Origin of the sequence: Comamonas sp. CMM02 (genome assembly GCF_014851485.1) — a bacterium.
In the GTDB taxonomy this organism is placed as follows: domain Bacteria; phylum Pseudomonadota; class Gammaproteobacteria; order Burkholderiales; family Burkholderiaceae_C; genus Comamonas; species Comamonas avium.
On the sequence record NZ_JACUZW010000001.1, the window covers coordinates 113,445 to 344,130 of the forward strand.

Annotated in this window: 203 protein-coding genes, 1 tRNA gene and 1 riboswitch (2 of these 205 only partly in view); of the genes, 116 read left to right on the forward strand and 88 right to left on the reverse strand. The window is 58.4% G+C overall.

The features are described 5' to 3' along the window. The 25 genes from IB213_RS00525 to IB213_RS00645 form a co-directional block, all read left to right on the forward strand. Positions 1–313, forward strand: the 3' end of a protein-coding gene (locus tag IB213_RS00525) for an ABC transporter ATP-binding protein (RefSeq protein WP_192405065.1). The gene continues 773 nt to the left of window position 1, outside the view; 313 of the gene's 1,086 nt are visible here — the last part of the coding sequence; its start codon lies beyond the left edge, outside the window; its stop codon occupies positions 311–313. Further along, a complete protein-coding gene (locus IB213_RS00530; RefSeq protein ID WP_191722403.1) occupies positions 310–1,203 on the forward strand; it encodes a carbohydrate ABC transporter permease in 894 nt (297 codons plus the stop codon). Before IB213_RS00525 ends, IB213_RS00530 begins: the two co-directional genes overlap by 4 nt. Continuing rightward, positions 1,196–2,008 (forward strand): carbohydrate ABC transporter permease, encoded by an 813-nt coding sequence (locus tag IB213_RS00535; RefSeq protein WP_192405066.1) that lies wholly within the window; start codon positions 1,196–1,198, stop codon positions 2,006–2,008. Before IB213_RS00530 ends, IB213_RS00535 begins: the two co-directional genes overlap by 8 nt. A gap of 13 nt (positions 2,009–2,021) precedes the next feature. Further along, positions 2,022–2,330, forward strand: coding sequence for a DUF2160 domain-containing protein (locus IB213_RS00540; protein ID WP_191722405.1), 309 nt, complete (start codon positions 2,022–2,024; stop codon positions 2,328–2,330). Positions 2,331–2,459: 129 nt separating this feature from the next. Further along, positions 2,460–4,193 carry an ABC transporter substrate-binding protein gene (locus IB213_RS00545; RefSeq protein WP_192405067.1) on the forward strand — a complete coding sequence of 578 codons (1,734 nt, stop codon included), beginning with the start codon at positions 2,460–2,462 and terminating at the stop codon, positions 4,191–4,193. Positions 4,194–4,409: 216 nt separating this feature from the next. Further along, positions 4,410–6,008, forward strand: coding sequence for a glycerol-3-phosphate dehydrogenase/oxidase (locus tag IB213_RS00550; RefSeq protein WP_192405068.1), 1,599 nt, complete (start codon positions 4,410–4,412; stop codon positions 6,006–6,008). Between the two features lie 389 nt (positions 6,009–6,397). Continuing rightward, complete coding sequence (rplN, locus tag IB213_RS00555; RefSeq protein WP_042417471.1) at positions 6,398–6,766, forward strand: 50S ribosomal protein L14; 369 nt, start codon at positions 6,398–6,400, stop codon at positions 6,764–6,766. A 10-nt stretch (positions 6,767–6,776) separates the two neighbouring features. Next, entirely contained in the window at positions 6,777–7,097 is a 321-nt protein-coding gene (gene rplX, locus IB213_RS00560) for a 50S ribosomal protein L24 (RefSeq protein ID WP_192405069.1), read from the forward strand. 12 nt (positions 7,098–7,109) lie between these two features. Continuing rightward, complete coding sequence (rplE, locus tag IB213_RS00565; RefSeq protein ID WP_191722409.1) at positions 7,110–7,649, forward strand: 50S ribosomal protein L5; 540 nt, start codon at positions 7,110–7,112, stop codon at positions 7,647–7,649. Positions 7,650–7,657: 8 nt separating this feature from the next. Next, positions 7,658–7,963, forward strand: a complete 306-nt coding sequence (gene rpsN, locus IB213_RS00570; RefSeq protein ID WP_191722410.1) for a 30S ribosomal protein S14 — start codon at positions 7,658–7,660, stop codon at positions 7,961–7,963. A gap of 20 nt (positions 7,964–7,983) precedes the next feature. Next, on the forward strand, positions 7,984–8,379 hold the full coding sequence (gene rpsH, locus IB213_RS00575; protein ID WP_191722411.1) for a 30S ribosomal protein S8: 396 nt from the start codon (positions 7,984–7,986) through the stop codon (positions 8,377–8,379). Between the two features lie 24 nt (positions 8,380–8,403). Further along, entirely contained in the window at positions 8,404–8,937 is a 534-nt protein-coding gene (gene rplF / locus IB213_RS00580) for a 50S ribosomal protein L6 (protein WP_191722412.1), read from the forward strand. Positions 8,938–8,948: 11 nt separating this feature from the next. After that, on the forward strand, positions 8,949–9,314 hold the full coding sequence (gene rplR, locus IB213_RS00585; RefSeq protein ID WP_191722413.1) for a 50S ribosomal protein L18: 366 nt from the start codon (positions 8,949–8,951) through the stop codon (positions 9,312–9,314). Positions 9,315–9,329: 15 nt separating this feature from the next. After that, complete coding sequence (gene rpsE / locus IB213_RS00590; RefSeq protein WP_191722414.1) at positions 9,330–9,851, forward strand: 30S ribosomal protein S5; 522 nt, start codon at positions 9,330–9,332, stop codon at positions 9,849–9,851. A gap of 14 nt (positions 9,852–9,865) precedes the next feature. Next, positions 9,866–10,048 (forward strand): 50S ribosomal protein L30, encoded by a 183-nt coding sequence (gene rpmD / locus IB213_RS00595; protein ID WP_191722415.1) that lies wholly within the window; start codon positions 9,866–9,868, stop codon positions 10,046–10,048. 11 nt (positions 10,049–10,059) lie between these two features. Beyond that, positions 10,060–10,491: a 50S ribosomal protein L15 gene (gene rplO / locus IB213_RS00600; RefSeq protein WP_191722416.1), complete on the forward strand. Its 432-nt coding sequence runs from the start codon at positions 10,060–10,062 to the stop codon at positions 10,489–10,491. A 22-nt stretch (positions 10,492–10,513) separates the two neighbouring features. Continuing rightward, on the forward strand, positions 10,514–11,827 hold the full coding sequence (gene secY / locus IB213_RS00605) for a preprotein translocase subunit SecY (RefSeq protein ID WP_191722417.1): 1,314 nt from the start codon (positions 10,514–10,516) through the stop codon (positions 11,825–11,827). A 140-nt stretch (positions 11,828–11,967) separates the two neighbouring features. Continuing rightward, positions 11,968–12,081, forward strand: a complete 114-nt coding sequence (gene rpmJ, locus IB213_RS00610) for a 50S ribosomal protein L36 (protein ID WP_003050535.1) — start codon at positions 11,968–11,970, stop codon at positions 12,079–12,081. A gap of 22 nt (positions 12,082–12,103) precedes the next feature. Next, positions 12,104–12,469, forward strand: coding sequence for a 30S ribosomal protein S13 (rpsM, locus tag IB213_RS00615; RefSeq protein WP_191722418.1), 366 nt, complete (start codon positions 12,104–12,106; stop codon positions 12,467–12,469). Positions 12,470–12,486: 17 nt separating this feature from the next. Beyond that, positions 12,487–12,888, forward strand: coding sequence for a 30S ribosomal protein S11 (gene rpsK / locus IB213_RS00620; RefSeq protein ID WP_174862330.1), 402 nt, complete (start codon positions 12,487–12,489; stop codon positions 12,886–12,888). Positions 12,889–12,979: 91 nt separating this feature from the next. Beyond that, positions 12,980–13,603, forward strand: coding sequence for a 30S ribosomal protein S4 (rpsD, locus tag IB213_RS00625; RefSeq protein WP_191722419.1), 624 nt, complete (start codon positions 12,980–12,982; stop codon positions 13,601–13,603). 114 nt (positions 13,604–13,717) lie between these two features. Beyond that, entirely contained in the window at positions 13,718–14,716 is a 999-nt protein-coding gene (gene rpoA / locus IB213_RS00630; RefSeq protein ID WP_191722420.1) for a DNA-directed RNA polymerase subunit alpha, read from the forward strand. Between the two features lie 129 nt (positions 14,717–14,845). Further along, complete coding sequence (gene rplQ, locus IB213_RS00635; protein WP_191722421.1) at positions 14,846–15,232, forward strand: 50S ribosomal protein L17; 387 nt, start codon at positions 14,846–14,848, stop codon at positions 15,230–15,232. A gap of 24 nt (positions 15,233–15,256) precedes the next feature. After that, positions 15,257–15,333 (forward strand) — tRNA-Met (locus IB213_RS00640). A 407-nt stretch (positions 15,334–15,740) separates the two neighbouring features. Beyond that, entirely contained in the window at positions 15,741–16,991 is a 1,251-nt protein-coding gene (locus IB213_RS00645) for an Hsp70 family protein (RefSeq protein ID WP_192405070.1), read from the forward strand. A 285-nt stretch (positions 16,992–17,276) separates the two neighbouring features. Here the strand turns inward: IB213_RS00645 and rsmI are convergent, their stop codons facing one another. After that, a complete protein-coding gene (rsmI, locus tag IB213_RS00650) occupies positions 17,277–18,200 on the reverse strand; it encodes a 16S rRNA (cytidine(1402)-2'-O)-methyltransferase (protein ID WP_192405071.1) in 924 nt (307 codons plus the stop codon). Here rsmI and IB213_RS00655 point away from each other — a divergent pair. The 3 genes from IB213_RS00655 (at position 18,200) to IB213_RS00665 (ending at position 19,943) form a co-directional block, all read left to right on the forward strand. Further along, the gene (locus IB213_RS00655; protein ID WP_191722424.1) at positions 18,200–18,598 is read left to right on the forward strand and encodes a YraN family protein; all 399 of its coding nucleotides are present in this window, start codon (positions 18,200–18,202) and stop codon (positions 18,596–18,598) included. The genes rsmI and IB213_RS00655 overlap by 1 nt on opposite strands. A gap of 92 nt (positions 18,599–18,690) precedes the next feature. Next, positions 18,691–19,287: an SIS domain-containing protein gene (locus IB213_RS00660; RefSeq protein ID WP_191722425.1), complete on the forward strand. Its 597-nt coding sequence runs from the start codon at positions 18,691–18,693 to the stop codon at positions 19,285–19,287. Beyond that, positions 19,287–19,943, forward strand: coding sequence for a BON domain-containing protein (locus IB213_RS00665; RefSeq protein WP_192405072.1), 657 nt, complete (start codon positions 19,287–19,289; stop codon positions 19,941–19,943). The genes IB213_RS00660 and IB213_RS00665 overlap by 1 nt, the downstream gene beginning before the upstream one ends. 56 nt (positions 19,944–19,999) lie before the next feature. On the opposite strand, the gene IB213_RS00670 is transcribed toward IB213_RS00665, so the two are convergent. Together IB213_RS00670 and IB213_RS00675 are read right to left on the reverse strand one after the other, a co-directional pair. Then, a complete protein-coding gene (locus tag IB213_RS00670; RefSeq protein WP_191722427.1) occupies positions 20,000–21,136 on the reverse strand; it encodes a PilT/PilU family type 4a pilus ATPase in 1,137 nt (378 codons plus the stop codon). Between the two features lie 23 nt (positions 21,137–21,159). Next, positions 21,160–22,203: a type IV pilus twitching motility protein PilT gene (locus tag IB213_RS00675; RefSeq protein WP_191722428.1), complete on the reverse strand. Its 1,044-nt coding sequence runs from the start codon at positions 22,201–22,203 to the stop codon at positions 21,160–21,162. A gap of 100 nt (positions 22,204–22,303) precedes the next feature. Between IB213_RS00675 and IB213_RS00680 the strand changes: the two genes are divergently transcribed. From IB213_RS00680 to IB213_RS00690, 3 genes are all read left to right on the forward strand, one after another. After that, entirely contained in the window at positions 22,304–23,026 is a 723-nt protein-coding gene (locus IB213_RS00680) for a YggS family pyridoxal phosphate-dependent enzyme (RefSeq protein WP_192405073.1), read from the forward strand. Between the two features lie 155 nt (positions 23,027–23,181). Continuing rightward, on the forward strand, positions 23,182–24,333 hold the full coding sequence (locus IB213_RS00685) for an aminotransferase class V-fold PLP-dependent enzyme (RefSeq protein ID WP_192405074.1): 1,152 nt from the start codon (positions 23,182–23,184) through the stop codon (positions 24,331–24,333). Positions 24,334–24,365: 32 nt separating this feature from the next. Next, positions 24,366–24,773, forward strand: coding sequence for an FKBP-type peptidyl-prolyl cis-trans isomerase (locus IB213_RS00690; RefSeq protein ID WP_192405075.1), 408 nt, complete (start codon positions 24,366–24,368; stop codon positions 24,771–24,773). Positions 24,774–24,932: 159 nt separating this feature from the next. Here IB213_RS00690 and IB213_RS00695 read toward each other — a convergent pair whose 3' ends face one another. Beyond that, positions 24,933–27,089, reverse strand: coding sequence for a TonB-dependent receptor domain-containing protein (locus tag IB213_RS00695; protein ID WP_192405076.1), 2,157 nt, complete (start codon positions 27,087–27,089; stop codon positions 24,933–24,935). A gap of 334 nt (positions 27,090–27,423) precedes the next feature. On the opposite strand from IB213_RS00695, the gene IB213_RS00700 reads away from it, so the two are divergent. Next, complete coding sequence (locus IB213_RS00700) at positions 27,424–28,689, forward strand: DUF445 domain-containing protein (RefSeq protein ID WP_370551127.1); 1,266 nt, start codon at positions 27,424–27,426, stop codon at positions 28,687–28,689. A gap of 154 nt (positions 28,690–28,843) precedes the next feature. On the opposite strand, the gene IB213_RS00705 is transcribed toward IB213_RS00700, so the two are convergent. Then, positions 28,844–31,060 carry a FepA family TonB-dependent siderophore receptor gene (locus IB213_RS00705; RefSeq protein ID WP_191722434.1) on the reverse strand — a complete coding sequence of 739 codons (2,217 nt, stop codon included), beginning with the start codon at positions 31,058–31,060 and terminating at the stop codon, positions 28,844–28,846. A 202-nt stretch (positions 31,061–31,262) separates the two neighbouring features. On the opposite strand from IB213_RS00705, the gene IB213_RS00710 reads away from it, so the two are divergent. Continuing rightward, a complete protein-coding gene (locus tag IB213_RS00710) occupies positions 31,263–32,228 on the forward strand; it encodes a siderophore ABC transporter substrate-binding protein (protein ID WP_192405078.1) in 966 nt (321 codons plus the stop codon). A 148-nt stretch (positions 32,229–32,376) separates the two neighbouring features. On the opposite strand, the gene IB213_RS00715 is transcribed toward IB213_RS00710, so the two are convergent. Then, positions 32,377–32,811: a hypothetical protein gene (locus tag IB213_RS00715; protein WP_191722441.1), complete on the reverse strand. Its 435-nt coding sequence runs from the start codon at positions 32,809–32,811 to the stop codon at positions 32,377–32,379. 92 nt (positions 32,812–32,903) lie between these two features. Continuing rightward, positions 32,904–33,254: an ankyrin repeat domain-containing protein gene (locus IB213_RS00720; protein WP_225560910.1), complete on the reverse strand. Its 351-nt coding sequence runs from the start codon at positions 33,252–33,254 to the stop codon at positions 32,904–32,906. A gap of 385 nt (positions 33,255–33,639) precedes the next feature. Here IB213_RS00720 and IB213_RS00725 point away from each other — a divergent pair, with 385 nt between their 5' ends. Next, positions 33,640–34,908, forward strand: a complete 1,269-nt coding sequence (locus tag IB213_RS00725; RefSeq protein WP_191722773.1) for a serine hydrolase — start codon at positions 33,640–33,642, stop codon at positions 34,906–34,908. 19 nt (positions 34,909–34,927) lie between these two features. Here IB213_RS00725 and IB213_RS00730 read toward each other — a convergent pair whose 3' ends face one another. From IB213_RS00730 to purU, 7 genes are all read right to left on the reverse strand, one after another. Continuing rightward, positions 34,928–36,055, reverse strand: coding sequence for an ABC transporter permease (locus tag IB213_RS00730; protein ID WP_191722442.1), 1,128 nt, complete (start codon positions 36,053–36,055; stop codon positions 34,928–34,930). Between the two features lie 83 nt (positions 36,056–36,138). Further along, entirely contained in the window at positions 36,139–38,943 is a 2,805-nt protein-coding gene (gene rbbA, locus IB213_RS00735) for a ribosome-associated ATPase/putative transporter RbbA (protein ID WP_192405079.1), read from the reverse strand. Positions 38,944–38,949: 6 nt separating this feature from the next. Then, positions 38,950–40,041 carry an HlyD family secretion protein gene (locus tag IB213_RS00740; RefSeq protein ID WP_370551128.1) on the reverse strand — a complete coding sequence of 364 codons (1,092 nt, stop codon included), beginning with the start codon at positions 40,039–40,041 and terminating at the stop codon, positions 38,950–38,952. A gap of 4 nt (positions 40,042–40,045) precedes the next feature. Then, the gene (locus IB213_RS00745) at positions 40,046–41,497 is read right to left on the reverse strand and encodes an efflux transporter outer membrane subunit (protein ID WP_192405080.1); all 1,452 of its coding nucleotides are present in this window, start codon (positions 41,495–41,497) and stop codon (positions 40,046–40,048) included. 394 nt (positions 41,498–41,891) lie between these two features. Continuing rightward, complete coding sequence (locus IB213_RS00750) at positions 41,892–43,376, reverse strand: FAD-linked oxidase C-terminal domain-containing protein (protein ID WP_191722445.1); 1,485 nt, start codon at positions 43,374–43,376, stop codon at positions 41,892–41,894. Between the two features lie 249 nt (positions 43,377–43,625). Further along, positions 43,626–44,546 (reverse strand): LysR substrate-binding domain-containing protein, encoded by a 921-nt coding sequence (locus IB213_RS00755; protein WP_191722446.1) that lies wholly within the window; start codon positions 44,544–44,546, stop codon positions 43,626–43,628. Positions 44,547–44,694: 148 nt separating this feature from the next. Continuing rightward, the gene (gene purU / locus IB213_RS00760; RefSeq protein ID WP_191722447.1) at positions 44,695–45,543 is read right to left on the reverse strand and encodes a formyltetrahydrofolate deformylase; all 849 of its coding nucleotides are present in this window, start codon (positions 45,541–45,543) and stop codon (positions 44,695–44,697) included. 53 nt (positions 45,544–45,596) lie between these two features. On the opposite strand from purU, the gene IB213_RS00765 reads away from it, so the two are divergent. Further along, positions 45,597–47,936 carry a bifunctional diguanylate cyclase/phosphodiesterase gene (locus IB213_RS00765; RefSeq protein ID WP_192405081.1) on the forward strand — a complete coding sequence of 780 codons (2,340 nt, stop codon included), beginning with the start codon at positions 45,597–45,599 and terminating at the stop codon, positions 47,934–47,936. A 65-nt stretch (positions 47,937–48,001) separates the two neighbouring features. Here the strand turns inward: IB213_RS00765 and IB213_RS00770 are convergent, their stop codons facing one another. Beyond that, complete coding sequence (locus IB213_RS00770) at positions 48,002–48,298, reverse strand: DUF3567 domain-containing protein (RefSeq protein WP_191722449.1); 297 nt, start codon at positions 48,296–48,298, stop codon at positions 48,002–48,004. A gap of 164 nt (positions 48,299–48,462) precedes the next feature. Further along, on the reverse strand, positions 48,463–49,284 hold the full coding sequence (locus IB213_RS00775) for a DUF3108 domain-containing protein (protein WP_191722450.1): 822 nt from the start codon (positions 49,282–49,284) through the stop codon (positions 48,463–48,465). Between the two features lie 126 nt (positions 49,285–49,410). On the opposite strand from IB213_RS00775, the gene IB213_RS00780 reads away from it, so the two are divergent. Continuing rightward, positions 49,411–50,433 (forward strand): fumarylacetoacetate hydrolase family protein, encoded by a 1,023-nt coding sequence (locus IB213_RS00780; protein ID WP_191722775.1) that lies wholly within the window; start codon positions 49,411–49,413, stop codon positions 50,431–50,433. 207 nt (positions 50,434–50,640) lie between these two features. Beyond that, positions 50,641–51,246 carry a cytochrome b gene (locus IB213_RS00785; protein ID WP_225560911.1) on the forward strand — a complete coding sequence of 202 codons (606 nt, stop codon included), beginning with the start codon at positions 50,641–50,643 and terminating at the stop codon, positions 51,244–51,246. 3 nt (positions 51,247–51,249) lie between these two features. Here the strand turns inward: IB213_RS00785 and IB213_RS00790 are convergent, their stop codons facing one another. From IB213_RS00790 to IB213_RS00800, 3 genes are all read right to left on the reverse strand, one after another. Then, positions 51,250–52,326 (reverse strand): DUF3108 domain-containing protein, encoded by a 1,077-nt coding sequence (locus tag IB213_RS00790; protein ID WP_192405082.1) that lies wholly within the window; start codon positions 52,324–52,326, stop codon positions 51,250–51,252. 9 nt (positions 52,327–52,335) lie between these two features. Then, complete coding sequence (locus tag IB213_RS00795; protein ID WP_225560912.1) at positions 52,336–54,030, reverse strand: AarF/ABC1/UbiB kinase family protein; 1,695 nt, start codon at positions 54,028–54,030, stop codon at positions 52,336–52,338. A 166-nt stretch (positions 54,031–54,196) separates the two neighbouring features. After that, a complete protein-coding gene (locus tag IB213_RS00800; RefSeq protein ID WP_192405083.1) occupies positions 54,197–55,204 on the reverse strand; it encodes an NAD(P)-dependent alcohol dehydrogenase in 1,008 nt (335 codons plus the stop codon). Between the two features lie 168 nt (positions 55,205–55,372). Between IB213_RS00800 and IB213_RS00805 the strand changes: the two genes are divergently transcribed. Then, positions 55,373–55,756 carry a helix-turn-helix domain-containing protein gene (locus IB213_RS00805; protein WP_192405084.1) on the forward strand — a complete coding sequence of 128 codons (384 nt, stop codon included), beginning with the start codon at positions 55,373–55,375 and terminating at the stop codon, positions 55,754–55,756. Positions 55,757–55,851: 95 nt separating this feature from the next. Here IB213_RS00805 and ycaC read toward each other — a convergent pair whose 3' ends face one another. Then, positions 55,852–56,481: an isochorismate family cysteine hydrolase YcaC gene (ycaC, locus tag IB213_RS00810; protein WP_192405085.1), complete on the reverse strand. Its 630-nt coding sequence runs from the start codon at positions 56,479–56,481 to the stop codon at positions 55,852–55,854. A gap of 110 nt (positions 56,482–56,591) precedes the next feature. Next, positions 56,592–57,494: a pirin family protein gene (locus tag IB213_RS00815; protein ID WP_192405086.1), complete on the reverse strand. Its 903-nt coding sequence runs from the start codon at positions 57,492–57,494 to the stop codon at positions 56,592–56,594. 135 nt (positions 57,495–57,629) lie between these two features. Between IB213_RS00815 and IB213_RS00820 the strand changes: the two genes are divergently transcribed. Continuing rightward, positions 57,630–58,541, forward strand: a complete 912-nt coding sequence (locus IB213_RS00820; protein WP_192405087.1) for a LysR family transcriptional regulator — start codon at positions 57,630–57,632, stop codon at positions 58,539–58,541. A 6-nt stretch (positions 58,542–58,547) separates the two neighbouring features. On the opposite strand, the gene IB213_RS00825 is transcribed toward IB213_RS00820, so the two are convergent. Further along, positions 58,548–60,623, reverse strand: a complete 2,076-nt coding sequence (locus tag IB213_RS00825) for a molybdopterin-dependent oxidoreductase (RefSeq protein ID WP_192405088.1) — start codon at positions 60,621–60,623, stop codon at positions 58,548–58,550. Positions 60,624–60,768: 145 nt separating this feature from the next. Here IB213_RS00825 and IB213_RS00830 point away from each other — a divergent pair, with 145 nt between their 5' ends. Beyond that, positions 60,769–61,023 (forward strand): acyl-CoA-binding protein, encoded by a 255-nt coding sequence (locus IB213_RS00830; RefSeq protein WP_191722457.1) that lies wholly within the window; start codon positions 60,769–60,771, stop codon positions 61,021–61,023. A 151-nt stretch (positions 61,024–61,174) separates the two neighbouring features. On the opposite strand, the gene IB213_RS00835 is transcribed toward IB213_RS00830, so the two are convergent. After that, complete coding sequence (locus IB213_RS00835; protein ID WP_192405089.1) at positions 61,175–61,468, reverse strand: polyhydroxyalkanoic acid system family protein; 294 nt, start codon at positions 61,466–61,468, stop codon at positions 61,175–61,177. 119 nt (positions 61,469–61,587) lie between these two features. Here IB213_RS00835 and IB213_RS00840 point away from each other — a divergent pair, with 119 nt between their 5' ends. The 3 genes from IB213_RS00840 to IB213_RS00850 all read left to right on the forward strand — a co-directional run bounded on the left by IB213_RS00840 (position 61,588) and on the right by IB213_RS00850 (position 63,947). After that, positions 61,588–62,202, forward strand: coding sequence for a hypothetical protein (locus IB213_RS00840; protein WP_192405090.1), 615 nt, complete (start codon positions 61,588–61,590; stop codon positions 62,200–62,202). A gap of 127 nt (positions 62,203–62,329) precedes the next feature. Further along, complete coding sequence (locus tag IB213_RS00845) at positions 62,330–63,595, forward strand: class I SAM-dependent methyltransferase (protein ID WP_191722460.1); 1,266 nt, start codon at positions 62,330–62,332, stop codon at positions 63,593–63,595. Between the two features lie 4 nt (positions 63,596–63,599). Next, the gene (locus IB213_RS00850; RefSeq protein ID WP_191722461.1) at positions 63,600–63,947 is read left to right on the forward strand and encodes a DUF1840 domain-containing protein; all 348 of its coding nucleotides are present in this window, start codon (positions 63,600–63,602) and stop codon (positions 63,945–63,947) included. 113 nt (positions 63,948–64,060) lie between these two features. Here the strand turns inward: IB213_RS00850 and IB213_RS00855 are convergent, their stop codons facing one another. The 8 genes from IB213_RS00855 to IB213_RS00890 all read right to left on the reverse strand — a co-directional run bounded on the left by IB213_RS00855 (position 64,061) and on the right by IB213_RS00890 (position 74,003). After that, positions 64,061–65,053: a tripartite tricarboxylate transporter substrate-binding protein gene (locus tag IB213_RS00855; RefSeq protein ID WP_191722462.1), complete on the reverse strand. Its 993-nt coding sequence runs from the start codon at positions 65,051–65,053 to the stop codon at positions 64,061–64,063. Positions 65,054–65,573: 520 nt separating this feature from the next. Further along, positions 65,574–66,821: a phenylacetate--CoA ligase family protein gene (locus IB213_RS00860; RefSeq protein WP_191722463.1), complete on the reverse strand. Its 1,248-nt coding sequence runs from the start codon at positions 66,819–66,821 to the stop codon at positions 65,574–65,576. A gap of 66 nt (positions 66,822–66,887) precedes the next feature. Beyond that, on the reverse strand, positions 66,888–67,727 hold the full coding sequence (locus IB213_RS00865) for an ABC transporter ATP-binding protein (protein WP_191722464.1): 840 nt from the start codon (positions 67,725–67,727) through the stop codon (positions 66,888–66,890). A gap of 121 nt (positions 67,728–67,848) precedes the next feature. Continuing rightward, positions 67,849–69,162, reverse strand: a complete 1,314-nt coding sequence (locus IB213_RS00870; RefSeq protein WP_191722465.1) for an ABC transporter substrate-binding protein — start codon at positions 69,160–69,162, stop codon at positions 67,849–67,851. A 66-nt stretch (positions 69,163–69,228) separates the two neighbouring features. Further along, positions 69,229–70,293 (reverse strand): branched-chain amino acid ABC transporter permease, encoded by a 1,065-nt coding sequence (locus IB213_RS00875; protein WP_191722466.1) that lies wholly within the window; start codon positions 70,291–70,293, stop codon positions 69,229–69,231. Positions 70,294–70,316: 23 nt separating this feature from the next. After that, on the reverse strand, positions 70,317–71,246 hold the full coding sequence (locus tag IB213_RS00880; protein ID WP_191722467.1) for a branched-chain amino acid ABC transporter permease: 930 nt from the start codon (positions 71,244–71,246) through the stop codon (positions 70,317–70,319). 11 nt (positions 71,247–71,257) lie between these two features. Beyond that, positions 71,258–72,043, reverse strand: coding sequence for an ABC transporter ATP-binding protein (locus tag IB213_RS00885; RefSeq protein WP_191722468.1), 786 nt, complete (start codon positions 72,041–72,043; stop codon positions 71,258–71,260). 25 nt (positions 72,044–72,068) lie between these two features. After that, positions 72,069–74,003 (reverse strand): long-chain fatty acid--CoA ligase, encoded by a 1,935-nt coding sequence (locus IB213_RS00890; RefSeq protein ID WP_191722469.1) that lies wholly within the window; start codon positions 74,001–74,003, stop codon positions 72,069–72,071. A gap of 286 nt (positions 74,004–74,289) precedes the next feature. Here IB213_RS00890 and IB213_RS00895 point away from each other — a divergent pair, with 286 nt between their 5' ends. Then, entirely contained in the window at positions 74,290–75,051 is a 762-nt protein-coding gene (locus IB213_RS00895; protein WP_191722470.1) for a Crp/Fnr family transcriptional regulator, read from the forward strand. Positions 75,052–75,110: 59 nt separating this feature from the next. Next, complete coding sequence (locus IB213_RS00900; protein WP_192405091.1) at positions 75,111–76,247, forward strand: hypothetical protein; 1,137 nt, start codon at positions 75,111–75,113, stop codon at positions 76,245–76,247. A gap of 110 nt (positions 76,248–76,357) precedes the next feature. On the opposite strand, the gene aqpZ is transcribed toward IB213_RS00900, so the two are convergent. From aqpZ to IB213_RS00920, 4 genes are all read right to left on the reverse strand, one after another. After that, positions 76,358–77,062, reverse strand: a complete 705-nt coding sequence (gene aqpZ, locus IB213_RS00905; protein WP_192405092.1) for an aquaporin Z — start codon at positions 77,060–77,062, stop codon at positions 76,358–76,360. Positions 77,063–77,344: 282 nt separating this feature from the next. Beyond that, positions 77,345–78,496, reverse strand: coding sequence for an alpha-hydroxy acid oxidase (locus IB213_RS00910; RefSeq protein ID WP_192405093.1), 1,152 nt, complete (start codon positions 78,494–78,496; stop codon positions 77,345–77,347). Beyond that, positions 78,496–79,176, reverse strand: a complete 681-nt coding sequence (locus tag IB213_RS00915) for a Fe2+-dependent dioxygenase (RefSeq protein WP_192405094.1) — start codon at positions 79,174–79,176, stop codon at positions 78,496–78,498. Before IB213_RS00915 ends, IB213_RS00910 begins: the two co-directional genes overlap by 1 nt. 144 nt (positions 79,177–79,320) lie before the next feature. Further along, positions 79,321–81,618, reverse strand: a complete 2,298-nt coding sequence (locus IB213_RS00920; protein ID WP_192405095.1) for a TonB-dependent siderophore receptor — start codon at positions 81,616–81,618, stop codon at positions 79,321–79,323. A 235-nt stretch (positions 81,619–81,853) separates the two neighbouring features. Here IB213_RS00920 and htpG point away from each other — a divergent pair, with 235 nt between their 5' ends. Beyond that, complete coding sequence (gene htpG / locus IB213_RS00925; RefSeq protein ID WP_192405096.1) at positions 81,854–83,800, forward strand: molecular chaperone HtpG; 1,947 nt, start codon at positions 81,854–81,856, stop codon at positions 83,798–83,800. Positions 83,801–84,066: 266 nt separating this feature from the next. Then, complete coding sequence (locus IB213_RS00930) at positions 84,067–84,495, forward strand: hypothetical protein (protein ID WP_192405646.1); 429 nt, start codon at positions 84,067–84,069, stop codon at positions 84,493–84,495. On the opposite strand, the gene IB213_RS00935 is transcribed toward IB213_RS00930, so the two are convergent. From IB213_RS00935 to IB213_RS00955, 5 genes are all read right to left on the reverse strand, one after another. Beyond that, the gene (locus IB213_RS00935; protein ID WP_191722476.1) at positions 84,492–85,439 is read right to left on the reverse strand and encodes a diguanylate cyclase domain-containing protein; all 948 of its coding nucleotides are present in this window, start codon (positions 85,437–85,439) and stop codon (positions 84,492–84,494) included. The two genes, IB213_RS00930 and IB213_RS00935, sit on opposite strands and share 4 nt — an antisense overlap. Then, complete coding sequence (locus tag IB213_RS00940) at positions 85,436–88,249, reverse strand: ATP-binding protein (RefSeq protein WP_192405097.1); 2,814 nt, start codon at positions 88,247–88,249, stop codon at positions 85,436–85,438. Before IB213_RS00940 ends, IB213_RS00935 begins: the two co-directional genes overlap by 4 nt. 589 nt (positions 88,250–88,838) lie before the next feature. After that, positions 88,839–89,579: a response regulator transcription factor gene (locus tag IB213_RS00945; RefSeq protein WP_192405098.1), complete on the reverse strand. Its 741-nt coding sequence runs from the start codon at positions 89,577–89,579 to the stop codon at positions 88,839–88,841. A gap of 169 nt (positions 89,580–89,748) precedes the next feature. Beyond that, on the reverse strand, positions 89,749–91,212 hold the full coding sequence (locus tag IB213_RS00950; protein ID WP_192405099.1) for a bifunctional serine/threonine-protein kinase/universal stress protein: 1,464 nt from the start codon (positions 91,210–91,212) through the stop codon (positions 89,749–89,751). Continuing rightward, positions 91,209–91,964, reverse strand: coding sequence for a metallophosphoesterase (locus tag IB213_RS00955; protein WP_191722480.1), 756 nt, complete (start codon positions 91,962–91,964; stop codon positions 91,209–91,211). Before IB213_RS00955 ends, IB213_RS00950 begins: the two co-directional genes overlap by 4 nt. A 217-nt stretch (positions 91,965–92,181) precedes the next feature. On the opposite strand from IB213_RS00955, the gene IB213_RS00960 reads away from it, so the two are divergent. Next, positions 92,182–92,856 carry a 2'-5' RNA ligase family protein gene (locus IB213_RS00960; RefSeq protein ID WP_192405100.1) on the forward strand — a complete coding sequence of 225 codons (675 nt, stop codon included), beginning with the start codon at positions 92,182–92,184 and terminating at the stop codon, positions 92,854–92,856. A 7-nt stretch (positions 92,857–92,863) separates the two neighbouring features. Here IB213_RS00960 and IB213_RS00965 read toward each other — a convergent pair whose 3' ends face one another. Both IB213_RS00965 and IB213_RS00970 read right to left on the reverse strand, forming a co-directional pair. Continuing rightward, positions 92,864–93,283 (reverse strand): organic hydroperoxide resistance protein, encoded by a 420-nt coding sequence (locus IB213_RS00965; protein ID WP_191722482.1) that lies wholly within the window; start codon positions 93,281–93,283, stop codon positions 92,864–92,866. A gap of 182 nt (positions 93,284–93,465) precedes the next feature. Continuing rightward, the gene (locus IB213_RS00970; protein ID WP_191722483.1) at positions 93,466–94,314 is read right to left on the reverse strand and encodes a 3-hydroxybutyryl-CoA dehydrogenase; all 849 of its coding nucleotides are present in this window, start codon (positions 94,312–94,314) and stop codon (positions 93,466–93,468) included. 107 nt (positions 94,315–94,421) lie between these two features. On the opposite strand from IB213_RS00970, the gene IB213_RS00975 reads away from it, so the two are divergent. From IB213_RS00975 to IB213_RS00995, 5 genes are all read left to right on the forward strand, one after another. Continuing rightward, positions 94,422–96,071, forward strand: coding sequence for a GMC family oxidoreductase (locus IB213_RS00975; protein WP_192405101.1), 1,650 nt, complete (start codon positions 94,422–94,424; stop codon positions 96,069–96,071). Positions 96,072–96,235: 164 nt separating this feature from the next. Continuing rightward, positions 96,236–98,026, forward strand: coding sequence for a PHA/PHB synthase family protein (locus IB213_RS00980; RefSeq protein ID WP_370551129.1), 1,791 nt, complete (start codon positions 96,236–96,238; stop codon positions 98,024–98,026). Between the two features lie 108 nt (positions 98,027–98,134). Further along, complete coding sequence (gene fabI, locus IB213_RS00985; RefSeq protein WP_191722485.1) at positions 98,135–98,911, forward strand: enoyl-ACP reductase FabI; 777 nt, start codon at positions 98,135–98,137, stop codon at positions 98,909–98,911. A gap of 78 nt (positions 98,912–98,989) precedes the next feature. After that, on the forward strand, positions 98,990–100,423 hold the full coding sequence (locus IB213_RS00990) for a bifunctional enoyl-CoA hydratase/phosphate acetyltransferase (RefSeq protein WP_192405102.1): 1,434 nt from the start codon (positions 98,990–98,992) through the stop codon (positions 100,421–100,423). A 19-nt stretch (positions 100,424–100,442) separates the two neighbouring features. After that, positions 100,443–101,669 (forward strand): acetate/propionate family kinase, encoded by a 1,227-nt coding sequence (locus IB213_RS00995; protein ID WP_192405103.1) that lies wholly within the window; start codon positions 100,443–100,445, stop codon positions 101,667–101,669. Here the strand turns inward: IB213_RS00995 and IB213_RS01000 are convergent. The 3 genes from IB213_RS01000 to IB213_RS01010 are packed head-to-tail and all read right to left on the reverse strand — an operon-like array spanning position 101,666 to position 106,491. Next, the gene (locus tag IB213_RS01000; protein ID WP_192405104.1) at positions 101,666–102,874 is read right to left on the reverse strand and encodes a GGDEF domain-containing protein; all 1,209 of its coding nucleotides are present in this window, start codon (positions 102,872–102,874) and stop codon (positions 101,666–101,668) included. The two genes, IB213_RS00995 and IB213_RS01000, sit on opposite strands and share 4 nt — an antisense overlap. A gap of 29 nt (positions 102,875–102,903) precedes the next feature. Continuing rightward, a complete protein-coding gene (locus tag IB213_RS01005; RefSeq protein ID WP_191722489.1) occupies positions 102,904–104,403 on the reverse strand; it encodes an AMP nucleosidase in 1,500 nt (499 codons plus the stop codon). 3 nt (positions 104,404–104,406) lie between these two features. Continuing rightward, positions 104,407–106,491 (reverse strand): bifunctional diguanylate cyclase/phosphodiesterase, encoded by a 2,085-nt coding sequence (locus IB213_RS01010; RefSeq protein ID WP_192405105.1) that lies wholly within the window; start codon positions 106,489–106,491, stop codon positions 104,407–104,409. Positions 106,492–106,789: 298 nt separating this feature from the next. Here IB213_RS01010 and dtd point away from each other — a divergent pair, with 298 nt between their 5' ends. From dtd to metF, 4 genes are all read left to right on the forward strand, one after another. Then, positions 106,790–107,245: a D-aminoacyl-tRNA deacylase gene (dtd, locus tag IB213_RS01015; RefSeq protein ID WP_192405106.1), complete on the forward strand. Its 456-nt coding sequence runs from the start codon at positions 106,790–106,792 to the stop codon at positions 107,243–107,245. Positions 107,246–107,396: 151 nt separating this feature from the next. After that, a riboswitch (S-adenosyl-L-homocysteine riboswitch) is annotated at positions 107,397–107,506 on the forward strand. 75 nt (positions 107,507–107,581) lie between these two features. Then, positions 107,582–109,012 (forward strand): adenosylhomocysteinase, encoded by a 1,431-nt coding sequence (gene ahcY, locus IB213_RS01020; RefSeq protein ID WP_191722492.1) that lies wholly within the window; start codon positions 107,582–107,584, stop codon positions 109,010–109,012. 134 nt (positions 109,013–109,146) lie between these two features. Next, complete coding sequence (locus tag IB213_RS01025) at positions 109,147–110,310, forward strand: TlyA family RNA methyltransferase (protein ID WP_191722493.1); 1,164 nt, start codon at positions 109,147–109,149, stop codon at positions 110,308–110,310. 111 nt (positions 110,311–110,421) lie between these two features. Beyond that, the gene (gene metF / locus IB213_RS01030) at positions 110,422–111,255 is read left to right on the forward strand and encodes a methylenetetrahydrofolate reductase [NAD(P)H] (RefSeq protein WP_370551130.1); all 834 of its coding nucleotides are present in this window, start codon (positions 110,422–110,424) and stop codon (positions 111,253–111,255) included. A 63-nt stretch (positions 111,256–111,318) separates the two neighbouring features. Here the strand turns inward: metF and IB213_RS18205 are convergent, their stop codons facing one another. Next, complete coding sequence (locus IB213_RS18205) at positions 111,319–111,453, reverse strand: hypothetical protein (protein ID WP_255501784.1); 135 nt, start codon at positions 111,451–111,453, stop codon at positions 111,319–111,321. Between IB213_RS18205 and IB213_RS01035 the strand changes: the two genes are divergently transcribed. Next, complete coding sequence (locus IB213_RS01035; RefSeq protein ID WP_225214022.1) at positions 111,452–111,964, forward strand: septal ring lytic transglycosylase RlpA family protein; 513 nt, start codon at positions 111,452–111,454, stop codon at positions 111,962–111,964. The genes IB213_RS18205 and IB213_RS01035 overlap by 2 nt on opposite strands. Positions 111,965–112,085: 121 nt before the next feature. Here IB213_RS01035 and IB213_RS01040 read toward each other — a convergent pair whose 3' ends face one another. Next, on the reverse strand, positions 112,086–112,988 hold the full coding sequence (locus tag IB213_RS01040; protein ID WP_191722495.1) for a 23S rRNA (adenine(2030)-N(6))-methyltransferase RlmJ: 903 nt from the start codon (positions 112,986–112,988) through the stop codon (positions 112,086–112,088). A 333-nt stretch (positions 112,989–113,321) separates the two neighbouring features. Between IB213_RS01040 and rplM the strand changes: the two genes are divergently transcribed. The 4 genes from rplM (at position 113,322) to mdtD (ending at position 116,294) form a co-directional block, all read left to right on the forward strand. Continuing rightward, positions 113,322–113,750 (forward strand): 50S ribosomal protein L13, encoded by a 429-nt coding sequence (gene rplM / locus IB213_RS01045; protein ID WP_191722496.1) that lies wholly within the window; start codon positions 113,322–113,324, stop codon positions 113,748–113,750. Between the two features lie 10 nt (positions 113,751–113,760). Next, positions 113,761–114,153, forward strand: a complete 393-nt coding sequence (rpsI, locus tag IB213_RS01050; RefSeq protein WP_191722497.1) for a 30S ribosomal protein S9 — start codon at positions 113,761–113,763, stop codon at positions 114,151–114,153. Positions 114,154–114,389: 236 nt separating this feature from the next. Then, positions 114,390–114,755: an iron-sulfur cluster insertion protein ErpA gene (erpA, locus tag IB213_RS01055; RefSeq protein WP_191722498.1), complete on the forward strand. Its 366-nt coding sequence runs from the start codon at positions 114,390–114,392 to the stop codon at positions 114,753–114,755. A 135-nt stretch (positions 114,756–114,890) separates the two neighbouring features. Continuing rightward, complete coding sequence (mdtD, locus tag IB213_RS01060; RefSeq protein ID WP_191722499.1) at positions 114,891–116,294, forward strand: multidrug transporter subunit MdtD; 1,404 nt, start codon at positions 114,891–114,893, stop codon at positions 116,292–116,294. A gap of 20 nt (positions 116,295–116,314) precedes the next feature. Here the strand turns inward: mdtD and IB213_RS01065 are convergent, their stop codons facing one another. Together IB213_RS01065 and IB213_RS01070 are read right to left on the reverse strand one after the other, a co-directional pair. Continuing rightward, complete coding sequence (locus tag IB213_RS01065) at positions 116,315–117,484, reverse strand: anhydro-N-acetylmuramic acid kinase (protein ID WP_192405108.1); 1,170 nt, start codon at positions 117,482–117,484, stop codon at positions 116,315–116,317. A gap of 66 nt (positions 117,485–117,550) precedes the next feature. Then, entirely contained in the window at positions 117,551–118,909 is a 1,359-nt protein-coding gene (locus IB213_RS01070) for a M23 family metallopeptidase (protein WP_191722501.1), read from the reverse strand. A 184-nt stretch (positions 118,910–119,093) separates the two neighbouring features. Between IB213_RS01070 and tyrS the strand changes: the two genes are divergently transcribed. Further along, positions 119,094–120,326 carry a tyrosine--tRNA ligase gene (gene tyrS / locus IB213_RS01075; protein ID WP_192405109.1) on the forward strand — a complete coding sequence of 411 codons (1,233 nt, stop codon included), beginning with the start codon at positions 119,094–119,096 and terminating at the stop codon, positions 120,324–120,326. Between the two features lie 171 nt (positions 120,327–120,497). On the opposite strand, the gene IB213_RS01080 is transcribed toward tyrS, so the two are convergent. Continuing rightward, on the reverse strand, positions 120,498–120,929 hold the full coding sequence (locus IB213_RS01080) for a bacteriohemerythrin (RefSeq protein WP_192405110.1): 432 nt from the start codon (positions 120,927–120,929) through the stop codon (positions 120,498–120,500). Positions 120,930–121,193: 264 nt separating this feature from the next. Between IB213_RS01080 and glmU the strand changes: the two genes are divergently transcribed. Both glmU and IB213_RS01090 read left to right on the forward strand, forming a co-directional pair. Further along, on the forward strand, positions 121,194–122,636 hold the full coding sequence (gene glmU / locus IB213_RS01085; RefSeq protein WP_192405111.1) for a bifunctional UDP-N-acetylglucosamine diphosphorylase/glucosamine-1-phosphate N-acetyltransferase GlmU: 1,443 nt from the start codon (positions 121,194–121,196) through the stop codon (positions 122,634–122,636). Between the two features lie 12 nt (positions 122,637–122,648). Continuing rightward, positions 122,649–123,440, forward strand: a complete 792-nt coding sequence (locus IB213_RS01090; RefSeq protein ID WP_192405112.1) for an ATP-binding protein — start codon at positions 122,649–122,651, stop codon at positions 123,438–123,440. Between the two features lie 83 nt (positions 123,441–123,523). On the opposite strand, the gene IB213_RS01095 is transcribed toward IB213_RS01090, so the two are convergent. After that, positions 123,524–124,036: an Lrp/AsnC family transcriptional regulator gene (locus IB213_RS01095; protein WP_192405113.1), complete on the reverse strand. Its 513-nt coding sequence runs from the start codon at positions 124,034–124,036 to the stop codon at positions 123,524–123,526. 133 nt (positions 124,037–124,169) lie between these two features. On the opposite strand from IB213_RS01095, the gene glmS reads away from it, so the two are divergent. Beyond that, the gene (gene glmS, locus IB213_RS01100) at positions 124,170–126,068 is read left to right on the forward strand and encodes a glutamine--fructose-6-phosphate transaminase (isomerizing) (RefSeq protein ID WP_191722507.1); all 1,899 of its coding nucleotides are present in this window, start codon (positions 124,170–124,172) and stop codon (positions 126,066–126,068) included. Positions 126,069–126,757: 689 nt separating this feature from the next. Here glmS and IB213_RS01105 read toward each other — a convergent pair. From IB213_RS01105 to IB213_RS01115, 3 genes are all read right to left on the reverse strand, one after another. After that, positions 126,758–130,879, reverse strand: coding sequence for a hypothetical protein (locus IB213_RS01105; RefSeq protein WP_192405114.1), 4,122 nt, complete (start codon positions 130,877–130,879; stop codon positions 126,758–126,760). Positions 130,880–131,305: 426 nt separating this feature from the next. Next, a complete protein-coding gene (locus IB213_RS01110; protein ID WP_192405115.1) occupies positions 131,306–131,788 on the reverse strand; it encodes a GreA/GreB family elongation factor in 483 nt (160 codons plus the stop codon). Positions 131,789–132,042: 254 nt separating this feature from the next. Next, positions 132,043–132,927, reverse strand: coding sequence for a LysR family transcriptional regulator (locus IB213_RS01115; protein WP_192405116.1), 885 nt, complete (start codon positions 132,925–132,927; stop codon positions 132,043–132,045). Between the two features lie 139 nt (positions 132,928–133,066). Here IB213_RS01115 and IB213_RS01120 point away from each other — a divergent pair, with 139 nt between their 5' ends. The 4 genes from IB213_RS01120 (at position 133,067) to IB213_RS18210 (ending at position 136,746) form a co-directional block, all read left to right on the forward strand. Further along, the gene (locus IB213_RS01120) at positions 133,067–134,617 is read left to right on the forward strand and encodes a M81 family metallopeptidase (RefSeq protein WP_192405117.1); all 1,551 of its coding nucleotides are present in this window, start codon (positions 133,067–133,069) and stop codon (positions 134,615–134,617) included. Positions 134,618–134,625: 8 nt separating this feature from the next. Further along, positions 134,626–135,363, forward strand: coding sequence for a sulfite exporter TauE/SafE family protein (locus tag IB213_RS01125; RefSeq protein ID WP_192405118.1), 738 nt, complete (start codon positions 134,626–134,628; stop codon positions 135,361–135,363). A 49-nt stretch (positions 135,364–135,412) separates the two neighbouring features. Continuing rightward, positions 135,413–136,393 (forward strand): tripartite tricarboxylate transporter substrate-binding protein, encoded by a 981-nt coding sequence (locus IB213_RS01130; protein ID WP_192405119.1) that lies wholly within the window; start codon positions 135,413–135,415, stop codon positions 136,391–136,393. Between the two features lie 230 nt (positions 136,394–136,623). Next, a complete protein-coding gene (locus IB213_RS18210) occupies positions 136,624–136,746 on the forward strand; it encodes a hypothetical protein (protein ID WP_255501788.1) in 123 nt (40 codons plus the stop codon). Here the strand turns inward: IB213_RS18210 and IB213_RS01135 are convergent. Continuing rightward, entirely contained in the window at positions 136,738–137,655 is a 918-nt protein-coding gene (locus IB213_RS01135; RefSeq protein WP_192405120.1) for a LysR family transcriptional regulator, read from the reverse strand. The genes IB213_RS18210 and IB213_RS01135 overlap by 9 nt on opposite strands. Before the next feature lie 98 nt (positions 137,656–137,753). Here IB213_RS01135 and IB213_RS01140 point away from each other — a divergent pair, with 98 nt between their 5' ends. The 8 genes from IB213_RS01140 (at position 137,754) to IB213_RS01175 (ending at position 146,970) form a co-directional block, all read left to right on the forward strand. Beyond that, positions 137,754–138,275 (forward strand): DMT family transporter, encoded by a 522-nt coding sequence (locus IB213_RS01140; RefSeq protein ID WP_192405121.1) that lies wholly within the window; start codon positions 137,754–137,756, stop codon positions 138,273–138,275. 234 nt (positions 138,276–138,509) lie between these two features. Next, entirely contained in the window at positions 138,510–139,475 is a 966-nt protein-coding gene (locus IB213_RS01145) for an extracellular solute-binding protein (RefSeq protein WP_225214048.1), read from the forward strand. A 173-nt stretch (positions 139,476–139,648) separates the two neighbouring features. Continuing rightward, entirely contained in the window at positions 139,649–141,244 is a 1,596-nt protein-coding gene (locus IB213_RS01150; protein ID WP_192405122.1) for an iron ABC transporter permease, read from the forward strand. A 6-nt stretch (positions 141,245–141,250) separates the two neighbouring features. Then, entirely contained in the window at positions 141,251–142,009 is a 759-nt protein-coding gene (locus IB213_RS01155; RefSeq protein WP_192405123.1) for an ABC transporter ATP-binding protein, read from the forward strand. Between the two features lie 34 nt (positions 142,010–142,043). Continuing rightward, a complete protein-coding gene (locus tag IB213_RS01160; RefSeq protein ID WP_192405124.1) occupies positions 142,044–142,724 on the forward strand; it encodes a winged helix-turn-helix domain-containing protein in 681 nt (226 codons plus the stop codon). Positions 142,725–142,994: 270 nt separating this feature from the next. Continuing rightward, positions 142,995–144,143 carry an ATP-binding protein gene (locus IB213_RS01165; protein WP_192405125.1) on the forward strand — a complete coding sequence of 383 codons (1,149 nt, stop codon included), beginning with the start codon at positions 142,995–142,997 and terminating at the stop codon, positions 144,141–144,143. A 452-nt stretch (positions 144,144–144,595) separates the two neighbouring features. Beyond that, positions 144,596–144,907, forward strand: a complete 312-nt coding sequence (locus IB213_RS01170; RefSeq protein WP_192405126.1) for a hypothetical protein — start codon at positions 144,596–144,598, stop codon at positions 144,905–144,907. Positions 144,908–144,918: 11 nt separating this feature from the next. Beyond that, a complete protein-coding gene (locus tag IB213_RS01175) occupies positions 144,919–146,970 on the forward strand; it encodes an autotransporter domain-containing protein (RefSeq protein ID WP_192405127.1) in 2,052 nt (683 codons plus the stop codon). A gap of 43 nt (positions 146,971–147,013) precedes the next feature. Here the strand turns inward: IB213_RS01175 and IB213_RS01180 are convergent, their stop codons facing one another. Beyond that, positions 147,014–147,898, reverse strand: coding sequence for a LysR family transcriptional regulator (locus IB213_RS01180; protein WP_191722523.1), 885 nt, complete (start codon positions 147,896–147,898; stop codon positions 147,014–147,016). A 96-nt stretch (positions 147,899–147,994) separates the two neighbouring features. On the opposite strand from IB213_RS01180, the gene IB213_RS01185 reads away from it, so the two are divergent. Next, positions 147,995–148,507 carry a universal stress protein gene (locus IB213_RS01185; RefSeq protein ID WP_191722524.1) on the forward strand — a complete coding sequence of 171 codons (513 nt, stop codon included), beginning with the start codon at positions 147,995–147,997 and terminating at the stop codon, positions 148,505–148,507. Between the two features lie 83 nt (positions 148,508–148,590). Then, the gene (locus IB213_RS01190) at positions 148,591–149,640 is read left to right on the forward strand and encodes a TerC family protein (protein ID WP_192405128.1); all 1,050 of its coding nucleotides are present in this window, start codon (positions 148,591–148,593) and stop codon (positions 149,638–149,640) included. Between the two features lie 73 nt (positions 149,641–149,713). Here IB213_RS01190 and IB213_RS01195 read toward each other — a convergent pair whose 3' ends face one another. The 3 genes from IB213_RS01195 to IB213_RS01205 form a co-directional block, all read right to left on the reverse strand. After that, positions 149,714–150,517: a PhzF family phenazine biosynthesis protein gene (locus IB213_RS01195; RefSeq protein ID WP_192405129.1), complete on the reverse strand. Its 804-nt coding sequence runs from the start codon at positions 150,515–150,517 to the stop codon at positions 149,714–149,716. 233 nt (positions 150,518–150,750) lie between these two features. Further along, positions 150,751–153,330, reverse strand: a complete 2,580-nt coding sequence (gene cphA / locus IB213_RS01200) for a cyanophycin synthetase (protein WP_191722527.1) — start codon at positions 153,328–153,330, stop codon at positions 150,751–150,753. Positions 153,331–153,408: 78 nt separating this feature from the next. Further along, positions 153,409–155,409 carry an acetate--CoA ligase family protein gene (locus IB213_RS01205; protein ID WP_192405130.1) on the reverse strand — a complete coding sequence of 667 codons (2,001 nt, stop codon included), beginning with the start codon at positions 155,407–155,409 and terminating at the stop codon, positions 153,409–153,411. A 222-nt stretch (positions 155,410–155,631) separates the two neighbouring features. Here IB213_RS01205 and IB213_RS01210 point away from each other — a divergent pair, with 222 nt between their 5' ends. The 3 genes from IB213_RS01210 to IB213_RS01220 all read left to right on the forward strand — a co-directional run bounded on the left by IB213_RS01210 (position 155,632) and on the right by IB213_RS01220 (position 158,979). Next, positions 155,632–157,932 (forward strand): ABC transporter ATP-binding protein, encoded by a 2,301-nt coding sequence (locus IB213_RS01210; RefSeq protein WP_192405131.1) that lies wholly within the window; start codon positions 155,632–155,634, stop codon positions 157,930–157,932. Beyond that, positions 157,929–158,402 (forward strand): DUF1854 domain-containing protein, encoded by a 474-nt coding sequence (locus tag IB213_RS01215; RefSeq protein ID WP_191722530.1) that lies wholly within the window; start codon positions 157,929–157,931, stop codon positions 158,400–158,402. The genes IB213_RS01210 and IB213_RS01215 overlap by 4 nt, the downstream gene beginning before the upstream one ends. A gap of 133 nt (positions 158,403–158,535) precedes the next feature. After that, positions 158,536–158,979 carry a hypothetical protein gene (locus IB213_RS01220; RefSeq protein WP_191722531.1) on the forward strand — a complete coding sequence of 148 codons (444 nt, stop codon included), beginning with the start codon at positions 158,536–158,538 and terminating at the stop codon, positions 158,977–158,979. A 123-nt stretch (positions 158,980–159,102) separates the two neighbouring features. On the opposite strand, the gene IB213_RS01225 is transcribed toward IB213_RS01220, so the two are convergent. From IB213_RS01225 to ilvA, 9 genes are all read right to left on the reverse strand, one after another. Further along, positions 159,103–160,017, reverse strand: a complete 915-nt coding sequence (locus tag IB213_RS01225) for a 5'-nucleotidase (RefSeq protein WP_192405132.1) — start codon at positions 160,015–160,017, stop codon at positions 159,103–159,105. Between the two features lie 104 nt (positions 160,018–160,121). Then, positions 160,122–160,784, reverse strand: coding sequence for a glutathione S-transferase family protein (locus IB213_RS01230; RefSeq protein ID WP_192405133.1), 663 nt, complete (start codon positions 160,782–160,784; stop codon positions 160,122–160,124). 115 nt (positions 160,785–160,899) lie between these two features. Continuing rightward, positions 160,900–161,598: a YafY family protein gene (locus tag IB213_RS01235; RefSeq protein WP_192405134.1), complete on the reverse strand. Its 699-nt coding sequence runs from the start codon at positions 161,596–161,598 to the stop codon at positions 160,900–160,902. Positions 161,599–161,618: 20 nt separating this feature from the next. Continuing rightward, positions 161,619–162,614: an LLM class flavin-dependent oxidoreductase gene (locus IB213_RS01240; protein ID WP_192405135.1), complete on the reverse strand. Its 996-nt coding sequence runs from the start codon at positions 162,612–162,614 to the stop codon at positions 161,619–161,621. Positions 162,615–162,713: 99 nt separating this feature from the next. Then, positions 162,714–163,022: a hypothetical protein gene (locus tag IB213_RS01245; protein WP_191722536.1), complete on the reverse strand. Its 309-nt coding sequence runs from the start codon at positions 163,020–163,022 to the stop codon at positions 162,714–162,716. 186 nt (positions 163,023–163,208) lie between these two features. Continuing rightward, a complete protein-coding gene (locus tag IB213_RS01250) occupies positions 163,209–163,478 on the reverse strand; it encodes a DUF2164 domain-containing protein (protein WP_192405136.1) in 270 nt (89 codons plus the stop codon). A gap of 32 nt (positions 163,479–163,510) precedes the next feature. Next, entirely contained in the window at positions 163,511–164,152 is a 642-nt protein-coding gene (locus IB213_RS01255) for a histidine phosphatase family protein (protein WP_192405137.1), read from the reverse strand. Between the two features lie 7 nt (positions 164,153–164,159). Then, positions 164,160–164,987, reverse strand: a complete 828-nt coding sequence (locus IB213_RS01260) for an adenosylcobinamide-GDP ribazoletransferase (RefSeq protein WP_192405138.1) — start codon at positions 164,985–164,987, stop codon at positions 164,160–164,162. Between the two features lie 86 nt (positions 164,988–165,073). Then, positions 165,074–166,633, reverse strand: a complete 1,560-nt coding sequence (gene ilvA / locus IB213_RS01265; RefSeq protein WP_191722540.1) for a threonine ammonia-lyase, biosynthetic — start codon at positions 166,631–166,633, stop codon at positions 165,074–165,076. A 376-nt stretch (positions 166,634–167,009) separates the two neighbouring features. On the opposite strand from ilvA, the gene IB213_RS01270 reads away from it, so the two are divergent. The 3 genes from IB213_RS01270 to IB213_RS01280 all read left to right on the forward strand — a co-directional run bounded on the left by IB213_RS01270 (position 167,010) and on the right by IB213_RS01280 (position 170,420). Further along, the gene (locus tag IB213_RS01270) at positions 167,010–167,459 is read left to right on the forward strand and encodes an OsmC family protein (protein ID WP_191722541.1); all 450 of its coding nucleotides are present in this window, start codon (positions 167,010–167,012) and stop codon (positions 167,457–167,459) included. Between the two features lie 428 nt (positions 167,460–167,887). Next, positions 167,888–168,913: a porin gene (locus IB213_RS01275; protein WP_192405139.1), complete on the forward strand. Its 1,026-nt coding sequence runs from the start codon at positions 167,888–167,890 to the stop codon at positions 168,911–168,913. Positions 168,914–169,109: 196 nt separating this feature from the next. After that, positions 169,110–170,420 (forward strand): porin, encoded by a 1,311-nt coding sequence (locus IB213_RS01280; RefSeq protein ID WP_191722543.1) that lies wholly within the window; start codon positions 169,110–169,112, stop codon positions 170,418–170,420. A 401-nt stretch (positions 170,421–170,821) separates the two neighbouring features. Here the strand turns inward: IB213_RS01280 and IB213_RS01285 are convergent, their stop codons facing one another. Further along, positions 170,822–171,670, reverse strand: coding sequence for a MurR/RpiR family transcriptional regulator (locus IB213_RS01285; protein ID WP_191722544.1), 849 nt, complete (start codon positions 171,668–171,670; stop codon positions 170,822–170,824). A gap of 151 nt (positions 171,671–171,821) precedes the next feature. Between IB213_RS01285 and tal the strand changes: the two genes are divergently transcribed. The 3 genes from tal to pgi are packed head-to-tail and all read left to right on the forward strand — an operon-like array spanning position 171,822 to position 175,562. Further along, entirely contained in the window at positions 171,822–172,769 is a 948-nt protein-coding gene (gene tal, locus IB213_RS01290) for a transaldolase (RefSeq protein ID WP_191722545.1), read from the forward strand. A 50-nt stretch (positions 172,770–172,819) separates the two neighbouring features. Next, the gene (locus IB213_RS01295; RefSeq protein ID WP_191722546.1) at positions 172,820–173,938 is read left to right on the forward strand and encodes a beta-ketoacyl-ACP synthase III; all 1,119 of its coding nucleotides are present in this window, start codon (positions 172,820–172,822) and stop codon (positions 173,936–173,938) included. Between the two features lie 7 nt (positions 173,939–173,945). After that, positions 173,946–175,562 (forward strand): glucose-6-phosphate isomerase, encoded by a 1,617-nt coding sequence (gene pgi, locus IB213_RS01300; RefSeq protein ID WP_192405140.1) that lies wholly within the window; start codon positions 173,946–173,948, stop codon positions 175,560–175,562. A 134-nt stretch (positions 175,563–175,696) separates the two neighbouring features. On the opposite strand, the gene groL is transcribed toward pgi, so the two are convergent. Continuing rightward, positions 175,697–177,346: a chaperonin GroEL gene (gene groL / locus IB213_RS01305; RefSeq protein WP_192405141.1), complete on the reverse strand. Its 1,650-nt coding sequence runs from the start codon at positions 177,344–177,346 to the stop codon at positions 175,697–175,699. A 96-nt stretch (positions 177,347–177,442) separates the two neighbouring features. After that, complete coding sequence (gene groES / locus IB213_RS01310; protein ID WP_191722549.1) at positions 177,443–177,733, reverse strand: co-chaperone GroES; 291 nt, start codon at positions 177,731–177,733, stop codon at positions 177,443–177,445. 378 nt (positions 177,734–178,111) lie between these two features. On the opposite strand from groES, the gene IB213_RS01315 reads away from it, so the two are divergent. Both IB213_RS01315 and IB213_RS01320 read left to right on the forward strand, forming a co-directional pair. Continuing rightward, complete coding sequence (locus tag IB213_RS01315; protein ID WP_192405599.1) at positions 178,112–178,561, forward strand: carboxymuconolactone decarboxylase family protein; 450 nt, start codon at positions 178,112–178,114, stop codon at positions 178,559–178,561. Positions 178,562–178,950: 389 nt separating this feature from the next. Then, positions 178,951–179,319 carry a DUF1428 domain-containing protein gene (locus IB213_RS01320; protein WP_191722550.1) on the forward strand — a complete coding sequence of 123 codons (369 nt, stop codon included), beginning with the start codon at positions 178,951–178,953 and terminating at the stop codon, positions 179,317–179,319. A gap of 234 nt (positions 179,320–179,553) precedes the next feature. Here the strand turns inward: IB213_RS01320 and IB213_RS01325 are convergent, their stop codons facing one another. Then, complete coding sequence (locus IB213_RS01325; protein WP_192405142.1) at positions 179,554–181,053, reverse strand: PLP-dependent aminotransferase family protein; 1,500 nt, start codon at positions 181,051–181,053, stop codon at positions 179,554–179,556. Positions 181,054–181,161: 108 nt separating this feature from the next. On the opposite strand from IB213_RS01325, the gene IB213_RS01330 reads away from it, so the two are divergent. Continuing rightward, a complete protein-coding gene (locus IB213_RS01330) occupies positions 181,162–182,403 on the forward strand; it encodes a benzoate/H(+) symporter BenE family transporter (protein ID WP_192405143.1) in 1,242 nt (413 codons plus the stop codon). Continuing rightward, the gene (locus IB213_RS01335; RefSeq protein WP_192405144.1) at positions 182,403–183,194 is read left to right on the forward strand and encodes a YggS family pyridoxal phosphate-dependent enzyme; all 792 of its coding nucleotides are present in this window, start codon (positions 182,403–182,405) and stop codon (positions 183,192–183,194) included. The genes IB213_RS01330 and IB213_RS01335 overlap by 1 nt, the downstream gene beginning before the upstream one ends. A gap of 120 nt (positions 183,195–183,314) precedes the next feature. Here IB213_RS01335 and IB213_RS01340 read toward each other — a convergent pair whose 3' ends face one another. Next, positions 183,315–184,121: an IclR family transcriptional regulator gene (locus IB213_RS01340; RefSeq protein WP_225560913.1), complete on the reverse strand. Its 807-nt coding sequence runs from the start codon at positions 184,119–184,121 to the stop codon at positions 183,315–183,317. A 376-nt stretch (positions 184,122–184,497) separates the two neighbouring features. Here IB213_RS01340 and IB213_RS01345 point away from each other — a divergent pair, with 376 nt between their 5' ends. From IB213_RS01345 to IB213_RS01385, 9 genes are all read left to right on the forward strand, one after another. Next, complete coding sequence (locus tag IB213_RS01345) at positions 184,498–185,061, forward strand: fimbrial protein (protein WP_225560914.1); 564 nt, start codon at positions 184,498–184,500, stop codon at positions 185,059–185,061. Positions 185,062–185,106: 45 nt separating this feature from the next. Beyond that, complete coding sequence (locus IB213_RS01350; protein WP_191722555.1) at positions 185,107–185,829, forward strand: molecular chaperone; 723 nt, start codon at positions 185,107–185,109, stop codon at positions 185,827–185,829. A 154-nt stretch (positions 185,830–185,983) separates the two neighbouring features. Next, entirely contained in the window at positions 185,984–188,449 is a 2,466-nt protein-coding gene (locus tag IB213_RS01355) for a fimbria/pilus outer membrane usher protein (RefSeq protein WP_192405145.1), read from the forward strand. Then, positions 188,446–189,429, forward strand: coding sequence for a fimbrial protein (locus IB213_RS01360; RefSeq protein ID WP_192405146.1), 984 nt, complete (start codon positions 188,446–188,448; stop codon positions 189,427–189,429). Before IB213_RS01355 ends, IB213_RS01360 begins: the two co-directional genes overlap by 4 nt. A 124-nt stretch (positions 189,430–189,553) precedes the next feature. After that, the gene (locus IB213_RS01365; protein ID WP_192405147.1) at positions 189,554–189,715 is read left to right on the forward strand and encodes a hypothetical protein; all 162 of its coding nucleotides are present in this window, start codon (positions 189,554–189,556) and stop codon (positions 189,713–189,715) included. A 139-nt stretch (positions 189,716–189,854) separates the two neighbouring features. Then, on the forward strand, positions 189,855–190,055 hold the full coding sequence (locus IB213_RS01370) for a hypothetical protein (RefSeq protein WP_192405148.1): 201 nt from the start codon (positions 189,855–189,857) through the stop codon (positions 190,053–190,055). Between the two features lie 124 nt (positions 190,056–190,179). Beyond that, positions 190,180–190,797 carry a response regulator transcription factor gene (locus IB213_RS01375; protein ID WP_191722559.1) on the forward strand — a complete coding sequence of 206 codons (618 nt, stop codon included), beginning with the start codon at positions 190,180–190,182 and terminating at the stop codon, positions 190,795–190,797. Positions 190,798–190,812: 15 nt separating this feature from the next. Beyond that, positions 190,813–193,998: a transporter substrate-binding domain-containing protein gene (locus tag IB213_RS01380; protein WP_192405149.1), complete on the forward strand. Its 3,186-nt coding sequence runs from the start codon at positions 190,813–190,815 to the stop codon at positions 193,996–193,998. 126 nt (positions 193,999–194,124) lie between these two features. Next, positions 194,125–195,000, forward strand: a complete 876-nt coding sequence (locus IB213_RS01385) for an EAL domain-containing protein (RefSeq protein WP_192405150.1) — start codon at positions 194,125–194,127, stop codon at positions 194,998–195,000. A gap of 570 nt (positions 195,001–195,570) precedes the next feature. Here IB213_RS01385 and IB213_RS01390 read toward each other — a convergent pair. Then, a complete protein-coding gene (locus IB213_RS01390) occupies positions 195,571–196,596 on the reverse strand; it encodes a serine/threonine protein kinase (RefSeq protein ID WP_192405151.1) in 1,026 nt (341 codons plus the stop codon). Between the two features lie 204 nt (positions 196,597–196,800). Next, positions 196,801–197,421 (reverse strand): metalloregulator ArsR/SmtB family transcription factor, encoded by a 621-nt coding sequence (locus tag IB213_RS01395; protein WP_225560915.1) that lies wholly within the window; start codon positions 197,419–197,421, stop codon positions 196,801–196,803. A gap of 142 nt (positions 197,422–197,563) precedes the next feature. Here IB213_RS01395 and IB213_RS01400 point away from each other — a divergent pair, with 142 nt between their 5' ends. Together IB213_RS01400 and IB213_RS01405 are read left to right on the forward strand one after the other, a co-directional pair. After that, positions 197,564–199,006 carry an MFS transporter gene (locus tag IB213_RS01400; RefSeq protein WP_225560916.1) on the forward strand — a complete coding sequence of 481 codons (1,443 nt, stop codon included), beginning with the start codon at positions 197,564–197,566 and terminating at the stop codon, positions 199,004–199,006. A gap of 279 nt (positions 199,007–199,285) precedes the next feature. Next, complete coding sequence (locus tag IB213_RS01405; RefSeq protein WP_191722570.1) at positions 199,286–199,480, forward strand: heavy-metal-associated domain-containing protein; 195 nt, start codon at positions 199,286–199,288, stop codon at positions 199,478–199,480. A gap of 164 nt (positions 199,481–199,644) precedes the next feature. Here IB213_RS01405 and cueR read toward each other — a convergent pair whose 3' ends face one another. The 7 genes from cueR to IB213_RS01440 form a co-directional block, all read right to left on the reverse strand. After that, on the reverse strand, positions 199,645–200,091 hold the full coding sequence (gene cueR / locus IB213_RS01410; protein WP_191722571.1) for a Cu(I)-responsive transcriptional regulator: 447 nt from the start codon (positions 200,089–200,091) through the stop codon (positions 199,645–199,647). A 21-nt stretch (positions 200,092–200,112) separates the two neighbouring features. After that, a complete protein-coding gene (locus IB213_RS01415; RefSeq protein WP_192405153.1) occupies positions 200,113–202,611 on the reverse strand; it encodes a heavy metal translocating P-type ATPase in 2,499 nt (832 codons plus the stop codon). Between the two features lie 372 nt (positions 202,612–202,983). Continuing rightward, a complete protein-coding gene (locus tag IB213_RS01420; protein WP_192405154.1) occupies positions 202,984–204,162 on the reverse strand; it encodes a thiolase family protein in 1,179 nt (392 codons plus the stop codon). Then, positions 204,153–205,661, reverse strand: coding sequence for an AMP-binding protein (locus IB213_RS01425; protein WP_192405155.1), 1,509 nt, complete (start codon positions 205,659–205,661; stop codon positions 204,153–204,155). Before IB213_RS01425 ends, IB213_RS01420 begins: the two co-directional genes overlap by 10 nt. Next, positions 205,649–206,242: a biotin transporter BioY gene (locus IB213_RS01430; protein ID WP_192405156.1), complete on the reverse strand. Its 594-nt coding sequence runs from the start codon at positions 206,240–206,242 to the stop codon at positions 205,649–205,651. The genes IB213_RS01425 and IB213_RS01430 overlap by 13 nt, the downstream gene beginning before the upstream one ends. 13 nt (positions 206,243–206,255) lie before the next feature. Beyond that, the gene (bioB, locus tag IB213_RS01435) at positions 206,256–207,317 is read right to left on the reverse strand and encodes a biotin synthase BioB (protein ID WP_192405157.1); all 1,062 of its coding nucleotides are present in this window, start codon (positions 207,315–207,317) and stop codon (positions 206,256–206,258) included. Positions 207,318–207,494: 177 nt separating this feature from the next. Continuing rightward, positions 207,495–207,791 carry a hypothetical protein gene (locus IB213_RS01440; RefSeq protein ID WP_192405158.1) on the reverse strand — a complete coding sequence of 99 codons (297 nt, stop codon included), beginning with the start codon at positions 207,789–207,791 and terminating at the stop codon, positions 207,495–207,497. A 552-nt stretch (positions 207,792–208,343) separates the two neighbouring features. On the opposite strand from IB213_RS01440, the gene IB213_RS01445 reads away from it, so the two are divergent. The 8 genes from IB213_RS01445 to IB213_RS01480 all read left to right on the forward strand — a co-directional run bounded on the left by IB213_RS01445 (position 208,344) and on the right by IB213_RS01480 (position 218,439). Then, a complete protein-coding gene (locus IB213_RS01445; protein WP_192405159.1) occupies positions 208,344–210,578 on the forward strand; it encodes a TonB-dependent siderophore receptor in 2,235 nt (744 codons plus the stop codon). A gap of 13 nt (positions 210,579–210,591) precedes the next feature. Next, positions 210,592–210,882, forward strand: a complete 291-nt coding sequence (locus IB213_RS01450) for a hypothetical protein (RefSeq protein ID WP_192405160.1) — start codon at positions 210,592–210,594, stop codon at positions 210,880–210,882. A gap of 3 nt (positions 210,883–210,885) precedes the next feature. After that, the gene (locus tag IB213_RS01455; protein WP_192405161.1) at positions 210,886–212,598 is read left to right on the forward strand and encodes a PepSY domain-containing protein; all 1,713 of its coding nucleotides are present in this window, start codon (positions 210,886–210,888) and stop codon (positions 212,596–212,598) included. Next, complete coding sequence (locus IB213_RS01460) at positions 212,595–212,948, forward strand: DUF3325 domain-containing protein (RefSeq protein ID WP_192405162.1); 354 nt, start codon at positions 212,595–212,597, stop codon at positions 212,946–212,948. The genes IB213_RS01455 and IB213_RS01460 overlap by 4 nt, the downstream gene beginning before the upstream one ends. A 110-nt stretch (positions 212,949–213,058) precedes the next feature. Continuing rightward, positions 213,059–214,240: an efflux RND transporter periplasmic adaptor subunit gene (locus IB213_RS01465; RefSeq protein WP_192405163.1), complete on the forward strand. Its 1,182-nt coding sequence runs from the start codon at positions 213,059–213,061 to the stop codon at positions 214,238–214,240. Beyond that, positions 214,234–216,252: a MacB family efflux pump subunit gene (locus IB213_RS01470; protein ID WP_192405602.1), complete on the forward strand. Its 2,019-nt coding sequence runs from the start codon at positions 214,234–214,236 to the stop codon at positions 216,250–216,252. The genes IB213_RS01465 and IB213_RS01470 overlap by 7 nt, the downstream gene beginning before the upstream one ends. 2 nt (positions 216,253–216,254) lie before the next feature. Further along, on the forward strand, positions 216,255–217,679 hold the full coding sequence (locus tag IB213_RS01475; protein WP_304515596.1) for an efflux transporter outer membrane subunit: 1,425 nt from the start codon (positions 216,255–216,257) through the stop codon (positions 217,677–217,679). Positions 217,680–217,851: 172 nt separating this feature from the next. Beyond that, entirely contained in the window at positions 217,852–218,439 is a 588-nt protein-coding gene (locus tag IB213_RS01480) for a hypothetical protein (protein ID WP_192405164.1), read from the forward strand. A 136-nt stretch (positions 218,440–218,575) separates the two neighbouring features. On the opposite strand, the gene IB213_RS01485 is transcribed toward IB213_RS01480, so the two are convergent. From IB213_RS01485 to IB213_RS01505, 5 genes are all read right to left on the reverse strand, one after another. Further along, positions 218,576–219,280: a riboflavin synthase subunit alpha gene (locus tag IB213_RS01485; protein ID WP_192405165.1), complete on the reverse strand. Its 705-nt coding sequence runs from the start codon at positions 219,278–219,280 to the stop codon at positions 218,576–218,578. A 67-nt stretch (positions 219,281–219,347) separates the two neighbouring features. Further along, positions 219,348–219,746, reverse strand: a complete 399-nt coding sequence (locus IB213_RS01490) for a diacylglycerol kinase (RefSeq protein WP_191722586.1) — start codon at positions 219,744–219,746, stop codon at positions 219,348–219,350. A 189-nt stretch (positions 219,747–219,935) separates the two neighbouring features. Then, entirely contained in the window at positions 219,936–221,180 is a 1,245-nt protein-coding gene (locus IB213_RS01495) for a PLP-dependent aminotransferase family protein (RefSeq protein WP_192405166.1), read from the reverse strand. A gap of 83 nt (positions 221,181–221,263) precedes the next feature. Further along, on the reverse strand, positions 221,264–222,703 hold the full coding sequence (locus IB213_RS01500; protein ID WP_225560917.1) for an FAD-binding oxidoreductase: 1,440 nt from the start codon (positions 222,701–222,703) through the stop codon (positions 221,264–221,266). Next, on the reverse strand, positions 222,700–224,103 hold the full coding sequence (locus IB213_RS01505; protein WP_192405167.1) for a VOC family protein: 1,404 nt from the start codon (positions 224,101–224,103) through the stop codon (positions 222,700–222,702). The genes IB213_RS01500 and IB213_RS01505 overlap by 4 nt, the downstream gene beginning before the upstream one ends. 179 nt (positions 224,104–224,282) lie before the next feature. Between IB213_RS01505 and IB213_RS01510 the strand changes: the two genes are divergently transcribed. Next, complete coding sequence (locus tag IB213_RS01510; RefSeq protein WP_191722589.1) at positions 224,283–225,203, forward strand: LysR family transcriptional regulator; 921 nt, start codon at positions 224,283–224,285, stop codon at positions 225,201–225,203. Between the two features lie 200 nt (positions 225,204–225,403). On the opposite strand, the gene IB213_RS01515 is transcribed toward IB213_RS01510, so the two are convergent. Further along, on the reverse strand, positions 225,404–225,964 hold the full coding sequence (locus tag IB213_RS01515) for a TetR/AcrR family transcriptional regulator (protein ID WP_191722590.1): 561 nt from the start codon (positions 225,962–225,964) through the stop codon (positions 225,404–225,406). Positions 225,965–226,143: 179 nt separating this feature from the next. On the opposite strand from IB213_RS01515, the gene IB213_RS01520 reads away from it, so the two are divergent. The 3 genes from IB213_RS01520 to IB213_RS01530 form a co-directional block, all read left to right on the forward strand. Next, a complete protein-coding gene (locus IB213_RS01520; RefSeq protein WP_192405168.1) occupies positions 226,144–227,343 on the forward strand; it encodes an efflux RND transporter periplasmic adaptor subunit in 1,200 nt (399 codons plus the stop codon). Positions 227,344–227,448: 105 nt separating this feature from the next. Further along, positions 227,449–230,613 (forward strand): efflux RND transporter permease subunit, encoded by a 3,165-nt coding sequence (locus IB213_RS01525; RefSeq protein ID WP_192405169.1) that lies wholly within the window; start codon positions 227,449–227,451, stop codon positions 230,611–230,613. A 14-nt stretch (positions 230,614–230,627) separates the two neighbouring features. Then, positions 230,628–230,686, forward strand: the start of a protein-coding gene (locus tag IB213_RS01530) for an efflux transporter outer membrane subunit (RefSeq protein WP_370551168.1). The gene runs 1,396 nt beyond the window's last position; only the first 59 of its 1,455 coding nucleotides appear in the window; its start codon is at positions 230,628–230,630; its stop codon lies off the right edge, out of view.

Below are 230,686 nucleotides of genomic sequence, written 5' to 3' on the forward strand. Positions count from 1 at the left end.
TATCGCCGGGCAGCAGGTGACGGCGCCGCCTGGGTTGTCTGCGGCGGCCACTGCAGCGCAGACACTGCAGCTGGGGATTCGTCCGGAGTATGTGCAACTGGTGGTGCCTCACTCTTTGGGCGCCTGGCCGGCACAAGTAGTGCGAGTGCAGGATGTGGGAACGCACAGTCTGCTGACCGCCGTGATGGCAGGCAGCGCATTGAAAGTGCGCCTGCCAGCAGGCAGGGCCACACCGGCATTGCACGAGACGGTGTGGCTGCAGCTGACAGGGCCACACACCTGCTTTTATCGCAACGAGGAGTTGCAGGCATGAGTACCACCAACAAGCCACTCAATCAGCGTGCCTGGTTGCTGATTTTGCCTGTCATGCTGTGCGTGGCGTTCTCGGCCATCTTGCCTTTGATGACGGTGGTGAACTATTCGGTACAGGACATCATCAGCCCCGAGCGGCGTGTGTTTGTGGGGACCGAGTGGTTTGCCATGGTGATGCGTGACCAAGAGCTGCACAGTGCGTTGTACCGGCAAATCGTGTTTTCTCTGTCGGTGTTGCTGGTGGAAGTTCCACTGGGCATTGCGCTGGCGCTGTCCATGCCGGAAAAAGGCTGGAAAGCCTCGGCAGTGCTGGTGCTGATTGCACTGTCACTGCTGATCCCGTGGAACGTGGTGGGCACGATCTGGCAGATCTATGGCCGCTCCGACATTGGCTTGCTGGGCGCAGCGCTCAACGGCATGGGCATTGATTACAGCTATACCGGCAACGCCATGGATGCCTGGATCACCGTCTTGGTGATGGATGTCTGGCACTGGACGCCTCTGGTGGCGCTGCTGTGCTATGCCGGTTTGCGCTCCATCCCCGATGCGTATTACCAGGCTGCCAGCATTGATGGCGCGAGCAAGTGGGCGGTGTTTCGCTTCATTCAGCTGCCCAAGCTGCGCGGCGTGCTCATGATTGCGGTGCTGCTGCGGTTTATGGACAGTTTCATGATCTACACAGAGCCCTTTGTGCTGACAGGTGGTGGCCCAGGCAATGCCACCACTTTTTTGAGCCAGTACCTCACGCAAAAGGCCGTGGGCCAGTTTGACCTGGGGCCTGCAGCGGCGTTCTCGCTGATTTATTTCCTCATCATCTTGCTGCTTTGCTTCATCCTCTACAACTGGATGCAGCGCGTGGGCACGGGTGACGCAGAGGTCAAACATGACTGAAAAACGCTTCCACAAACGCAGTGTGTTCCTGTGCCTGTATCTGGTGTTTGCAGTGTTGCCCATCTATTGGATGGTCAACATGAGTTTCAAGACCAATGAAGAAATTGTGTCCAGCTTCACGCTGTGGCCAGCCAATTTCACCTGGGCCAATTACCACACGATTTTTTTCGATCCGTCCTGGTATTCGGGCTACATCAACAGCCTGATTTACGTGGCCATCAACATGGTGATTTCGCTGACCGTGGCACTGCCCGCCGCCTATGCGTTTTCACGCTACCGGTTTCTGGGTGACAAGCATGTGTTCTTCTGGTTGCTGACCAACCGCATGACGCCGCCCGCCGTGTTCTTGCTGCCTTTTTTTCAGCTCTACACCACCGTGGGCTTGATGGATACGCACATTGCGGTGGCGCTGGCGCACTTGCTGTTTAACGTGCCGCTGGCGGTATGGATCTTGGAAGGCTTCATGAGTGGTATCCCCCGTGAAATTGATGAAACCGCCTACATCGATGGCTACAGCTTTCCGCGTTTTTTCCTCACGATCTTCCTGCCGCTGATTAAGTCGGGTGTGGGTGTGGCTGCGTTCTTTTGCTTCATGTTCAGCTGGGTGGAGCTGCTGCTGGCGCGCACGCTGACCAGCGTGAATGCCAAGCCTATTGTTGCCACCATGACGCGCACGGTCAGTGCTTCGGGGATGGACTGGGCAACGCTGGCTGCAGCCGGGGTGCTCACCATCATTCCGGGAGCCATCGTGATTTGGTTTGTGCGCCATTACATCGCCAAAGGCTTTGCGATGGGGCGCGTCTAACAGGAGAGATGTGATGCTCAGCTGGATGGCATGGACGACGCCTGTCGCAATCTTCTTTACATGCATTGCGCTGATGCTGGCGGGCATGACGGTATGGGAGATTCGCAGCCCTTCGGTGCAGCGCAAGGGCTGGCTGCCTATGGAGACGACACGTGGAGATCGTCTTTTTGTAGGTTTGCTGCTGGCCGCGTATGTGAATTTAATCTGGCTGGGGCTGGGTGAAAAAATGGCCCAGTGGCTGTCCTTGGAGCAAGAGCCTTCGGTGTGGATCAGCTTTGTGCTGTCCATGCTGTTGCTGGGGCTGGTGATGCGCAAGGGTTAAGGCGGCAGGTGCGGCGGTACCCGCGAATGCATGGGTGCCATGGGGCGAGTGTGTGCTTGGCCTGATCTTCCCCTGTCGGCCAGGTGAACTGTCAGCGGGGACAAAGCAATATCAAACCAGGAGACAGCTATGAAAGTGCAAGTTCGGGCCATCGCCATTGCCGCCGCGGCGCTGGTAGCTGGTCATGCCGCATGGGCGGGTGAAGCGGAAGCCAAAAAGTGGGTCGATAGCGAGTTTCAGCCCAGTACCTTGAACAAAGACCAGCAGATGGCCGAGATGAAGTGGTTCATCGAAGCGGCCAAAAAATTGCAGGCCAAAGGGGTCAAAGACATTTCTGTAGTTTCGGAGACGATCACAACCCACGAATACGAAAGTAAAACGCTGGCCAAAGCCTTCTCGGAGATCACAGGCATCAAAGTCACGCACGACTTGATTCAAGAGGGCGACGTGGTGGAGAAGCTGCAAACCTCGATGCAGTCAGGCAAAAGTATTTACGACGGCTGGATTTCTGATTCGGATCTGATCGGTACGCATTACCGATACGGAAAAATCCTGAATCTGTCGGACTACATGGGCGGTGCAGGCAAGGAGTGGACCAATCCGGGGCTGGATCTGAAGGACTTTATTGGTATCAGCTTCACCACGGCCCCTGATGGCAAGGTCTATCAGTTGCCAGACCAGCAGTTTGCCAACCTGTACTGGTTCCGCGCTGACCTGTTTGAGCGTGCCGATCTGAAGCAAAAATTCAAAGCGAAATATGGCTATGACCTCGGTGTTCCACTCAATTGGAGTGCCTACGAAGACATCGCGGAATTTTTCACCAACGATGTGAAAACCATCGATGGCAAGCCCATCTATGGCCACATGGATTACGGCAAGAAAGACCCATCGCTGGGCTGGCGCTTTACCGATGCGTGGCTGTCCATGGCGGGTGCGGCAGACAAAGGCATACCCAATGGTATGCCCGTGGATGAATGGGGCATTCGGGTAGCAGACGACAAGTGCACCCCTGTGGGGGCTTCCGTCTCGCGTGGTGGGGCTACCAATTCACCTGCAGCGGTATTTGCGTTGACCAAATACGTCGACTGGATGAAGAAATACGCGCCCAAGGAAGCCATGGGCATGACTTTTGGCGAGTCGGGCCCGGTTCCCGCGCAAGGCCATATTGCCCAGCAGATCTTTTGGTACACGGGCTTTACGGCCGACATGACCAAGCCCGGCTTGCCCGTAGTGAATGCCGATGGCTCGCCCAAGTGGCGCATGGCTCCAGGCCCCAACGGCCCGTACTGGAAGCAGGGCATGCAAAACGGCTATCAGGATGTGGGCAGCTGGACTTTCTTTAAAGACCATAACCCCGATCGTCTGGCCGCCGCCTGGTTGTACGCGCAGTTTGTGACAGCCAAGACCACCAGCCTGAAAAAGACCATCGTCGGCTTAACGCCCATCCGCGAATCCGACATCCAGTCCAAGGCCATGAGCGATATGGCTCCCAAGCTGGGCGGTCTGGTGGAGTTCTATCGCAGCCCAGCTCGTGTGGCCTGGACGCCCACAGGCAACAACGTGCCTGATTACCCCAAGCTGGCACAGCTGTGGTGGAAGAACGTGGCGCAGGCCGTGACGGGGGAGAAAACACCGCAGGTAGCGATGGATACCCTGGCTGAAGAAATGGACCAGGTCATGGCTCGTTTGCAGCGTGCAGGTATGACCCACTGCGCACCCAAGCTCAATCCAAAAAGCGACCCTGCCAAATGGCTGAGCGATGCGCATGCACCGTGGAAGAAGCTGGCCAATGAAAAGCCCAAAGGGGAAACCATCGCCTATGACAGCTTGCTCAATGCGTGGAAGAACGGCAAGGCGCGTTGAGTTGCTGTGAGCAGGTAGGACAATCAAGAGCAAGCGGCATGGGCTGCTTGCTCTTTTTCGCTGGATGCAGCTGGATTTGATCAATTTCGCGCATAAATTAACTTAATCGCGCACAAAAAACGAAAAAGAGCGAAAATGCACACTGGTTATCTGTGCTCTATCGCTCGCTGTTCTAGCTGAAAGCGGGTGGAGCGGTGCATCCACGAGGCGTTGCCCATGAACAACTTTTCTTCTCCAGTTACGACTGACCGCGCGGAATTGCTGGCCCGTTTGGCCCAATCCGAAACGTATGACCTGCTCATTATCGGTGGTGGCGCTACCGGTTTAGGCACTGCCGTCGATGCTGCAACGCGCGGTTTCAAGGTGTGCCTGATCGAGTCGCATGACTTTGCCAAGGGAACCTCATCGCGCGCAACCAAGCTGGTGCATGGCGGTGTGCGTTATCTGGCACAAGGCAATGTGTCCCTGGTGCGTGAAGCCCTGCATGAGCGCACCAGACTGCTCAATAACGCGCCACATCTGGCGCAGCCGCTGGCTTTTGTCATGCCGTCTTACAAGCTGCTGGATACGCCGTTTTATGGCGCGGGCCTGAAGATGTATGACGCACTGGCCGGCAAAGAAGGTCTGGGTCGTACGGAATTTCTGAGCAAAGACAAAACCTTGCGTCTGCTGCCCACCGTGCGAACTGATTCGCTCAAGGGTGGCGTGAAATACTGGGATGGTCAGTTTGACGATGCCCGTCTGGCGCTGGCTCTGGCGCGTACCGCTGCAGCCAAGGGTGCGTTGCTGGTCAATTACTGCCCCGCCAAGGAGTTGCTGCACACCGATGGCAAGGTTTCAGGCGTGGTGTGTGAAGACGCCGAGACCGGCGCACGCTTTGAAGTGCGCGCCAAATGTGTGGTCAATGCAACAGGCCCTTGGGTCGACCTGTTTCGTCAGCAAGATGCCGAGTTGCTGGGCAAGCCGGTCAAGCCGATGGTGGCGCCCAGTCAAGGGGTGCACGTGGTTGTGGACCGCGAATTTCTGCCCTCTGACCACGCGCTGCTCGTACCCAAGACCGCCGATGGCCGGGTCCTGTTTGCCGTGCCATGGCTGGGCAAGGTCATTCTGGGCACTACCGACACGCCCCGTCACGATCTGGCCCGAGAGCCTCTGGCTTTTGAGCACGAAATTGAATTCATCCTCAAAGAAGCCGGTAACTACCTGTGCCGTCGTCCGACCCGTGCCGATGTGCGCAGCATCTGGGTGGGCATGCGCCCACTGGTCAAGCCGCAAGATGATGATGGTGAGAACACCAAAAAGATCAGCCGTGAGCACACCGTAATGACCAGCAAGTCTGGTCTGGTCACTGTGACTGGCGGCAAATGGACCACTTATCGCGCCATGGCGGAGGATGTGCTGACGGAGTGCTTTGACCAGAAACTATTGCCAGCGCGTGCCGGTGGTGTCACGGTAAAGCTGCCGTTGGTGGGTGCGCCCAAGCCAGAGCAGGTCAAGCACCGCATGAACGCTGCGCAGGGCGAGCATGTCTATGGCACAGAGGCGACTGCTGTGCACAGCTTGCCGGGTGCCGAGCGCATGCTGGCCGAGGGGCTGAGCGAAGCCATGGTGCGTTTTGCTGCACGCTATGAATATGCCCGTACCGTGGAAGATGTGCTGGCTCGCCGTTGCCGGTTGCTGTTTCTGGACGCCCGCTTGGCAGCCAGTGTGGCCCCCCGTGTGGCAGAAATTTTGCAACAAGAGTTGCCGGGCGTAGACGTGAAGCTGCCTGAATTTCTCATGCTGGCACAGCAATATTTGCCGACCAAGGCCTGAACAAGCCAGTGCGGTAGATCTAAAAGCGCGAGAGACTTCTAAAAAGGAAGCTGCTCGCGCTTTGTTTTATGGGGTCTTGTAAGCTAAATAGCGTCAAATAAGCGTTATTGCTACGTTGTTAGCTATGCTTTTTTATTGACGCTGAAAGCCGGGCTGCATTCCCCGAAAGTGTGGTGGTTTTCGCTATCTAAGCGGTTGACGCGCAAGGAAATTCTTGCGATAATCGCTAGCTTCATGTGTAAAAGCGTGAAAGTTCTGCCCAGCGGGAAGCCCTCCGGAATGGTCCGGGAGGTGGACGACGGGCCCAAGACTGACTGGCTGCTTCGTTTGGCCCTTGAGAAGTTCTCTGGGGCTGTCCGGATCTGCTGGAGCAAGTTGGGAATATTGAAATGATCCAAACAGAATCTCGTTTAGAGGTTGCCGATAACACGGGCGCGAAGTCTGTTCAGTGCATTAAGGTACTGGGCGGTTCACATCGTCGCTACGCAAGTGTTGGTGACATCATCAAAGTGAGCATCAAAGAAGCCGCTCCCCGTGGCCGCGTCAAAAAAGGCGAGGTTTACAGTGCAGTGGTAGTTCGTACAGCCAAGGGCATCCGCCGTGGCGACGGTTCTTTGGTGAAGTTCGATGGCAACGCTGCCGTTCTGCTGAACGCCAAGCTGGAGCCTATCGGCACTCGTATTTTTGGCCCCGTGACTCGTGAACTGCGTACCGAAAAGTTCATGAAGATCGTGTCCTTGGCACCTGAAGTTCTCTAAGGAAAGCGCAATGAACAAGATTCGCAAGGGCGACGAAGTCATCGTGCTGACCGGCCGTGACAAAGGCAAGCGTGGCGTAGTTGCCTCGCGCAAGGATGATTCTTTCCTGGTGATCGATGGCGTGAACCTGGTTAAGAAGCACGTTAAGCCAAACCCCATGAAGGGCACCACTGGCGGTATTGTGGAAAAGGTTATGCCTATTCACCAATCCAACGTGGCGATCTTCAATGCAGCGACTGGCAAGGCCGATCGCGTGGGCATTAAGGTGAACGCTGACGGTGCACGTGTACGCGTGTTCAAGTCTAACGGCGCCGAAATCAAGGCTGCCTAAGGAGCATCACACATGGCACGACTGCAAAAACTCTATCGCGAAAAGATCGCGGCTGAACTGAAAGAAAAGTTCGGTTACACCTCCGCTATGGAAGTGCCCCGCCTGAGCAAGATCACCCTGAACATGGGTGTGAGCGAAGCTGTGGCCGACAAGAAGGTGATGGACAACGCTGTGGCTGACCTGACCAAAATTGCTGGTCAGAAGCCCGTGGTGACCAAGGCCAAGAAGGCTATCGCAGGTTTCAAGATCCGTGAAGGCCAGGCAATTGGCTGCATGGTGACTCTGCGTGGCGTTCAAATGTACGAATTCCTGGACCGTTTCGTGACCGTGGCTCTGCCTCGCGTTCGCGACTTCCGCGGTATCTCGGGTCGTTCGTTTGACGGTCGCGGCAACTACAACGTTGGCGTTAAAGAACAGATCATTTTCCCTGAAATCGAATACGACAAAGTGGATGCTCTGCGTGGTCTGAACATCAGCATCACGACAACGGCCAAGAACGACGAAGAGTGCAAGGCACTGCTCGCCGCGTTCAAATTCCCCTTCAAGAACTGAGGTAGCGCATGGCTAAAAAAGCTTTGATCGAGCGCGAACTGAAGCGCGAAAAATTGGCCGCGAAGTTCGCAGCCAAGTACGCTGAATTGAAGGCAATCGCCGGTGACGCAAAGCGTTCCGACGAAGAGCGTGATGCAGCCCGTCTGGGTCTGCAAAAGCTGCCTCGTAACGCCAACCCCACTCGCCAACGTAACCGTTGCGAGATCACTGGTCGTCCACGTGGCACATTCCGTCAATTCGGTCTGGGTCGCGCCAAGATCCGTGAACTGGCCTTCGCTGGTGACATCCCTGGTGTCACCAAGGCCAGCTGGTAAGCAAGTAGGAGAGATACAAGATGAGCATGAGTGATCCTATCGCCGACTTGCTGACCCGTATTCGCAACGCCCAAATGGTGTCCAAGGCCACTGTGTCGGTTCCTTCATCCAAAGTGAAGGTTGCCATTGCACAAGTGCTGAAGGACGAGGGCTATGTTGACGGTTTTGAAGTCAAAACCGAAGACGGTAAGTCTGAACTCGTTATTACCCTGAAGTACTACGCCGGTCGCCCTGTGATCGAACGTATTGAACGTGTAAGCCGTCCTGGCCTGCGCGTTTACAAGGGCCGTGACGCTATTCCTCAAGTCCAAAACGGCTTGGGTGTGGCCATTGTTACCACCCCTAAGGGTGTGATGACAGATCGCAAAGCACGTGCTACCGGTGTCGGCGGCGAAGTGCTGTGCTATGTGGCCTAACAGACATTAAGGAGAAATACTGAAATGTCTCGCGTAGCTAAAGCAAATGTGACCATCCCCGCTGGCGTGGATGTGTCTATGAATGCTGAATCCATCAAGGTCAAGGGCAAGGGCGGCGAACTGTCCCAAGCTCTGAACGCTTTGGTCGTTATCAGCAACAACGAAGGCAAGCTGTCGTTTGCCCCAGCAAACGATTCCCGTGATGCTGACGCTCTGGCCGGTACTTTCCGCCAGTTGGTCAACAACATGGTGAAGGGTGTAACCGAAGGCTTCGAAAAGAAGCTGAGCCTGATCGGCGTGGGTTACAAGGCTTCCGTGCAAGGTTCCAAGTTGAACCTGGCTGTAGGCTTTTCGCACCCTGTGAACTTCGAAGCCCCTCAAGGCATCACCATCACTACCCCCACTCCGACTGAAATCGTGATCAAGGGTGCTGACCGCCAAGTGGTAGGTCAGCTGGCTGCTGAGATCCGTGCCGTTCGTCCTCCTGAGCCCTACAAGGGCAAGGGCATCCGCTATGTGGATGAGAAGGTCGTGATCAAAGAGACCAAGAAGAAGTAAGGAGCTGCAATATGTTGACCAAGAAAGAGCAGCGTCTGCGTCGTGCACGCCAAACTCGTATTCGCATTGCACAGCAAGGCGTGGCGCGTTTGAGCGTGAACCGCACGAACCTCCACATCTACGCCAGCGTCTTCTCCGAAGACGGTACCAAGGTGTTGGCCACAGCTTCGACTGCCGAAGCCACTGTGCGCGCACAATTGGGCGCCGCTGGCAAGGGTGGCAACGTGGCTGCCGCCACACAAATCGGCAAGTTGATTGCCGAGCGTGCTAAGGCTGCCGGCGTTGAGAAAGTGGCTTTCGACCGCGCCGGTTTTGCATACCACGGCCGTGTGAAGGCTTTGGCAGAGGCCGCTCGCGAAGCGGGCCTGCAGTTCTAAGCGGAGCGGACAAAAATGGCAAAGTTTTCCCCCAAGGTGCAAGACGAAGGTCGTGACGACGGTCTGCGCGAAAAAATGATCGCGGTGAACCGCGTCACCAAGGTTGTGAAGGGCGGTCGTATCCTCGGCTTCGCTGCACTGACCGTGGTTGGCGACGGTGATGGCCGTATTGGCATGGGTAAGGGCAAGTCGAAAGAAGTGCCTGCAGCCGTGCAAAAGGGCATGGAAGAGTCCCGCCGCAACATGATGAAGGTTTCGCTCAAGAGCGGCTCCATCCACCACTCTGTGTTGGGTCATCATGGTGCAGCTCGCGTGGAACTCCACCCAGCTCCCAAGGGTACCGGCATTATTGCTGGCGGCCCAATGCGCGCTGTGTTCGAAGTGGTCGGTATCACCGACATCGTGGCCAAAAGCCATGGCTCTTCGAACCCTTACAACATGGTTCGCGCCACGCTCGACGCTTTGAAGAACTCCACAACTCCTTCGGAAGTGGCAGCAAAGCGCGGCAAGTCGGTTGAAGACATCTTCACCGCCTGATCGGAGTCCAGCACATGACAACACAACAAACTGTCAAGATTCAGCTGGTTCGTAGCCCCATTGGCACCAAAGAGTCGCACCGTGCGACTGTGCGTGGCCTGGGTCTGCGTAAGCTGAACAGCGTCAGCGAACTGCAGGATTCTCCTGAAGTGCGCGGCATGATTAACAAGATCGCCTACTTGGTGAAGGTTCTGTGAAAGGATTGATGATGGAACTCAATAGCATCAAGCCTGCAGAAGGCGCCAAGCACGCTAAGCGTCGCGTTGGCCGCGGTATCGGTTCCGGTCTGGGTAAGACTGCCGGTCGTGGTCACAAGGGTCAAAAATCGCGTTCGGGTGGCTACCACAAGGTAGGCTTCGAAGGCGGTCAGATGCCTTTGCAACGTCGTTTGCCTAAGCGCGGCTTCAAGTCCATGACTTTGAAGTTCAACGCTGAAGTGACATTGGCTGCTCTGGAGCAGCTGGGTCTGGCCGACGTTGATGTCGCAGCACTGAAGCAAGCAAACTTGGTAGCTTCCAACGCCCTGGTGGTGAAGGTTATCAAGAGCGGTGAGTTGACCAAGGCTATCAAGCTGAGCGGCATTGTCGCTACAGCCGGTGCCAAGGCCGCCATCGAAGCTGCCGGTGGCAGCATCGCCTGATTAAGTTCTGAAAGAGACATCCGTGGCTACTAGCGCAGCTCAAATTGCAAAAACCGGCAAGTTTGGCGACTTGCGTCGCCGACTGGTTTTTCTGTTGCTTGCGTTGGTCGTTTACCGTATCGGGGCGCATATCCCCGTGCCGGGCATCGATCCAGCGCAGCTGCAGCAGCTGTTTAATGGCCAGCAGGGCATTCTCAACCTGTTCAATATGTTCTCGGGTGGAGCGCTCTCGCGCTTCACAGTGTTTGCACTGGGGATCATGCCGTATATCTCGGCATCGATCATCATGCAGCTGATGACGTATGTCGTCCCTACATTTGAGCAGCTGAAGAAGGAGGGTGAGGCGGGTCGTCGCAAGATTACTCAATACACCCGCTACGGCACTTTGGGCCTGGCACTCTTTCAGTCGTTGGGTATTGCCGTGGCTTTGGAAAGCTCTCCAGGTCTGGTGTTGGATCCAGGTTTTGGCTTCCGCATGACTGCGGTGGTCAGCCTGACAGCTGGCACTATGTTCCTGATGTGGCTCGGCGAGCAGATCACAGAACGTGGTCTGGGCAACGGTATTTCTATCCTGATTTTTGCTGGTATTGCCGCAGGCTTGCCAAGCTCGATCGGTGGATTGCTGGAGCTGGTTCGTACCGGTGCCATGAGCATTCTGGCCGCGATCTTTATCGTCCTCGTAGTGGCAGCAGTGACGTACTTCGTCGTGTTTGTCGAGCGTGGTCAAAGAAAGATCTTGGTGAATTACGCACGCCGCCAAGTCGGCAATAAGGTGTACGGTGGTCAGTCTTCGCACTTGCCACTGAAGTTGAACATGGCAGGTGTCATTCCTCCCATCTTTGCTTCTTCGATCATCTTGTTGCCAGCAACCGTGGTGAATTGGTTCAGTGCAGGAGAATCCATGCGCTGGTTGAAGGACATTGCATCGACACTGACCCCCGGTCAGCCGATTTATGTGATGCTCTACGCCGCCGCAATCATTTTCTTCTGTTTCTTCTACACGGCACTTGTGTTCAATAGTCGCGAGACCGCCGATAATCTGAAGAAGAGTGGTGCTTTCATCCCAGGCATTCGTCCTGGTGATCAGACTGCCCGCTACATTGACAAAATTTTGGTGCGTTTGACACTGGCTGGCGCCGTCTACATTACGTTTGTATGTCTGTTGCCTGAGTTCTTAATTCTGAAGTACAACGTTCCGTTTTACTTCGGTGGTACATCACTGCTGATTATTGTGGTGGTGACCATGGACTTCATGGCGCAAGTACAAAACTACATGATGTCGCAGCAGTACGAGTCCCTTCTTAAGAAGGCCAACTTCAAGGCATCAGGTCACTGAGATATGAAGGCCATTCCTTCTGGGAAATCCCAGAAGGAATCCCATAACAGGCAAGTATGAGTGCTCTACATTTTTTCGCGGTCACAGGCAGTGTCCAGGTCGAAAAAGTGAATACGGATGCAAAGTTTTAGGAGAATGAAATGAGAGTTTCGGCTTCGGTCAAGAAAATCTGCCGCAACTGCAAGATCATCCGCCGTAAAGGCGTGGTACGCGTGATCTGCACAGACCAGCGCCATAAGCAGCGCCAGGGCTGATTGAAAGTATTAGAGGACTAATATGGCACGTATTGCTGGTATTAACATCCCGCCCCACAAGCATGCTGAAATCGGCCTGACCGCCATTTTCGGTGTTGGTCGTACGACTGCTCGCAAAATTTGCGAAGCTTGCGGTATCGATTACTCCAAGAAAATCAAAGAGTTGACTGACTCGGATCTGGAAAAGATCCGTGACGTGTTGGCTCCTATGACTCTGGAAGGTGACCTGCGTCGCGAAACAACCATGAACATCAAGCGTTTGATGGACATTGGTTGCTACCGCGGTTTCCGTCACCGTCGTGGTCTGCCTATGCGCGGTCAACGTACTCGTACCAATGCCCGTACTCGTAAGGGTCCGCGCAAAGGCGCTGCGGCACTGAAGAAATAAGGGATTGAGAGATCACTATGGCTAAGGCACAAAACAACGCTGCAGCACGCGTACGTAAGAAAGTTCGCAAGAACATTTCGGACGGCATTGCACACGTGCACGCTTCGTTTAACAACACGATCATCACTATCACCGACCGTCAAGGCAACGCTCTGTCGTGGGCTTCGTCGGGTGGCCAGGGCTTCAAGGGTTCGCGCAAGTCGACTCCTTTTGCAGCTCAGGTTGCGTCGGAAGTGGCTGGTCGCGCTGCTATCGAACAGGGCATCAAGAACCTGGACGTCGAAATCAAGGGTCCCGGTCCTGGCCGTGAATCTTCGGTTCGCGCCCTGGGTGCTCTGGGTATCCGCATCACTTCCATTGCGGACGTGACACCGGTTCCCCATAACGGCTGCCGCCCTCAAAAGCGTCGTCGTATCTAATTTTTGTAAGCCCACCGCCACCCGGGTTGTTTTATGACACCCCGGGTGGCTCCCGTGTTTAAGCACGGCAGATGACATAAAGGAAGCTCAAGTGGCACGCTATCTCGGCCCCAAGGCCAAACTCTCCCGCCGTGAAGGCACCGACCTGTTCCTGAAGAGCGCACGTCGCTCCATCGCGGACAAGGCAAAGTTCGACACCAAGCCTGGCCAACACGGTCGCACATCCGGTCAGCGTACGTCTGACTACGGTCTGCAACTGCGTGAAAAGCAGAAGGTCAAGCGCATGTACGGCGTGCTGGAAAAGCAATTCCGCCGTTACTTCGAAGCTGCTGACCAGAAGAAGGGCAACACTGGCGCGAACCTGCTGGGTCTGCTGGAAACTCGTCTGGACAACGTGGTCTACCGCATGGGCTTCGGCTCTACACGTGCTGAAGCACGTCAGCTGGTATCCCACAAGGCCATCACTGTGAACGGCCAATCCGTCAACATCGCTTCGTACCTGGTCAAGGCCGGTGACGTGGTTGCTGTGCGCGAAAAGTCCAAGAAGCAAGCCCGTATTGTTGAAGCCCTGCAATTGGCTCAACAAGTTGGCTTCCCCGCTTGGGTGGAAGTTAGCCTGGACAAGGCTGAAGGTACTTTCAAGCAAGTGCCTGACCGCGACCAGTTCGCAGCTGACGTCAACGAATCGTTGATCGTCGAGTTGTACTCGCGTTAATAGTCCCGGTTAATTTATTAACCAACCCCGTCCCTAAACCGCGAGGCATCGCGGTTTAGGTGCTTCACCAGCCTTACCGGTGTAACGAGCCGGGGGTATTGAGAGGAAGTCTGCATGCAAACAAATCTGCTGAAACCCAAGACGATTAATGTTGAGCAGCTTGGTCACAACCGTGCCAAGGTAACGCTGGAGCCTTTTGAGCGTGGCTATGGCCATACGCTGGGCAACTCCCTGCGTCGCGTTTTGCTGTCGTCCATGGTGGGTTATGCAGCGACGGAAGTCACGATTGCCGGCGTGCTGCATGAGTACTCGTCCATCGATGGCGTGCAAGAAGATGTGGTCAACATCCTCCTGAACCTCAAGGGTGTGGTGTTCAAGTTGCATAACCGCGACGAAGTGACTTTGAGTCTGCGCAAGGATGGCGAAGGCGTGGTGACCGCGCGTGACATCCAGACTCCCCATGACGTCGAGATCATCAATCCTGATCACGTGATTGCCAACCTGTCGCAAGGCGGCAAGCTGGATATGCAGATCAAGGTAGAACAAGGCCGTGGCTATGTGCCCGGTAACGTGCGCCGCTACGGTGACGAGTCGACCAAGTCGATCGGCCGCATTGTGCTGGATGCATCGTTCTCGCCTGTTCGTCGCGTGAGCTACACCGTGGAATCTGCACGTGTAGAGCAGCGTACCGATCTGGACAAGCTGGTTGTCGAAATCGAAACCAACGGCGCAATCAACGCTGAAGACGCAGTGCGCGCATCCGCCAAGATTTTGGTGGAGCAGCTGGCTGTGTTTGCTCAGCTGGATGGCGAATTTGGTGAAGGCGGCATCCTGCAAGCTGGCGGCAGCCGCACCAGCGCGCAAACGTTCGATCCTATCTTGCTGCGTCCTGTGGACGAGCTGGAGCTGACCGTACGTTCCGCAAACTGCCTGAAAGCAGAAAACATTTACTACATCGGTGATCTGATTCAGCGCACCGAGAACGAGTTGCTCAAGACACCTAACCTGGGTCGTAAGTCGCTCAACGAAATCAAGGAAGTCTTGGCTTCCCGCGGTCTGACTCTGGGCATGAAGCTCGAGAACTGGCCACCAGCAGGCCTGGAAAAGCGTTAATTCGCGACTTCAAGCTATAATCGCTGGCTCTTTACCTGCAAGGGTAGAGGGCCAGTTATTTTTCACATACGTGCACCGAGCGGTACCTGATTACGGCCACTCGACCAAACTACCTAAAAGGAAAGCACCATGCGTCACGGCAACGGACTCCGTAAACTGAATCGTACTTCTTCGCACCGCAAGGCGATGCTGCAGAACATGATGAATTCTTTGATCGAACACGAAGCGATCAAGACCACTGTGCCTAAGGCCAAGGAACTGCGCCGCGTGATCGAGCCCATGATCACTTTGGCCAAGGTTGACACAGTGGCTAACCGCCGCTTGGCATTTGACCGTCTGCGCGACCGCGACAGCGTCACCAAGCTGTTCAACGTGCTGGGCCCCCGCAACGCAAAGCGTCCTGGCGGCTACACACGTATCCTGAAGATGGGCTTCCGCGTTGGTGACAATGCACCCATGGCTTTCGTGGAACTGGTTGAGCAAGCTGAAGAAGCGCAAACACAAGCTGCAGAATAATTCTGTGCTATAATTTGGAAATACCGCGAGGTGGAGCAGTCTGGTAGCTCGTTGGGCTCATAACCCAAAGGTCGTTGGTTCAAATCCGGCCCTCGCAACCAAATCAAAAACCCTGTTGAAGCAATTCAACAGGGTTTTTTGTTGTTTGCATTCTGAATACGGCTCGCACATTCAAGAGCAAGCGCAGCACGTGCGGCTGCACAGACGCTGGGTGCAGCTTGGAGGGTGGAGGAGGTGGCGTGCCTAAAGAGCCCTGAGCAGGCCTAAAGAGTCTTCAATGTCAGAAGTGCGAGCGTAACCATGGCAGTTGCTGGGCGTTTTCAGAAGCTCTGCAATGATGGGCAGTTGCTGCCAAAATGACGCCCCTTGTTAGATATGGCCTCTACAAATAAATAGCTAGCAACGCTTGTCAAATAAGGTTTTTAAATGGTTTTGTATCTGAAAACCTTATCTCATAAGCGCTAGCAGCTCATTTTTTGATGAGAGCTGCCTTCGGTTGAAATTTCGCATGCACATCCTTCCACATACGACGCTGGGTATTGACTTCGGCACTTCCAATTCGGCCATGGCATGGCGTACTGCAGGCAGCACAGCGCAATTGGTGCCGCTGGAAGGGCGTGCTGCAGCCATGCCTACGGCGCTGTTCTTTAACTATGAAGACCGCACTACGCACTATGGGCGTGATGCCATGCACCAGTATCTGGCGGGTGAAGAGGGCCGCTTGATGCGGTCACTCAAAAGTCTGCTGGGCAGCAGCTTGCTGCAAGATAAAACAGCGGTGCATGGCCAACTGGTGAGCTACCAGGATGTGATCGCCATGTTCTTGAAGCACCTGGCGCAACAGGCACAGCAGCACATGGGCGGCATGCCTGAGCGTGTTGTACTGGGCCGCCCGGTGCATTTTGTGGACGGCAACCCAGAGCGCGATGCACAGGCTCAAACCTCGCTGCAAGCTGCCGCACATACGGCAGGTTTCCAGGATGTGGCTTTTCAGTTGGAGCCGATTGCTGCGGCGCTGGACTATGAGCAGCGTTTGAGCCAGGAGGCGTGCATTTTGGTGGTGGACATTGGCGGCGGAACGTCTGACTTCACCGTGGTGCGGCTGGGGCCGCAGCATGCGGGCAAGCGCGATCGTTCGCAAGATATTCTGGCCACCACTGGTGTGCACATTGGCGGGACGGATTTTGACCACAGGCTCAACGTTGCACAGGTGCAGCCTTTGCTGGGTCTGGGCCACCAAGGGCCTTCGGGTCGTGAGGTACCCAGCCGCACTTTTTATGACCTGTCGACCTGGCATTTGATCCAGTGGCTCTACAGCCCCAAGGCGCTACGCGATGCGGAGGCAATGCGCAATGACTACAGCGATCGCAACCTGCACGCACGGTTGATGCGTGTCTTGCAGGAGCAGGCAGGCCACCGTGTGGCGGATGCCGTGGAGCAAGGCAAGATCAGTGCATCCAGCATGGCAGCGACCGCTGCGCTGGATTTGGGCTGGCTGGAGGCCGGACTGGCAGCGCAGATCACGCCCGAAGGCTTGGCCCAGCATCTGCAGTTGCTGCTGGCTGATGTGGTCAAGTGTGCCCAGGAGTGCGTGCAGGCGGCAGGCCTGCAAAATGATCAGGTGACGGCTTTGTACCTGACGGGTGGCTCTTCAGCCTTGCAAACCTTGCGTGATGCGCTGGGTGTGGCTTTTCCCGGTGTGCCGCAAGTGGCTGGTGATTTGTTTGGTGGTGTGGCTTCTGGGCTTGCCTACGCATAAGGGCCACTCAACGGCTTCTGGTGAGCCGTGATTGCCCGTATGCCTGTTTGCGAACCCTGCGTACTGTCTGCAGCGTATTAAACCTCGTATGAGGCGCAAACTTGTGACTGGCTGAGCCGCGGTAGCAGCACTCAGTCGGAATCAGCACACTCGCGAGGCAGCATCGTTGCAAGGCAGGTGGTGACAAATGACCTCCACTGTCCCTGTCTTGCAAGCTATGCCAAATCTGAAAATGCGTGCTCAGTTGAACGCTGGCTGAGTACGCGTTAGCTGCTACTTCAGCGGTTACTCGTCTTGAGCTTCGCGTTTGATCTGCAAAGCGCGGTCGTACAGGGTGTTGCGGCTGGCGCCCGTGATGTCGGCGGCCAGTTTGACCGCGGTTTTGGTGGGCAGCTCGGCCAGTAGCAGGCGCAGCACGCGTTCGCCTTCACCGCTTTCCTGCTGCACTTCTACGGGGTGCAGAACCACCACAAATTCGCCTTTGATGCGCGTGGCATCAGCATCCAGCCAGTCTGCTACATCTTGGGCCGCATGGGTGGTGATCTGTTCGAATTGCTTGGTGATCTCGCGCGCCAGTGTGACCTTGCGTGTACCGAGTACCGCCAGGGCCTTGGCCATATCCTGGATACGGTGTGGCGCTTCCAGCAGTACGACGCAGCGTGCTTCGTCGGCCAATTTTTGTACGCTGGTCTGGCGCTCAGCGTTCTTGGTGGGCAAGAAGCCGGCAAAGACAAAGCCTCCATCGGTCTGGCCGGGTGGCACGCAGCCCGCTACGCTGAGGGCGCTGGTGATGCTGCTGGCACCGGGCAGTGGCATGCTGCGCAAACCGTGGGCTGCCAGCGCTGCGCACAGGCGCGCACCGGGGTCACTGACGCCGGGGGTGCCTGCATCACTGACATAGGCGATGCGCTGGCCTTGCTGCAGGCGCGCAATGATGCCTGCTGCGGCCTCTGCCTCGTTGTGCTGGTGCACGGCCAGCAACTGGCTGCCAGAGCGCTCCAGCCCGTATGAGCGCAGCATGCCCTGGGTATGGCGGGTGTCTTCGCAGGCAATGGCATCGACCATCTGCAGCACATGCAAAGAGCGCAGCGAGATATCGGCCAGGTTGCCGATAGGCGTAGCCACAACGTACAGTGTGCCCTGGGGATAGTTTTGGGTGGCAGCGGCTTCACGCGCTGCCGTCAATGCCGAAACGAAAGAGGCGCTCAATGTTTTTCCTTGGGAAAAAGCCGCCAGCCGTTCCTCCCGCGATGAATGCGCAAGCGCGTGGCCGTGCGGGGGAGGATCAGGCCTTGGCCTATTTGCAGGCTCAGGGCCTGCAGCTAATTGCCCGCAATTATCGGACGCCCGGACGCGGAGGGGGCGAGATCGATTTAATCCTGCAAGAAGCGGATGGCACCGTGGTGTTTGTAGAGGTGCGCAGTCGCAGCCATGCTGGCTTTGGTGGGGCGGGCGGCAGCATCGGGCATGCCAAGCGCCAGCGCATTATGTTGGCCGCACAGCATTGGCTGCTTCAACGTGGCGTGCAGGCGGCCTGCCGTTTTGATGTGGTGCTGATTGATGCACAGCGCCAGCAGTGGCTGCGTGCGGCCTTTGATGCCACCTAGACAGCGGAACTATGTAGAGATGTCTCAGTCAGATGCGGTGTTAACCGAACGCTACAAAATCTGAGAAAGCACGCAGTTATCATCAGCACTCCATGCTTGAGCAACAAATCCAACAGCATTTCATCGACAGCGCCGACTTGAAGTACCAGTCCGCGCAGACGTTGAGTTTGCCCATCTCTTCGGCCGTTCAGGCCTTGCTGGCCTGCATCACAGGCGGCGGCAAAATTTTGGCCTGCGGGTCGGGTGCATCTGCCAACCAGGCGCAGATGTTTGCCAGTCTGTGCGTGAGCGGCTTTGAACGCGATCGCCCGGAGCTGGCGGCCCTGGCACTGACATCAGACAGCGGCTTTCTCAGTGCAGGCTCTGGCGCAGCGAATTTGTCGAACCACTACGTGGCGCGGCAGGTACGGGCACTGGGCCAGGCCAGTGATGTGCTGCTGGTCATCTCTATCAGCGGCCATGAAAGCAGCATGCTGGAGGCCGTAGAAGCCGCCCATGAGCGCGACATGATGGTGGTGGTGCTGACAGGGCATACAGGGGGGGCACTGGCCGGACGTGTGCGGGAGACCGATGTGCTGATTTGTGTACCCCACGAACGGCCAGCACGTGTGCGCGAAGTGCATGACTTGGTACTCAACTGCCTGTGCGATGGTGTTGATACCCAATTACTAGGCGAACAGGAGTCGTAATGAAAGAACAGTGGCGTCGAACAGGTTTGGCCATCGTGGCTGCGGGCATGCTGGTGGGGAGCCTGTCGGCTTGCGTGCCATTGCTGGTGGGCGGCGGCGCGGTGACGGGTGTATTGGTGGCATCTGACCGCAGAACTTCTGGCATGTACCTGGAAGATCTGCGTATCGAGCAAAAGGCAGCGTCTTTGATCAGAGATGTTCTGAACAATGGCGAGCGCGTGAGCGTCACCAGCTTTAACCGTCTGGTGCTGCTGACTGGAGAGGTACGTACCGCTGCTGAAAAAGCGCAGGTAGAGCGCATTGTGGCGGGCGTAGAAAACGTGCGCACCGTGATCAATGAGCTGGAGGTCGTGCCCTTTATCTCTTCCATCGCACAGCGCAGCAAAGACACGTTCATCACCAGCAAGGTCAAGGCCAGCATTTTGGATGCCAAGGACTTGCAGGCCAACACCATCAAGGTGGTGACAGAAATGAATGTGGTCTATCTGATGGGCATCCTGACACCGCGCGAATCCAAGCGTGCTGCAGAAATTGCACGCGGTGTGAACGATGTACGCAAGGTAGTGCGTGTGTTCGAGACGATCACGGAAGAAGAACTTGCCAGCTACCGGACCACTCCGGCACCCGTTGAGCAAGACCCTGCAGCGCAAAACTAAAGAGCAGGACGCAAAAAACCCGGCATAGCCGGGTTTTTTTGTGATGGCTGCGGTGGTTACATGATGCGAAAGTGCTCAGTACCAGCGGCCAGATCGGTATTTTTGACGCGTTTGCTGTGCAGCTTGATTTGCAGGCGCAGGTCGTTGACCGAGTCTGCACTGCGCAGCGCATCTTCGTACATGACGACTCCGCTTTCATACAGCTCAAACAGCGATTGGTCAAAGGTCTGCATGCCCAGCTCACGGCTGCGCTTCATGATTTCCTTGATCTCCACCACATCCCCCTTGGCAATCAGGTCAGAGATCAGCGGGGTGTTGAGCATCACTTCCAGGGCGGCTACGCGGCCTTTGCCGTCTTCACGGGGCAGCAGGCGTTGAGAAATCATGCCCCGCAGGTTGAGCGACAAATCCATGAGCAGCTGTTCGCGGCGTTCTTCCGGGAAGAAGTTCACGATGCGGTCCAGCGCCTGGTTGGCGCTGTTGGCATGCAGCGTTGCCAGACACAGGTGGCCGGTTTCAGAGAACACCACGGCATGTTCCATGGTTTCGCGGTCTCGAATTTCTCCCATCAAGATCACATCCGGGGCCTGGCGCAGCGTGTTCTTGAGGGCGGCCTCCCAGCTGTCCGTGTCCAGACCCACTTCGCGCTGCGTGATGATGCAGTTCTTGTGGGGGTGCACAAACTCAATCGGGTCCTCAATGGTGATGATGTGCCCTTGGGAATGCTCATTGCGCCAGTCCACCATGGCGGCCAAAGAGGTGGACTTGCCAGAGCCTGTAGCACCCACAAAGATGCACAGGCCGCGCTGGGTCATCGCCACATCTTTGAGCACTTGCGGCAGTCCCATGGAGTCAATGGAGGGAATGGTTGCCGGAATGGTTCGCAGCACCAGACCGACACGGCCTTGCTGGATGAAAGCGTTGGCACGAAAGCGGCCAATGCCGGCAGGCGAGATCGCAAAATTGCACTCTTTGGTGCGCTCAAACTCAGCCACCTGCTTGTCGCTCATGATGGAGCGCGCCAGTGACATAGTGTGTGCGGCCACCAGCGGCTGATCCATCAGGCGGATGACCTTGCCATCGACCTTGATGGCGGGCGGGAAATCTGCCGTGATAAACAAGTCACTGCCCTTGCGGGCCACCATGAGCTTGAGGAGGTCGTTAATAAATTTACTGGCCTGATCGCGTTCCATGTCGCTGTCTCCAATAGCCGGGGTTAGCCGGGGAAGTTTTCAGGCGACTTGGCCTTGCCACGTGCCTCTGCGGCGCTGATGATGTTGCGGCGCACCAGCTCTGTGAGGTTCTGATCCAGAGTCTGCATGCCCGCATTGCTACCGGTCTGGATAGCGGAATACATCTGTGCAACCTTGCCTTCGCGAATCAGGTTGCGGATAGCGCTGGTGCCCAGCATGATTTCATGGGCTGCCACGCGGCCACTGCCATCCTTGGTTTTGCACAGTGTCTGTGAGATCACGGCCTGCAGCGATTCAGACAGCATGGCGCGGACCATTTCCTTTTCTTCAGCCGGGAACACGTCGATCACACGGTCAATGGTTTTTGCGGCGCTGGAGGTGTGCAGCGTGCCAAACACCAGGTGGCCCGTCTCGGCGGCAGTCATGGCCAGGCGGATGGTTTCCAGGTCACGCATTTCACCTACCAAAATGCAGTCCGGGTCTTCGCGCAAAGCAGAGCGCAAAGCGGTGGAAAAGGAGTGGGTCATGGGGCCCACCTCGCGCTGGTTGACCAGGCATTTCTTTGAATCGTGCACGAATTCGATGGGGTCTTCCACCGTCAGGATATGCCCGTGCTGGCTGTTGTTGAGGTAGTCCACCATGGCCGCCAGTGTGGTTGACTTGCCCGAGCCTGTGGGGCCCGTGACCAGTACCAGACCACGCGGTTTGAGTGCCAGATCCGCAAGAATCTTGGGTGCATTCAAATCCTCAAGGGTGAGGATTTTGCTGGGAATCGTGCGGAAAACGGCTGCCGCGCCCCGGTACTGGTTGAACGCGTTCACACGAAAGCGTGCCAGCCCAGCAATTTCGAACGAGAAATCCACCTCCAGATTCTCTTCATATGCTTTGCGCTGCCCGTCCGTCATGATGTCGTAGACCATGCCGTGTACCGTTTTATGGTCCAGCGGCTCTACGTTGATGCGGCGCACATCACCGTGCACGCGAATCATGGGCGGCAAGCCTGCCGACAGGTGCAAGTCCGATGCTTTGTTCTTGACGCTGAATGCCAGCAGGGTGGTAATGTCCACAGCAGTTTTCCCTCTCTAGGTGTCGCGTTCGCTGCAGCGACGCTTTTTATGGGCGACTTCGTGTCAGCAGTTTGGCTGGTTTGGTACGCTCGACAAGATTATGACCACGATTGCAAACAAGCTACAAAGCGTTCGCGCGCAGATTGCCGACACATGTCAAAGGTGCGGCATACAGCCCACAGCAGTGGCATTGTTGGCGGTCTCTAAAACCTTTCCTGCCGAGGCGGTCCGCGAAGCGGCCCTGGCGGGACAGCGTGCTTTCGGAGAGAACTACATCCAGGAGGGTGTAGAAAAGATCGCCGCCGTGCGCGCCATGAAAGATGTGCCACCCCTGCAGTGGCATTGCATTGGCCCGATTCAAAGCAACAAGACCAGGCTGGTTGCGCAGCATTTTGACTGGGTGCACACCGTTGACCGGGAGAAGGTGGCGCAGCGCCTGAGTGAGCAGCGCCCTGATGATCTGGCACCGCTGCAAGTGTGCATTCAAGTGAACGTGGATGGCGGGGCCACCAAGTCCGGCTGCTCCCCGCAAGAAGCGCTGGCTCTGGCCCAGACGGTTGCGCAATTGCCGCGCTTGCAGCTGCGCGGGGTGATGAGCATTCCTGATCCGCAGGACTCGGACGAAGCCATGCTGGCCATTCATCGCAAGGTGGTGCAGGTGTTTGAAAGCATTCGTGCCTCAGGCATTGCTGGTGCAGCGCAGCTCGATACCGTCAGTCTGGGCATGACGGCCGACATGCACACGGCGATTGCTGCTGGCAGCACCATGGTGCGCGTGGGCAGCGGCATTTTTGGTGTGCGTGACTACAGTACCAAAACCTGAGGCCCCGTGTCAGTTGATGTGGCACAAGCACGGCCCAGTGTTTGCCCGTGTTGTGTATACAAAAGATGTGAACACGCTCGCTCAGAAAAAGGCGGCATGCTAAGCTGGATTCCATAGATAAGGCAGTGAATGACTGCCGAAAATTTGGAGAAAACATGCCCGGACTTTTGCCTGATATCGATCCAGATGGACTGCTGGAATTTTCGGTGGTCTACACCGATCGTGCGCTCAACCACATGTCCAAGCGCTTTACCGGCGTAGTGCAAGACATTCTGGGCACCCTCAAAGAGGTCTACAACGCGCACACTGCTGTGCTGGTGCCCGGCAGCGGCACATTTGGCATGGAAGCCGTGGCACGCCAGTTTGCCAATGGTGAAAAGGTGCTGATCGTGCGCAATGGCTGGTTCAGCTATCGCTGGACGCAGATTTTTGACACCGGCAACTTTGGCCTGGGTGGCGGTGCCGTGGTCTGCAAGGCACGCAAGCAAGGCACGGGCAGCCAGGACCCTTGGGCACCGTGTGCCGCGCAAGATGTCGCGGCCGCCATTCGTGCAGAAAAGCCCAAGGTGGTGTTTGCCCCCCATGTAGAAACCGCCAGCGGCATCATGCTGCCTGACGACTACATCCGTACCATCAGCGATGCCGCCCACGAAGTCGGCGCCTTGATGGTGCTGGACTGCGTGGCCTCTGGGGCCATGTGGGTGGACATGGTCAAGACGGGTGTGGATGTGCTGATCTCTGCCCCCCAAAAGGGCTGGAGCAGCTCACCCTGCTGCGCCATGGTGATGCTGTCTGAACGTGCACGGCAGGCCATTGACTGCACGCAAAGCTCCAGTTTCTCGTGCGATTTGAAAAAGTGGATGCAAATCGCTGAAGGCTACGAAAAAGGCGCTCACGCCTACCACACCACCATGCCCACAGATGCCTTGGTGCGCCTGCGCGATGTGATGCTGGAGACCCGAGCCTACGGCTTTGCCAAGGTGCGCCAAGAGCAGATAGAGCTGGGTGACAAAGTGCGTGCGCTGCTGCAGGCTCGTGGTTTCCCCAGCGTGGCAGCAGAAGGCTTCAAGGCACCGGGCGTGGTGGTCAGCTACACCACGGACCCAGGCATTCAAAGCGGCAAGAAGTTTCTGGAGGTTGGTTTGCAAACCGCTTCCGGCGTGCCGCTGCAGTGCGATGAAGGGCCTGACTTTCAAACTTTCCGCATTGGATTGTTTGGTCTGGACAAATGGCACAACGCCGATCGCTCGGTGGGCCACCTGCGCACTGCGCTGGATGCCATTGGCGTGCCGCCAGCCAAGGCATGATGGCGGCTTTCCGTGCAATGAAAGTGCCACCCATGAAAACACCATTGTTTGTGATTGCCGCCGCCAGCCTGATGGCCTGGGGTGCCGCTCAGGCTGCGCCCGAAACCACCGCCAGTGGCCTGGTCTACGAAGTCATTGCCGAAGGCAAGGGCGCGCAGCCCAAGGCCACGGATACCGTACGCGTGCACTATCGCGGCTGGTTTCCAGAGACGGGCAAGGAGTTTGACAGCTCGATTGCGCGCGGCGAACCCATCGACTTTCCACTGAACCGCGTCATTCCCTGCTGGACCGAAGCGGTGCAGAAAATGAAGGTGGGCGGCAAGGCCAAGCTCACGTGCCCACCCGCCATTGCCTATGGCAGCCGTGGCGCTGGACGCGCCATTCCACCCAACGCCACGCTGAACTTTGAGGTGGAGCTGCTGGGCGTGCAAGGTAAGTGAACATCTAAAAAATGAGCTGTTAGCGCTTATGTAGATTGATTTTTAGATATAAAACACCTTGAAATCACCTGCTATCAAGCGCTGATAGCTCATTTAATTATTATTTGACGAAATAAAAAAGGGAGGCCAAGCCTCCCTTTTTTGTGGATAGGTGATCGCTTAGAACGTCACATTGGCAGAGAGCCAGAGCGTACGGCCGGGCAAGGTGGTGCCTGCGACGGACGCGCCGCCTTGGAAGTACTCGTTGACCCAAGTTGGTGTGCCGTTCAGATTCACTTGACGGAACTTGCGGAAATCCTTGTTGAACAAGTTGAAGATGTTGGCGTTGAGGCTGACGTTCTTCGAGACTTGGTAGGAGCCACCCAAGTGGAACAGATGGTAGGCCTTGATGTCGCCCACGGCTTGGTAGATGGCCAGGTTGTTGCCTGTCAGGCGCTCTGGAGCGCCCGTGAAACGTGGGCTGCCACCACGGTACTCACCACGCAGCCACATGCCCAACTTGTCGGTAGGCTTCCAGTCCAGTTGCAAGCTGGCAATGTGCTTGGCAGTATTGGCCAGTTGACCGTTTTTGATGCCAGCTTCAATGACTTCGCTCTTGGTCCAGGTGTAGCCAGCTTTCATGCCCCATTGCGGGTTGAATTGAACACGACTGCTCAACTCCAGACCCCAGGTCTTCGCTTCATCCACGTTGATTGAATAGGTGGCAATAGGGTTGGCGCTGCAGCTGGAAATGAAGTTCGCTGCGCAGTCACCACCGCTGCTGATCTTGTCTTTGACCTTGTTGTGGAAAACCGTGGCAGAAGCTGTCACACCGTTCAAGCTGTCGAACAGCGCGGAGAATTCGGTGCTGGTGCTGGTTTCAGGCTTGAGATTGGGGTTGCCAATATTGATGGTGGCACCTTGGCCACTGACACCGCTGACGCCATCAATCAATTGATTCAGGCGCGGTGCACGGAAGCCTTGGCTGACACCGCCCTTGAAGGTCCACTGGGAGCTGGCACCCCAAACCAGATAGGCGCGGGGGCTGAAATTGCCACCAAATGCGTCGTGGTGGTCATAGCGGCCACCCAATGTTGCTGTAAGGCTGTCGGTCAAGCGCCATTCGTCTTCGGCAAACAGGGACCACATGGTCTGATTGTGCTTTTCGGGCAGCAGGCCATCGGTCAGCTTGGCATCCCACCACTGAGCGCCTGTGGTCAGTACATGGGCATCGCCCAAAGGTGCAACCAGCTTGGTATCCAGCACTGTATTGGTGGTCTTGAGTTCACGGTCGGAGCCTCGGCGTGGATCGCCGGCGGGAACCGCAGCACCTGGGATCGTGCGGCCTTCGGTTTCAGTCACTGTGCGCATCAGGCTGCTTTCGACAGTGGCAAAACCAAGACGACTGGTATGTCCCACCGACACTTCATCACGGTTGAAGCGCAGTGCATCTTTGTAGCCTGGAGGGGATGCATTCACTGCATCACGGTTGCCCAGACGTCCGTCTTCATTGTTGTACCAGGTGCGACCTTGATCCACATCCAACCACAGATCGTGCTCTTTGGTTGGGGTCAGCGTCAGGCGTGCACCAATACTGTGTTGGCGGCTTTCTGCTGGTGCGGGATTGCGTGCTCCGGCGGGTTGGGTAGCGCCCGGTGTCAGCACCCAGTCTGATGCCTCACGGCGGTAGACACTACCGCGCACAGCCAGGCCCAGTACGTCTTTCTTGATAGGACCGCTCAGATAGATGTTGGCCTTGTTCTCTGAACCCCATTCGCTTTCCTGGGGAATGCCTGTGCTGACACTGACTTCGCCGCCCCATTCCTTGGCAACTTTGCGCGTGATGATGTTGATCACACCGCCCATGGCGTCAGAGCCGTACAGCGTAGACATGGGGCCACGAATGATTTCAATGCGTTCAATAGCGGAAACAGGCGGCATGAAGCTGTTGAGTGCAGCGCCAAAACCATTGGGGGTGACATCGCCGGCCACATTTTGGCGACGGCCATCAATCAGGATCAGCGTGTAGTCGCTGGGCATCCCCCGGATGCTGATGTCCAGACCACCAGTTTTGCCGGTGCCGCCCATCACGTCGATACCTTCAACGCCTTGCAGCGCTTCGGCCAGATCACGGAAGTTTTTTTGCTCCAGCTCTTGACGTGTCACCACGGAAATAGAAGCAGGCGCTTGCTTGAGTTCTTGCTCAAAACCCGAAGCAGAAACCACCACTTCAGACATGGTCTGGGTGGCTTGCTGGGCGCTGGCAGAGGCGCATGCTGCGGCAGCCAAGGCCAGCAAGGTGGGCCGAATCAAAAATGGAGATGAAATTTTAGACATAGCAATTTCTGCCAGATAGTCTGGCTTCAAAAGGATGGAGAAATTGGAGCTGCGATGCGACGTGATCGCGCAGGCTATGTCCGAGTTATGAATTTTTGTATGGACGTTGGATTCCTCGATTATCGCGTTACGAATGTGAATACTTCTCAATAAGACCTTGTTTACCTTGATCTGTTGCATGAAACAAACGATCGGCAGATCACTGCCTCCATGCCTTTCACAAGCACTGCTCCTACCTTGATCGGGTATCGAGCGCCTGCACTGGCGCGGTTTGGAGGGCTTAGGCTAGGCAGGGCAAGGAGATTGCCGGATGCCTCAAGGCCAGACTGTTTCTGTGGAACTACGCCGCGCCAAGCGCTGGGCCGGGGTGCTGCTCGTCGCGGTATCGATGGTGTTTGTGTCTACCCATTTTTTGCCTGCCACGTGGGGCGTGCGCTGCATCAAAGCGATGGCCGAGGCCGCAATGGTGGGCGCGCTGGCCGACTGGTTTGCGGTGACGGCACTGTTTCGGCGCATTCCTTTGCCACTGGTGGGGCGGCACACGGCCATCATTCCACGCAACAAAGACCGCATTGGCCAGAATCTGGCGCACTTTGTGCGCGATAAATTTCTGGATGCGCCTTCCCTGATTGCGCTGATGCGCCAGCACGACCTGGCACAGCACATGGCGCAGTGGCTGCTGGAGCCGCGCAATACCCAGTTGCTCGGGCAGCAGCTGGCTCGCATGGCCGCAGGTGCTCTGGAGATGGTGCAAGACAGGCAAGTGGAGCGCTGGCTCAAGCGCACGGTGCGCAGCGCCCTGTCGCAGGTCGACCTGAGCCAGTCGATGGCCACGGTGCTGTCTGCCTTGACGCACAAAGGGCAGCACCAGGCGGTGCTGGATGATGTGCTGGTCAAAATTTCGGAGGTACTGCGTGAAGAACGCTCACGCACTTTCATGGCAGAAACAATCGTGCAATGGCTCAAGCGAGAGCATCCGCTCAAGGAGAAGCTGCTGCCCACGGATTGGCTCAGCGACAAAGGCGCGGATGTGATGGCCGAGGCTATTGATAGCGTGCTGGCCGATATGGCGCACAACCCGCAGCACCGTTTGCGTGAGGCATTTGATCGCCAGTTGCTGCAGTGGATTGAACGGTTAAAGCACGACCCCGCATATGCAAAAAGGGGCGAGCAGATTCGCCATTACATGCTGCACGATGAAAAAATGTCCAGCTACCTGCACAACCTGTGGAGCCGCATGCGCAGCAAGCTGCAGGCAGACCTAGGCAATGAGCATTCACGGGTGGCGCGCAGGCTGGCGGGGGCAGGGCAGTGGCTGGGGCAGTCGCTGGCGCAAGACGCCGCATTGCGTGCATCGATGAACGAGCGGCTGGAGCGCTGGGCGCATAGTCTGGCTCCTGACGTTTCACAGTTCATTGCCAAGCATATTCAAGACACTGTGCAGCGCTGGGATGCCAAGGAGCTGTCTGCGCTGGTGGAGCAGCATATTGGCAGAGATTTGCAGTTCATTCGCATCAACGGCACCCTGGTTGGCGGCGCGATTGGACTGCTGCTTTTCTTGATGGGCGTCTGGCTGGGGCCTGCACCGGCTGCGCTGTAGTACAGGCAGGCACGGTGCTGGCGCTCATGCATGGCCGGCCAAGATGGCGTGTTTCAGGTGCAGCGGCCATGGCAACGCCGCATTAAAAAAGCCTGCTGCGCAGGCAGCAGGCTTTCAGGCATCGCACAGTCAATAGTCTGTGGCAGCGTGTCGCTTAGAAGCGGCCGGTGATCGACGCATAGTATGCGCGACCCAGTTCGTTGTAGGAAGCGGCACCAGCGCCGGAGCTGTTGGACTCGCGCAGCAGACGCTTGTCGGCCAGATTGGTGATACCGAAGTTCAGCGAATAGTCCTTGCTCAGCTTGTACTGGGCACCGATGCCAAACAGCGCATATGCACCGATTTCCTGCAACTGGTTGCCTGTGGACACTGCGCCGCCGGTTTGCACGGTGCGTGGCTCCTGGCGTCCATAGAACGTGGCGTTCAACTGGGTCGAGAAGACATCGTTGACTTGCCAGTCCAGCGTGGAGTTGACGGTGTACTTGGGAATCACGGACAGAGGCTGGTTATTTTCCTTGTTGTGGTTCTTGAGCATGTAGGTGAAGTTGTTCACCAGCTTCAGGCGGCTGCCATCCTTGCCATCCAGAGGAAGGGTCAGGTTACCCTCAACCCCCTTGACGATGGCCTGGCTGGCATTCATCCACTGGAAGACCTGCGATGTACCGACCACGATGGGGGTGCCATCGTTCATCTCGGAGTAGATCTTGTTCTTGTAGTCGTTCTGGAAGTAGCTCAGGCTGGCGTCCAGACCGTTGTGGTTGGAGTAGGCAAGTCCCAGCTCTTTGTTGACACTGATTTCTGCCTCCAGATCCGGGTTGCCGACAATGTAGCAACCAGCTCCCATATTGGGCGAGTTGACCGGGCAGCCGTTACCACGGGTGTAGTACAGGTAGTTCTTGTTGGTCTGGTACAGATTGGGCGCCTTGAACGCCCGTGCAATACCGCCCTTGACCTGCCAGCTGTCATTGACCTGGTAGGTCGCGTTCAGGCTGGGGCTCCAGTTGTTGCCCGACTGGCTGTGGTGGTCGAAACGCACGCCGGGAGTCAGGATCAGGTTCTGGAAGGGCTCAAAGTTGTCTTCAACGAACAGTGCAAAGTTTTGCGCATCTGCTTTGCCGCTGCGCTCGCCAGCGCTTCCGACCAGACCGCCAATATTGTTGCCGCCCGTGCCAGTGCCCTGTGCCATGGCAGCGGCGTCATTGAGCTTTTCGTTGCGGTACTCGAACCCGCTGGTCAGCATGTGCGAAGTGCCGCCCAGTGTGAACGGGGTGTTGACTTCACCGGTCAGGAAGTAGTTGCCCAGTTTGGACGAGACCTTGTCATTTCCGCTGGTAATCGAGCCTTCTGGGCCGCCTGCCAGGCCGACTGGGTTTTGCCAGCGGCGGGTGTTTTCATACTGGAACAGCAAGCGCGAAGTACCCCAGTCCCAGGTGCCGCGGTGGGCCAGACCAATGGTGTTGCGGTTGGTGCGATTGGTTTCTTCGCCAATCAGCGACTGGCGGATGGGGGCGTTGGCATCAATGCTGACCGGGGTTTCACCCGCGTAGATGTTGGTCTGGCGGCTGGCTCCCAGCTCCAGCTCCAGCACTTGGCGGGGTGTCAGGTCCCAGCGCAGCAGGGCATTGATGTCCTTGTTGTTGACACCTTCGCGGCCTGCGGGCGCAATCACCGATGTGGTGTTGGATGTGCGGTTCAGATCAGGGCTGTCTGCATCGGTCTTGGCCATATTGCCAAAGAGGCGAAAGGACAGGTTCTCTGCCAGAGGGCCGGACAGGTTAAAGCTGCTGCGCTTGGTGTCGCCTTCGTTGGAGTCTTCCTGGAACTTGCCGTAAACCGTGACGGAGCCTTGCAGCTTGTCTGTGGGCTTCTTGGTGATGATGTTCACCACACCACCCGATGCGCCAGAGCCATAGCGGGCTGCCGCTGGGCCACGAATGACTTCAATGCGCTCAATCGCTTCTACAGGCACCCAGTTGGAGTCGCCACGGGTGTCGCGTTCGCCGCTGCGGCCCATTTTTGCGCCATTGCGCGATTGCACGGGCTTGCCGTCAATCAGGATCAGGGTGTTTTCCGGGCCCATGCCACGGATGTCAATCTGGCGGTTGTTGCCGTACTGGCCCGAGGCAGAGTTGCCAGTCAGGTTGACGCCGGGCATGGTGCGCACCAGCTCGGAAATGTCGTTAGCGGGTGCGCGTTCGGTGAGTTCTTCCTGCGTGATCACCGAGACGCCGAGCGCTTGCTTGAGTTCTTGCTCGGCGGTGGCGCGCACCGTGGTTTCTCCCAGGACGGTGTCCTGAGCTTGAACAAATGTGTGTGCGGCCAGCGTGACTGCGGAGAGTACGAAAAGCTTGGAAGTTCTGGAATGCGACATTTCAAAAAAATCAATAGTTAAATAGGAATTATTCGCATCAGATTGTAATCACTCGAAATGTGAATAAGAGTGATTCTTGTTATATTCGTGGTGTTTGTGGCGCATTTGTCACGATCACCTCTAAGTGCCTGACATTTCCCCTCGCAAAGAGGCGCGATGCATTCAGGCTCCAGCAACCTGTCTAGAAGGAGGGCATGCGCCCATGACCATCTCAAACCGTAAGGCGTCACGCCGTTACTGGCTGGCTTGTATTGCTGCCGGCGCTTGTGCTTTTGGCTCTGCGACATGGGCCGCTTCGCCCGCAGCAACCTCGGTGGTGCACGCCATGGGCAGCACTTCAGTACCTGCAGCCCCCAAGCGGGTGGTGGTCTATGACCTGGCAACCCTGGACACCATGCAGGCGCTGGGCATTGCAGTGACAGGCGTGCCCAAGGCGCAGTTTCCGCAGTACATGGCGGGTTATGGCGATGCCAAGTACACCGTGGCGGGCACGCTGTTTGAGCCCGATTACGACGCGCTGAGCAAGATCAAGCCCGATCTGATCGTTGTGGGTGGCCGCTCGGCAGCCAAGTATGAGGCACTGAGCAAGATTGCCCCTACGGTGGACTTCACCGTGAAGGGCGAGCACATGCTGCAGGACATGGAGCGCAACATCACGCAGATGGCCAACCTGTACAACAAGCAGGCACAAGGCAAGGCACTGGTTGCCAAGATTCACCAGGCCGTGGGCGAGCTGCGCAATGTGTCAAGCCAGGCTGCGCCGGGCTTGCTGTTGATGGCGGTGAACGAGCGCATCATGCCGAATGCGTCAGGCTCGCGTTTTGGATTCCTGTTTGACACCCTGGGTGCCCGTTCTGCCATCACAGCCAAAGACGTACCTGCACGGGGCACGGCCTACACCTTTGAGGATGTGGCCAAACTCAACCCGCAATGGATTTATGTGATTGACCGCAACACGGCCACGGGCTCTGCGGCCGGTGGTGGCGAGATCATTCCTTCGCAGAAGGTGTTTGACAACGCACAGATCAAAAATACGGCGGCTGGCCAAAAAGGGCAGGTGGTGTTTTTGGACCCCAAGGGCTGGTACTTGATGGGCAGCACTGGCCCAACGGCCTTGCTCGGCAATGTGGCGCAGCTCAAGCAGGTGTATGCCGCAGCCCAGCGTTGAGGGCTCAGCGCCAAGCGCTGTGCGAGAAAAGCGTGTGTGAAGGTTGCTTCGTTAAAAGAAGCGGCCTTCGCTTATCAGGCAATCGTTTTAGATATAAATCTATCTGAAAACTAAGAGCAGCCAGCGATGGGTGCTCTTTTTTTATCGTTTACGCGTCGTCGCGTGCCTGCTGGGCGGCGGCCTGTGCGTCTTGCAGCAGGTGTTCACCAATTTGCTTCCAGGCTTTGGCGGCGTCGTGCTCGCCCGAAAAGTGGTGGCAGCTGGCCGCCGTCATGGCGATGCGGCCATTTTCTGGGTCCAGATCAAAGGCCAGCTCGCATTGGGCTGCAGCGTTGCTCCACATGAGCAAGGCGTTGGCAGAGTCTTCTTTTTGCAGTGCGTAAGCTTCGGCCATCCAGGCCTGTGCCAGGCGGAAAGCCGCTTCGGTGTGGTTCAAATCAGCCTGATGGGCAAGATAAAAGTGCTTGCCAGCTTCTTGCCACAGTGCGCGGGCGCGCTGGAAATCGGTGGTGGCTGCCTGCTGGGCCTGCTCGACCAAGGCGTTGCCCGAGTTCAGGTGTTCTTCAAAGCTGAGTTCAGTCATGGTGTGCGAAAAGGAAAGGCGATCTGCATGAACCCGGCATTGTGGCGCGATGCCTGAAAGCGCGTGCGTTGCAAGCTTTCTGCCTGGGCGTTTTACACCGGTAACCAGCGCTGCCAAAAGCGTGTGCGCGCAGCTGCAGTTTCCTTGGCACCCAATGCCTGCAAAAGTTGCTGCAACTCTGTGCGTTCGTACTGCCGCGCGGCTTGCAAGGGGGTGAGGCTGCCCAGCTGTGCGGGCAGGTTGGGGTTGGCACCGTGCGCAAGCAGCAGGCGCGCCACTTCGGTGTGGCCGTGGATGATGCTGATTACCAGTGCCGACAACATCACCTCAGGGTGCTGGTAGTTGGCATCCACACCTTCGCTCAGATGAAAACGCACACAGTCCACATCGCCGCGCTCGGCGGCCATGTACATGTCTTTCCAGTCTCCGCCGCCGCTGGCCATGGGTGCTCCTTGGAAGTGATTGGCTGCACTGTAAAAGCAAACATGGCGCGCGGCTACAGGGCTTGCGCGAAGAAGCGCCGGTCAGCGGATGGGTGAAAAGTTCTTTTCAATGCCGCCGTGCGCTCAAGGCCTCAACGACATGGTTTCCCTGACAAGACACGCCGTTGCATGTACTGGTTTTAGGTAAGTTCTTTACGGGGTTTTTGCTGTGGTTTGACCAGCAAGACTGGGTGCAGCGAAGATGGGGCTGACCCAGCCTGATACGGCCTCTTTCATTGACTTTTTTGCGAGCCAGACCATGACACAGACATCGCGACGCAGCATTCCCTCCAAGGTGCCATCCCTGGTCACTCTAGCCTGCCTCAGTGCGCTGGCAGGCAGTGTCATGGCCGCGCAACCCGACTACCCCGATGCCGCAGCCAGCGACCCCGCCAAGCTGGGCTGGATGGTGGGCTCGCCACCGCCAGCAGACCGCATTTTGCGTTTTGACGATGGCTCGTACTTTCAGTTTCCCGCCATGCGCTGGAGCGTGTCCCATTTTCGCCAGTTGATGCCCACGGTGAACGTCTCGCGCGGCTTGGGTGCCCCGGTGGCTCTGCCACGTGCACTGCGCAGCGATATTGACGCGGTGACGTTTATCCCCACGGGCTCAGACAGGCCCATGACGTGGCAGCAATCACTGCCCGTCAATTACACCGACGGTATCGTGGTGCTGCACCGGGGTAAGGTGATCTATGAGCGCTATTTCGGGGTGCTGAAGCCAGACGGCCAGCATGCCGCCATGTCGGTCACTAAATCGTTTGTCGGCACCTTGGCCGCCATGCTGGTGGCCGAAGGCAAGCTCGATGCTGCGCGGCGTGTGGCCGACTATGTGCCTGAGCTGGCCACTTCGGCCTTTGGCAGCGCGACGGTGCGGCAGGTGATGGACATGACCACCGGCATTCGCTTCAGCGAAGACTATGCAGACCCGAAAGCCGAAGTCTGGGCGCATGCCGCAGCAGGCAATCCGCTGCCCAAGCCGGCCGATTACAGCGGCCCGCGTACGTACTATGAGTTTCTGGAGACCGTGCAGCCCGAAGGCAAGCATGGTGAGGCGTTTGGTTACCGCACGGCCAATACCGATGCGCTGGGCTGGGTGCTGGCGCGGGTCACGGGGCGTTCGGTCGCGCAACTGCTGTCAGAGCGTATCTGGAGCCGCCTGGGCACCGAACAGGACGCGTACATGAGTGTGGACTCGATTGGCACACCATTTGCGGGAGGTGGCCTGAATCTGGGCCTACGCGACATGGCACGCTTCGGTGAAATGGTGCGCAATGGCGGTGTGTTCCATGGCCAGCGCGTGCTGCCAGCCGCAGCCGTGGCAGACATTCGCCGCGGTGGAGACCCTGCCGCCTTTGCCAAAGCGGGCTACACGCAGCTGCCCGGCTGGTCGTACGCCAATATGTGGTGGGTTACGAACAACGACCATGGCGCTTTTGCTGCACGCGGGGTGCATGGGCAAACCATCTATGTGGATCCGAAAGCCGAGATGGTGATTGCCCGCTTTGCCTCGCACCCGGTGGCTGCCAATGCGGCCAGCGATGCCACGTCGCTGCCGGCCTACCACGCGCTGGCCTTGCACCTGATGCAGCGCAGCAAGGCAGCAGCGCGGTAGCGGCCTGTGCGGGGTGCGCTCAGGCCATCTGGCTGATGGTTTTGCGAAAGCGCGCCAGCGACAGCGCAAACAGCACGGCCCCGATCACGGCCAGCGCCAAAAAGGGCTTCCACACCACTTCCAGCCCCGCGCCGCGGTACAAAATGGCCTGGCCCAGTTCTACAAAGTGGGTGGTGGGGGCCAGCAGCATGATGTTCTGCACAAGCTCAGGCATGGACTCGCGCGGCGTCATGCCCCCCGACAGCAGTTGCAGCGGCAGCAGTGTCAGCACCATCAGCAGGCCGAACTGCGGCATGGAGCGCGCCACTGTGGCCATGAAGATGCCCATGGCCGTGGTGGCAAACAGGCACAGTGCTGCCCCGGCCATGAACAGCGGAATGCTGCCTTCAATAGGCACCTGCAAAAAGCCACGCACCACCAGATTGAGCGAAACGCCAGCCGCCAGCAGCACTACGGCACCCATGGACCAGACTTTGGCCAGCATGATTTCGGTGGGCGTAACAGGCATGACCAGCAAGTGCTCGATGGTGCCGTGTTCGCGCTCGCGGATCAGTGCCGCGCCGGTCAGGATGATAGACAGCATGGTCACGTTGTTGATGATCTGCATCAGCCCGCCAAACCAGATTTTGTTCAGCGAGGGGTTAAAGCGGGCACGCAGCTCCAAGTCCACCGGCAGTGTGCTGGCGCTGCGGTGGCGCTGGGTGAACTCGTTGATCTCGGCCAGCACGATCTGCTGGATGTAGCCACTGCCTGAGAAGGCCTGGCTCATGCGCGTGGCATCCACATTCAGCTGCAGCTGTGCTTTCTTGCCTGCCAGCACGTCGCGCTGAAACCCGGGGGGAATGATCAGCGCAAAAGTGAAGCGACCTGCATCCATGCCGGGGTCTACCTGCTGCCATTGCATCATCTGTGGCGGCATGAACTGTGGCGGGTAAAAAGCCGAGGCAATGCGTGCCGACAGGGGCGACTGGTCCTGGTCCACGATGGCAATGGGCGCGTGGTGCAGCGTCTCGGGCATGGCCGATGCGGAGGTGTAGACCGATGCGGTGAAGGTGTAGACGATGAGCACCAGCATCACCGGGTCACGCCACAGGCTCCACAGTTCTTTGATGCCCAGGCGCCAGATGTTTTTCAAGCTATGCAGCATGGCTGTCTTTCCAATACTTCACAGGAGCTGCCCCACAGCGACAGGCAGGGGGAGGGCGTGCAGCGACTCATGGGGGTGTTCCATCATTTCTCTTGCTTGGGCAGTGCCCAGATGGCAATGCCCATGATGATGGGGATCGCGAGCAGCAGCGGCACATAGGCACTGGCCAGATCGTGCAGCCCCAGCGCCTTGCTGAACACGCCGCGACTGATGGCGAACATGTGCGTGGCGGGGTAGATTTCACCAATCCAGCGGCCCGCACCCTCCAGTGACGAGACTGGATCGGTCAGGCCCGAGAACTGCGTGGCCGGAATCAGGGTGCCCAGCATGGCAAAGAACATGGCCGCAATCTGGCTGCGTGTGATGGCCGATGCCAGCAGCCCCATGCCCGTGGCGATGATGGCAAAGAGCACGGCGGCCAGCGTCAGAGCAATAAAGCTGCCAGTCATGGGCACGCCGAAGGCAAACACCGCCAGAGCGCACATGAGCAGGTAGTTGAGCAAAGCCAGGGCCACATAGGGCAGTTGCTTGCCCAGCAAGAATTCCGTGCGTGTCACCGGCGTCACATACAGGTTGACGATGGAGCCCAGCTCTTTCTCGCGCACCACCGCCAGCGCAGTGAGCATGGCAGGGAACATCAGCAGCAGCATGGGGATGACGGCAGGCACCATGGCGGGCAGGCTTTTGACGTCGGGGTTGTAGCGAAAGCGGGTTTCTATTGCCACCTGGCCGCCCATTTGTACGCCCATGCGCTCGTGCACCTGCTGCGCAAGCCAGTGCTGGTGCATGCCTTGTACATAGCCTTTGATGGTTTCGCCCCGCTGGGGCATGGCCCCGTCAAACCATGCGCCGATGGCTACGGGGCTGCCGCGCAGCACGTCGCGGCCAAAGCCGGGTGGTATCTCGATGGCCAGTGCGATGGCTCCGCTCTTCATGCGCCGGTCCAGGTCTTCGTACGAAGTCAGGGGCGGCTGCTCAATAAAGTAACGTGAGCCCGACAGGCTTTGCGTGTAGCTCTGGCTCAAGGTGCTCTGGTCGCGATCAAGGACGGCGAACTTCAGGTCCTCCACATCCATGCTGATACCAAAGCCGATCACCACCATCAGCACCAGCGAACCTACCAGCGCGAGCGTGGCGCGCACCGGGTCGCGCTGCAGCTCCAGTGATTCGCGCCACAGATAACTCCACAGGCGCTGCAGGCTGAAGCGGGCTGGGGCTGCAGATACTGCAGATACAGGAGCGTCTTGCGCGCTTTTGTCAAGGTTGTCAGATGCATTCGTTGCTGAAGTGCTTGCTGTGTCAGCGTAAACAGCTTCTTTTTTCGCATCCAGCTGTGGAGCGGCCTCGCCCGAGGCTTGCACCAGATAGCCAATGAAAGCCTCTTCCAGCGTGGCAGCGCCGCGCTTGGCCGTCAGGGCTGCGGGGGTGTTACTGTCGAGCACCTTGCCCGCGTGCATCATGGACATGCGGTCGCAGCGTGCGGCCTCGTTCATGAAGTGGGTGGAGATGAAAATGGTCACCCGGTCACGGCGCGACAGCTCCACCAGCAGACGCCAGAACTGGTCGCGCGCCACCGGGTCTACACCCGAGGTGGGTTCGTCCAGAATCAGCAGCTCGGGCCGGTGCACCATGGCCACGGCCAGCGACAGGCGCTGGCGCAGGCCCAGTGGCAGCTTGTCGGGCAGATCGTGGCGCTCCTGGGTCAGGCCAAAGCGCTCCATCATTGCTTGCACGCGTGCGGGCACCTCGGCTTCGGGCACATGGAACAGCCGGGCATGCAGCACCAGATTTTGCTCCACCGTCAGTTCGCCATACAGCGAAAAAGCCTGCGACATATAGCCCACGCGCTTGCGGGTGGCGATGTCGTTGGGGTTCACGGCCTTGCCGAACAGCCAGGCCTGGCCCTCGCTGGCCGGCATCAACCCGGTCAGCATCTTCATGGTGGTGGATTTGCCGCAGCCGTTGGAGCCCAGAAAACCAAAGATTTCGCCTCGACGGATGCGGAAATTCACATGGTCCACGGCCACAAAGTCGCCAAAGCGCATGGTGAGGTCTTGGGCCTCAATGGCGATGTCGGCGTCATCTGCTTGCAGTGGCGGTATGACCACCTCGGCGTGGTCGCGCTTCTTGGCCTCGGGCAGCAGGGCAATGAAAGCCGCTTCCAGCGATTGCGTGTCGGTGCGCGCCAGCAGCTCAGCTGGTGTGCCGGTGGCCAGTATCTGGCCGTCATCCATGGCGACCAGCCAGTCAAAGCGCTGGGCCTCATCCATATAGGCGGTGGCCACCAGCACGCTCATTTGCGGGCGCGTGGTGCGGATGCGCTGGATCAGGTCCCAGAACTGGGCACGTGCCAGCGGGTCTACGCCGGTGGTGGGTTCGTCCAGAATCAGCAAGTCTGGGTCGTGAATCAGCGCGCAGCACAGCCCCAGTTTCTGCTTCATGCCCCCTGACAGCTTGCCCGCAGGGCGCTGCAGAAATTTGAACAGCCCGGTGCTTTGCGTCAAATCATCAATGCGGGAGCGGCGCTCAGCGGCATTGTGGCCAAACAGGCGGCCAAAAAACTGCAGATTCTCTTCAACCGACAGCGTCGGGTAGAGGTTCTTGCCCAGCCCCTGGGGCATGTAGGCAATGCGCGGGCAGACACGGTCCCGGTGCGCTTTGCTGCGCATGTCGCCATCCAGTGCCCGGATTTGGCCTTGCTGCACGGCGCGTGCGCCCGACAGCAATGACAGCAGACTGGACTTGCCCACGCCGTCAGGGCCAATCAGGCCCACCATGCCACCGGCAGGAATGTCCAGCGTGATGCCGCGCAAAGCGACGGTCTTGCCATAGCGCAGGTGCACGTTCTGCAGGCGGGCGACAGGGGGCGCCAAAGAGGATGCGGCCATGCCTGTTTACTCCGGCAGCTTCACCTGCAGGTGGGCAGGCCACTGTGCCCCGGGTTCGGCCAGTACCCAGGCCTGACCGGGCAGACCGGTCTTGACCTGCTGAAGGTGCTTTTGCAGCAACTGCGGATCGATCTGCGCCTTGACGCGGAACATGAGTTTTTGGCGTTCGCTGGCAGTTTCTACCGTTTTGGGCGTGAACTGCGCGGTGCTGGCCACGAAGGACACGGTGGCCGGAATGACCCATTGCGGGGCGGCATCCAGCACGATGCGCACCTCAGACCCCAGCGCCACACGGCCAGCGACGGTCTCGGGCAGGAAAAAGCCCATGTACACGTCTGACAGGTCCACCAGATTCAGGACTTTGCCGCCAGCGCCCAGTACTTCGCCCGGCTGAGCCAGACGAAACTGCACACGCCCGTCGCGTGGCGCGGTGAGCGTGCTGTCGTCGAGTTCGGCATTGATGCGCTGCACCGTGGCAGCGGCTGCCGTGACGGCAGAGTCCGAGCCCGTCACGTTGGCGCGGGCCGCTTCGATGGCGGCTTTGGCGGCGGCAACCTGGGCCTGCGTGGCTTTGAGTGCGGCCTCGGCACTGCGCACGCGGGCACGGTCATCGTCCAGCTCCTGCATGGAGCTGGCACCTTCTTTGGTCAGCGTTTCGGAGCGGGCCAGACGGCGGCGGGCGGCATCCAGTTCGGCTTCGCGCTGGCTCACCAGGGCCAGTGCGGCCACGTGGTCGCTCTCGCGCAAGGCTACCTGAGCCTTGGCTGCCGCCACGGCATGTACGGCGCGGTCCTTGCCCGCGACGGCCTCGGCGTGCTGGGCTTGCAGGGTGTGAATCTGCATGTGTGCCAGCGGCTCGCCGGCTTTCACGAAAGCGCCTTCGGTAACCAGAATGTCTTGCACACGACCGCCGAGCTTGGTGGCGACATCAATCTCGGTGGCCTCGATACGGCCGTTGCCGCTGGCCAGACCGGTGTCTGTCTGGCTGTCCTGCCATTGTTTCCAGGCATAGCCACCGGCCAGCACCAGGGCTGCGGCGACGGCCACGAGGGTGAGGGATTTTTTGGTACGGGCAGACACAGGCATGGCGATAGACATTCGGTTAAGGGGTGACGAAGGAGGACGGCGCAGTAGCAGGCGCTCCCCCCAGGGCGGTGTACAGGCTGATCTGAGCGGCCTGCAGCGCGTAGTGCGCCTGCACGGCCTGCTGCGCGGCGGTCAGCAGTTCACGCTGGGCATCCAGTACGTCCAGATAGGGCGAGGCACCGTTGTCGTAGCGCAACTGGGCCAGCCGGGCGCGTTCTTGCAGCGCCTGCAGGTTGTCTTGCTGTACCTGGGTTTGCTGGGCCAGATAGTGGCGGGCCGACAGTGCATCGGCCACTTCGCGGAACGCGCTCTGCAAACTGCGCTCGTAGCTGGCTACAGCGCTGTGCTGGCGCACAGTGGCCAGATCCAGATTGGCGCTGCGGCGGCCACCGTCGAAGATGGGCAGCGAGATGCTGGGTGCAAAAGTCCATGCTCTGCTGCCTGCATCAAACAGGCCGTCCAGCTGCGCGCTGCCGGTGCCAAAACTGCTGGTCAGCGCAATGCGAGGAAAGAAGGCCGCCCGTGCAGCTGACACCTGGGCCCGTGCAGCCTGCAACTGGTATTCGGCCGAGACGATGTCGGGCCGTGCCTGCAGCAGGCTTGAGGGCAAGCCTGCCGGGACTTCGCGAAAGATGGGTGTTCCAGGAGCCATGGCAGGCAGTGCGACCACTGCCTGCCCCGTCATTTGTGCCAGCGCGTGCGCAATCTGCGCCCTCTCCTGCTGCAGCGACACAGCCAGTGAACGCGCCTGGTTGTGCAGGCTTTGCACCTGAGTGAGCGCGTATTTGGACGTACTTCCGACTTCATAGCGGCGGGTAAAAATGCGCAGCGTTTCTGCACGGCTTTCCACCGTACTGCGCGCCAGGTGCAAGCGGTCATCCAGCTCCCGCAGTGCCAGATAGCTGCGCGCCACCTGGCTCATCAGGCTCAGCTGGGTGGCCTGCGCACCAGCGGCAGTGGCCAGATACTGCTGCAGCGCGGCCTCGTCCAGACTGCGCACGCGGCCCCAGAGATCCAGCTCCCAGCTGTTGAGTCCCACGAACACTTCGTGGTCGCTGCCGGTAACCGGGCGGCCGCTGATGTTCAGGTCACCCGGTACGCGGGCACGGGCATGGTTGCTGCCCACTGCCAGTGTGGGAAAGCGGTCGGCACGCTGAATGCCGTGGGCGGCGCGGGCCTCTTGCACGCGCAGCAGCGCCAGCTTCAGGTCGTGGTTGTAGACCAGTGTCCGCTCCAGCAGCTGGGCCAGCGTGGGGTCTTGCACCATGGTGCGCCAGTCGGGCAAAACGGTGGCGTGCTGGACTTTGCTGGCATGGCTGTCTGCAGGCCACTGGCTGGGCAGGGTCGTGATGTCGGGCTGGGCCAGTGGCCGGGAGCCCGGGGCACAACCGCTGAGCAAGGCGGCACACAGCGCGGCTGCCACACACACGCAGCGGTGCAAATGAGGTGGAAAAGCAGGTGGATGCATCGCAAAACACTCGGTAAGGCCTGTCCAGAATCGGTACATGGGTCACGGGGTATGACCATGCTTGCCTGACAGTGTGAAAGCCATATGTCGGAGACTTCTTGAGCAAAGTCAAGTTTTTGGGCCGATGGCCGGTTTTCTCTCCACGATCACACGCCCGCCTGCAGGTGCTCTGAGGGTGTTGGACGAATGAACGGGGTATTCAGCGCTGTGCTGGCCTGGGGAGGTCTTTCAGACAGGGCCGTGCGCGCACGTGCAGGTGCCCGTTTGCAAAAATGGCGCACATTCGTCAGGAGCAAGGCTGGAAAAGAAAATGCCCGTGAGACACGGGCAAAGTCAGATGCCAAGCCCCACGTTGTGGTGGCAAGACGGGGTGTTTTATTGCTGGCGCACGGGGTTAAAAACGCGGCAGATCGGGGTGGCTGATCTGACCGCCACGTACCAGCATCTTGCCGTATTCGGCACAGCGGTTGTGCGTGGGAATGACCTTGCCCGGGTTGAGCAGGCCTGCCGGGTCAAACGCTGCCTTGAGCGCAAACATCTGCAGGTTTTCTTCGGTGGTGAACTGTGTGCACATGCTGTTGAGCTTTTCCACGCCCACGCCGTGTTCGCCGGTCACGGTGCCGCCCATGGCCACGCTGGTCTCCAGAATGTCGGCACCAAACAGTTCGCAGCGATGCAGCTGATCGGCATCGTTGGCATCAAACAGAATCAACGGGTGCAGATTGCCGTCGCCGGCGTGGAAAACGTTGGCGCAGCGCAGCTGGTACTTTTTTTCCATCTCCTGGATGGCCAGCAGGATGTCAGCCAGCCGCTTGCGTGGAATGGTCGAGTCCATGCACATGTAGTCGGGACTGATACGGCCACTGGCAGGAAAGGCGTTCTTGCGCCCGCTCCAAAAGCGCATGCGCTCTTCTTCGCTGTTGCTCACCGTGATGGCGGTGGCACCGGCGCTGCGCAGTACATCGCTCATGCGGCCGATTTCTTCCTCCACCTCTTCAGGGGTGCCGTCGGACTCGCACAGCAAAATGGCTTCGGCCGTCAGGTCATAGCCTGCCTTGACGAAATCTTCTACTGCGGCGGTCATGGGCTTGTCCATCATCTCTAGCCCGGCGGGGATGATGCCTGCGGCAATCACTGCGGCCACGGCATCGCCCGCTTTGCGTATGTCGTCAAAGCTGGCCATGATGCAACGCGCCAGCATGGGCTTGGGAATGAGCTTGACGGTGACCTCGGTCACCACGGCCAGCATGCCTTCGCTGCCGACCATGGCGGCCAGCAGGTCGTAGCCGGGGGCATCCAGCGCGTCAGAGCCGAACTCCACGGGCTCGCCCGCAATGGTGAAGCCTTTGACCTTCAGCACGTTGTGCACGGTCAGGCCGTATTTGAGGCAGTGCACACCGCCGGAGTTCTCAGCCACATTGCCGCCGATGGTGCAGGCAATCTGACTGCTGGGATCGGGGGCGTAGTACAGGCCGTGGGGCGAGGCAGCTTCGCTGATCGCCAGATTGCGCACGCCGCACTGCACAACGGCTGTGCGGCTGGTGGCGTCGACTTTGAGGATCTGATTGAACTTGGCCAGCGACAGCGTTACCCCCAGCGCATGGGGCATGGCACCGCCAGAAAGCCCCGTGCCCGCACCACGTGCCACAACAGGTGCGTTGATGGCATGGCAGGCCTGGAGCACGGCCTGCACTTGCTCGTACGTTTCGGGCAGGCAGACCACCAGGGGCCTTTGGCGGTAGGCGGTCAGGCCGTCGCACTCATAGGGGGTGGTGTCTTCGCTGTGCCACAGCAAGGCGTGCGCAGGCACGTGCTGGGACAGGGCGTGCACTACCTCGGCTTGGCGGGCAGCACGTTCGGAAAGGCTGGCAGTCGTCATAGCGCTTGACTGTAGAGCAAGTGGCGATGCGTGCCTTGTGATTTTTCTTGCAAGCGGGCGTGAAAGCATCACGCCAAGGGCGTTCTGAGATTGTAAAAAGTGAGCTGCTTGCGCTGTTTGAATAAGCGCTGCAGCATGTTTTTATTGGAAGTCAGAGGCGCCAGGACATTGAGTACCGCTGGATATTGTGCTCAAAGCGGCCTGCCTGCCGCGGCAAGCCCTTTGCTGCGAGGTGGGCGTACCGGCAGATCACATCGTTTTGGCCAGCCATTCGGCAAAGGCCTGGCATTCCCAGCGGTCCATGGTGCCGGTGCGCCAGCAGAGGTAGTGGGCATGCTGGCTCTCTACGTCCAGGTCAAACATGCGCACCAGCGTGCCGTTGTCCAGCCAGGGTGCCCCCAGTTTGAGCCGCACGGGGGCAACACCTAATCCGGCGGCTGCCGCATCGCACAGCAAACCTACGTCATTGAACTGTGAGCCTTCGGTAGGCTCTGCCCAATCCAGCCCGGCGGCCTGGAACCAGGGGCGCCACGACTCCAGCGGGCTGCGCAGCAGGGGCAGCTCCATCAGGTCTTCAGGCTTTTCAACCGGGCCATGCTGGCGCAGAAAGGCGGGCGATGCCAGCGGGGTGTACACATCGCGGGCAATTTCGCGGTGTTCCACGTCGGCATAGTGGCCGGGGCCGTAGCGCACCATCAGGTCGGCGTCTTCAGCCACCACATCCAGCAGCGGAATGGCGACTTGCAAGGTGAGGTCAATTTCCGGGTATGCCTCGGTGAACTGCGCCAGGCGCGGTATCAGCATGCAACGTGCAAATGTAGGAGTGACCGCAATCTTGAGCCGTGCGCGGCCCGTTGTCACCGGGTGATTGGGAAAGCACTGCAAAGCTCCAAGACCTTCGCGCACTTGCTGCAGGTAGTTCTGCCCGTCAGAGGTGAGCGAAAAATCGGTGCGGCCAAACAGCAGTGTGCCCAGCACCTGCTCGAGCTGACGCATGCGGTGGCTGACCGCACTGGGGGTGACGTTGAGCTCTTCAGCCGTTTGCGTCACGCTGCGCAAGCGGGCCAGGGCTTCAAAGGTCAGCAGGCATTGGATAGGCGGAATGCGCCGGGCCGAACGGCTGTCAAAAAAACGGGTGGGGCGCTGGCCGTTGTTGCGTGGGCTTGACATGGGGCTTTTGGCGGTCGAGGGGGAAAATCGCAAAAGCTATGCTTTTAAAAGCAAAAAGCACTTGCTGGTATTTGTTTTCATAATGTAATCACTCTGAAAGTAAGATACAACAAGCGCTTGATGCTTTTTCTTTGTGAGCGGTGCGTGATCAGCGGAACACAACGGTTTTGTGGCCGTTCAAAATGACGCGGCGCTCGCTGTGCCACTTCACGGCGCGGGCCAGTACCTGGCTTTCGGTGTCCTGGCCGCGAGTGGTCAGGTCATCCACGGTGTCTGTATGGTCTGCACGCGCCACGTCTTGTTCGATGATCGGGCCTTCGTCCAGATCGGCGGTCACATAGTGGGCCGTAGCACCAATCAGCTTCACTCCGCGATCATGCGCCTGATAGTAAGGCTTGGCACCTTTGAAGCTGGGCAGGAAACTGTGGTGAATATTGATGGCACGTCCTGCTAGTTTTTGACACAAGTCATTGGAAAGTACTTGCATATAACGCGCCAGAATCACAAGCTCGGCACCTTCAGCCTCGATAATCTCAAACTGTTTTGCTTCGGCTTGGGCTTTGGTGGCTGCCGTCACAGGAATGTGATGGAAGGGAATGTTGTAGCTGGCCGCGAGTTGGTAAAAGTCGCGGTGGTTGCTGATGATGGCTTTGATATCGACAGGCAGCTGACCAGATTTCCAGCGGAACAGCAAGTCGTTCAGGCAGTGGCCTTGGCGGCTGACCATGAGAACGGTCTTCATGCGTTCGGCAATGGAGTGCAGGCCCCATTTCATGCCATAGGTGGCAGCCATGGTGGCGGTGGCTTCCTTGAGGGCTGCAATGTCAGCGCTGTCACAGGCGAACTGGACCCGCATGAAAAACAGGCCCGTGGCACTGTCGTTGAACTGCGAGGCTTCTTCAATGTTGGCGCCTTGCTCCAGCAAGAAACCAGAGACAGCATGCACCAGGCCACGGCGGTCTGGGCAGGATAGAGTAAGGATATAGGCTTGGGTCATAGCACGGCAATTGTCGCAGCATGGCCGGGGTTCAATGGGATTTGAGGGAATACATGCAACACGAGGGCTCTGTGCCGCATCTGGCGCCTTGGCGTGCCTTGGTGCTGTATTTGGCAGCAGGAGTGCTGTGGTTTAGTACGGGTAATGTCGTGCTGGCGCAGCTGGTGGAGGACCGCGAGCTTTATGTCGTGCTGCTGCGTGCACAGGATTACATATTTGTACTGGTCTCTGGCTGCTATGCCGGCTGGCTGTTGCACCAGACCCGGCGTGCTGAGCAGCGCCGCGTGGCTGCACGCAACGATCTGGTCAAGAGTGAAGAGCAGCTGAGCCTGGCACTGGATGGCAGCGGCATGTGGGACTGGGATCTGGAGCACCTGCGTCACACCTTCTCTCAGGGCGTCGCCAGCATGATGCGCTACGAGGGCGCTGATTTCGCGCGTGACTTTCGTTTCCGCTCCCGCATTCACCCGGAAGACCGGGAGATGGTGCGCAAGCAAGCCCGCCTGACTTTGAAGACCGGATGCCCGTTTGTAGTGACGGCCCGTGTACTGGGCTTTGATGGCGAGTACCGCTGGTTTGAAGCGCGTGGCGCTCGCCATCTGGATGCACTGGGCAAGCCTGTGCGCTTTTCCGGCATCATTTCGGACAAAACCCAGCAGCGTCAGGAAGAAGAGCGCCTGCGCTTGGCGGCCACGGTGGTGGACAACACGGCCGAAGGCATTGTGGTGACCGATGCACACAGCAATATTTTGTCGACCAATGCCGCATTTTCTCGTCTGCTGGGGTACGAACCCTCAGAGTTGATTGGCAAGCGTCCTTCGGAATTCAAGTCTGGCAAGCACGAGAAAGCCTTTTACGACGACATGTGGGACAGCCTGCACCGCACAGGCCACTGGCGCGGAGAGATCTGGAACAAACGCAAGAACGGGGAAGTTTTCCCCGAGCGCATGTCCTTGAATGCAGTGCACGACGCGTGCGGCAAGACAACGCATTACGTGTGCATGTTTACCGATATCTCGCAAGAGAAAGAGCGTGAGCACCAGTTGCAGGTCATGGCACACAGTGATGCGTTGACGGGCCTGTCCAATCGCACATGGTTTGTGCATGAGCTCACACGACTGGTCGAGTCTGCCGATGGCCGTGGTGAAAACATGGCCGTGATTTTGCTGAATCTGGATCGGTTCAAGGACGTCAATGACAGCTATGGCCATGCCGTGGGCGATGAGGTGCTGCGCCATGCCGCCCGGCAGATGCAAACGGCATTGCGCCCCGGTGATGCCATTGCGCGCATGGCCGGTGATGAAATTGTTGTCCTGGCGCGCCATCTGAGTCGTCCTGAAGACGCTTCAGCTATCGCCGAGTCACTGATTCAGGCGGCAGGCCAGCCATGGAAATCCCCCGATGGTTTTGCCGTGGTGGTGAGCGTGAGTGCCGGCATTTGCTGCTACCCGCAGCATGCGCAAAATGCTGCGTCTTTGGTGCAGGGCGCACATGCGGCTGTGTATGGTGCCAAAGAGGGCAAGGGCGGCAGCAATCTGTGGTGTTTCTTCAGCGAAAACATGACGCTGGCCGCCCGTGAGCGCATAGCGCTGGAGTCACGCCTGCGCAACGCCTTGGCGCAAGGGCATCTGCAACTGTTTTACCAGCCGCAAATTGATATCGCCTCAGGCAGCATCATTGGCTGCGAGGCCCTGATGCGCTGGTTCGATCCGGTAGAAGGCATGATCTCACCGGGGCGCTTTATCCCTGTGGCGGAAACCTCTGGCTTGATTGGCCCGCTGGGTGCCTGGGGGCTGGAGCAGGCATGCTGCCAGGCGCAGTCGTGGCGGGATCAGGGCTTGCCCGCCATCTCTGTGGCGGTCAATGTGTCGCTGCACCAGTTTCTGCTGACCGATATTGTCGGCTGCACGCGCAAGGCGCTGGAGCGCTCGGGCCTGCCTGCAGAGTGTCTGGAGCTGGAAATCACAGAAAGCGCACTGGCAGAGCGCCCAGATGAAGCGCTGGTGGTGCTGCGCAACTTGAAGAACCTGGGCTTGCGCCTGGCGATTGATGACTTTGGCACCGGCTACTCATCGCTGGCACACCTCAAGCGTTTTCCCATCGATCTGCTCAAGATCGATCAGAGTTTCATTCGCGACATTCCTCAAAGTGCTGACGATATGGCGATCAGCCATGCCGTGATTGCCATGGGGCAGAGCATGGGCATGGAGGTTCTGGCCGAGGGGGTGGAGACCGCGGCGCAGCTGGAGTTCCTGCGCCAGCACGGCTGCAATTTCTACCAGGGTTACTTTTGCAGCAAACCCATGGCTGCGACAGATTTTGAGAAGCTGTTGCGCGGTGAAGCACAGCGCCTCATGCAGCAAGGGCCAGGGGCTGAAATATTTGAAATTTGAGACCGCACATGGGCTCAAAAAAAAGAGGCCTTCCAGGGCCTCTTTTTTTGCAGACTGGCTGCGTATCAGTGGATCAAGACGGGGTTCTGCGCCAATTGCGCATAACGCTCCAGGATGTCTTCGACTTCCTCTTCGCTGGGCGACTCTCGCTGCCACTCCTGGATGATGAGCTGAAACATTTCTGCCCAGGAACCATCCAGATACACCTCTTTGCCCGAACGTTTGTCCACAATTTCAAAACCGTGGCGGGGCAGTGCTGGTGCGGGGGTTTCACCGTCAGCCAGTGTCACTTGTGTGGGCAGACCCAAATCGGGTTTGAGATGGAGCACCACAAAAGAATCCGAGTCATAAAGCATTTGCATGGTGGTCCTCCTTCCTTGCCTGCGTTGCGTTTCTGGCGCTGGGGCATCCCAGGTGATGTCAGATGGGTGCTAAGCAGAGCGTTTCAAGGTGCATGACGGTTTATCGTGCACTGTGAGTATTCCATGAAAGTGAAAACTGCACAGGGGGGCACCGTCAGCAGAGCTTAGGGCTTGGTGTGGGACTGCAGCTTCAGGTCCAGTTCATCGCGGCCGCCGTCTTCCTGCATGCGGATGCGTACAGGCAGATACTGCAGCCCGGGGGCCAGCCACAGGGCAGACTGCAGGTTGTCTTCAGCGCTGCTGTCCGAGCTGTGCTCCAGCTTGAGGGCCTGCATGCGCCCTGCAGGCAGTTGCAGGTTTTCGGTGCCACGCACTGTAAACGTCCATGGGGCTACGCGGCTGCTGCTGGCAGCCTGAATGGTGATCTTGGTGCCTTGTGGATAGCGCTGTGGAGCCGCTGCAATCATGCCTGCCACTTGAAAGAACACGCTCATGCGATCTTGGGTGCCGCGCACCCATGCAGCAGGCTCGTTGCCCCGACTAAAAAGAATCTGCCCGGCCTTGGCATCAAAGGTGGCGCTGTTTTCTTTGCGGGCGCGGTCTATAAAAATTTCTGGCAACAGGCCGGTGGGGCCGATGGTGCCCACGCTCGATTGGCGACGGCTGCCAACGATGGGTATCTGCACTTCTTGTGCAGCCTCATAACGCTGCCCCTGTGGCAGCCAGTCGATCTGCGCCTTGGTTTGATACGGCATGCCTTTGTACTTGCCTTGCACGGTAAATTGCAGTCGTGCGGCATCCGGGGCGCGCCAGGCAAGAGGTGCTTTGGCCCGTTGACCTTGCGCTGTGCGCACTTCGATGGGCGCTGTGGTGCTCTGCGCGTATGAGGCGGTGGCTGACATGCCCAGTATCAAGGCAAGGGCCAGCGGCAGACTGGTTTGGGCATTGCGCAGTGCAATGGTGAAAACTGAGGGGCGCAATGGCATGGGCGAACCTTAGAATTTGTGGCATACACGTGAACTGTGGATAACAGTTCACGCCAGTTCTTCTATTTTGGCAGCAGCAGTTGAATGTCGCTGCCATATGGCCTTAGCGCCTACACCTCTTTGCTCATGAAACTCGCCACTTACAAAGACGGCTCTCGCGATGGACAACTGATTGTGGTCTCGCGTGACCTGCGGTTCGCTCATTACGCCACGGGTATTGCTTCACGCATGCAGCAGGTGCTGGATGACTGGAGCTTCATGGCCCCGCAGCTGCAAGACCTCTACCACCAGCTCAACACAGGCCGTGCGCCCCATGCGTTTGCGTTCGATGCCACGCAGTGCATGGCTGCACTGCCGCGTGCACACCAATGGGCAGAGGCCGCCGCTTACCCGTGTCATCTGGCATTAACCCAGCCACAATGGCCCTTGAGCACGACAGAGCCTCTGATGCGCCAAGGCGCGGGCGACAGCTTGATGGGCCCATGCGATGAAGCCGTGGTCGGCAGTGCGGCGATGGGCATCGACTTTGGTGCGGGGCTGGCGGCCATTACGGGGGATGTGCCTATGGGTAGCTCGCCAGAGCAGGCGCTGCATGCCATTCGTCTGCTCATGCTGAGCAATACACTGAGTCTGCGCCACCTCATGCCCAGTGCCCCAGCACAGCCATGGAGCCATCTGCAAAGCTGGCCTGCAACGGGCTTTAGCCCCGTGGCCGTGACGGTGGATGAACTGGGCGATGCCTGGCGCGGTGGCCGCATACATCTGCCTTTGCACAGTAGCTGCAATGGCCGCAAAGTGGGCATGTGCGAAGCGGGGGAAGATATGACGTTTCACTTTGGACAACTGGTGGCCCACATTGCCAAAACCCGCGCGCTGTATGCAGGAGCCATTGTGGGAGCAGGGGTGGTCAGCAACCAGGGCGTGGTCAGCGGCAAAGGGCAAAACCAGCGCATGGACTGGCCACGGGGCTACCACTGCATTGCTGAAAAACGTGCCATGGAGCTGCAGCAAAGCGGGGCAGCCAGCACGGCCTATCTGCAGTTTGGCGACACGGTACGCATTGAAATGAAGGGCAAGGACGGGCTCAGCATCTTTGGTGCGATTGACCAGACCATTGTTTCGCCCCAGGGTGATGGCAGCAGTGCGTAATTCGCTGCCATCCAACGGACGCCTGGTGCTTGCGCAGTCCACACGAAACGCGCTATTTTTGGTTGCGTCAACGCTCAGGTAGAGCAGAGCAAGGTGCCATGGGTGCTGATGGCCAGGTTGCTTTGTGGCACTGGGCGCTGCGTGAGGCGTGCTGTGTGCCACTTTTGGCCGCGCGGCCGAGCAGTTTTTTCAACGAGGAGCATTGTGATGTCCCCTATGTCTGAGCGTCCGGCCATGCACCCTTTGCCCACTGCGGCCAGTGTGTGGCGCGATACACCACAGCGCTTTGGCCTGATCAGCCGTGGCTTGCATTGGGCCATGGCATTGCTGCTTGTGTGGCAGTTTGCAGGCATGGTGGCCAAAGTCACGCTGGGCAAGGACGCGGCCCTCACATCGGTGCTGGCAGGTGCGCATGCACACGTGGGTTTGCTGTTGCTGGTACTGGCGGTGCTGCGCTGCCTGTGGGGCTGGGCCAATAAGGGGCGCCGTCCACGCCATGGCGCAGGGGTGATGGGGGCCGCTGCAGGGCTGGGGCATCTGGCTTTGTACGCCTTGATGCTGGTCGTGCCTTTCTTGGCCATGCTGCGCATGCTGGGCAACAACCGGCCCTTCAGCTGGTTTGGCGTTATTCCTCTGAACGACGGGCTGGGTGAAAAAGTGGAGTGGATGGTGGCTCCGGCCAGCGCTGTGCATGGGTTGCTGGGCTGGGCGTTGCTGGCCTTGATCATTGGCCACATGCTGATGGTGCTGGTGCACCGCTATCTCTGGAAAGACGATGTGGCGCAGCGCATGCTGGGGCGCATGCAGCCCTGAACCTCAAGGCTTGAGCGTCAAATCCATCACATCCCCGTTGCTCTCTTTCATGTGCATGCGCACGGGCACATAGCCCAGCGCGGGGTTCAGCCACAACTGGGCTGTTTCATCGTCACCGGCCTGGGGCAGGCGGTGCAGGCGCAGCGTGGGCACAGGGCCGTCAGGCAGCTCCAGCTGCGCCTGGCCTTCCACCACAAACGACCATATTTGCATGCGCCGCGCACCCAGTGTGGGAATGTCGATGCGTGTGCCGGGTGCGCGCAAGTCGGGCATGGCCTGCAGCATGCTGGCCAATTGCAAAAACACACTCAGCCGGTCTTGGGTGCCTGGGCCAATTGGCGCGGGGGTGCGTTCAGGCTCAAACAAGGCCTGCTGCGCAGTCCAGTCCAGATTGACTGTGCGGCGCTTGGTCAGGCGGCGATCCACAAACTGCAAGGGTTGCAGTCCTTGGGGGGTGAGCAAGCCCGTGCTGGTTTGTTCGAGTGAGCCCAGCAAAAAGGCGCTGATCGATTGCCTGGCTTGGTAGGTGTGGCCATCGGTTTGCCATTGCAGCTGGGCGTTGGCGTGGTATTGCATGCCTTTGACAAAACCCTCCACCTTGAAGCGCAGCTCCATGTGCTGGGTCAGGGCAGAACCGTCAGGGGGCAGCACCATGGTGACGGGCATGTCAGCTGCATTGCGCACTTGCAGGCTGGGGCCCTGTGGCTGGGTCGGTGCAGCGGCAGGTACCATGGCCTGTGCGTTGGCTGCGTCAGCTGCCACGGCTGGCGTTTCTGTCTCCGCCACGGGGGGGGCAGGTGTGGCGTCAGTGGCCCGTGGCGCAGCAGTTAACGCAGCGGCAGGCGCTGCAGGTGGGCGGCGGGGGGCGATGGGTTTTTGGGGTGTGGTCTGGCCAGCTGCCTGCACCTGTGGTGCAGGCGGTGCGGCGGGGGTGGGCTGTACCCAGATGGTGTGCAGACGCTGGGGTGCATCGGGTGTGAACGCGGCGGTGATGGGGGGTAGATGGATGTTGCCAAACAGCACCACCCAGTGCGCTGCCACCACCAAAGCCGTCACACTGAAAACAAGGCGAAGACGCATGCGTGCAGCTTAATCGAGCGCTCGCTGTCTGCGCATGGTCATCACCAGGACTGCCAGGCTGATGACGGCACCCAGGCCCCCCAGCACCGGGAAGAGGGGAATGCCAAACACGCGCACATTCCAGGACAGCAATGTGGGGCCAATGCCCAAGATGAAGGCCCCCGCCACTACGGCCAGTGACAGGCGGGTGGCCGCACGCTCCAGCGCCACAGAGACGCGGTGCAGGTGGCGCACCTCCATGTCGACACCGATGCGTCCTTGCTTGAGGCGGTACATCAGCAGGCGCAGCGTTTTGGGGGCATCGGCTGCCATTTCAAACATCTGCATGGTGGCGGCACGTTGCTCGCGCAGCAGTCGCCTGGGGTGGTAGCGTGCGCGCAGCTGCTCTTGCACCAGCGGCTTTGCGGTGGCGACGACGTCAAAGTTCGGGTCCAGCTGCAGCAGCACGCGGTCGGCAGTGATCAGCGCCTTGAACAGCAAGGCCATATCCGAGGGCATGGAGATTTGGGCCTCGCGTGCCAGATCCATGAACTCCTTGATGGAGTCACCCAGTTTCAGCGGGCCATTGTCGCGCCGGGCAATGTAGCGCTCCACGGCCGATTCCATCAGGGCAATGTCGATGCGCACGTCGCCAGTCCATTCCAGCAGCACCATGACCAGGCCATCGGCATCGCCCTCCACCATGGCGCGCAGCAGCACCAGAAACTGATCGCGCCGGTGGGGTGACAGATGGCCTACCAGCCCAAAGTCCAGAAAACCGACGCGGTTGCCCTGCAGCGCAAATACATTGCCAGGGTGTGGATCGGCGTGAAACAGCCCATCGCGCAGCACCATGTGCAAAAAGGCGTGCGCCCCACGCTGCGCCAGCAAGGCGCCGTGAAAGCGCGTGTCCAGCGTTGCCTGGTTGGCGGGTACACCATCCAGCCAGTCTTGCACCAGCAGCTCGGGGGTGCTCAAGTCCCACGCAATGCGTGGAATGACAATATCGGGCTGCTGCAAAAAGGCCCGTGCCACCAGTTCGTTGTTGCGGCCTTCGATGGTGAAGTCCAGCTCCTCCTGTAACGCCTCTCCCACCTGCCGGGCAACGGCCACGGGGCGGTAACGCTCAAGCTGCGGAAAGCTTTCTTCGACCATGGTGGCCACGTGGCGCAGTAGACGGGCATCGGCCTCCAGACCCGCACGAATGCTGGGGCGCTGCACTTTAACCACGACTTCACGCAATGATCCGTCGGGGCGCTGCACCTGTGCGCGGTAGACCTGAGCGATAGAGGCAGCGGCCAGCGGCGTGGTGTCAAAACGCGTGAAAACCTGCGCAATGGGCTGCCCCAGCTGGGCTTCGATGTGCGGGCGCATGACCTCCCAGGACAGGGGCGTGGCCTGGTTGTGCAATTGCTCCAGCGCCTGTGTCCATTCAGTGGGCAGCAGGTCAGAGCGGGTGGCCAAAATTTGCCCCAGTTTGACGAAGGTGGGCCCCAGCGACTCAATCGCCATGCGCACGCGCTCGGGGCGGCTGGCCTGGGCGATGGGGTGGTCGGCGTCTTCATTGGCCGCGCGGTGGGCATTGCTGGTGCGCCACTGTGCCCAGCGCGAAAGACCCAGCGATTGCACCACGTCAGCCAGCCCAAAACGCAGCAGCGTTCCCACAATTTCTTGTAAGCGGGCGCGGTCTCGGACGGCAACCACCGCAGTGTGCAACATGGCCATGGCATCTCCTGAAGGCAAGCCAAAAGCATAAACCCACGGACAGGGCCGTGGGTTTGATGAAGGAGACTATAAAAAAATGAGCTTATATCGCTTGTATTCATTGATTTTCAGATACTTTTGTATCTGAAGTGCTGGTAAATAAAGCGCAGGCTGCTCCTTTTATGCATTAGTAAGTCAGGCAGATCTTGCCAAAGTGCTTGCCTGCCTGCTGGTGGGCAAAGGCCTCGGTGATCTGGGCCAGCGGGTAGCTGCTGTCAATCACCGGCTTCCAGTCAAAGCGCTCCAGCGCACGCACCATGTCTTGTTGCTGTTCGCGGCTGCCCACAATCAAGCCCTGCAGTGTTTGCTGCTTGGCCATCAGTTCCACGGTCGGAATGCTGCCTGCAAAGCCTGTCAGCACGCCAATCAGGGCAATGTGCCCGCCCACGGCGCAGGCGCGGATCGATTGCGGCAAGGTGTTGGGGCCACCCACCTCGACCACGATGTCTGCACCACGCCCCTGGGTGGCGGCCAGTACGGCGTTGCCCCATTCGGGGGTCTCGGCGTAGTTGATGACCACGTCTGCGCCCAGGGCCTTCAGGTGTTCGGCCTTGGCGGCGCTGGAGGTGGTGGCAATGACGCGTGCGCCCATGCTTTTGGCCATTTGCAGCGCAAAGATGGAGACGCCGCCCGTGCCCAGCACCAGTACGGTGTTGCCCGCCTGCAGCTTGCCATTGACCACCAGTGCACGCCATGCGGTCAGGCCGGCGGTGGTCAGTGTGGCCGCTTGTGCGTGGCTGTAGCCCTGGGGTGCCAGCGTGAAAGCGGTGGCAGGCAGGGTGACCATTTCGCGCGCAAAACCATCGCAGCCATCGCCGGGCACCAGCGCAAAGTCACTGGGTGCGTGGCGGCTGCTGAGCCACTGCGGAAAGAAAGTGGAGACCACGTGGTCGCCCACGGAAAATTCTGTGACACCGGTGCCAACGGCGGTGACGACGCCTGCACCGTCGGCCATAGGAATGCGGTTGGGCTCTGTGGCACCGGGACGGCTGACGACCAGCAGGTCGTGGTAGTTGAGCGATGTGGCATGGATGCGCACCTGAATCTCACCGGCCTGGGGTGCGGCGGCGTCTGCCAGCTCTACCAGTTGCAGGTTTTCCAAACCGCCGGGGGCGGCCAGTTGAATGGCTTTCATGCGTATCTTTCAGGAAAAAGGGTAAGGGATGCCTCGCATGGTGCAACGCAACGGCGTAATACGCCAGAACCAACATATTTGTTGGGTAGTATTAAAAATGTAAGTAATGCGCTGCCATGGGCCTGACGCTAGGATGCTGTGCATGATGATGACTGCAAAGGGGCCACCATGAAACGTTTAAACAGCAAGAGCGGCTGCGTTGTAGAGGTGACGCTGTCGGTCATGGGGGGCACCTGGAAGCCCGTTATCTTGTTTCACCTGCTGCACGGCAAAAAACGCTTCAGTGAACTGAGCCGCACGATTGGCTCCATTACCCAGCGCATGCTCACTTTGCAACTGCGCGAGCTGGAGGCATCCGGCATTGTGCTGCGCACCGTGCATGCCGAGGTGCCTCCGCGGGTGGACTATGAACTGACCGAACTGGGCCGTTCGCTGCAGCCGGTGCTGGTGGCCATGCGCAACTGGGGCGAGGCCTATGCCAGAGGTCGTGAGCACGGCGATGCCTTGCCCGTTGCCCGCTGTGCCGAGGAGCTGGAACACGAAACGGTCTGAACCCAGCGGCAGTCACTGCCAGCAATGATGAAAAAAACCAGCAGGCATGCAGCGCTGCTGGTTTTTTGTGAGGATGCGCAACGACAGCGCTGCGCTTACTTGCCTGCTGTCAGCGCGCTGTAGCCGTGCATCAGGTTGCGGTAGTCAGGGATGTGGTTGGAGAACAGTGTGCCCAGGCCTTCCACGTCATTGCGCCAGTCGCGGTGCAGCTCGCAGGCTGCGCCAAACCAGGTCATGAGCTGGGCACCGGCTTGTTCCATGCGGCTCCATGCGGCTTTTTGTGTCATCTCGTTGAAGGTGCCCGACGCATCGGCAATCACGAACACGTCAAAACCTTCTTCCAGTGCCGACAGCACAGGGAAACTCACACACACTTCAGTCACCACGCCGGCCACGATGAGCTGCTTCTTGCCCGTGGCTTTCACGGCTTTGACGAAGTCTTCGTTGTCCCATGCGTTGATCTGGCCTGGGCGTGCGATGTAGGGCGCAGAGGGGAATTTTTCTTTCAGCTCAGGCACCAGAGGGCCGTTGGGGCCGTTTTCAAAACTGGTGGTCAAAATGGTCGGCAGCTTGAAGTATTCAGCCATGTCGGCCAGTGCCAGCACGTTGTTCTTGAACTTGTCGGGGTCGATGTCGCGCACCAGCGAGAGCAGTCCGGTCTGGTGGTCGACCAGCAGCACGGCGGCATTGTCTTTATCGAGGCGAACGTAAGGCTTGTTGCTCATGGTGATCTCCAAGGTAGCAGGGGGTGAAAAAAGAGAGAAGCCGCAGTGGGCTGGCGGTTTGCCCGCCCGCTGCGTGGATCCATGCATGCGTGTGGCTCGCACTCATGGGTTTAGTGGTTCAGCTCAGCAGGCTGGCCCTGCTTTGCAGCAGGTATCCGGCCAAACTGACCACTGCGCAAATCGTCCATGGCTTGGTCGATTTCCTGGGCCGTGTTCATGACGAAGGGGCCGTGGCCCACCACAGGTTCGTCAATCGGTTCACCCGACAGCCACAACAGCGCGACTTCGTTGTTGGCCTCCAGGTGCACGGTATCTGCTGCACGGTCCATGTGCACCAGCTGGCCCGCACGGGCCACCTCGGTGCCGTTGATCAAGACGGTGCCATGCAGCACCACCAGCGCCAGCGTGTGGCCGGGCGGGGCCTGCAGCTCGGTCGTGGCACCAGCCTTGATCCGCACATCCCAGACATTGATGGGGGTGAAGGTCCTGGCGGGGCCATGGCCCTGTCCGTAATCGCCTGCAATCACCCGCACGGTGCCTGCACCATTGGGCAGGTTGAGCTCAGGGATGTCGCTGTTCAGCAAGGTCTGATAGCCAGGCGCAGACATTTTGTCTTTGGCTGGCAGGTTGACCCACAGCTGCACCATCTCGAAAGGGCCACCCGTGCGGGCATAGGCTTCAGAGTGAAACTCCTCATGCAAGATGCCCGAAGCCGCCGTCATCCACTGCACATCGCCGGGGCCAATGGTGCCGCCTGCGCCGGTGGAGTCACGGTGGGTCACCTCACCTTCGTAGACGATGGTCACGGTCTCAAACCCGCGGTGGGGGTGTGCGCCCACGCCGCGTCGGCCTGTGGTCGGTGTGAAGTGGTGGGGGCCTGCATGGTCCAGCAGCAGGAAGGGGCTCAGTGCTTTGCCGTGATCGCCGTAACTGAACAGTGAACGCACAGGAAAGCCGTTGCCCACCCAGTGGGGGCGTGGGGCTTCGTAGACACCCAGAATCTTCTTCAGCATGGCTTTTTCTCCTTGGAATCCATCGCTGGGCTTTGCGGCTTGCAGCGATGTGTTGAACATGGTGCCAAGTATGAAAACAGAACGATGTTTGCGGTAGACTGCAAAAATCTACTGCAGAGTTCTATTTTTGAAACAATGAAGTTGCCTGATCTCAATGAGCTGTACTACTACGCCCAGGTGGTAGAGCACGGCGGTTTTGCCCCCGCAGGGCGTGCTTTGGGCATGCCCAAGTCCAAACTCAGCCGGCGGGTGGCCTTGCTGGAAGAGCGGCTGGGCGTGCAGTTGCTGTTGCGCTCCACGCGCAGCTTTGCAGTCACAGAGGTAGGCAAGCGTTACTACGAACATTGCCGCGCCATGCTGACCGAAGCCGAGGCGGCTGAAGAATCGGTGGCCATGACCCACAGCGAGCCGTGTGGCGTGGTGCGCATGAGTTGCCCGGTGGCGCTGCTGTCAGCGCGCGTGGGGCCCATGCTGGCGGCCTTCATGGTGCTGTACCCGCGTGTGGTGCTGCAGGTGGATGAGACCAACCGCCGTGTAGACGTGGTGGCCGAAGGGCTGGACCTGGCCATTCGCGTGCGCCCCCCACCGCTGCAAGACAGTGATCTGGTGCTGCGCAACCTGGCAGAGCGTGGCCAGTGTCTGGTAACCAGCCCGGCGCTGCTGGCGCAGTGCGGCCAGGCCAGCGGGCCCATGGACCTGTCGCACTGGCCCAGTCTGGAGATGGGTGTGCCGCAGGAAACACACCGCTGGCTGCTGCAAGGCCCCAACCAGGAGCGGGCGGAAGTGCGTCACCAGCCAAGGCTGGTGACGCAGTCCATGCTGGCACTGCGTGATGCGGCTTTGCAGGGTGTGGGCGTGGTGCAGTTGCCCACCATGTTTGTGCGCGATGAGCTGCGCAGCGGAGCGCTGGTGCAAGTGCTGCCGGGCTGGGCACCGCGCCCGGAGATCATCCACGCGGTCTACGCATCGCGCCGGGGGCAATTGCCAGCGGTGCGGGCGCTGCTGGATTTTCTGATCCAGCAGTTTCAGGCGGTGGCCGAAGACTGAGGTTGCCTACGCCGGTGCGGTGGCCGGCGTAATACGTTCTACCTGCACCGCGCAGTCATAAAAACAGGGGGCGCGGCCAATGTCGGTGAGCTGCTGGTGGGTCAGCTCATTGACGTTGGTGCCGTTGGCTCCGTGCTTGCGCCACCAGATGCCCAGCCCCACTACCACGCCGGGCCGTGCCCGGCCATTAACGGCCGCGTGGCACACGTGCATGCCCCGGTCGTTGAATACGCGCAGCACATCACCGTCGGCAATGCCCCGTGCAGCGGCATCATCGGGGTGCAGCTCCAGCAGGGGGCGCTGCTCCATGCGCTGCAGGCTGGCTACATTGGCGAAGGTGCTGTTGAGGAAGTTGCGCGCTGGCGGTGAAATCATGGCCAGCGGGAACTTGGCGGTGGGTGGCTCGTAGTTGGGCAGATAGTCCGGCAAGGTGCTGATGCCCAGCCGCGCCAGTTGCGGGTTGTCAAACTCGCACTTGCCCGAGGGCGTGGCAAAGCCACCGTGTGCAAACGGTGCCTCTTTCACGGGAATGTGTGCAAAGCCGTGGTGCAACAGGGCATCAAAATCAATGGCCGTGTTTGCAACGCTGGAGCGGCACAACTCCTCATCCGTGGCCTGGAAGTGCGCCGCTGCGTAGGCAGGCTGCCGCAACGCCATCTGCGCGGCCAGATCACGAAAAATCTGCGCATTGCTGCGCGCCTGACCTTGCGGCGCAATCGCCGGGCGGTTCAGCAGCACATCGGTGTGGCCATAGCTGCCGTGGATGTCCCAGTGCTCAAGCTGCGTGGTGGCGGGCAGCACGTAGTCGGCATGGTCGGCGGTGTCGGTCATGAAATGCTCCAGCACCACCGTAAACAGGTCTTCACGCGCAAAGCCTGCGGCCACCTTGGCCGACTCTGGCGCAACCGCCACGGGGTTGCTGTTGTAGACCACGACGGCCTGCACCTGCGGTCCCCATTGCGCATCGCCGGGGTGCAGCAGCACGTCGCCAATGGTGCTCATGTTCAGCAAGCGCGGGCGGCGTGTGCCCAGCAACTGGGGCATTTGCAGTGCGGCTCTGTTGAACGGCGACACACCAGAGCTGGACAGCAGCAGTCCGCCGGCCCGCTGGCGCCAGGCCCCCACCAGCGCAGGCAGGCAGGCAATGGCGCGCACGGCATTGCCGCCACCGCGTACGCGCTGCATGCCGTAGTTCAGGCGAATGGCGGCAGCTTGCGTGGTGCCGTAGTCACGCGCCAGCTGGATGATTTGCTCGACCGGCAGGCCGCAGACCTGGGCCGCACGCTCGGGTGGCCATTGCAGGGCGCGGGCTTTAAGCGCTTCCCAGCCCAGCGTGTGCTGGGCGATGTAGTCGTGGTCCAGCCAGTTGTGTACGATCAGCTCGTGCATCAGCGCCAATGCCAGGGCAGCATCGGTGCCCGGCAGCAGCTGCAGGTGTTCGTGGCATTTGTCGGCTGTTTCGCTCTTGCGCGGGTCAATGCATACCAGTCTGGCGCCGTTGCGTTTGGCTTCCTGCGCCAGCCGCCAAAAGTGCAGGTTGCTGCTGATGCTGTTGCTGCCCCAGATCAGGATCAGCTGGCTTTCGGCAAAAAACTCCACGCGCATACCCAGCTTGCCGCCATAGGTGGCCGCCAGCGCCTCACTGCCTGCGCTGGCGCAGATGGTACGGTCCAGCAGGCTGGCACCGAGCTGGTGGAAAAACCGGCGATCCATGCTTTCACCCTGCACCATGCCCATGGTGCCTGCATAGCTGTAGGGCAGGATGGCTTCGGGCTGCTGCTGCGCAATGCTGTGCAGGCGCTGTGCAATATCGCGTAGCGCCTCGTCCCAGCTGACGGGGGTGAACTGGCCGCTGCCCTTGGGGCCGCTGCGCCTGAGCGGTGTCAGTACCCGTTCGGGGTGGTAGGTGCGCTCGGCATATTTGCTGACCTTGGTGCACAGCACACCACCGGTCATGGGGTGGTCGGGGTTGCCTTGAACGCGGGTGGCAATGCCGTCCACCACGGTGGTGACGAGCGAGCAGGTATCGGGGCAATCGTGGGGGCAGGCACCCAGCACAGTGCGGTGTAAAGCAGCGTTCATGGCTCAATCGTGAGGAGGTGAAACATTATGAGACGGCGCTGCACCGCACCGTCGAAACGGTATGTGAAAACGTTTAGAACGACCGTGCTTTTTATGTGTGTTTTGGCTACACTGTCCGCACACTAACCATAAGGAGACCTGTCCCATGTCGGATCTGAACGCAACTTTTGAAGAAGCCGTCAAAAATTCCACTTCCATCAGCGAGCGCCCGGACAACGCCACGTTGCTGAAGATTTACGCGCTGTACAAGCAAGCCACCGAGGGTGACAACGAGGCCAAGAAGCCCAGCTTTACCGACATGGTTGGCCGTGCCAAGTGGGATGCATGGGAAAAGCTCAAGGACACCTCGCTGGATGACGCCAAGCAGCAATACATTGATTTGATTAACTCGCTGCGCTGATGGCGACCTGCGCACCACGCACAACGGCAGCCCATTGGCTGCCGTTTTTGTTAATGCTTTGAATAAAGTAGCTGTTAGCGCTTATCAGTAAACACTTTCAAATACAAAACACTTTGAAAGTGTTTTGTATCAAGCGCATGCAGCTATATTTTTAAGCAGCTTGCAGCATTTCATCAAACTGCGCGTGCAGCTTGGCTTCAATCTTTTCCTGAAACATGGCTGCTAAAAAGCCCAGCTCAGCTTCCAGCTTGAGCTGGGTGGCACTGACGTGCAGCAAGCCTTGCATGCCGTTGCCGTCAAAGTGCAGCACGTCGTGCGCGTCGCCCGCTTCATAACGGCATTGCACGCCAAATTTGGCCGTCGCTTTTTCAGCCCAGCTCTGGGCATGTTGACGGGCGGTGGGTAAGCCCAGCGTGTGCTGGCGTTCAATAAGGATGTGAGACACGGGCCAAATCTTTGAAAACTGCAGAAAGGGCGTGAATCATAAAAGTCCTGCAAGCTTTAGAAGGCCCGGGGGCTGAATACACTTGGGGTTTGGTTTTTCAGAAAAGCAAGCGCCGCACTATGGACTTTTTCACTTGGATTATTGTGGGCTCCATTGCCGTCTATGTCTTGCAAGGCATAGAGCACCGTCGCCGTGTGCGTTTGCTGGGGGCACACCTGGCACCCACGCAGGTCGAAAAGCTCATGGGAGGCCTGATTGAAGGCTATATGCGCGCACTGGATGAAAAAGACGCCGAGCGCCGTCAGCAGGTGTGGGACATTTTGAGCAACAGCGAAAAAACGCTGGCCGACCAGCTGCAGCGGCTGGCCACCAGCTTCAGCCAGGAAAACGCACAGGACACGCGCGTCAGCACACTGCCGCTGGCACTGCCGTACTTTGACCGCCTGATCCCATCGCACACCTTTGACATGCGCGAAGCACTGAAGATGCATGCCAAAGCCGTGCGCGATGCCTGTGCGCCCGAGGATGTGGACCTGGAAACGCGCAAGCGCATGGCATTCACCATGACGGCGGAATTGCTGCTGCTGCAGCACACCTGCCACTGGTTCTGCAAGACGCGCACCATCGCCTCCATGCGTTTGATGGCGCGCCAGAAAACATCGTATGAGCAGGTGATGAAGTCCGTATCAGCCAGCACCTTGTCGGCCTACCAGCGCCTGATTGGTAAAGGCTGACACACACGGTCAGGTCGGAGTTTGGTGGCCCCGGAGCCTGAAAACCTGTGAAACGGGAAAAAACCTGTCAAACCTATGTGCTGTGGCGTATTGACGAGGGCCGCGTGCTGTCCCAAAAATAGGCAGCATGAAAAACATGCTCGCCGCCCTGGAGACCCGGCTCGCTGAACTTCCCGTTCGCGTGTCCGTGGCATTGCCCAGCGGGCAGCGGATTGGTCCTGCCCAAGGGGATGTGCATATCGCGCTGCGTTCACCGGCGGCACTGGTGGCTCTGGCCCAGGGGCAGATTGGATCGCTGGGGGCTGCCGTGGTTGAGGGCTGGGTCGATCTGGAGGGCAGCATGCGCAACGTCATGGCTGCCGCCACCAGCTTGCTGCAGACAGACCCGGTGCGCGGCAACGCCAGCTGGTGGTCGCAAACCATGGCGCGGGCACGCTCCATGGCCTTGCACACACTGGAGCGCGACGCGCAGCAGGTGCAGTTTCACTACGACCTGTCTGATGATTTCTACGCGCTATGGCTGGACCCCTTGCGGGTGTACTCCTGTGCCTACTACCGTTCTTCAGAAATGTCGCTGGCGCAGGCCCAGCAAGCCAAGCTCGATCACATCTGCCGCAAGCTGGCGCTGAAAGCCAACGAGCGCTTTCTGGATATTGGCTGTGGCTGGGGCGGGCTGATTGTGTGGGCAGCCCAGCATTACGGCGTCCAAGCCAAGGGGGTCACCCTTTCGCGCAATCAGTACGACTACGTGCGCAAGCGGATTCAGGCGCTCGGGCTGGATGGGCAGGTGCAGGTGGAGCTGTGTGACTACCGGCAGATGGCGGATACGCCTTATGACAAGCTGGCCTCAGTGGGCATGTTTGAGCACGTGGGGCATGCTAATTTGGCGGCCTATTTTCAGACCGTGCGCCAGTTGCTGCGCCCCGGCGGGATGGCCTTGATCCATGGCATCACGGCAGGAGGGACGAAAAACAGGCAGCTCGGAGCCGGCATTGGCGAGTTCATTGAGCGCTATATCTTTCCCGGTGGCGAGCTGGTGCATGTCAGTGCCGTGCTGCACGACATGGCCGATGCGGGGCTGGAGATGGTGGACACCGAGAACCTGAGGCCACACTACGCGCGGACTCTGTGGACATGGTCAGATGCACTGGAAGCCCAGTTGCCCCAGGCGCAGCGTATCTTGTCTGCGCAAACGGATGCCGAACGCTCTGGCCGCGCCTTGCGTGCCTATCGCCTGTATCTGGCTGGGAGCGCCATGGGCTTTGAGCAGGGCTGGATGGGCTTGCACCAAATGCTGGTTACAAATCCCTCAGGCAACTTGAGTGCAGGAGGTCTGCGTGGCGCACAATCGGATTACCCATTCCAACGTGAATACATGTACTCGAAAGGATAAAAAAATGGCCTACACCTTCCAGTCACGCGCCACAGCCGACTTGATCATGCTGAAGGCAACTGCCGAGCACATTCTGAAGATTCTGGACAAACCTTTGGGACAGCCAGGTGTCTTCACCGTAGAACAAATCCCCCACACGCTGGTCATGCTGGATCAGGCCGTCGCAGAAGATGAAGCGCGCCGTAAAGCCATGCAAGAAGAGATGAACGACCAGCACGAAGGCCACTCGGCAGAGGCTGCGGCCGCCTCTGCGCAGCTGGGCGCTGTCAGCCTGCGCCAGCGTGTTGTGCCTTTGGCGGACATGCTGCGTCGCAGTGCCGAAGAAGGTAAACCTGTGACCTGGAAGATCTGAAGGACACAGCACCGCTGAGGTTTAGCCCATAAAAAACCGCCAGAACGCGTGAGCGTCTGGCGGTTTTTTTTGATTCCAGGTGCTAGATGCAGCACCTGAAAGCGGGCACAGGCTTAGTCAGCGAACTGACCGGCAGCCTTGATGACCTTGCCCCAGCTGTCAATTTCAGCTTGAACGAATTTCTTGTGCTCTGCGGGTTCAACACGCTTGTCAGCCACCACCACGGCACCCAGACCTTCTTGCTTGCGCACGAACTCTGGGTCTTTCACGGCTTGCTTGAGGGCGTTGTTCAGCTTGGTCAGCACATCGGCAGGGGTGCCCTTGGGTGCATACAGGCCATGCCACACGGTCACGTTAAAGCCCTTGAGGCCTGAAGAGTCCAGCGTTGCCAGATCCTTCAGCGCAGGGGACTTCAGCTTCTGCAGGGTAGTGACGCCATAGGCCTTGACCTTCTGCGCTTCAATCTGCGAAGAGGTGTTGGTGGTCTGGTCGCACATCAGATCGATGGTGCCGCCCATCAGGTCGGTGATGGCTGGTGCTGCACCTTTGTAAGGCACGGTGGTCATCTGCACGTTCAGGGCGCTTTGGAACATCAGGCCACACAGGTGACCGGCTGAACCCAGACCCGAGTGGCCAATGTTGACCTTCTCTTTTTCTGTGTTGATCCAGTCACGCAGTTCTGCAAAGTTTTTGGCAGCCAGGTTAGGGCGGCCAATCACGGTCATGGGCACGTCGTTGACGATGCCCAGGAATTCGAAATCGTTGAGTACGTTAAAAGGCAGCTTGCGATACAGCGAAGGCATGGTCGACATGCCAATGTGGTTCAGCAGCAGGGTGTAACCATCGGGAGTTGCACGTGCCACCTTGGCCGAACCGATGGTGCTGCCTGCACCTGCCACGTTTTCAATCACTACCGTAGCGCCGTCCAAAGGTTTGCGCATGGCTTCAGCCAAGTCACGTGCAACACGGTCAGTAGGGCCGCCTGCAGAGAAGGGCACCACGATCGTAATGTTCTTGCCGGATGCGGGGAAACTTTGGGCGGAAGCAGCCAAGGACACGGCTGCGGCAGCCAAAGCGACGGCTGCGATACGGAACGATTGAGTCATTGAAATCTCCAGACTTACTTGTAATGGGATGCGATCCTAGGAACTTGAGTGACAGGTGTACCCCCGCACATTCCCTGAGTTCTTCATAAAAAATTCTAAGAAGAACGCGCGCTTGCGCTGGATCAAATTCAATAGCAACGGCCATGAAGAAGCTTGATTTATTAAAATTCCTTAATGGTTGTTAATTTATGTTTATTCTTGTTTTCTGCGGCTATCTTCTTTTTCTTCTTGCCGGGTTTTGTCGTGGCTATCTTTTCTATAGACAATTGATGTGAAACCCCCGATGTATGTGCATTGTTTGTTTTTTACATCATGTATCCGACATTCCATAGGGTGAAATTTTATTGAGAATGTCTGGGGCGCATTGGCCCAGGTGGGTGTCTTGCACCATGGGCGCTGGATGTAGCAGTTGGGCGTCGACGCCGGCAGCGGGAACCCCTGCAGACAGTTCAAAGGCCCGCAAGGGCCAGAGATTTGCCGGAGTCACGCTGGTGGGGGCAGGAGCTGCGGTGAGGTATTTCTAGCTGTAGCTTCTAGCGTCTTCAATTACTTTGCCGTCATTGGGCAAGCTGCCAGGAGCGACCAGTTGAATGTCGGCACGCAGTTTCGTGATGTCGCGCACTGCATCACTGATTTGCTGGGTGAAACCCGGGGCAGTTTCTTGGCTTTCCACCAGCAACGTCATGGTGTCATTAGCCATCTCACCACTGATGATCAAACGTGCTTTGTGGGCCTGGGGGAAGCGTTTGATCACATCGGCCACCTGAGCGGGGTGAACAAACATTCCCCGCACTTTGGTGGTCTGATCGGCGCGGCCCATCCAGCCTTTGATGCGGTGGTTAGTGCGCCCAGTAGGGCAGTGTCCGGGCAATATGGCCGAGAGGTCTCCGGTGCCAAACCGGATCAATGGGTAGTCGGGGTTGAGCGTGGTGATCACCAGCTCGCCAACCTCTCCATCAGGCACGGGCTCACCAGTGCCGGGACGCACGATTTCGACAATCACGCCTTCATCAATCACCAGGCCCTGGCGCGCAGATGTCTCGTAAGCAATCAGACCCAAGTCGGCAGTGGCATAGCACTGATAGCCATCAATGCCCTGCGCATGCAGCCAATCGCGCAAAGAAGGGGGAAATGCTTCGCCACTGACCAGAGCTTTGCGCACACTGGGGATGGGGGTGCCCATGCTGTGTGCCTTTTCCAAAATCAGCTTAAGAAAGCTGGGCGTGCCGATGTAACCTGCTGGACGCAGCTCAGCCATCGCTTGTACTTGCTGCTCAGTCTGGCCTGTTCCGCCGGGGAAAACCGTGCAGCCTATCGCATGTGCCCCTGTTTCCATCATCGAACCCGCAGGCACGAAGTGGTAGCTAAAGCAGTTGTGGATCAGCTCGCCCGCACGAAAACCAGCGGCATGAATTGCACGCGCCATGCGCCAGTAATCCGCTCGTGTGCCCTCGGGCTCGTAAATGGTGCCCGGACTGGCAAAGACATGCGGCATATGCGGGCCAAACGCCTGCGTGTTGAATCCGCCAAACGGGCTGCTGGCGCGCCCAGCCTGTTGCTTGGCCAGCAGTTCATATTTGCGTGTAACCGGCAGCTGCGCCAGTGCGGCGCGGCTGTGAATGGCTGCGGCGTCCACGCCGTGGAGAATTTGCGCAAACGCGGGGGAGTGTGCCTGTGCATGTGCAATATGCGCAGGAAGAGCGGCCATCAAAGCGGCTTCACGTGCTTGTGGTGAACGGACTTCCAAACTGTCGTAATGCTCATGCATGCTCAATTCCTCAAGACGCGGTGGTCACTTGCAACCGCAAAAAAGTTGAAATGTTGGAAGCTGCGGTTAAGCCAGCCAGCGTTTGCGACGTTTGTAGCTTTTGACATCTCGAAAACTCTTGCGTTCGCTGCCACCAACGCCCAGGTAGAACTCTTTGACGTCTTCGTTGGAGGCCAGGTCGCTGGCGGTGCCATCCATCACAATGCGGCCGCTTTCCATGATGTAGCCGTAGTCGGCATACTTGAGCGCCATGTTCGTGTTCTGCTCGGCCAGCAAAAAAGTGACTTTTTCCTTGCTGTTGAGATCTTTGACAATGTGGAACACCTCGTCCACGATCTGCGGTGCCAGTCCCATGGACGGCTCATCGAGCAGCACCATGCGCGGATTGCTCATGATGGCGCGGCCAATGGCACACATTTGCTGCTCACCACCTGAGGTGTAAGCAGCCTGGCTGGTACGCCGGGTTTTGAGGCGCGGAAAGTAGTTGTAGACCTTCTCAAGATTGGCAGCAATCTCACCCTTGTCAGTGCGCGTATAGCTGCCAGTGAGCAGGTTTTCTTCGATGGTCAGGTGGGCAAAGCAGTGCCTGCCTTCCATGACCTGCACGACACCACGCTTGACCAGTTCAGCAGGCGACAGATTCTGAATCTGCTCGCCTTCCAGCGTAACCCCGCCTTTGGTGACTTCGCCGCGCTCTCCTTTGAGCAGGTTGGAGATGGCCCGCAACGTGGTGGTCTTGCCGGCGCCATTGCCGCCCAGCAATGCCACGATGCTCTGGTGTGGAACCTGGAGTGAGACGCCTTTGAGCACCAGGATCACATGGTTGTAGATGACTTCGATGCCATTGACTTCCACCAGCGGTGCGGCGCTGGCAGGGGTGGGGATGCGGTTGGAAGAATCGGTCATGCAATCACCTGAATACTCAAATTAATAGCTGGCTGCGCCTGCTGGATAAGCGCTGGAGCTTGACTTGGCTGAACACTTTGCACGGCCCGCAGCGGTGAAGCGCGGGCCGTGTTTCAGTGCATCAGTTGCAGGAGCGAACCTTGACGTTCTTTTCCTTGGCGTAGCGCTCTGCATATTCCTTGTACAGAGGATCGACCAGAGACTTGTCGGCCTGATACCAGTCCGAGTTCACCTTGAACTTGCTGCCATCCCAGGTCGCAATGCGTGCCCAGTCGGCACCCAGGTGGTTTTCGCAGCTGGTCTTGAAGGGGCGAATGATCTTGCCAAAGCCCAGCTCGTTCAGGCGCTCTTGTGTCAGGTTCAGGTTCTCCAGACCCCAGCGCACTTGCTCGGGCGTCATGACCTTGCCCTTGCCAAACTTTTCCTGCGCCGTACGGATGCCTTCGACCTGCAGCATGGCAATCATCATGCCGCGTGTGTGTGCCAGCTGGCCCAGCTCTTTGGGGTCCTGGGCTGTGCCCTGACCTTTGTCGTAGAGCATGGTCTTGACATCGGCATGCACCTTGTCGTTTTCGGCCGTGTTGTGGATGGTGACGGTGTTGTAGCCCTTGGCACCTGCGCCAATGTCTTTGACATCATGGTCAGAGCCACCCCACCAGATGGCGTACATCTTCTCGCGTGGGTAGCCAGTGGCCTGCGCTTCGCGCACAGCGGTGGGGGTCATCACACCAGCGGACCACAGCAGCACATAGTCCGGGCGGCTCTGGCGAATCTGCAGCCAGGTGGACTTTTGCTCTACACCGGGCGCGGTCACAGGCAGCTTGAGCAGCTCAAAGCCGTCCTTGGCAGCGCGCTTTTCCAGCAGTGCAATAGGCTCCTTGCCATAAGGCGAGTCGTGATAGACCAGTGCAATTTTCTTGCCCTTGAGGTTGCCGTTTTCCTTCTTCAGGATGTCCTGAATCATGGAGTCAGCAGCCGTCCAGTAATTGCCCAGCAGCGGGAAATTCCACTCAAACACCTTGCCGTCTACAGACTGAGACAGGCCATAGCCTGGGGTCACCACAGGCACCTTGTCGCCGGGGGCCTTGTCGGTCACGGCAAAGGTAATGCCGGTCGACTGGGTGTCAAAGCCCGAGGCACCACCGTCCTTGTTCTTCAGGCGCTCATAGCACTCCACGCCCTTGGCGGTGTCGTACGCGGTTTCGCACTCTTCAAATTTGATCTTCACGCCATTGATACCGCCCTTGGCGTTCACCAGCTTCAGATAGTCCTGCTTGCCGTCGCCCCATGGAATGCCCAGCGGCGCAAACTGGCCGGTGCGGTACACCAGCAGCGGAACAAACTGCTCTTGTGCCTGCACAGCGGGCGCAGTCATCAGAGCGCCCATGCTTGCTGCCACAGTAGCGGCAGCCATCGCAATTTTCTTGAACATCATCAACTGTCTCCTTCGGTTGTATGGGACGGCGTCCCGGTTGCAGGCACTCTGCGGTGTCTTAAAGAATCAATGCGGAAATGGCCAGACGCGCAATTTCTGTCTTGCTGTGGCCCACAGCTTGGCCAATCCGTGGGGTTCCACAATCAGGAAGAACACGATCAGTGCACCAAAAATCATGTGTTCCAGATAGGTGGCGGTAGCCGTAGAAATGGGCAGGCCCAGCCAGTGTGGAACCTGAGTCAGAAACAGCGGCAGCAGCACAAAGAAGGCGGCCCCAAAAATGCTGCCGACAATGGAGCCCAGGCCGCCAATGATGATCATGAACAGCAGTTGCAGCGAGCGATCTAGGCTGAAGGCTGCTGGCTCCCATGCACCCAGGTGCACAAAGCCCCAGAGTGCACCCGCAATGCCGACGATGAAAGAGCTGACAGCAAATGCTGAAAGCTTGGCGTAGGTGGGGCGGATGCCGATCACCGCAGCGGCCACATCCATGTCGCGCATGGCCATCCATTCGCGGCCAATGGCACCACGCACCAGGTTTTTGGCGGCCAAGCCCAGTACACACAGAATGACCAGGCACAGCAGGTATTTCTCTACCGGGGTGTCAATGCTCCAGCCCAGAATGGCCAGCGGCTTGGCGCTGACCGAGCCTGAGGATGAGTTGTTGGTGACCCAAGCGGCACGTGTGGTCAGCCAGTCCACAAAGAACTGGGCGGCCAGCGTAGCCACGGCCAGATACAGGCCACGAATGCGCAGACTGGGCAGACCAAACACGATGCCAAAGACCATCGCCACGAGGCCACCACCGATCAGCGCCAGCAGCAGCGGCATGCCTTCAATGCGGGCCTGCAGGTTATAGGCTGCATAAGCACCCACGGCCATGAAGGCGGCGGTGCCCAGTGAAATCTGGCCGCAGTAGCCCACCAAAATGTTGAGTCCCATGGCCCCCAGCGACATGATGACAAAGGGAATCAGGACAGCCTGAAAGGTGTAGTCACTGGCTGCAAAAGGAATGACCAAAAAGGCCACTGCCAAAATCAGCAGGACGGCGTAGCGGTCCTGTGCCACAGAGAAGATTTGCTGGTCGGCCGCGTAGCTGGTTTTGAACTGGCCGTTTTCACGATAAAACATGTCGGTTTCCTCTTCTTACGGCTTCAGACGCGGTCGATAATTTTGTCGCCGAACAACCCTTGAGGGCGGATCAGCAGGAAGCACAGGGCCAGACCGTAGGCAAACCAGGTCTCGATGCCACCGCCCACCATGGGGCCCAGATAGACCTCGGAGAGTTTTTCTCCAACACCAATGATCAGCCCGCCGATGATGGCGCCGGGCAGTGACGTCAGGCCACCCAGAATCACTACTGGCAGGGCCTTGAGCGCTACCAGCGACAGCGAGTACTGCACGCCCAGCTTGGAGCCCCAGATGATGCCCACCACCAACGCCACACCGCCTGCCACTGACCACACGATGACCCAGATGCGAGACAGTGGAATGCCGATGGATTGCGCGGCCTGGTGGTCATCAGCAACTGCACGCAGGGCGCGGCCGGTTTTGGTTTTCTGAAAGAACAGGCTCAGGCAGACCACCATGAAGGCCGCAATGCATGCGGCATACAGGTCTTCCAGACTGATCATCACGCCACCTGGAAACAGGCTGTCCATGATGAAAACGGGGTCCTTGGGCATGCCCACGTTGATGCTGTAGACCGCGCTGCCAAAAATCATGGGGCCCAGCCCGTCCAGCAGGTAGGCAATGCCCAGTGTGGCCATCAGCAAGGTGATGGGCTCTTGGTTGACCAGGTGGCGCAAGGCCAGCCGCTCGATCAGCCATGCCACCACAACCATGATCAGCAGGGCCACGACGATGGCCAGCAGATTGCCAACGAGACCGGGCTCAATGCCCAGCCATTCGGGAATCCACTGCGAAAAGCGCGCCATGGCCAGGGCTGAAAACAGCACCATGGCACCTTGCGCAAAGTTGAAGACACCTGAGGCCTTGAAGATCAGCACAAACCCAATGGCGATCAGCGCGTACAGCGTGCCCACCATGAGGCCACCGAACAGGGTTTCCAGAAAAAATCCCATGTTTCTGCTCCTTAGTGGCCAGCGCCCAGATAGGCCCGGATCACGTCTTCGTTATTGCGCACTGCTTCGGGCTCGCCGTCGCCAATCTTCTTGCCGTAATCGAGCACTACGACACGGTCGGAAATGTCCATCACCACGCCCATGTCGTGCTCGATCAGCACGATGGTGGTGCCAAATTCATCGTTCACATCCAGGATGAATCGGCACATGTCCTGCTTTTCCTCGACGTTCATGCCTGCCATGGGCTCGTCCAGCAGCAGTACCTGCGGCTCCATGGCCAGGGCACGGCCCAGGTCCACACGCTTTTGCAGACCGTAAGGCAACTGGCCCACAGGCATCTTGCGATAGGCCTGAATTTCAAGGAAGTCGATGATGTGTTCGACAAACTCGCGGTTGCGAATCTCTTCACGCTGGGCAGGGCCTACACGCAGAGCCTGCATCAGCACATTGCTCCTGATTTTTAGGTTGCGGCCGGTCATGATGTTGTCAATCACGCTCATGCCTTTGAACAGTGCCAGGTTCTGAAAAGTCCGGGCTACGCCCATTTCAGCGACCTGACGGCTGTTCATGTGACTGAAGGTCTGGCCTCTGAAAGTGATGGAACCTTCAGAGGGGGTGTAGACCCCGTTGATGCAATTGAGCATGGAGCTTTTGCCGGCGCCATTGGGCCCGATGATGGAGCGGATCTCATGCTCGCGCACGTTGAACGAAATGTCTGTCAGCGCTTTCACGCCGCCAAAGCGCAGGCTGATGTTCTGGATGTCCAAAATGACATCGCCAATCTTCTTGTCTGTCATGGCTGCTGGTCTTTCGTTCGGGCTATCAAGCAGCGGCACGCGTGGCCGGGAATGTCTTGGCGTTGATGATTTGCAGCGTGGCGCTGACGCTGCCTGTGCGGCCGTCCTCAAACTTCACCTGCGTTTCAATGAACTGCTCGGTCTTGCTGCTGTACAGCGCTTCAATGAGCACACCGTACTTTTCCCCAATGAAGTTGCGCCGTACCTTGCGGGTGCGGGTAAGTTCATCGTCGTCCGGGTCCAGCTCTTTGTGCAGCACCAAAAAGCGTGCGACCTGGGTGCCAGCCATGCCGGCTTCGGTAGCGAGATCCGCGTTGACTTGGTTGATGCACTCGCCAATCAGCTCCAGCACCTGTGGTTTGGAGGCCAGGTCCACATAGCCGCCGTAAGGAATGCCCTGGCGTTCAGCCAGGCTGCCCACTGCTTCGTAATCGATATTGATGAAAGCGCAGACTTCGTCACGCAGGTTGCCAAAGCACACCGCTTCTTTGATCTGAGGGAAAAACTTGAGCTTGTTCTCGATGTAGTTCGGCGCAAACATGGCCCCGGCGTTGGTCTTGCCCACGTCTTTGGCCCGGTCAATGATGCGCAGGTGGCCGTCTTCATCCAGCACGCCTGCGTCGCCGGTGTGAAAGTAGCCCTGTGCATCAATCACTTCGGCCGTGGCATCCGGGCGTTTGTAGTACTCCTTGAGTACCGAAACCCCTTTGACCAGCACTTCACCGTTGTCCGCAATCTTCAGTTCAATGCCGGGTGCCGCCTGGCCTACGGTGTTGAGTTTGACCTGTCCGTTTTTCTGAATGCAGACATAGGCGCAGGTCTCGGTCTGGCCATACAGCTGCTTGAGGTTGATGCCTATGGAGCGGAAAAACTTGAACAAGTCCGGGCCAATGGCCGCGCCGGCGGTGTAGGCCACGCGGATACGTGACAGCCCCATGACGTTGCGCAGCGGGCCGTAGATAAACAGGTCACCCAGGCAGTACTTGAAGCGATCCCAGGCGCCCACAGGCTTGCCGTCCAGGATGTCGGCACCCACACGCTGGGCCAGATGCATGCACTTTTCATACAGCCATTGCTTGGGTTTGGCAGCGTCTTCCATGCGGATGGACACCGAGGTCAGCATGCCTTCAAAAACCCGGGGCGGCGCGAAGTAATAAGTGGGGCCAATTTCGCGCAGATCGATGTTAATGGTGCTGGCAGATTCTGGGCAGTTGATCGTGAAGCCCGCCACCATCCACTGGGCCACTGAAAACAGATGATCACCCACCCAGGCTGGTGGCAGGTAGGAGATCACGTTGTCAGACGGGTTCAGGCCATCGACCTCTACGCCCCCCTGTGCTGCGCCGATAAAGCTGGCATGGGTTTGGCACACGCCTTTGGGTTTGCCGGTGGTGCCCGAGGTGTACAAAATGACGGATACGTCTTCAGGCTGCACTGCCTGCACCATGGCGTCCCAGGTGCCGGGGTGGTCGCGGTCCCATGCCTGGCCCAGCTCTTTGAGCTGAGCGATGCTGATGAGGCCGGGTGCCTCGTATTTGCGCAGGCCGCGTGGGTCGTCGTAAATGATGTGCTGAATGCTGGGCACAGATTCACGCACTTCCAGCAGCTTGTCGACTTGCTCCTGGTTTTCTGCAAATGCAAATGCAACCTCGGCATCCTCGATGACAAAACGCATTTCTTGCGCGACGGCATCCTGGTACAGCGGAATGGGAACTGCGCCCAGGCTTTGTACCGCGATGAACCCCATGTAAAGGCTGGGGCGGTTGTCGCTGATGAAGGCGAGGTTTTGCCCCTTGGCCAGCCCCAGCGCAGCCAGGCCACATGCCATCTGGCGCACGTCACGGGCAGCGTCTGCCCAGCTCCATGTTTGCCAGATGCCGTATTCCTTCTCGCGCAATGCAGCAGCCGCGGGCCTTTCGGCAGCATGCCGAAGCAGCAGATGCGGAAATGTTGTTGCCATTGCAGATCCTCACAGATTCAAACCTCGGGCCAACTGGTGAGCGTGGCAATCAAGCACCGCCACTCAGCGAATGAAGGCAATACTAGGTAGTGATTTGACGTTTTCTTGTCTTTACGACGACATTCTCGGGAAAGACCTAATCGGGTTAGTACGCGGCATTTGTCGGCATATGTCCCATAAATGCCAACATTTGACTTGAATCAGGCCATGCGCCGTGCAGTGCCGCCGTTTGTCGTGGCAAACCCCAATGTCACGACAAAGGGGTCTGCGCACATGCTTGCCACTTATGAGTCCAAGCACTTCTTTGTACCAACGCCGCCGTGCTGCCACCCCTGAAGAGATCAATGCCATCCCATGGATCAGCCTGCTGCTGCCGCATGAGCGCGAGCGGGCTGTCTCCACGCTGCTGGTAACGCAAGCATCTGCTGGTGAATATGTCAGCCATGCTGGCAAGCCCGTGAGTTTTTGGCTGGGTTTGACCGAGGGGCTGCTGAAAATGAGCGCCGACAACGTCGATGGCTTGACCATGACCTTTACCGGTGTGCCTCCGGGTGGATGGTTTGGAGAGGGCACATGTATCAAGCGCGAAACCTACCGTTACAACATTCAGGCTCTGCGAAAAAGTGTGATAGCAGGCATTCCTGTAGAAACGTTCCAGTGGCTGCTGGATAACTCGCTGGGTTTTAACCGCTTCATCATGAACCAGCTCAACGAACGCCTGGGTCAGTTCATTGCTGCGCGCGAGATCGACCGCATCAGCAACCCTGATGTGCGCGTTGCACGCAGTCTGGCGGCGTTGTTCAACCCTGTGCTCTACCCGGCCGTGGGTGCGGTGCTCCGTATTACGCAGCAAGAGCTGGCGTATCTGGTGGGTTTGTCGCGACAAAGGGTGAATGAAGCTTTGTCCACCTTAGAAAACTACGGCGCCATTCAGGTGGAATATGGTGGCTTGCGGGTGATGGATTTACAGGCCTTGCGCGATGGACTTTTCACCAGCAGCAAGCGCGGCGCTGTGCCAGAAGCTGTAACGCGCGAGGGCATAGTCTGAGCGGCTAGCAAGGCTGTACAAGGGGCGCGACAATAGCCCCCTAACTCCAAGAGCCGAGCATGTCTTTCAAAGACCACCCCAATTCCCGAGGCCCATCGTCTAACGGCGCCTCACGTCCCGCCCGCCCTGCTGGTGATCGCACCGAGCGCCGGGGGGATGATCGTCCTCGCGGCGGCCAGTCCTTTGGCCCGCGCGATGACCGTGGCCCACGCCGTGAAGGTGGCTTTGGCGGTGGTGATCGCCCCCGCTTTAACGGCGGTGAGCGCGGCCCTCGCCCGGAAGGCGCAGACCGTCCACGCTTTAACAGCGACCGAGGCCCCCGCCCAGAGCGCAGCTTTGGCGACCGCCCACGCCGCGAAGAAGGCGGCTTTGGTCAGTCAGATCGCCCCCGTTTCAACAGCGACGATCGCGGCCCACGCCGTGAAGGTGGCTTTGGCGGTGGTGATCGCCCCCGCTTTAACAGCGGTGAGCGCGGCCCTCGCCCTGAAGGCGCAGACCGTCCACGCTTTAACAGCGACCGAGGCCCCCGTCCAGAGCGCAGCTTTGGCGACCGCCCGCGCCGTGAAGAAGGCGGCTTTGGCCAGTCAGACCGCCCCCGTTTCAACAACGACGATCGCGGCCCACGCCGTGAAGGTGGCTTTGGCGGCGGTGATCGCCCCCGTTTTAACAGCGGTGAGCGCGGCCCTCGCCCGGAAGGCGCAGACCGTCCACGCTTTAACAGCGACCGAGGCCCCCGTCCAGAGCGCAGCTTTGGCGACCGCCCGCGCCGCGAAGAAGGCGGCTTTGGGGGCGGTGATCGCCCGCGTGGCCCTCGTCCCGAACGCAGCTTTGGTGGTGGCGACCGTGCTCCCCGCCGTGAAGGTGGTGCAGGCGGCGATCGTCCTCGCGTGAGCAGCGGCGACCGAGGTCCCCGTCCTGAGCGCAATTTTGGTGGTGACCGCGGCCCCCGTCGCGAAGATAGCGCAGGCGGCGATCGTCCACGTTTTAACAAAGAGCGCAGCTTTGGCGGTGACCGTGCACGTTCGAATGCACCCCGCGAAGAGCGTCCTGATTACGCCAACAGCGTGGGTGAAGTACGCCGTTCGTTCAGCGGTATTCGCACCTACCGTGCGCCCGCAGAACTCAAAGGCAAGCCAGCCCCGATCAAGGTGATTCGCCCTGAAGAGGGTGATGAGGCTCCCAAGAAGAAGTGGTAAAAACATAGCGCTTGGCGCTTGTATTTAAAAGACTTCAATGTCAAAACACATTGAAGACAAGAAAAGGAGCGCGTTAGCAGCTCCTTTTTTTTGGAAGAGCGCTTTTGCGGTCAGTCGTCGGTGCGGCCAGACAGCAAGGTTTTGTAGATCACCGCACCAATCAGAGCTCCCACAATGGGTGCCAGCCAGAACAGCCACAGCTGCTGCATGGCAATGTCGGGGCCAAACACTGCCACCCCTGTGGAGCGCGCTGGGTTGACCGATGTGTTGGTGACGGGAATGCTGATCAGGTGAATCAGCGTCAGGCACAGACCGATGGCCAGGCCTGCAAAACCGGGGGCTGCACGCTTGGCTGTGGCACCCAGGATGACGATGAGAAACAGTGCAGTCATGACCACTTCGGTCACCAGCGCTGCAGTCATGCTGTAGCCACCGGGTGAGTGCGTGCCAAAACCGTTGGTGGCAAAACCACCCAGTTGTGCGCCCGCTTTGCCCGTGGCAATCACGTACAGGATGCCGCCGCCGACGATGGCACCCAGCACCTGTGCAATCACGTAGCCGGGCAACTCGCCCCAGGAAAACCGCCCGCCCATGGCCAGACCCACGGACACAGCAGGGTTGAAGTGCCCGCCAGAGATGGGGCCTAGTGCATAGGCACCAGTGACCACTGTCAAACCAAAAGCCAGGGAGACACCGACCAGGCCAATGCCAATTTCAGGAAAAGCCGCCGCCAGTACGGCGCTGCCGCAACCGCCCAGGGTGAGCCAGAACGTGCCAATGAATTCGGCCGACCATTTTTGAACCGACGTATGCATATCGCCTCCTGTGAAAGCGCCAGGTGAGAGCCGGCAGACCATCTGTCAGCCTTCGCTATGCTAGGCATATTGGGTCCATCGTGGTTCATGTGTAACTGCAAAGAAATATCAACCGGCGTGCCGTGCGCAAGCGACAGAGGTTGCAGCATGTGGCAGCCCCAGGCACCTCAAAGCACGGGGCGGTTTAAGCGGCGCGGGCATAGGCATTGGGTACGTTGTTGCCTTGCCTTGCCTTCATCACCCATCTTGCATGGCCCGGGGGCTTGGTAGCGTTAGCCGTTCTCAGGATGCGGGCGCAACGCTCCAGAGCACTTCCCGAGTGATGCGGTCCACGGTGGTGCAGCCCAGATGGGTCATGGTCAGCTCCAGCTCTGCGCGCAGCAAATGCAGCATGTGGGCAACACCCAGCAGACCTGCAGTGGCCAGGGCATGTACTTGGGGGCGACCAATCAGCACGGCGCTGGCCCCCATGGCCAGCGCTTTGACCACGTCAGTGCCGTAGCGCACCCCGCTGTCCAGCAGCAAAGGCACGTGTGGGCCAACGCTGCAGGCAATGGCAGGCAGTACGTCGAGCGGGCTGACTACGCCATCCAGTACACGCCCGCCGTGGTTGGAGACGATGAGGGCGTCAGCCCCCAGTGACACGGCCTGCTGCGCCTGTGCAGGTGACAGTACACCTTTGACGATCAAGGGCAGTGCCGTGTGGGCGCGCAGCCAGCGCAGGTCATCCCAGGAGGGCACTTGTGCCATCAAGGGGGTGCCAAACAGAATCGGCCCCTGCAGGGGGCTGGTGTGCTGTGTGGCAGGCATGCCGTGCAGGTTGGCCGCTTCCACCCCATAGGGCAGCGGAAAACCAGATCGTTTGATGCTGGCATCCACCGTCCAGACAATAGCGGTGTAGCCAGCCGCTTCGGCACGGCGCAGCAACTGCAGGCTGTGGGCGCGGTCGGGTTGCAAATACAGCTGAAACCATCGCGGCGCGGCTTGGCCCATTTCTGCCTCAGCGGCTTGACCTGTTTGGGCAATTTCTTCCAGGGTGCAGCTCGAAAGAGTGCTCACCACCATGCCAGTTTGCAGGGCCACGGCAGCGCGTATGGTGGCGATTTCACCCTCCGGGTGTACCAGGCGCTGGTAGGCCACGGGTGCAAGCAAGATGGGGCTGGAGAGCGTGTGGCCCAGCAGTTCGGTGCGCGTGTGGGCACCTTGCATGTCCGCCAAAGGGCGGGGCAGCAGTCGCAGGTTATCGAACGCCGTACGGTTGTGCGCCAGCGTCAGGTTCTGGTCGGCCCCACCCTGAATGTGCCGCCACGCCTGCGCTTCGATGTGGTGGGCAGCATGGCGTTCGTAATCAGCGGCACAGGCAATGTCTGCTGGAATCTGGCTGTGTGCAGGGCGCAGTGGCTCGCCCAGAGCGTTGAGCATCCCGGCGTTCATCAGGCCTCCGACCACATGCGCAGCAGGTTGTGATAAGTGCCCGACAGGGCCGAGAGCCTGGGGTGGTCAGGGTGGTCCATGCTCAGCTGCTGAATGGACTGGTCCAGATCAAACAGCATGCGGCGTTGTTCATCGGACTTGACCAGACTTTGCGTCCAGAAAAACGACGCGTAACGCGTGCCTTGTGTCACAGGGTTCACGCGGTGCAAGCTGGTGCCGGGGTAGACAATCGCATCGCCCGCAGCCAGCTTTACGCTTTGGTGGCCGTAGGTGTCCTCCACGATCAGCTCGCCACCTTCGTATTCATCGGGGTCGCTGAAGAACACGGTGGTCGAGACATCTGTGCGCACTTTGATGGCAGTGCCCGGAATGACAAACAGCGCGTTATCAATGTGGTTGCCATAGGTGCCGCCGCCTTCATAGCGGTTAAAGCGCGGGGGGAGTACACGCAGGGGCAGGGCTGCAGAAAGATACAGGGGGTTGCGCCCCAATTTGTCGAGAATCAGATTGCCCATCTTGGCGCCCAAAGGGCTGTCAATCGGTAACTGCCAATTGCTTTTGACTTTGACGGCCAGATGGCCTGCGGTCAGGCGTCCGTCTTGCCAGTCAACCTCTTGCAGGGCTTGGCGGCATTCGCGTACTTCTTCGGCAGTCAGCAGGGAGGGGATACGCAGCATCATGGTGAAAGCAACCTTTCAAATATCAACCAGCAGCGCGTTAGCGCTGCTGGCAGTATCTATGTAAAAGCCCCGCAACAGCACGGGCTGGCGGGGCTTTCAGGGGGGCGTTATGTCTAAGTCAAACTCAGGTGTTGCCGGGAGTCCTCAGTACGTGAACTTGAGGGTTGCAACTGCCGAGCGGCCGGAGCCCAGCGTGGCGTAGTGGGCTGAGTAGGTGGAGGCGTAGTAGACCTTGTCGGTCAGGTTGTACACATTCACTTGTAGGCTGACATTCGGGTTGAAGATATAGCTCAGCATGGCGTCATAGCGTACGTAGCCAGCAGTCCCTTTCTTGATCAATGAGCCATTTTCAGTATATGAATAAGCCGCAACGACATCACTTTGGCCGGTTGCACCAAAACCAATATTCAGTTTAGGTGTGAACTTGTAGCTGCTCCACAAGCTGACGCTGTGCTTGGGGGTGTTGGGGAAAGCCAGGCCTGTGCCTGCGCTCGGCCTTCCGGGGTTGAACTTGTCGCTCAGTGCAACATTTCCAATCTTTTTCTGCTCGCTATCCATGTAGGTATAGCCGCCAAATACGTCCCATTGTTTGGTGATGCGCCCCGAAAATCCTAACTCTAGGCCATTGACCACTTTTTCACCTGCCATCGCAGCTAATGAAGTATTGGGGTCGCGCACACGTGCATTGGTGGTTTCGTTGCGAAACAGCGCTGCTGTAAGAGACAGTTGCTGGTCAAGCACATCCCATTTAGTACCCAACTCAAGGGAGCGTGTCTTTTCAGGAGACAGGTCGCTTGCGTTGAGTGTGGGCGCGCGGCCACCAGGCGTAATACCTTGGTTTTCGAGGCCTTGTCCGTTTGCTCCTCCGCCTGGGGTGGATGAGGTGCCGATACTGGCGTAGATGCTGGCATTGGGTTGAAGCTTATAGACGACGCCTAACTGGTAGTTGAATAGTGTGTCGTTGCGGCTGAAGCTAGCTGTGCTATCCCATTGTTTGGTGCGGTAGTCATCCATTCGAATGCCGCCGTTGATCAGCCACTGAGGGCTCAACGTGAGTGTGTCAAAGGCATACAGTGAGACGGTTTCTGTCTTGTAGTGCGTGAAAGCATTGTTGCGCACCATGCGTCCAGTCCAAGGGTCATTGCCGTTGGGGCTGGGGAGTGTCGTACACATGTACGGGGATCCACCCGCTTTGCACTGGTTGCTGTTAGCAATGTCGGTGCCGTTGGCATCTACCATTTTGTAGCTGTCAACATCAGACTTTTCACGAGACAACTCTAGGCCAATTGCAAATTGGTGTTTGACGCTCCCTGTGTTCGCTTGACCGGTAAGTTCCGTGATGTTTTGCAGCGTTTCAGTTTCACTGTAGCGAGAGTTAAAGCGGCGCCACACTTGGCCTTTCTCCACATTGCCCTGGCTGTCATCAGGCTGCGTCCAGACATAGTCCTGCTTGGATTTGCTAAAGCGCGTAGCGTTACGAATCTTGTTCGTGTCTGTGAACTTATGCTCCGCAGCGACAGTGAAAACATCACTTTTCTCTTTGCGGAAATCACGTGCTTTCAATCCGTACCAGTTTTCACGATTGCCACCAAATGTGGGGCGAATGGTTGTGTTCTGGGTTAAACCTGCCGGTTTTCCAATTGCAAAAGGCACTCCGCTGTCTGGCATATCGTCAGACTGCATGTGTTCATAAGAAAGGGTGATCTGCGTCGGCGTATTCATGCCGAATGTCACGGTAGGTGCAATACCCCAGCGCTGGTTCTCAGGTCCATTGCGGCCGGGAACATCGGCATCGTGAGCCATTGCATTCAGGCGGAAACCAATGGTGTCGCTGAGCTTGCGGTTCAGATCGAGTGTCGTGCGCTTGTATTTGTCAGTGCCAAGGCCTACATCGCCAGAGACAAAGTTGTCATTTTTTGCTTTTTTGGTGAAGAGGTTGATAGAGCCGCCTGCTCCACCACGACCTGCATAGGCAGAGTCAGAGCCTTTGACGACTTCCACCGATTCCAGGTTGTAAACCTCGCGCGAACCGGCTGCAATATCTCGCATGCCATCGACAAAAATGCTCCCTTGTGCGTCGCTGCCACGCATGAAAGGACGATCACCCGATGGATTGCCCCCCTCGCCAGAACCAAAAGTGATGCCAGGACTTGCACGCAGAGCATCGGCCAGGCTGGTCGCACCAGTTTGCTTCATGACCTCTTCATTGATTACCGTGACTGTCTTGGGGGTATCAATCAACGGTGCAGTGAACTTGGCCGAAGGCGCGATATCTGTCTTCAATGGCGAGGTCGCACTTTCCTGTACGGTCACCGTCGGCAGCGTAGCGGTAGCTTGGGCGAAAGCGGACGCACCCACGAAGCACAGACCAGTGGCCAAGGCCAATTGGGTGAGTTCGCAGTGCAGTCCCGCCTTGTTAGATGTTTTTGTGGCGTGAGGCATAGGAAATTAGCAGTGATAAAACCTGTGCGAAGACACAGGGTGGCGAATTTTAATCTTGACTGAGAACAATTCTTTTTTGCTTTTGTATTGGCATGACTGGGCGTTGCCTTTGGGCAACAGCGCGAGCGTGGGGGATACATCTTGAAATCGGCACTGTTGACCAGATATGGGCCAAGGCGCCGGGAAACTGGCTTTGCACCATTGGTTTCAACTTACGACTGCACAAGACAAATACATGAGCAAGCAAACCCATTCCTTTCAAGCTGAAGTTGCGCAACTGCTGCATTTGGTGACCCATTCGCTGTACTCGAACCCTGAAATTTTCTTGCGCGAGTTGGTCTCTAACGCTTCAGATGCCTGCGACAAGCTGCGTTTTGAAGCGCTGAACGACAGCAGCCTGTACGGCGATCAGCCCAATCTGGAGGTGCGCGTCTCGTTTGACGCGGATGCCAAGACGATCACCATCGCCGATACCGGCATTGGCATGAGCCAGCAAGAGGCGATCGACAACTTGGGCACCATTGCCAAGAGCGGTACCAAGGCTTTCATGGACAAACTGTCTGGTGACCAAAAGAGCGATGCCCAGTTGATTGGCCAGTTTGGTGTGGGCTTTTACTCTGGCTACATCGTTGCAGACAAAATCACCGTGGAAACGCGCCGTGCAGGCGCGCCTGCATCGGAAGGTGTGCGCTGGGTGAGCGGTGGCACGGGCGAGTTTGAGGTCGAGCAGATTGAGCGCGCTGAGCGCGGAACCAGCATTACGCTGCACTTGCGCGAAGAGGCTCAAGAGTTTCTGAATGCCTGGAAACTCAAGCAAGTCATCAGCAAGTACTCGGACCACATCAGTCTGCCCATCTTGATGGAAAAGCAAGAGTGGAAAGAGGGCGAAAACGACCAGCCCGGTGCAATGGTGAAAACAGGCGAATGGGAGACCATCAACAAAGCCAGTGCACTGTGGACACGCCCCAAAAAAGATATCACTGAAGAGCAGTACAAAGAGTTCTACAAGGCCATCAGCCATGATTTTGAAGACCCGCTGAGCTGGAGCCATAACCGCGTTGAAGGCAATACCGAGTACACGCAGTTGCTGTTTATTCCGGCCAAGGCTCCGTTTGATCTCTACAGCCGTGACAAGAAGGCGGGCGTCAAGCTGTATGTAAAGCGTGTCTTCATCATGGACGATGCGGAAGCGCTATTGCCCGGTTACTTGCGCTTTGTGAAGGGCGTGATCGACTCGGCAGACCTGCCCTTGAACGTGAGCCGTGAGCTGCTGCAGGAAAGCCGCGATGTGAAGCTGATCCGTGATGGCTCGGTCAAGCGCGTGCTGGGCATGCTGGAAGATCTGGCCCGGCACGACAAGCACGATGCCGGGGCCGATGCAGCAGACGTCACTGATGTGGTCAGTGATGAGGACAAGGCAAAGGAAGGCAAGTTCAGCCAGTTTTACGCCGAGTTTGGCGCCGTGCTCAAAGAAGGTCTGGGTGAAGACGTGGCCAACAAGGAGCGCATTGCCAAGTTGCTGCGTTTTGCATCGACTACCTCCGATGCCGTGAACGTGTCACTGGCGGAATACAAGGCGCGCATGAAAGAGGGCCAGGAGGCCATCTACTACATCACGGCAGAGACTTTGGCGGCAGCCAAGAACAGCCCGCAGCTGGAAGTGTTCAAGAAAAAGGGCATTGAAGTGCTCTTGATGACCGACCGTGTGGACGAGTGGGCCTTGAACTATCTGACACACTTTGATGACACCCCGCTGCAATCTGTGGCCAAGGGTGCCGTTGATTTGGGAAAACTGCAGGATGAAGAGGAGAAAAAGGCCGCAGAAGAAGCCGCTGAGGCTTTTAAACCCGTGCTGGCCAAGCTCAAGGAAGCACTCAAGGACAAGGCCCAGGACGTCCGCGTGACAACGCGCTTGGTGGACTCCCCCGCCTGTCTGGTCGTCACTGAAGATGGCATGAGCGCTCAGCTGGCACGCATGCTCAAGCAAGCAGGCCAGCCTGCGCCAGAGTCCAAGCCGGTGCTGGAGGTGAACCCTTCGCATGCGCTGGTAAAAAAGCTGGATGGCAGCGTGCATTTCCACGACTTGGCGCATATTTTGTTTGACCAGGCATTGCTGGCTGAAGGTGGCCTGCCTGAAGATGCAGCGGCCTATGTCAAGCGTGTCAATGCATTGCTGGTGTAACGCGGATAGGCGATGAAATAAAAGGCCCGATGACTTTTGTCATCGGGCCTTTTTATGTTTTTAGTCTTTAGCCGTTACATACAAAGCGTAGTGCGCCATGCAGTGATAGCTGCTCGGCAGTGGCCGTGTGTGCGAAGTCTGCTGCTGCCTGTGCACTACGTCCAGGCATGTCAAGGCAAGCCCTGGCAATCACGTATCAATGGTGGCGGGAGTGGCTCTAAGCTTAGCCATTTGTGGGGTTGCCCTCAGCTGCAGACAATAGAGTGATGAAACAGCTATTTCTGCCCTTGATGTTCGTCTCTGTGCTGGCGGGTTGCTCAACCTCCGCAGGTGTGGGCATCGGCGTGCCAGTTGGACCTTTTAGTGTGGGTGTCGGGCTAGGCTCTGGTGGAGTCTCTGCTGGCGTCGGTACAGGGGTGGGGCCTGTAGGGGTTGGCGTTGGCGTCAACCAGCGTGGGCAAGTGACGGGCAACGCGGGCGTCGGTGCCTCGGTACCCGTAGGTGGAGCCAGAGTGGGGGCAGGAGTTGGTACTTCTACCGTACTGCATGATCCCCAGAACCGGCCTCAACAGCCGTCTGACAAAGCCTCTGTAGCACCCGTTTCTCCATCACCGGTGCCAGCCTCTGGTGCTGTGCAGTGGCGTGATGCCCATGGCAACGTTGTGCCCGAATGCCGTGTGCGTGGTACTTGCTAGTCGCTATAGACAATGCGGTTGCGCCCACTGCGCTTGGCCCGGTACAGGCGTGCATCGGCAGACGCAAGCAGTTGCTGGCCGTCGGTCAGTGAGCTGGGTAATGCTGCTGCTACCCCCATGCTCACAGTGACGAACTCGGCAGCTTGCGCTTGAACATGCGGCATTTTGAGCGCTGCAATAGCCGCCTGAATGTCGTGGGCCAGCTTGAGAGCGCCTTCCAGGGGCGTTTCTGGCAGCAAGCAGACAAACTCTTCACCGCCATAGCGAGCCACCATGTCGCCCGGGCGCTGCAGGCATTGCGCGATCGTCTGTGTCACGTTCTGCAGGCATTCGTCGCCATGCAGGTGCCCGTAGTGGTCGTTAAAAGCCTTGAAGTCATCGACGTCCAGCATCAGCAAAGCCAAAGGTTGCTGCTGCCGCTGCATGCGGCTGAACTCCCGGGACAGCATGGTGTTGAAGTAACGGCGGTTGGCAATGCCGGTCAGGCCATCGCAGTGAGACAGGCGTTCGAGCAAATACCGCTGGTGTGCTAACTCCAGATGATTGCGAACGCGTGCAAGCAGCGCCGGTGTGCGAAAAGGCTTGGCAATGAAGTCTGCGGCCCCCATGTTGAGGCCCACTTCTTCAGCGCTGGCATCTGATACAGCGGTGAGGAAGATGACAGGAATGTGCGCCGTTCTGGAGTCATTTCTGAGTCTGCGAAACACCTCAAAACCGTCCATGCCGGGCATGAGGATGTCCAGCAAGATCAGATCAGGATTGTGTTGTATGGCCATGTCCAGACCTTGCTGGCTGGACGTGGCAATTTGTACATCACACAAAGTGCCTACCACGCTGGCAATCAGCGTCGCATTCATTTCCACATCATCGATCACCAGTACCTTTTGGGGATGAGGTGCGGAGAGCAAGTGGGGATGGATGGGAAGCAAACTCGCGTAGGTCATGGCAGGGCTTCGTCTTGGGGTGTGATGACAGGGCAATATGCTTCAAGCTGAGCGACTCCGGTCACTGCAGCGTGTGCAATGCTGCGTGCAAGCTCGGTGGCAAGCTCAAAGTCAGCGGCCTTTAATGCAGCGGATAGCTGACAGGACAGGTCGCCCAAACGCATCAGCCCGAAGGTGGCTGCTGTGCCTGTCAGCTTATGCGCTTCGCCACGCACGGCCTGCCAGTCATGTTGGTCGGCAAGCTGCGCCAGCAGCTTTGCGCGTTGCAAACTGTCATGGGTGAACTGCGAGACCAGTTGCTGGCGTTTGCTGTCATCAAAAAGCTGTGCCAGTGCATCGATGGCCGTGGCATCAAAATCAGGTTGCTGGTGCTCAGCATCTGGGGCCGCTGGTGTGTGGGGCAAGGGCTGATGGGTGCAAGCGCCCAGCCATTGCTGCAGCACTTGGTGCAAGGCGGACTCCAGCAGCGGCTTGCTCAAGTGGGCATTCATGCCCGCTGCTTGCGCCCGCTCTTTGTCCTGGACGCCCGTATGTGCAGTCATTGCAATGACTGGTAAAACGCCAAAACCGGGCAGTTTGCGCAATGCCCGCGTGGCGCTGATACCGTCCATTTGCGGCATTTGAATGTCCATTAAAACGCAGCTGTAATAGTCGGGACCCACAGACTGCAGTCTCTGGAGGGCTTGGGCCCCATCTTCTGCGCATTCTGTTTGCAATCCCAAAGCGTGAAGCATGCCTTCAGCAACAGCGCGGTTCAGAGGATTGTCATCGGCCACCAAGATACGCAAACCTTGCCACGCCGATGCGATGCTGTGATGGTGGGGCATGAGCAGCGATTCGCGTTGCACCAGCATGCGTGCTGGCTCCAGTACGGCGGTGAACCAGAAGGTGCTGCCTTGGCCAATGCTGCTGTGCACGCCGGCAGTGCCGCCCATCAGCTGAGCCAGCGCACGGGAGATGGTAAGGCCCAGGCCGGTGCCGCCGAAACGTCGAGTGATGGAGTTGTCGGCTTGCTGGAATGCCTCAAACAGCAAGGGCATGCGGTCTGCTGGAATGCCGGGGCCCGTATCTTTAACGCTTGCATGCAACACAATGCGATGCAAGGTGCTGCTGGGGTCGAGGCGCAGCGAAATATGGATGTGTCCGGAGGTCGTGAACTTGATGGCGTTGTTCACATAATTGAGCAGAATCTGGGCGATCCGGTGCGGGTCACCGCGCAAACTGTCGGGGACCTCGCGTGCCATTTTGTAATTGAGCGACAGGCCCTTTTTGCTGGCCTCTTCATGGCACATGCTGAGGACATCCAGCACCACATTTTCCAGGCTGAAATCCGTGCTTTCCAGCTGTAGTTGGCCGGCATCAATTTTTGAAAAATCCAGCACTTCGTTCACGATGCCACGCAGGTGCTGGCCAGCGCGCAGTACGTTGTGCAATTGATCGCGCTGGGTTTGCGGTAGATCCGCTTTTAATAACAGCTGCGTTAATCCCAGAATGGCGTTGAGTGGAGTGCGTATTTCGTGGCTGATACTGGCTTGGAGTACGGATTTTTCATTGGCACTTTGTTCCGCCTCTCTCTTGGCTTTTTCCAGTGCGCGCGACTGCAGCATTTCTTTGGTGACATCCAGCCACACACCGTTAAAGGTGATGCTGCCATCGGCATTTTTGTGTGGATTAGCACGGGTCTTGATCCAGCGTGTCACGCCATCGAGCATTTGGATGGAGACATCAAAATCTACAGGCTCCAGGGTCTCTGCACTTTGTGCGAAGTGTTTTTCTGCAATAGCCGTGGCATGTTCATCGTGGTGACGGATGACACTCGCTGCACAGCTTATGCTGGTGTCTGAATGAACGGGCATACCCATGAGCTGCGCCCATTGAGGGCTGGCAAAGTGCAGCTTGAGCGCAGCTCCGGGCCTCAATTGCATTTGAAAAACCGCGCCTGGCAGTGCACTGGTGAGCTGCTGGAGCTGCTCAATGAGCAAGTGGTTTTTCTGATGCTGCGTGAGCTCTTTCTCAAGTCTTTCGGCTTCTTGCAGTGATGTACCAAAGCTTTTCAAGGTACGCGCCATGCTGCCAATTTCGTCATTGCGATGTTGGTCTGCAATCAACGTATCGTAGTTGTGCAAGCTCATGCGTTGCATGCTGCGCGTCAGGCGGCCAATCGGGCGTGAAATGTAGCGCAGCGCAATCCATGCCGCCCATGCTGAAATCAAGAGCACACTGAGCCAGCCGGCCCAAGTCGTTTTGGAGATGGTGTCCTGGGTGTTGCGGGTTAACTCCTTGGAGGCCAGCGCAAAGACTTTTTGTGCGTCAAGGCGCAGGGTGTCTACTTCTGTCTGCAGGCGATCCAAGGCGGGTGTGAAGCTTTGAGAAAGCACGAGCAAGGCACTGTCACTTTGCCAGCGCAACGCGCAGGTAATGACGTGATGTCCCGCTGTAAACACGTGGCGTGCCTGCGTGAAGATGCCATCCAGTACCAGCTCGTGCTGAGGCAAAAGCGGGTAAATAGCCGCTAAATCAGCTTCAAACTGTGTCTGTATTTCCGTAAGGCGCTCTTTGGCCAGTAGCAACTGGTCTTCATCGTTGGACGTCAGTGCTGCATGCACCAGGGCTGATGCATCACTCAAATGCTGCCGCACGGTGCTCACTTTGCCCGAGGTCATAGCCTGCTGCCCCAAAAGCTCGTGGTATTGGGTCTCAATGTGCTGCATATGCCATGTGGCATAAGCCGTGATGAGTGCAGAGGCGATGCCCATGCAGGCGACCAGAAGCACAATTTTGGTGGTCAGACTAAGGAGTGGCCGTTTCATGACTGGGACTGGGTGGCGCAAAGCACGACAGTCACGGATTCGACGCGCATGTGTGCTTGGCAGAGCGGGGCCACTGAGCGCCAAAAAATATTCTGCAGACCCATGTTTAGAGCGGAGTTTGTATATCCAGCGAGATAACAATGTATCGCTTGTCGTTCATGCACACAGGAGGGGCGGGCATTGACTGCCAAGGCAGCTTAGCCCGAGCCACTGCAGCATCAACGTAGGATAGTAAATCCATCATCGTGCGATAGATGGCTTTTTGTATTGTGGGACGTGTCAGCCAAAAAATAAATCAGTGCACCGTGAGACAGGTTGTCTGAGGTCATGCGCTGCCTTGCTAGCTTGGGCTGCAAGGCCAGTCGCAGAGGCGCAGCTTCAGAGCGTTACTTGGCGACGGGATGTTGAGCCAAACAGCTTCAGGCATGGCGAATGCTTGAAAAATTGTGCACGCAATCTACCTGATGGGTAAATCAAGTAGACGGTGCAGGTTTTTGTCTCCAGCGTACGTGCCGCGCATGAGTGAAGGCGATCTCCTGGCTAGAGGATCTGGTTTGGCACAGTGTGATCTAACCGTGCGATGCCGGTGTCATGAAGTTTGCAGCTGCCTGCCGCTGGCTGCCGCGTGTTCTGGCGCGGGTAGTATTTCCATTCGATAGCCCAAGCCATAAATGGCGCTGAGCTGGTAAATCTGCCCAGCACCGTGGAACTGATTGAGCTGCAGCTTGGTTCGCAGGCGCGAGGCGTGGGTATCCAGTGTGCGTGAAGGTGTGGGGGTGATGTTCCCCCAAACGGCTTCCGTCAAGTGATTGCGTGAGAGCAAGCGGCCGCAGTTCTGGAACAAAAATTCCGCCAGCTCATACTCGCGGTGTTTGAGCTCAATGGGCTGGTTATGCAGGTACACCGTGCGTGCCACCGGGTCGAGACGGTAGGGCTCAAATTCCAGGCGCATGGTGGTGGCGTCTGGATAGGCGCGGCGCATCAAGGCGGTGATGCGAGCCATGAGCTCCTGAACACGCAAAGGCTTGACCATAAAGTCATCCGCACCGGCATGAAAGGCCGCCACGATGTCTTGTTCTTCGTGGCGCTGGCTGGCAAACAGAATCGGCTGTTTGCAGCCTCCAGCTTCACGCAGGGCGCGCACAACTTCAATGCCGCTCAGCCCAGGCAGGAGCCAGTCGACGATCAACAGATCAAAGCTTTCGCGCCGCATGGCGCGCAGCAAATCTTCTCCTGTCTCGAACAAAATGGTTGCGTGCCCCATTTGGTGAATGGTGGCTTCTACCAGCCGAAGAAAGATTGGGTCGTCGTCGAGAACAGCAATGCGCATGGCGTTGGTTGTAACAAAGAATTTCACATCATGGTGCCCGTTAATGCAAATGAATGCAAAACGTCAGAGGATGTATCCATTGGTGGTTACATGCTTTTCGCAGATTTGAGTAGACGAATGCGAAATTTCATTGCAATTGCTAGAGTTTAAAAGGAGTGTGCACAAACTTCTATGTTGTGATTTCAGTGTGCGAAGTTTGCAACTGACTGAGTGCTTCGAAAGGTAATTGCTGCTTGACCAGGATGACAGTGCAAGGCGCATCGCGTGCTACGCGCATGGGGACGGTGGAAATCAAGCGCTGCATCTGCAAGCCATGGGTGGCTGCGCCCAGAATCAGCAAGCCTACGTTATTGCCTTGCGCGTAGCGAACGATGGCCTGTGCCACGTCAGATGCTTCCAGGACGTGGTAGCTCACACCGTGTCCGCCCACCTGCAGGCCTTGTGCCCATTGTTTAAGCCGCGCCAAGTGCGTGCGGTGCAGCTGCGTTTCACTGCGGCTGCTGTCAGTGGCGCTGCTGGCGGAGGGCGAGATGACGGTCACCACGGCCAGGCGTGCACCGGGGCGGGTGGAAAGGGACCGGGCGACAGCTTGGCGCAGGCTGTAGAGAGTGGCATCGCTGACGTCTTTGTGCGGAACGGCCACCATGAGGATGGGCACTTCGGTGATTTGTTGTGACGGCAGGGGGCTGGGATGGTATTGCATGCCCGCCGCTTTGATCCAGCGGCGCATCTTTCCAAAGAAGGAGATGCCGTGAAGGCGCATGCCGCGCTGGGTGATGGGCACTTGCTCGGGGTTGGCCAGATCGAATGCCAGCTCTGCAGCGGTGGCATAACGCTGCGCTGCTTCTGGCTCCAGACAGCGCAAGATAATTTCTTGCAACCAATCTGGGACATCGGCGCGCAAAGCACGAGGTGGCGTGGGGGCCATCCACATGCGCTGGCGCATGCCGCCGTCAGTGGCAGGGCTGCCAAACGGCAGTTCGCGTGTGGTGAGCTCATAGAGCATGACCCCGATGGCAAAAATATCGCTGCGCAAGTCACCGCGCACACCTACGATTTGTTCCGGTGAAATCCATGCTGGAGACCCGACGGCCTTGCGCAGCTCTTCGGCCAGAAGATCAGGGTAGTGCGCGTGGCTGGAGAGCCCAAAGTCCAGCAGCACGGCATTGCCGCTGTCTTGAATGAGTACGTTGCCGGGCTTGAGGTCCAGGTGGCAGCAGTTTTGCTGGTGCAAGCTGTGTGCCGCCTGAGCCATGGCAGAGCCCAGTTGGGCAATGGTGGTGATGGGCTGTGCAGAGGGTTGATCGAGCCAGTGCTGCAGCGTGTGGCCCGCCATGTGTTCCATGACCAGATAGGGCAGCCGTATCAAATCTCCTGCGGCCACAAAGCGAGGGACGTGAGGCCCGTGCAGGGTGGGCAAAATTTGCAGCTCCATCTCAAAGCTGACAATGTTTTCTGCCCCGTCTCCGGCGGTCATCCGCGGGATTTTCATCACCATGGGAAAGCCGGGGGCTGTGGCGGGCCGCAGCGCCTGTGCATAGCGCACGCTGTAGATGTGGGCCATGCCTCCCGCATGAATGCACTCTTCGACTAAAAAACCATCAATTTCGGTGCCGGGTGTCAGTTTTTTCATCGGCCCTGCTCCAGGCGTTCTGCAAAAGTGCTGGGCATGCCACTTTTTTGCACCGCTTCAATGGCGGCGGCGTGGTCATAGGCAATGCGGTGAAACGTCATGGTGGCCGCGCTGTCGTCATACAGGGCATACATGGCGCGCAAATCGCCATCGCGCGGCTGGCCGCATGAGCCCACAATCGCCAGCCACTGTCGGTGTGTCGGCACGGGGATGGGAACGCCCGGTTGCGGCACAAAGCGCATGAGCTTGGCGGTGGGAGTGAGGTAGTACAGCGATTGCTGGTGCACATGGCCGCTAAATACGTAGCGGATGCTGGGGTCGATATCGCTGGCCGCAGTCATGCTGCGTTCGGCCATGACACTGTTTTCTACATAGGGCCAGCGCTCAGGCCGATGGGCGCTGGCATGCACCAGCAGCACGCTGCCGTGCTGATCCAGCAAAGGCAGCTGTGCCAGAAATTGGGTGTGTACGGGCGCAAGCTGATCGTGTGTCCACTGCGCGCCTTGCTCGCCCGTGTGCTGAATGTGACTGGGCGGGTGCAGTGCCAGATCGTCGTGGTTGCCCCGCACAATCCATGCGCCTTCTTGTACGGCATGCATGATGGTGTCCAGCACTGCTGCGGGACTGCCCCCGTAGCCCACCAGGTCGCCCAGAAATGCCAATTGTGTGGCGCCTTGTGAGCGCGCGTGTTCCATGCAAGCCTGTAGTGCTTGGATGTTGGCGTGAATATCGGAAAACAGAGCCAGTTTCATAGCCGCTATATTCACGGCTCAAGCTGGCGGCAGACTTGCAGCATGTACTGGTGCTTACCCGATGATTATTTGAAAAGATAGCTGCTGTCGCTTGTAGTACGGGTATTTGAGATATTTTTGATATGGAAAGTGTTGTTGGCTTTGCGTTGGCAGCTATTGTCTTTAATGTGCATATGCCTTGGCATGCCCCAAAGCGTGCAACCACGGGGAGCCACTGATGGGAGGTTCTGAACCGTTGCAAACACAGGCCTGCGAAGACCGTGATTTTTCAGAGTGGCACGGCGGCTGCCCATGGTGTGCCGTGTGGGTGGTGCGTGTGGATGGTATGCAAGTGCAGGCTTTGTTAGACCAGTTGCGTGCCGCCATACAGCCTTGGCTGCTGCCGCGCTACGAACGGCAGCCGCACGTCACCGTGGCCTACCGTGGGCTGATGGTGGATGCGCAGCCCCTGCATGCATGCCCGCAAGCCACATTTGGCACCACTCAGTTGGGTGCTGACATTGCTGCTTTTCAGGCGGCAGAGCTGGCACCTTTTTCGCTGATGCTGCAGGGCGTGGGAAGTTTTTCGACCGTGCCTTATCTGGCGGTCAGCGCGAATGCCCGCTTGCAGCAGGCGCACGATGCGGTCGCGGCCTCTGAGCCCTTCCCAGGCTGGCGCTATGTGCCGCATCTGACACTGGGGCATTACGCCTGTCAGATGCCCATGCACAGGGTGCTGCAGCCGTTGCAAGCCTGTATAGCTGAAGCGCTAGGCTTGCCGGTGCCTGTGGATGCACTGTGGCTGGCCCGCTATCGCACCAGCGACATTGCGGGTGCACTGCATTTTGAAGGGCGTTTTGACCTGCGCACCCAGACATACCACGCAGAGCCGGGTGCGCTGATTGTGCTGTAACGCGCGTTCAGGCGAGGGTCAGCGTCACGGGTATGTTGCCGCGTGTCGCGTTGGAGTACGGGCAGACTTGGTGGGCGGCATCTACCAGTTGCTGGGCCTGGGCTTTGTCCATGCCAGGCAAGTGAATGTGCATGCGCACGGCAATGCCAAAGGCTTGGCCGACGGGGCCCAGGTCGACTTCAGCATCCACCGACAGGTCTTGGGGAAGATTGATTTTTTGACGCGCAGCGACTGCTTTGAGCGCCCCAATAAAGCAGGCGGAATAGCCGGCTGCAAATAGCTGTTCGGGGTTGGTGCCTGCACCACTGCCACCGGGCGGGGACAGTTGGATATCAAGTTTGCCATCATTGGTGCGTGAGGCACCTTCGCGCCCGCCTGTGGTGTGCGCGTGGGCGGTGTAAAGCACTTTGTCCAGTGGTTGAGTCATGACGATCTCCTTGAGTGGGTGTGAAAACACGGGTACCCCGCGTTGCAGGCGACCAATCTAAGGGCATATGCCGCCAAGACGCGTAGGCCGGCATGCCAAAGAAAATGCGCCCAGCAATCAGGGATTGCTGGGCGCATGGGGAAATATGCATGGCCCCTGTGATCAGGGGCTGCAGCGGGGGGTTAGTACGTGTACACGCCTTGTCCCGTTTTTCGGCCCAGACGGCCAGCGGCCACCATTTCGCGCAGCAAGTAGCAAGGGCGATATTTGCTGTCGCCAAACTCCTCCAGGTACACCTCCATCACGGCCAGGCAAACGTCCAGGCCAATCATGTCAGCCAGCGCCAGAGGGCCAATGGGCTGGTTGCAGCCCAGTTTCATGCCAGCGTCGATGTCTTGCGCGGTGGCGGTGCCTTCAGACAGCACATAGAAGGCTTCATTGATCATGGGCACCAGGATGCGGTTGACCACAAAGCCGGGGGCGTTCTTGACGGTAATAGGGCTCTTGCCCAGCTTTTCAGACAGTGCCTTGACCGTATCGTGTGTGGCATCGCTGGTTTGCAGGCCGCGAATAATTTCAACCAGCGCCATCATGGGCACAGGGTTGAAAAAGTGCATGCCGATGAACTTGTCAGCGCGCTGGGTGACCGCGCCCAGCTTGGTGATGGAGATCGAGGAGGTGTTGGTTGCGATCAATACTTCAGCGGGCAAGACCGTGTCCAGCTGCTTGAGAATTTTGACCTTCAGGTCGTAGTTTTCAGTGGCCGCCTCAATCACCAGCTGGGCTGCTTGGAGGTCATCGTAGTTGGTGGAGGTTTTGATCAGCGACAAGGCTTTTTCTTTGTCGCTGACAGTCATTTTTTCTTTTTTGATCAAGCGGTCCAGACTGCCTGCAATGGTGGCCAGGCCCTTTTGTACGGCAGCCTCGGAAATATCCACCATCACCACAGCCACGCCAGACACAGCACAAGCCTGCGCAATGCCATTGCCCATGGTGCCCGCACCCACGATGCCTACGGTTTGAATGCTCACGATCTCATCTCCCTGGTTAATTCATGATTGGTATACGGGGAAGATGGTATCCAAATTCTCTGACAGGTCACGTAACGTAGGTGCCTTCTACATGGGGAGCGGTCAGCATGGATGAAACATTTGACTTTGTCATCGTTGGTGCAGGCTCTGCAGGCAGTGTTCTGGCGGGACGATTGAGTGCATGCGGGCAGTACCAGGTCTGTGTACTGGAGGCTGGAGGCTCTGATGACATCAGCCTGGTGCAATGCCCGGCAGGCATCGCCGGTATCGCCAAGAGCCATCGCTTGAACTGGTCCATGCAGACAGTACCGCAGCCGGGCTTGAATGGTCGCAGAGGGTTTCAGCCTCGGGGCAAGGTGCTGGGGGGGAGCAGCTCGGTCAATGCCATGATTTACCTGCGGGGCCAGCCGCAAGACTTTGACTGGTGGGCAGCCCAAGGTAACCCCGGGTGGTCTTGGCAGGATGTCAAACCTTGGTTTTTAAAAGCGCAGAACAATGAGCGCGCAGCAGATGCCTTTCATGCCAAGGGTGGTCCCTTGAATGTGGCTGATTTGCAGCAACCCAACCCATTGAGCATGGATTTCATCGAGGCGGGCGTTCAGGCTGGGCATGTACACAACACGGACTTCAACGGACACAGCCAGGAAGGGATTGGTCTCTATCAGGTGACACAAAAGGGCGGAGAGCGTTGCAGTGCAGCCAAGGCTTATCTCACGCCCTATCTGCATCGCAGCAATTTGCATGTGCGCACGGGGGCGCAAGTGCTGCGAATTTTGTTGGCACAGACGGATGAAGGCTGTCGTGCCACTGGTGTGGAATATGTGCGTGGCGGTGTGCGCCGGACAGTGCATGCGCGCCGTGAAGTACTGCTCAGCGCCGGGGCCTTGCTTTCACCGCAAATCTTGATGGTTTCGGGCATCGGTCCAGCGGACCATTTGCGGGACACCGGTGTGCCTTTGCTGCATGAACTGCCGGGTGTGGGTAGCCATCTGCACGACCATCTGGACGCCGTCTTGGTTGCAGATGCACCAGCTCTCACGCAGTCGTTTGGCTTGTCTGCGCCTGGGCTGATGCATATCGCCCGTGGTGCCTGGGAGTGGCACCGCAAGCGCACAGGTATGTTGACGACCAATTTTGCAGAGGCGGGTGCTTTCCTGCGCAGTCACCCAGATTTGGCGCAGCCTGATTTGCAGTTGCATTTTGTCGTTGCTAAGTTGCTGGACCATGGTCGAAAAACAGTGTGGGGGCATGGTTTTTCATGTCACGTCTGTGTGTTGCAGCCCCAAAGCCGCGGGAAGGTGCGCTTGCGCAGCTCCAATCCGTTGGCCCTGCCTGATATTGACCCCAATTTCTTGGGGCATGCCGCTGATCTGCAGCGCACAGTACAGGGCGTGCAGATGGTGCGCCGCATCCTGGCGCAACCAGCGCTGGCGCGGCATAACGCCAAAGAGCTGGCAGCCTCTGCCGCTGCACAAACACCTGAGCAAATCGCGCAATGGGTCAAGCAAACTGCGGACACCATCTACCACCCTGTAGGGACTTGCCGTATGGGGCCTGGCCCCATGGATGTGGTGGACAGCCGGCTGCGCGTACACGGTGTGCAGGGCCTGCGTGTGGTGGATGCGTCGATCTTCCCGCGCATCACTAGCGGCAACACCAACGCCCCCACGATCATGGTGGCTGAAAAGGCGGCCCATATGGTGCTGGAAGCCACACAGCAAGCAGTATCTCAAGCAGGTAGCGCAGTGCTGGCCTGAGACGCAAGCCAGGGGGGCTGAGGAAGATAGTCAAGGTTTCACACCCTCCTTTATGAGAAGGCTTGATCCGCATCAAGCCGCAAGGCTTCGTATTTGATGGAAGGCATGGTTTTCCCGAGAATGATGTTGGCTGCTACAAGTTGTAACCCCGTTTTGAGGTGAATGTGACTACCGAAAATACCCCGACATGCACGCAAGGTGCAGACATGCAGGCAGAAGCTGCTCAGGCGCTTGATGACCGTGTCCGTGCCGCATTAAGTGCAACCACCATGGGCTTGTCGCCTGTGGCATTGGGCTTGGCCAGCGCAGACTGGCTGATGCACCTGGCAACGTCGCCCGGCAAGCAAATGACTCTGGCGCAACGTGCCATGCAGTTATCGCAGCAGGCAGCGCAAGCCAGTTTGCAGCCGGTCGGGGAGAGCGATGCGCGGTTCAAAGATGCCGCCTGGCAGCAGTGGCCCTACAACGCACTCAAAGAAGGCTTCAAAGCCAGTGATAGCTGGTGGCATGAAGCCGCGCAGGTGGAGGGCATGACGCGTCACCACCGGCAATTGATCGATTTTTTTGCGCGCCAGTGGATGGATGCGTTGTCCCCCTCGAACTGGGCGGCCACAAATCCGGAAGTGCTGGCGAAAGCCAAAGAGACAGGCGGAGAGAGCCTGCGCAAGGGGCTGCAGCTGTACATGCAGGACCAGCAAGCCGCGCAAAAAGCCAAGGCAGAAACTGCAGCCAAGGATTTAGAACCGCTGGAGTATGCGGTAGGCAAAGACGTTGCCTGCACTCCGGGCAAGGTGGTATTTCGCAACCACCTGATCGAGCTGATCCAGTACAGCCCTGGTACCGATAAGGTGCTGCCAGAGCCTGTACTGATCGTGCCGTCTTGCATCATGAAGTACTACATTTTGGATCTGTCTCCGCACAATTCCATGGTTAAGTACTTGGTCGGCCAGGGGCACACGGTTTTCATTGTTTCTTGGCGCAATCCAGATGCTTCGGACCGTGACCTGAAGATGCAGGACTATCTCAGTACCGGGGTGCTGCAAGCCATGGCGGCTGTTAAAAAATTCACAGGCGCAGCCAGCATTCACACGATGGGATATTGCCTGGGCGGCACTTTCCTTGCGATTGCTGCAGCCGCATTGGGTCGTGTCAAGCGCAAGAAAACGCTGACTGCCAAAGAACAGGCGCTGATCCCCGCAGACATGCCCAGCCTGAGCTCGGTCATGCTGCTGGCAGCGCAGACGGACTTTTCAGAGCCGGGTGAGCTGGGCGTTTTCATCGACGAAGAGCAATTGGCAAACCTGCGCCAAAGCATGAATGAGCGTGGGTATTTGTCCGGCAAGCAAATGGGCGGCTCTTTCCAGTTTCTGGCATCCAAGGACCTGGTGTGGTCGCGCAATACACGCCGTTATCTCATGGGCGAAGACGATGCCAGCTTCGATTTGATGAGCTGGAACGCTGACCAAACCCGTTTGCCTGCACGCATGCACAACGAGTACCTGACATCAATGTTCCTCAATAACGCCCTGGCATCCGGCCAATATCGGTTTGCGGGTGCGACGGTGGCGCTGATGGATATTGATGCTCCGATGATGGTCGTGGGTACGACGCGTGATCACGTATCCCCCTGGAAATCGGTGTACAAAATTCACCTGCAGACCGATACCCATGTCACCTTCGTCTTGGCAGCAGGGGGACATAACGCCGGCATTGTCTCTGAGCCAGGGCGCCCGCGCCGTAGCTATCAGATTGCCAGCGTTGAAGAAGGCCACGGCTGGGTGGATCCGGATGACTGGGTCGCACAGACGCCTGTGGTGCAGGGCTCGTGGTGGGAGGCGATGGACCAGTGGATCAAGCAGCGCTCTGGCACACCTGTCAAAGCCAAGCCTATTAAAGCTGAGCATGTGCTGGCTGATGCCCCGGGCGAATACGTCATGGTGCGCTACGCAGATTAAGCACTGGCCGCAGCCATTCAACGCACATTCGTGCGTTGCCAATCAGTCATTTATTCACAGCACCGTGGGCGGTGCTGTGCACAGAAAAAACAATGAGGGAGCAGATGTATGAGTAAAGCAGCAGCGTTCAGCTTGGCTGGGAAAAAAGGTTTGATACTGGGTGTGGCCAATGAGCGATCCATTGCTTGGGGATGCACCGAGCTGGCACGTGCACAGGGTGCAGACGTTGTGGTTTCTTGTCTGAATGAAAAAGCCCGCAAGTGGGTGGAGCCATTGACAGCACCTATTGGTGCAGAACTCATGAATTGCAACGTTGAGGAGCCCGGTGAGCTGGAAGCTTTGGTGCAGCATGCGGTGCAAAAGTTTGGCAAGCTGGACTTTGTCATTCACTCGATTGCATGGGCTCCTTTGGATGACCTGCACGGCGATGTGGTGGACAGCTCACGTGAAGGTTTTGCACGGGCGGTGAGTGTGTCGTGCCATTCTTTTGCGGAACTGGCCAAACTGTGCGCGCCGCATATGCCCGATGGTGGCAGCATGCTCTCGATGAGCTATCTGGGCTCGGGCGAGGCAGTGCCCAACTATGGATTGATGGGCCCCGTGAAGGCAGCGCTGGAGTCCATGGTGCGCTACATGGCCATGGAGTTGGGTCCTCGAAATATTCGAGTGCATGCGGTCTCGCCAGGCCCGATCTTGACGCGCGCAGCCTCGGGTATTGCAGACTTTGATGGTCTGATGGCAACGGCCCAGGCGAAGGCGCCGCTGCAGCGTTTGGTGACGTTGGAAGAAATTGCACAGCTCAGTGCCTTCCTGTGCTCAGACGCTGCCTCTGGCATGTCGGGGCAAACCATTTATGTCGATGGTGGTGTGCACGCCGTAGATTGATTGCCCTTTCTTTCGATCATCAATTTACACACAACACGCTAGCAAGGCTGGCAAGTTTGACGGAATCAGGAGAGCAGTATGAATACCCAGGCACCTGCCATCGAATGGATGGAAAACGTAACGTACGACGAGCTGCAAGTTGGTCACAGTGCGCGCTTGCTACGGACCGTAACGTTGGAAGACATTCAGGCCTTTGCAGCGGTTTCTGGTGACATCAATCCCGCGCACTTGAATGCCGAATATGCCGATGCCACCATGTTTCATGGTGTGATTGCGCATGGCATGCTGGGTGCGGCATTGATTTCCGCCTTGTTTGGCACGCAGTTTCCTGGCCCCGGCACCATTTACCTGGGGCAAGAGCTGAAGTTCACCAAGCCTGTGCGTATTGGCGACACCTTGACCGTGCTAGCTACGGTGGCTGAAAAGGACGATGAGAAAAAGCGCGTCAAGATGGACTGCCTGGTGACCAACCAAAAGGGGGAGGTGGTACTCAAGGGTGAGGCCAAGCTGATGCCTCCATCGCAAAAGGTCAAAGTTCCAAAAATTGATGCGCCGCAGATTCAGTTGTTCGATCCAGAAGCGCGCTTCAAAGATTTGCTCTCTCGTGCACAGTCTCTGGAGGCGGTGCGCTGTGCCGTGGTACATCCTTGCGATGAAGGCTCGCTCAGTGGTGCCATGGATTCGGCACGCCATGGCTTGATCCATCCGGTGCTTATCGGTCCAGAAGGTCGTATTCGCAAGGTAGCGCTGGATGCAGGCATCAGCCTGGAAGGCGCAGAAATTATCTCGGTAGAGCACAGCCACGCTGCAGCCGAGCTTGCCGCTGGCATGGCTGCGCGGCAAGAGGTGGAAATTTTGATGAAGGGCAGTTTGCATACAGATGAACTGCTCAAGGCGGTGCTGGCGCAGCCTGCTTTGCGCACGGGGCGACGCCTGTCGCATGTCTTCCGTTTTGATGTGCCGCTGTATGCCAAACCCTTGCTGATTACAGACGCCGCAATCAATATACGTCCGACCTTGCAGGAAAAGGCAGACATCATTCAGAACGCGATCGATTTCGCTCGGGTGATGGGCACCGAGGCCCCCAAGGTTGCGATTTTGTCTGCTGTCGAAACGGTGACCCCTAGCATCCCATCGACGCTCGATGCCGCTGCGCTGTGCAAGATGGCTGATCGGGGCCAGATTCAAGGGGGACAGCTGGATGGGCCGCTGGCATTTGACAATGCCATTTCCATGGAGGCTGTGCGCATCAAAGGCATTGCTTCTGGGGTAGCCGGGCAGGCCGACATCTTGGCCGTACCTGACCTGGAAAGCGGCAACATGGTGGCCAAGCAGCTGGAGTATTTTGCCGGTGCATCTGGATCTGGTCTGGTGCTGGGTGCACGTGTGCCGATTGCGCTCACCAGCCGTGCAGATGGCCCACGCGCGCGCGTCGCCTCGTGTGTGCTGGCCGTGCTGTCAGCGCATGATCAACGCCAGCGCAAAGCGGCCAATGCCTGGAAGCAAGGCTAACTACGGTAAGGAGATGGAAATGGCCATTTTGGCAGTGAATGCGGGGTCGTCCTCACTGAAGTTTTCCTTGCACCCTCTGCAAGACGGGCAGGTGCAGCCATTTGTTCTGTCCGGCAATATTCAAGGTCTGGAGCCCCAAGGGTCACCATGCATGGATTGGACCTATAGAGGCAAGAAGCACTCGGAACCACTTGCTGTAAGTGCAGGCAGCTCTTATTTTGAGGCTGCTTTGCACAATGTGCGTGCTTTGGTAAATCGCCTTGAAGCGGCCCCAGATATTGAAGCTATTGCTCACCGGGTGGTGCACGGTGGCGGAGTCTTCACTCAGTCAGTGCTGGTGACCGATGAGGTGCTGCAGCGGCTGGCCAGCTTTAACTCCTTGGCGCCACTGCATCAGCCGCACAATTTGGAAGGCATTCGGCAGTTCCGTGCTGCGTTTGCGCATTTGCCGCAGATTGCCTGCTTTGATACAGCGTTCCATGCGTCCATGCCTGAGGTGGATTTTGCGTTTGCACTGCCTCAATCTTTGCAGGCGCAGGGTGTGCGCCGCTATGGCTTTCATGGGCTGTCCTACCAGTACATCATGTCTGTGCTGCAAGAGCAGACCCTGCGCGGACGTGGCCGTGTTGTGATGGCGCATCTGGGCAATGGCGCCAGTCTGTGTGCCGCGCTCGCTGGCAGCAGTGTGGCCACCACCATGGGGTTTTCTGCACTGGATGGTTTGATGATGGGCACACGCAGCGGCGCTCTCGATGCCGGTGTGCTGCTGTATCTCATGGAGCAAGGCTGGACGCATGCGCAGATGGAAAAGCTGCTCTACAAGCAAAGCGGTTTGCTGGGGGTCTCAGGTATTTCCGCTGACATGCGCAAGCTGCGTGCAGATGGCAGCGAGAACGCACAACGCGCCATTAACCAGTTTACGCACCGTGTGATTCGCGAAACAGGTGCACTGGTGGCATGTCTGGGGGGGCTGGATGTGCTGGCATTCAGCGGTGGGATTGGTGAAAACGATGTGGAGCTGCGTGCACACGTGTGTGAAAGGCTGTCGTGGCTGGGCATACGCATGGATGCGCAGCGCAACCAGGAGGCAACCGGCAAACACGCTTACGCGATCCATGCGCCAGATAGTTCGGTGGAAGTTTGGGTGATTCCTACCGATGAAGGGCGTGTGGCGGCCCGCGAAGCTGCCGCACTTTTGGAGCAGCAGCGTACACCTTTGGTCGCGGCAGGATCTGCCCTGGCCTAGGGTGCCGGGGATGGCTCCTGTGCCGCGCGCGCAGGAGCCAGTGCGGGCGCAATGGAGGTCCGTTCAAACACCAGCCGGCCACGGCCATTGCTCTTTGCCTCGTACAGCGCGGTATCGGCATGCTGCAGCAACTGTGGCAGGCTTTGTGGCTGCTGCAGCGACTGCAGCGCACAGCCGCCACTGAGATGCAGAGCGAAGCCCAGCTCTTGCAGTGATTGCTGCTGCACCATTACGCACAGGCGCTGATAAAAAGCATCCACTGCGGCCGGATGGGCGTAGAGCAGCAGGCAAAACTCTTCCCCTCCCCAGCGTGCAGCCATTTCGTCGGAGCGCACTTCGGACTTCAGCGCCCTTGCCAAAAGCTGAAGTGCTTGATCGCCGACGCTGTGGCCGTGCTGGTCATTGACGTCTTTGAAGTGGTCAATATCAAGAAGCAATACGGCCAAAGGCAACTGCTGGCGTTTGGCCAGGGCCTGCATCAGTGGCGCGGCCTGGAGCAAGGCGTGGCGGTTTGCCAGCCCTGTGAGCTGGTCGTTCATTGCCAGCTCACGCAGCTTCTGGTTGGTTTCGTCACGCCAGGCCACCAGCATGCACACCAGCACCAGACTGCCACAGACCTGTGCAATCACGGCAAACACATGGTTGGCAACACCATCCTGTGTAAAGGCATTGAGCCATTGCGTGTAAGTTGCTAAATAGGCGCGCGTGAACAGGCTGCAGCTCATGACCAAGGCACAACCTGCCATAAGGAAGCGCCAGTAAGGGGCTGCAGGGCGTTGTGGTTGCAGGCACATCCACCCCAGGCATGCAATGGACAGGCCGTGGCACAGGCTGTACCAGGCCATGCGCTGTGCCGTGCTGTCTATGAAAAAGATGAAACCCAGAGGCCCCAGGACACACAAGCCGAGTACCACCCGGCTCAGCGGTTGATGGCCCAGCCAGCTTTGCAGTGTTTGGGCCATCAACCACTGCGCTGCAGAGGCTGCGCATGTCGCTGCAACACTGAAGATGGGGTCCCATGTGGTGCCACGAATGCGGCTGGCAGCCAGGATAAGTGCCCAGCCCAGTGCCTGAAGCAGGAAGTAGCCCTGCATGTGCTGCGCAGCACGGCTGATCGGGGTCCCCATTGCAAGCGGCAGCGCCACGCCAATAACGGCCAAATTGATGGCTATCAAAATGGCCATGGAGGCGAAGTCAAGCTGCATGATGGGTGGGTGCCGGCAGGATGGAGAAATTACTGAAAAGCTACTTCGGAGAAACTGCGCAGCTTGCGACTGTGCAGACGCTGTGCACCACCCTCTCGCAAAAGCTCAACGGCACGCATGCCGATGCGCAGATGCTGATCAACGCGTTCACGGTAAAAGTGATTGGCCATGCCAGGCAGTTTGATCTCTCCGTGCAATGGTTTATCGCTCACGCACAGAAGTGTGCCGTAAGGCACACGAAAGCGAAACCCGTTTGCAGCGATGGTCGCACTCTCCATATCCAAGGCAACGGCACGGCTTTGGCTAAAGCGCCGCTGTGGCAGGTTGTCGGGTAGCAGCTCCCAGTTGCGGTTGTCGGTGCTGGCCACAGTGCCAGTGCGCATGATGCGCTTGAGGTCGTCGTCTGAGACTTGCGCTACATCTGCCACAGCTTGTTGCAGCGCCTGTTGAATTTCGGCCAGCGCAGGGATTGGTACCCACAGAGGAAGTTCCTCATCCAGGACATGGTCTTCCCGTACATAGGCATGGGCGAGCACATAGTCGCCCAGCCTTTGGCTGTTGCGCAAACCGGCGCAGTGACCCAGCATCATCCAGGCATGGGGGCGCAGTACGGCAATGTGGTCGGTAATGGTTTTGGCATTGGCCGGGCCAACACCAATGTTCACCATGGTGATGCCCCCACGGTCGGCACGCACGAGGTGGTAGGCCGGCATCTGGGGCAAGCGCGGCGGGGTATTGCCCAGTGCATCTACATCTTCTGCGGCTAAGCCGGTACGGCGTGTGACGACATTGCCCGGCTCGATGAATGCAATGTATTCACTGTCGGGCTTGGCCATCTCGGCATGCCCCAGGCGAATGAATTCATCAATGTAAAACTGGTAGTTGGTAAACAGCACATAGTTTTGGAACCACTCAGGGGCTGTGCCGGTGTAGTGGCGCAGGCGATGCAAAGAGTAGTCAATACGTGGAGCCGTAAACAGCGACAGGGGAAGCGCACCGCCGGGCTGTGGCTGCCAGGTGCCGTTGGCAATGCCATCGTCCATGGCTGCCAGGTCTGGCAGATCAAATACCTCGCGCATCATTTGCCGGCGCTGGGCGCTGAGACTGCCCTCGACGTGGTCGTTGTCAGCAAAAGAGAAATGAATCGGAATGGGCTGTGTGCTCAGGCCCACTTCAAATTGCACGGCATGGTTGCGCTCTAGCAAATCCAGTTGTGTGTGCAGGTAATTGGCAAAGAGATCGGGGCGCGTGACCGTGGTTTCGTACACCCCGGGGTGGTCAAGGAAACCATATGCCAGCCCTGTGTCAGGCCTGCGCACGCTGTGTGCCTGGATGCGCAGCATGGGGTACCACGCGCGCACGACGCGAGGAAAGTCCTGGCCTTCAACATAGGCTTGCATGGCGCTGCGCAGATGTTGAATCTGCTGCTGATACAGCGTCTGCAGATGCTGGATGGCATCTCTGGCATGCGTGAAGACCGCCGTAGCGGCAGTACTAGAAGAAGTGGCTGGCGATGGGGTGTAGTGCATCCCTCATTGTGGCGCAATCATTTGACAACGGTGTTGCTGCCAGCGCAGAGCGTCTTCAGCGGTCATGGGGCGAGACAGGTAGTACCCTTGAATCAGATCGCACCCCATGGCCTTGAGCAAATCCCATTGCGCCTTGGTTTCTACGCCTTCACCCACGACGCGCAGACTCAGACTGTGCGCCATCTGGATGATGGCTTTGATCAGACTGACATCGTCTGCATCTTCCGGCGTGTCTTTGACGAACGAGCGGTCAATTTTGATTTTGTCCAGCGGATAGCGCTTCAAGTAAGCCAGGGATGAGTAGCCCGTTCCAAAATCATCAATCGACAGTCGAACGCCCAGTTTTTGCAAGGCGTTCAGGGTGGCAAGGACATGCTCTGACTGCTTCATGAGAGTGGTTTCTGTCAGCTCAATTTCCAGCCACTGGGGGTCAATGCCCGTGTCAGACAGCACGTGCTGCACCTCGGTCACCAAATTGCTTTGATTGAATTCAATCGCAGACATGTTGACGGAAACTACAACAGACGGCAGGCCCGCATCGCACCAGGCGCGCAATTGCTTGCAGGCAGCCCGCATGACCCAGCGATCGATGATGGAGATCAATCCCCGCGCTTCTGCAAAACTGATGAACTCGCTGGGGGGCAGCAAACCCCGCTCTGGGTGTTGCCAGCGCACCAGCGCCTCAAAACCTTCGAGTCGGTTGGTTGCCAGGTTCCACAGGGGCTGATAGTGCAAGACCAGGCCGTAGTCTTTTTCAACAGCTTCGCGCAATAACTGATCCTGCGCCAGCAAACGGCTGGGGCGCACTTCCATGTGGGTGCTGTAGTACTGGTGGTTGCCTTGGCCAAGGCTCTTGGCTGTTTCCATGGCTGCGCTGGCATTGAGCATCAACTCCTCGGCGCAGTTGCCATCTTCCGGGTAGAGGCTGATGCCGATGCACGCAGGCAGGTTGGCCATCGTGTTGTGCAAGGCATAGGGCTTGTTGAGCACGAAGCGGATTTCACGCAAGATGCAGTCAGGCTGACAGGCTGTAAGTGGGGAGGCCAGTACCACCACAAACTCATCGGCCCCCAGGCGTGCCACGCAATCGTCCGGGTGTACTTTGCTGCGTAAACGGCGGGCCGTTTCTATCAGTAGTTTGTCGCCTGCATCGTGTCCCAGTGAGTCGTTGACGTCTTTGAACCGGGACAAATCCACATACAGCACGGCAACATGCTGCTGGCACTGTTCTGCGTGGCACAGTATCTGGCGCAGTTGCAGCATCAAGCCCTTGCGATTGGGCAGGCGGGTGAGCGGGTCGTGGTAGGCCAGAAAGTGGCGGTCGGCCTCTACCCGCTTGCGCTCTGTAATGTCGCGCAGCACTACCAGCCCGAAATGTCCTGAATCACAGCCATCTTCCGGAAGCAGGGTGACGGATACCGCCACATCCAGCTCCTGCCCGCTGTGGTGCAGCAAGCGCGTGTCTTGGGCATGGGTGGTGCCCTGATCAATCAATACCTGCGCGTTGGCGCGCAGCACATGGGGCAGCAAGTGCAAAACGGGGCGATCCAGCAACTGGCTCAGTGGGTAACCCGTGAGCGTGACCGCTGCAGGGTTGGCATCAAAAATGAGTCCGTGGCGAAAGAAAATGAGGGCTTCACTGGTGGCCTGGGCATAGCGACGCATGCGCGTATCGCTTTGCTGCACCATCTGCCGCGCGTCCACCAGTGACAGGTCTTGCAAAGGGGTCACCACGATGGCGAAGACACCCTCTGCATTGGCATGTGCCACCAGCTGGCTTTGGATGCGTTGATTGCTGCTAAATGGCAGCTGCGTTTGCAGGCTGGCTCCATGCACGTGTGTAAGCGCCAGACGTTCCAGTTCGCATTTCCAGTCGTTCCATTCGCAGGGAGAGAGGTAGTTTTGCGGCTCTTTGCCCACCAATTCTTGGGAGGGCATGTTCAGCAATTTGGCGTACGTCGCCGTGGCCCACAGGCAGCGCCCGCCAGGCCATTGCAGATAGGCCATGGGTGCACCTGTGGCAATGGCTACGGCGTGCAGAATGTCTAGCGATATTTCACTGGGCGCACGGGGAAGCACATGAATCATTCAGACACCTGTGGCGTGGAGCGAGTGAGTTTGAGCAGGCCACGCAGGCGCGCAGCAGTGCTAGACGGTGGTGGATGAAAGAGTTCGGACATGGCTGTGGGTATAACCGAGGCGATGTGTGCCTGTTTTGCGTTACGGCAAGAGCAGAAAATCGAGTGCATGTCTGGTGCGGCAGACCAACAGCTCCGTGTGCTGCAAGAATAGGAGCTGTTAGCGCTCTCCCTTGATGGAGATTACCCCTATTTGTATTCAAGATGCTTGCGTGGAAAGCATCGATAGCTATCAATTTATTTAAATCATGATCACTGTATTGCAGCGCGTGCGCGAAGCACGTGTCGACATCGAAGGGCGCACCGTTGGTCAGATTGGCCATGGTCTGCTGGTGCTGGTGTGCGCCGAACAAGGCGACAGCGAAAAAGAGGCTGACAAGCTGCTTGCCAAGCTAATGAAGCTGCGCATCTTTATGGATGACGCCGGCAAGATGAACCGCAGCGTGCAGGACGTGCAAGGGGGGCTGCTGATCGTCAGCCAGTTCACGCTGGCGGCAGATACGACCGGTGGCAACCGGCCCAGCTTTACCAGGGCGGCCAATCCGCAAGAGGGACAGCGCCTGTATGACTATCTGGTAGAGCAAGCAAAAGTGCTGCACAACGTGGGGCCAGTAGCGACTGGGGCCTTTGGGGCTGATATGCAGGTGCACCTGGTCAATGACGGGCCGGTGACCATTCCTATGCGCATGGCACCAGCGGCATAGCGTGCTGAGGCGGGTGATGGCTGTGGGGGGCGTACCAAGCCCAGCTACGGCTGTCTGCGTTTTAGGCCGTGTATTTGAGCGGCTTGCCCGTATAAAACGCTGACACCGCATGCCAGCCAGCAGGCTCGATTACAATCTCCCACCTCTTTTCCTTTCCGAGGAGCGTTGCAGCGTCCACCCCATTGAGCGGTGGCGTGAGGCTCGGAAAGACGGCGGCCACCTGCAGTGGCTTGGCCTCTAGGCAAACGACGCTCACCCACGCTTTCTGTGCGGTGAGATGGCTTATCCCTCTTCTTCCTCAGAACGTGGTTTTTCATTCAATTGTTGGAGAAAACCATGAACGCTGCTGTTCGCTTTAACCCTGCCGATTCGGCCATTACCGACATCAATCTGGCTGATTGGGGTCGTAAAGAAATTCGCATCGCTGAAACCGAGATGCCCGGCCTGATGGCCATCCGTGAAGAATTCGCTGCTGCTCAGCCCCTGAAGGGCGCACGCATCACTGGCTCGCTGCACATGACCATTCAAACGGCCGTGCTGATTGAGACACTGAAGGACCTGGGCGCGACTGTGCGCTGGGCTTCGTGCAACATTTTCTCGACCCAGGACCACGCAGCAGCTGCTATTGCCGCTACTGGCACGCCAGTGTTTGCGATTAAGGGTGAGTCGCTCAAAGATTACTGGGATTACACCCACAGCATCTTTGAATTCGGTGCCAAGGGCACTGAAGGCGAAGGCCCCAACATGATTTTGGACGACGGCGGCGATGCCACCGTGCTGCTGCACCTGGGTCAAAAGGCCGAGAAAGATATCTCCGTGCTGGCCAACCCCGGCTCGGAAGAAGAAAAAATCATGTTCGCGGCCATCAAGGCCAAGCTGGCAGTGGACAGCACCTGGTACACCCGCAAGTCGGCTGAGATTCGCGGCGTGACCGAAGAAACCACCACCGGTGTGCACCGCCTGAACGAAATGTCGGCCAAGGGCACGCTGCTGTTCCGCGCCATCAACGTCAACGATTCGGTCACCAAGTCCAAGTTCGACAATCTGTACGGCTGCCGCGAATCGCTGGTGGACGGCATCAAGCGCGCCACCGACGTCATGATCGCCGGCAAGGTGGCTGTGGTGGCTGGCTACGGTGACGTGGGCAAGGGTTGCGCGCAGGCCCTGTCCGCTCTGCGCGCCCAAGTGTGGGTGACTGAGATTGACCCCATCAACGCCCTACAAGCGTCGATGGAAGGCTACAAGGTCGTGACCATGGAATATGCCGCCGACAAGTGCGACATCTTCGTGACCACCACCGGCAACAAGGACATCATCCGTCACGAGCACATGGTGGCCATGAAGGACGAAGCCATCGTCTGCAACATCGGTCACTTTGACAACGAAATCGACGTCGCCTCGATCGAACAGTACGAGTGGGAAGAAATCAAGCCCCAGGTTGACCACATCAAGTTTCCCGACGGCAAGAAGATCATCTTGCTGGCCAAGGGTCGCCTGGTGAACCTGGGTTGTGCCACTGGCCACCCCAGCTTTGTGATGAGTGCTTCGTTTGCCAACCAGACCATCGCTCAGATCGAGCTGTTCACCCGCCCTGAAGCCTACGAAGTGGGCAAGGTGTACGTGCTGCCCAAGGTGCTGGACGAAAAGGTAGCCCGCCTGCACCTGAAGAAGGTGGGCGCACAGCTGACCGAGTTGAGCGATGCGCAAGCCGCTTATATCGGTGTGAAGAAGGAAGGCCCTTACAAGCCTGAAACCTACCGCTATTAATCATGGCGGGGCAAAGCTGCAGCACGTGCTGCAGCTTTGCAACCTTCGGTGCTGATATGAAGACATGGAGCGCGGCTTGCGCAGTCTGGATCAGCGCTGAAGGCTAATTTGAGTGAATAAAAGGAAACTACGCCATGCGCGCAGATGTATTTTTGGTGGACCACGGACATGCCACCACCCGTTCGCAGGCCCAGCGCCTGATCGCTTCGGGCGTGGAATGGCGCCTGACGCCGTTGGCCCCATGGAAAAAAGTTGCTAAGAATGGTGACGACATCCCCGCAGGTGCAGAGCTGAAGCTGCTCGACGATGCGGAAGTCAAATACATCTCTCGCGGTGGTTTGAAGCTGGAAGGCGCGTTGAACGCCACAGGCCTGAAAGTGCAAGGCTTGCGTTGCCTGGATGTGGGCCAAAGCACGGGCGGCTTTACCGACTGTCTGTTGCAGCGCGGTGCCGCACAGGTGATTGGCGTGGACGTGGGTCAGGGCCAGCTGCATGACCGTTTGCGTGAAGATGTGCGTGTGATCTGCGTGGAAGGGGTGAACGCCCGTTTCATGACCACAGCCATTTTGGAAGATGCCTGTGAAGAAGTGATTTCTGAGCGCTGGGAAGAGGAAGAGGACAACGAGACTTTGCCCCAGGCTCCTTATGCATGGATGCGCAATGGCGGTCAGGTTGACGAAGAGTACGACGACAGCCGCGATGCCAAGGATTCGGACATCGAAGCCTTCAAGGCTGAGCGTGCCGCCAAGGCCAAAGCCCGTGCTGAAGGCACTGTTCCTACCGAGCGCCGCCGCAAGGCAGAGTACGCAGATGTGAACATTACGCCCGAGTTTGACTTTGTCACCGGTGATGTCTCCTTCATCTCGTTGACGCTGGTGCTGCCTGCTGTGGTGCGCATGCTCAAACCCCACGGTCATTTGCTGATGCTGGTCAAGCCTCAGTTTGAGCTGCAGCCTGGTCAGGTTGGCAAGGGCGGCATTGTGCGTGATCCTGCCTTGTTCAAAGAGGTAGAAGCGCGCGTGCGCACGTGCTTGGCCGAGCTGGGTCTGGAGGTGAAAGCCTGGATGGAGTCTGCCATCGAAGGCGGCGACGGCAACCACGAGTTCTTTGTGCATGCGGTACAGGGCGCCCAGATCAAAAATTTAGACCAGCCGTTGCCTGATATGCCTGCGGCAACTGCCACCAAGCGTGTTTCGCGCACGGTGCTGCGTGAGCTCAAGCGCATCGATGTCATTGATGACGAAGAAGATGGCTACAACGTACCGGGGCCTGCGCGTCCCAAGCGCAAAAAGGCTTAAGCCGCACGAAAAGCGGTGCTAAGAGGTGGGCAAAGGTGCCGTGTCTGTCACCTTTGCCGCACAGAGACAGTCAGCAGCTTGCCGGGAGGGCAGGCGACAGGAGTGATGAACGTGGCAAATACATTTCCCATCAGCTTTGAGTTTTTCCCCACCAAAACGGCTGAAGGCGCTGCCAAACATGTGCAGGTGCGCCAGGCGCTGTATGCGCGCAAGCCCGAGTTCTGCTCTGTCACCTACGGTGCGGGTGGCTCCACCCAGGCAGGCACTTTCAGCATGGTGCGCGATATTCAGGCAGAAGGGGTGCAGGCTGCATCACACTTTTCGTGCATTGGCGCTACCAGCGACAAGGTGCGTTCAGAGCTGCAAGAGCTCAAAGACATGGGTGTTCGGCGCATTGTGGCCTTGCGTGGAGACTTGCCCAGCGGCTATGGGCTGGGAGGCGAGTTTCACTACGCCAGCGATCTGGTGGCCTTCATCCGCAAAGAGTTTGGCGACTGGTTTCATATCGAGGTTGCCGCCTACCCAGAGACCCATCCGCAAGCCAAGTCTCCAGAGACAGATCTGAAAGCTTTTGCTACAAAAATTCAGGCTGGCGCGAGTGCAGGAATCACCCAGTACTTCTACAATGCGGACGCATATTTCCGTTTTTGTGAAGGGATTCAAGCACTTGGCGTGTCGGCTCCGGTTGTTCCGGGTATCATGCCAATCCTTAATTCCTCTCAACTCATGCGCTTTTCCGATGCGACCGGCGCTGAGATTCCCCGCTGGATTCGCCTGCGTCTGCAGGCCTACGGGGACGACGTAACCTCTATCCGAGCCTTCGGCATGGATGTGGTTACTCGCTTGTGCGAGCAGTTGCGTGACCAAGGCGCACCCGGCTTGCACTTTTATACGATGAACCAGAGCGCAGCCACTTTGGAGCTTTGCGACCGCCTCGGCCTGTAATTCAGACTTTGCGGATGCCGCAGGCCCTTGGTGTCGCTTTTTGTGCGCTCACCGTTAGAAGGGTTAGACCATGCCTGCACTAGGGTGCCAGTCTGCTTGCGCTGATACGTCTTTGTCTTTGTTGTCTTTGGCACGCCGTCGTGCCATGCCCGCAGCCTCACTGCTTGTGGCTGCTTTGTTGAGTGCTTGTGCTCCCATGCCGCCTTCTGCTGAAGGCGCTATCTCCACCAAAGGAGATACGACCTCCGATACCCGGGTGGGCATGCGTTTCGGCTCAGAGCTGCTGGCCAAAATTGCACCGCCGCCTGCACGCGGGCTGGGTGATCCCGCCAAGGCGCTCAAGCAAAGCCTGTATGAGCTTGAATTGCCAGAGGTTGACCAGCAAGGCGTTGCCTCATGGTACGGGCCGGGCTTTCATGGCCGCAAAACAGCCAATGGCGAGCGTTTCAACCAGTATGAGCTGACTGCCGCTCACCCCACTTACGCGTTTGGTACGCAACTGTGCGTGCGCAGCAAGGCCACGGGGCAGGCCGTTGTGGTTCGTGTGAATGACCGCGGACCTTTTGTGAAAAACCGTGTGATTGATTTGAGCAAGGCCGCTGCTGAAGAAATTGGCATGCTGGACCGTGGCGTGAAGGCGGTGGAAATCTACAAGCTCGATGAAGGCCAGGACGATTGCCCTGACGCATTGCTGCAAGCCAAAGGCTGAATGAACGCCAGTTGCACATAAAAAAGGAGCTGTTAGCGCAGTGTTTATAGGGTTTTCAAGGTGTTTTAACCTTGAAAACCAGTAAGCACGGGCGCTGACAGCTCCTTTTTTTGTCTGCCAGTTACTCGCCAAACTCCAGTGTGTGGGTGGCGTTCTTGTCTTGTGCCAACAGCTTTTGCATTTGAGGCAAAGCCTCTTTCAGTGCTGCACGCAGCGTGAAGGGCGGGTTGATCAAGAACATGCCGCTGGCGGGCAGGCCTGGGCGCTTGGCAGCGCCGGTGTCGCCGTAGTCGTTCACTTCGCTGCGCAGTTTGCTGGATTTGACGGTCAGCGTAGCGTGCAGCCAGCTTTTGCCAGCCTTGTTGGCCATGGTTTTGAGGCGCTTGGGCAGGTCATGCGCATCCTGGCGCGGAATGATGGGGTACCAAACGGCGTACGTGCCAGTAGAAAAGCGCACCAAGGCATCGTCCATCATGCTGATGACGCGGCCATAGTCGGTTTTCATTTCGTAGCTGGGGTCGCACAGCAAAAAGCCGCGGCGCGAAGGTGGCGGCAAGAAACGCTTGACGCCGTTAAAGCCGTCTTCCAGCAGCACTTCGACCTGCTTGCCAGCATCCAGCTGAGACATGTTGCCGTCCAGCGCGCGCCAGTCAGCAGGGTGCAGCTCAAACAGGCGCAGCTTGTCCTGGGGACGCAGCAGGCTTTGCGTAATGAAGGGGGAGCCGGGGTAGGTCTTGACGCCCTTGCCCTGATTGACGCTGCGCACGGCCTGTACGTAGGCGCGCAGGGCGGGAGTCAATTCCTCTTCAGGGGTGTCCAGCAGGCGGGCAATGCCGTCTTTGGATTCACCGCTGGTGTTGGCAAAGTCGCCGTCCAGACGGTACAGGCCAGCACCCGCGTGGGTGTCGATTACGCTGATGGCGGTTTCTTTTTGTGCCATGTGCTGCAAGGCAGCAATCAAGACGGTGTGCTTCAGGACGTCGGCATGGTTGCCGGCATGAAAGCCGTGGCGGTAGCTGAACATAGGTCGTAATTCTTTTCGTTTCAGTGCGGCAGCCGGGCTGCAGCGGGGCGGGCGGCCCAAGGCCGCAGTTGGTTTACCAGTGTGGGCCGATTTCAGTTTGAGCGACTAATTCCACACAAGCACAAGGTGCTGATGGCGCTATTGGACGCTATTTCGTATAATGGCGGGCTTCGCAGCGATTTTATGGGTCCCGCGGCGAAGTGTTGAATCCCTGGTGTAAAGCCTTGGCTTCAATACATACTGCCTAAGAGGCTTCCTGGTTCAGCAATGAATTTAAGAAGAAGCACCGACCGCAGAAAAGGATTCTTCAAACCTTCTTGAAAGAGAAATCTCATGTCTACATTCAGCGCAAAACCCGCTGAGGTGCAACACGAGTGGTTTGTGATTGACGCCACCGATAAGGTGCTCGGACGTGTCGCCAGCGAAGTGGCACTCCGTCTGCGCGGCAAGCACAAGGCAATCTACACACCTCACGTTGACACCGGTGACTACATCGTCATCATCAACGCTGCCAAGATCAAGGTCACTGGCACCAAGAACCTGGACAAGGTGTACTACCGTCATTCGGGTTATCCAGGCGGCATCACTGCCACCAACTTCCGCGACCTCCAGGCTAAGTTCCCTGGCCGTGCGCTCGAGAAGGCCGTCAAGGGCATGCTGCCCAAGGGTCCTCTGGGCTACGCCATGATCAAGAAGCTGAAGGTTTATGGTGGTGCTGAGCATCCCCACACCGCACAGCAGCCTAAGGCTCTGGAAATCTAAGGAGACTTGAATGATTGGTGATTGGAACAATGGTACCGGCCGTCGCAAGTCCAGCGTCGCACGTGTATTCCTGAAGAAGGGCTCCGGCAAAATTACTGTGAATGGCAAAGACATTCAAGAGTACTTCGGCCGCGAAACTTCTATCATGATCTCTAAGCAGCCTCTGGTGCTGACTGGCAATATCGAAGCTTTCGATATTCAAGTCAACGTCCACGGCGGCGGTGAATCCGGCCAGGCGGGCGCAGTCCGCCACGGCGTGACCCGTGCTTTGATCGACTATGACGCAGCGCTGAAGCCTGTCCTGAGCCAAGCTGGCTACGTGACACGTGACGCCCGCGAAGTCGAGCGTAAGAAGGTTGGTCTGCGTGGTGCTCGTCGCGCCAAGCAGTTCTCGAAGCGTTAATTCGTTTCAGACCTTCGGAAAAGGCTGTTTCTTCGGGAATGGCCTGCCCACAAAAAAGCCGCCTTGCCTTCGGGTGTGGCGGCTTTTTTGTGGGCTTCAGATGCGGTGGCGCAGCAGCTTGTCTGCACGGCCAATGTCCCCACTGGTACTGACGTCAAACCCTGCGCTTGCTTAATTCCTGAGCAAACTGCAGTACCATTCGAACCGATTTTCAGAAGAACACTCGGAGTATCCCCATGAGCGCCGTTGCAGAAAACATCAGCACAGAAATGCCCGCCCCTATTCTCTTTACCGACAGTGCAGCTGCCAAGGTGGCGGACTTGATTGCGGAAGAGGGTAACCCTGACCTGAAGCTGCGCGTGTTTGTGCAAGGCGGAGGCTGCTCGGGCTTTCAGTACGGTTTCACTTTTGATGAGATCACCAACGACGACGACACCACCATGACCAAAAATGGTGTCTCCCTGCTCATTGATGCCATGAGCTACCAGTACCTGGTGGGCGCAGAGATTGATTACAAGGAAGACCTGCAGGGCGCGCAGTTTGTGATCAAGAACCCGAATGCAACCACCACTTGCGGTTGCGGCTCCAGCTTCTCGGCCTAATGACCGAATGAGGGCTTGTCCCTTGTGCCATCAAAGCCGCTGCCAGTCAGCGGCTTTTTTGTGTGCAAATCTCATTCAAGCATCAGCCCAGCAGGTATTGGTGGCGATGGAACATAAGACGAATCAACAAGAAAAATGAACAAGCAAACCATTGAAAAAGAGCCCTTGCTGTGGCTGGTCGCGGTGGGCTTTTTCATGCAGACACTGGATGCCACCATTCTCAATACAGCGTTGCCCAGCATGGCCGCCTCATTGGGAGAAAGCCCGCTGCAGATGCAGTCTGTGGTCGTTGCGTATGCCTTGACGACGGCCATGCTGATTCCCGCGACGGGGTGGGTGGCTGATCGCTTTGGTACGCGCCGCATCTATACAGTGGCCATGGCGTTGTTTGTTCTGGGCTCTGTCTTGTGTGCCATGGCTCCCAGTCTGCAGTTTCTGGTGATGGCACGGGTAGTGCAGGGCGTGGGTGGGGCCATGATGCTGCCCGTGGGGCGGCTGGCGGTGCTGCGCGCCTACCCGCGCGAGGCCTTTATCAGGGCCATGACCTTTATTGCCATTCCTGGGCAGATTGGGCCGCTGCTGGGGCCTACCCTGGGTGGGTGGCTGGTGGAATATGCATCGTGGCACTGGATTTTCTGGATCAATGTGCCTGTGGGTGTACTGGGGGTGTGTGCTGCTTGGCGGTGGATGCCCCAAAACGATCAGCAGCCCAGGCGCTCGTTCGATGGCGTGGGCTTTGCGCTGCTGGCACTGGGCATGGTGGGTGTTTCGCTGGCGCTGGATGGCTTGTCTGGCGCAGGCATGGGTCGCGCCTTGGTGGCGGTGCTGCTGGTCTTTGGTATGGCCAGCCTGGCGGCATACTGGATGCATGCATTGCGCAGCCCCACACCGTTGTTTGCGCCTGCGCTGTTTGGCATACGGTCATTGCGTGTAGGGCTGCTGGGCAATTTGTTTGCACGCCTTGGCAGTGGCGCCGCACCATTTCTGGTGCCTTTGATGCTGCAGGTGGGCTTGGGGCTGTCGCCCTTTCACGCGGGCACCATGATGCTGGCGACAGTGCTGGGCAGCATGCTTGTCAAACGGATTGCGGTGCACACGGTGATGCGTTTTGGCTATAAGCGCGTGTTGCAGGTGAATTCGATTCTGCTGGGGCTCATGATCGCCTGTCTGGGCCTGGTCAGCCCCAGTCAGCCGCATTGGCTGATTCTGCTGCAGTTGTTTGCCTTTGGTTGTGTGAACTCGATGCAGTTCTCGGCCATGAACTCGGTGACCCTCAAAGACTTGAGTGGTGAATCGGCAAGCAGCGGCAATAGCTTGCTGTCCATGGTGCAAATGCTTGCCATGAGCATGGGGGTGGCTGTGGCGGGTGCTGTTTTGGCGGGGTTCGCCGATATGTGGCAAGCCAAAGAGGGTTACAAGCTGATGGCGTTGCAAGCCACGTTCGTGACGGTGGGGGTCATGACGCTGGCTGCAACGTTGGTATTCAGTCAGCTCGAGCCTGATGAGCGCGTGCGCCCGGCACCAGACACCCATGACTGACCGTTGACTGGCGCTGTGCTTCAGGCGGGGTAAATCGCCCCAAGGATGCGTGGACCCTGAGCGCCAGTGACAACGGGCAGGTTGCCCGGGAGCCCATGCAGGCACTGGCGGGCCAGCCACGCAAAAGCCGCAGCTTCTACCTGCAGGGGAGGAAGGCCGCGCGCGCTCGTGCTTTCTACTTTTGTCTGTGGCAGCAAAGCCTGCAGTTGGCGCATCAGCTCTGTATTCAAGGCACCACCTCCGCATACCAGCAGGCTGCAGCTGCCTTGTCCGTAGCGCCGAATGGCATCTGCACAGCTATGGGCCGTAAAGGCTGTGAGCGTGGCTTGCACATCCTGAGGGGGAATGTTGCAAGCCACCGCTTGAAGTTGCGACTGCAGCCACGTAGGGTTGAACAAGTCACGCCCAGTGCTTTTTGGGGGGGGCTGCTGCAAAAAAGGCTCGGCCAGCAGGCGCGCCAGAAGCGCCGGGTGGACCACCCCGCCAGCAGCCCAGCGGCCTTGGTCGTCATAGCTGGCGCCGGTGTGCTGCAGGCACCACCAGTCCATCAGGGCGTTGCCAGGCCCGCAATCAAAACCACAGACCGGTGCTGCGGGGCTGCTGTATGCAGGCAGGACACTCAGATTGGCAATCCCGCCAATATTGAGGACCACGGTTGCTTGGTCCGCACGGCTGAATACGCCCTGGTGGAAGGCTGGAACCAGCGGAGCACCCTGGCCGCCTGCGGCAACATCACGGCTGCGCAAGTCTGCAACCACGGCAATGCCTGTGAGTTCTGCCAGCAAAGCGGGGTTTTGCAGCTGCAAGGTGTAGCCCGTGCCATCGTGCAGCTGGGGCTGGTGGCGCACGGTTTGTCCGTGGGCGCCCACGGCGCGTACTTGAGAGGCGGTGGTGCTGCTTTGCTGCAATAGCTGCATCACCACATCTGCGTAGGCGCGGCTGACAGCATTGCCTGCCAAAGCTGCACGGTGCAGCTCATTGGCTCCGTTGGGGCTGTTCAGGGCAAGCAGTTCTTGGCGCAGGCTGGGGGGAAGCGCCTGCGCTGCATAAGCCAGCACGTGCATCTGCTGCGGCTGTGCGCCATCCCACTGCACCAGCACGCCATCCACGCCGTCCAGTGAGGTGCCTGACATCAGGCCGATATAAAGCTCGCAATGGTGGGCTTGGGCTGGCTTTGGCAGGGTGCTCATAGGGGCTTCAAGGGGCAAAGAAAAAGGGCTTCGATTGCTCGAAGCCCTTGAGAGAGTAGCACAGGCTTATTGGGCGCTGGCTTGTCGAATCAGCTCGGCAGAAGCCAGTTGCATGTGCATGAACTGTGCATGCTGGGTGAACTGTTTGCGTACCTTTTCAGAGATTTCGCTGGCTTCGCTCTTGGCAATCACCGTCTGCGGATCCTGGTGTGCACCGTTCACGCGGAATTCAAAATGCAGGTGCGGGCCCGTGGACCAGCCTGTGGTGCCCACGGCACCAATGAATTGACCTTGCTCGACAGACTGCCCCTTTTTCACGTCAATGCGGCTCAAGTGCGCATAGACCGTGACGTGGGAGGTGTTGGCGTGCTTGACGTAAATCACGTTGCCGTAGCCGTTTTGCCAGCCTGCAAACTCAATCGAGCCATCGCCCACCGTGCGCACTTTGGTGCCTGTGGGTGCGGCAAAGTCCGTACCCAGGTGCTTGCGCCATGTGTTGAGAATCGGATGCTTGCGCATGGAAAAGCCACTGCTGATGCGCGAGAACTCCACAGGGGTGCTCAGGTAAGCGCGGCGCAGACTGGAGCCGTCCATGGCGTAGTAGGAGCCACGCTGACCGGGCTCTTGGAACCACATGGCGTTGTGCACCTTGTCGCGGTTTTGGAATTCTGCAGCCAGCACGCGGCCTGAGCGCAGGAATTCACCGTCGGCTTCCAGCGTTTCGTAGATGACGGAGAAACGGTCGCCCTTGTGCAGGCGGTGGAAGTTGATGTCCGAGAAGATATCTGCCACCTGCACAGCCACTGCATCTGGCAGGCCTGCAGCGTCGGTGGCTGCAAACAAGGTGCTGTGGATGGTTCCGCCAGTCAGGCGTGTGGTTGCCGTCAGGGGGGCTGTCGAGATGTCTGCGGCAAACTTGCCTTCGGCATTGCGCTCAAGCACCAGACGCTGGAAGTTCTGGCTGGTTTCGTCTTGAATCCAGCGCACTGTCAGCTTGCGCAACTGGTGGTCGTTGCTGGCCTCGGCAGAGATCAGGCGTCCATTGCGGCTGAAGATGTGCTGGCGAACCAGTTCATTGCTGCGCAAAAAAGCGGAAGCGCTGGGGTCGGCAATGCCAAGGCGCTGCAGCAGGGACTCAGGGGTGTCGCTGGAGCGGGTGTAATCCGTGCGGTACAGCGAGAAGTCGTTGAGGTCGGTCAGATCCGCCAGCGTGCTGCCATCTACCAAAGAGGGGATGGTCTGGGTCAGTGTGCGCACCGGCATGTCGGCAGGGTCTGGACCCAGGGAGGCGACGGCAAACGCACCGCCGCCTGCGGTCAGCATCAGGGCGGCAATTGCGGCGGTCAGCCTTTTTGGATGGCGCTGGATGGACCGGGCCAGCTGTGCAAGCAAAGCGGTGCTGGCAGAAACTAGTTTGTGGCTCAAAACATGGGTTCCCGGGAATGGTGTGTACCCTGAAGGCAGGAAAGCGTGTCAGTGATGGGGTACGTAATCTGTCAGCATAGTGGCCATTGAGCAGTATGTAAATGGCTTGCCGACTAGAATTCATCACTGCAATCGAGCCCGAAGTATACCGGGGAGGAACATCCCCGCGCTGGAAAAAACCCTTATGAATCAAAATGCTGTTACAACATACCCAGTCACTGAGGCTGTAAGACAAGCGCTTGAAATCACCTTGCGCGGCGTTGACGAATTGTTACCAGTTGCTGACTGGACGCAAAAGCTGGCCCGCTCTGCGGCCACAGGCGTGCCGCTGCGCATCAAGCTGGGACTGGACCCGACGGCTCCAGACATTCACCTGGGCCATACCGTGGTGCTCAACAAGATGCGCCAGCTGCAGGACCTGGGTCATACCGTGATCTTTCTGATCGGCGATTTCACAACGCTGATTGGCGACCCTTCGGGCCGCAACTCCACCCGCCCGCCGCTGACTGCCGAGCAAATCAAGGTCAACGCCGAGACGTATTACACGCAGGCCGCCAAGGTGCTGGACCCTGCCCGCACGGAAGTGCGCTACAACAGCGAGTGGTGTGACAAGCTGGGCGCGCGCGGCATGATTGAGCTGTCGGCCAAGTACACCGTGGCTCGCATGATGGAGCGCAATGACTTTCACACGCGTTTCAGCGAAGGCAGCTCGATCAGTCTGCACGAGTTCTTGTACCCGCTGCTGCAAGGCTATGACTCGGTCGCGTTGCAAAGTGATCTGGAGCTGGGCGGCACCGACCAGAAGTTCAACCTGTTGATGGGCCGTCATCTGCAGGCTGAATATGGCCAGGAGCAGCAGTGTGTGCTGACAATGCCTTTGCTGGTGGGCCTGGATGGCGTGGACAAGATGTCCAAGTCCAAGCACAACTACATTGGTATCACTGAAGATGCCAACACCATGTTTGCCAAGGTGCTGTCAATCTCTGACACGCTGATGTGGGACTGGTACACCCTGCTGTCGTTCAAGAGCCTGGCCGAGATTGCGGCGCTGAAGGCCGAGATTGAAGCAGGCGGCAACCCCAAGCACGCCAAGGTGGCGCTGGCCAAGGAAATTACTGCGCGCTTTCACAGTGCTGCGGCAGCCGATGCGGCTGAGCAAGATTTCATGAACCGCTCCAAGGGCGGCATTCCTGACGACATTCCCGAGGTGAGCCTGAGCGGCGCGCCGCTGGGCATTGGTGCGTTGCTCAAGCAAGCCAATCTGGCTCCGTCGACCAGTGAGGCCAATCGCCTGATGGACGGTGGCGGTGTGCGTGTGGATGGCAATGTGGTCAGCGACCGTGGTCTGAAGCTGGACGCGGGCACCTTTGTGGTGCAAGTGGGCAAGCGCAAGTTTGCCCGTGTGACGCTGAGCTAAGCAGAGTCTTTACAACCAGCAAAAAAGGCGGCTGTCTCGCAATGAGGCAGCCGCCTTTTTGATGGTATATCTGAAATAAGAGCGCACAGCGCTTGTCTGCTGGTGTTTTTGGATACTTTTGTATTTGAAAGCGTTGAATTTAAAGCGCTGATAGCTATCTTTATTATTTCTTCATGCCGTGCTGAGGCTTGGTGCATGTGCTGTGAGGGCGGCTTTCAGAAAGGGCACATAGGCGCGGTCTTCTTGCAGAATGTGGTGCAGCAGCCAGTCTTTGAGAAAGTCCATGGCCTCAAGGTTGATGTCCTCGCCATCTTCAAAGCGCATCAGCCAGTCCATGGCCTTGGCGGTGAACTGGCTGTGTTCGGCAGTATGCGCGGTGGTCTGGGGATAGCCGTAACGCTGGAACATCACCTCTTCTTCAATGAAGTGGTTGTGCGTGTAGTCGACCAGCCCCTCCAGCACTTCGGCCAGGGTGGTGCGCGAAGGGGTGGGCTTGCCCAGCTCATCGTGCAAAGCGTTGATCAATTCCACCAGGACCTGGTGCTGGGCATCGATCTTGGGGATGCCCAGCATGAGCGCGCTGGACCATGCAATGAAGGCCATGGAGCTTCCTTCTGGATGTGGTTGGGGTAAGGGTGCAGCCGTTGCCAGCGCAAAGATCTGTACAGAATGCATAAAGCCCGAGCGCACACCAATGGGTAAAGCAGGGTGTTGCTGGGGATGTCTGATAAAAATCAAACACTTAATCAGAGGCTGTCGTGTGCGGCCCACGTAAATCCGTATGCACGCTCGCTTTCAGCGCCGACAGAGCGCGAGATAATTGCGCACCTCCGCGCTGGGGGTTGTCAGACCTCACACAGAATGTTTATGTCTTCTCAGAACGCACTCCCCCTTGATATCGTCATCATGGCTGCCGGCAAAGGCACCCGCATGAAAAGCCGTTTGCCCAAGGTGCTGCAAAAGCTGGCGGGGCGTGCTTTGCTGCAGCATGTGCTGGATACGGCAGTGCAATTGCAGGCGCGTTCCGCGGTAGTGATTACCGGGCATGGCGCGCCAGAGGTAGAAGCTGCCATCAGCCAGTGCAGCAGTGCGAAAGCTGGGGTGGAGTTGAAATTTGTGCGGCAGGAGCAGCAACTGGGCACCGGCCATGCTGTGCAGCAGGCGGTACCTGCCTTGGCCGATGACGGCATGGTGATTGTGCTGTCGGGCGATGTGCCGCTGACGCAGGCGCAAACGCTGCATGATCTGGTGCAGGCTGCAGACGGCTCGCGCATGGCATTGCTGACCGTGGCGCTGGACAACCCCACCGGGTATGGCCGCATCGTGCGCAACGCGGCAGGCACGGTGCAGCGCATCGTCGAGCAAAAAGACGCCAGCGATGCAGAGCGCGCCATCCACGAAATTTACAGCGGCATCATGGCCGTGCCCGCCAGACGCCTGGCGCAATGGCTTGCGCAACTGAACAACCACAACGCCCAGGGCGAGTACTACCTCACCGATATCGTTGCCATGGCCGTGGCAGACGGGGTGGACGTGGTGGCGCACCGTATCAGCGATGCGGTGCAGGTGGCAGGCGTGAACAGCCCGCTGCAACTGGCCGAGCTGGAGCGGGCCCACCAGCTGCGCCAAGCCAGCCATTACATGGAGCAGGGCGTGCGGCTGGCAGACCCGGCACGCTTTGATGTGCGTGACGACGTGCGTGGCAATGCGGCGCAGCTTGTCTGCGCGCAAGACGTAGAAATTGACGTGGGCTGCATCTTTACCGGCAAGGTGCAAATTGGTGAAGGTGCCAGCATTGGCGCGCACTGTCACATCAGCAATGCCACCATTGCGGCGGGTGCAGTGATCCATCCATTCACGCATATCGACGGAGAAAAGCTCGGTGCCAGCGTGGGCGAAGGTGCCTTGATTGGCCCGTTTGCCCGCTTGCGCCCGGGTGCGCAGCTGGGCAAGGAAGTGCACATCGGCAATTTTGTGGAGGTGAAAAACTCCACCATGGCCGAAGGCGCCAAAGCCAACCACCTGGCTTATCTGGGTGACGCAACGGTGGGTGAGCGCGTGAACTATGGCGCGGGTGCTATCACCGCCAATTACGACGGTGCCAACAAGCATCGCACCGTGATTGAGGCTGACGTGCACGTGGGCAGCAACTGCGTGCTGGTGGCTCCCATCACCATTGGTGCGGGCAGCACCGTGGGCGGCGGCTCCACCGTAACGAAGTCAGTGGACGCAGGCGTTTTGGCCGTCTCGCGCGGCAAGCAGGTATCGATTACGAACTGGAAGCGCCCCACCAAACAACCCAAACCCTGAAGGCCCACCACCATGCAGCAGGCGCAATCACCCACCCCCGGCACGCTGAACGAGGCGCTGGCCCTGATTGCGCAGCAGCAGGCAGACATGGCGCGCCTGCACGCCGCCCATGCGTCGTGGATGCGTGCCGTGGCACATGACTTGCGTGCGCCGTTGCGACATGTGGTGTCGTTTGCGCCTTTGCTCAAAGAATCGGTGGGTGAGCTGGCAGCCGCTGCGCCGCAAGCGGTGCATGCCGCCGAAGATGCGCACGAATTTGCATCCACCATGGAGCGCGCTGCGCGCAAGATGTCGGCCATGCTCGATGGGCTGGTACACATCTCGCGTGCTGCCCGTGCCGAGTTGCAGCCCGAGTTGGTGGACTGGGTGGCATTGACCGTGCCCCTGGTGCAGGCCCTGCAAGCCCAGTACCCGCAGGTGCAGTGGAGTTTGCCCACGCCAGCTCAGGTGCCCGTGCTGGCACATGCCGAGTGGCTGCGCGTGGCGATGCAAGCTTTGCTGGATAACGCCATCAAGTTCTCTGCCCGTCAGGCGTCACCGCAAGTGCAGGTGCAAGCCTGGCCGCTGGCCGATGGCTGGTGGCGCCTGGTGGTGCAGGACAACGGTGCTGGCTTTAACGACAGCCGTGCCCAGCAACTGGGTGAGCTGTTTCAGCGCATGCACCACGAGAACGAATTTGACGGCGTAGGCTGCGGGCTGGCCCTGGTCAGCACGGTGGCGCAGCGCCATGGCGCACGCTGGGGCGTGCAATCACAGCCCGGGCAGGGTTGCACGGTCAGCCTGGACTGGCCGGGTGCGCACTGACTGCTTCAGGCGGCAGGCGTCTCCAGCACCTGTGCAGCAACAGATAACAGCGATCCATCACGCCGCTCTTGAGTCTTTGGTCTTTAGGACTTGGTGGCGAGCAGTGGCAAGTGGGGGCTGAACTTGGCCCGCTTGGTGGCAAAAAAGGTTTTGACATTGCGCACATTGCCCTGCGCCGTGAACAGTTGCTGCGACAGCGCCAAGTAGGCCGGCATGTCGCGGCAGGCCACCACCAGCACAAAGTCGGGCCCCGGCGAGACGCGCCAGCATTGCTGCACCCCTTCGTGGGCCACAGCTGCGGCTTCAAATGCATCCAGCGCTTCGGCGTTCTGGCGCTCCAGCGTCACTTCAACCAAGGCTTGCAAACCATGGCCCACCAGATGGGCCAGAGCCTGCGGTCGCACAATGGCTACCTGGCGCTCAATCAGGCCCAAAGCATGCAGACGGCGGATGCGCCGCAAACAGGTGGGGGGCGAAATGTGCACCTGTTGTGCAAGGTGCACATTGCTTTGCCCGGCATCGCGTTGCAGCAAATCCAGCAGTTGCAGGTCAGTCAGATCGAGTGCAGAGTCTGATAAATTAATTTCATCATTCATATATTTGTGAAATTTAATTTCTTCGGTGTTTTTCTGTGAAATTTAATTTCTTAAATGTCAAAAAATAGATCATAAGTTTTATTGCATTGCTTTTAGCATCGTGCATCGTTCCAATCTTTTCGGAGTACAGCCTATGTGTGGCATCGTCGGCGCCGTTTCCACGCGCAATATCGTTCCTGTTCTGGTTCAAGGCCTGCAGCGCCTGGAATACCGCGGGTATGACTCCTGCGGCGTAGCTGTGCACCGCATGGTGGCTGGCTCACCCATCAGCCAGGGCCTGCAGCGCGCACGCAGCACAGCGCGTGTATCGGAGCTGCTGGAGCAAGTGACCCAAGATGACCTGCAAGGCCTGGCAGGCATTGCTCACACACGCTGGGCCACGCACGGTGAGCCTGCTGTGCGCAACGCCCACCCCCACTTCAGCTACGGACCGGGCGAAACCGTGGACAGCGGCAAACCGCCCCGCGTAGCGCTGGTACACAACGGCATCATCGAAAACTACGAACAACTGCGCACCGAGCTGCAAGCCAAGGGCTATGTGTTTGCCAGCCAGACCGACACCGAAGTGATCTGCCACCTGGTGGACAGCCACTACAACGGCGACCTGTTTGACGCTGTCAAAACAGCGCGTGCACAACTGCATGGCGCTTACGCGATTGCCGTGATGCACAAGGACGAGCCACACCGCGTGGTGGGAGCCCGCGCCGGATCACCTCTGGTGCTGGGTGTGGGGCGCGACAACAGTGAATTCTTTCTGGCCAGTGATGCAATGGCGGTGGCTGGCGTGACCGACCAGATCGTGTATCTGGAAGAGGGCGATCTGGTAGACCTGCAGCCGGGCCGCTACTGGATTGCAGACAAAACTGGCCATGCGGTACTGCCCGAGCAGCGGCCCGTAAAAACGGTGCATGCGCACAGCGGTGCTGTAGAGCTGGGGCCCTACCGCCACTACATGCAAAAGGAAATCTTTGAACAGCCACGCGCTATTGGTGACACGCTGGAAGGCATTGTCAACATCGCCCCCGAGCTGTTCGACGGCGCAGAGGGTGCAGCAGCGTGGCGTGTATTCAATGAAATCGACAACGTGCTGATTTTGGCCTGCGGCACCAGCTACTACAGCGGCTGCACGGCCAAGTACTGGCTGGAATCGATTGCGGGCATTCCCTGCAACGTGGAAGTGGCCAGTGAATACCGCTACCGCACCAGCGTACCTAATCCGAAAACCTTGGTGGTCACCATCAGCCAGTCCGGTGAGACTGCCGACACCCTGGCCGCACTGCGGCATGCGCAAAGCCTTGGCATGCACCATACGCTGACCATTTGCAACGTTGCCACCAGCGCCATGGTGCGTGAATGCAAACTGGCGTACATCACCCGTGCGGGCATGGAGATTGGCGTAGCTTCCACCAAGGCGTTTACCACGCAACTGGCGGGCTTGTTCTTGCTGACCCTGGCTCTGGCGCAATCCAAGGGCAAGCTAAGCGAAGCGCAGGAGCAGGAATATCTGACCGCCATGCGCCATTTGCCTGTGGCCCTGCAGTCGGTGCTGGCGCTGGAGCCTCAAGTGGTGAGCTGGGCAGAAAACTTTGCCAAGCAGCAAAACGCCTTGTTCCTGGGCCGTGGCATGCACTACCCCATCGCCATGGAAGGTGCGCTCAAGCTCAAAGAAATTACCTACATTCATGCGGAAGCCTACCCCGCTGGAGAACTCAAGCACGGCCCGCTGGCGCTGGTCGACAGCAGCATGCCCGTGGTCACGGTCGCTCCCAATGACGAACTGCTGGAAAAGCTCAAAAGCAACATGCAGGAAGTGCGTGCGCGCGGCGGTGTGCTGTATGTGCTGGCAGATGCCAAAACCAACATCGAAAACGCCGAAGGCATGCACGTGATTCGCATGCCCGAAAACTACGGCGCTCTCAGCCCCATCTTGCACGTGGTGCCACTGCAGCTGCTGTCCTACCACACCGCTGTGGCGCGCGGCACCGATGTAGACAAGCCGCGCAACCTTGCCAAAAGCGTGACCGTGGAGTGAAAACTCAGTTTCCAGCGTTGCTTTTATTCTGGGTAATTAAAGTCGTAAACTCGCAATTAAAGTCGTAAACCCCGGGCTAGCATCCATGCGGGTTTGCGGGGCGAGGGTTTGTAATTGCAAAGTCGTAAACTCAGAAACATCTGAGTAATTTCTGCTTGCAGTATTTAAGCTTCGAGTTTTCCAGCGTTGCTTTGAATGCTATGAAAAAGGCGCTCCATTGGAGCGCTTTTTGTTTTGGTGGTTAGTTAGGCTTTTGTGTGTTGTCTGAAATGGCCAAAGCACTTCGGTTGTACGTCTGTTTGGGTATTCGCTTGAAATCCTCCAAGTGTTCGCATAGAAAAAACACCACCGGTTCGCATGCCAAACCCACCAGCGATTTGCATTCAATATCGCCACTTTTAGTGCAATGTGGCCACGAACTTTTCTAGCATGTCAAAGCTAGTTGTGGCCCTATGTCGTAAATCGTCCCGTTGCTGTCGCTCGTAGGGCGGTGACCAATGTCTGTTGCGCAGCGATTGCAGACGTTCGCAGTCACACTGTCACGTAACGGTTTGTACTCGCAGCAGTCATTTGAATGCCTACGCCTTGTCTGGCCCGACGTCCGGTTTCATAGGAGGGGCTGACACCGGCTGTACGCTGTCTTGCATCCGCATCCAGAAGGTCCGAGCGCAGAGATCTACACCCTGGAATCAAAAAGTCATCGAATACTTCGCGCTCAGGATCTCCTTTGGCCGATCAGCCTCACTCACTTCCTTTAACCGTTCAAGCAACCAAGAAGGAATAGTAGCCCCTGATGCAGCAGCACCCGCCAGCGCCAATTTCATAAGTCTTTCGCTCGGCGCCGACGGGCCGCTAATAGCTGCTTCGATCTGTGGCAAAGAAAAGCGCGGAGACGACAGCAAGGCCGGCGTCTGCATGTGCTGGGTCCAATGTCGCGCGAACATGGTGCACAAAGCGGTCAAAGGCACTTTAATCAACACGCGTGCCTCTGGGCTCAATAGCTTGTATGCCAATACCCATTGGGCGTGCGCAGTGTCAATCGGATGCCGCGAGTCTTCGCACAGCACGCATACCGACGCCCCTATCCGTTCAAAATCGTTCTGCGAACCCCGCACCAGATCTATCGCCTTTTTCGGATTAACCCGGAAATAGACCGCAACTTCGTCCGCGAGGTTTCCCAAGAAAGCGCCGTGAGGCAATGCCGCCAAAGTAGATCGCCAATCGCGTAGCAAGCTATCCACGTTTGCCCCATTCATCTTGGCCAGAGCGAACGCCAAGACGACCGAAAGACGTGCCATTTGGACATCCTGTTCGCGAAGCTCAGCAGACACCTCCTCATCGAAATCCATCAATTTCACCGCTTGACGTGCATGCATCACGCGCATCTTTAGGTAGGCTTCATTGGCGAAATAGATGGCATTCACGGACTCGGTATATCGTCCCTGGGCCAACGACTTTTGGAGGCAGAGCTGCCAATAGCCCAGAGCAGCTAACGGCAAACGCGTGGATTCAAGAATCTCGCTCAACTTCACCAGCCAGCCATTCTCAATAGAGAGTAGCGTTGCGCACTCAAAAATCATCAAAGCGCACAAGTCCCGAGGCGCCGGATCTAGCGTTCCAATCGCCGCGACATCAAGATCTGGATTGCTCGACATGCCGGCAAATGGCTTACCACTTTCACCGACAGAGCCAACAAGCTCCTGCCAAAACCAAAACACAACCACACCCAACATCTTTTGAGTCGCGAACATGCGAGGTGATTGCTGAGGATCGATCACGCCTCCAACCTCTTCCAGAATTTCTGCGGCTAACTGGAGCGCCCTTCTTGCATCTCCATGCTGAAACCAGCAATACACAGCATCAATGCGAAACGGCGCCGCAGGAATTCCACCCAAAAATACAGATGTGACTCTTGCGGCTGACTCAAACCATTCAGCAGCAAGATCATGCTGTCCAAGCCTGTCAGCCGCGATACCCGCGCGGCGCATCGCGAACGGATCTCGGATGCCTTTCTCAATTTCGCCAGCACGAGGAGCCCCATGAAGACACTCAGCCCAAAGGCACAGCGCCTTTTCGTCCTCACGGTGGCGGAACGCAATGTTCGCCAGTTGGTCACGGAGTAAATTGGATGAACCTCGTTTTAGAAGATCCAGCAGAACGTCCTCTGCTCTGTCTCGCTCATCCAGATGCTCATTCAAGATAATCGCCAACACCTTAGCGGCCGACACCCCGAAATCCCACTGATTCCACTCTTTCGAGAGCGTCACTGCGTGATCCAATACGTTAGCGAACGACCGCCAATCTGGCGACGCCTTCTTACTCTCTGACACTAGGGCTCTATCAAAAAATGTCCCTGCGTCCTGAACGATCGAAAGCCCAAAGGCCCCGAGCAATCTGTCGCGAGCGCCCTCTTCAAGATTTTCTAGAGCATCGAGGAAGCCCGAGACATCCTTTGAGGAAGACGAATTTGCCTGGGCGAGAACAAACAGGAGCTGAATTGGATCCGGATCCTTGTTCGAATCAACAAAAGGCGCCTCAGCTGCCGTCAATTTCAGTATGGGCATGTCCAGTTTCTCTAGACCAATCGCGTCGACCACTGCCTCGACGATCTGCGCTGGAGAGAACGCGCCATCAATCGTGCCCGCCACGGAAAAACCACGCATCATCAACATCGTTGTGCGCAAGAGGCCTTCTGGGACCCGCTCAATTTCTGCGCGCCATCTCCTGGCAATTTCCGGCAGCGCTTCGGGTCTCCTTGATCTTGCGACCCGAAATTGAAGCAATCGAAAAGAAAGAGAACAAGAAACATCAAACACGATCGCGTTTTGATTCTCTTTCTCCCCGATGGCAACAATTAATTCCAGAGACTCGGCAAGACCCTGTGTCTCCTCGAGAGTGGAGATCAAGTTGTTCACAAACGGTAGGAAGCGCTTCGGATCCTCCGATAAAAAGGCATGCAAGAATAGGCCCATTGCCTCCTCGACGTCGATCACCTTCCGCCGCAGGTAGGAATCCAGCAACAACCCATGCGTCAATTTCACACGCTCGGCGTCCCAAAGCTCCTTGGCTTGGTTGCTGAGTACAGGCGTCACCTTGTAGCTTGACCGTCCATAACGCTCAATCCATCGCCCATTCAAACGATCAAAAATCACGCCAGGCTCTTCGAGCTTGAGCTGACCTCCCAAATCAAGCGCCAGAGATCGGTCAAAAGGATTGAGTGCGAGGCTGAGGGCGAACAAAAGATCACGATCGGGCAACTGAACGGTCTTGCATGCCGTTTGCCGCGCATTTGCGCGAGCTTCTTCGATGCTTCGCGGCGCAGTCAAAAACCCGACTACATGGCTCATGTTCCATCCCAGCTCCTTTAACTCCAGTCCGGCCAAATGAACAAGCTTAGGGTGGCCATTGCCGGAGTTAGCCAATGTGAGCTTGGCCCATGTCTCCGCCGCACCTGGATTCGGACATCCCAATGAGAGGAAATACCGCTCCGTTTCGTCTTGGGTGATGCGCGGGACAGCGATGATTGCCACTCCCGCGGTCTTTAATTTTGGATCCACCTGATCACAAGGAACTCCTTTGCTGGTCATCACTAGCATGACAGCAGAGCGGCGTGAGGAGTCAATCAGAATCCTCAACCTGCCCCACAATTCATCGGAAATGCCGGTGGCGACGGGCACATCGTCCAAGACGATGCTCTCAGGTCGAGAAGGCGATCTCACTTGCAGCAATGCATTTTCGATCGCCGCAGCAGAGATTTTGTCATCACCTCCACGAAGATCCATCCAATACGATGAACTCCCCAGGTGTCTGGCTAGCATATTCGCGGAGGTGCTTTTCCCCTCTCCCTCCGCTCCGACTACAAGCACGCAATACTGCTGTTGGGCGAGACTCACCATTTCTTTCACAAACTCTTCACGGGGCAAGCAACTCATTGGCAGCTCGGGCAGGTCGCCGTCAAAATATCCTGTCGAAAATGCGAACGCTCCTTGACTCTGCCCCTGCCCGGCGGCCATCATCGCGCTCACTGCAGCCGCTAACTGCTGCGTAAGGGGAACTGCCAAGGTCGAGTTCTGTTCGAATGCAAGCTGCGCATCCTGCCAAGTGAGCGTTCGTAGGTCGGGATCGTTATTTTGGGCCGTCTCACGGCAATGCTCCAGCAGGCCTGCGACAGCTCTCTTAGACACAGTGGGCGCGATACCTGTCTGATTCCCGTAATTAATTGCCAGTCTTTCCACAGCAAGAACGACGGCTTCAACAGTAGGTTCCTCTGTGAGCCAAGTTATCCGGGAAAACAGTCCCTCCCTTAGTTGCTCCGCTGTGGCGTTTTCTAAAAACTTAAGAAATGAAGAGCTACCACCCTGTCTCTTCAAATGGGCAGCCACTAACCGAGTCGCTTCGTCATCTCCGCTCGCGGCCTTTTCCCACAACTCCAAGCCCTTCTCGCTCCCAAGATAGGATTTTTGCTCCTTTGCGATTCCCCCTCGAGTGAGAAATCGCATCGTCACGCGATATCGACTGGAATTCCTCTCTTTGTGCCGCCAGAAATTAGTGATCGCTTCTTTGACATCCGTTGAGTTCAGCGAGACATTCGCGGGGGAGTTCTTCACCTGAGTAGCTATGGCGCTCTCAGGTGAAACAACGTCAAAGTCCTCGGCGCATTCGATGCACAACATCTCTCCATCGCGCAGTCCCAACCATGTCTCCAGTGTGCGCCATATTTGATAGTCATATCCTCGAAGAGAGTCGATGGCTTGGCGTTCTGGATCTCCGATCAATGGCGACAGGTTGTTCACAGAAAACTTATTTGACAAGACGCCCCCTCGCGTGATTTTTTTGAATTTGAGATCTACTTTGCACAGCTTAGGCGTTACTAGCGCTGGAAAAATCTCCCCACTACTGAATCGTTTTGGTATGGCGAATACCGCCTACCAGTGTAGGGTGGACAGCTCTAGCCATCTTCGGCGACAGTGCTATTGAGCTGTCGATTCGCGCTCTTTAGTGACCAACCAGCATTAGAGCCGCCAATGACTGATATCGGCGTTATAGCAGCGCCCAAAACTAAATGACGGTTCCCAGCCTGAAGCAGTCGTAAATGGGAACACCTCCAAGGATGACTTCTGGCCGGTAGCTCCATTTCAGAATCTTCACTGAAAGCAGTCACAGATTAACTTTCGGCTGTGTGCTTGCAGCCTTCAGCTGTTCCAAAGGGGTGGAGACCAATTCGTCTTTTCCACTGGCTAATGAACTCTAAGCACTTCAAACTGCTGTCGGATTTGAGCGATCTGTATCGACACTTCATCACCCTCGAACTTTCCCAGCATGGCCCTGCCCAGTGGTGTTTCGCTGCTGATGACCTGAATGGGTTCAGCGGCGCTGACCAACTTCATGCTGCCCCCGTTGGGACCGAGAAAAAGTAGTTGCTGCTTTTCGTCGGAATCAACCAGACAGACCAATGCGCCGAGCTCTATGCCTTTGCTGGCGTTGTAGGGGTGTGGGTGAAACCTGCGCCAATTGGCCATAGCCTGACGGATAGCTTCAGCGCGTCGAGCCTGGCCTGTGGCCAGGTAGGCGGCTTCGAGGCCCAATGTGTCGTATTTGTTTTCAGCGACATTTTCTTCGTGAGTCGCAGCTTCATGGGCCTGGCGCGCTGCCTGTTCAACTTGTAGCAGGTCTTCGGCCAGCCGTTCTAACACCTGCTTTTGCAGAAACAATTTATCCATAATCAACGCAAATCGAGAGTGAGTTCTGGATTATCAAATGCCATGTCAACTTTGACGCTGCTGCTGGCTGCAGGTCAAGTAGCTCTGGGTGGGGAAGCTGTTGATGGCAGGCTGCTGAGAGCAGCCTGCAAGACCCTCAACGCGATAGGAGTGCGCTGGGCTGCTGCCGGTCTCGTTGACACTGGGTTGCAACCATTTCCTGGCTCCTTGTCTGCATTTTGAAAAAGCCGAGAGCCCCCTTTTCAGGGGCAAGGTTACGTACTTCCAAACGCTTGCACCACAAAGCGGCGTACGCGCTCTGCGGCAGGTGCCAGGACATGCTGCTTGCTCCAGATCAGGTTCAGGCAAGTGGTCAGCACGGGCTCTTCCAGCGGCACCATGTGCATCTGTTGTGCCAGTTGCAGCTGGGAAAAGCTGTACGGTGCAAAAGCCACGCCCAGGCCCTGCTGCACCATCAGCAGCATGGGGATTGTTTCTCCCCCTAAATACACCACATTGGGTACGAACCCTGCTTGCTGGCAGGCCTGCATTTCCACCTCGTGCAGCCCCGAGTCTGCCGAAGAGCGATGAATTAAAAAGCGCTCGCCCTTTAGTTCTTCCAGCCGGATGCTGTGGCGCTGGCCCAGCGGGTGTGCTGGCGGCAGCGCCACCAGCAAAGGTTCGTGCAAGATGGGGCATACCTCCATCTCCGGGGCGTGCAGGCGGCTGCGGCTGATCAGCAAGTCCAGGCTGCGCTCACGCAAGCGCTGCAGCATAAGACCTGCCTCACCCTCATGCACATGGATGGCGCATTCATGCTTAACCTCTTCCATCACGGACGGAATCACAAACAGGCTGCCCGCCGTGGGGCAACCAATATTGACCACACCGCCTGCGCCTCGCTCTACCTTGCGCAGCTCACGCCGGGTGGACTCCATGTTTGCCAGCATAGCCCTGGCGCGTACATAAAAAAGCTGACCCACCTCGGTAGGCACCAGACGCTTGCTGCTGCGGTCAAAAAGCTGCACGCCCAGCTCATCTTCCAGTTTGCGCAGCAGCATGCTCAGCGGCGGCTGGGTCATATGCAGGCGCACTGCAGCCGCAGAGACACTGCCCAGTTCATACACAGCAGCAAAGCATTTGAGACGATGCTCGTCCATATAAAAAATATATATTGAAAGACTAACTATATATTAGACATTGCTTTTCATGCTTTCTAAACTTTCGTTGAACGGGTAGCCGCGGGCTTCATCCACCGCGCTGAAACCCTCCCAGCACACTCACCGAAAGCGCAGCACCATGAAGTTCGTCATTGCCATGATCCGCCATGAGACCAACACGTTCTCTCCTGTCTCCACGCAGTTGTCGGACTTTCGGCGCGGCACTGGCAACCCGCATGGCCCTTCCTTCGGCGCGCTTGCCCGTCAAGCCTGCGAAGGCACCAACAGTGCAGCAGCAGCTTTCCTGGATTTGGCTCAAGCCATGGGCGCTGAGGTGGAATTTGCCGTGTGTGCCAGCGCAGTGCCCAGCGGGCTGGTCGCCCGCGACGCTTTTGAAACGCTGGCCAGCGCTTTGACCCATTCTGCACGGCAAGGTTGTGACGCCATTCTTTTGGATTTGCACGGCGCCATGGTGGTAGACGGGATTCAAGACGCCGAAGGCGAACTGCTGCGCCGTCTGCGGGCATGTACGCCCCCCGGCCTGCCCATTGGCGTGGCTCTGGACTTTCACGCCAACTTCAGCGAAGCCTTGGTGCGCAACGCCTCAGTCATTGCTGGTTACTGCACCTATCCGCATGTGGATATCTATGAAACTGGTGCGCGCGTGGGGCGCACCATCCGGGCGCAGCTAGAAGGCCGCGTGAATCCCGTGATGCTGTGGAGCCGCCTGCCGATGCTCACACACATGCTCAAACAAACCCCTTCCATGCAGCCCATGAAAGACATCATGGACCTGGCCATGGAGGCAGAGCGCAGCGGACAATTGCTCAACGCGTCGGTGTTTGGCGGGTTCCCATTGTCTGATGTGAACTGTGCAGGCTTATCGACTGTCTTGATCGCAGATGCCTCTGAAGTGGCCTACGCCGAGCAGTTGCTAACACAGCTGACCGATATGGCCTGGGAGCGCCGTGCTGACTTTGTCTTTCCCTCCGAGCCCATCCATACCTCCATTGCCTACGCCAAAACGCTGCAAGAAGGCCCGGTGATCCTGGTCGACCACGGTGACAACTGCGGCGCTGGTGGCACCACCGATGTCATGGCTGTACTGCAAGAGGTGCTGGCACAGGGGCTGGAAGACGTAGTGGCCGGCCCATTTTGCGACCCTGCTGCCGTGGAACACTTGTTTGCCCAAGGTGTGGGTGCCAGCGTTTCGCTGAATGTGGGAGGGAAAACCGATTTGCCCGCCCTGCATTTGCAGGGGCAGCCCCTGCCACTTTGCGGAGTGGTTGAGCAACTCACAGACGGTCAATACACCGTGACTGGCCCGATGTTCACTGGCATCAAACTCAGCTTGGGCCGCACCGCCGTCCTGCGTGTGGGCACATCCGTGCGTATTTTTATTTCTGAACGTCCTCAGGAGCCTTACGACACCGGCGTCTTCACCCATGCGGGGGTAGACCCCGCACAGTGCAAATACGTGCTGATCAAATCGCGCCAGCATTTCCGTGCAGGATTTGAAGCGTTTGCCAAGCACATTGTGCTGATCAGCGGCCCCGGTGTCTGCAGCTCTGACTATGACATCTTCCCCTTCGAGCACCTGAACCGCCCCATCTACCCGCTGGACCCAGGCACCACGCGCAGCAGTGAGGTGCGCTGGTCGTCTGCACCGCAGGCAGCCCTCGCCACTTAAGCGCCCACATGTTCGAATTTGCCTACCCTGCACTGACCGTGCTGCTGGGCTATGTGGTGCTCGGCATCACAGGCTTTGGATCGGCACTCGTCATCGTGCCGCTGCTCAGCTGGCAGTGGCCACTCACCGAAGTGGTGGCACTGGCTCTGTTGCTGGATGTGCCTGCATCCTTGCTGCAAGCGGGCCTGAACTTCAAAAACGTAGCCCGCTCAGAGCTGCAACGCCTGCTGCCCGGTGTACTGGCTGGCGCCTTGCTGGGGCTATGGCTCAGCGGCGTGCTGGCACCGCAGTGGCCGTTGCTGGCGCTGGGTCTGTACATCTCCGCCGTGGGAGCCATGACTTTGCGCCCGCGCGTTGCTCCGCAGACTGTCGCAGCTGCAGCTTGGAGCCCTGTGGCAGGCTTGCTGATTGGCTTGATTGAAATGCTGTTTGGTACCGCAGGCCCGGTCGTGGCGGTCTGGCTCAGCCGGCGTCTGTCCCACATCGCTGCCTTGCGCGCCACGATTCCCCTGGTCATTGCAGTGGCCGCCTGCACCGTGCTGCTGGCCATGGGCTTGTCAGGACGCCTCAGCCATGCCGTGCTGTGGCAGCGCTGGGCAGTTTTGCTCTGCATGGCACTGCTCGGTGTGGTCATCGGCCATCGCCTCACCCGCAGGCTAACGCCAGAGAGGGTGAAGAAAATCATCGGATTTTTACTTGTACTCAGCGGAATTTCGCTGGCCTTGCATTCGATTTTCAAGCGCTAAACCGAGGCAGTACTTCTGCCCTTCTCACAATAAGCACCAGGAGACAAGCATGAAATCTATCCTTAAAACTTCGCTGTACATGGCTTTGGCAGCATGCGCGCTCACTTCGGCGCCCACGCTGTATGCGCAAAGCAGCACACCGCTCAAAATCGTGATTGGTTTTTCTGCTGGCGGTGGCCTAGACAACATGTCGCGCGCACTGGCCGAAAAACTGCGCACCGAACTGGGCACCACCGTGATTGTGGAAAACCGCCCCGGCGCAGGCACCCAGCTGGCTGTTCAAGCCGTCAAGCGGGCCGCCCCTGATGGCAACACCATCTTGATTTCACCAGCCACGCCTTTCATCATTTTTCCGCTGACCTATGACAAGCTGGGCTACGACCCGGATCGGGACTTCATCCCTCTTGCACATTTGGCCGACGCGCCCATGGTGGCCTCAACCTCTGTTAACAGCTCCTACAACACCATGTCAGAGTACCTGGCTTGGGTGAAGCAACAAAAAGACCAGACAGGCGTGGGCATGGTTTCACTCGGTGGCACCGTGCACTTTGGCCTGTTGAATCTCAATAAAAACACAGGTCACAGCTTGCAACCCGTCGCCTATAAAGGAGCCCCTGGCATGCTGACCGACGAAATCGGCGGTGTACTGCCGATCGGCATTGACACAGTGGGAGGCCAAAGCGAGCTGCAGCGCTCCGGCAAGATCAAGTATTTGGGCGTAACAGGCACCCAGCGCACGCCCTTGCTGCCTAACGTACCTACCATGAGTGAAAGTGGTGCACCTGGCTTTGAGCTGTCGACTGCCTGGTATGGCGCGTTTGCCCCGGCTGGCACACCGGTGCCCGTGGTTGAGAAGCTGCAAGCGGCCTTGATCAAAATTGTGAAAACACCCGACTTCTCGGCCAGCATGGCACAGCTGGGCCTGGTGACCACAGGCCTGCCTGCCAGTGCCTTGAGTCAGACCATTCACACGCAGCGTGAAGCATTTCGCCCCGTGGTGCAGAAGTCAGGCTTCAAAGCGAACCAGTAAGTTCGCATCAGGCAAGAGCTGGCGCAGGGCAAAGAGCCTTCGGATAAAACCGTAGCTCTTAGCCTTGTCAAAAATGCATATGAATCGAGTGGCTTTTTCTGGGCTGCATTTGCGGTGCAGAGCCGATCACCGAGTGCGTCTGGGCGCGATGGCTGCCTGCACCAAAAGCAGTCCTTGGCATTTCTGAGGTGATCGGCAGCTGCCAGCTTTAAGCCTTGCTTTGCCGCCTGATGACGGTGACCCTGAAGCTGTTTAAAGTGATTATTCAAAAAATAAAAGCAATTGATTCAGAAATTTCTCTAGGAAAAACCACCTTTTCAATCCCGGAAATGCTGGTTGATCTCTTAGCCTAAATTGGTTTGGCAGCCGTTCATGATGACCTGCCGCAGCCAGGACAATCCGGGGTCATTGTCTTTGCGCGCATGCCATGCCTGTTGATACGCCATCTTTGCCAGTGGCAGCTGGTGCGGCGGTGCAAACTGCCGTAAGTTTTTAGACAAGCGCTGCGAACTGACTGCACGGCGGGCAATCGTCAGTACCAAATCTGTTTCCGGCAACAACTCCAGCGCAGCACTCCAGTGCGGCAAGGTCACTGCGATCCGTCTCTTGCGCCCCAGAGCTGCCAGTGCCCGTTCAATTTCATCAAAGGCGTCCGGCCTCACTGCCAGCATGACATGCGGGCGCTCCAGCCACTGCTGTAGCGTCAGACCTCCTTTTGCGGGGACGGTGGTCTTGTCTGCCAGGCAGATGAAATCATCTTCAAACAGTGTTTCAAACTGGATGTCCTGAGGGCGGTCAGGAAAGATGCCGAGCGCCAGATCCAGCTCACCATCAGCAAGCTGAACCAGCATCGCCTCTCGACTGGCCAGACTGATTGCGAAATCAAAGCCCGGAGCGTGCTTGCGGACATGTCGCAGCAGGTTGGGCAGCACCAGACGAGCCGCATAGTCAGACAGTGCAAGCCGAAATCTGCGCTGAGCATGCTGCGGGTCGAACGCAGGTGCCCCCAGCAACGTATTGAGGTTCCCTAGCGCTTCGGACAGCGGCTGCAAAAGCATGCTGCCTTTTGTCGTCAGCTCCAGCTTGCCCTGCTTGCGTACCAGTAAAGGGTCGTTGAAATGCTCCCGCAATTGGGACAGCGAATGGCTGACTGCCGGCTGGCTTTTGTGCAGGCGCAGCGCTGCTCTGGTCACATGCTTTTCAGTCAGCAGCGCATGAAGTGCCAGCAAGAGGTTGAGGTCAATACGGCGCAGTTCATCCATGCGGCGAATAGTACATGTGCACAGAAACGATTTTCATAAATCACTCAGATGCAAGACCATGCAGCTCTTGGTTTTTGACGCTTGAGGGAGTCGCAGGTATGGACAACAAAATGGTATGGATGACGGTGGCCTCATTGGGCATAGCGCTGCTGGCAGGTGCACTGCTGCCCTTTCAGGCTGCTGCGAATGTCGGCGTGGGCCGGGCACTGGGGCACGCTTTCTGGGGTGCAGCCACATCGCTCATCGTCAGTCTTGCTGTCATGGTTCCCATGCTGATACTGGCCAAAGTACCTGTGCCGAATTTTGCACATGCGCTGCACGGCCCATGGTGGCTGTGGATTGGTGGCGTGCTTGGTGCTTTCTACATCATCAGCGCCACAATGTTGACCCCCAGGCTGGGTGCTGGTGGTTTTCTGGTTGCGGTGGTCGCAGGTCAGATGGTGATGGCCGTGCTGGTGGATCACTTTGGCCTGATGGGTCTTGAGCCCAAGCCGGTCAATCTCATGCGAGTGCTGGGCGTACTCCTGATCCTGGGTGGCGTTTTCCTGATTCAAGGTGGTGGTGTCAAGAAGCCTGCTAGCTCGCCAGCCCCCGATGCCTGCAGCACCGCTGAGCCTTAACCACACCTGCCCGCATTCAAAAATGACAGAAAGATAACGAGAGTCGATGCAAGTTCAATGGGTAATGAGAATGCGCATTAATCGCACTCTATAAAATCGCGGCCAGCCACCGCCATGCCTCTCCGAATGGTGCGTGTTCAGTGATTTTTTCAGGATGCTGCCATGAAATTTGCTTCTCCCTCTCTTGCACTTGTGGCCATATGTGCTGCGACCGTCTCGCTGGCAAACACCGCCATGGCTGCAGGTGAAGTCAACCTGTACACAACGCGTGAACCTGCATTGATTCAGCCTTTGATTGACGCTTTCACCAAGCAGCAAGATGGCGCCATCAAGGTCAATACGGTGTTTGTCAAAGATGGCTTGCTCGAGCGCGTGAAGGCAGAAGGGGCGCGCTCTCCTGCAGATGTCCTGATGACGGTGGACATTGGTAACCTGGTAGACCTTGTCGATGGTGGTGTGACGCAGCCCATCAAGTCTGCAACACTTGAATCCGTATTGCCAGCCAACCTGCGTGATGCTCAGAATCACTGGTTTGCGCTGTCTTTGCGTGACCGCGTGCTGTATGCAGACAAAAATTTGCCCATCACACAGTTCACCTATGAAGAGCTGGCAGACCCCAAGTGGAAGGGCAAAGTTTGCATCCGTGCGGGGCAGCATCCGTACAACACGGCGCTCATCGCCGCAAAGATTGCGAACGATGGTGCCGCAGAGGCTGAACAGTGGCTGCGTGGTGTCAAGGCCAATCTGGCACGCAAGGCCGCAGGTGGCGATCGCGATGTAGCGCGTGACATCTTGGGCGGCATTTGCGATATCGGAATTGCCAACTCCTACTATGTTGGCCAGATGAAGAACGCAGCGGCAGGCACTGACAACCGGAAATGGGGCGATGGCATTCAGGCCATCCGTCCCACCTTTGCCAAAACCGGCGGCACACACGTCAATATCTCTGGTGCAGCGGTAGCCAAACATGCTCCCAATAAGAGCAATGCAGTCACGCTGCTGGAGTACCTGGTATCTGAGCCTGCCCAGGCTTTGTATGCTCGCGCCAATTATGAATATCCCATCCGCGCCAACGTGCAGCAAGATGCCGTGATGTCGGCCATGGGGCCATTGAAAATAGATACGCTGTCCGTTGTAGAGATTGCCAAATATCGCAAACAAGCCAGCCAGCTGGTCGACAAGGTCGGCTTCGACAACTAACAGCTGCAATCATGCGGCACGGGGTTTTTCAAGCGTTGCCTGAGCTCGCTCAGGGCTGAAATGCGTTTGCCGTTACGGCAGCGCACCCCGTGCACATGCAAGGATCTGAACATGTGGATAAAAGGTAAGCGGTGCTGACCGGCGGGCGAGGGCGTGCAGCGCTCTTTGGCGCGATGGCCGTTGCGTTCCTGGTGGTGTTGCCTGTATTGGTACTCGCCGGCCATGCGTTGATGGCCGACTCATCGCATTGGTCGCATCTGGCAAGCTATGTTCTGCCTCAGGCGATGTGGAACACCCTGCTTTTGCTCTTGGGGGTTGGCGTCGTCTGTGCAGCCTTGGGTACAGGAAGCGCCTGGCTGGTAACTGCCTACGATTTTCCTGGGCGCAGCGTGCTCACCTGGGCGTTGCTGCTACCGCTGGCTGTACCCACCTATATCGTCGCTTTTGCCTACCTGGATTTGATGCATCCGATTGGGCCGGTGCAAACTTTTTTGCGTGCAGTCTTGGGCTACGACAGCCCACGCCAATTTCGTTTGCCTGATCTGCGCTCTTTGCAGGGTGCAATCTTCGTTTTGGGCTTTGTGCTGTACCCGTACGTCTATCTGGCGACCCGCGTGATGTTCATGAGCCAGGCGGCCAGCCTGCTGGAGGCTGCACGTACTCTGGGTGCCAGTCGCCGCGAGGTATTTCGCGAAGTGGTGATACCGCTGGCACGGCCAGCAATCGTTGTGGGCCTGAGCCTGGCTCTGCTTGAGGCGCTCAACGACATCGGCGCCTCTGAGTTTTTGGGCGTACAGACGCTGACCGTGTCGGTCTATACGACCTGGACAACGCGCTCTGATCTGGGGGCCGCTGCACAAATTGCGCTGGCCATGCTGTGCATCATCGTTGTGCTCATCATGCTGGAGCGCCATGGGCGCAGGCGACAGCGTTTTGCAAGCACGCAGCGCATGCGCCCCATGCAACCACGCAGGCTGCGTGGCCTGGCAGCCTTCGGGGCTCTGGCTTTGGGTGCTGTGCCTGTGTTGCTGGGCTTCGCGATACCCTCGGCTTACCTGGTGGGCGAGACTTTCAAGCGTCTCAATTTGGTCGGCGGTGTTTCCGAGCAGCTACTGCGCGCACTGACCAATACCTTGTTCTTGGCAACGACTGCCACGCTGCTTGCTGTTGCCTGCGGGCTGATGCTTGCGTGGGCCAGCCGTTCCATGCGCGAAAGTGCCCGTTTCAACCTGCCCAGAGCTTGCGTGCGTCTGGCCAGCCTGGGCTATGCCGTGCCAGGCACTGTGCTGGCCATTGGGTTGCTCACGCCGCTACTGTTCACCGACCGCATGCTGGGGCAGCTTTTTGGCTACCCGGGTTTGCTGCTGATGGGCAGTACCGCCGGGCTTGTCATTGCCTACATCATTCGCTTCGTTGCGATTCCCGCAGGAAGCATTGAAGCGGGGCTCACCCGCATTCCCCCTTCACTGGAACAGGCCTCGCGTCTCCTCGGCGAAAGCTCGGGCGGCACGCTACGCCGTGTACACCTACCGCTGCTCAAGCCAGCGCTTGCAGCCAGTGCGCTACTGGTGTTTGTCGACACAATGAAAGAGCTGCCTGCAACCTTGTTGCTGCGCCCTCTGAACTTTGACACGTTAGCCACCTGGCTGTATGCCGAAGCGGCCCGTGGCACCTATGAAGAAGGCGCTGTAGCAGCGCTGGCCATCGTTGTGGCTGGCTTGCTGCCTGTCATACTCCTGGCGCGCACTGATCTGCGAATGGATTCTTGATTCACCATGTCTGTCCTGCTTGAACTTGATCATGTATGCCTTGCTTACGACACTCCTCGCGGAATGCGTACAGTCACGCCCAGCCTTAATCTGCAGCTGGAGCGTGGGCATATAGGCTGCCTGCTGGGTGCTTCAGGCTGCGGTAAATCCACGGTGCTGCGCGCCATTGCAGGCTTTGAGCCTGTGCGCCAGGGCCGCATCCTGCTTGAGGGAAAGCTTCTGTCTTCACCGCAGCAGCAAGTAGAGCCTGAGCTTCGGCACGTAGGCATGATGTTTCAAGACTACGCTCTTTTCCCGCACATGAACGTTGCGCGCAATGTGGGCTTCGGTTTGCGCCGCCAAGACCGCACCGAGCGTGACAGGAGGGTTGCAGAAATGCTCGAGATGGTTGGCCTTTCAAAAGCCGGAGACAGCTACCCGCATGAACTCTCCGGTGGGCAGCAGCAACGCGTTGCTCTAGCGCGTGCTCTGGCACCGTCTCCTGAGTTGCTGCTGCTCGATGAGCCGTTCTCCAACCTTGATGCCGATACGCGTGAACATCTGGCAGAAGAAGTGCGCGATATCTTGCGCTGCACAGGGCATACGGCCATTTTGGTCACGCACAACCAGGCGGAGGCATTTGCCATTGCAGATCGCATAGGCAGCTTGTCTGGCGGAATGCTTCAATACTGGGAGAGCCCCGCAACGCTGCGCGAAAATATGCGCAAACCAGTAGCCCAGGCCTCACATGGGCCCAGACATATTGCGCAAACCTTAAGACTATGAGCTTGAACTCTCCAGCCAGCGAGGCTAGACAGTAATGCGAATTCTCGTCGTAGAAGACGACTGGAAACAAGCCGACCACCTGCGCCGTGGATTGATGGAAGCAGGAGAGCATGCGGTCGATGTCGCCTCTTGTGGTGATGAGGGGCTGCGCCGCGCAAGGGCCGAGCACTATGACTTGTTCGTGCTTGATGTCATGCTGCCCGGCCTGGATGGATTCGGCCTGCTGACGGCAATCCGGAGCTTTTCAACGGCACCGGTTCTGATGCTCACTGCGCGAGACCGGGTGGAAGACCGCGTACATGGGCTGAGCAATGGTGCTGATGACTATTTGGTCAAACCGTTTGCGTTTCCCGAATTTCTCGCCCGGGTACAAGCTTTGTTGCGCCGCAGCGAGGCACACCGCAACAACAGTCAAAGTCAGCCACAGCTAGAAGACCTCAAGCTTGATCCCCGGCGACGTCGTGCCTGCCGCGCTGGCCGGCAAATTATGCTGACAGCGCAGGAATATGCGTTGCTGGCACTGCTGCTGCACAACCAGGGAACTGTTCTTTCTCGCAATGAGCTCGCAGAGCAGCTATGGGGCGTAAGCTTTGACAGCGATACCAATGTGATCGAAGTTGCGATTCGGCGTCTGCGCCTGAAGCTTGATCAGCCCGAGGAAGCCAAGCTTTTGCACACGGTACGTGGAATGGGCTATGTGCTCGAACTTCGGTGAGCGTTTTTTATTGCATGGGCAGCTCCCGCAGCGGGCTGTGAGCCAGTGACTTGGTTGCGCAATTCATTGCATTTGCGCTGGGCAATCGCACAGACAGTGGCGGCGGCCGTGGTCATGGTTGTTGCGGGAGCCATACTTTTCCAAGTCATCCAGTCTTTTTTGATTGCCAGAGACCATGATTTTTTGCGGCAGCAGGCACTGTGGATAGGCGCTAGCCCAAGGGACGGCGGCTCAAGCGGTCTGCAAGATCGACTGAACACGCTGCAAAGCATGTATCCCGGCATTCGCGTGAGCCTGCAAACCGTTGCTGGCAGTGATTCCTCTGAAATCGACCACCCCCAGACAGCGCCTGTTTTTGCCATTACACAAGAAAGCCAGCCCTTCGACGCCATTGACCTGGAGGTCACAAACCAAGGTCATGCGGTTTTACAAGTGCGGCTCATGGCTTCTGCACTACCGAGGCAAGAAGCGCTGCATTCACTGGCCCGCATCCTGATACTGGCTGTGTGCATGGGCATATTGCTTTCTGCAGTTTTGTCCATTGTGAGTATGGGCTGGAGCAACCGGCGACTCAGACACCTGTCACAGCAGGCCCATGCGGCTGGTCAAAGCGGTCACATCTCACTGGCAGGCGTTGATGCCGAACTGCTTGAACTGGTCGAAGCGTTTAACAGCGTGCTCACGCAGCGCGAAGCAGCCTATCGGCAGTCTGAATCGTTCAGTGCCGATGTTGCCCACGAGCTGCGCTCCCCGCTTGCCACCATGATTGGTGGCGCACAGCTGGCACTGAGCAGGCCGCGCTCCAGCGAAGAGCTCAGAGACGCTCTGGCTTCTAACCTGGAAGAGTGCGAGCGCCTTAAAAAACTCATCAACGACATGCTGTTTCTTGCGCGAGCAGACCGAGGCGAGCGTGCTCAAAGTCTGGAGCGAGCAGATCTGAGCATCTTGGCCGATGACATGATCAGCTACTGCGGCGCACTGCTCGATGATGCCGGGCTGCAGGCTGTGCGCATAGGTTGCGCATCTGCCGTGTGCAATGAAGCGCTCATCAAACGCGCCATGGCCAACTTGCTGTCTAACGCAATCCGGCATGCACAGGGTGAGCACAACGTTGAATTACACCTTGAGGCATTGCCTGGAAAAGTGAGGTTCTGGGTATTCAATGCAGGCCCCGCAATTGCCGACGATGTAGCGAGCCGAATGTTTGACCGATTTTTTCGCGCCAATGCATCGCGTTCAGACCATACGGTCCACCATGGGCTGGGGCTTTCGATCGTTCACGCCATAGCGCGCATGCACGGCGGAACCGTATTTGTGCACATACAGGATACGGGCAACGCAATCGGCATAGAGATTCCGAGTGCGCTTGCTTCGCGGCAAGTGCGTGTTCGAGAAGCCGTACACGAAGCTTTGCGCTGATCGTGCGCTGGCCTGAGCTTGCTGCATCAATCCGTCTGTGCAAGCCCGCAGCCTGTTGCGCCCCCCGGTTTATGCACCAACGCCCCTGACAGGGGAAATTTGCCTTTGATTGATGAAAATATATAAATTCAATAAATATTAATATGGGTCTGTTTTTTTAAATTATCTGAGTCAACTTTATTTATTTTTAGTGCTGATGAAAAATAAGATAATCAGTAATTGATATTTGACTATTTTTCTAGTCAAAATCTGTCAATGATTGTGTTTTTCAATGTGAATGTATTTTGTTTTTAAATTTATTCGAAGTAAAAAAATTTCAAAGCACAAAATATTGATGTGCAAAACAAGAAGTTTCTTGCCTGCTAACAAGATATTTATTGTTTATTTTCTTTCTGCCGTTTGTAAAATATTTCCCTCGCTGAAGCCTGCGAGTCAATGGCATATTTTCGGTGGTGCATCAATGCATTGCAGCACCGGATGCCCCACTGGTACTGGCTGCTTTATGCCTCAAGCATCACTTTGCTGTTGATGGGCAGGGGCATGCAACCTGCATATCCAATCGATTGATTGAATTGGGCTGTCCCTTTCAATATCAGTGGTTGCAAAGCCGTGGCTGGATTTATGCAGCCTGGCTCAGGCTTAATTTTTGCAAATCACCATCTGAAGCTTATTTTTTATCTCTCGCAAATGTCTTGCCTAATGAAAAGAGTATGCGCGATAGATTGATGTTTATATGGTTTTATAAATATCGTTTCATGGTCTGAAAGGATTTTTTATGAAAAAACTAAACTTGACCAATCTGCTTTTACCGCTGCTGGCAGTAACCGCTCATGCACAGGTACATGCCCAGGGGTGGAATGTCATGCAAGATTTTGATGATTTAACAGCCGGCGGCACGGGCACGGAGTGGAGCTATGCCAACGCAGTCAGTGCCGATGGCAGCGTTGTGGCGGGCGGGGCTATCTTTGGTTCTAGTTGGATGCATCACGCCTTTCGCTGGACCATTGACGGTGGCATGCAGGACCTGGGCGATTTAACAGTCGGCGGGACAGGGCAAAGTTTTGTCAATGCGATCAGTGCCGATGGCAGCGTTATTGTGGGCTGGGCGAGCTACTCCCCCATAGTTTCACACGCTTTTCGCTGGACCAGCGCCGGTGGTATGCAGGATCTGGGCGACTTTTACAACGGTATGGGCGGGAGTTTTGCCTCTGGAGTCAGCGCCGATGGCCGTGTTGTGGTGGGGGAGGCGACCTCCAGCTCAGGACGTAAGTACCGCGCGTTTCGCTGGACCAGCGAGGGTGGCATGCAGGACCTGGGCGACTTGACGGCCACTGGCACTGAGTGGAGTACGGCCACTGCGGTCAGTGCTGATGGCAATGTCGTGGTGGGGCAGGCTGCATATGACTCCAGCAGGTATCACGCGTTTCGCTGGACCACTGGCGGTGGCATGCAGGACCTGGGTGACTTGACGGCCAACGGCACGGGAGGGAGTCAGGCCCATGCAGTCAGCGCCGATGGCCGCGTTGTGGTGGGGCGGGCTGACTATGGCTCAGGAGCATATGTGCACGCGTTTCGCTGGACCAGTGAAGGTGGCATGCAGGACCTGGGTGATTTAACGGGCAGCGGTACGGGCTGGAGTTCGGCCAGCGCCATCAGTGCCGATGGCAGTGTGGTGGTGGGGAACGCTGCCTACGACTCTAGAAGGGGGCACGCCTTTCTCTGGACCAGCGACGGCGGCATGCAAGGCCTGGGCGATTTAACAGCCGATGGCACGGGCTGGAGTCAGGCCAATGCGGTCAGTGCCGATGGCCGCACGGTGGTGGGTACTGCGAGCAATGATCAAGGAGAAAATCGTGCCTTTATCTACCGCACAAAGATGCAGGACACGGGTAATTTGCAGTCTTCGCTGCCAAGGCTGGAGGCAGATAAAGAGCTGGCCGCAGCCCGGCAGCAAATGCGCATGGACCATCTGCTGCAAACGCAGTGCGCCACTGGCAAGGCCGGTGTGAGCTGTTTGAAAGTGACTGGCTCCTTTGATACGGTGGGCGCTGACGCTGGTATTGGCCGCCGGCAGCAGACACAGGGGGTGGTGACGCTGGGCTACGGCCTGAGTGAGCAGTGGACCTGGGGCGGTAACCTGCTGCTGGGGCATGCCAGCTTGCGCCATAGCGCGGTGAACCCTGATAGCACCTATGGCCTCAGCAGCTGGCTGGCCTATAGCCAGTCTGGGCAGGCGGGCAACGGCTGGCAGCTGCAAGCTTCGCTGGGATACAGCCAGCAAAAAAACACCATCACACGGGGACAGGCGCTGAGCAACGTTGAGCTGGTAAGCGGCTCTGCAAACTTAGATGCGCTGGCTGCCCGCGTGGCGCTGGGCTTTGGCGTGCGCCATGCAAACGGCTGGCTGGTCACGCCAGAAGTGGCTCTGACGCAGCAGCACAGCAAGTTTGCAGCCTATGACGAGGCCCATGGCGATTTCCTGGCCTCTTATAAAAAGTCCAGCCTCAAGGCCACGGTGCTGGCTTTGGGTGTGACGGCGCAAAAGGCCGTGGGCAGTAAGACACAGCTTCGGCTGGCGGCGGGGGTTGAGCAGGACCTGAGCGTTCAGCGCATGAAGTTTGCTGGCACCTCAGATGTGCCAGGGGCCGAGACCTTTAATCTGGAAAGTGCTTTGAAGCGCAAAGCGCTGCGCCCATACGTCTCTGCCGGATACGTTTACCACCTGGACGCTGCCAGTGCCGTGGCCGTTGACATTGGCGCTGAGCGGGATGCATTTTCCAGCGAGTTCAATATGGGGCTATCGGTGAGCTACAGCAAATTCTTCTGAGAAAAGTGGCTTGCTGCATGGGCGTGACAGGTACACCGGGTGTTTAGTCTTGGGCGGGGAAAAACTTTTGCACCAGCGGATGCAGCACCTGCCTGCTTGCCCCAATGGCAAAAAAGTGCTCTTCAACGCCCTCGCAGTCGCCCAAGCGCATTACTGCATAGCGACTTGTCAAATCTTCGTGCACCAAGCTCGCCATTGGAAAGACGCCCATGCCTGCGGCACCAAATGTCTTGAGCAGTGCGCTGTCTTCAAATTCTCCGATCACATGCGGCTGTATGGCGATACGCTCAAACCACTGATCGAGCCTTGACCGAACGGCTGCATGTCTGGTGGGCAGCAGCACTGGAACTTGGGCCAGTGACTGGGGAAAGCTATTGCTGGCAGCGGCATACAGCGATGCTGGCGCGTACCAGGCGATGGGAGATGACCCCAGTGATTGACTGTAGACCTTGAGATTGGGGTTGAGCGGAGCGGCCCGGTCTGCAAGGACTACATCCAGCCGGTGCAGCGCAAGATCACCCAGCAAATCCTCGAACTCGTCAACCAGACACAGAAGCTTGAGGTTGGGCTCCTGCATCACGCGTTGCATCAGGCTTTGAACGGCTAACTTGGGCAATTCGTCGGAGATTCCAACAATCAAGCGCACGCTTGGCGCACCCACGGCATCACGCACAACCGCCGGTAGCTGCTCGCCAAGCTGGAAAATTTTTTCTGCCTGCCGCATGGCGGCCAGCCCAGCATCCGTCAGTACAACCCCGCGCCCTGCTGGTTTGAGCAAGACATAGCCGAGAGAGCGTTCTAACTGGCGAACCTGGGTGCTCACGGTTTGCACTGCCATGCCTAAACGCTCTGCAGCACGGGCCATGCCACCTTCTTTGGCGACAACCCAGAAGTAGTAAAGATGCCGGTAACTGAAGCCAGGACTCATTGTTCGGCTTTACAGAGCTATTACTTCTTAATTATCTGCTTTTACAAATCTGAGGCATCGCTATGGTTGGCTTCATTGCATGTAAGGAGAAGCACCATGTTGAGAGTTCTTGTCCCATCAGATGGCTCCGCCAATTCGCTGTACGCCATACGTTACGTGATCGACGAATTCAAGAAGCGCCAAGATCTTGAGATTCACCTGCTTAACGTGCAGCCGCTCTTTTCAAAGCTCATCACGGATTACATCGACAAGAGTGATCGAATGGATTTTCACCAGGAGCAGGCTGACGCGGCGCTCTTGACGACGCGGCAAATGCTGGATGCTGCCGGGATTCCCTACAGCGTGCACGCAGAACTTGGCAACAAGGTGGACTGTATTGTGGATGCCGCTCGCAGGCTCCAGTGCGACAGCATCATCATGAGCACTGCGCGGAAAAGCTCTCTGATACGCCTGGTTGAAAACTCGGTCACGAATCAGGTCCTGGAGCGAACGAGCGTTCCCGTGGAAGTGATTGCAGGGCAAGCAGCTTCCAGGTTTGAGCGCATAGGTATTCCCGCGGGCGTCGGTGCAGGCGCGGGCATCGTTGCCTTGTGGATGGCCTCCAGTTGAAATATCGCCGCAGCGACGATCAAGTGCAGGTCACATATTCCTGAATAAGAGCGAAGAGGCAAAGCTGCGCCTGGAGCACTGCCATGAATAACCTCGAAACACTGGCCAACGGCCCGATGTGGCTGGGCTTCATCACCTTTGTGCTGGTCATGCTGGCCCTGGATCTGTTTGTTCTGGGCGGTAACAAGGCTCACCGGGTGTCGGTCAGGGAAGCCGCTTGCTGGACTGTGACCTGGATGACGTTCGCCACCACATTCGGTGTTTTGCTGTGGTGGTATCTGGACATGACGGCTGGCCGAGAAATGGCCAACCGCAAGGCGCTGGAGTTCTTTACCGGCTACCTCATTGAGCAGGCACTGTCGATAGACAACATGTTCGTGTTTGTGATGATATTTACTTACTTCGCCGTTCCCCCAGAGCTGCAGCGCCGTGTGCTGCTGTATGGGGTGCTGGGGGCCATCGTGATGCGCGCCGTCATGATTTTGGGGGGCATATGGCTGGTGTCTGAATTTGCCTGGGTGCTCTACGTTTTTGGGCTGCTTTTGGTGGTCACGGGGGCCAAGATGCTGTTCATGGCGGATAAGAAACCTGACCTGGAAAAGAACCCGCTGTTGCGCTGGCTGCGCGGTCACATGCGGATTGCACCAGAGTTTTACGGGCAGTCATTTTTCGTCCGGATCAATGGCTTGCGCCATGCAACACCGATGTTCCTGGTGCTCTTGATGATTGAGGCGAGTGATCTTGTCTTTGCCATAGACAGCATTCCGGCCATCTTTGCTGTCACCACAGATCCATTTATTGTTTTTACGTCCAACATCTTTGCGATATTGGGCTTGAGGGCGCTGTACTTTCTACTGGCCGATATGGCCGAACGCTTTCACCTTCTCAAGTACGGGCTGGCGCTGGTGCTGATCTACATTGGGGGCAAGATGCTGGCGATGCCCTGGTTTCACATGCCGGTGCATTGGTCGCTGCTCATTGTTGGCTCCATCGTGCTGATTTCCGTACTGCTGAGCTTGAAGCGCTCGGCGCATAAACCATCGTGCAATTTGATGAGCGGTACCAAGCAGTTGCCGCTGCCCGCTGCAGGTCAGGCGATTGAAGTGGCTCGGCCTGCGGCAGGCACAGACTGAGCCAGTGACCGGCAGCTTATGAGCGGCGAAGAAGGCGGTGGGGTATTGACTGCCTAGCGACTGGCGATGCAGGCTAGATAGTGATGGTGCCGCTCAGGTATCGAGCGCAGTGGCCTGCCACCTTCACGCTGGATGGCGTCACTTCACAGAACAATGTGCCAGTGCGCCGCGATGCCTGATGGCCAATCAGACTGCTCCTGCCGAGTCTGCTGGCCCAGTAGGGTGCCAAAGCCGCATGGATGGAGCCAGTGACCGGATCTTCATCGCCACCGTTGGCGGGCCAGAAGTAGCGGCTGACAAAGTCATAGGGTGCGCCAGCGTTGGCTGGTGCGGTGACCACTACGTCCAGCGGCCCCAGTGACTTGAGGCGCTCCAGATCAGGCTTGACTGCCAGAACGTCGTTTTCAGAGGGGTAAACCGCAACGTAGGCCTGCTGATTGACCAGATAGCAGGATGGTGGCGGGACGAGGCCCTCACGCAGTGCAGCCGGGGGCGCATCCAGAGCTCGCGCATCGCGGCGAGGGAAGGTCATCAGAATGCGTCCGTTGCTTTCTCGCGTTGCCAAGACATTTCCAACCGCTGCAGCCCAGAACGTAATGCTTTGAAGCGTGGGATCAGATTCGAACAGAACGAATGCACTGGCAAGCGTTGCATGGCCGCAGAAATCAATTTCCTTGAGCGGAGAAAACCACCGGATTTCAAAGGCACTGCGCTCAGTGCTCCAGACCAGAAAAGAGGTTTCAGATAAGTTGTTTTCGGTGGCAATGGCCTGCAGCGTTGACACGGGAAGCCACTGGGCCAGTGGAACAACCGCAGCTTGATTGCCCTTGAAGCGTTCTGAGGTGAAAGCGTCGATGACGTGGATGGGCAGTTGCATAACAAACGGGTCGTATAGGGCTAGAGGGCTTTGACGATCAGCGTTGAGTGCGAAGGGTATTGCCGCTTGCAAGGCTGATATCCAGTGGGCCATTGTAGATGGCGCGCCTGGCAAAGTGATTGCCGGGCATCAGCAATCGCGATGCCATCAGGCTGCTGGATGCAGACTCTGCTTTGGGCGATAAAAAAAGGCTCCTCTATGAGGAGCCTTTTTGTTGCATCAAGCGCAGAGGTTTAGGCCTTGCTGGCTTCTTGCACATGCTTGCGTAAGTGTTCCAGTGATTCTTCCACCTGATCGACCAGTACCAGGCACAGGTCGCCAGGTTGCAAGCGGCTCAGGGCATGGTCAATGGCTATGAATTCGCCATGAATGTCGGTGGTGTAGCTGGTGCGGGTTGCCCCTTCCAGACCCTTGCGCAGCAGGGCCAGGACTTCGCCGTCTTCACGGCCACGCTGGCATGCGTCCTGGTAGAGGATGACGTCATCAAACGATGCACCCAGGATGCGGGTTTGCTCGACGATATCCTGGTCGCGGCGGTCACCCGCACCACTGATGACCACGCTGCGGCGGTTGGCGGGCATGCTGGAGACAGCTTGGGTCAGCGCACGGATTGCATCGGGGTTGTGGCCGTAGTCCGCCACGATGGTGGCCCCCTTGTAGTCCATCACGTTGAAGCGACCGGGGGCGTTGGATGAGTCGTTGTGAAACGATGCCAAACCACGGCGGATGGTGTCCCATGGCAGGTCGGCAGCCCATGCCGCGCCGATCGAGGCCATGGCGTTGTCGACCTGAAAACCGATGGAGCCATTGCGGGTCAGCGGGATATCTGCCAGCGCAACGCTTTCCTTGAATGCACCTTCGGCGCAGATGATGTGCCCGTCATCCACATACACCACGCGGTTGCCCTGGGCGCGGTGTGTGGCCATGACGTGGTGGTGGCGATCTGCACCAAAGTAAATCACCTTGCCTTGGCAGACGTTGGCCATGGGGGCTACGTGGGGGTCAATCGCGTTGAGTACGGCGTAACCATTGGGAGCGACGTTCTGCACGATCACGCGCTTCAAGACCATGACGTCTTCGACGGTGGTGATGAAGTTCAGGCCCAGGTGATCGCCTTCACCCACGTTGGTGACTACGGCGACCTGACAGCGGTCAAAGCCCAGACCTTCACGCAGCACACCGCCGCGGGCGCATTCCAAAATGGCTGCATCTACCTCGGGGTGGGCCAGTACATTGCGGGCGCTCTTGGGGCCAGAGCAGTCGCCACTGTCGATCTGGCGGCCATTGACATAGACGCCGTCGGTGTTGGTCATGCCCACGCGCAGGCCCTGTGCGGAAAAAATGTGCGAGATCAGGCGGGTCGTGGTGGTCTTGCCGTTGGTGCCGGTGACAGCTACCACGGGAATGCGGCCATCTTCACCGGGGCCAAACAGCAGGTCCACCATGGGTGCGCCCACGTTGCGCGGTTTGCCGAACGAAGGTGCCAGATGCATGCGCAGGCCGGGGGCTGCGTTGACTTCCACAATGCCGCCGTTTTGTTCTTCCAGTGGCTTGAGCATGGTCTCGCACACCACGTCCACACCGCAGATGTGCAGGCCCACGCATGCGGCGGCCTCTACAGCACGCGCGGCAATGTCGGGGTGTACGTCATCGGTCACGTCGGTGGCACTGCCGCCTGTGGACAGGTTGGCGTTGTTGCGCAGCACTACGCGCTGGCCCTGAGCGGGTACCGAGTCGGGGGTCAGGCCTTCGGCAGCGATGCGGCCAATGGCAATGCCATCGAGCTGAATCTTGGTCAGTGCCGTGCCGTGACCGGAGCCACGACGCGGGTCCTGGTTGACGATGTCAACCAGCTCGCGGATGGTGTGCTCGCCATCACCCAGTACCTGAGGGGGGTCGCGGCGGGCCGCTGCCACCAGGTGGTTGCCCACCACCAGCAGGCGGAAGTCGTGGCCGGGCAAAAAGCGCTCCACCATCACCACGGTACCAAACTCCATGGAAGTGGCGTAGGCCTTTTCAAGCTGTTCACGGGTGGTGATGTTGACTGTGACGCCCTTGCCCTGGTTGCCGTCCTGGGGCTTGACCACCACGGGCATTCCCACCTCTTGGGCAATGGCCCAGGCATCTTGCACGTCTTTGGCGGGGCGGCCCATGGGCACGGGTACGCCAGCAGCGTGCAGCAGGCGTTTGGTCAGGTCTTTGTCTTGTGCAATGGTCTCAGCCACTGAGCTGGTCTGGTCGACTTCAGCGGCCTGAAATTTGCGCGCCTTGGAGCCCCAGCCCAGTTGCACCAGGCTGCCGGCGGTCAGGCGGCGAAAGGGAATGCCGCGGCCCAGCGCTGCGTTGAGCAGCGAGCCGGTGGAGGGGCCGACGCGCTCTTCTTCGTCCAGCTCGCGCAGCTCGTTGATGGCGGCCTTGACGTCAAAGTCCGTGTCGTTCAGGGCTGCGTTGATCAGTTGCTGCGCCAGCTCTACTGCGCGCTTGCCTACGGCTTCTTCCGTGTATTCAACGATGACCTGGAATGTGCCGGGCTCTACGGTTTCGTGTGTGCGACTGAAGGTGACGGGGCAGCCAGCCTGGGCTTGCATGGACAGCGCAGCGGCTTCCAGCACATGGGCGATGGACAAGGTGTTGTCCATGCCCTGGCCCTGCAGCCCGCCAATGGCAGGAAAGCGGGCACGAACCTTGTCTTCAAAACGAGGTATCAGTGTGAAGTTCTGTTCTTCAGGCGTGCAATGCACGATGGATTCGATAGCGGTATTGCGGCTCCAGAGGTTGGGGCCACGCAAGGCGCGGGAGCGAGAAATTTCCATGGTCTGTCTTTCCGCCAAAATTTTAGTCAAATTGGCTTCTAACGTAGATGTGACAAGCGCTGATAGCTATCGTTTAAATTACAGAGGCTGGTAGTCAAAAGTCTTGATGCCAGCCGCAATCAGTTCAGGCGTGATGTCCAGCGCCCAGGCGGTGGCAATCGCGGCCAGCAAGGCGGAGGTGTCAGGCTCAAAACCGTTGACGGGGCGCAGCGCTTGCAGCTTGGCCAAAACGCGTTCGGTGTTGCCGTGCACCAGCAAGACGTCGTTGCCCAGAAGCACTACAGCGCGGCCACCGGCCTCGCGATGGGTCAGTAAAACTGAGTTCTTGGGGTCGTGGGTGTAGAACAGGACCTGGCCATCGCACAGGCGTGCAAGGTCGGCAGTTTGCTCATCGTCGGCGTTGAGCACGCCAGCGCCCTGACCCAGGACCACATCAATCTGGGTGCGCATCACGCGGGTCATCTGATCGGCTTCCAGCACGTCGTGGTCGGCCAGACCTTCAAAGCCATCCATGTCGGTGACCACGCCCACCTGGCAGCGGTCGTAAGCCAGACCTTCTTCAAAGATGGAGCGGGCCGTGGTTTGAATCACGGCGGCCTCTGCCAGCCGGTTGACCAGCAGACGGTGTGCTGCATGCCAGTTGGTGTTGTCGCCCTTTTGGGTCAGGCGGCCTTCCAGGAAGGTGCCTTCGCTGCTGGCCACGCCTGTGCGTTTGCCGCTCAGTTGCAGCAACCAGCCCACCAGACGGGCAATGAATGCGTTATGGCGCGTGCCCGCAATGCCCACCACGGGGATGCGCGAGGTCTGACCATCGCTGTCACCGTCGGTGGTGGGAAACAGGTGCTCCACAATAGCCTGCCCGACAGGGCGTGCCACACCCACACTGGGTTTGAGGTGCATCAGCAGGCCCGGGCCGCCGTTGACTTCCAAAATGGCTCCGCCCTGGGCTTGCAGGGGCTGGGTAATGTCCTGGCAGACCAGATCCACGCCGGCAATGTCCAATCCCACCACCTTGGCCGACAGCGCTGCCATGTAGGCAGTGTCGGGGTGCACCTCGTCGGTGCAGTCCACGGTGACGACCTTGGCGCGCGGATTGTGGCGGCCTTCAGGGTATTCGCCGCGCGAAGCAGCCACCATCTTGCCTCCCACCACCAGCAGGCGGTGTACGTGGCCGGGGATGTGGCGCTCCACCATGACATAGCGGGTGAGCTTGCGGGCTTCGTCATAGGCAGCGCGCACTTCGGCTTCGCTGTTCAGGTTGACGCCAACACCCTGACCTTTGTTGGAGTTGTAGGGCTTGACCGTGACGGGCAGGCCCATGTAATCCGCTTCTTCCCAGGCGTGGTCGGCGCTTTTGACCAGTTCCCACTCGGGTACGGGCACGCCGCAGGCCTTGATCAGTTGCTTGCTCAGGTCTTTGTCTTCGGCAATGCCAAAGCCAATGGCGCTGGTCTTGTCGGTTTCAGTGGTCCAGATGCGGCGTTGTGATGCACCGTAGCCCAGTTGCACCAGATTGCCGTCATTGAGGCGAATGCAAGGAATGCGGCGCTCTGCGGCGGCATTGACAATGCTGGCGGTGCTGGGGCCGAGGTAACGATTTTCGATTTCGGCCTTGATGGCCTCTACAGCGGCGGCAACATCGAAAGGCTGGTTGTTGATGGCGGCCATCAACAGCGCGTGGCCTTGCTGCAATGCCACGTGGGCCACCGACTCTTCGGGGCAGCGAAACACCATGCGGTAGACGCCGTGTTGCGACACGCTGCGGGTCTGGCCAAACTCGGCGGGCATGCCAGCCATGTTCAGCAGCTCAATGATGGTGTGCTCCAGCACATGGCCGCACCAGGTGCCTTCTGTCAGCCGCTCGAGAAAACCGCCACGGTGACCAACGCCACAGTGGTGCTCAATCAGACCGGGCAGCCAGGTGGTCAGGCGTTTGGTAAAACCGTCGATCTTGTTGGAAGGGTAATCTTCCAGTTCACCGAGGTCCAACCAGACTTCAAGGACCGGACGGTAAGTCCAGACGCTGGGGCCACGCAGGTAGGTGGTACGAAGCAGTTGGATGTCTTTGAATGTCGCCATGAATGTCAGCGTTAGAGTGTGAGGCTGGGGTCAGAGGCCACAGTCTGGGAAAAAGAGGGCCATTGTGTGCGGGAGGTAAAGCCGTGGCTGTTTGTCAGCCAAACTCGCAGCTAATGCGTTGAAGGGGATAGCTCCTACTCGGGCATGGTGTGGTTCTGCAGAGAATACGTCATGCCCCCACCCCTTGGCAGATTGGCCAACGCCGGGTTCTAACGATTCAACATGCAACATCACCATCCTGTAGATGCCTCCGGTATCTTCAATGGCCCTTTGGGGGCTGAATTGCGGGCACAGCTCGCACCCCATGAGAACGTGCAAGCCGCCTTGTCGGTTGACCTGACGGTGTCGCTTCGCTTTGCGCAGGGGCTGCTGGTGCTCACAGAAAACCGTATTGTGGGCAAAGATGCGGACAGTGAGTGGCAAAGTTGGCCGCTGTCTGAAGATTTGCAACTGCGGCTGATGGATCACGCCGGCGTGGGTACGCTGGAGTTGCACGACCGTCACCAGCGCTTGAGTCTGTGGCGATTCACACTGGGGCAGCAAGCCCAGGTACTGCGGTTTTTGCTGCGCTTTGAACAATTGCGCGATGCAGCGGCCGCCGGCAATCTGAATCAAGCACTGGTGGCCGTGGATGAAAGCCGCTGCAGTGTATGCAGCGAAATCTTGCCTCCGGACAGTGATGAATGCCCGGCCTGTGCGCGGCTGGCAGGGCCTAAAACCTCTACCTGGGTGTTGCTGCGCGTGGGGCGTTTTGCAACCCCTTACAAAGGGATGCTGATTCTGGGTTTCGTCATGACGCTGCTGGCTACGGCGGCCACCCTGGTGCCGCCTTACCTGACGATCCCCATCATGGATGACATTCTCATCCCCTACCAAAAGAGCGGTCAGCCGGTCGATCCGTACCTGGTGTCGCTGTATCTGGGGGGGCTGCTGCTGTCGGCATTGCTGGCCTGGGGGCTGAGCTGGGCACGAACATGGGTGATGGCCAAGGTGTCCGAGCGTATTGGCGCGGACATGCGCACCACCACGTATGCCCACATGATGAAGCAGTCGCTGGAGTACTTTGGTGGAAAGCGTACAGGCGATTTGATGAGCCGCATCAGTGCAGACACTGATCGTATCAACATGTTTTTGTCGCTGTATGCGCTGGATTTTGTGACCGACGTGATCATGATTGTGATGACGGCGGTAATTTTGGCCTCCATCAACCCCTGGCTGGCACTGGTGACCCTGGTGCCCCTGCCTTTCATTGCATGGCTGATTCAGAAGGTACGTGGCCGTTTGAGTGTGGGTTTTGACCGCGTCAGCCGAGTGTGGGCCGATGTGACGAATGTGCTGTCCGACACCATTCCCGGTGTGCGAGTGGTGAAGGCTTTTGCGCAAGAAGAGCATGAAATTGAGCGCTTTCGCGAAGCCAATGTACGCAATCTGGAAGCCAATGACCGCGTGAACAAGGTGTGGTCTCTGTTCTCGCCCACTGTGGGGCTGATGACGGAGATTGGCTTGCTGGTGGTCTGGGGCTTTGGTATCTGGCTGGTGGCGCACGACCAGATTACGGTGGGTGTGCTGTCTGCCTTTATTGCCTATATCGGGCGTTTTTATACGCGCCTCGATTCCATGAGCCGCATTGTCAACATCACGCAAAAGGCTGCTGCAGGTGCCAAGCGTATTTTTGATGTGCTCGATCAGGTCAGCAGCGTGCCAGAGCCGGTCAACCCGGTGCAGCTGCCGCAGCCTGTCAAGGGCCGCATCTCCTTGCATGACGTCGGTTTTCGCTACGGCAGCCGCCAGGTCATTCGCAATCTGAATCTGGATATTCAGCCCGGCGAAATGATTGGTCTGGTGGGGCATAGCGGCTCAGGCAAGAGCACCTTGGTGAACCTGATCAACCGTTTCTACGATGTGACGGAGGGCAGCATCCAGCTCGATGGTGTGGATGTGCGCCGTCTGGCCGTAGCGGATTACCGCCGCAACATTGGCTTGGTATTGCAAGAGCCGTTCCTGTTTTTTGGCACGGTGGCCGAGAACATTGCCTATGGCAAGCCATTGGCGAGCCGTGCAGAGATTGTGGCCGCAGCGCGTGCAGCCCATGCGCATGAATTCATCTTGCGGTTGCCCCACGGCTATGACTCGGTGGTGGGTGAGCGGGGTCAGGGGCTGTCGGGCGGTGAGCGCCAGCGCATCAGCATTGCACGCGCCTTGCTGATTGATCCGCGCCTGCTGATTCTGGATGAGGCGACATCGGCCGTGGATACGGAGACCGAAAAGGAAATCCAGAAAGCACTGGACAACCTGGTCAAGGGGCGCACGACGATTGCCATTGCTCACCGTTTGTCGACGCTGCGCAAGGCCGACCGTCTGGTGGTGATGGACCGTGGCGAAATCGTAGAAGTGGGCCCGCACGACGCACTGATGGCAGCCAAGGGTGCTTACTGGCGTCTGTATGAAGCGCAAGCCCGCCGGGCAGAAGAAGATGCGCAAGCCGCTGGCCTTACCTTGGCCCGTGAAGGAGAGAATGCATGAGTGCCGAAAACATGACGCTGAGCCGCAATGCCCATGGCCGCCTGTGTTTGACACTGAGCGATGGTACGCAGCATGAAGGGCTCATCCCTGTGCGGGCATTTCCGATTGCGGCGCCTGAAGAGTCCATTTCTCTGGTGGGGCGCGACGGCAAAGAGGTGTTCTGGATTGACCAGCTGAGCGACGTGCCCGCTGCGGCGCGCCAGTTGCTGCAAGAAGAGTTTGCGGTGCGCGAGTTTGTACCCGAGGTGCAGCGCATTGAGGCGATTGATGCCATTTCGGTGCCCAGCGTGTGGACTGTGCAGACGGACAGGGGTCTTACCCATCTGGCGCTGAAGGCCGAAGAAGACATTCGCAAGCTGGATGGGCGGCATGATCTGCTGATCACCAGCCGCGATGGCGTGCAATACCGGATTCGTGATTCCCGGGCGCTGGACAGGCAGTCGCAGAAGTTTCTGGAATTGTTCTTGTAAGGGTTTCTGCTTATTCAAGGATTTCCGACGAACGGCGAAAAAATTTCCTTAAGTTTGTCTGCAAGGTGCCGATAAAAAGGTCGGAACCAATTATTGTCGACGTCAATCCTGACCGTGAACCGAGGGCCTAGCTATGCAAATACCACCTGTAGAACGTAATCCCATTCAGTGGACGAATACCCAGGGTGCCAATTTGTATTCCACAGGTGCTTCGGGGCCGGCAGCCGTTCGTCCGGTGCACGCCGTCAACGCGGTGGAGTCCACCGACCAGTTGGGCGAAGGCGTTACGGTCACCATCAAGAACCCGGAAAAGCCCACCGACAAGAGCCTGACGGACCGCGACTGGACCGAAGTGCAGGAGAAAAAGGCCAAGGAAGAGGTGGAAGAGCCTCCCAAAGAGCCTATCTACAAGCAGCTGATTGAGCACATTCAGTCCATGTGGCGCGCCAGCGCCATGGCCGTGGAAGCGGCCCAGGAAGCCCAGAAAACTGACCAGCAAGAGCGCAACATGCTGCAGGTGCGTACCCAGCCGCTGACCTATGAAGAGCCCAAGGTCAAGCGCACAGGTGGTCTGTAAGCACAAGAAGTCAGGTTCCAGAAAAAGCCACCTGCGGGTGGCTTTTTTGATGTCCTGGGTGCCCCAGACGCTGCAGACGCTGCGAGGTGGAGCAAGGGCTGGGCAATGGCGCAGTTCAACCCGCTATGTGCGAGTGTTGGCAATGCCGCTGCGCACGTGACCGGCGGGCACATGGGCGCTGGCGGACTGTACGTGCCCGGTCTGGTCGTCAAAGAAAAAGTCTGGCGCAAACTCGCGCAGAAATTCGCCTTTGGGCAGGCCACCCAGAAACATGGCCTCATCCACTTCAATTTGCCAGTCCATCAGCGTGCGAATGGCTCGTTCGTGCGCGGGAGCGCTGCGTGCAGTGACCAGGGCGGTGCGCAGGTGCATGCCACCGGTGTCACCTGCTTGTACAGCTTTTTGCAGGCGGTGCAGCGCTGCCAGCAATGGTTTGAAGGGGCCGTCAGGCAGCGGCTGGGCCACGTGTTCAACTTCGTGGCGTAAAAAAGCATCCAGCCCTTGCGCCTGGTACACGCGTTCGGCTTCGTCGGAGAACAGCACGGCATCTCCGTCGAAAGCAATGCGCACTTCGTGGGGATGGGCATTGCTGGCACCGGCCGATTCGGTCAGCACGCGGGCTGCGGGGTAACCCAGGCCCAAAGCCTCGGTCACATCGGCCTCGTTGGCGGACAGAAACAGGTGAGCCCCCAGCGGGCGCAAGTAGCCAAAGGGATCGCGCCCCTGGGTGAACACGCCGCGCTGCAGGGTGTCCAGCCCGTGTGCCCTGGCACTGCGAAATACGCGCATGCCGCTGACCGGGTCATTGCGTGAAAGCACCACCACTTCGACGCGGCGCTTGCCGCTGTGATTGAAAGCCAGCAGCTTGCGCACCAGGGGCAAAGCCACTCCGGGCGCAGCGGGTACGTCCAGCCGCTGGCGCTGCAGCTGCACGTAGGCGCCCGGGTCTTGGTCAAACAGCTGGTTTTCTTCTTCAAAATTGAAGAGGGCGCGTGATGAGATGGCGACCACCAGCTGGTCTTGCAGTGAGACGGACATGAAACATTCCTTGCAGCGAAACGGGGGCTGGCCCAAGCATAACGGTTGCATTACCTGCTGCCTGACTGTCGCCCCCGCCTCTATGTGTCTCTGCGGAACGTGGCCTACGGCTGAGCGCTGATCAGGCTGTCGTCGATCTGCTTGGCGCGCAGTGCGGCGGGGCGATCCATCAGGGGCTGGTAGTAACGTTCGAACTCTGGCAGCTTGGGCAACTGGCCGTGCTGGCAGGCCCAGGCCAGATAGGTAGACAGGTAAATATCAGCCGCGCTGAAGTGTGTGCCGCAGACATAGGTTTTGCCTTGTACAGCCAGCTGCAGGGTGCCGATGACATCTTCCATGCGGCCATAACCGGCGGTCTGGGCTTGCTGCAGCGTTTGCTGGGCCAGCCAGCCTTCAGCCTGTGCCGTAGTGATGGCTTCGACCGGCCCTGCTACAAAAAACAGCCAGCGATAGTAGCTGCCGCGCTCTGCGCTGCCCACAGCGGGGGCCAGCTGGCGCTCAGGGAACAGGTCGGCCAGATAGGCCAGTGCGGCAGCGGTTTCTGAGATGACTGTCTGGCCATGCTGCAGCGCAGGCACTTTGCCCATGGGGTTCAGGGCCAGATAGGCGGGGGCCTTCATGCTGGTGCCGTAGTCAAGCAGCACGGCTTCGTAAGTGGCCTGGCATTCCTCGAGCATCCAGCGCACCGAGCGGGCGCGTGACATGGGGTGAAAGAAAAAGCGCAGGGTGTCGCTGTTATTGGTTTTTTGGGTGCTGTGTTGCTGCATCTGTGTGCTCCGTTTGCGATGGCGAAGTAGCCATGCAGGGCACTGTAGGCAGGCACGCTGTCAGTTTGTGTCAGTGGTGGCTGGCGGGCTTGGGCCGCAGTGCCGCCCCAGTGGCTCAGCCCATCTGCACCTGGTAACCTGTGTGCTGGAGCCAGCGGCGAATCAATTGCTGGCGCGACTGGGGGTAGCGCTCTCCACTGTCGTGCAGGGTGAGCACGCGATCGGCGCGAAAGTGGCGAAAGTCCTGGCGCAGCTCGCACCAGGCGGAGACCACCCGGCAGCGTTCAAAGTAGGCCATGGCAAAGGGCCAGACCGGGCGGTGCGTGAGCACGCCATGCTGGTCCTGGTAGTGCAGCACCACTTTGTGCTGGGCGCGAATGGCCTGGCGCAGTGAGCTCTGCCAGGGCTCGGGCTGCTGGTCGGGCGCAGCAACGGGTGGCACAAGCAGCCCGGTGGTATCGACCTCAATGCGCAGCTCCAGCGGCAGGGCCGATCGGATGCGGTCCATGGCCGTGCCAGCGGCGCTGGCCAGTTGCGGGTCGGCCTGCTGGCGGGCCCAGCGGGCACCCAGCAGCAGGGCTTCCAGCTCGTCGGCGGTGAACATCAGCGGGGGCAGCAAAAAGCCGGGCCGCATTTCATAGCCGACACCGGGGTCGCCCACAATGGCTGCGCCTTGCTCGCGCAGCGTGGCAATGTCGCGGTACAGCGTGCGCAGGCTGATTTGCAGCGTCTGCGCAAGCTGTGGCCCGCTGCGCGGCTGGCGGGCACGGCGCAGCAGGTCCAGCAGTTGAAGCAGGCGGGCCGGGCGGCTCATGCGCACAAGCTGGCGTGGGTTTATTTGAGCGCTTGTGCAGCAATCTCCAGGCTGCTCAGGCGCAGCATGGGGTTGTACACGTCGGTCACCAAAATCAGCTCGTCGGCTTCGGTCGTTTCCTGAATGCGGGCAAAGCCTGCTCGCACCGTATCGGGGCCACCGACCACAGACATGGCCAGAAAGTCGTTGATGGCGGCTTGCTCACGCGGGCCCAGTTGCTGCATGAAGCCTTCAACGGGCGCAGGCAGCTGGCCGCGCTGGCCGGTCAGGATGCCCAGCACGCGCTGCTGCGTGCTGGTGGCCAGAAATTGCGCTTCTTCATCAGTGGGTGCTGCCACCACGGGCACGCCCACCATCACATAAGGCTTTGCCAGCGTGGCAGAGGGGCGAAACATGCTGCGATACAGCTCAATGGCCTGGTGCAAAAAGCGCGGTGCAAAGTGCGAGGCAAAGGCGTAGGGCAGCCCTTTCATGGCCGCCAGCTGTGCAGAAAACAGGCTGGAGCCCAGCAGCCAGATGGGGATGTTGGTGTTGGTGCCCGGTGTGGCGGTGATGCGCGCGCCTTCTTGCGCGGGGCCCAGCAGGCGCTGCAGCTCTGCTACGTCAGCGGGGAAGTCCTGCTCAGTTTCCACGCGGTCACGGCGCAGCGCGCGCATGGTGGCTCCATCGGTGCCGGGGGCACGGCCCAGACCCAGATCAATGCGGCCCGGATACAGCTCGGCCAGCGTGCCAAAGGCTTCGGCCACTACCAGCGGTGCATGGTTGGGCAGCATGATGCCGCCCGAGCCCACGCGGATGCGTTCTGTCTTGCCGGCAATGTGGCCAATCAGTACCGAGGTGGCTGAGCTGGCAATGCCCGGCATGTTGTGGTGCTCGGCCAGCCAGTAACGGGCAAAGCCCAGTGCTTCGGCTTTCTGTGCGGTTTGTACGGCAATGTCCAGCGCCTGGCGCACGGTGCCGCCTTCGCGCACAGCCACCAGGTCAAGCATGGACAGACGGGGCGTTTTGAAATGCATGGGAAGCTCCACTCTTGAAATAGAAGCTATCAGCGCTTATGCATGCTTGTTTTTAGATATAAAACTATCTGAAAACAAGCTCTGATAAGCGATGGAAGCTCATTTTTTAGATGCGCCTTGTTGAATGGCGCGCTGGCTGGTTTCGTTCTTGCAGATGATGGCCACCAGTACGCACCACACAATGGCAACGACTGCGATGCCCCAGTTGTTGTCGCCCATCTCCATCGCGACAAAGGACAGCGGCAATGCCACCAGTGCGCCCATGCGAATGAGGCGGTTGAGCGTGAACGTGCTCAGGCGCTGTTTCAGCACCACAAGGGCGATGAAACTGGCAACGGCCAAGAGCGTGATGTAGAGAAAAGCATCGCCACCGTAGGGGGTGGCCCAAGTGCGCAGGGATTCAAACATGCAGCCATTGTGGGGCAGGTGCCAAGCCCGGGATGGTGTCGGGTTATGGCTGTGTCAAAGGTTTGTTGCTGCTGGCATCAGCCATTTCAGCGCAGATTTGTTGGCAGTTAAGGCGCGCAGCTGCTGTCAGCATCTGTGCAGTTTCAAGACCTGGCGGCGTTGCAACCATGCGCTGTGAGCAGCCGCTCAGCTGCGGCGCGTGCGCGCGGGCTGCGGCCAGTAGGTGAAGGGGGCGTGGTGCACTTCAATGTCAATTTCTGCCACACGTTGCTGCAGGCGCTCTTGCGCATCGGCCACGCCCTGGTTGTAGGCGACAGGGGCAATTTCTTGCAGAAAAAACTTCAGCAGCCCGCCAGCGGCGACATTGCCAATCGGCTCGTCCATGTGCTCGCTGAAATAGCGTTCGATAGAGGCAATCGCCTGTTGCTGGGATTCAGGGGTGAGTTGCAAAGACATTGCGGTGTAGCTCTCAGCGCCAAGCAGCGCAGTTAAGGGTTCAGGTGGGAAAGGCGGGGGGCGGCTGCGGCCCACGGCAGTGCCAGCCATTGCCCAAAGCCGGGCGCGGGCAGGGTCCATGCGGCACTGCTGGGCAGGGCGTTGCCGTGTTGCAGCAACCACTGCACGCAGCGGATGACGCCTGCATGGGTGGCCCAGACGACATCGCGCGTGCCCTGCTGGCTATCCACCAGCCAGCTGTGCTGCAGCGCCGCTTGAACGCGTTGCAGCATGCTGGCCAGTGACTCGCTCCCGCCGGGGGCGTAGTGGGGCAGGTCGGCGGCCCATGCATCAACGTGTGCGCGGGAGATGTCGTGCCACGCCACGCCTTCCCACGCGCCAAAATCCATCTCTTGCAGCCGTGTGTCGGCGTGGGGGTGAAAAACTAGGCGGGACTGTTGCTCAATCAATGCGTGCGCAAGTTGCCCACATCTTTGTAAGGGCGAGTGGCGCAGCACGACGGTGCAAGCGGTGGGGGATGAAAAGTTCTTTGCAGTGTTGGCAGCCAGTGCCTTCACCAAGTCTTGCGCCGCAGCGGCAGTCAGCGCCGCATCGGCAGCCACATTCAGGCGGCCATAGCAGATGCCGCTGTCAATCAGGGGGCGTGCATGGCGCGCCAGCCACAGCGTGCTCATCGCCGCGTCATAGCTGGTGGCCCAGATACAGGGCCGTGGCCAGCAGCATGGCCAGCTCGCTGAGCTGCTGGCATGCACCCAGGCAGTCGCCTGTCATGCCGCCCAGACGTTTTTTGAACCAGCAGCGCAGCAGCCATGTGGTGACAGCCATGGCGGCCAGCAGGCCCAGGACAAAACTGTAAATACCCAGCCAGCCCAGCAGTACCAGTGCAGGCAGGCACCAAAAAGCCCCGGTCAGCAGACCTTGCCAGCCCATCTGCTGGCCCGCTACGTGCAGAGTTTTGCTGCTGGCCGCCAGCCCGACATGGGGCAGGCTGCGCATCAGCACCAGTGGCGCAAAGCGCGACAGCACATGGATGCAGCACACCAGCACGAGGATGGGGACCGGCCCCCAAAAGTCTTGCATGGCGCTGAGCAGCAAAGCGATCAGGGTCACTTTGGTCAGCAAGGCCATGACCAGCGTCATCACGCCATAGGCACCGAGGCGCGAGTCCTTCATGATCTCCAGCGCGCGTTCGGGCGGCACAAAGCCACCCAGCCCATCGGCCACATCGGCCAGGCCATCTTCATGAAACCCTCCCGTCAGCCACAGGGTGCCTGCCGTGCTGAGGACGGCTGCCAGCAGCGGCGTCCACGGGGTATCTGGCATCAGCCAGCAGACACCACCCATCCACAGTGCTGCCCACAGCCCCACCAGCCAGCCCACGCCGGGCAGATGGGCTGCGCTGGCGCGCTGCATCTCGGAGCTCCAGCCCACCCACGCCGCCATGCGCCCTGTGACCGGAATGCGACTGAAAAACTGCACGGCCAGCAAAAAATGGCGAAGGGCTTGCATGAAGGTTGTTTAAAAGGTGGACTGCAAGCGCTTTATGCATCAGCGCTTGGGGGCGAAAAGGATTGGGTGGGGAAAAGCTTGAAATGCTATTTCAAGAACAGCTGGTAGGCAGGGTTCTGGGTCTCTTCCACCCATGGGTAGCCCAGTTGCTTGAGGAAGCTATCAAACTTTTTGCTGTCTTTCTCAGGCACCTGCATGCCCACCAGAATGCGGCCATAGTCAGCGCCCTGGTTGCGGTAGTGGAACAGCGAGATGTTCCAGGTCGGTGCCATCAGGCTGAGGAACTTGAACAGTGCGCCGGGACGCTCGGGGAAGACGAAGCGCAGCAGGCGCTCTTCTTGTGCCAGCGGCGAATGTCCGCCCACCATGTGGCGCAGGTGTTCCTTGGCCATCTCGTCAAACGTCAGGTCCAGCGCATCAAAGCCATTCTTGTGAAAATTCTTGCAGATTTTTTCGCTCTCGCCCTTGGTGGGTGTGGTCAGGCCGACAAAAACGTGGGCCTTGCTGTCGTGGCTGATGCGGTAGTTGAACTCGGTCACGCTGCGCGGACCGCCGGGCAGCTTGCCCACCACCTCGCAAAAGCGCTTGAAGCTGCCGCGCTCTTCGGGAATGGTCACGGCAAACAGGGCCTCGCGCTCTTCACCCACCTCGGCCCGCTCGGCCACAAAGCGCAGGCGGTCAAAGTTCATGTTCGCGCCGCAAAGAATGGCCGCGTAGGTCTCGCCCTTGGTCTTGTGCTTGGCCACGTACTGCTTGATGGCCGCCACAGCCAGCGCCCCTGAGGGCTCGACGATGGAGCGCGTGTCTACAAAAATGTCTTTGATGGCCGCGCAGACGGCATCGGTGTCCACCACCACATAGTCATCCACAAGGTCTTTGGCGATGCGGAAAGTCTCTTCGCCCACCAGCTTCACCGCAGTGCCGTCGGCAAACAGGCCCACGTCGGCCAGCTCTATGCGCTCGCCCGCCTGCACCGACTGCAGCATGGCGCTGGAATCCTTGGTGTGCACGCCAATGACCTTGATCTCGGGGCGCACAGCCTTGATGTAGTTGGCCACGCCGCTGATCAGGCCGCCGCCGCCAATCGCTACAAACACCGCATCCAGGCGCTGGCTGCCCAGCTTTTGCAACTGGCGCAGCATCTCCATGGCGATGGTGCCCTGGCCGGCAATCACGTCCGGATCATCAAAGGGGTGCACAAAGGTCAGGCCTTCGGTTTTTTGCAGCTTGACCGCGTGCTTGTAGGCATCGGAATAGCTTTCACCCGCCAGTACCACCTCGCCGCCCAGCGCAGCTACGGCATCCACCTTCACCTGCGGGGTGGTGGTGGGCATCACGATCACGGCGCGGCAGCCCAGCTTCTTGGCACTCATGGCCACGCCTTGAGCGTGGTTGCCCGCGGATGCGCAGATCACCCCTTTGCCCAGTTGCTCAGCCGTCAGGTGTGCCATCTTGTTATAGGCACCACGCAGCTTGAAGCTGAAGACAGGCTGCTGGTCTTCTCGCTTGAGCAGCACCTTGTTGTGCAGACGGCGGCTGAGGTTCTTGGCCGGGTCCAGATCAGATTCAATTGCCACGTCGTAGACGCGGGCGTTCAGAATCTTGGTGAGGTAATCAAAGGGCGTAAGTGTCTTTTGTGCAGGCATAGGGCGACAAATCAAGCGTGCTGGCGCAAAGAAGGCGCACAGTCCAGATCCGTCATCATAGGCATGTGACCGCAGTGCGCGCCATGACAGTGCTGCAACACGGCCATCGCGGCACAAAAAAAGCCCCAAGCCGCGAGGGCTTGGGGCTGAATCCACCGTTAGAGGAGGTGGAGGAGACAACTGGTGCGCTACAGTAGCCAATGCCGACTGTGGTGTCGCCGGGTAGAACCAGCGATTCAACGCAGGAGCGCATTGTAACGCGAGAAATGTTGCGTTGCAACAAGATTTCAAGGTTTTCTGAAACTACAGTTTTGCCATTCGCTGACTGAGTTGCGGCAAACCGGCCAACTGACTACATCTCTGAGGAGAAAACAACATGGAATGCACCGTAAGCTGGACAGGCGCAGCAAGCACACGATCTGGAATGGGTTTTATTGCCGAAACAGGCAGCGGCCACGTACTGGCCATGGATGGTGCTCCGGATGAGCGCAATCCTGCCAATGGCGGACAGAATCTGGCCCCGCGCCCCATGGAGGCACTGCTGGCAGGCACTGGTGGATGCACGGCCTATGACGTCGTGCTTATCTTGAAACGTGGCCGCCATGACGTACGTGGCTGCTCCGTCAAACTGACCGCAGAGCGCGCCGAAGTGGAGCCCAAGGTTTTCACCAAGATCAATATGCACTTCACCGTAACGGGTAAGGGCCTGCCCGAAACCGCAGTAGAGCGCGCGATTGCCATGAGCCATGAGAAATATTGCTCGGCCAGCATCATGCTGGGCAAGACTGCCGAGATCACCACCAGCTTTGAACTGCACGAAGCTTAAAAGCTTTAAAAATTTGAAAAAGCGCCGAAAAGGCGCTTTTTTTATGTATTTTTTATATCAACCGCAGGCGATTGAATGCACAGAGGAGGCGAAGTGCTCGCGTGAATAGGGTGCGTGAATTTATGTCGGTGTGCACTTACTGCTGTAGCTGCGACGCAGTCAGAAGAAGTGTCGTTATTTATTTGAAATTGCGACATTGCCGTGCGACACACCATTTGAGAGTGGTTTGTTGCACGTGAGCAACAGAATGGGATGAATTCAGCCCTGAGCAGGGGATTTTCTTTGCGCAAGGGTGTCCAGTCTGGTGCAATAAGCCCAACTTCCCCACCAGGAGGTTGGCGCGCTCAACAGGCCCGGCTCGAGTTGATTGAGTCAAGGCAACAAAAAACTGCTGCTGCGTGCCCTCTATAAACCTTGGAGTAATTGATATGAAGAAATCTCTGATCGCCTTGGCCGTGCTGGCCTCTTCCGGCGCTGCAATGGCTCAGTCTTCCGTGACCCTGTACGGTGTTGTTGACACCAGCATCGGCTACGTGAAGGGTGAAGATAGCGTTTCTGGCATGCTGAACAGCGGCAACGCTACAAGCCGTCTGGGCTTCCGCGGTGTGGAAGACCTGGGCAACGGCCTGAAGGCTGAGTTTGTTGTTGAAGGCGAGTTGCAGCCTGATGACGGCACTGCCGGTGGCCTGAACTTCAAGCGTCAATCCACAGTTGGCCTGTCCGGCAGCTTCGGTCAAGTGCGTCTGGGCCGTGCTCTGACAGCTTCGTACAACGCTGTTAGCCGTTACGACCTGTTCGGTACCGTGGGTCTGGGTTCTACCCTGGCATGGAACGGTACACAAACTGGTTACCAAAACCGTAGCAACAACATGATCAGCTACATCTCGCCTAAGTTCTCGGGCTTTGGCGTGGGTATCGACTACGGTTTTGGTGAGCAAGAAGCCAACCGCACAGCTCGTTACATGGGCGTTGGCGCAACCTATGACAACGGCCCTCTGAGCCTGGGTCTGGGTTACGACAAGCAAAACAACGGCTTGGTAGCTGCTGGTACTGAAGACCTGAAGACTTGGCAACTGGGTGGTTCTTACAACTTTGGCGTAGCCAAGTTGCTGGCCTTCTACAAGAACACCAAGTACAACGAAATTGCTACAGGTGATGACGTAAGTCTGAAGTCGTACAACGTGGGCGTGTCCGTGCCTGTGGGTGCTGCTGGTGAAGTTAAGGCCACCTACAACAACTACAAGATCAGCGACAACGGCGGCAAGGCCAACCAGTTCTCGCTGGGCTACGTGCACAACATGTCCAAGCGCACAGCTTTGTACGGCACATACGCTTACCTGAAGAACAAGGACGGTGCTAACTTCGGTCTGAACGGTGCTTTCACTGGCGTTAATGGCGCTAATGACTCCGGCAAGATGCACGGTCTGCAAGTTGGTGTTCGCCACGCTTTCTAATATGAAGCTGGGCTAGCCTCAGTTTTTGTTAGATAAAAAAGCCAGCCTTCGGGCTGGCTTTTTGCATTTGCAGCGTCTGTGGCACGGGAAAACGAGCGTGGTTTTCGTGCTAAGAATGAAATTAGAACGGCAGTGCTTTTCTAGAATGAAATTGCATCCTGAATCGAACAATTTCACTTCAAGAGGAGACAAGCAGATGCAAAAGAAAATCGTAGCGCTCGCCGCAGGCATACTTTGTGCCACTGTCATGCCAGCCATGGCCCAGGCAACTGGCGCTAGCAAGGTGGAGCTGTGGGGAATTGTGGATGCGGCTATTCGCCACACCAACAATGAAGGTCCCGCTAAAGGTAATCTGACCAAAATGATCGGCGGCGGCATGTCTCAAAGCCGCTGGGGCATCAAAGTGGAGGAAGATTTGGGGGGCGGAACCAAGGCGCTCGTTGAATTGGAAAATCGCTTTAATGCGGACGATGGCACAGTAAGCACACCGTTTTTTCAGCTGGCCTATGTGGGCTTACAAGGACCTTATGGCCGGTTGACGATGGGTCGTCAGTGGAACGTGCTGTTTGATGTGGTGACCAGCACTTATTCATCGTTCCCTTACTCGCCCTATATGGAAGCGTTCAAGCCCGAGTTGGGTATGGCGGCAGGCGCACGTACCAGCAATGCACTGAAGTACACCTTGGCCACCCCTACGCGTAGCTGGGTAGGTACGGTGCAGTACTCGTTTGCCGAAGGCAACGACAACACTGACAACGTGCGTAATGTCGGGCTCGGTTTGCTGCCATTCCCAGGCGCCACACCATTGTCTGCTCCAGTGAAGGCTGGCATTGATAACGCTGTTGCAGCGGCCACTGGCAGTACCACGCCCAATGCGCTGACGACTGCAGCTGGTGGCATCGCATCAGGGGCGCTGAAAACAATGGGTGGTTTCTTGCGTTATTCGGAAAATGGAATCTCAGTGGGTGGCGGTTTCTTGAGAACATCGCTGCCTGGTGGTTCTGATCTGGATGCCTGGACTTTTGGCGGCTCTTACCGCACCGGGGCTTTGTACCTTAATTTAGGTTACGGACAAAACAAGGTGAAGTGGAAGTCTCCCGGCACACCGACGACCGTTGGAGCCTATGTAGGCGCACTGGCTGACCGTTTGGTTGATCAGGCCATCATTAACAACATGTGGCAAGGTCAGACCAATGGTGGTTTCCAGGTGGGTGATTCGGACAAGCGCCAAATGATCAAAGTGGGCTTTGGCTACCAGGTGACGCCACAGATTAATGCTGGCATGCATTACTTTCATGCCAAGCAGTCTGGCTCCACCTCGGGTGTCTCCAATGGCAAGTCCAACATGATGGTGGCAGCGCTGGACTATGCATTCAGCAAGCGCACTGATGCATATTTCGCGGTAGATCACACCAAGGTGTCTGGTGGGCAGAGGATCTATATCGATGCAGCCAGCCTAGCACGCAGCCGGACAGGCATCACCGCAGGCCTGCGCCATCGCTTCTAAGCTATTGGCAGCTTCATAAAACCGGCGTTACTGCCGGTTTTTTTCGTTTGCAGCACCCTGGAGCTGCTAGCACAGTCGTTAATTTGCCCTTGCGTTGCCGCGCCGTACTCGTACGGCTTGAGCTACTTGTGGTTTGCTGGGAGGTGTTAACAGCGCTCAAGCATGTTAAAGGCCTTGTTCTAAGCAGAAAAAATAAGAGCTTTTAGCGCTTGTCACATAAGGACTTCAGATAGTTTTATATCTGAAGTCCTTTGTTTTTAAGCCTTGATAGCTATTGAAATAGCAGAGAGTGCGCAATCGGCCTATTTCTAAGCCCCTGCTTGACCGTGTCGCACCACTTGGGCTGCTTGCTGCTTCGTTAACGCAGCAACTCTTAGACTGGCTCGGTGGTGCAGGCTGCGTTAAATGCCATAGCGTTTTTGTTGTAGCTGGTTTTGCAGGTTCTGCAAATTTTGCGCCAAGCTGCCGTCCATCTTTAAGGCCACTGCGGTGGCCAGAATATCGATGATGAGCAAGTGCAGCAGGCGCGACGCCATCGGGCTGTAGAGGTCAGATCCTTCCAGATTATCGGCGGCCAGCAGGATGTGGCAGCTGTCAGATAACTGCGTATGGCTGGATGTGATGGCAATGATGGTCGCGCCTTGAGAGCGGGCGATGTGGGCCACGTCGACCAGCTCTCGTGTGCGGCCAGAATTGGAGATGACGATCAGGCAGTCGCCCTGCCTGAGCATGGTTGCACCCATGGTCTGGATGTGACTGTCACTGGTGGCCTGGCTGCTGATGCCAAGGCGAAAAAACTTGTGCTGAGCGTCTTGGGCAACAACGCCTGAGTTGCCGACACCATAAATCTCCACACGTTTTTTAGCCTTCCAGGCATTCACGATGGCATCTACCGCGTGTTCAATGGCCGTTGCGTTGGCAGCGTTGCGGTACTGCAAGAATGCAGCGACTGAGTTGTCGATGACTTTGACCAAGACGTCTGAAGTCTTGTCATCGGCATCAACGCTGCGGTGTACAAATGGAACACCTTCTGCCACATTGCCCGCCAGCTTGAGCTTGAAATCGGCCAAGCCGTCGTACCCCAGGCTTCGGCAGAAGCGGATCACCGTTGGTTTGCTGACTTGCGCTTTTTCTGCCAGCTCACGGACAGGCAGGCGTGCAAAACTGTGAGGATCTGCCAGCACAAGCTGCCCCACCCGTTGCTCGGCAGGCGCCAGCGAAGGGAGAGAGGCTGAAATTCGATCAAGCATGTGCAGGCCTTGGTGAAGTGTCGGAAAAGGTGCAATTTTGCGTCACTTGCAACAAACCAAGTCAGATGCAGGTTTTGCGCAGCCGTATGCCTAAAACGCACACTACACTTGGTTTTTGATTTGAAAAACACACAACAAGAAGTGAGACAAGATGAACCAGTTGGAGCAGCTCAAGCAATGTACGGTGGTGGTGGCAGATACCGGTAATTTTCAGCAACTCACGCAGTTCAAGCCACAAGACGCGACGACCAACCCTTCCCTGATTTTGAAGGCGGTCCAGCTGCCAGAGTATCGGCCTTTGCTGGTGGATATGGCACGCCAGTGGCAAGGCAAATCTCTGGAGGAAGTGACGGATCGCTTGCTGGTGAGGTTTGGCTGCGAGATTTTGTCGGTGGTGCCAGGCCGTGTCTCTACAGAAGTCGATGCCCGCTTGTCTTTCAATACACAAGCCACCCTTGCGCGTGCAGAGCGGCTTATCGAGCTGTACCAAGCGGCGGGCATACACACTGACCGTGTTCTGATCAAGATTGCCGCGACGTGGGAGGGCATTGAGGCGGCTCGGTTGCTGGAAATGCGCGGCATTCATACCAACCTCACCTTGCTCTTCTCTAAAGTGCAGGCCGTTGCCTGTGGACAAGCCAAGGTGTGCCTGATATCGCCGTTTGTGGGGCGTATTTACGACTGGTACAAGAAACAGGCGGGCGCGCAGTGGGATGAGGCCGCTATGTCTGGTGCCAATGATCCTGGAGTGCGGTCTGTGCGTGCGATTTATGAGTACTACAAGCATTTCGGCATCACGACGGAAGTCATGGGCGCCAGCTTTCGCAGTACGGGGCAAATTGTGGCGTTAGCGGGCTGCGACTTGCTGACCATTGCGCCTGAGCTCTTGGCGCAGCTGAGTCAAAGTCAAGCCCCGGTGCAGCGGGCACTGGATGCGCAGCAGGCACGAAGTCTTAATTTGCATGCAGAGCATTACGATGAGGCAGGCTTTCGCTATGCCTTGAATGCAGATGCCATGGCCACGGAGAAGCTTGCGGAAGGCATTCGAGCCTTTGCTGCCGATGCCATCAAGCTTGAACAGCTCATCGAAGCGGCCTGATCGTTAAACTTGCAGGCTGCGCCGCGCTGGCGGGTCATGGAAATATTTTTATGCATTCTGTTGTTATTAGCGGTACGGGCTTGTATCAGCCGCCTCACACCATCACCAATGCCGAGCTGGTGGAGGCTTTCAATAGCTACGTGGATCTTCAAAATGCACGTTTCGCCAGCGACATAGCCGCGGGTAGCCGCCCGGCGTTGCAGCATTCGAGCGTGGAATTCATCGAGAAAGCCTCTGGCATTGGGCAACGCTACGTGTTGGAGAAAACGGGGGTACTTGATCCGCAGCGCATGTATCCACGTTTTCAGGAGCGCTCTGACGATCAGCTGTCATTGATGGCAGAAATTGCAGTCGCCGCCGCCCATGAAGCACTGGCGCAGGCCGGTAAAACGGGTGCTGATATTGATATGGTGCTGTGCGCAGCTTCCAATATGCAGCGCGCCTATCCCGCCATGGCAGTGGAAATTCAGCAAGCCCTGGGGGCCGGGGGCTATGGGTTTGACATGAATGTAGCTTGCTCATCGGCCACATTTGCGATTGAACAAGCCGTTAATGCCGTGCGTTGTGGCACTGCTCAGTGTGTACTGGTTGTGAATCCAGAAATTACGTCTGCACACCTTGAGTGGCGTGACCGCGACTGCCACTTTATCTTTGGTGATGTGTGTACGGCAGTGATCATTGAACGTGCAGACACTGCCACCAGCCAGGATGCGTGGGAGGTGCTGGGCACTCATTTGGCGACACAGTTCTCCAACAATATTCGCAACAACTTCGGTTTCATGAATCGAAGTGAAGACAGTGATCCTGTTGCGCGTGACAAGACTTTCCGGCAAGAAGGCCGTAAGGTATTCAAGGAAGTTGTGCCGATTGCTGCGGCACACATTCAAGCGCATCTGGAAAAAATGGATCAGACACCTGAGCAAGTCCGCCGCTACTGGCTGCACCAGGCTAATTTGGGGATGAACCAGCTGGTCTTGAAGAAACTGGTGGGAGAGGCCTCGGCTGACCGTGCGCCGCTGATTCTGGACGAATTTGCCAATACCGCTTCTGCGGGATCCATCATCGCTTTTCACAAGCACCGTGCAGATCTGCTGGCCGGTGATACGGGCGTGATCTGCTCTTTTGGAGCAGGGTATTCCGTGGGAAGCGTGGTAGTGCGCAAGCGCTAAGTCAAGCATGGATTTGGTCTGTCATGAAGCGCCAGAGTGGGCGCAGCTGCAAGTGCACTTTCAAGCCTTCAAAGAAGGCTTTGACCTGCAGCAAGCGTTCGGTGCTGATCCTCAGCGCCTGGAAAAACTAAGTCAGCAAGCGCCTTATGTGTTTGCAGATTTATCCAAAAATTGGCTGCTGGAAAATACGGAAGCACTGCTGGCCCAACTGGGCCATGCACGCAAGGTACATGCGTTGCGTGACAGCATGCTGGCCGGGCAGGCCATCAACACAAGTGAAGGGCGTGGCGCCATGCACTGGCTGCTGCGCACGCCACAAGATGGTGGCTTGCTGCGTGAAAACAAAGTTGTGCAGGCATGGCCGGCAGACATGCGCCAGGCATTGGGTGATGTTCACAGCACCTTGGATGCCATGCTCCAATTGGCGGAGCAACTGCGCGCAGACTCGCGCATCACGGATGTGGTCAATATTGGTATTGGTGGCTCGCACCTTGGCCCGGAAGTGGTGGTGCAGGCGCTGGAAGACTGGGTCGATACGGGCAAACAATTTCACTTTGTCTCGAATGTCGACGGGCATGAACTTGGGCATGTACTGCGCAAGGTCAGACCTGAGAGCACCCTCTTTCTGATTGCGTCCAAGTCCTTCACTACGGCGGAAACCATGCTCAATGCGCATTCCGCACGTGAGTGGTTCTTGGCCAACGGGGGCAGTGACAGCGCCGAAGATGCGTGCAATATTGATCGCCACTTTGTGGCGCTGACAACCAATACAGAGGCTGCGGCTGCCTTCGGTATTTCACGCACTCTGGGCTTTTGGGACTGGGTCGGTGGCCGATTCTCTCTGTGGTCAGCCATTGGCTTGCCAATTGCCATTGCGATAGGGGCAACGCAATTTCGTCGCCTGCTGCAGGGCGCGCATGCAATGGATGTGCACTTCTTTACCGCACCTGATGCGCAGAATTTACCCATGCGCTTGGGGCTGCTGGACGTGTGGAATCGCAACTTTTGCGGCTTCAGCAGCCGTTGCATTGCTCCATACAGCCATGGGTTGCGCCGGTTGACAGCCTATCTACAGCAACTGGAGATGGAGAGCAATGGCAAGCGCGTGACGCGCCATGGCCACAAGCTGGAGGTGCCCACCTGCGCCGTGGTATGGGGTGAGCCCGGAACCAATGGCCAGCATGCCTTCTTTCAGATGCTTCACCAGGGCCCTGATGTCATTCCAGTGGAATTCATTGCGCTGCGCGATGGGGGCAAGTATCTGGGTGCACACCACCAAAGTCTGGTGATCAATGCCATTGCCCAGGCACAGGCGCTGATGGTCGGACGCCATGGCGAGGGCGTGGAGCGGGACTGTCCAGGCAACCGGCCCAGTACGTTCTTGCTGCTGCAATCGCTGGACCCCGCGTCCTTGGGGGCGCTGATCGCATTGTATGAGCACCGTGTGTTTGTTTCTGGTGCGGTGTGGGGCATCAACAGCTTTGACCAGTGGGGTGTAGAGCTGGGTAAAAAGCTGGCGCAGGAGCTGCGCGTCTGCCAGCAAACCGATGACTGGCGTGGTGTAGATCCATCGACTGTTTCCTTGATGCAGCGCCTGGCAGAGTCGCCAGTCAATGGCAATTAAAGAGGCGCTATCCACGCTTTGCGGGTAAGCGTCAAAGCCGCGTTGCCCGCTAAGACAAAAGGCCGCTTTCGCGGCCTTTTGTCTTATTGTGTGCAGCAACCGAAGTGTTGTCACTTCGGTTGGCAGCTTGGCAATTACATGCCCATGCCGCCCATGCCACCCATGCCGCCCATGCCACCCATGTCAGGGGCGCCAGCGCCTTCAGCCTTGGGGGCTTCGGCAACCATGCACTCGGTGGTCAGCAGCAGCGAAGCCACGGAAGCAGCGTTCTGCAGTGCAGTACGGGTCACCTTGGTTGGGTCCAGGATACCCATTTCCAGCATGTCACCGTAAGTGTCGTTGGCCGCGTTAAAGCCGAAGTTGCCCTGGCCCTTCAGCACAGCGTCCACCACCACCGATGGCTCGCCACCGGCGTTGGCCACGATTTCGCGCAGAGGCGCTTCGATGGCCTTCAGCACCAGCTTGATACCAGCATCCTGCTCGGCGTTGTCGCCCTTCAGGTCGCCAATAGCTTGCTTGGCGCGCAGGAATGCCACGCCACCGCCTGCCACGATGCCTTCTTCCACAGCAGCGCGGGTTGCGTGCAGGGCGTCTTCCACGCGGGCCTTCTTTTCCTTCATCTCGACTTCGGTCGCAGCGCCAACCTTGATCACTGCAACACCGCCAGCCAGCTTGGCCACGCGCTCTTGCAGTTTTTCACGGTCGTAGTCGCTGGTCGCTTCTTCGATTTGCAGGCGGATTTGCTTGACGCGAGTTTCGATTTCGTCAGCTTGGCCAGCACCGTCGATGATGGTGGTGTTTTCCTTGCCGATTTCAACGCGCTGAGCTTGGCCCAGGTCTTCCAAAGTGACCTTGTCCAGAGTCAGGCCCACTTCTTCAGCGATAACCTTGCCACCGGTCAGGATAGCGATGTCTTCCAGCATGGCCTTGCGGCGATCGCCAAAGCCAGGAGCCTTCACAGCCACAACCTTCAGAATGCCGCGGATGGTGTTGACCACCAGCGTTGCCAGGGCTTCGCCTTCGACGTCTTCTGCAATGATCAGCAGAGGACGGCCAGCCTTGGCCACTTGCTCCAGAGTAGGCAGCAGGTCACGGATGTTGCTGATCTTCTTGTCAAACAGCAGCACGAAGGGGTTGTCCAGAACAGCAGATTGCTTTTCTGGGTTGTTGATGAAGTAAGGCGACAGGTAGCCACGGTCGAACTGCATGCCTTCAACGACATCCAGCTCGTTGTCCAGGCTCTTGCCTTCTTCCACAGTGATCACGCCTTCCTTGCCAACCTTGTCCATCGCGTCAGCAATGATCTTGCCGATGGATTCGTCGGAGTTCGCGGAGATCGAACCAACCTGAGCGATTTCCTTGGAAGTGGTCGTGGCTTTGGACTGGGTCTTCAGCTGTTCCACCAGAGCGGCCACAGCTTTGTCGATACCGCGCTTGAGGTCCATGGGGTTCAGACCAGCGGCAACGTACTTGCTGCCTTCGCGCACGATGGCCTGGGCCAGCACGGTAGCAGTTGTCGTACCGTCACCAGCGATATCGTTGGTCTTGGAGGCCACTTCCTTGACGAGCTGAGCGCCCATGTTCTGCAGCTTGTCCTTCAGCTCGATTTCCTTGGCCACGGACACACCGTCCTTGGTCACGGTAGGGGCGCCGAACGAACGCTCCAGTACAACGTTGCGGCCTTTAGGGCCCAGAGTCACCTTGACTGCGTTGGCCAGAATGTTCACGCCTTCAACCATGCGAGCGCGGGCTTCACCACCAAATACTACGTCTTTTGCTGCCATTTTTGGCTCCTACAAATTGGGTTCAATTTAACCGCAAGTTCTTGTAAATAAAGAGCTTGCAGCTATGAATTTGAAAGTTGGAAAGAAGCGAGAAAATTACTTCTCAACAACTGCAAACAAGTCGTCTTCCTTCATCACCAGCAGCTCGTCGCCGTTGACCTTCACGGTCTGGCCGCTGTACTTGCCGAACAGAACGCGGTCACCGACCTTCACGTTCAGAGCGATTTGCTCGCCCTTGTCGTTACGCTTGCCAGGGCCCACAGCCAGCACTTCGCCTTGATCAGGCTTTTCAGCAGCGTTGTCAGGGATATAGATGCCCGAAGCGGTCTTGGTTTCGTTCTCAAGGCGCTTGACGATTACGCGGTCGTGCAAAGGACGCAGGTTCATAACATCTCCTAGATATCAATCAACAAGGTGAATAGATCTAAAACCCTGCCAAGGCAGGATTGGTTCTAACTGGTGAGGAGTTGGTGCTGTTAGCACTCAACACCATCGAGTGCTAATAATAAGGGAAAAATTTTTGCTTTCAAGGGGTAGGCCTTCACACAAAGTTGTAACTGCGCAGTTGCTGCCCTGAGGCTGAGCACCAGACAGTGGCTGCCGTGCAGTTGAAGGGTTGGTGAAAGTTCGCTATCACTCGCAATGGACAGGTGCTGTCGACCCACGGCACTCTTCACTCCAATGGGCCCATGCAACAACATGGACTAATTTTTGTGATCAGTCAGGAGTTTTTCCTTGGCTTATCTTGTCTTGATAGGAGTAAATATGACAGCAAGAATTGACTACAACACTGTTGCACCAGGCGCATCTGCTGCGCTGGCCGGTGTCTATGGCTATGTGATGAAAAGCGGCTTACCGCCCGAGTTGGTGGAATTGGTCTATCTACGAGTCTCGCAAATCAACAACTGCGCCTTTTGCCTGGACATGCATACCCGCGACTTGCTCGCTAAGGGGGTGAAGGTCGAGAAGCTGGCATTGGTTCAGGCGTGGAGAGAAGCAGGTAAGCTTTTTGATATCCGTGAGAGAGCCGCCCTTGCATGGGCTGAATCAGTGACCAAGGTTGGCCAGACAGGGGTGCCCGATGAAGACTACTCACAGGCTAAAGCTGTTTTTACCGAAAAAGAGCTGGTTGATTTGACCGTGGCTATTAGCCTTATGAACGCTTACAACCGGATGGCTATTAGTTTTCGCAACACTCCAAAAGCTGCCGAATAGCCTTGAATCTGCCGTAGAGGCAGCTGCAGGTGCAATGGCTGCACATGGCTGAAAGCTCCCTGTTCGTTCTTGTCACAGATAGCAGCCATTCGGGTCGTGTGAGCAATTGCAACGGCCTTGGTTGCGATGCGCGCCGAACTCACACAGGCGCCAGAAGCGGCAGGCAAGTACACCTGATTTTGTGCTCGCAAGCAGCGTTGCCGTAGTGGTTAAAACTCGCGCGCTAGTTCTCGCGAACCATCTGTAAAGGCCATGCTTGCGTGGATTGCATGAGCGTGACTTGGGCGCTTAAACGGTCTACGCTGTGCGCAGCGCAGCAGCTGATCGAGCGGGCATTGGGTGGCGGCGCTTTATCAATCTCAACCCGCCAACTTAGCAGGAGTGAAAACATGTCATATATCGACGGGTTTGTGATTGCCGTTCCCACGGCCAACAAAGAAAAGTTCATTGAGCATGCTCGCAAACTGGATCCGATATTCCTCGAGCTGGGCGCACTGCGTGTGATTGAGGGCTGGGGCGATGATGTGCCCGATGGCAAAGTCACTGACTTCAGGCGCTCAGTTCAAGCTACTGCTGAGGAGACGGTGGCTTTTTCGTGGATCGAATGGCCGGACAAGGCAACTCGCGATGCTGCCATGAAAAAAATGATGGAAGACCCCCGGATGGATCCCTCTTCTCCGGGTAATCCTCCCATGCCCTTTGATGGCAAGCGCATGATCTTCGGAGGGTTCGAGCAGGTGGTCGAGATAAAGGCCTGAGGTCTGCGCAGGGCTGGTAGCAGTCCATCACCGAGCTGTTCAGCCTGCCCAGAGTGCTGATTGTGGCCGTCCAGCCAAAGAGTCCTCCATCACAGCGCATGAAGTGCTGCCGCCCCTTATGCGGTTTTTCAGTGCAACGCCCCAAAGCAGTCTTGTCAACACAAGCAAGTGTCATGGCTTGCCACCCACTTTCAGCTCCTGCATTGCCAGTAGGTGCCAACGGGGGCTAGGGGTCTAGGGGCACAACTTGAGCAGCACGTTCGCCAGCTTCTTTACTGCGATTTCTAGCTCGTGTGGTGCATGGGCGGCAAACCCCATGAGAAAGCCCGCTTGGTGCCGGCTCGATGCGTGCAGCGCTGTCAGGCCCAGTAAGTCGATACCAGCCCGATGTGCGGCCTCCACCGCCTCTCGCTCGGGAATGTCGCGGATGAATACGCAGGGCATCTGCATGCCCCCTGACGGCACATGTGGTTCCACAAAATCTGCCAGATGCTCGCCAATCAGCCTTGCCAGCACATCGCGGCGCTCGGCATAAACGGCGCGCATGGTGCGCACGTGGGCACCAAAGTGGCCGCCTTCAATGAAGCGTGCCAGTGTCAGTTGCGGAATCGGTGCGCTGTGTCCATCCAGCAGCGTGCGGGCCACCGTCATGGGCGCGACCAGCGACGGTGGCAGCACCATATAACCGATGCGCAGCCCGGGAAACAGTGATTTGGTGAAGGTGCCAATGTAGATGGTCCGGTCATGCGGATCGAGACCCTGCACGCAGGCGGTGGGTTTGCCCGCGTAGTGAAATTCGCTGTCATAGTCGTCTTCGATGATCCAGCTGTGGTGCTGCCTGGCCCATTCGATGATGGCCAGCCGCCGGTCCAGCGACAGTGTTGCCCCGGTGGGGAACTGGTGCGACGGCGTCAGGAATACAGCGCGGGCCGCCTCACCAAGCTCTTGCGTCGCCTCAAGCAGATGCTCCACCTGCAGGCCATCGGCATCCAGTGGCACCGGCACGCATTGCAGTCCGGCGGCATCGAACGCTTTGCGTGCGCCGTGGTAGACAGGGTCTTCAATGAAGATGCGCTCGCCTGCATCCAGCAGCACGCTGGCGCACAGGCTCAAAGCCTGCTGTGAGCTGGTCAGCACCAGCACGCGCTCGGCTGTGGCACATGCCCCCCGCTCTAGATTGACGTAATCGGCAATGGCCTGGCGCAGTGGCTCCATTCCCTGCGGCGGGCTGTGCAGCAGCGCTTGCGTGCCGTATTCCTTGAGCACCTGCCGCTCCAGCCGCTCCCAGGTAGAGAGCGGGAAATTGCGTGTCTCGGGCACACCGGGCGCGAACGGGCGCGGCGCCAGAAAGTCACGCACGCCCCCATCCTGAAACATGGCCTGGCCGCGCTGGCTCAGGCGCGGCGTCTCCTTGTGGCCCACATCCATGTTCCTGCGCTTGCCACGTCCCGGCAGGCGTTGCACCCGCTCCGATACGAAACTGCCGCTGCCCACACGCCGCTCGATGAAGCCTTCCGCGTGCAACTGGCTATAGGCCGACTCGACCGTATCGCGCGAAACCTCCAGCGACTTTGCCAGCGCGCGTGATGCGGGCAATGGTCTTCCCACATCCAGCGCACCGTCGAGGATTAACTGGCGAATGGCACGTTGCACACGCGCATGCAGTGGCAAAGCGCCGTGTGCAGGGTCGCCCATCCAGGCTTTGACGGATTCAAGTTGCGCGTGTTTGAACAATTGGCCGGTATCTCATTAAAAAAATGGCGGGGAACATCAGGCCATTTTAAAACTACAAATGCATTTCCCCATCCACTCAGCACACGCTTTCACAGCCACCGTCAGGCCATGCCATCTGCTTCTTTACCTTCGTCGTTTCGCTGGAACGATTTCACCCATCCCGTCGTGGCGGGCCTGATCTCAGTCATCGTCAACTACGGTGGTACTTTCATTTTGGTGTTCCAGGCAGCCAAGGTGGCCGGCCTCAGCGCGGAGCTGACGGCATCGTGGGTGTGGTCAGTTTCCATTGGTGTGGGGGTAACGGGGATCATTCTGAGCTGGATGTCTCGCGAGCCGATCATCACCGCCTGGTCCACACCAGCGGCGGCATTTCTGGTCACAGCACTGGCGAGCGTGCCTTACGCACAAGCGGTTGGTGCCTATCTGATCTGCGGGGCCGCCTTCGTGGTGCTGGGCCTGTCAGGCTGGTTTGACCGGGTCATTCGCCTGATACCGCCGGGCGTGGCGGCGGGGCTGCTGGCAGGTATCTTGCTGCAATTCGGAATCAAAGCCTTCGGCGGCATGAGCCTGGAGCCGCTGCTGGCCGGGCTGTTAATTGTTGCCTATGTGGTGCTCAAACGCTTTTGCGCACGCTATGCGGTGGTGGGTATTTTGTTGCTGGGGCTGGTTTTCCTGCTGGTTCAAGAGCGTATCGATCTGTCGGGGCTGTCACTGACGCTGGCCGCACCGGTCTTCACCATGCCCGCGTTTTCTGTCAACGCACTGCTGAGTGTGGCGTTGCCGCTGTTTCTCATCACCCTGACGGGCCAGTACATGCCCGGCATGCTGGTGCTGCGCAACGATGGCTTTCAAACCAGTGCCAACCCCATCGTCGCCATGACCGGACTTGGCTCCTTGCTGATGGCTCCATTCGGTTCGCACGCCTTCAACATTGCCGCCATCACCGCTGCCATCTGCACTGGCCCGCAGGCGCATGAAGACCCATCCAAGCGGTGGATTGCCGGCATTGCCGCAGGCATTTTCTACACCCTGATAGGCGTGTTTGGCGTGACACTGGCGGCTGTTTTCATGGCCTTTCCTGCAACCTTCATCACCACGCTGGCGGGTCTGGCGCTGCTGGGCACCATCGGTGCCAGCCTTGCCAGCGCGATGGCTGATCCCAAGACACGCGAGGCCTCACTGATCACCTTTCTGGCTGCTGCTGCCAACATCACCTTGCTAGGCATTGGCGGGGCGTTCTGGGGCCTGGTCATCGGGCTGGTTGCACATGCAGTGCTCAATGGCCGGTTGCCGCACAGAGCTTCGACAGCTGTCATTTCCCCGGCGCCAGCCGGCAAGAGAGTGGGATGATGTTCATGCCTTCTGACACACAGCTACAGCATGGCCACTACCCCGAGGCCACCACGGTCGAAGATTTGCAACGCAATCTGGCGGCAGTGCGCACGCGCATCGAGGAAGCCTGCCGCCGCTGTGACCGCGATCCTGCAACCGTGCGCCTGCTGCCGGTCAGCAAGACCAAGCCCGAAGCAAGCCTGCGGCTGGCCTACGCTGCCGGTTGCCGATTGCTGGGTGAAAACAAGGTGCAAGAGGCGCACCGCAAATACGAAGCCATGCAGGATCTGCACGATCTGCAATGGTCGGTCATTGGCCACTTGCAAACCAACAAAGCCAAACTGGTGGCGCGGTTTGCAACCGAGTTTCAGGCGCTGGACAGCCTGCGCGTTGCCCAAGCGCTGGATCGCCGCCTGCAGGTCGAAGGCCGTTCGCTGGACGTGTTCGTGCAGGTCAATACCTCGGGCGAAGCCAGCAAGTACGGTGTGGCTCCTGAGAATGCGCTGGCCTTCATGCAGGCGCTGCCTGCGTTCTCTGCGCTGCGCGTGCGCGGGCTGATGACGCTGGCGGTGTTCTCCAGCGAGGCTGAGCGCGTGCGCCAGTGCTTCGTGCTGCTGCGCAAGCTGCGCGACCAATTGCAGCAGAGCACGCACCCCTGCATCGGGCTGCAAGAACTGTCCATGGGCATGTCCGGTGATTTCGAGATCGCCATCGAGGAAGGCGCTACGGTGGTGCGCGTTGGTCAGGCCATCTTTGGTGCTCGCCCTGTACCGGACAGCCACTACTGGCCCCATGACCCCCATGCATAGCACCTGCAGCTGCTCGCCAGCATCTTGAATTGGGGCACCTGCTCAGGTCTTGTCTCTAGCACAAGCGTTTGATTTGCGTGCCTGTGCCAGCCCTTCTGAGGGAAGAGGGCGCAGCCATCATCACGGGTGCCAGTAGCTTTCTCGGACTAGAGGTGCTGCTGTGCCCGTATTTCCAGCCAGTGCATAGGACAGCTGGTTGGCTGCAGCAATCACCGTTTTGGCCATTTCTTCCAATTTTTGCTGAGGCAGGCGTGAAGCAGGGCCAGACACGCACACGGAGCCTAGAAGCCGCCAGTGCTTGCCAAAAACGGGTGCAGAAATGGTGGCCACGCCTTGCTCGCGTTCTCCGATAGACCAGTGAAAACCACGCTGGCGTATGGCTTCGTATAACTCCCCGGGCGCTCCAGAAAAAGCAAGTATCACGCGCCCTGGAGAGCCTTTGTCCAGCGGCAGGCCTTCACCCATGCGTGCGTGATGGCGCAGCGCTTGTGGCCCTTCTACACGCACAAGACAGGTTCTCACATTGCCTTCTCTGACGTAGAAGGCAGCACTTTCTCCGCTGGCCAGAGTGAGGGCGCGCAGTGCAGGTTCAAGCACGTTTTGCACGTCAAAACCTGCCTGGTATCGCGCTCCCAGCCAGCCTGTTGCGGGGCCCAGACGCCAGTCACCGTCTTCGCGCTGAACCAGATATCCAGACTGCGCAAGCGTGCGTGCAATGCGCAGTGCAGTGGTCTTGTGCAATTGGCAGCGCCGGCTGAGCTCGGCCAGCGTCAGATGCGACTCTCCCAACGCAAAAGCATCCAGCACCTTCATCGCCCGGATGACCGCAATAACGCTGCCCGTTGATGGGATTGCGCCCTCAGGCTCAGCACCAGAGTCTGGGGCGTTGACTTCTTGTACCTGCGCGCAGGCTGTATTGGATTTCATCTCAGAACGTAATGGCAAGTTGCGGTCGGAAGGGTTGCCCATGCTGTATTTGTTTCGTTGTGCGAAATTTCATTGTAACTCTCGAAAATATTTCTTTAAATACAGTGCCGCTTGACTTAAGACTACGCAGTAAAACAAATAATGCTTGATTAATTATTGATGAAAGTCTTTATTATTTATTGCTTAAAGTTGAATAGATAATATATTGGCTCCTGAATTATCAAGTGACTGAATCTGAGGATGCGCTCATTGCATTTATTTCGTGTATTGGAGAAGAGTCTTATTTGTTATCAAAAAAATTCTTGTTCATTTATTTTCTATTATTTATAGAATTTCCACTCGCTAATAACGGCGAACAGTATGGAAGTTCTAAATTATGAAAAAATTGAAGACCATTATTGCGGCCTGCGCAGCTTGCGCATTGACCAGTACCGCAATGGCTGCTGATGGCACCATTAACTTCACCGGTGAAATCACCTCCGCTTCGTGCGTGGTAACAGGCGGGGCTGGCACCGATGTCAATGGCAAGAACATCAACGTGCCGCTGGGCAAGGTCAGTGCCAGCAGTATTACCAATGCTGGTACCGGCAATATGGTTGCCGGTGCGTCGATTAACTTGTCACTCGATTGCACTGCAGCCGGCGTGACTAAAGTTAAGTTCAAATTTGATCCCATGTCCGGCTCGGGTATCGATGCGATCAATAACAGCCTTCTGAAAACTGACGGTGTGGCACGAGGCGTAGGTATTGGGCTGTACGACGAATCGAACCAGCTCATTAATCTGTCTGCCAACCAGGCATATGTTGCAGAACTGACGGATGCCGGCGCTGGCAACTTTACTGCCGAGTTGCGCATGCGTGCTTCGTATGTTGCTAACGGTGCGACCCTGGTGGTTGGCACAGCCAACGGCACTTTGCCTTTCTCCATGACGTACGAATAAATTGTGCCGGGGGGGGGTTATGCCCCCAGTTTCAGCGAGCCGTTAATGAAAATAAAATTATTTTTACGCGTATATCTGGTACTGGTATTTTCGACGTACACAGCAATAGGCGTGGCTGGCATCCAGATTGGCGGAACAAGAGTTATTTTTCCCGCCACGCAGCAGGAGGCCACGCTTCAGGTACGCAATGAAGGCGTCAACGACATCATGATTCAGTCCTGGATTGAGGCGATGCCCAGTCAGGCTGAGAGCGATGTCCCGTTTGCCATCACACCATCGCTGGCTCGCCTGGGCCACCGCAAAGAGCAGACGCTGCGCATCTTCTATCAGGGCGTGGGTCTGCCGCAGGACCGCGAGTCAGTGGTGTGGCTGAGCGTTCAAGAAATTCCCCAGGTCAGCGAGTTTGAGAACAGTCTGCAGATCGCTATCCGGCAGCGGTTAAAGCTGTTTTATCGCCCCAAGGATCTGCCGGGCACAGCCGATGCTGCTGCGCGCAACCTGACATGGCGCATCGAGAAAACCTCGGGCTCTCCTGTGCTGCTGGCCAGCAATGACTCTGCGTTCCATGTCTCGTTCGCCAAGGTGAGCATCGTCGTGGACCAGAAAGAGTATGGGGTGGAGCCTTCCATGGTTGCGCCTCAGGGCACCGAGCGCATGGCGTTCACCCTGCCGCTACCCGCCACGTTCAGCGGCGATGCACAAGTGCGCTGGGAATCTATCAATGACTACGGGGGGCTGGTCAAGCACCAGGCCTCGCTGCGTCTGTGACGCGGTATTGGCCCAGTTTTTTTCATTCACTCACTTGATGCGGCTACTACCTCTGCGCAGAACGTGCCTTTCACGTGGGCTCCAACTGCGTTGCATACAGATGAAAAAAATCAAAGAAAAGCACAGAAGGCAGCGCATCTGGATGCAGGCAGGCATGCCACTGCCTTGCCTGGCAGTGGCATGCCTGATGAGTGTGTCGCCCGCAAACGCCATCCAGTTCAACCCCATGTTCCTCAAAGACAAGGGGGCCAATGTTGATCTGCGCTTCTTTGAAAAGTCCAACGGCATGGTGCCCGGTAGCTACCGCGTCGATCTCTATCTGAATCAGCGCCTGGAACGCCGCCAGAGCATGGACTTCGTTGCACAGGGAGCGCGCTCAGAGGTGCAGCCGGTGATCCGTATTGGCCTGTTGCGCGAAATGGGGGTGGACATTGAGCGGCTGCAAAAAGAAGGCATCGTGTCTGAAAGTGGCGGTGACGATGAGGCCGTCACATTGGGGCGCATTGAGGGCTCTGCCGTTGAGATGGATGTCTCCAAGCTCGCTCTTTTTCTCAGTGTTCCTCAGGCATACATCAGCCGTAACTCGCGTGATTACGTGGACCCTTCACTTTGGGACGCAGGTGTGCCTGCGGCCTTTACGAACTACCAGTGGACGATGAGCCGCAACAGCGGTGGCAACTTTCGCAGTGACTACGCTCACCTGGGATTGCGCAATGGCTTAAACCTTGGCCAATGGCGTCTGCGCAACGATTCATCGCTGAGCCAGAGCACGGGGACAAAGCGTCTTTTTTCCAGCAACCGCAGCTACGTGGAGCGTGATGTCACTTCGCTCAAAGGTCGCTTTGCCATTGGCCAGCTTTATACGAACAGCGATATTTTTGAAAGCAGCCGCTTTCGCGGTGTGCAGCTAGGTTCGGACATTGGCATGCTGCCTGATGACCTGGCCGGTTACGCACCAGTGGTGCATGGCATTGCCGAAACGCACGCCACGGTTGAAGTGCGCCAGAACGGCTACGTCATCTATTCCACCACCGTGTCTCCGGGCGCTTTCGAGATTCGCGATCTGTACCCCGGCGGCTCCAATGGCGATCTGGAGATAACGATCGTTGAATCGGATGGCCGCAAGCGCACATTCACACAAGCCTATTCCCACCTGCCGGTGATGGTGCGCCGGGGTGCCTTTCGATACAGCCTGTCGGTGGGGGAGTACGACTCCGATGGCCTGAAGGCGCCCCGTCTGCTGCAGGCAACCGCGGTTTATGGTGCCACCAACAATCTGACGGTCTCAGGGGGTTTTTTAAGCGCCAACGGCTATCGCGCAATCAACCTGGGGCTGGGTTTGAACAGTGCACTGGGTGGTGTGTCGCTGGACGTTACCAACAGCCAGTCTCGCAGCCGTTATGGCAACACCACGACGGGCCAGAGTACGCGCCTGCTCTACTCCAAAACGCTCTCTCGCACCAGCACAGCCTTCACCATGGCGGGCTACCTTTACTCCACCGTGGGTTATCGCACGGTGCGTGAACATATTCAGGAGCGCAGCGGCTCTGATCTGTACCCATTCGTCAACGGCCGGCCCAAGAAACGCATCAACCTGAACCTGAACCAGCCTCTGGGTAGCTATGGCTCGGTATATGCCAGCATGAGTGAAACCAGCTACCGCGACCGTGCGGGCAGTGCACAAAGCATGCAACTGGGCTACAGCGGCAACTTTCGCAACATCAGCTACAGCATCTCAGCATCGCGCACGAGAAATACCAATTCCCTGCGCAAGCCAGAAAACCAGCTTGCCGTTTCAGTGAGCATTCCGCTGGGCTCGCGCTCGCAGCGGCTGCACAGCCAGATGACCCACTCGAGCGATGGCAGCAACACCGTACAGGCTGGGGTATCGGGCTACCTGGACGATGACAGCAGGCTGTCTTACTTCGCGCAAGCGGGCTCGGCTGACAGCCAGCACTCGGGCAGCCTTGGCGTGCTGTGGGATGCATCTGCGGCCAAGCTGGCGGGCAACTACTCGCAATCTGGTGCATCGCGCCACGTTGATGCGTCCGCCTCTGGCTCGGTGGTTGCGCATGCGGGGGGCGTCACCTTTGGTCAGCCGGTGGGAGAAACTTTTGTGCTGGTGGAAGTGCCCGGAGTAGAGGGGGTGAGCGTGAACGGAGCGCTCACTCATACGAACAAGGCGGGCTATGCCATTGAGAGTTATGTGCAGCCCTATCGCTACAACAGCATTGGCATTGACACGCTGACGCTGGGTGCCGACGTGGATGTGCGTGAAACATCGCAGTACGTTGTGCCGCGGCGCGGTGCCGTGGTCAAGGCCAGCTTTGACGCATCCTCGGGCCGGCGTGTGCAGTTTGTTCTGACCACAAGCGATGGCGAAAAACTGCCTTTTGGTGCCCGCGTAGAGGATGACGCGGGCAGCGTGCTGGCGGTGATTGACCACCAGTCCCGCGCCCTGGTATTTGGCATCAAGGATGACGGCTGGGTGACTGTGCGCTGGGGCGGGGGAGTCTGTTCAGCCCCCTACACCTTGCCAGCCAAGGACAGTGCCCTGACCTACGACCGAGTAAACGTTACCTGCGGCACAGCCCAGACTGAGCACGGAGCCACCCTGTGATTAAAAAACTTCTTCTTGCCGCAGTAACGGTGTTCATGGCCCTGAGCGCCAGCGCTCAAAACAGGAACCAGTGTTATTGGCTCGAGCAACCGGCAGCTTCACGCCCTGACACTGCCTCTCGCACCACCAACTTTGAGTTCCTTTCAACACAAGAGCTCAAGCTGGCTCCCATTGGTCGATCGATGGGGAGCTTTCAGTTGAACTACGCCCTCAGGGGCTTAAGAATGGTTAAGTGCCCGGATTTGAAGGTGCCGACAGTGCACACATCGTATTGGCTGGAGGGCGCCACGCTGGTGCCAGGCTACAGCGATGTCTACAGCACCAATGTGCCCGGCGTAGGGTTCAGGCTCAAGGAGAGAAGCTACTACAAGGAAACGGTGCCTTTCAGCAGGAGCAGGCAAAACGCCGTAGCTCTGGCCTTTGGGCTCAGTGAGCTGGATGTGGAGTTCATTCGCACGGCATTCGAAATTAAAACGGGCACTGTCAATTTGAATTTCAGGGTCTTTGCCAGATACGATGATTGGACGGCTGTGACCTTTTATGCCAACAGCAGTGTTGTGCTGACCACCAAGGAGTATTTCACGGGTTGCGCGGGCGCCAAGACCATCAATTTCCCACTGGGCAAGGTCAATGCGGCGGATTTGCCGCTGCGCAAAACACGCCGCTTAAATCTGGAGGTGGTATGTACCGGGTTGCCTGCCGGCTCCAAGTTGCCAGTCATGGTTTATTTTGAGGGCAGCTTCAATGGTCCGGGCAGGCTCAGCCTTACGCCGGGCGGTGCAACAGGTGTTGAAATTGCCTTGAGCCGGGATGGCGCAAAACTGCCCGGGAGTGCAGTTGATATGGACTGGATGCGCTCGGAGTCTGGTGGAGAGCGCTACAGACTGCCCATGGATGTGGGCTATGAGCGTATCGGTAACAGCACAGTCAAGGCTGGCCAAGCCAATGGCACGATGAACTACGTGATTGACTACAACTGAGTTCCAAGGGCCGAGTGATTGGTGCTTAAGTTGTTTTAATAGCTTTAAAGGCTTACCCATAAAGGTTTTTAGATATAAAACTATCTGAAAACCTTTGTTTGTAAGCGATGGAAGCTATTGTTTTATGCTGATGAACATGGCATTGCAACAGCCCAAGCGCGGACCACGTTACCCGGTGAACCCAATGCTTGTGATGAAGGCGATGGTTGTAATGGCGGCGGCAGATGTGATCGGCGGGCGGCAGGCAACCGCAGCTGGTGCACGCAATGCGGGTGGGGCCAGATAAAGCAAGGGTGTGCTCGCTGCTCACCACCTTGGCCCTTCAGCGTTCGCGTGCGTGCAGAGGGCGTGTTCGCAGCAAGGCTGGCGCGGTTACTGCAGCACCGGCCTTGAATGGCATCAGGGGTGGCTGCGTTTGCCTGCGCATGGGTCTGCGCTTGTTTGTGCAGAAAAAATTCAATGTCTACAGGCTGCTGGGCGGGCTCATCAACCCGTTGCCGGGGCAGGCGCTGCGCCATGAATTGGCTGATAAAAATAGGCGCGCTGCTGCGCCTGCAAATGTTAGCAAAGGTCATCAAAAGTCAATTGCCACAGGCAATCGAGTGCAACCTTTAGAGATGGAGTAACCTCTAAAAGCTTGGACTTACTCACTCGGTACCGGCACGCCTATTGGGGGAGTAGGTCACAGAAAAGCCTAATTACCCCTGCCGCTTGAGCAAAAGCGGTACTTCTTAAGGTTGCGATGGCCCCATGCGAAAGAAAGTCCTGATCGTTGATGATCATCCATTGATTTGCGAGGCCATACGCCAAGCTTTGCTGCCCATTGGCTTTGAGGCCGTTGGTGAAACCGCCGACGGCATTGATGCTTTGCGCATGATTGAGTCGCTAATGCCAGATATCGTCATTTTGGATATCGGGCTGGAAAAGCTTGATGGGCTGACCGTGCTCAAGCGCATTACCCGAGAGAAGCTCGACGTCCGGGTGCTTGTGTTCACGTCGCAGTCCAAAGACAGTTATGCCACGCGGTGCCTGCAGGCCGGGGCAAGCGGTTTTGTCAGCAAGAGTGAACCTATCGACAAGCTGACCAAGGCCATCAAGACGATTGCGGATGGCTATGTTTTCTTTCCCAAAAGCGCCATGCCTTTGCTTGGCAAAGCGAAGGTGAGTGGGGGGCTAGACGATCTGACGGACAGGGAGCTGCAGATCCTGAAGCTGCTGGCTGAGGGCTTGTCCAATCGAGAAATCGCGCAGCGGCTGAGCTTGAGTAACAAGACGGTGAGTGGGCACAAGGTCAATATTCAGACCAAGCTCAGTGTTGCTTCAGTGATTGAACTGGGCGAAATCGCTCGGCAGCACCATCTGATCTGAGCTGAAAGTTCGCCAGTGAAGCGCCTGCTGTACATCGCCCTTTGTCTGCTGATCTGCAGCCGGGCTAGTTTTGCGGGCGAACACCTGCTCACGCCTGTGCCTCGGCAAGCGCTCAATGAGTTGAGGGCCACCCTGTCCAAGCCACAGCAGCAGTGGCTTGCGCACAAGCAATCGCTGGCAGTTGGTGTTCTCAACGATCCGTTGCCACCGTTTCGTATCTTCGCGCAGGGCCAGCGTCTGGAAGGCCTTGTGGCTGACTATGTATCTGCCTTGCAGCGCGAGCTGGGTGTGCCTGTGCAAGTGCATGCCTTTGATACCCGTGGCGAGATGTATGCCGCACTGCGCGAAGGCCGCATTGACATGGTCAGCAATGTCAATGCCTTGATGGCGCAAAGCAATGGCTGGGTGCTGAGTGCCCCCTATTCGCTGGCGCAGCTGGCACTATTTTCTGAGGGCGGAGACTTGCATGAGTACAGCACAACGGACGGCAAGACCCGCATTGCAGTAGCCAGCGGCATGATGCTGGAGCTGTTTGAAAGCATTGGCGGGCGTGGCCGTTTTCAGCAGTATCCGTCGGCTTTGCTGGCAATGGCCTCGGTGCTGAACGGTGAAAACGATGTGTTTTTAGGCGACACCGTCTCTACGGAGTACCTGTCTAGCCAGTTGTTCAGCAATCAGTTTGTGATCAACCAGAGCGCCAAGCTGCCTGAGGTGAAAGCCGGCTTTGGCATGCTGCCAGACAACACGGTGCTTGCAGGAATACTTCAGCAGGCTTTAGGTGGGCTGACCCGATGCCAGATGATCAGTGCGCAGCATCTGTGGGGTGGAACAGAAGAGTGCAGTGTCAGTGAATTTCGTCATCGCCTCAGCTCTGCAGAGCTCGACTGGCTGGAGCGCGCCGAGACGGTGGAGCTGGTGGTCAGCGAGGACCTGGCACCTTTCGCTTTCTTCAACAGTCGCGGGCGCCTCAATGGTATTGCGTCCGATGTACTGGACATCATCCGGCGCAAGACCGGATTGCGCTTCAAGATTCATCGCGTCAGCTCGCTCACAGAAGCGCACAGACTGCTCGATCACGGTCATGGAACGCTGAGCATCCTGCCCGATACAGCTTCAGCGTCGCTGCCTTATCTGCGTACGGAGCCGCTGTCGAGCACCCATTATTTGTTTGTGCAGCGCAAGGACTTTGTGCGCGACGATCAGGATGAAAAAAAAGGGACAACCGTAGCTATTGCCAAAGGCTATGTGGACCCCGAGCAGTTCAGGAGCCGGTATCCGCATCTGGTCTTTAAGGAAACCCAGACCATGGGGGAGGCCTTCAAGCTGGTGCGCGATGGCCGCGTGGATCAGGCGCTTGCACCCGCCAACATGGTGCGCTATTACCTGTCCTACAAGTACGAAAATAGCTTGAAGGCGGGAGACGTTCTCAGTGGTTTTGACGCAGGTATTGTGTTCGGCGCGCCGCAGGGTCAGGCAGCATTAATCTCTATCCTTGATAAGGCGCTGCTGGAGATTACGCCCCGGGAGTCACTGCAGATTATTGGCCGCTGGCGTGCCAATTCAGCCACTGATGACAAGTACTGGGAGGGCGTTGCATCCTACGTCTGGCGCATCTTTGAGGTGCTTGGTGTGCTGCTGCTGGTAGCGGGGGTGCTAATTGTTGCCCAGCGCAGGCGCATTCGCAGCAAACGCGAGGATCTGCAGCAGCGGCAGTTGCTGCTGGACGAGCTGCAGGTTGCCAAAGAGTCTGCAGACAAGGCCAGCAGTGCCAAGTCGGTGTTCCTTGCCACGATGAGCCATGAGATTCGCACCCCGCTCAATGCCATCATTGGCATGCTGGAGCTGGTGCTGACACGCAAGGGCGATGCACAGCAGAACCATCAGTTTGCGCACATCGCCTATGAGTCGGCAATAAGCCTGCTTGCGCTCATTGGCGACATTCTGGATATCTCGCGGATTGAAGCGGGCAAGCTGACCTTGGAGGTGGAGCCGATCCGGGTGAAAGATCTGCTGGAGTCTGTGGGCAATGTTTTCTCTGGCCTTGCGCGCCAGAAACAGTTGCGCCTGAACTTGAGCATTGATGCAGGCGCTGCAGAGCAGGTGTGGGGCGATGCGGTGAAGCTCAAGCAGATCGTCTCCAACCTGCTTGGCAATGCCATCAAATTTACGCAGCAAGGAAGTGTGGATCTGCGCTGCTCAGTGGAAGTAGCAGGCGACAGTGAATTGCGTTTTAACATCAGCGTCATCGATACCGGAGTGGGCATTCCCGCTGCGCAGCTGGAGCAAATCTTCAAACCTTTTCGCGGGGTGGATGGTGCGGTCAGCAACCCCAATGCTGGCGCAGGCCTTGGGCTGGCGATCAGTCAGGCGCTGTGCCTGCTGATGGGCAGCAAGCTGAATGTGCAAAGCGAGGTGGGCAGCGGCACGCGGATTGATTTTTCGGTCAAGCTGGCGCGGGTGATGGTGGATGTTGCGACGCAAAACAGCATCGAATCTTCTGCAAATACAGCAACAGTGCTGACGGTACTGATTGTGGAGGACCATCTGCCAAGCCAGTATTTACTGGTTCAGCAAATTGGCTACCTGGGTCACCGTACGCTGACCGCTTGCAATGGGCTGGAGGGGCTTGCTGTCTGGAGCAAGCATGACATCGACGTAGTGATTACCGACTGCAATATGCCGGAGATGGACGGCCTTGAGATGGCCCGTGCCATTCGCCGTCTGGAGCAGGGGCAGTCCATCAAACCCTGCTTGATCATCGGCCTTACCGCAGATGCGCAGCGCGAAGTGTTTCAGCGCTGTCTGTATGCCGGTATGGATCACGCGCTGGCCAAGCCTGCCAATCTGGCCGCGCTCAACCGCCTCATCCCCAAGCTGGAGACAGGGCAGTCGCAGGCTGTTGAAACTTCATTAATGGCCAATGACATTCAGGCTGCGATGGCCAAGCAGGTCATCACCAGTAATCAAAGTGAAGGCGATGCCTTGCGCCGTGCGCTCAATGAGCGCGACCTGCTTGCAGTGATGCGCATCGTGCACAAGCTCAAGGGGACTGCTTACCTGCTCAGTCATCAGGTACTGCTGGAGCAGTGCATGGAGCTTGAGGAGCTTGGTGGCGATGGATTTTCCATGGCCCTGAGTGACGCGGGTCAGGAATTACTTGAGACACTGGAGCAAATTAACCGTTTGCTGCAAGCTGGGTGAACTTTGTACCGAGAAGTTTCTTGGTGTTACTCAAGGTGTATCTTGGCAGGGGTGCAGACGGACCTTTGACCGCAAAGAAGCACATTCGCATACCCTTTCTGGATGACTTCAATAAGTGCTCCAGACATGCGGACTACATGCACCATTCAACAGTCGATCAGCGCTGAACCTTACCAAAGTGCACCGGCAACTTTATTTGGCTACACCCCGAATGTGCACGAGATTCTCAGAGGGTTGCGCTGTCACGAGTTTGTGGCTTACGTACAGCCAAAGTTTGAACTGGAAAGCAATGCGGTGCATTCTGTGGAAGTGCTTGCCCGCTGGGAGCATCCTCAGCGCGGTCTGCTAGCGCCTGCAGCATTCATACCGTTGATGGCCTTTGAAACACTGCTTTTGGATGAGCTGCTGTGCGATCTTCTGGACCAGGGTCTGGCCTGCCAGACCGAGCTGCACAGTCAGGGGCGAACGCTGGGTTTTTCTTTTAACCTCAGCATGCTTCAGCTGGCCAATGACGCATTGATTGGTCGCCTGATTGGCCGCCTGGGTGAGCACACATTGCCACTTTCCCTTGTGACTTTGGAGGTCACGGAAGATGCGCCCTCTGTTGCGAGTGCCGCCTGTTTTCAGAACGTGAGCCGGCTGCGCCGACTGGGTGTGCGCATGTCTTTAGATGATTACGGAACGGGCTATTCCTCTTTGCTGCGCCTGTGTCAGCTGCCCTTTGACGAGCTCAAGCTGGCCAGCCAGGTGACCTGGCATTCCATTGAGAACAGGCCGTATCGCAGCGTGATTGGCAATACCGTGGCCTTGGCGCAAGAGCTGCGAATGCAGTTGGTTGTGGAAGGCATCGAAACCGAAGGCCAGCGGGTGTGGCTCAAGCAGATGGGAGTGCAGCTTGGGCAGGGCTATTTGCATTCCCGACCCATGGCAGCAGATAGTTTTGCGGAGTGGCTGCGCGCCAACCCCTACGCAATTGCGACGCGAAGTTCTTTCAATAGTTAGCCAGGTCTTTCGAGGGAGGGAGGGAGGGAGGGAGGGAGGGAGGGAGGGAGGGAGGGGGGCAAAGGTCGAGTTGACCCAAAAATACGCAATGTAAACACCGTAGACAGGAGAGGCTGCGGTCGTTTGGGCAGTTCAACCCAGCAGCTAGGCCAGATCAGAGGGAGGCTGAGGCCAGCTGCATTTGTGTGGCTGCATAGCTGCAAGATAAGACTAATCAGGGGTGACTTGCTTGCGTGTCTGTACAGGTGCTTTGAGTTTTAGAATTATGCGCATTGCGCCCTCCTGCGTTGCGCATTCCTGCACTGTGCGACAGGTGCGTTATCGCAGGGTGGTTCATCAATGTGCTGAGTACGTTCTGAGCTGGCGCATCTGCGCGTTGTTTCTGGGCTCTAGTAAGCGCCTTCCCGCTCAGGCGGGAAGGCTTTTTTTATGAGCCGGATAAAAACGACAAAGGTAAATGCTCTGGCCTGGACGTTTGCAGGACAGGCCTGTTGAATGGGTCTTCGCATGGAGTGAGCAGCGGCTTGAGCGATGGGAGGCCTTGTGTCACCCGGTGGTTTTTAACGGTCTTCAGATATACAGAGGTTCGTCTTGCATGGCCTGCAGCTGCTCTTGCAGGGTGGCGGTTTGTTCGAGCCAATATGTTTCAGTCCCGAACCAGGGAAAGGCGCGCGGAAAAGCGGGATCGCTCCAGCGCTGGGCCAGCCATGCACTGTAGTGAATCAGGCGCAGTGTGCGAAGTGGCTCAATCAGTGCCAGCTCTCGCCGGTCAAACGCACGCATTTGTTCATAACCTTCTACCAAGGTCGAAAGTTGCTGGCTGCGCTGCATGCGATCGCCTGACAGCAGCATCCACAGGTCCTGCACGGCAGGGCCCATGCGTGCATCGTCAAGGTCCACAAAATGCGGGCCACCTCTGCCATCCGCATCTACGGGGGACCACAGAATGTTGCCCGGGTGGCAGTCACCATGCAGGCGAATGCTGCGGTAAGGGGTAGATTGCAGCGTGTGTGCAGCTTGCGCAAGGGCGGCTTCGCATGCCGGTTGCCAGCGCTGGCGCACATGAGGCGGCATGTCGGCATGTTGCAAGAGCCATTGCATGGGCTGCATACCCATGGTTTGCACGTCCAGCGGCGGGCGAGAGGTGAAACTTTTTTTCTCACCAGTCACATGCAAGCGGGCCAGAAAGCGGCCAATCCACTCCAGGGTGTCCCAGTCTTCCAGCTCGGGCGTTCGTCCACCGCGCCAAGGGCTGATGCTGAAAGCAAAACCTGCGTGGTGGTGCAGCGTGGCAGCCTGCAATGGCAGGGGGGCGATCACCGGCACTTCGGCCTGTTGCAGCTCTTTGGCAAACGCATGTTCTTCTTGAATCTGTGCGTCGCTCCAGCGGCCAGGTCGATAGAACTTTGCAACCACTTTGTCGCAGCCCTCTACCGGCTTGTCCAGACAAGCCTGGTACACACGGTTTTCGTAGGAGCCAAGCGCCTGCAAACGACCATCTGGCCACAAGCCTGCGGCATTGAGCGCGTCCAGCACGCAGTCGGGCGTCAGGGCGTCGTAGGGATGAGAGGCGTCAGCAGTTTGGGTGTAGCTCATGCGATCAGATTGTCGTGCGCCTTCAATGATGGACAAGCTCAGTACGTTTCAATCTGTATGCTGCGTCAGGTGATTGGCCCGCAGGCGATCCTGTGCCGGCACTCAGCGGTGCTCGATGTGAAGATCAAGCGTGCTGCAGACGCTACCCCGGCTGCGCAGTTGCGCCTTCAAAGCTGGAATGTCTCGTGGGTGCTCAGAGGGGGCTCAGAGGGTGCTGGCGGCACTGTGGGCGGGGCGTATCTGATAGACGCAGCGCTGGCCACCTTCCAGCAGGTATTCTCCACGCTCTACCGTAGCCAGGTGACCCACGACTTCCTGGAAGAGACCTTGTTCGGATCTGCAAAATCCACGGCAGCTCTGTGCTGCGGCACAGATCGGGCAGTGGTTTTCCACCAGAAGCCAGCCCTCGCCATGTGGCTCCACATGTGCCATGTAGCCTTCAAGGGTTCGAATTTTGGCCAGCTGCTCGAGCCGTTGCGGTAAATCTTGCGCCGTGCATGCCTGGGCGTAGCGTGTACGGGCATCGACTTCTCTGTCTGTAATGAGTTCATCAAGTCCGCGTTCACCAAACAATTTTCGGATGGAACCAATGAGCTGCACGGTCAGCTGGGCATGTGCATCGGGAAAGTAACGCTGCCCGGCTGGCGTCAAAGTCCATAACTGGCGGGGACGCCCGGCCCCCTTTGGTGGCTGCGTTGTGCCCTGTACCAGCTCTTGCTCCACCAGCTTGTTGATCTGCTGTCGCGCTGCTTCCGGGGTCATTTGCAGCGCCTTTGCCAAGGTGCTGGTGCTGACGGGTGCCAGGCGCTTCATCGTTTCGAGCATGCGCAAAGCAGAAGGTGCATCAGAAGAGGTGGCGTGTGATGGCATTTATTTATGCAAGTTATTGCTTTGTTTATTTGGGGCTTGCTCTTTTATCAAAGAGAATACTTGCATTATTCTGGTGCAAAAGAAACATATGACAAGCATGACATCCAAAGAGCCCACCATTGCTGTGGCAGACGGTCCATCTGGCAGCTGGGGCGCATTGCTGGGGCGAGCACACGGGCTGACGGCGCTGGCACTGACCGGAGCCGTCGCAATGCACGCGATCAATGTGCATATTGTGACCACAGTCCTGCCCTCGGTAGTGCAGGAAATTGGTGGTCTGCAGTGGTATGCATGGAGCACAACGCTGTTTGTCGTGGGCTCGATCATCGGTGCTGCGCTGTCTGTGAAGCTGATGGCTTGCAGTACGGCCAGAGGCGCGATGGTGGGAGCTTTGCTGGTGTTTGCGCTGGGTACGCTGGTCTGTGCCACCGCAGCCAGCATGCCTGCCATGCTGCTGGGGCGCACGGTGCAAGGGCTAGGTGGCGGTGTGGTGGGGGCCTTGAGCTATACCTTGATTCGCATGGTGTTTCCACCGCATTTGTGGCCGCGAGCGATTGCACTGGTCTCGGGGATGTGGGGTATTGCAACCTTGAGCGGGCCTGCAGTGGGGGGCTTGTTTGCACAGTCCGGCCACTGGCGCTGGGCTTTCTGGGCTTTGTTGCCTTTGCTGGCAGCACAGATGCTTTTGGTGTTTCGGCAGTTGAACCCTGAGCGCATGCTGCAGCCCGTCAGCGTGACTGGCAGCGGTATTGCAACGCGGCAGATTGCTTTTCTGGCGCTGTCTGTCTTGCTGATTGCAACGGCCAGTGTGGTGACGGGTTCGGCACTGCAATGGCTCAGTGTCTTGGCGGGCTTGCTGGTGGGTGGGCTGGCGCTGAGCACTGAGCGGCATGCCGCAGCTCGTTTGCTGCCACGAGGTGGTACGTCCATTGGGCACCCGCTGGGCATGCTCTATGCCGTGGTGGCCCTGCTTTTGATGGGCACGATGACCGAGATATTTGTCCCTTATTTTCTGCAGCATCTGCATGGACTTCAGCCTTTGACAGCGGGCTACGTCACTGCGTTGCTGGCAGGCGGGTGGTCGTTGGCCTCCGTGCTGTTCTCCGGAAAATCAGGGGCCACGGTACGCAGACTGATGGTTGCCGGGCCTGCGCTGGGTGCTGCTGGTTTGGTTGTGCTTGCAATGGCCATACCTTCCCAGGGAGCGTGGGCACTGAGCATCTGCGCAGTGGCGTTGGCGGCCATTGGCCTGGGAGTGGGGATGGCCTGGCCCCATGTGCTCAATGCCATCATGCACAGCGCTGACACGGATGATGCCGACGTGGCTGCATCTGCGATCACTACGGTGCAGCTGTATGGCATGGCCGTGGGAGCAGCTTTGGTGGGCTTGGTGGCCAATGCCACGGGGGTGTCTACACAGACGGAGCCGGGTGCGCTGGCTAATGGCGCAATGTGGATTTTTGGCTTGTTTGCACTGTTTCCTGCAATGGGCGTTTTCTACATGTGGCGCTTCTTGAAAGCCTCGCACAGATCGGTGTGACGCAAGCGCCGGGTTGCGTGTATTGAGCGTTGGAGCTGCACCCGAGCGAACCACATGCAGCTGGTTCTAGCTCGTGCATGAGCGTAGATTGTGGCCAATGACACATAGCCAAAGGCATCAGCGTGCTTTGCGTGGTGCCCAAGAGTCAAAGTCACTGGAACCTGTGGTGGTCAAGTGTGGTGTCAGCTACTGATTTGAATTGAATTTGAAGTGCTGCTTGACCTTCTCACGGTGGTAAGCCTTAGTCTGCTGCTACTACATTTTTCAAGGAGTTTTCTAATGCAATTTCAAATCAACAGCATGACTTGCGGTGGCTGTGCAGGCAAAGTGACAAAAGTGATTCATTCGATCGATGCCGATGCCAAGGTGACCATCGATATACCTGCGCATCTGGTGCAAGTTCAGACATCTGCTTCGCAAGACGCAGTAGCAGCGGCCCTGACAGAGGCCGGTTATCCGCCAGCAGTGGCCTGAAAGACATAGCCCGTCTGCGTGTGAGCGCAGACGGGCTATGTGGAAAAAATAATGGCGCTATCTTGCGCCATTTTTGTATCCAGAACACCTTGCCGAGTGTCTAGTCGTTCGCGCTAGAGGTGCGCGCTGCATGCGTAAATTTGAGGCCCAGCCTCACTATCTTTTTAATGCCGCAGAGCGGATACAGAGCGCTGTTTTTTTGCCGAATCTGCCTGCATATTTTCTGGCTTTTCAAGGCCTGCAAGGATGGGGCAATCTGGTCGATCGTCCCCTGCACAGCAAGCGGTCAAGGCCTGCAAGGTGTCGGCCATCTGGCGCAGGTCTTCGATGCGGCGATGAAGATCGTCAATGTGCTGCTGCGCCACGCGCTTGACGTCAGCGCTCTTGCGTGAACGGTCGCGCCACAATCCCAGCAGGTCATGGATTTCTGCGACAGCAAACCCCAGGTCTCGGGCTCTGCGGATGAAGCGCAGCATATGAATATCGGATTCAGTGTAAGCACGGTAACCTGAGTCCGTGCGGCTGGCTGCTGGGATCAGGCCCACAGATTCGTAGTAACGAATCATCTTGGCCGAAACTCCGCAAGCCTTGGCGGCTTGACCAATATTCATAAGTACTCCTTGGCTGTCTGATCAAGCCTGGGCATCAGCGCTTTGCGGTGCCTTGAACCCACGCAGGCGCAAGGCATTGCCCAGAACAAAGACGCTGGATAAAGCCATGGCGCCTGCCGCAAATATGGGTGACAGCAATACGCCATAGGCGGGGTAGAGGACGCCAGCGGCCACGGGAATCAACAGGGTGTTGTAAGCAAACGCCCAGAAGAGATTCTGGTGAATATTTCCAATCGTGGCTTTTGACAGGGCAATGGCGTTGGGGACGCCTTGCAGGCTGCCGGACATCAATACGACGTCAGCGGCCTCTATGGCCACATCTGTGCCCGTTCCAATCGCCAGGCCCACATCAGCAACCGCCAGTGCTGGGGCATCGTTGATGCCGTCACCGACAAACGCTACATGACCATGTGCCTGCTTCAGGCGCTCGATGGTCTGAACTTTGCCCTCGGGCATCACCTCGGCCACCACCTCGTCAATACCGAGCTTGGCGGCAATAGCTTGCGCGGTGCGCTGGTTGTCGCCGGTGATCATGATGACCTTGAGGCCCAGTGCGTGCAGTGCAGCAATGGCATCTGGCGTACTCGCTTTGATGGGGTCTGCAACGGCAACCACTGCAGCCAGCTTGCCATCCACCGCAACATACAGGGGGGATTTGCCTTCTGCAGCCAAACGTTGTGCGGTGCTGTCAAACACGGTGACGTCCAAGCCCAGTGAACGCATGTAGCGGTCGGCGCCCACTTCAACGCGCTGGCCATCAGCGATGGCGTGCACGCCCATGCCCGTGATGGATTCAAAGTCAGTCAGCTCGGGCAGCGTAAGGCCCTCTTGCTGCGCCGCCTCTACGATGGCGCGGGCGATGGGGTGCTCCGAGCGAGACTCCACAGCCGCCATGAGCGCCAGCACTTGTGCGCGCTCAAAACCTTGCAGCACTTCCAGATCGGTCAATGCGGGGCGCCCTTCGGTCAGGGTGCCGGTCTTGTCAACGGCAATCGCCTTGGCGTTCTTGAGCAGCTGCAAGGCTTCGCCTTTGCGAAACAAGATGCCCAGCTCTGCGCCGCGCCCAGTGCCCACCATGATGGAGGTCGGGGTAGCCAGCCCCATGGCGCATGGGCAGGCAATGATCAGAACCGCCACAGCGTTGACCAGTGCGAAGCTCAGCGCGGGGGATGGGCCAAACACCAGCCATACGAGAAACGTCAGCAAAGCTGCGCCGATGACCGCTGGCACAAACCATAAAGTGACTTTGTCCACCACCGCCTGAATAGGCAGCTTGGCCCCCTGGGCTTGCTCGACCAGACGGATGATCTGGGCCAGCACGGTATGCCCGCCGACAGCGGTTGCCTGCATGGTGAAGGCACCTTTTTGGTTGACGGTGCCGCCGACCAGCGAACTGCTGGGGATTTTCTCGACAGGAACAGGCTCGCCGGTAATCATGGACTCGTCCACATAGCTTCGGCCTTCGAGCACAGTGCCGTCCACAGGTACACGTTCGCCGGGGCGCACTTCGACTGTGTCGCCAGTCACCACTTCTGCCAGCGCAATGTCCATGCGCTGGCCATTGCGGATGACGTGCGCTGTCTTGGCTTGCAGTCCGACCAGCCTCTGGATGGCTTGCGAGGTACGCCCTTTGGCGCGAGCTTCCAGAAAACGACCCAGCAATATCAGGGCCACAATGACCGCTGCCGCCTCATAGTAGACATTGACGGTGCCTGCGGGCAGCAGGTGGGGCAGGAACGTTGCCACGACCGAATACATATACGCAGCCAAAGTGCCAACGGCCACCAGGGAGTTCATATCCGGGGCGGCCCGCAGCAGGGCGGGAATGCCCTTGAGATAAAACCGGCGACCGGGGATCAGCAGCACGAGGGTGGTCAACGCAAACTGCAAATACCAGCTCGCTTGCATGCCCAAAGAGGTCATGACCCAATGGTGCATGGCCGGGATCATGTGGGAGCCCATTTCCAGCACAAAGACCGGCAGCGCCAGCACCGTGGCAATCAGCAGGTCGCGTTGCAGGGCTGCGCGCTCTGCATCTTTCTGCGCAGTGGCAGCCTCATCGGTATTTTGTGCAAAGGCGTCGATGGCCCGGCCCGGATAGCCGGCCTTTTCGAGCGCGACCAGCAGATGCTCTACTGGCGCCACGCCGCGCACCGTTGCCCGCTCGGTGGCCAGATTCACGCTGGCTTCAGAGACACCGGGGACTGCCTTGAGGGCCCGTTCGACGCGCCCCACGCAGGAGGCGCAGGTCATGCCCTCGATGGCCAGCTCTGTGGTGCGGGCGGGTACTTCGTAGCCAGCTTTTTCGATGGTCTGAACGACAGCCATGATGTCCAGACCGCCATTCGATGCAAGATGAACCCGCTCGGTGGCTAAGTTGACAGACACCTGGTCAATACCGCTGAGTTTGCGCAGCGCCGATTCAACCCTGCCGACACAGCTGGCACAGCTCATGCCTTCGACAGGCAGGCTGATCTCTGCGGCACGGGACAGGCTTTGATTTTGACTTGGCTGGTTCATGTTCTTTACTCATGCTCATTGCAATGGTGCGTAGCGTAAAGGTTGACATCATTGGAAGGTCAAGCACAGGGGGTAAAAAATAACCTTCCTTCTTTCCTTCTTTCCTTATTTCTTTCTTTCTAGTCTGTCTGTCTGGCATGGCATGGGCGGCAGAGCTGGCAGCGTGCAGCAGCCACAACCAGTGCCTGACAGCTTTTTGCCCGCACGGGTACGCCAAAAATCACAAAAACACATGCTGTGGAGCCTGGGTACCGGCTTTGCGGTGGCCGGTCAGCAAGCCGATCTTGGTGCCTGCAGGAGGTGCGTGATCATGACTTTTCGGTACATGCGGGCATGGGCCTTGTTTTTAAAGACACAGGTGCCTGGGATGCTTTATGGCAACCATGGGCCGATCAGTGCTGCCGTGCCAAGCCCGCCTGCACCGGCTGCGCAGGCCATGGCATAAGGCTGCTGTGCCGTGGCGCAGTGGCTCCAGGTGGCGAGGGCGCGCACAAACGCGATGGCTGCAGATGCGCCAATGGGGTGGCCGCGCGCCAGGCCGCCGCCTGCGGGGTTGAGCTGCTCGCTGCGCAGCCCCAGCGCACGGGAAAAGAGCAAGCCTTGAACGGCAAAAGCATCGTGCAGTTCGACGTTGCTCAATGCCTGCGCACTCAGTGCGTGGCGCTGCAGCAAGTGCCGAGCGGCGATATGTGCGCACAGAAGTGGTGCTTCAGGGGCTGCGCCCAGGTTGCTGGCACCTAGCCATGCCGCTTTGGGCTGCAAGTTCCAGCGTTTACAGGCCTGCGGGCTGGCCAGCAACACCAATGCTGCGCCATCCGCCTGTGCAGAAATGGCCACAGCCTGCAAGCTGCAATCAATGCGGGCAGCCGAGTGGATGCCTCGCACCACAGGCATGCGTGCCACGCGCTGTGCTTGCAATGAACGGGGATAAACGTCTTGCGTGATGCCGGCAATGGGGACGATCTCTTGCATCAGCTGCGCTGCGTGGGATACGGCACGTTCGTGGCTGGCAATGGCATAGCGGTTTTGTTCAGCGCGGCTGATCTGCATGCGGTGGGCCACGGCCGCTGCGGCATCGAGCATGTCGGGGTCACGCTCGGGCCACGGGCTGAAAGCGGGCTGCAGGTAGGCCTGCGCAGGCTGGCCCTCGTGCAACGGGCGGTGCATGCGCAGCGGTGCGCGGCTCCACGCTTCGACACCGCCAGCGATGACGATGTCTGCATGACCCAGTGCCAGCCAGCCACAGGCCAGCGTGATGGCGTCCAGGCCCGAGCAGCACTGGGTGTCCACCGTGACGGCAGGCACCGATTGCGGCAATCCTGCGGCCAGCGCCAGCAGCCTTGCGGGGTTGCCGCCTGCGGCCAGGGCATTGCCAATGACTACGCCATCGACGGCATGCGCTGGCACGCCACTTTGCTGCAGCAAATGCTGCAGCACAGGCGCTGCCAGGGCGTGGGGCGACAGTGCTTTGAAGGCCCCGTTGACAGGCACCACCGGCGTGCGCGCGCAGCCCACAATGGGCCATGCGGTGGTGGCTGGATTTATCGCCATGGCTGTAAGTGGGGTGAAGGGCGACCTTGGTGGGCTGCCTGCAGGGTGGCCAGCAAGCTCTCATGGTCTGTCTTGCCGCTGCGTGTCTGGGGCCATGGGCCTTGCCAGACCCACCACCGCCGGGGCGCTTTGTAAGCATCCAGAGTACTGCGGCACCATTGCACGAGCGCCAAAGCGCCCGGCCAAGGTTCAGCGGCTGCTGCATCGGGGGTGCGCCACTGCAAGACGGCGTGCACCTGTGTGCCGCGCAGGGTATCAGGCAATGCCTGTACGCTGGCGTGGGCCACGTCAGGGTGGCTGAGCAGGTGTTGCTCCACCTCTTCGGGGAACAGGTTTTTTCCCTTGGTGACCAGCATGCGTTTTTCGCGCCCATACAGATGCAGTTGCCCGTTGGCGTCGATACGGCCCATGTCTCTGACGGACAGCCAGGGCCCTGACTGCTGTGCAGCAGAGCCGTCTGCAGCATGTACATAGTCCATGAACTGCATAGGACTGCGCACCCAGATGGGTTGTGCCTGGGTGGTTTCAGCGCTGTGCTCGGGGTGCTGGGCAGCGCGCAGCTGCACGTTGCTAAAGGGCTGGCCTACCGCTTGCGCAGGGGTGTCGGCCCGGGCCTCCATCCATGTGATGAAGCTGGCCTCTGATGCCCCGTAAAACTCAATGATGCGTGCCTGTGGGAAGAGGGCTTTGAGTGCGCCAGAGTGCTCCCGCAGCCAGCGTGCGCCACTGATCAGTACCAGTTTGACTTGGGGCTGCGGGGGCAGCGCATGGCGCTGTGCGTACTGCAGCACCAGCAGCAGCTGGCTGGGCACAGCCACCACAGCGCATGCGCTTGTGGATGCCACGTCCAGCAAGGTCTGTGCGGCAGAAAACTGGGTTTGCACCGTGGCACCTGTGCCCATCCAGATGCCCATCAAGGCACCAAACAGAAACAGAGAATGCGTCATCTGCCCGGGCGAGAGGATGTGCTGGTGCATGTCCTGCCCCAGGTCCGCCAGGCCCACGCGAAAGCTTTCTGCCCATGACAGGTGATGGCGTCTGAAGCCCTTGGGCTGGCCTGTGCTGCCCGAGGTAAAACCCACGTAAAACGGCTGAAGCTGTGCGGGCGTATCCGGGGGGGCGGCAGGCAGGCTGGTCAGGCTGGCCTGTACGGCATGCAGCACGTGATCGGGCCACTGTGCATCGCCAATGGCAGCACAGCGCCCGCTGCAGTTGGTGGCCAAAAACTCGATGACCATTTCGCACGCGCTCAGGTGCATGGGCAGCAGCGGCGTGTGCCCTGGAGCCTGGCGCTCAATGTCTGCTGCGCGCGTTTGTACCAGCGCATGCAACTGGGCATAGCTCCATTGCTGGGTGTCGCAGCGCAAAGCCGTGGCTTCACCCTGCGTGCCAGCCCAGTAAGCCAGTGGGCCGTGCATGGTCTGGAAGGCGGCAGGCAGTGCGTGGATGCCGCCTGCCGCATCAAACGGCAAGGCTGGCGCAGGCCTCAGGCATGGCATGACGGGCGGCCCCCCATGCGCCAGTCCGGCATGGCCTTGGCTACGCTGTGCACAATGGCGGCACACAGCAGCGCCTTGATCAGGTCGCCGGGTACAAACGCCAGGTCAATCCATATCGCTTGTTGCAGTGTCAACTTGGCAAACAGCATCAAGCCTGCAATGCCCAGCAGGTGCAAAAACACAATGCCGCCGAGCGCTGATGCGATGAAAGCGCTGGTTGCTGCCCGGCGTGGGCTGTGTACGGGCAGCCAGCGCATCAGCCAGCCGGTGACGCCAGCGGCCAGTGCGTATCCAACCAGATAGCCTGATGACGGTGTCAGGAAGACGCCCATGCCACCCCGCCCGCCTGCAAGCAAGGGCAGGCCCGCAGCGACAGCAATCAGGAACAGGGTGATGGCCTGAAAGCCGCGCAAACCGCCCAGCAGGCAGCCAGCCAGCATGACGCCCAGTGACTGCAAGGTAATGGGAACGCCAAAGGGCAGGTCAATCTTGGGCACCAGGCCCAGTACTGCCATCAGTGCGGCGAAGAGGCCCACATAGGCGACCGATGTCGCATGGTGTCGGCTCAGTGGTGCAGACATGGCGTACTTTCTTTTACTCTTGGCTGGGTGTGCCAGTGGAGGCACCGCGCAGGCCAAGCTTTTGCATCAGGGCTTTGTCGGCGTCAAAGCTGGGGTTGCCGGTGACCAGTAGCTTGTCGCCGTAGAAGATGGAGTTGGCTCCGGCAAGAAAGCACAGCGTCTGAACCGTCTCGCCCAGTTGCTGGCGGCCTGCAGACAGGCGTACACGGGCTTGCGGCATGGTGATGCGAGCAACTGCAATCACACGCACAAAGTCCAGCGGGTCAACGGGTTCGCTGTCTGCCAGCGGAGTGCCTGGCACGCGCACCAGGCTGTTGATGGGAACGGAGTCCGGGTAGGGCTGCATATTGGCCAGCTGCGCAATCAGGCCCGCACGGTGCACGGGCAATTCGCCCATGCCAATGATGCCGCCGCAGCACACGCTGATGCCTGAATCGCGCACGGCCTGCAGCGTGTCCAGGCGGTCCTGGTACTGGCGCGTGCTGACCACGTCCTGGTAGTACTCGGGGGCTGTGTCCAGGTTGTGGTTGTAGTAGTCCAGGCCGGCAGCGCGCAATGACTGGGCCTGATGGGGCTGGAGCATGCCCAGCGTGGCGCAGGTCTGAAGGCCCAGGCTTTTAACCTCAGCGATAAGTGCGCCCATTTTTTCAATGTCGCGATCCTTGGGCGCACGCCAGGCGGCACCCATGCAAAAGCGCGAGGCTCCGGCATCTTTGGCGGCCTGCGCTGCGCTGCGCACCGCATCAATGTCCATCAACTTCTGTGCTTGCACCCCGGTGTCAAATTCTGCGGACTGCGGGCAATAACCGCAGTTTTCCGGGCACCCGCCGGTTTTGACTGACAGCAGCGTTGCCAGCTCGATTTCATTGGCTGGCCAGTGGGCGCGGTGCACCTGCTGCGCTTGAAAGAGCAAATCCATCAGCGGCAAATCCAGCAACGCCTGAATGGCAGGAATCGACCATGTGGATGGCTGCTTGCTGGCAGGTAAATCACTGGCTGCCCGGTGCAGCACGATGGGCTGGGACTGTGCGTGGCCTGCTTCGGATGCGCAGTGGAGAGCGGTGGTGTTGGACATGGCAATGGAAAGTGGCAAAGACTTTTCCATTCTGGAGCAACCCGGCGGAATGCAAAACGCTGCTGGCTGGTGATGCTGTTTTCTTGTACTTGGTGGGTTTTTATGGGGTTTGTGGGTGAAGTTAGCGATTTTTAAGCGACGTTATTGTTTTTCAATTTTCTCAAAAATGTTTTGTCGTTATCTTGGTGTGATCTGTCTGTAAAAAGCTTTATTTCGGTGGGAGTAAAAAATCAGGGTTACAAAGCCTGCGAAATCTATTTTTGGAATTGAGTGCTGATGCGTGTTTTTTGGTGGTGTTTTGATTGCTTTTAGTTTGTTTTGCTGTTGCATGTCTTTTTGGTTTTTTCGATTACTTGATTCGTGTGTAAGGTTTTTGCATTTTTGAGGGGTGTTGCTGGGCTGGTTTTTGGTGGGGTGCGTAACCTTGTGCGGCAGGTCTGCTGGCTGCAATGTGTACACAGAGTTAGAAAACATGAGCTGTTAGCGCTTTCTGACAAACGTTTTCAAAGTGTTTTGTATTTGAAAAGACGAGTACGTAAGCGCTGGAAGCTCTCTTTTTTGTTATGGATGCAACCCTGCCAGCGTTTGCCCGGTGCGAGGGGGCGTGAAGCCGCTTTGTGTACGCAGGCGAGGTTGCGAGGGCGCTGCTGCTTGCGGTGCTGGGCGCGTTGGGTGAATGTGGCGCATGCCCCGCACAACGCAGTGTGTGGCGGGGGGGGGGGTACTGCGGTCGCGGTGAATGGCCGTGCGCGCTGGGAGGGTGTGGTGGCGGTGGGCCAGGGCAGGTGCGCTTTCGCCCAAGCAGGGGCAAGGGCGCTTGCGTCAGATTTTTGCGACAAGTGCGCCGCGTATTTACAAAGTCTTTACAATGCGATCGATTATGCAATTGAGACTTGTTATCAGTTGCATTGACTGCCAGCCAAACGGTGTTTTTCCGTTCTAGCCACAGCAATTACTGGCAGCTCCTAGCAAGCGCACCGTGCGGTTTCTATGGGCTTTTTCATAGATTTCGCTCTTTTCCCGCTCATGCTGTCCCATTCTTTCAGCGCGTTTGCCCGTGCCGTGCCCGGCCCTTTGCATGCCCGCGCCGTGGCGGCATCTCTGGCTTTTGCCTTGCCCTGTGCGGCCTGGGCGCAAGCTGCATCCACACCTTCAACTGCGGCTGCGCTGGATGAGGTGACGGTGACCGAAAAGCTGGCCCCTAGCGTCTACAGCGAAGCCAGCGACTCTTACGTGCCCAAGGCTGTGGAAGTGGGGAAGGCGGCGCAGTCCTTGCGCGAAATTGCGCAATCCGTCACGGTCATCACGCGCCAGCGCATGGACGATCAGGCGCTGCGGACGCTGGATGATGTCATGAACCAGACCACGGGCGTGACACGCGAGGAGAGCTGGCTGGATACCACTTACCTTTCGCGGGGTCTGCAGATCAGCAATGTGCGCTATGACGGTGGTGCGGCAGGCTCTACCCGCTCGGGCACGCGCAGTCTGGACATGGCGCAGTTTGACAGTGTCAGCCTGCTGCGTGGTGCCGATGGGATGTTTGGCGCTGGCGAGGCTGGCGGTGTCATCAACTTCACCTACAAGCGCCCTTTGGCGCAGCGCCAGACGCAGGTGCTGCTGTCGGGCGGCACGATGAATAACTACCGCGCAGAGCTGGATACCACCGGCGCACTCAACGCCGAAGGCAGCTTGCGCGGGCGTTTTGTGGCGGTCAATCACGACCGCCGCGAAATGGCCAAGCCGTCGCGCCTGAAGCGGCAAATGCTTTACGGCGCGCTGGAGATGGATGTTGCTCCAGAAACCACGCTGATGCTGGGTGCCAGCTACCAAAAAGACCGCAACACAGGTTTTAACGCCAGCTTGCCGCGCTATGCAGATGGCAGTGATATCGGTTTGCCACGTGATACGAACATGGGCGCGCCGTGGAACTGGATTGAGCGTGAAAACAAAACCGTGTTTGCCAAGCTGGAGCACCAGCTGACATCCAACTGGCAACTGAAAACACAGCTGCGGCATACCCGCTTCAATGAGGGTGTGAATGGCGCTGAAATTGAGAATGCACCAGACCCCGTCACTTTGGATGGTACTGACTGGTGGATTCACCAGAGCAAATCCAATGCGCGTGAAACCAGTCTGGATGTGAATGTGCAAGGCGGCTTTGATGCCTTTGGGCAACGCCACGATGTGATCGTGGGCTGGGACATGCACCGCACCAGCGATTTCAATCGCAACCTGTGGCCCCGCATTGGCCCCGCCGATGTGTTTGATCGTACCCCTCCGGCAGACCCTGGCTACCCTTTGGGCGCGTGGACGGGGGGCTCGCAGACCCGCACGCAAAAGTCGGGTGTCTATGGCTCATTGCGCTTGCGGCCCATTGAGGATTTTGCAGTGATCCTGGGCGGGCGCTATACCCTGAAAGATAACAACACCCAGCACGATATGCAGGGCTTGCTCACGTCAAAAAGCCGTGAAAGCCATGTGTTTGTGCCCTATGTGGGTGTGGTGTATGACCTGTCCAAAACAACCAGTGTGTACGCCAGCACGGCAGAAATTTACCAGTCGCAAGCAGGCAAGTTCTCGGCGCCGCTGCCGGGGGTGCCGCTGGACCCTGTGCGCGGGCGCACCTATGAACTGGGTATCAAGGGTGAGTGGGGCCGTGATCTGATGGCCAGCGCGGCCCTGTTCCGTACCGAGAAAAAGGGTCAGGGCGTGGTGGACCCCGCTTACCCGCAGACCGACTGGCGCGGTGGCTGCTGCTACTTCCGCGATGGTTATCAGCTCAGCCAGGGCATCGACCTGGAGGTGACGGGGCGCATCACCCCCAACCTGCAGGTGGCGGTGGGCTACACGTACAACGACAACGAAGACAAGCGCAAAGACAGCGCGCAATTTAGCACCGTCACACCGCGCCATCTGTTCAAGGCGTGGGCCGATTACCGCATGAGCGGTGCCCTGCGTGGCTGGAGTCTGAGCGCTGGCGTTGTGGCGCAAGGCTCGACCTTCCGCGCATCGGGCATCAATGCCTACAACCCCGTCAGTGGCCGCTATGACGGTGCGTGGACACCGTACCAGTTCACATCGGCAGGCTATGCCATCTGGTCTGCCCGTCTGGGCTATGTGATCAACAAGGACTGGAGCGTTGCATTGAACGTTGGCAACCTGTTTGACAAGACGTACTACAGCACCGTGGGCTACGCCGGCTATGGCAATTTCTATGGTGAAAAACGCACCATGGCAGTGACCCTGAAGGGTCGGTTCTGATGGGATGGCAGTGATGGATCAGTTTTCTGACAGATACCCGGGCTGGGCGACTGTTTCGCGCATAGCGGCCGCTGTGCTGGGGGGCTATGGGCTGTCCAGCGCCTGGGTCGTGCTGTGGGGGGCCATGCAGGCCAGCAAAGTGGAGGCCATTTTGGCGGGTGTGCAAACCAGTTTTGTGCTGTACGTTGCGGCGGTCATCTGGGCGTTTGCACCGGTGCCATTGGGCCGTGTCTGGGGCGTATTGCTCGCTGCGGTGGCGGCGCTGCTGGGTGCTGCCATGCTGCTTTCGGTTGTGTGGGGTTGAGTGATGGGTCAGAAAAAGAAAGCCCTGCGCGCAGGGCAAGGTGGTTTTAGGCAGGCGCAGTCATGGCTGCACACTTGGTGCGGGCTGTGGTTTTCCTGGCTGCTGTTTGCGGTGTTTCTGACCGGCACGCTGGCGGTGTTTCAAGATCCGATTACGCACTGGATGACCCCGGAGCACCATGCCCAGGAAAAGGCTGCCAATGATGCCAAGGCCACAGCCCAGCTAGCGCCAGCAGCCTCGCTCAGCCAGCGTCTGGCGTGGGCAACAAACTATATGCATCAGCAGCACCCCGGTGCAGGCATGTGGGAGCTGTGGCCTGCGGAGGCAGACGGTGCTGGCGATTTGCGCGTGTTCTGGTTTGATGCCAATGGCCAGTACGCGTCAGCAGAGCTGGACAGCGCGACCGGAGAGCCGCTCATTGCGCAAAGCGAGCAGCCGGTGCGCCAGACCATGGGCGGCCATCACTTTTTGGACTTTCACTACCAGCTGCATGCAGGTCAGCTGGGGCTGTGGATCGTGGGGGTTGCGGCCATGGCGATGCTGGTCGCTTTGGTGAGTGGCGTCATTACGCACCGGCGCATCTTCAAGGATTTCTTTACGTTCCGGCCCCGCAAAGGGCAGCGCAGCTGGCTGGATGCACACAACGCCGTGGCAGTGCTGACCTTGCCGTTTCAGCTCATGATTGCGTATACAGGCATAGCGATTTCAGGTTTGACGTTCATGCCTGCAGGCATTGCAGCGTACTTTGGAGCGGGCGCCGACAGCACCCGCACGTACCTGTCCGAGCTGAATGAGCCGGGCAAGCCACAACGCTCGGGGCACTTCATGGCGGTTCCTGATCTGGAGCCGTTTGTGGTGCGAGGGCAGGCCTTGATAGGTCAGCCTGTGCGGGCGGTGGTGGTGGACTATCCGGGTGACGCGTCGGCACGTATTGGCGTGTATGGCTGGAACGCGCAAGACAGCGTGAACCGGCGATTGAGCTCCACCAGCGGCATGGCCATGTTCTCGGGATCGACGGGTGAGGTGCTTCAGGTTCGCGCACCCGGCGATACCGATGGTGGCACCGCCAGACTGGCCCAGTCGGTCATGGGGGGCTTGCACATGGTTCCCTTTGGCGGCTGGGTGCTCAAGTGGGTGTACTTCGTCTGCGGGCTGGCCGGCAGCGCCATGATGGCCACGGGTGCCATTTTGTTCATGGTCAAACGCCGCGGCAAGCATCAGGGTGAGTTTGGCGGCGTAACCGCGTCGGTTTACCGGTTGATAGAGGGGATGAACGTGGCGGCCATTGCCGGGCTGGCGGTGGCATGCGTGGGCTTCCTGTGGGCCAACCGAGTCATTCCTGTTCATCTGGCTCACCGCGATGACTGGGAGCTGGGGGCGTTTTTTGCGGTGTGGCTGCTCAGCTTGCTGCACGCGCTGGCCCGCCCCCCTGCTGCTGCATGGCGTGAGCAACTGGGGGTGCTAGCGCTGCTGTGTCTTGCACTGCCCGTACTCAATGCGCTCACTACGGACGAGCACTTGCTTGCCTACCTGCTGGAGGGCGACTGGGAAAGTGCAGGCGTGGAGCTGTTTGCGGTGGCTGCAGGTCTGTGCGCGCTGTGGGCTTTGCGTGTGCAGCGCCAGCGGCGTGCCATGGGCGCTGCCCGCACGCCAAAGAAGCCCAGATCTTTAAGCCATCCGGCCCCGCTGGAGCCAGTGCAGGAGACGACCGCATGAGTGCGCTTTACGCATCTTTGCAGGCATTGGCACTGTCTACGGCAGGCATGGCAGCACTGGCTTTTGCCATCGACCGCCACCATGAGCAGTTAACTGGCGCGGATACGCAGCCTGCCACGCAGCGTGTGGTTTTGCGCAGCCTGGGCGCATTGTTTTTGGCGGCAGTCCTGCTGCCCTGTGTGCTGGCCTGGAGTGCATCGGTGGGGGTGGTTGCCATGCTGGGGTTCTGGTCGCTGGGGGCGCTGCTGGTGGCAGGGCTGATGTCGCTGTCACCGCGCCTGATTGCGTGGATGGGTGCCGGCGCTGGGCTGCTGGGCGCGTGCGCGGCGGTGTTCGGTCTGGCTGGGTAACTCAAGGTGGCGGCAAGGCATGTGCGTGCCGCACAGCGCCGGGCTGATGTGTTTTTTGTGCAGTGGGAAGCCGCAGGGCTTTCTTGTTTTTCTTTGAAAGTGCCAGGCTGATGTTGTTGGGTAGCAAGAAGCGTTGGGCAATCATTGCCCTGGTGGCGGTGAGTGGGCTGGGTGCCATGCTGTGGTGGGCCAGTCGCCCGGTGACGACGTACCAAAGTACGCCGGTGGCGCGAGGTGAGGTGGAGGCAACAGTCACCGCCATAGGTGTGGTTCAGCCGCGCCGCTATGTGGATGTGGGGGCGCAGGTGTCCGGTCAAATCACCCGGCTGCTGGTGACGCCGGGCACCCAGGTACAAAAAGGGGCGCTGCTGGTGGAGATTGACCCCAGTGTGCAAAAGGCTACGGTGGATGCAGGCCGTGCTTCTCTGGCTGGGCTGAGTGCCCAGCTGGCTGAGCAGCAAGCGCAGCACCGGCTGGCCCAGCAGCAATGGTCGCGCCAGCAGCAGATGGCCCGCGATGGCGCCACACGCGAAGAAGATCTGCAGATTGCACAGGCGCAACTGGCCGGTGCTGCTGCCCGGATTGAGCACCTCAAGGCGCAAATCACGCAGACACAGGCCACCTTGAAGGCCGACGAAGTCAGACTGAGTTACACGCGCATTTATGCCCCCATGACAGGCACCGTTGTTGCGGTGGATGCCCGTGAGGGGCAAACACTCAATGCCACATACCAGACACCGAGCATTTTGCGCATTGCTGACCTGACGGCCATGACCGTGTGGACCGATGTCTCTGAGGCCGATGTGCGCCGTGTCAAAGAAGATATGCCGGTGTACTTCACCACACTGGGTAGCGCGGACCAGGACAAACCTCGCCGCTGGAGCAGTCAGGTTCGCCAGATATTGCCTGCGCCATCAGCCAGTACTGCACCGGCGGGAGCGGCGACAGGCGCGCCCGCACCCGCCACCAAAGCTGTGGCCTACACCGTGCTATTTGATGTGGACAACCTGGATGCTGAGCTGATGCCGCAGATGACCGCGCAGGTGGTGTTTGTCACAGCGCGTGCACAAGATGCCCTGGCCGTGCCATTGATTGCTTTGAAAAGCGATGGAGACAGTGGTGCATATGTGGCGCAGGTGCTGAATGCCAAAAACCAGCCCGAGCCTCGGCAGGTGCGTGTGGGCGTGCGCAGCCGGCACCAGGTGCAAATACTGGAAGGCCTGAAAGAAGGCGAGCAAGTGGTGACCGGCCAGAGCACCACCGATAGCGCGCTGCGGTGGCTGCAATGGTAAATGCAGTACATGACAGCACGCCCTCCTCAGAACCTGCTGCGCCACTGATCAGTCTGCGCGGCATCTGCAAGCACTATGGCGGGGCTGCGACAGGGCAGCCCGAGGTCACCGTATTGCGCGGTATTGATCTGGACATCTACGCGGGCGAGTTTGTGGCGGTGGTGGGCAGTTCGGGGTCAGGCAAATCCACACTCATGAACATTCTGGGTTGTCTGGATCGGCCCAGCAGCGGTACCTACTACTTTCAGGGGCAGGACGTTGCGGGGCTGGATGCCGATGCGCTGGCATGGCTGCGCCGCGAGGCTTTTGGCTTTGTGTTTCAGGGCTACCACCTGATTGCCAGTGAGACGGCGCAAGAAAACGTGGAAATGCCAGCCGTCTATGCCGGGCTGTCTAAAGAAGAGCGTGCGCAGCGTGCCACCAGCTTGCTGGCAAGGCTGGGGCTGCAGGAACGCTTGAACAACCGCCCCCACCAGCTTTCAGGCGGACAGCAGCAGCGTGTGTCGATTGCAAGAGCGCTGATGAATGGCGGCAGCATTATTTTGGCCGACGAGCCGACGGGCGCGCTGGATTCGCACAGCGGTGCCGAGGTGATGGCCTTGCTGGGTGAGCTTGCCGATGCAGGCCACACCATCTTGCTGATCACCCATGACCGTGAAGTGGCTGCGCAGGCGCGGCGTGTGATCGAAGTGCGCGATGGCAGCGCGGTGAGTGACAGTCAGGCCGCCCATGTGTCACAGGCTTTACCTGCGCCAGAGGGCGCACCGATGCCTGCCTTGCCGCACTTTCCTGCAGCCACGGACAGCAGCAGTGCCACCTGGTGGGCTGACCTCATGGAGGCTGCACGCAGCGCCTGGCGTGGCATGCACACCAACCGTGCCCGCACCAGCCTGACCTTGCTGGGGATTGTGATTGGCGTGGCTTCAGTGATCGTGATGCTGGCCATTGGCGAGGGTGCGCGCCGCCAGGTCATGGAGCGCATGGGAACGATGGGAACCGCCATCTTGTACATGGGCAGCAAGCCACCGGCCACGGGCGGGCCTGCAGGCAATCTGACCGAGGAGGACCTGGAGGCCGTGCGCGAGCTGCCTGACATTCGCCGGGTGCTGCCTGTCATCGGTGACCCCATTACCGTGCGCTATGGCAGCGCCGACAAGCAGATTTACGCTTTTGCGGCCAGCGAGGAAATGCCCGCCGTGCACCACTGGCCGGTGGCCCTTGGGCGCTTCTACACGGATGCAGAAGATCAGGATCTGGCCCCGCTGGTGGTGCTGGGGCACAAGGCGCGATTGCACTTTTTCCCGGATGAACCCCATCCGCTGGGGCGCCAGCTCATCATCGGCAATTCGGCTTTTGAGGTGATTGGCGTGATGAGTGAGCGCGGCGCAGATTCTGGCGCGCAGGACTATGACGACATGGTGTTCATTCCCTACCGATCGGGCCGGGCGCGGGTCTACCAGAGCCAGACGCAGCCGGACTATGTGGTGATTGAGGCCATGTCATCCGAGCAGGTGCATGCCGCAGAAAACGCGATGCGCCAGCTGCTGCTGGCCCGCCATGGCGGGCGCGAGGATTTCGGCATTGGTAATGCGGCAGCACGCATTCAGGCAGAAGCCGCTACCCGCAAGAGCATGACCATGATGCTGGGCCTGATTGCTGCGGTCTCTCTGGTGGTTGGCGGCATTGGCGTGATGAATGTGATGCTGATGACCGTCAAGGAGCGCACGCGAGAGATTGGCATCCGCATGGCTGTGGGCGCTCGCCAGCGCGACATCCTGCGGCAATTTCTGACCGAAGCCAGCCTGCTGACCTTGGTGGGCGGTGCCGTGGGTCTGCTGGTGGGGCTGGCGGTGGGTGTGGTACTGATTGTGGCCGGGGTTCCTGTGGTGTTTTCAGTGCGCGCCATGGTGGGGGCGTTTGCGTGTGCCGTCATTACTGGCTTGATTTTTGGTTACATGCCTGCCAAGACGGCTGCGCGTTTAGACCCCGTACGGGCATTGGCAGGAGAATGAAAATGGGTATGCATAAGTCAGTGGCTGCGTGGGGCGCGGCGCTGGTACTGGGGGGCTGTGCGGCGCCTGCGATCGATACCGACCAGCCAGAGCCTGCCTTGCCACAGCAATGGCCACAGGCTGCTGCTGATGCTGCCAACGCCGACGCTGCGCTGAGCCAGCACTGGTGGCGCAGCTTTGGAAGCGCCGAGCTCGATAGTGTGGTGGATCGTGCGCGCATACAGAGCTGGAGCGTGGCAGAGGCCGCAGCACGTGTGCGCCAGGCTGCGGCGCGCTGGAATCAGGCTGGGGCCTCTTTGCTGCCAGAGGTGAGCGGCGGCATGAACGCCACCCGCAACAAATCGCTCAGTGGCAGTGGCGGGGTGGATGCAGCGCAAAACCGTTTCGCAGTCTCGCTGTCAGCCAGCTATGAGGTGGACTTCTGGGGAAAGAACCGTGCAGGCCGTGATGCCGCCCAGGCCGTCTGGAAAGCCAGCGTGTTTGACCGCGACACCGTGCAATTGACGGTCACCGCAGGTGCCGCCCAGGCGTGGCTGCACAGCGTGGCTTTGCATGAACGGGTGGATATTGCCCGGCTGAATCTGCAAAGCGCTGAGCGGCTGGTGCAGCTGGTGGAATCCAGAGCGCGTGCCGGGGCCGCGTCTGCGCTGGAGCTGGCGCAGCAAAAGGGCCTGGTGGCCAGCCAGCGCCGCAGTTTGCTGACACTGCAGCAGCAGGCCCTGGATGCGCAGACCGCGCTGGCCACGCTGCTGGGGCAGGCGGGAGGGGCCGAGGTGGTCACCACCAGCTTGTTGGGGTTGCAGATGCCTGCCGTGGGGGCGGGTGTGCCAGCCCAGTTGCTGGTGCGCCGCCCAGACATTGCGCGGGCTGAGGCGCAGCTGGCCGCAGCCCAGGCCAACGTACAGGTGGCCCGTGCCGCCATGCTGCCCCGCCTGACGTTGACGGGCAGTGTGGGAGCGGGGGACGAGCGCTGGCAGCGCATTTTTGACAATCCACTGTATGCACTGGCAGCCGGTCTGACAGCGCCTATTTTTGATGCGGGCAGGCTGGCGGCAGGCAATGAACTGGCCATGGCCCAGCGCGAAGAACTGCTGGCCACCTACCGCAAAACCATCATTGAGGCGTTTGCCGATGTCCAGCTGGCGCTGCATGCCGTCAGCGGTGTGCAGGCGCAAGCGCAGGCGCAGGCCGAGGAGCTGGCGCAGGCGCACAAGGCGCTGAGCCTGGCTGAAACGCGCTACCGGTCTGGGGCCGAGAGTTTGCTGACGCTGCTCGATGCCCAGCGTACGCTGTACGCCGCACAAGATGTGGCCGTGCAATTGCGGCTGGCGCATCTGCAGGCCCATGTGTCGCTGTACAAAGCATTGGGCGGCGGCTGGGACATGGCCGCAGCGGTTGGCGCAGACAATGGGCTGAATACGCAGTAAAGGCTGCGCCCTGCCTGGCATCACTACCAGTTACCAGCACTAGCAGTGCGGGCGCACCGTATGGGCCGCTAGGCGCTGAAGCTGTATGTCAAGGGCTGCCTTTCGCGCCAGCTATGGCCGCAAAGGAGCGAAGCCTGTAGAGTTGCGCACTCTTTCAGTGTCTGCTTGTTCCATGTCCCGATCCACATCCCCCATCTCCGCCAGTGACAGTTTTGAGGCATTCCTTGAGCCGTCGGATGTGGAGCAAATTTACATCGTGCTTTCGCTGGCCAGGCAATCGCACGGCAACGATTTATCGCGCGGTGTACTCGCCATGCTGGAGCAGCCTGCGGCGTTTGCCCGCAGTGCCATTGCGCACCAGGACCGGATTGCTCGCCGCCATTACGCGATTGCCACGCTGTTCGGTGTGATTGTGCTGGCGATGGTGTATGTGATGTACCAGGCCTTCACCACCCCGGACGTTGGCGTGCTCGGGCTGGTGCTGCCAGCGGCCATGGCCTGCTTTGCGCTGTGGCGCATGGAGCGTACGGTTCACCGCGCACGGCAAGGCAATTTGATGCTGCTTCGATTGCTCGATGCGCTGGACGGTCAGCCGTTCACCTATGACGCAGCCGCCTTTACACGCTTCATTGAAACGCAGCCTCTCCTGCAAGCTGCTGCCCAGCGGCTGGGGGATGCCAGCACGCTGGCGCTCAAGCATCTGGCAGCGCTGAAATACGAAGAAATTGAACAGCGAGGCAAGTCTCACGTGCATGCATGACGGGTGCTGCATTGCCACACCGCGTGGTACAGGGGTTGAAGTGCACAGATGAAATTAATAGCTTAAAGCGCCCATAAAAAAAGGACTTCAGATGGTTTTGTATCTGAAGTCCTTGCTGTATAAGCGCTATAAGCTCTTATTTTGGTAGTTTTGGCACATCCACAAAGTCATCCAGGTTCAGACCTTTTTCCTGAAGCAGGGCCTCCAGCACAGGCTGCAAGCGGCCCAGACTGGCTTGAACGGTTTCGCGCACCGTGTCCACCACCACCTGCGTGCTGCGCTCGATTTCGATGTTCACCTCATCGCCCACGCGCTTGTGGCCAAACACCGTCATGCGCAGGGTTTCGGGAATCAGCCATACCTCGAACCAGCCTTGCTTGCGGTCGACCTCGGCCACGGTCAGGCTGGCACCGTTGATGGCGATATAGCCTTTGGCAAACACGTAGGGGCGAAATGCTTCAGGAATGCCAAAACGTATCTTGTGGTTGGTCGCGGTGCTCAGCACCTCCAGCACCGGCGCGGTGAAATCCACGTGGCCCGACAGGGGGTGGCCGCCAATTTCTGCGCCGTCTCTGGCGGCACGCTCAACGTTGAGCACATCGCCCACCTGGTAGCGGCCCAGCGTAGTGATGTTCAGGCTTTGCAGCATCACATCGAACGTGGCGCGGGTGGGCGAGAGCAGCTCAGTGACCGTCAGGCAGACACCATCGTGCGAAACACTGGCGCCAATGGCCAGGTCCTGGCAGAAGCCTTCGGGAAATTCCATGGTGAAGGTGCGCAGACCTTCCTGATCGTGCAGCGCGGCAATGCTTGCCACGGCTTGGATGATGCCGGTGAACACGGGTCGGGGCCTTCAGAGATAGAGAGACAAAAAACAATGCGGCACCAGCGTGCCAGCGCACCCAAGTTTAGTGCGCAAAGCGCTGCCACAGCGCCGCCAGCCAAATCCCCATGCACAGCAAAAGGCTCAGCAGCACTGCAGCGCTGCCCATGTCTTTGGCTTTTTTGGACAGGGCATGCCACTGGTCTCCCATGCGGTCAATGGCCGCTTCGATGCCGCTGTTGAGCAGCTCCACCACCAGCACCAGTACCACTACGGCTGCCAGCACGGCGGTCTCCAGCCATGTCTGGCCCAGCCAGAACGCCGCAGGTACCAGCACCATGGCCGCCAGCGCTTCCTGGCGGAACGCGGTCTCTTGCCATGCAGCCCGCAACCCATCCAGTGAGTAGCGCGCGGCATGCCACATGCGCGTCAGGCCTCGGCGCTTTTTCTGGGCGTTGACGGGTTCGGTGGGAGTGGGTTGCATACAAAAGAGAAAGAAGTGGAAGACCGCAGCGCGCCCTGCTGCAAAGGCACGATTGTAGAAAACATGGCTGCGGCTGTTTGTCGCAGTGCTTGCTGCCTGCTACTTTCTGCTTCCTGCTCGGAGCGGTGTTGCTGCCAGCATGCCTCATTCCTGCAGCATGCTGGCGCGGTGCGCCACGCGCGCTACGCTTTAGCTGAGCACCTGCTGCACGGCCTGTGCCAGGCGCTGCACCGCTTGTTCAATCTGCGGCACCTCGGGGGCGGCAAAGGACATGCGCAGGGTGTGAATGTCGGGCTGGCTGGGGTAAAACGCCTTGCCCGGCACATACACCACAGACTGGCTCACCGCCGCATCAAACAGGCGCTGCGGCTCCAGGTCGCGGTCGATCTGTGCCCACACAAACATGCCGCCTGCGGGCGTGCTGCAGCGGATGGGCTGGCCGGGCAAGGCATTCAAGCCGTGCACCAGCGCCTGCATGCGGCGCTGGTATTCCTGGCGCGCGCGCTGCACTGTGCCTGCATAGCGGCCACTTTGCAGATAGCTGGCCGCCACCATCTGCGCCAGCGGAGAGGTGCACAAATCCACGGTTTGCTTGGCCACGGTGCAGCGGCGCTGCATGGCGGCATCGGTCAGCATCCAGCCCACGCGCAGTGCCGGGGCCACTGTTTTAGACAGGCTGGACAGATAGACCACCGGGTTGTGGCCCGGCGCTGCCAGCGTTTGCGCTGTTGCACGCAGGGTATCGGGCACGGTGACGGCTTGGCCATTGGCAGCGTCAAAGCGCAGCTCGCCATAGGGGTCGTCTTCGGCAATCCAAAAACCGTATTGCAAGGCCAGCTCGACCAGCGCAGTGCGCCGCTGCGCCGACAGCAGCGTGCCACGCGGGTTGGAAAAATTGGGCACGGTGTACAGCAGCTTGGGGCGCTGGTGCGCAGGCAGATCGGCCAGCAGCTGGGCCAGTGCGTCGGTTTGCAGGCCATGTTCATCCATGGGGATGGACACGATGTTGGCTTGTGCCAGACGCAGCGCCTGCAAGGTGGCCGGGTAGGCTGGCACTTCTACCAGCACGGTGTCGCCCGGCTCAATCAGCACGCGCACCAGCAGGTCAAACGCTTGCTGCGATCCGGTGGTGACCAGCACATCGCCAGCGCTGGCCTGCATGCCACGGTCGCGGGCTTGCTGTGCAAGGGCTTCACGCAGCGCGGGCAGGCCTTCGGTTGCGCCGTATTGCAAGGCGCTGGCACCTTGCGCCATGGCGTGGGTGGCGGCCTGCGCCAGTCCTTGGGCATCAAACAGGCTGGTGGAGGGGTAGCCCCCGGCCAGCGAGATCATGCCGGGGCGGCTCAGGTACGGAAACAGCTCCCGGATCGGGGAGCCCGCAGGCTCAGCAAACAACGCCGTGAAGGCAGCCAAAGGTGCAGCGGTGGTTGTCATGGTCGTCAAAGATGCAAGAAAAGGCGTAAAAAAGGCCGGTGTGAGCACCGGCCCAGGAATGTGCGAAATGCTTGAAAACCGCTCTAAACCGCGGCGCTGCTGTCGCCAAAATCCACGGTGCCGCACAGTTGCTGCGGGTCCATCAACTGGCGCAGGCCTTGCGCCAGCCGGCGTGCAGGGGGCGGTGTGTACTGGCGGTAGTAGGCAACGTTGTGCGGGCCCACGCCATGCTCGGCGCTGAAGCTGCCTGCAAAGTCCTGCACCACCATGGCGTAGATGCGATCGCGCAGTGCGCTGACCACGGCGGGGTCATAGGCCTGGCTGGCATCGCTGCGCCAGATCACATTGAAGTGCACACCGCCGTCGGCAATATGGCCAAAGTCCACCACGTGCAGGAACGGGAAATCCTGCGCCACCACGGCGCGCGCAGCGCGGCAAAAGTCCATGATGCGCGAGCGGGGCACCGACACATCAAATGCAATCGGTTTGCCCAGTGCACGGGCACCTTCGCTGATGCTGTGGCGCAGGTGCCACAGCTCATGGCCGTTGCCAATGACGGCGTTGTCAATCGTCTGCTCAAACTGATCTTGCAGGAACAGGTTCAGGGTGTCCTGCAGATCCAGCCCGGTGTAGGCCTTGCTGCTGGCCGCTTCCAGCTCAATCAGAATGGCAAAGTCGGGGGTGGGCTCCGGGGCAAAGGGGTTGCGCAGATTGGGCACATGGTCAATGGCCGCCTGCATGGCGTGGCCAGACAGGCCTTCAAAGGCGCTCAGGTAGTCACCCAGGTCACGCTCCAGTGCCTGCAGCAGCTGCAGTACGGCCTCGTCCGAGGTGGGGACCACCAAGGCGGTGGCCGACTGCTGGGGCTTGCGGTGCACCTCCAGCGTGGCGCGGGTGATGATGGCGCCTGCCCCTGAGGTGCCGACAAACAGCTGCTTGAGGTCGGGTCCGGTGTTGTCTTTGCGCAGGGCGCGGCCCATGTCCAGCAGCTCACCTTGCGGGTTGAGCAGCACGGTTTGCAGTGCCAGCAGGTTGTGGCGCACATCGCCGTAGCGAATCAGGCGCGTGCCGCCAGTGTTGGCCGCCACCATGCCGCCCACCGAAGGGTTGGCGCCCAGATCAATCGGGAACCACAGGCCATGCGGCTCCAGCTTTTCGTTCAGTTCCTGCAGCGTAATGCCAGCGTCCACGGTCACGCTGCGGTTGGCGGCATCGACCTCACAGACATTGCGCAGGCGGCTGGTAGACAGCACCACTTGTGTGGCGCTGTCGTCGGGCGTGCTGGAACCAACCAAGCCCGTGTTGGCTCCTTGCGGTACCAGCGCAATGTGGTGCGTAGCGCACCAGCGCACCACGGCCTGCACTTCCTGCACATTGGCGGGGCGTACTACGCACAAGGCCTTGCCGTGGCCGTAGCGGGCACCTTGTTCGTAGCTGGCCATGTCGCTGCCTTGCAGCAGACCGCGATCGCCCACCAGCGGCAGCAGCGCCTGCGCCACAGTGTCAGTGGTCCACATGCTCATGCAGCAACTCCGGCCAGCGCAGCACGCACTGCCGCCATGGAGCGTGCCTGCGCATCGGCGTACAGGGCAATCTCGTCATGCACCTGTGCACCCAGTGCGGTTTCAAACACTTGCTGTGCGGCGTTGGCCTGGTAGTGTTTTTGCTCGTCCCCACCCAGATTGGACTGGAAGATGCCCGCAGCGCTCACCGGCAAAAAGTCTTCATAGGTGATGGGTTCGGCATGCACCAGGCCTTGGGCAATCAGCGCCTCCAGATCGGCGCTGGCGTCCACAGACGCCGCTTGGGCCTGCCCTTGTGCGCTGAGCGTGTAGCGGTAGAAAGCCAGACCCTGCTTGCGCAGGGCTGTGTGCGTGTCTGGAAACTGCACAAATGCCTGCTGCAGGCGCGTGGTGTAGTCGGGGGCGGCGCTGCCAGCGCTGCCCATGCTGCGCACCTGGGCCAGCAGTTCGTCGTACAACGCACGGCCTTTGTGGGTCAGTGCCACGCCGCGTTGCTCAATCTCGCCAAAACGGGCGGTGTGCGCGCCGTTGCTGGTGTCGGCGGCATCGGTAAAGCGAATGGCCTCTTTGAGGGCCTTGAAGCTGGTCTGGCGCAACAAGATGGGGCAGGCGCGGCGCGGCGGGCCTTCGACCACGTCCTTGGCGTCCATGCCGCGCGCGGGCATGCCGTCTTGCGCGGCATCAATGTCCAGTGTGCGCGGGGTCAGGTGGTTGATGTGCGGACCTTTGAAGCACACCACATCGGCAATCAGGCGGTGGGCTTTTTGCAAGGCATCGTAGGTGGCGGCATCGACCGTGGCATCGCTGTGCCAGCGGAAGGTTTCCAGCGCAGCCTGCACAAAGCGGTTGGCATCGGCATCGCCGAGGCCGCCGTCGGTTTCTGCGCGCTCTATCAGGGTCAGCGCTTCAGAGGTAAAGATGTTGCGGCGCGCCAAGATATCGCTGGCCTGCTGGCGCAAGCCGGGGTCGGCAATCAGCTCCAGACGCAGCAGCGAGGTGAACACGCGAAACGGATTGGCCAGCAGTGCTGCATCGCTTACGGGGCGAAACGCCGTGGAGTGCACGGGCACGCCCGCGACCGACAGGTCGTAGTAACCCACAGGCTCCATGCCCATGACTGCAAACAGGCGGCGCAGGGTCGACAGCTCCTGGGGTGTGCCTACGCGGATGGCGCCGTGGCGCTCCACATCCAGGCGCTCCAACTCACCCGTGCGCGCCATCTGTGCGCGCAGCTCGGGGCTGGCCTGCAGGGTCTGGGCATTCACATCGGCCACCAGCTCGATCAGGCTGCCGTACTGCGGCACCTCTTTGCGGTACATCTCGGACATGGCGCGCGAGAAGCGGGTGCGGATTTCGTTGCTGGAGACAAAGGCGGGCGTGGGTTGATGCGTAGCGCTCATGACAGTCGAATGCGTAAAAGTGGGGGGCAGGGTGCATGCACCGTGTAAATACGTATGCCAGCAACCCTATTCACAGTGCATGGTGCGATCAGTATTGACTTTGGTCAAACGATAATCTGGCACGCAGGTCATACCTTTTTGGAATGACTGCGTGCCTTCAGACTTTGAGTACCCGTTCCATGCAGCTGTCCCGCCGTTTTTTACCGCCCATGTCCTTGCTGTGCGCCTTTGAGGCATCGGCCCGCCACCAGAGTTTTACGGCTGCGGCGGGGGAGCTGCACTTGACGCAAAGCGCCGTCAGCCGGCAGATCCGGGCGCTGGAGGAGCGGCTGGGCACCGAGCTGTTTGTGCGCGAGCGCCAGACCGTGCGCCTGAGCCCTGCAGGACAGTCCTATGCGCTGGAGATTCGAGGGGCACTCATGCGCATCTCCAACGCCACCCTGGGGTTTCGCACCAACCCGCAAGGCGGCAGCCTCAATCTGGCCATCCTGCCCACCTTTGGCACACGCTGGCTGGCTCCGCGCCTGCCGCAGTTTTTCAGTGCGCACCCCGGCATCACCATCAACCTGACCACACGGCTGTCACAGTTTGATTTTCAGCTCGAGGCGGTGGACGCGGGCATCCACTTTGGCCTGCCGCACTGGCCGGGGGCGGAGCTTGCGTTTTTGATGAGCGAAACCGTGGTGCCCGCCTGCAGCCCCGGCGTGTGGGCACAGCACCAGTTTGCCCAGCCGCAGGACTTGCTGCGTGCACCGCTCTTGCACTTGGTGTCGCGCCCTGATGCGTGGCGGCGGTGGTTTGACCACCAGGGCTGCCATGTCAGCGAAATTCAGGGCATGTTGTTTGACCAGTTCGCCACGGCGGCACAGGCGGCCACGGCAGGCGTTGGCGTGGCGCTGCTGCCCAAGTTCCTGATTGAGCGGGAGCTGGCAAGCGGAGAGCTGGTGCGGGCACTGCCGCAATTGCCGGAAGTTGAGAGTGCTGAGCGCTATTACCTGGCCTGGCCCACCAGCCGTGCGGGCTATCCGCCGCTGCAGGCGTTTCGGGGCTGGCTGCAAGAGGCAGCCCAAAGCTTCATGACTGGCACCCCCCAGCCCTGAAAAAGCTGCTCGGGGCAAGCTGCACAAGCCCGTATCTGAAAGGCCGCGCTGACAGGCGATGCGTGTGTGGCAAAGGGGATGCAGGCGTTGCTGCAGCGCTGACGCATGGGATGGCTGTCAATCGACGTGGTCTGTGGCGACACCACAGTGCCCGCTGCAAGGCCACAGCCGGGGCCCGCCCTAGAAAGCCCGAGAAAGCGTCAAGGCGCTGACACACCACGCAGGAATGTGGTTTCCACAATATGGGCCAGCCCTGCTCGCGCCAGACGGCCACGGCGTTCTGCATCAACCAGTCCACTAAAGATGCTGAACCACAACTCAGACAGCGTGGCAGCAGTGACGTCGATACGGAAAACACCAGCTTGCTGCCCGCGTAAAAAAAACGCATCCATCCTTTGCTCGCACTTTTCAATCGTCTCAGGTGGCATCTCTCGAGCGAGATCGTTCCAGTAATGCGTCAGAAAGGCGGTCAGTTCAGGGTGTTCCAGGTGGCGAGCGATGAGCTTGCGCAATGCCTCGGCAGGCGGGTCTGTCTCTAAGCAGGCGTCCTCGGTCGCCTGATTCAAGGCCTCACTGGCCTGTGTTGCCAGCCGCTGAATCAGCTGCTCGCGTGTGCGGCAGAAGCGATACAGCGTAGCCTTGCTAACGCCAGCCGCCTTGGCCAGCTCTTGCAGTGTGGCTCGCGGGTGGTCAACCAAAGCCAGCGCCAAGGCAGCAAGCATTCGGGAGTCATCGGCTTCGGTGACAGCGTGGGCATTCATCGGTGGGTGGGACTTCTTTTGAGAAAAATTTTCCACTAATTGAATCACATAAGTTTCTTTTGTGTGCTGCAACACAATTCCAGTGGCTTTTAAAAGGACTATTTGAAACTTATTTGATTCATTTGATATTTTTTTGTAATCATTGCGGCTCTTTTAAATGCATGCATTGAGACGTTGTGATGTCCATATCTACCCATAAAAGGCGCTTGCTGCCTCTTTCTTTGCTGGCCACCGTAGTACTGACTGCCTGCGGCCAGAGTCATCAAGGAGCCTATGAACAGCAGGCACCCGCTGTGGAGACGATGACGGTACAGCCTCGCCCCCTCACGATTTCCAGTCAATTACCGGGCCGTATCGAGGCTGCGCGGGTTGCCGAGGTACGGGCACGGGTGGCAGGCATTGTGCTGAGCCGCAACTTTGAGGAGGGGGCGGATGTCAAGGCGGGGCAAGTCTTGTTCCGTATTGATCCGGCACCTTTTAAAGCCGTCCTCTCGCGTGCACAGGCAGGGCTGGCGCGGGCCGAAGCTACGCTGGCGGATGCCCAGATGGTGGTGAAGCGCTATACGCCGCTGGTTAGCATTGACGCAGTGAGTCAACAAGATTTTGATGCTGCCCAAACGGCACTGAAGGCGGCGCAGGCCGAGCGCCAGTCGGCACGGGCCGAAGTAGAGACTGCACAGCTGAACCTTTCCTACGCCACAGTGACAGCACCGATTGCTGGCCGTATTGGCCGCGCACAAGTGACTGAAGGCGCACTGGTGGGCCAAAACGAAGCTACACCCTTGGCCACCATTCAGCAAATTGATGCGGTGTATGCCGACTTCAGGCAGCCCGTGGCAGATGCCCAGCAACTGCGGGCAGCCGCTGTTTCGGGGCAGAAAACGGGGCAAGCCAGTGACCGCATCACGCTCAAGGTAGAAGGCTCGGGGCAGGAGCGTGAGGGGCGTTTGCTGTTCTCCGATATCTCTGTCGATCAGGGCACCGGGCAGGTGCTGCTGCGCGGCAAGTTTCCCAATACCGATGGCATGCTGCTGCCGGGCATGTATGTGCGTGTAACCACCGTGCAAGGCACGGATCCGAAGGCCATTTTGGTGCCGCAGCGTGCAGTACAACGCAGCGCGGACGGCAGTGCGCAGGTGCTGGTGATTGGGGCAGACGATGTGGCGCAGTCGCGGCCAGTGAACACGGGCGCCATGTATGGAGCGCAGTGGCACATCACGCAGGGACTGCAGGCTGGAGACCGCGTGGTGATTGGCGGCAACGCAGCGCCTGGTGCCAAGGTGAAGGTGAAGGTGACTGAAAAAGATGAAGCCCCTCCCGCCGCTTCGGCATTGCCCGCTGCATCGTCCACCTTGGCAACTGATGCCAAAACGGCCTGAGGCCTGCCCCAGCCCCCCAGCTCTTGCATTTGACGTGAATGCCCCCGCACCTGTCGCGGATTGTGACTGCCCTGCGCTGAACATTTGCGTGTCCTAGGACCCGACATGCCCCGTTTCTTTATTGACCGCCCCAACTTCGCGTGGGTGGTCGCCATTTTCATCACGCTGGCTGGCTTGCTGGCTATCCCCGCGCTGCCGGTCTCGCAGTACCCGACCGTGGCGCCACCACAGGTGACGATTTCCGCCACCTATCCGGGCGCGTCGGCTTCAACGCTGGTCGACTCGGTCACCAGCGTGATCGAAGAAGAGCTCAATGGCTCCAAAGGGCTGATGTACTACGAGTCGTCCAGCAGCTCTTCGGGGATGGCGGAGATCACCGCCACCTTCGCGCCCGGCACTGATCCCGATCAGGCCCAGGTGGATGTGCAAAACCGCATCAAGAAGGCTGAGTCGCGCCTGCCGCGCGAAGTGACACAGCAAGGCTTGCAGATTGAGCAGGCCAGCTCAGGTTTTCTGATGATCTATACGCTGGCCTACAAGGACAGCCATTCCACCAAGGATGTAGTGGGTCTGGCCGATTACGCTGCACGCAAGATCAATCCAGAAGTCAGGCGTCTGCCGGGCGTGGGGAAAGTGCAGTTTTTTGCTGCCGAGGCCGCCATGCGGATCTGGGTTGATCCGCAAAAGCTGCTGGGTTATGGATTGTCGATCGCCGATGTCAATACGGCGATTGCAGCGCAAAACGTGCAGGTGCCAGCAGGCAGCTTTGGCGCACGTCCGGGCACGCCCGAGCAGGAGCTGTCGGCCACGATTGCCGTGCAGGGCATGCTGGAGTCGCCCGAAGCATTTGGGCGTATCGTGCTGCGCGCCAACCCAGACGGCTCACAGGTCACCTTGAGTCAGGTGGCTCGTATCGATGTGGGCCGGCAGGACTACAGTTTCGAGATGCTGGAGAGTGGCAAAAAGGCTGTGGGTGCCGCTGTGCAGCTGGCACCCGGGGCCAATGCACTGCAGACGGCACAAGCCGTCAAGGAGCGGCTGGCGGAGCTGTCCAAAGACTTCCCCGCCGATATTGAATATGCCGTGCCTTACGACACATCGCGTTTCGTGGACGTGGCAATCACCAAGGTCATTCAGACATTGGTGGAAGCGGCCTTGCTGGTGTTCGTTGTGATGTTCCTGTTCCTGCAGAACTTCCGCTACACCACCATTCCCGCCATCGTGGTGCCGGTGTGTCTGGCAGGCACGCTGGCGGTGATGTATGCGCTGGGCTTTTCCGTCAACATGATGACGATGTTCGGCATGGTGCTGGCCATCGGTATTTTGGTGGACGATGCCATTGTGGTGGTGGAGAACGTGGAACGCATCATGGCCAATGAGGGCCTGCCCCCCAAACAGGCAACCATCAAGGCCATGGGGCAGGTCTCGGGTGCCATTGTGGGCATCACGCTGGTGCTGTCGGCTGTGTTCTTGCCGCTGGCTTTCATGAGCGGATCGGTGGGGGTGATCTATCAACAGTTCTCGCTGTCGCTGGCCGTCTCCATTCTGTTTTCTGGCTTCCTGGCGCTGACCCTGACGCCTGCACTGTGCGCGACGCTGCTCAAGCCCATTCCTGCAGGTCACCATGACGAGAAGCGTGGTTTCTTTGGCTGGTTCAACCGCAGATTTGGTGCGCTGACTGAGCGCTACACATGGCTCAATACGCGTCTGGTGCAGCGCAGCGGCCGCTACATGCTGGTGTATCTGGCTGTCGTCGCTCTGCTGGCATTTGTGTACACCCGGTTGCCCGAATCGTTCGTTCCTTCCGAAGATCAGGGCTACTACATCGTGGACGTGCAACTGCCCCCCGGTGCGACGCATGCGCGCACCGAGCAGGTCGTGAAGTCGATCGATGAGTACCTGCTCTCGCGTCCAGCCACAGAGTCCACCGCGATGGTGATGGGGTTCAGTTTTTCTGGCACAGGTCAAAATGCGGCCATTGGGTTTCCGGTGCTCAAGGATTGGTCTGTGCGCGCAGCGGGTCAGTCGGCTGACGATGAAGTGGCGGCATTCAACGCGCACTTTGCGGGCATGACCGACGCCAGCGTCATGGCGGTGTCTCCTCCGCCCATCGAAGGTCTGGGCAATGCCAGCGGTTTCGCCCTGCGGCTGCAAGACCGTGGCGGTGTGGGCCGTCAAGCGCTGACTGCGGCACGTGACAAGCTGCTGCAGCAGGCCAACACCTCGCCCATGTTCCTCTACGCCATGATGGAAGGCCTGCAGGATGCACCCCAGCTGCGTCTGGACATTGACCGCGAGAAGGCGCAAGCACTGGGTGTGAACTACGGCACCATCAGCGCGGCCCTCTCAACAGCCTATGGCTCAGCTGTGGCGGCGGACTTCGCCAATCAAGGGCGCTTGCAGCGTGTGGTCGTGCAGGCCGACATGGCCAGCCGCATGACGCCAGAATCCTTGCTCACCTTGCATGTGCCAAATGCACGCGGCGAGCAGGTGCCGCTGTCCGCCTTTGCTACGACGGTCTGGGAGACCGGTCCCGTGCAGATTGCACGCTACAACGGTTATCCGGCCTTCAAGATATCGGGCGATGCTGCCCCTGGACGCAGTACCGGGGAGGCCATGGCAGAGCTGGAGCGCTTCATGCATGAATTGCCACCGGGTATTGGTTACGAGTGGACCGGACTGTCCCTGCAGGAGCGCTCTGCCGGTGCGCAGGCTCCTGTGCTGCTTGTGCTGTCATTTGTGGTGGTGTTTTTGCTGCTGGTCGCTTTGTATGAGAGCTGGGCCATTCCTGCTGCAGTAATGCTGGTGGTGCCTGTGGGTGCCCTGGGCTCCGTACTGGCGGTGACGGCCTTGGGCATGCCCAACGATGTGTACTTCAAGGTGGGGCTGATTACGATCATCGGCCTTGCCGCGAAGAACGCGATTTTGATTGTGGAATTTGCCAAGAGCCTGCGCGAGCAAGGCATGGGCTTGGCGGAGGCAGCCATCGAAGCTGCGCGCCTGCGTTTTCGACCGATCGTGATGACGTCGCTGGCCTTCATTTTGGGGGTGGTGCCACTGGCTATTGCTTCAGGGGCCGGCGCGGCCAGCCAGCGTGCCATTGGCACCGGGGTGATTGGCGGCATGCTTACGGCAACGGTGCTGGGTGTGCTGTTTGTACCGATCTTCTTTGTCTGGGTGCTGTCACGCTTTCAAGGCCGTAAGTCGACCGGAGCCAGCGCGTCGACTTCCACCTCCCACCAACCTGCGGCCGATGCAGCAGGAGATTGACCGACATGAACATATTGAACCTTGAACGCACGCCAGCAACTTTGGCAGTGCTCACTTTGAGCGTGCTTTTAGC

Excerpts from the sequence above, each read along its gene's own strand:
- IB213_RS01505 (WP_192405167.1), bottom strand. The coding sequence starts at position 224,103 with ATGAGCGCTACGCATCAACCCACGCCCGCCTTTGTCTCCAGCAACGAA.
- IB213_RS00795 (WP_225560912.1), bottom strand. The coding sequence starts at position 54,030 with ATGGCCATGTTGCACACTGCGGTGGTTGCCGTCCGAGACCGCGCCCGC.
- IB213_RS01365 (WP_192405147.1), top strand. The coding sequence starts at position 189,554 with ATGCTGATGAACATGGCATTGCAACAGCCCAAGCGCGGACCACGTTAC.
- IB213_RS01150 (WP_192405122.1), top strand. The coding sequence starts at position 139,649 with ATGGCCGTTGCGTTCCTGGTGGTGTTGCCTGTATTGGTACTCGCCGGC.
- rplR (WP_191722413.1), top strand. The coding sequence starts at position 8,949 with ATGTTGACCAAGAAAGAGCAGCGTCTGCGTCGTGCACGCCAAACTCGT.
- rpsM (WP_191722418.1), top strand. The coding sequence starts at position 12,104 with ATGGCACGTATTGCTGGTATTAACATCCCGCCCCACAAGCATGCTGAA.
- IB213_RS01080 (WP_192405110.1), bottom strand. The coding sequence starts at position 120,929 with ATGGCCTTCATTGCATGGTCCAGCGCGCTCATGCTGGGCATCCCCAAG.
- IB213_RS00695 (WP_192405076.1), bottom strand. The coding sequence starts at position 27,089 with ATGTCTAAAATTTCATCTCCATTTTTGATTCGGCCCACCTTGCTGGCC.
- IB213_RS01315 (WP_192405599.1), top strand. The coding sequence starts at position 178,112 with ATGACAGCAAGAATTGACTACAACACTGTTGCACCAGGCGCATCTGCT.
- IB213_RS00545 (WP_192405067.1), top strand. The coding sequence starts at position 2,460 with ATGAAAGTGCAAGTTCGGGCCATCGCCATTGCCGCCGCGGCGCTGGTA.
- IB213_RS01180 (WP_191722523.1), bottom strand. The coding sequence starts at position 147,898 with ATGAGTCCTGGCTTCAGTTACCGGCATCTTTACTACTTCTGGGTTGTC.
- IB213_RS00845 (WP_191722460.1), top strand. The coding sequence starts at position 62,330 with ATGAAAAACATGCTCGCCGCCCTGGAGACCCGGCTCGCTGAACTTCCC.
- IB213_RS00915 (WP_192405094.1), bottom strand. The coding sequence starts at position 79,176 with ATGATGCTGCGTATCCCCTCCCTGCTGACTGCCGAAGAAGTACGCGAA.
- IB213_RS01000 (WP_192405104.1), bottom strand. The coding sequence starts at position 102,874 with ATGCAGCTTGACTTCGCCTCCATGGCCATTTTGATAGCCATCAATTTG.
- IB213_RS00770 (WP_191722449.1), bottom strand. The coding sequence starts at position 48,298 with ATGCAAATGCTTTATGACTCGGATTCTTTTGTGGTGCTCCATCTCAAA.
- IB213_RS00755 (WP_191722446.1), bottom strand. The coding sequence starts at position 44,546 with ATGTCAAGCCCACGCAACAACGGCCAGCGCCCCACCCGTTTTTTTGAC.
- IB213_RS01165 (WP_192405125.1), top strand. The coding sequence starts at position 142,995 with ATGTATCCCGGCATTCGCGTGAGCCTGCAAACCGTTGCTGGCAGTGAT.
- IB213_RS01115 (WP_192405116.1), bottom strand. The coding sequence starts at position 132,927 with ATGGACGAGCATCGTCTCAAATGCTTTGCTGCTGTGTATGAACTGGGC.
- IB213_RS01160 (WP_192405124.1), top strand. The coding sequence starts at position 142,044 with ATGCGAATTCTCGTCGTAGAAGACGACTGGAAACAAGCCGACCACCTG.
- IB213_RS01440 (WP_192405158.1), bottom strand. The coding sequence starts at position 207,791 with ATGTTTTCTAACTCTGTGTACACATTGCAGCCAGCAGACCTGCCGCAC.
- IB213_RS00790 (WP_192405082.1), bottom strand. The coding sequence starts at position 52,326 with ATGCGTCTTCGCCTTGTTTTCAGTGTGACGGCTTTGGTGGTGGCAGCG.
- cueR (WP_191722571.1), bottom strand. The coding sequence starts at position 200,091 with ATGAATATTGGTCAAGCCGCCAAGGCTTGCGGAGTTTCGGCCAAGATG.
- glmU (WP_192405111.1), top strand. The coding sequence starts at position 121,194 with ATGTCTTCTCAGAACGCACTCCCCCTTGATATCGTCATCATGGCTGCC.
- IB213_RS00705 (WP_191722434.1), bottom strand. The coding sequence starts at position 31,060 with ATGTCGCATTCCAGAACTTCCAAGCTTTTCGTACTCTCCGCAGTCACG.
- IB213_RS01355 (WP_192405145.1), top strand. The coding sequence starts at position 185,984 with ATGCCACTGCCTTGCCTGGCAGTGGCATGCCTGATGAGTGTGTCGCCC.
- IB213_RS01210 (WP_192405131.1), top strand. The coding sequence starts at position 155,632 with ATGCAACATCACCATCCTGTAGATGCCTCCGGTATCTTCAATGGCCCT.
- IB213_RS01205 (WP_192405130.1), bottom strand. The coding sequence starts at position 155,409 with ATGGCGACATTCAAAGACATCCAACTGCTTCGTACCACCTACCTGCGT.
- rpoA (WP_191722420.1), top strand. The coding sequence starts at position 13,718 with ATGCAAACAAATCTGCTGAAACCCAAGACGATTAATGTTGAGCAGCTT.
- ycaC (WP_192405085.1), bottom strand. The coding sequence starts at position 56,481 with ATGAGCAACAAGCCTTACGTTCGCCTCGATAAAGACAATGCCGCCGTG.
- IB213_RS01285 (WP_191722544.1), bottom strand. The coding sequence starts at position 171,670 with ATGCTTGATCGAATTTCAGCCTCTCTCCCTTCGCTGGCGCCTGCCGAG.
- IB213_RS00785 (WP_225560911.1), top strand. The coding sequence starts at position 50,641 with ATGTCCCCTATGTCTGAGCGTCCGGCCATGCACCCTTTGCCCACTGCG.
- IB213_RS00820 (WP_192405087.1), top strand. The coding sequence starts at position 57,630 with ATGAAGTTGCCTGATCTCAATGAGCTGTACTACTACGCCCAGGTGGTA.
- IB213_RS01220 (WP_191722531.1), top strand. The coding sequence starts at position 158,536 with ATGCAAATACCACCTGTAGAACGTAATCCCATTCAGTGGACGAATACC.
- IB213_RS01465 (WP_192405163.1), top strand. The coding sequence starts at position 213,059 with ATGTTGTTGGGTAGCAAGAAGCGTTGGGCAATCATTGCCCTGGTGGCG.
- IB213_RS01135 (WP_192405120.1), bottom strand. The coding sequence starts at position 137,655 with ATGGATGAACTGCGCCGTATTGACCTCAACCTCTTGCTGGCACTTCAT.
- IB213_RS00890 (WP_191722469.1), bottom strand. The coding sequence starts at position 74,003 with ATGGCAACAACATTTCCGCATCTGCTGCTTCGGCATGCTGCCGAAAGG.
- IB213_RS01250 (WP_192405136.1), bottom strand. The coding sequence starts at position 163,478 with ATGTCTTTGCAACTCACCCCTGAATCCCAGCAACAGGCGATTGCCTCT.
- rpmD (WP_191722415.1), top strand. The coding sequence starts at position 9,866 with ATGACAACACAACAAACTGTCAAGATTCAGCTGGTTCGTAGCCCCATT.
- IB213_RS00920 (WP_192405095.1), bottom strand. The coding sequence starts at position 81,618 with ATGCCTCACGCCACAAAAACATCTAACAAGGCGGGACTGCACTGCGAA.
- IB213_RS01270 (WP_191722541.1), top strand. The coding sequence starts at position 167,010 with ATGGAATGCACCGTAAGCTGGACAGGCGCAGCAAGCACACGATCTGGA.
- IB213_RS00965 (WP_191722482.1), bottom strand. The coding sequence starts at position 93,283 with ATGACTCAACCACTGGACAAAGTGCTTTACACCGCCCACGCGCACACC.
- IB213_RS01350 (WP_191722555.1), top strand. The coding sequence starts at position 185,107 with ATGAAAATAAAATTATTTTTACGCGTATATCTGGTACTGGTATTTTCG.
- IB213_RS00670 (WP_191722427.1), bottom strand. The coding sequence starts at position 21,136 with ATGGAACGCGATCAGGCCAGTAAATTTATTAACGACCTCCTCAAGCTC.
- IB213_RS00645 (WP_192405070.1), top strand. The coding sequence starts at position 15,741 with ATGCACATCCTTCCACATACGACGCTGGGTATTGACTTCGGCACTTCC.
- IB213_RS00685 (WP_192405074.1), top strand. The coding sequence starts at position 23,182 with ATGCCCGGACTTTTGCCTGATATCGATCCAGATGGACTGCTGGAATTT.
- IB213_RS01120 (WP_192405117.1), top strand. The coding sequence starts at position 133,067 with ATGAAGTTCGTCATTGCCATGATCCGCCATGAGACCAACACGTTCTCT.
- IB213_RS00665 (WP_192405072.1), top strand. The coding sequence starts at position 19,287 with ATGAAAGAACAGTGGCGTCGAACAGGTTTGGCCATCGTGGCTGCGGGC.
- IB213_RS00535 (WP_192405066.1), top strand. The coding sequence starts at position 1,196 with ATGACTGAAAAACGCTTCCACAAACGCAGTGTGTTCCTGTGCCTGTAT.
- rplO (WP_191722416.1), top strand. The coding sequence starts at position 10,060 with ATGGAACTCAATAGCATCAAGCCTGCAGAAGGCGCCAAGCACGCTAAG.
- IB213_RS00995 (WP_192405103.1), top strand. The coding sequence starts at position 100,443 with ATGGCCATTTTGGCAGTGAATGCGGGGTCGTCCTCACTGAAGTTTTCC.
- IB213_RS01370 (WP_192405148.1), top strand. The coding sequence starts at position 189,855 with ATGGGTCTGCGCTTGTTTGTGCAGAAAAAATTCAATGTCTACAGGCTG.
- glmS (WP_191722507.1), top strand. The coding sequence starts at position 124,170 with ATGTGTGGCATCGTCGGCGCCGTTTCCACGCGCAATATCGTTCCTGTT.
- IB213_RS01420 (WP_192405154.1), bottom strand. The coding sequence starts at position 204,162 with ATGGCGATAAATCCAGCCACCACCGCATGGCCCATTGTGGGCTGCGCG.
- IB213_RS00710 (WP_192405078.1), top strand. The coding sequence starts at position 31,263 with ATGACCATCTCAAACCGTAAGGCGTCACGCCGTTACTGGCTGGCTTGT.
- mdtD (WP_191722499.1), top strand. The coding sequence starts at position 114,891 with ATGAACAAGCAAACCATTGAAAAAGAGCCCTTGCTGTGGCTGGTCGCG.
- IB213_RS00800 (WP_192405083.1), bottom strand. The coding sequence starts at position 55,204 with ATGAAAGCCATTCAACTGGCCGCCCCCGGCGGTTTGGAAAACCTGCAA.
- rplF (WP_191722412.1), top strand. The coding sequence starts at position 8,404 with ATGTCTCGCGTAGCTAAAGCAAATGTGACCATCCCCGCTGGCGTGGAT.
- IB213_RS01235 (WP_192405134.1), bottom strand. The coding sequence starts at position 161,598 with ATGAGCCGCCCGGCCCGCCTGCTTCAACTGCTGGACCTGCTGCGCCGT.
- IB213_RS01240 (WP_192405135.1), bottom strand. The coding sequence starts at position 162,614 with ATGCATTTCAAAACGCCCCGTCTGTCCATGCTTGACCTGGTGGCTGTG.
- htpG (WP_192405096.1), top strand. The coding sequence starts at position 81,854 with ATGAGCAAGCAAACCCATTCCTTTCAAGCTGAAGTTGCGCAACTGCTG.
- IB213_RS01385 (WP_192405150.1), top strand. The coding sequence starts at position 194,125 with ATGCGGACTACATGCACCATTCAACAGTCGATCAGCGCTGAACCTTAC.
- IB213_RS01225 (WP_192405132.1), bottom strand. The coding sequence starts at position 160,017 with ATGTCCGTCTCACTGCAAGACCAGCTGGTGGTCGCCATCTCATCACGC.
- IB213_RS00895 (WP_191722470.1), top strand. The coding sequence starts at position 74,290 with ATGAGTCCAAGCACTTCTTTGTACCAACGCCGCCGTGCTGCCACCCCT.
- aqpZ (WP_192405092.1), bottom strand. The coding sequence starts at position 77,062 with ATGCATACGTCGGTTCAAAAATGGTCGGCCGAATTCATTGGCACGTTC.
- rpsI (WP_191722497.1), top strand. The coding sequence starts at position 113,761 with ATGATTGGTGATTGGAACAATGGTACCGGCCGTCGCAAGTCCAGCGTC.
- IB213_RS00885 (WP_191722468.1), bottom strand. The coding sequence starts at position 72,043 with ATGACAGACAAGAAGATTGGCGATGTCATTTTGGACATCCAGAACATC.
- groL (WP_192405141.1), bottom strand. The coding sequence starts at position 177,346 with ATGGCAGCAAAAGACGTAGTATTTGGTGGTGAAGCCCGCGCTCGCATG.
- rpsK (WP_174862330.1), top strand. The coding sequence starts at position 12,487 with ATGGCTAAGGCACAAAACAACGCTGCAGCACGCGTACGTAAGAAAGTT.
- IB213_RS01245 (WP_191722536.1), bottom strand. The coding sequence starts at position 163,022 with ATGTTTGAATCCCTGCGCACTTGGGCCACCCCCTACGGTGGCGATGCT.
- IB213_RS01260 (WP_192405138.1), bottom strand. The coding sequence starts at position 164,987 with ATGCAAGCCCTTCGCCATTTTTTGCTGGCCGTGCAGTTTTTCAGTCGC.
- rpsE (WP_191722414.1), top strand. The coding sequence starts at position 9,330 with ATGGCAAAGTTTTCCCCCAAGGTGCAAGACGAAGGTCGTGACGACGGT.
- IB213_RS01495 (WP_192405166.1), bottom strand. The coding sequence starts at position 221,180 with ATGACAACCACCGCTGCACCTTTGGCTGCCTTCACGGCGTTGTTTGCT.
- IB213_RS00540 (WP_191722405.1), top strand. The coding sequence starts at position 2,022 with ATGCTCAGCTGGATGGCATGGACGACGCCTGTCGCAATCTTCTTTACA.
- IB213_RS01110 (WP_192405115.1), bottom strand. The coding sequence starts at position 131,788 with ATGGATAAATTGTTTCTGCAAAAGCAGGTGTTAGAACGGCTGGCCGAA.
- IB213_RS01140 (WP_192405121.1), top strand. The coding sequence starts at position 137,754 with ATGGACAACAAAATGGTATGGATGACGGTGGCCTCATTGGGCATAGCG.
- rplX (WP_192405069.1), top strand. The coding sequence starts at position 6,777 with ATGAACAAGATTCGCAAGGGCGACGAAGTCATCGTGCTGACCGGCCGT.
- pgi (WP_192405140.1), top strand. The coding sequence starts at position 173,946 with ATGGATTTGGTCTGTCATGAAGCGCCAGAGTGGGCGCAGCTGCAAGTG.
- IB213_RS00780 (WP_191722775.1), top strand. The coding sequence starts at position 49,411 with ATGAAACTCGCCACTTACAAAGACGGCTCTCGCGATGGACAACTGATT.
- rplM (WP_191722496.1), top strand. The coding sequence starts at position 113,322 with ATGTCTACATTCAGCGCAAAACCCGCTGAGGTGCAACACGAGTGGTTT.
- IB213_RS00745 (WP_192405080.1), bottom strand. The coding sequence starts at position 41,497 with ATGCATCCACCTGCTTTTCCACCTCATTTGCACCGCTGCGTGTGTGTG.
- tal (WP_191722545.1), top strand. The coding sequence starts at position 171,822 with ATGAACCAGTTGGAGCAGCTCAAGCAATGTACGGTGGTGGTGGCAGAT.
- IB213_RS01025 (WP_191722493.1), top strand. The coding sequence starts at position 109,147 with ATGCGCGCAGATGTATTTTTGGTGGACCACGGACATGCCACCACCCGT.
- IB213_RS01125 (WP_192405118.1), top strand. The coding sequence starts at position 134,626 with ATGTTCGAATTTGCCTACCCTGCACTGACCGTGCTGCTGGGCTATGTG.
- IB213_RS00860 (WP_191722463.1), bottom strand. The coding sequence starts at position 66,821 with ATGCATGAGCATTACGACAGTTTGGAAGTCCGTTCACCACAAGCACGT.
- IB213_RS01295 (WP_191722546.1), top strand. The coding sequence starts at position 172,820 with ATGCATTCTGTTGTTATTAGCGGTACGGGCTTGTATCAGCCGCCTCAC.
- IB213_RS00730 (WP_191722442.1), bottom strand. The coding sequence starts at position 36,055 with ATGCTGCATAGCTTGAAAAACATCTGGCGCCTGGGCATCAAAGAACTG.
- IB213_RS01035 (WP_225214022.1), top strand. The coding sequence starts at position 111,452 with ATGCCGCCTTCTGCTGAAGGCGCTATCTCCACCAAAGGAGATACGACC.
- IB213_RS00935 (WP_191722476.1), bottom strand. The coding sequence starts at position 85,439 with ATGACCTACGCGAGTTTGCTTCCCATCCATCCCCACTTGCTCTCCGCA.
- rpsN (WP_191722410.1), top strand. The coding sequence starts at position 7,658 with ATGGCTAAAAAAGCTTTGATCGAGCGCGAACTGAAGCGCGAAAAATTG.
- IB213_RS00750 (WP_191722445.1), bottom strand. The coding sequence starts at position 43,376 with ATGACGACTGCCAGCCTTTCCGAACGTGCTGCCCGCCAAGCCGAGGTA.
- IB213_RS01390 (WP_192405151.1), bottom strand. The coding sequence starts at position 196,596 with ATGAGCTACACCCAAACTGCTGACGCCTCTCATCCCTACGACGCCCTG.
- IB213_RS01095 (WP_192405113.1), bottom strand. The coding sequence starts at position 124,036 with ATGAATGATGAAATTAATTTATCAGACTCTGCACTCGATCTGACTGAC.
- IB213_RS01005 (WP_191722489.1), bottom strand. The coding sequence starts at position 104,403 with ATGCACTACACCCCATCGCCAGCCACTTCTTCTAGTACTGCCGCTACG.
- IB213_RS01255 (WP_192405137.1), bottom strand. The coding sequence starts at position 164,152 with ATGAGCACGCTGTGGCTGGCGCGCCATGCACGCCCCCTGATTGACAGC.
- IB213_RS01320 (WP_191722550.1), top strand. The coding sequence starts at position 178,951 with ATGTCATATATCGACGGGTTTGTGATTGCCGTTCCCACGGCCAACAAA.
- IB213_RS00850 (WP_191722461.1), top strand. The coding sequence starts at position 63,600 with ATGGCCTACACCTTCCAGTCACGCGCCACAGCCGACTTGATCATGCTG.
- ahcY (WP_191722492.1), top strand. The coding sequence starts at position 107,582 with ATGAACGCTGCTGTTCGCTTTAACCCTGCCGATTCGGCCATTACCGAC.
- IB213_RS01400 (WP_225560916.1), top strand. The coding sequence starts at position 197,564 with ATGACATCCAAAGAGCCCACCATTGCTGTGGCAGACGGTCCATCTGGC.
- rpsH (WP_191722411.1), top strand. The coding sequence starts at position 7,984 with ATGAGCATGAGTGATCCTATCGCCGACTTGCTGACCCGTATTCGCAAC.
- IB213_RS00805 (WP_192405084.1), top strand. The coding sequence starts at position 55,373 with ATGAAACGTTTAAACAGCAAGAGCGGCTGCGTTGTAGAGGTGACGCTG.
- IB213_RS01335 (WP_192405144.1), top strand. The coding sequence starts at position 182,403 with ATGTTCATGCCTTCTGACACACAGCTACAGCATGGCCACTACCCCGAG.
- IB213_RS00840 (WP_192405090.1), top strand. The coding sequence starts at position 61,588 with ATGGACTTTTTCACTTGGATTATTGTGGGCTCCATTGCCGTCTATGTC.
- IB213_RS01445 (WP_192405159.1), top strand. The coding sequence starts at position 208,344 with ATGCTGTCCCATTCTTTCAGCGCGTTTGCCCGTGCCGTGCCCGGCCCT.
- IB213_RS00865 (WP_191722464.1), bottom strand. The coding sequence starts at position 67,727 with ATGACCGATTCTTCCAACCGCATCCCCACCCCTGCCAGCGCCGCACCG.
- IB213_RS00815 (WP_192405086.1), bottom strand. The coding sequence starts at position 57,494 with ATGCTGAAGAAGATTCTGGGTGTCTACGAAGCCCCACGCCCCCACTGG.
- cphA (WP_191722527.1), bottom strand. The coding sequence starts at position 153,330 with ATGGAAATTTCTCGCTCCCGCGCCTTGCGTGGCCCCAACCTCTGGAGC.
- IB213_RS01455 (WP_192405161.1), top strand. The coding sequence starts at position 210,886 with ATGGGTCAGAAAAAGAAAGCCCTGCGCGCAGGGCAAGGTGGTTTTAGG.
- IB213_RS00875 (WP_191722466.1), bottom strand. The coding sequence starts at position 70,293 with ATGTTTTATCGTGAAAACGGCCAGTTCAAAACCAGCTACGCGGCCGAC.
- IB213_RS01450 (WP_192405160.1), top strand. The coding sequence starts at position 210,592 with ATGGATCAGTTTTCTGACAGATACCCGGGCTGGGCGACTGTTTCGCGC.
- IB213_RS01395 (WP_225560915.1), bottom strand. The coding sequence starts at position 197,421 with ATGCTCGAAACGATGAAGCGCCTGGCACCCGTCAGCACCAGCACCTTG.
- IB213_RS01330 (WP_192405143.1), top strand. The coding sequence starts at position 181,162 with ATGCCATCTGCTTCTTTACCTTCGTCGTTTCGCTGGAACGATTTCACC.
- IB213_RS01010 (WP_192405105.1), bottom strand. The coding sequence starts at position 106,491 with ATGATTCATGTGCTTCCCCGTGCGCCCAGTGAAATATCGCTAGACATT.
- IB213_RS00975 (WP_192405101.1), top strand. The coding sequence starts at position 94,422 with ATGGATGAAACATTTGACTTTGTCATCGTTGGTGCAGGCTCTGCAGGC.
- IB213_RS00990 (WP_192405102.1), top strand. The coding sequence starts at position 98,990 with ATGAATACCCAGGCACCTGCCATCGAATGGATGGAAAACGTAACGTAC.
- IB213_RS00725 (WP_191722773.1), top strand. The coding sequence starts at position 33,640 with ATGGCCGCGCAACCCGACTACCCCGATGCCGCAGCCAGCGACCCCGCC.
- IB213_RS01425 (WP_192405155.1), bottom strand. The coding sequence starts at position 205,661 with ATGCCATGCCTGAGGCCTGCGCCAGCCTTGCCGTTTGATGCGGCAGGC.
- IB213_RS00720 (WP_225560910.1), bottom strand. The coding sequence starts at position 33,254 with ATGGCCAGCGGCGGCGGAGACTGGAAAGACATGTACATGGCCGCCGAG.
- IB213_RS00775 (WP_191722450.1), bottom strand. The coding sequence starts at position 49,284 with ATGCCATTGCGCCCCTCAGTTTTCACCATTGCACTGCGCAATGCCCAA.
- purU (WP_191722447.1), bottom strand. The coding sequence starts at position 45,543 with ATGACCCAAGCCTATATCCTTACTCTATCCTGCCCAGACCGCCGTGGC.
- IB213_RS00830 (WP_191722457.1), top strand. The coding sequence starts at position 60,769 with ATGTCGGATCTGAACGCAACTTTTGAAGAAGCCGTCAAAAATTCCACT.
- IB213_RS00715 (WP_191722441.1), bottom strand. The coding sequence starts at position 32,811 with ATGACTGAACTCAGCTTTGAAGAACACCTGAACTCGGGCAACGCCTTG.
- IB213_RS01275 (WP_192405139.1), top strand. The coding sequence starts at position 167,888 with ATGAAGAAATCTCTGATCGCCTTGGCCGTGCTGGCCTCTTCCGGCGCT.
- IB213_RS01280 (WP_191722543.1), top strand. The coding sequence starts at position 169,110 with ATGCAAAAGAAAATCGTAGCGCTCGCCGCAGGCATACTTTGTGCCACT.
- IB213_RS00930 (WP_192405646.1), top strand. The coding sequence starts at position 84,067 with ATGAAACAGCTATTTCTGCCCTTGATGTTCGTCTCTGTGCTGGCGGGT.
- dtd (WP_192405106.1), top strand. The coding sequence starts at position 106,790 with ATGATCACTGTATTGCAGCGCGTGCGCGAAGCACGTGTCGACATCGAA.
- IB213_RS01130 (WP_192405119.1), top strand. The coding sequence starts at position 135,413 with ATGAAATCTATCCTTAAAACTTCGCTGTACATGGCTTTGGCAGCATGC.
- IB213_RS01065 (WP_192405108.1), bottom strand. The coding sequence starts at position 117,484 with ATGAGCACCCTGCCAAAGCCAGCCCAAGCCCACCATTGCGAGCTTTAT.
- IB213_RS00765 (WP_192405081.1), top strand. The coding sequence starts at position 45,597 with ATGCAACACGAGGGCTCTGTGCCGCATCTGGCGCCTTGGCGTGCCTTG.
- IB213_RS01215 (WP_191722530.1), top strand. The coding sequence starts at position 157,929 with ATGAGTGCCGAAAACATGACGCTGAGCCGCAATGCCCATGGCCGCCTG.
- IB213_RS01040 (WP_191722495.1), bottom strand. The coding sequence starts at position 112,988 with ATGTTCAGCTACCGCCACGGCTTTCATGCCGGCAACCATGCCGACGTC.
- IB213_RS01475 (WP_304515596.1), top strand. The coding sequence starts at position 216,255 with ATGGGTATGCATAAGTCAGTGGCTGCGTGGGGCGCGGCGCTGGTACTG.
- IB213_RS00870 (WP_191722465.1), bottom strand. The coding sequence starts at position 69,162 with ATGATGTTCAAGAAAATTGCGATGGCTGCCGCTACTGTGGCAGCAAGC.
- IB213_RS01480 (WP_192405164.1), top strand. The coding sequence starts at position 217,852 with ATGTCCCGATCCACATCCCCCATCTCCGCCAGTGACAGTTTTGAGGCA.
- IB213_RS01090 (WP_192405112.1), top strand. The coding sequence starts at position 122,649 with ATGCAGCAGGCGCAATCACCCACCCCCGGCACGCTGAACGAGGCGCTG.
- IB213_RS01405 (WP_191722570.1), top strand. The coding sequence starts at position 199,286 with ATGCAATTTCAAATCAACAGCATGACTTGCGGTGGCTGTGCAGGCAAA.
- groES (WP_191722549.1), bottom strand. The coding sequence starts at position 177,733 with ATGAACCTGCGTCCTTTGCACGACCGCGTAATCGTCAAGCGCCTTGAG.
- IB213_RS01500 (WP_225560917.1), bottom strand. The coding sequence starts at position 222,703 with ATGAGCATGTGGACCACTGACACTGTGGCGCAGGCGCTGCTGCCGCTG.
- IB213_RS00680 (WP_192405073.1), top strand. The coding sequence starts at position 22,304 with ATGACCACGATTGCAAACAAGCTACAAAGCGTTCGCGCGCAGATTGCC.
- ilvA (WP_191722540.1), bottom strand. The coding sequence starts at position 166,633 with ATGCCTGCACAAAAGACACTTACGCCCTTTGATTACCTCACCAAGATT.
- IB213_RS01345 (WP_225560914.1), top strand. The coding sequence starts at position 184,498 with ATGAAAAAATTGAAGACCATTATTGCGGCCTGCGCAGCTTGCGCATTG.
- IB213_RS00740 (WP_370551128.1), bottom strand. The coding sequence starts at position 40,041 with ATGTCTATCGCCATGCCTGTGTCTGCCCGTACCAAAAAATCCCTCACC.
- IB213_RS01415 (WP_192405153.1), bottom strand. The coding sequence starts at position 202,611 with ATGAACCAGCCAAGTCAAAATCAAAGCCTGTCCCGTGCCGCAGAGATC.
- rplE (WP_191722409.1), top strand. The coding sequence starts at position 7,110 with ATGGCACGACTGCAAAAACTCTATCGCGAAAAGATCGCGGCTGAACTG.
- IB213_RS00655 (WP_191722424.1), top strand. The coding sequence starts at position 18,200 with ATGTTTTTCCTTGGGAAAAAGCCGCCAGCCGTTCCTCCCGCGATGAAT.
- IB213_RS01375 (WP_191722559.1), top strand. The coding sequence starts at position 190,180 with ATGCGAAAGAAAGTCCTGATCGTTGATGATCATCCATTGATTTGCGAG.
- IB213_RS01190 (WP_192405128.1), top strand. The coding sequence starts at position 148,591 with ATGAATAACCTCGAAACACTGGCCAACGGCCCGATGTGGCTGGGCTTC.
- IB213_RS01230 (WP_192405133.1), bottom strand. The coding sequence starts at position 160,784 with ATGCAGCAACACAGCACCCAAAAAACCAATAACAGCGACACCCTGCGC.
- rbbA (WP_192405079.1), bottom strand. The coding sequence starts at position 38,943 with ATGGCCGCATCCTCTTTGGCGCCCCCTGTCGCCCGCCTGCAGAACGTG.
- IB213_RS00825 (WP_192405088.1), bottom strand. The coding sequence starts at position 60,623 with ATGAACGCTGCTTTACACCGCACTGTGCTGGGTGCCTGCCCCCACGAT.
- IB213_RS00910 (WP_192405093.1), bottom strand. The coding sequence starts at position 78,496 with ATGAACGCCGGGATGCTCAACGCTCTGGGCGAGCCACTGCGCCCTGCA.
- bioB (WP_192405157.1), bottom strand. The coding sequence starts at position 207,317 with ATGTCCAACACCACCGCTCTCCACTGCGCATCCGAAGCAGGCCACGCA.
- IB213_RS00880 (WP_191722467.1), bottom strand. The coding sequence starts at position 71,246 with ATGGGATTTTTTCTGGAAACCCTGTTCGGTGGCCTCATGGTGGGCACG.
- IB213_RS00855 (WP_191722462.1), bottom strand. The coding sequence starts at position 65,053 with ATGACTCAATCGTTCCGTATCGCAGCCGTCGCTTTGGCTGCCGCAGCC.
- IB213_RS01515 (WP_191722590.1), bottom strand. The coding sequence starts at position 225,964 with ATGAATGCCCACGCTGTCACCGAAGCCGATGACTCCCGAATGCTTGCT.
- IB213_RS00900 (WP_192405091.1), top strand. The coding sequence starts at position 75,111 with ATGTCTTTCAAAGACCACCCCAATTCCCGAGGCCCATCGTCTAACGGC.
- IB213_RS01490 (WP_191722586.1), bottom strand. The coding sequence starts at position 219,746 with ATGCAACCCACTCCCACCGAACCCGTCAACGCCCAGAAAAAGCGCCGA.
- IB213_RS00950 (WP_192405099.1), bottom strand. The coding sequence starts at position 91,212 with ATGAAAAAACTGACACCCGGCACCGAAATTGATGGTTTTTTAGTCGAA.
- IB213_RS01470 (WP_192405602.1), top strand. The coding sequence starts at position 214,234 with ATGGTAAATGCAGTACATGACAGCACGCCCTCCTCAGAACCTGCTGCG.
- IB213_RS01155 (WP_192405123.1), top strand. The coding sequence starts at position 141,251 with ATGTCTGTCCTGCTTGAACTTGATCATGTATGCCTTGCTTACGACACT.
- IB213_RS01460 (WP_192405162.1), top strand. The coding sequence starts at position 212,595 with ATGAGTGCGCTTTACGCATCTTTGCAGGCATTGGCACTGTCTACGGCA.
- IB213_RS01185 (WP_191722524.1), top strand. The coding sequence starts at position 147,995 with ATGTTGAGAGTTCTTGTCCCATCAGATGGCTCCGCCAATTCGCTGTAC.
- IB213_RS01145 (WP_225214048.1), top strand. The coding sequence starts at position 138,510 with ATGGCTGCAGGTGAAGTCAACCTGTACACAACGCGTGAACCTGCATTG.
- IB213_RS00530 (WP_191722403.1), top strand. The coding sequence starts at position 310 with ATGAGTACCACCAACAAGCCACTCAATCAGCGTGCCTGGTTGCTGATT.
- IB213_RS00945 (WP_192405098.1), bottom strand. The coding sequence starts at position 89,579 with ATGCGCATTGCTGTTCTCGACGACGACCCAATCTTTCTTCGGCTGGTA.
- IB213_RS00960 (WP_192405100.1), top strand. The coding sequence starts at position 92,182 with ATGGGAGGTTCTGAACCGTTGCAAACACAGGCCTGCGAAGACCGTGAT.
- rplQ (WP_191722421.1), top strand. The coding sequence starts at position 14,846 with ATGCGTCACGGCAACGGACTCCGTAAACTGAATCGTACTTCTTCGCAC.
- IB213_RS01430 (WP_192405156.1), bottom strand. The coding sequence starts at position 206,242 with ATGTCTGCACCACTGAGCCGACACCATGCGACATCGGTCGCCTATGTG.
- IB213_RS00660 (WP_191722425.1), top strand. The coding sequence starts at position 18,691 with ATGCTTGAGCAACAAATCCAACAGCATTTCATCGACAGCGCCGACTTG.
- rplN (WP_042417471.1), top strand. The coding sequence starts at position 6,398 with ATGATCCAAACAGAATCTCGTTTAGAGGTTGCCGATAACACGGGCGCG.
- IB213_RS00940 (WP_192405097.1), bottom strand. The coding sequence starts at position 88,249 with ATGAAACGGCCACTCCTTAGTCTGACCACCAAAATTGTGCTTCTGGTC.
- IB213_RS18205 (WP_255501784.1), bottom strand. The coding sequence starts at position 111,453 with ATGGGAGCACAAGCACTCAACAAAGCAGCCACAAGCAGTGAGGCTGCG.
- IB213_RS01195 (WP_192405129.1), bottom strand. The coding sequence starts at position 150,517 with ATGCAACTGCCCATCCACGTCATCGACGCTTTCACCTCAGAACGCTTC.
- IB213_RS18210 (WP_255501788.1), top strand. The coding sequence starts at position 136,624 with ATGACGGTGACCCTGAAGCTGTTTAAAGTGATTATTCAAAAAATAAAA.
- IB213_RS00690 (WP_192405075.1), top strand. The coding sequence starts at position 24,366 with ATGAAAACACCATTGTTTGTGATTGCCGCCGCCAGCCTGATGGCCTGG.
- fabI (WP_191722485.1), top strand. The coding sequence starts at position 98,135 with ATGAGTAAAGCAGCAGCGTTCAGCTTGGCTGGGAAAAAAGGTTTGATA.
- IB213_RS00955 (WP_191722480.1), bottom strand. The coding sequence starts at position 91,964 with ATGAAACTGGCTCTGTTTTCCGATATTCACGCCAACATCCAAGCACTA.
- IB213_RS00550 (WP_192405068.1), top strand. The coding sequence starts at position 4,410 with ATGAACAACTTTTCTTCTCCAGTTACGACTGACCGCGCGGAATTGCTG.
- erpA (WP_191722498.1), top strand. The coding sequence starts at position 114,390 with ATGAGCGCCGTTGCAGAAAACATCAGCACAGAAATGCCCGCCCCTATT.
- IB213_RS01340 (WP_225560913.1), bottom strand. The coding sequence starts at position 184,121 with ATGAAATCCAATACAGCCTGCGCGCAGGTACAAGAAGTCAACGCCCCA.
- rpmJ (WP_003050535.1), top strand. The coding sequence starts at position 11,968 with ATGAGAGTTTCGGCTTCGGTCAAGAAAATCTGCCGCAACTGCAAGATC.
- tyrS (WP_192405109.1), top strand. The coding sequence starts at position 119,094 with ATGAATCAAAATGCTGTTACAACATACCCAGTCACTGAGGCTGTAAGA.
- IB213_RS01175 (WP_192405127.1), top strand. The coding sequence starts at position 144,919 with ATGAAAAAACTAAACTTGACCAATCTGCTTTTACCGCTGCTGGCAGTA.
- IB213_RS01510 (WP_191722589.1), top strand. The coding sequence starts at position 224,283 with ATGCAGCTGTCCCGCCGTTTTTTACCGCCCATGTCCTTGCTGTGCGCC.
- IB213_RS01525 (WP_192405169.1), top strand. The coding sequence starts at position 227,449 with ATGCCCCGTTTCTTTATTGACCGCCCCAACTTCGCGTGGGTGGTCGCC.
- IB213_RS01520 (WP_192405168.1), top strand. The coding sequence starts at position 226,144 with ATGTCCATATCTACCCATAAAAGGCGCTTGCTGCCTCTTTCTTTGCTG.